The 230,686-nt window shown below is 67.3% G+C and carries 195 protein-coding genes, 7 tRNA genes, 4 pseudogenes and 1 riboswitch (2 of these 207 only partly in view); of the genes and pseudogenes, 108 read left to right on the forward strand and 98 right to left on the reverse strand.

Annotated features, from left to right (window positions below; all coding sequences use genetic code 11):
• The 20 genes from rsmH to dnaE form a co-directional block, all read left to right on the forward strand.
• A protein-coding gene (gene rsmH, locus AS031_RS04945) for a 16S rRNA (cytosine(1402)-N(4))-methyltransferase RsmH (RefSeq protein ID WP_058267039.1) crosses the window boundary here: on the forward strand, nt 1-31 show its 3' end. 962 nt of this gene lie to the left of the window's left edge; 31 of the gene's 993 nt are visible here — the last part of the coding sequence; its start codon lies off the left edge, out of view; the stop codon is at nt 29-31.
• The gene (locus AS031_RS19760; protein WP_058267040.1) at nt 28-732 is read left to right on the forward strand and encodes a cell division protein FtsL; all 705 of its coding nucleotides are present in this window, start codon (nt 28-30) and stop codon (nt 730-732) included. Before rsmH ends, AS031_RS19760 begins: the two co-directional genes overlap by 4 nt.
• A gap of 45 nt (nt 733-777) precedes the next feature.
• Nucleotides 778-2,580 carry a peptidoglycan D,D-transpeptidase FtsI family protein gene (locus AS031_RS04955; protein ID WP_058267041.1) on the forward strand — a complete coding sequence of 601 codons (1,803 nt, stop codon included), beginning with the start codon at nt 778-780 and terminating at the stop codon, nt 2,578-2,580.
• Nucleotides 2,581-2,672: 92 nt separating this feature from the next.
• Nucleotides 2,673-4,298, forward strand: a complete 1,626-nt coding sequence (locus AS031_RS04960) for a UDP-N-acetylmuramoyl-L-alanyl-D-glutamate--2,6-diaminopimelate ligase (protein WP_141688758.1) — start codon at nt 2,673-2,675, stop codon at nt 4,296-4,298.
• A gap of 6 nt (nt 4,299-4,304) precedes the next feature.
• The gene (locus tag AS031_RS04965) at nt 4,305-5,768 is read left to right on the forward strand and encodes a UDP-N-acetylmuramoyl-tripeptide--D-alanyl-D-alanine ligase (RefSeq protein ID WP_058267043.1); all 1,464 of its coding nucleotides are present in this window, start codon (nt 4,305-4,307) and stop codon (nt 5,766-5,768) included.
• On the forward strand, nt 5,765-6,874 hold the full coding sequence (gene mraY, locus AS031_RS04970) for a phospho-N-acetylmuramoyl-pentapeptide-transferase (protein ID WP_058267044.1): 1,110 nt from the start codon (nt 5,765-5,767) through the stop codon (nt 6,872-6,874). Before AS031_RS04965 ends, mraY begins: the two co-directional genes overlap by 4 nt.
• On the forward strand, nt 6,856-8,433 hold the full coding sequence (gene murD / locus AS031_RS04975) for a UDP-N-acetylmuramoyl-L-alanine--D-glutamate ligase (RefSeq protein ID WP_058267045.1): 1,578 nt from the start codon (nt 6,856-6,858) through the stop codon (nt 8,431-8,433). Before mraY ends, murD begins: the two co-directional genes overlap by 19 nt.
• A 2-nt stretch (nt 8,434-8,435) precedes the next feature.
• Nucleotides 8,436-9,773: a putative lipid II flippase FtsW gene (gene ftsW, locus AS031_RS04980; protein ID WP_058267046.1), complete on the forward strand. Its 1,338-nt coding sequence runs from the start codon at nt 8,436-8,438 to the stop codon at nt 9,771-9,773.
• Nucleotides 9,774-9,779: 6 nt separating this feature from the next.
• Nucleotides 9,780-10,880 (forward strand): undecaprenyldiphospho-muramoylpentapeptide beta-N-acetylglucosaminyltransferase, encoded by a 1,101-nt coding sequence (gene murG / locus AS031_RS04985; RefSeq protein WP_058267047.1) that lies wholly within the window; start codon nt 9,780-9,782, stop codon nt 10,878-10,880.
• On the forward strand, nt 10,877-12,265 hold the full coding sequence (gene murC, locus AS031_RS04990; RefSeq protein ID WP_058267048.1) for a UDP-N-acetylmuramate--L-alanine ligase: 1,389 nt from the start codon (nt 10,877-10,879) through the stop codon (nt 12,263-12,265). Before murG ends, murC begins: the two co-directional genes overlap by 4 nt.
• Nucleotides 12,258-13,220 carry a cell division protein FtsQ/DivIB gene (locus tag AS031_RS04995; RefSeq protein WP_058267049.1) on the forward strand — a complete coding sequence of 321 codons (963 nt, stop codon included), beginning with the start codon at nt 12,258-12,260 and terminating at the stop codon, nt 13,218-13,220. Before murC ends, AS031_RS04995 begins: the two co-directional genes overlap by 8 nt.
• Before the next feature lie 184 nt (nt 13,221-13,404).
• Nucleotides 13,405-14,637 (forward strand): cell division protein FtsZ, encoded by a 1,233-nt coding sequence (gene ftsZ, locus AS031_RS05000; RefSeq protein ID WP_058267050.1) that lies wholly within the window; start codon nt 13,405-13,407, stop codon nt 14,635-14,637.
• Nucleotides 14,638-14,645: 8 nt separating this feature from the next.
• Nucleotides 14,646-15,335, forward strand: coding sequence for a purine nucleoside phosphorylase YfiH/LACC1 family protein (locus AS031_RS05005; RefSeq protein WP_058267051.1), 690 nt, complete (start codon nt 14,646-14,648; stop codon nt 15,333-15,335).
• The gene (locus tag AS031_RS05010) at nt 15,328-16,065 is read left to right on the forward strand and encodes a YggS family pyridoxal phosphate-dependent enzyme (RefSeq protein WP_058267052.1); all 738 of its coding nucleotides are present in this window, start codon (nt 15,328-15,330) and stop codon (nt 16,063-16,065) included. Before AS031_RS05005 ends, AS031_RS05010 begins: the two co-directional genes overlap by 8 nt.
• 91 nt (nt 16,066-16,156) lie before the next feature.
• On the forward strand, nt 16,157-16,687 hold the full coding sequence (locus AS031_RS05015; RefSeq protein ID WP_058267053.1) for a cell division protein SepF: 531 nt from the start codon (nt 16,157-16,159) through the stop codon (nt 16,685-16,687).
• A gap of 135 nt (nt 16,688-16,822) precedes the next feature.
• Nucleotides 16,823-17,110 carry a YggT family protein gene (locus AS031_RS05020; RefSeq protein ID WP_058267054.1) on the forward strand — a complete coding sequence of 96 codons (288 nt, stop codon included), beginning with the start codon at nt 16,823-16,825 and terminating at the stop codon, nt 17,108-17,110.
• Between the two features lie 174 nt (nt 17,111-17,284).
• Nucleotides 17,285-17,968 (forward strand): DivIVA domain-containing protein, encoded by a 684-nt coding sequence (locus AS031_RS05025; RefSeq protein ID WP_058267055.1) that lies wholly within the window; start codon nt 17,285-17,287, stop codon nt 17,966-17,968.
• 102 nt (nt 17,969-18,070) lie between these two features.
• A complete protein-coding gene (gene lspA / locus AS031_RS05030) occupies nt 18,071-18,643 on the forward strand; it encodes a signal peptidase II (protein ID WP_058267056.1) in 573 nt (190 codons plus the stop codon).
• On the forward strand, nt 18,636-19,562 hold the full coding sequence (locus tag AS031_RS05035; protein WP_058267057.1) for an RluA family pseudouridine synthase: 927 nt from the start codon (nt 18,636-18,638) through the stop codon (nt 19,560-19,562). The genes lspA and AS031_RS05035 overlap by 8 nt, the downstream gene beginning before the upstream one ends.
• A 50-nt stretch (nt 19,563-19,612) precedes the next feature.
• Nucleotides 19,613-23,170, forward strand: a complete 3,558-nt coding sequence (gene dnaE, locus AS031_RS05040) for a DNA polymerase III subunit alpha (RefSeq protein WP_058267058.1) — start codon at nt 19,613-19,615, stop codon at nt 23,168-23,170.
• Nucleotides 23,171-23,258: 88 nt separating this feature from the next.
• Here dnaE and AS031_RS05045 read toward each other — a convergent pair whose 3' ends face one another.
• Nucleotides 23,259-23,759 (reverse strand): flavin reductase family protein, encoded by a 501-nt coding sequence (locus tag AS031_RS05045; RefSeq protein ID WP_058267059.1) that lies wholly within the window; start codon nt 23,757-23,759, stop codon nt 23,259-23,261.
• A 131-nt stretch (nt 23,760-23,890) separates the two neighbouring features.
• Here AS031_RS05045 and AS031_RS05050 point away from each other — a divergent pair, with 131 nt between their 5' ends.
• The 3 genes from AS031_RS05050 to nrdR all read left to right on the forward strand — a co-directional run bounded on the left by AS031_RS05050 (nt 23,891) and on the right by nrdR (nt 26,512).
• Nucleotides 23,891-24,436 (forward strand): hypothetical protein, encoded by a 546-nt coding sequence (locus AS031_RS05050; protein ID WP_058267060.1) that lies wholly within the window; start codon nt 23,891-23,893, stop codon nt 24,434-24,436.
• Between the two features lie 9 nt (nt 24,437-24,445).
• Nucleotides 24,446-25,828, forward strand: a complete 1,383-nt coding sequence (gene hisD, locus AS031_RS05055; RefSeq protein WP_058267061.1) for a histidinol dehydrogenase — start codon at nt 24,446-24,448, stop codon at nt 25,826-25,828.
• Between the two features lie 180 nt (nt 25,829-26,008).
• A complete protein-coding gene (gene nrdR / locus AS031_RS05060) occupies nt 26,009-26,512 on the forward strand; it encodes a transcriptional regulator NrdR (RefSeq protein WP_058267062.1) in 504 nt (167 codons plus the stop codon).
• A gap of 150 nt (nt 26,513-26,662) precedes the next feature.
• Here nrdR and ppgK read toward each other — a convergent pair whose 3' ends face one another.
• The gene (gene ppgK / locus AS031_RS05065; protein ID WP_058267063.1) at nt 26,663-27,466 is read right to left on the reverse strand and encodes a polyphosphate--glucose phosphotransferase; all 804 of its coding nucleotides are present in this window, start codon (nt 27,464-27,466) and stop codon (nt 26,663-26,665) included.
• Between the two features lie 83 nt (nt 27,467-27,549).
• The gene (gene map, locus AS031_RS05070) at nt 27,550-28,428 is read right to left on the reverse strand and encodes a type I methionyl aminopeptidase (protein WP_058267064.1); all 879 of its coding nucleotides are present in this window, start codon (nt 28,426-28,428) and stop codon (nt 27,550-27,552) included.
• A 118-nt stretch (nt 28,429-28,546) separates the two neighbouring features.
• On the opposite strand from map, the gene AS031_RS19765 reads away from it, so the two are divergent.
• Nucleotides 28,547-28,711, forward strand: coding sequence for an SPOR domain-containing protein (locus tag AS031_RS19765; RefSeq protein WP_141688760.1), 165 nt, complete (start codon nt 28,547-28,549; stop codon nt 28,709-28,711).
• Between the two features lie 15 nt (nt 28,712-28,726).
• Here the strand turns inward: AS031_RS19765 and panB are convergent, their stop codons facing one another.
• Nucleotides 28,727-29,617, reverse strand: a complete 891-nt coding sequence (panB, locus tag AS031_RS05075) for a 3-methyl-2-oxobutanoate hydroxymethyltransferase (RefSeq protein ID WP_058267065.1) — start codon at nt 29,615-29,617, stop codon at nt 28,727-28,729.
• A gap of 272 nt (nt 29,618-29,889) precedes the next feature.
• Between panB and AS031_RS05080 the strand changes: the two genes are divergently transcribed.
• Entirely contained in the window at nt 29,890-31,230 is a 1,341-nt protein-coding gene (locus AS031_RS05080; RefSeq protein ID WP_058267587.1) for a glutamine synthetase family protein, read from the forward strand.
• 9 nt (nt 31,231-31,239) lie between these two features.
• Nucleotides 31,240-34,251 (forward strand): bifunctional [glutamine synthetase] adenylyltransferase/[glutamine synthetase]-adenylyl-L-tyrosine phosphorylase, encoded by a 3,012-nt coding sequence (locus AS031_RS05085; protein WP_058267066.1) that lies wholly within the window; start codon nt 31,240-31,242, stop codon nt 34,249-34,251.
• Between the two features lie 319 nt (nt 34,252-34,570).
• On the opposite strand, the gene glnA is transcribed toward AS031_RS05085, so the two are convergent.
• On the reverse strand, nt 34,571-35,995 hold the full coding sequence (gene glnA / locus AS031_RS05090; protein WP_058267067.1) for a type I glutamate--ammonia ligase: 1,425 nt from the start codon (nt 35,993-35,995) through the stop codon (nt 34,571-34,573).
• A 309-nt stretch (nt 35,996-36,304) separates the two neighbouring features.
• Here glnA and AS031_RS05095 point away from each other — a divergent pair, with 309 nt between their 5' ends.
• Complete coding sequence (locus AS031_RS05095) at nt 36,305-36,742, forward strand: RDD family protein (RefSeq protein WP_058267068.1); 438 nt, start codon at nt 36,305-36,307, stop codon at nt 36,740-36,742.
• Between the two features lie 40 nt (nt 36,743-36,782).
• Here the strand turns inward: AS031_RS05095 and AS031_RS05100 are convergent, their stop codons facing one another.
• From AS031_RS05100 to lipB, 4 genes are all read right to left on the reverse strand, one after another.
• The gene (locus AS031_RS05100) at nt 36,783-37,163 is read right to left on the reverse strand and encodes a DUF3817 domain-containing protein (RefSeq protein WP_058267069.1); all 381 of its coding nucleotides are present in this window, start codon (nt 37,161-37,163) and stop codon (nt 36,783-36,785) included.
• Nucleotides 37,164-37,318: 155 nt separating this feature from the next.
• Complete coding sequence (locus AS031_RS05105) at nt 37,319-38,071, reverse strand: DUF4191 domain-containing protein (protein ID WP_058267070.1); 753 nt, start codon at nt 38,069-38,071, stop codon at nt 37,319-37,321.
• Nucleotides 38,072-38,158: 87 nt separating this feature from the next.
• On the reverse strand, nt 38,159-39,178 hold the full coding sequence (gene lipA, locus AS031_RS05110) for a lipoyl synthase (protein ID WP_058267071.1): 1,020 nt from the start codon (nt 39,176-39,178) through the stop codon (nt 38,159-38,161).
• Entirely contained in the window at nt 39,175-39,843 is a 669-nt protein-coding gene (gene lipB, locus AS031_RS05115; protein ID WP_058267072.1) for a lipoyl(octanoyl) transferase LipB, read from the reverse strand. The genes lipA and lipB overlap by 4 nt, the downstream gene beginning before the upstream one ends.
• A 150-nt stretch (nt 39,844-39,993) precedes the next feature.
• Here lipB and AS031_RS05120 point away from each other — a divergent pair, with 150 nt between their 5' ends.
• Nucleotides 39,994-41,685: a serine/threonine-protein kinase gene (locus AS031_RS05120; RefSeq protein ID WP_058267073.1), complete on the forward strand. Its 1,692-nt coding sequence runs from the start codon at nt 39,994-39,996 to the stop codon at nt 41,683-41,685.
• 67 nt (nt 41,686-41,752) lie between these two features.
• Here the strand turns inward: AS031_RS05120 and AS031_RS05125 are convergent, their stop codons facing one another.
• Nucleotides 41,753-42,646, reverse strand: a complete 894-nt coding sequence (locus AS031_RS05125) for a TIGR01777 family oxidoreductase (protein WP_058267074.1) — start codon at nt 42,644-42,646, stop codon at nt 41,753-41,755.
• A 72-nt stretch (nt 42,647-42,718) separates the two neighbouring features.
• On the opposite strand from AS031_RS05125, the gene AS031_RS05130 reads away from it, so the two are divergent.
• Entirely contained in the window at nt 42,719-46,261 is a 3,543-nt protein-coding gene (locus AS031_RS05130) for a S41 family peptidase (RefSeq protein ID WP_058267075.1), read from the forward strand.
• A 95-nt stretch (nt 46,262-46,356) separates the two neighbouring features.
• On the opposite strand, the gene AS031_RS05135 is transcribed toward AS031_RS05130, so the two are convergent.
• The 5 genes from AS031_RS05135 to AS031_RS05155 all read right to left on the reverse strand — a co-directional run bounded on the left by AS031_RS05135 (nt 46,357) and on the right by AS031_RS05155 (nt 52,523).
• Nucleotides 46,357-46,785 (reverse strand): OsmC family protein, encoded by a 429-nt coding sequence (locus AS031_RS05135; RefSeq protein WP_058267076.1) that lies wholly within the window; start codon nt 46,783-46,785, stop codon nt 46,357-46,359.
• A 191-nt stretch (nt 46,786-46,976) separates the two neighbouring features.
• On the reverse strand, nt 46,977-47,330 hold the full coding sequence (locus AS031_RS05140; RefSeq protein WP_058267077.1) for a hypothetical protein: 354 nt from the start codon (nt 47,328-47,330) through the stop codon (nt 46,977-46,979).
• Nucleotides 47,331-47,479: 149 nt separating this feature from the next.
• Nucleotides 47,480-49,249, reverse strand: coding sequence for a 2-oxoglutarate dehydrogenase, E2 component, dihydrolipoamide succinyltransferase (sucB, locus tag AS031_RS05145; RefSeq protein WP_058267078.1), 1,770 nt, complete (start codon nt 49,247-49,249; stop codon nt 47,480-47,482).
• 114 nt (nt 49,250-49,363) lie between these two features.
• Complete coding sequence (gene lpdA / locus AS031_RS05150) at nt 49,364-50,746, reverse strand: dihydrolipoyl dehydrogenase (RefSeq protein ID WP_058267079.1); 1,383 nt, start codon at nt 50,744-50,746, stop codon at nt 49,364-49,366.
• Between the two features lie 253 nt (nt 50,747-50,999).
• On the reverse strand, nt 51,000-52,523 hold the full coding sequence (locus tag AS031_RS05155) for a leucyl aminopeptidase (protein ID WP_058267080.1): 1,524 nt from the start codon (nt 52,521-52,523) through the stop codon (nt 51,000-51,002).
• Nucleotides 52,524-52,781: 258 nt separating this feature from the next.
• On the opposite strand from AS031_RS05155, the gene AS031_RS05160 reads away from it, so the two are divergent.
• The 4 genes from AS031_RS05160 to AS031_RS05175 all read left to right on the forward strand — a co-directional run bounded on the left by AS031_RS05160 (nt 52,782) and on the right by AS031_RS05175 (nt 58,084).
• Nucleotides 52,782-53,720 (forward strand): proteasome assembly chaperone family protein, encoded by a 939-nt coding sequence (locus tag AS031_RS05160; protein WP_058267081.1) that lies wholly within the window; start codon nt 52,782-52,784, stop codon nt 53,718-53,720.
• 53 nt (nt 53,721-53,773) lie between these two features.
• A complete protein-coding gene (locus tag AS031_RS05165) occupies nt 53,774-55,120 on the forward strand; it encodes an MFS transporter (RefSeq protein WP_058267082.1) in 1,347 nt (448 codons plus the stop codon).
• Between the two features lie 115 nt (nt 55,121-55,235).
• Nucleotides 55,236-56,492 (forward strand): DUF4192 domain-containing protein, encoded by a 1,257-nt coding sequence (locus AS031_RS05170; protein ID WP_058267083.1) that lies wholly within the window; start codon nt 55,236-55,238, stop codon nt 56,490-56,492.
• A 293-nt stretch (nt 56,493-56,785) separates the two neighbouring features.
• A complete protein-coding gene (locus AS031_RS05175; RefSeq protein ID WP_058267084.1) occupies nt 56,786-58,084 on the forward strand; it encodes an RNA polymerase sigma factor in 1,299 nt (432 codons plus the stop codon).
• A 191-nt stretch (nt 58,085-58,275) separates the two neighbouring features.
• Here the strand turns inward: AS031_RS05175 and AS031_RS05180 are convergent, their stop codons facing one another.
• Nucleotides 58,276-58,497, reverse strand: a complete 222-nt coding sequence (locus AS031_RS05180) for a DUF7455 domain-containing protein (RefSeq protein ID WP_058267085.1) — start codon at nt 58,495-58,497, stop codon at nt 58,276-58,278.
• A gap of 256 nt (nt 58,498-58,753) precedes the next feature.
• Between AS031_RS05180 and AS031_RS05185 the strand changes: the two genes are divergently transcribed.
• Entirely contained in the window at nt 58,754-60,862 is a 2,109-nt protein-coding gene (locus AS031_RS05185; RefSeq protein ID WP_058267086.1) for a DNA gyrase/topoisomerase IV subunit B, read from the forward strand.
• A 21-nt stretch (nt 60,863-60,883) separates the two neighbouring features.
• Here AS031_RS05185 and AS031_RS05190 read toward each other — a convergent pair whose 3' ends face one another.
• Together AS031_RS05190 and AS031_RS05195 are read right to left on the reverse strand one after the other, a co-directional pair.
• Nucleotides 60,884-61,876: a M56 family metallopeptidase gene (locus AS031_RS05190; RefSeq protein ID WP_058267087.1), complete on the reverse strand. Its 993-nt coding sequence runs from the start codon at nt 61,874-61,876 to the stop codon at nt 60,884-60,886.
• Nucleotides 61,877-61,882: 6 nt separating this feature from the next.
• On the reverse strand, nt 61,883-62,266 hold the full coding sequence (locus AS031_RS05195) for a BlaI/MecI/CopY family transcriptional regulator (protein WP_058267088.1): 384 nt from the start codon (nt 62,264-62,266) through the stop codon (nt 61,883-61,885).
• Nucleotides 62,267-62,527: 261 nt separating this feature from the next.
• Between AS031_RS05195 and AS031_RS05200 the strand changes: the two genes are divergently transcribed.
• Genes AS031_RS05200 through cydD form a run of 3 tightly spaced genes read left to right on the forward strand, consistent with a single transcriptional unit; the run spans nt 62,528 to nt 68,729 of the window.
• On the forward strand, nt 62,528-64,129 hold the full coding sequence (locus AS031_RS05200; RefSeq protein WP_058267089.1) for a cytochrome ubiquinol oxidase subunit I: 1,602 nt from the start codon (nt 62,528-62,530) through the stop codon (nt 64,127-64,129).
• Nucleotides 64,130-64,147: 18 nt separating this feature from the next.
• Entirely contained in the window at nt 64,148-65,197 is a 1,050-nt protein-coding gene (gene cydB, locus AS031_RS05205) for a cytochrome d ubiquinol oxidase subunit II (RefSeq protein WP_058267090.1), read from the forward strand.
• A 1-nt stretch (nt 65,198) separates the two neighbouring features.
• The gene (cydD, locus tag AS031_RS05210) at nt 65,199-68,729 is read left to right on the forward strand and encodes a thiol reductant ABC exporter subunit CydD (protein WP_058267091.1); all 3,531 of its coding nucleotides are present in this window, start codon (nt 65,199-65,201) and stop codon (nt 68,727-68,729) included.
• A 25-nt stretch (nt 68,730-68,754) separates the two neighbouring features.
• On the opposite strand, the gene AS031_RS05215 is transcribed toward cydD, so the two are convergent.
• Nucleotides 68,755-69,273 (reverse strand): DinB family protein, encoded by a 519-nt coding sequence (locus tag AS031_RS05215; RefSeq protein WP_058267092.1) that lies wholly within the window; start codon nt 69,271-69,273, stop codon nt 68,755-68,757.
• A gap of 20 nt (nt 69,274-69,293) precedes the next feature.
• Nucleotides 69,294-71,801 (reverse strand): DNA gyrase/topoisomerase IV subunit A, encoded by a 2,508-nt coding sequence (locus tag AS031_RS05220; RefSeq protein ID WP_058267093.1) that lies wholly within the window; start codon nt 71,799-71,801, stop codon nt 69,294-69,296.
• Nucleotides 71,802-71,881: 80 nt separating this feature from the next.
• Between AS031_RS05220 and AS031_RS05225 the strand changes: the two genes are divergently transcribed.
• The 4 genes from AS031_RS05225 to AS031_RS05240 all read left to right on the forward strand — a co-directional run bounded on the left by AS031_RS05225 (nt 71,882) and on the right by AS031_RS05240 (nt 77,359).
• Nucleotides 71,882-74,566: a bifunctional acetate--CoA ligase family protein/GNAT family N-acetyltransferase gene (locus tag AS031_RS05225; RefSeq protein ID WP_058267094.1), complete on the forward strand. Its 2,685-nt coding sequence runs from the start codon at nt 71,882-71,884 to the stop codon at nt 74,564-74,566.
• 81 nt (nt 74,567-74,647) lie between these two features.
• A complete protein-coding gene (locus tag AS031_RS05230) occupies nt 74,648-75,391 on the forward strand; it encodes a DUF5998 family protein (RefSeq protein ID WP_058267095.1) in 744 nt (247 codons plus the stop codon).
• The gene (locus tag AS031_RS05235; RefSeq protein WP_058267096.1) at nt 75,391-76,641 is read left to right on the forward strand and encodes an alkaline phosphatase family protein; all 1,251 of its coding nucleotides are present in this window, start codon (nt 75,391-75,393) and stop codon (nt 76,639-76,641) included. Before AS031_RS05230 ends, AS031_RS05235 begins: the two co-directional genes overlap by 1 nt.
• Complete coding sequence (locus AS031_RS05240) at nt 76,634-77,359, forward strand: thymidine kinase (protein WP_058267097.1); 726 nt, start codon at nt 76,634-76,636, stop codon at nt 77,357-77,359. Before AS031_RS05235 ends, AS031_RS05240 begins: the two co-directional genes overlap by 8 nt.
• 36 nt (nt 77,360-77,395) lie before the next feature.
• Here the strand turns inward: AS031_RS05240 and sepH are convergent, their stop codons facing one another.
• Nucleotides 77,396-78,736 carry a septation protein SepH gene (gene sepH, locus AS031_RS05245; protein ID WP_058267098.1) on the reverse strand — a complete coding sequence of 447 codons (1,341 nt, stop codon included), beginning with the start codon at nt 78,734-78,736 and terminating at the stop codon, nt 77,396-77,398.
• A 98-nt stretch (nt 78,737-78,834) separates the two neighbouring features.
• Entirely contained in the window at nt 78,835-79,320 is a 486-nt protein-coding gene (locus AS031_RS05250) for a DUF3093 domain-containing protein (protein WP_058267099.1), read from the reverse strand.
• A gap of 125 nt (nt 79,321-79,445) precedes the next feature.
• On the opposite strand from AS031_RS05250, the gene dut reads away from it, so the two are divergent.
• The 4 genes from dut to AS031_RS05270 all read left to right on the forward strand — a co-directional run bounded on the left by dut (nt 79,446) and on the right by AS031_RS05270 (nt 81,920).
• A complete protein-coding gene (gene dut / locus AS031_RS05255; protein WP_058267588.1) occupies nt 79,446-79,967 on the forward strand; it encodes a dUTP diphosphatase in 522 nt (173 codons plus the stop codon).
• 99 nt (nt 79,968-80,066) lie between these two features.
• Nucleotides 80,067-80,777, forward strand: a complete 711-nt coding sequence (locus tag AS031_RS05260; protein ID WP_058267100.1) for a DUF3710 domain-containing protein — start codon at nt 80,067-80,069, stop codon at nt 80,775-80,777.
• Nucleotides 80,770-81,138: a single stranded DNA-binding domain-containing protein gene (locus AS031_RS05265; RefSeq protein ID WP_058267101.1), complete on the forward strand. Its 369-nt coding sequence runs from the start codon at nt 80,770-80,772 to the stop codon at nt 81,136-81,138. The genes AS031_RS05260 and AS031_RS05265 overlap by 8 nt, the downstream gene beginning before the upstream one ends.
• A complete protein-coding gene (locus AS031_RS05270) occupies nt 81,135-81,920 on the forward strand; it encodes a DUF3159 domain-containing protein (RefSeq protein WP_058267102.1) in 786 nt (261 codons plus the stop codon). The genes AS031_RS05265 and AS031_RS05270 overlap by 4 nt, the downstream gene beginning before the upstream one ends.
• On the opposite strand, the gene AS031_RS05275 is transcribed toward AS031_RS05270, so the two are convergent.
• Entirely contained in the window at nt 81,917-82,750 is an 834-nt protein-coding gene (locus tag AS031_RS05275; protein WP_058267103.1) for a potassium channel family protein, read from the reverse strand. The two genes, AS031_RS05270 and AS031_RS05275, sit on opposite strands and share 4 nt — an antisense overlap.
• Nucleotides 82,747-83,421, reverse strand: coding sequence for a potassium channel family protein (locus tag AS031_RS05280; RefSeq protein WP_058267104.1), 675 nt, complete (start codon nt 83,419-83,421; stop codon nt 82,747-82,749). The genes AS031_RS05275 and AS031_RS05280 overlap by 4 nt, the downstream gene beginning before the upstream one ends.
• A gap of 119 nt (nt 83,422-83,540) precedes the next feature.
• Between AS031_RS05280 and AS031_RS05285 the strand changes: the two genes are divergently transcribed.
• The 8 genes from AS031_RS05285 (at nt 83,541) to AS031_RS05320 (ending at nt 95,287) form a co-directional block, all read left to right on the forward strand.
• On the forward strand, nt 83,541-85,517 hold the full coding sequence (locus AS031_RS05285) for an APC family permease (RefSeq protein ID WP_228379568.1): 1,977 nt from the start codon (nt 83,541-83,543) through the stop codon (nt 85,515-85,517).
• Entirely contained in the window at nt 85,514-86,911 is a 1,398-nt protein-coding gene (locus AS031_RS05290) for a class I SAM-dependent RNA methyltransferase (RefSeq protein ID WP_058267106.1), read from the forward strand. Before AS031_RS05285 ends, AS031_RS05290 begins: the two co-directional genes overlap by 4 nt.
• 180 nt (nt 86,912-87,091) lie before the next feature.
• Complete coding sequence (locus AS031_RS05295) at nt 87,092-89,917, forward strand: aconitate hydratase (RefSeq protein ID WP_058267107.1); 2,826 nt, start codon at nt 87,092-87,094, stop codon at nt 89,915-89,917.
• 171 nt (nt 89,918-90,088) lie between these two features.
• A complete protein-coding gene (gene dxs, locus AS031_RS05300; protein ID WP_058267108.1) occupies nt 90,089-92,062 on the forward strand; it encodes a 1-deoxy-D-xylulose-5-phosphate synthase in 1,974 nt (657 codons plus the stop codon).
• A gap of 65 nt (nt 92,063-92,127) precedes the next feature.
• Entirely contained in the window at nt 92,128-92,712 is a 585-nt protein-coding gene (locus AS031_RS05305) for a DUF402 domain-containing protein (RefSeq protein WP_058267589.1), read from the forward strand.
• Nucleotides 92,709-93,269 (forward strand): hypothetical protein, encoded by a 561-nt coding sequence (locus tag AS031_RS05310; RefSeq protein WP_058267109.1) that lies wholly within the window; start codon nt 92,709-92,711, stop codon nt 93,267-93,269. The genes AS031_RS05305 and AS031_RS05310 overlap by 4 nt, the downstream gene beginning before the upstream one ends.
• A gap of 8 nt (nt 93,270-93,277) precedes the next feature.
• A complete protein-coding gene (locus AS031_RS05315; protein WP_058267110.1) occupies nt 93,278-94,255 on the forward strand; it encodes an aldo/keto reductase in 978 nt (325 codons plus the stop codon).
• 6 nt (nt 94,256-94,261) lie between these two features.
• Nucleotides 94,262-95,287 carry a nucleoside hydrolase gene (locus tag AS031_RS05320; RefSeq protein WP_058267111.1) on the forward strand — a complete coding sequence of 342 codons (1,026 nt, stop codon included), beginning with the start codon at nt 94,262-94,264 and terminating at the stop codon, nt 95,285-95,287.
• Between the two features lie 39 nt (nt 95,288-95,326).
• Here AS031_RS05320 and AS031_RS05325 read toward each other — a convergent pair whose 3' ends face one another.
• A complete protein-coding gene (locus tag AS031_RS05325; RefSeq protein WP_058267112.1) occupies nt 95,327-96,751 on the reverse strand; it encodes a mycothione reductase in 1,425 nt (474 codons plus the stop codon).
• A gap of 250 nt (nt 96,752-97,001) precedes the next feature.
• Here AS031_RS05325 and AS031_RS05330 point away from each other — a divergent pair, with 250 nt between their 5' ends.
• Genes AS031_RS05330 through AS031_RS05340 form a run of 3 tightly spaced genes read left to right on the forward strand, consistent with a single transcriptional unit; the run spans nt 97,002 to nt 100,314 of the window.
• Nucleotides 97,002-97,847: a hypothetical protein gene (locus tag AS031_RS05330; protein ID WP_058267113.1), complete on the forward strand. Its 846-nt coding sequence runs from the start codon at nt 97,002-97,004 to the stop codon at nt 97,845-97,847.
• A gap of 11 nt (nt 97,848-97,858) precedes the next feature.
• Entirely contained in the window at nt 97,859-98,608 is a 750-nt protein-coding gene (locus tag AS031_RS05335; protein ID WP_058267114.1) for an energy-coupling factor transporter transmembrane component T, read from the forward strand.
• A complete protein-coding gene (locus AS031_RS05340) occupies nt 98,605-100,314 on the forward strand; it encodes an ATP-binding cassette domain-containing protein (protein ID WP_058267115.1) in 1,710 nt (569 codons plus the stop codon). The genes AS031_RS05335 and AS031_RS05340 overlap by 4 nt, the downstream gene beginning before the upstream one ends.
• Nucleotides 100,315-100,317: 3 nt before the next feature.
• Here AS031_RS05340 and AS031_RS05345 read toward each other — a convergent pair whose 3' ends face one another.
• The 9 genes from AS031_RS05345 to AS031_RS05385 form a co-directional block, all read right to left on the reverse strand.
• Complete coding sequence (locus AS031_RS05345; protein ID WP_058267116.1) at nt 100,318-102,495, reverse strand: 3-hydroxyacyl-CoA dehydrogenase NAD-binding domain-containing protein; 2,178 nt, start codon at nt 102,493-102,495, stop codon at nt 100,318-100,320.
• Complete coding sequence (locus tag AS031_RS05350) at nt 102,492-103,772, reverse strand: thiolase family protein (protein ID WP_058267117.1); 1,281 nt, start codon at nt 103,770-103,772, stop codon at nt 102,492-102,494. The genes AS031_RS05345 and AS031_RS05350 overlap by 4 nt, the downstream gene beginning before the upstream one ends.
• 124 nt (nt 103,773-103,896) lie before the next feature.
• The gene (locus tag AS031_RS05355; protein WP_058267118.1) at nt 103,897-105,228 is read right to left on the reverse strand and encodes an HRDC domain-containing protein; all 1,332 of its coding nucleotides are present in this window, start codon (nt 105,226-105,228) and stop codon (nt 103,897-103,899) included.
• Between the two features lie 69 nt (nt 105,229-105,297).
• Nucleotides 105,298-105,948 (reverse strand): DUF3000 domain-containing protein, encoded by a 651-nt coding sequence (locus AS031_RS05360; protein WP_058267119.1) that lies wholly within the window; start codon nt 105,946-105,948, stop codon nt 105,298-105,300.
• 55 nt (nt 105,949-106,003) lie between these two features.
• A complete protein-coding gene (locus AS031_RS05365; RefSeq protein ID WP_058267120.1) occupies nt 106,004-107,101 on the reverse strand; it encodes a threonine aldolase family protein in 1,098 nt (365 codons plus the stop codon).
• A 16-nt stretch (nt 107,102-107,117) separates the two neighbouring features.
• Nucleotides 107,118-107,891: an SDR family NAD(P)-dependent oxidoreductase gene (locus tag AS031_RS05370; protein WP_228379569.1), complete on the reverse strand. Its 774-nt coding sequence runs from the start codon at nt 107,889-107,891 to the stop codon at nt 107,118-107,120.
• Complete coding sequence (locus AS031_RS05375; RefSeq protein ID WP_058267121.1) at nt 107,888-109,252, reverse strand: DUF6421 family protein; 1,365 nt, start codon at nt 109,250-109,252, stop codon at nt 107,888-107,890. The genes AS031_RS05370 and AS031_RS05375 overlap by 4 nt, the downstream gene beginning before the upstream one ends.
• Before the next feature lie 144 nt (nt 109,253-109,396).
• Nucleotides 109,397-109,921 carry a peptide-methionine (R)-S-oxide reductase MsrB gene (msrB, locus tag AS031_RS05380; RefSeq protein ID WP_058267122.1) on the reverse strand — a complete coding sequence of 175 codons (525 nt, stop codon included), beginning with the start codon at nt 109,919-109,921 and terminating at the stop codon, nt 109,397-109,399.
• Between the two features lie 14 nt (nt 109,922-109,935).
• Nucleotides 109,936-110,430 carry a hypothetical protein gene (locus tag AS031_RS05385; RefSeq protein WP_058267123.1) on the reverse strand — a complete coding sequence of 165 codons (495 nt, stop codon included), beginning with the start codon at nt 110,428-110,430 and terminating at the stop codon, nt 109,936-109,938.
• Nucleotides 110,431-110,553: 123 nt separating this feature from the next.
• Between AS031_RS05385 and AS031_RS05390 the strand changes: the two genes are divergently transcribed.
• Nucleotides 110,554-111,822, forward strand: coding sequence for an alpha/beta hydrolase family protein (locus AS031_RS05390; protein ID WP_058267124.1), 1,269 nt, complete (start codon nt 110,554-110,556; stop codon nt 111,820-111,822).
• On the opposite strand, the gene ybaK is transcribed toward AS031_RS05390, so the two are convergent.
• From ybaK to AS031_RS05405, 3 genes are read right to left on the reverse strand one after another with little or no spacing between them, the layout of a single operon-like run.
• On the reverse strand, nt 111,819-112,313 hold the full coding sequence (gene ybaK / locus AS031_RS05395) for a Cys-tRNA(Pro) deacylase (RefSeq protein ID WP_058267125.1): 495 nt from the start codon (nt 112,311-112,313) through the stop codon (nt 111,819-111,821). The genes AS031_RS05390 and ybaK overlap by 4 nt on opposite strands.
• 8 nt (nt 112,314-112,321) lie before the next feature.
• Nucleotides 112,322-112,786, reverse strand: coding sequence for a SufE family protein (locus tag AS031_RS05400; protein ID WP_058267591.1), 465 nt, complete (start codon nt 112,784-112,786; stop codon nt 112,322-112,324).
• A 27-nt stretch (nt 112,787-112,813) separates the two neighbouring features.
• A complete protein-coding gene (locus AS031_RS05405) occupies nt 112,814-113,737 on the reverse strand; it encodes a sulfurtransferase (protein ID WP_058267126.1) in 924 nt (307 codons plus the stop codon).
• Nucleotides 113,738-113,966: 229 nt separating this feature from the next.
• On the opposite strand from AS031_RS05405, the gene zapE reads away from it, so the two are divergent.
• Nucleotides 113,967-115,007: a cell division protein ZapE gene (gene zapE, locus AS031_RS05410; RefSeq protein WP_058267127.1), complete on the forward strand. Its 1,041-nt coding sequence runs from the start codon at nt 113,967-113,969 to the stop codon at nt 115,005-115,007.
• Between the two features lie 142 nt (nt 115,008-115,149).
• Here the strand turns inward: zapE and AS031_RS05415 are convergent, their stop codons facing one another.
• The 7 genes from AS031_RS05415 to AS031_RS05445 form a co-directional block, all read right to left on the reverse strand.
• Nucleotides 115,150-116,364, reverse strand: coding sequence for a benzoate/H(+) symporter BenE family transporter (locus tag AS031_RS05415; RefSeq protein ID WP_082641956.1), 1,215 nt, complete (start codon nt 116,362-116,364; stop codon nt 115,150-115,152).
• 169 nt (nt 116,365-116,533) lie between these two features.
• Nucleotides 116,534-116,797, reverse strand: a complete 264-nt coding sequence (locus AS031_RS05420; protein WP_058267593.1) for an antitoxin — start codon at nt 116,795-116,797, stop codon at nt 116,534-116,536.
• Nucleotides 116,798-116,983: 186 nt separating this feature from the next.
• Nucleotides 116,984-117,055: transfer RNA gene (locus AS031_RS05425), tRNA-Val, on the reverse strand.
• Nucleotides 117,056-117,093: 38 nt separating this feature from the next.
• Nucleotides 117,094-117,166 (reverse strand) — tRNA-Gly (locus AS031_RS05430).
• Between the two features lie 51 nt (nt 117,167-117,217).
• A tRNA-Val gene (locus AS031_RS05435) sits at nt 117,218-117,289 on the reverse strand.
• Nucleotides 117,290-117,331: 42 nt separating this feature from the next.
• Nucleotides 117,332-117,402: transfer RNA gene (locus tag AS031_RS05440), tRNA-Cys, on the reverse strand.
• 47 nt (nt 117,403-117,449) lie between these two features.
• A tRNA-Gly gene (locus tag AS031_RS05445) sits at nt 117,450-117,522 on the reverse strand.
• Nucleotides 117,523-117,837: 315 nt separating this feature from the next.
• Between AS031_RS05445 and AS031_RS05450 the strand changes: the two genes are divergently transcribed.
• The 15 genes from AS031_RS05450 (at nt 117,838) to hisF (ending at nt 129,726) form a co-directional block, all read left to right on the forward strand.
• Nucleotides 117,838-117,909, forward strand: a tRNA-Val gene (locus AS031_RS05450).
• Nucleotides 117,910-118,013: 104 nt separating this feature from the next.
• Complete coding sequence (locus tag AS031_RS05455) at nt 118,014-118,874, forward strand: cytochrome (RefSeq protein ID WP_058267128.1); 861 nt, start codon at nt 118,014-118,016, stop codon at nt 118,872-118,874.
• A gap of 111 nt (nt 118,875-118,985) precedes the next feature.
• Nucleotides 118,986-119,606: a peptide deformylase gene (def, locus tag AS031_RS05460; RefSeq protein ID WP_058267129.1), complete on the forward strand. Its 621-nt coding sequence runs from the start codon at nt 118,986-118,988 to the stop codon at nt 119,604-119,606.
• On the forward strand, nt 119,603-120,523 hold the full coding sequence (gene fmt / locus AS031_RS05465) for a methionyl-tRNA formyltransferase (RefSeq protein ID WP_058267130.1): 921 nt from the start codon (nt 119,603-119,605) through the stop codon (nt 120,521-120,523). Before def ends, fmt begins: the two co-directional genes overlap by 4 nt.
• A complete protein-coding gene (locus AS031_RS05470; RefSeq protein WP_058267131.1) occupies nt 120,520-122,079 on the forward strand; it encodes an RsmB/NOP family class I SAM-dependent RNA methyltransferase in 1,560 nt (519 codons plus the stop codon). The genes fmt and AS031_RS05470 overlap by 4 nt, the downstream gene beginning before the upstream one ends.
• A 33-nt stretch (nt 122,080-122,112) precedes the next feature.
• The gene (gene rpe, locus AS031_RS05475; RefSeq protein ID WP_058267132.1) at nt 122,113-122,793 is read left to right on the forward strand and encodes a ribulose-phosphate 3-epimerase; all 681 of its coding nucleotides are present in this window, start codon (nt 122,113-122,115) and stop codon (nt 122,791-122,793) included.
• Nucleotides 122,794-122,832: 39 nt separating this feature from the next.
• Nucleotides 122,833-122,993: riboswitch (FMN riboswitch) on the forward strand.
• Nucleotides 122,994-123,086: 93 nt separating this feature from the next.
• Nucleotides 123,087-123,809 carry a nicotinamide riboside transporter PnuC gene (pnuC, locus tag AS031_RS05480; RefSeq protein WP_058267133.1) on the forward strand — a complete coding sequence of 241 codons (723 nt, stop codon included), beginning with the start codon at nt 123,087-123,089 and terminating at the stop codon, nt 123,807-123,809.
• On the forward strand, nt 123,809-124,930 hold the full coding sequence (ribD, locus tag AS031_RS05485) for a bifunctional diaminohydroxyphosphoribosylaminopyrimidine deaminase/5-amino-6-(5-phosphoribosylamino)uracil reductase RibD (protein WP_058267134.1): 1,122 nt from the start codon (nt 123,809-123,811) through the stop codon (nt 124,928-124,930). Before pnuC ends, ribD begins: the two co-directional genes overlap by 1 nt.
• The gene (locus AS031_RS05490) at nt 124,930-125,604 is read left to right on the forward strand and encodes a riboflavin synthase (protein ID WP_058267135.1); all 675 of its coding nucleotides are present in this window, start codon (nt 124,930-124,932) and stop codon (nt 125,602-125,604) included. Before ribD ends, AS031_RS05490 begins: the two co-directional genes overlap by 1 nt.
• Nucleotides 125,601-126,326 (forward strand): 3,4-dihydroxy-2-butanone-4-phosphate synthase, encoded by a 726-nt coding sequence (ribB, locus tag AS031_RS05495; RefSeq protein WP_074446921.1) that lies wholly within the window; start codon nt 125,601-125,603, stop codon nt 126,324-126,326. The genes AS031_RS05490 and ribB overlap by 4 nt, the downstream gene beginning before the upstream one ends.
• Entirely contained in the window at nt 126,323-127,054 is a 732-nt protein-coding gene (ribA, locus tag AS031_RS05500; protein WP_058267136.1) for a GTP cyclohydrolase II, read from the forward strand. The genes ribB and ribA overlap by 4 nt, the downstream gene beginning before the upstream one ends.
• 45 nt (nt 127,055-127,099) lie before the next feature.
• Nucleotides 127,100-127,588, forward strand: a complete 489-nt coding sequence (ribH, locus tag AS031_RS05505; RefSeq protein ID WP_058267137.1) for a 6,7-dimethyl-8-ribityllumazine synthase — start codon at nt 127,100-127,102, stop codon at nt 127,586-127,588.
• 102 nt (nt 127,589-127,690) lie between these two features.
• Nucleotides 127,691-127,954: a phosphoribosyl-ATP diphosphatase gene (locus AS031_RS05510; protein WP_015936881.1), complete on the forward strand. Its 264-nt coding sequence runs from the start codon at nt 127,691-127,693 to the stop codon at nt 127,952-127,954.
• Nucleotides 127,955-128,044: 90 nt separating this feature from the next.
• A complete protein-coding gene (gene hisG, locus AS031_RS05515; protein ID WP_058267138.1) occupies nt 128,045-128,905 on the forward strand; it encodes an ATP phosphoribosyltransferase in 861 nt (286 codons plus the stop codon).
• Between the two features lie 44 nt (nt 128,906-128,949).
• Entirely contained in the window at nt 128,950-129,726 is a 777-nt protein-coding gene (gene hisF, locus AS031_RS05520; RefSeq protein ID WP_058267139.1) for an imidazole glycerol phosphate synthase subunit HisF, read from the forward strand.
• A gap of 72 nt (nt 129,727-129,798) precedes the next feature.
• On the opposite strand, the gene AS031_RS05525 is transcribed toward hisF, so the two are convergent.
• Nucleotides 129,799-130,443, reverse strand: a complete 645-nt coding sequence (locus AS031_RS05525) for a TIGR03085 family metal-binding protein (protein ID WP_058267594.1) — start codon at nt 130,441-130,443, stop codon at nt 129,799-129,801.
• 111 nt (nt 130,444-130,554) lie between these two features.
• Between AS031_RS05525 and hisI the strand changes: the two genes are divergently transcribed.
• From hisI to pyk, 11 genes are all read left to right on the forward strand, one after another.
• Entirely contained in the window at nt 130,555-131,022 is a 468-nt protein-coding gene (hisI, locus tag AS031_RS05530) for a phosphoribosyl-AMP cyclohydrolase (RefSeq protein WP_228379570.1), read from the forward strand.
• A gap of 95 nt (nt 131,023-131,117) precedes the next feature.
• Complete coding sequence (locus AS031_RS05535) at nt 131,118-132,677, forward strand: anthranilate synthase component I (protein ID WP_058267140.1); 1,560 nt, start codon at nt 131,118-131,120, stop codon at nt 132,675-132,677.
• On the forward strand, nt 132,677-133,309 hold the full coding sequence (locus AS031_RS05540) for a Trp biosynthesis-associated membrane protein (protein WP_058267141.1): 633 nt from the start codon (nt 132,677-132,679) through the stop codon (nt 133,307-133,309). The genes AS031_RS05535 and AS031_RS05540 overlap by 1 nt, the downstream gene beginning before the upstream one ends.
• 128 nt (nt 133,310-133,437) lie before the next feature.
• The gene (locus AS031_RS05545) at nt 133,438-133,725 is read left to right on the forward strand and encodes an HGxxPAAW family protein (protein WP_058267142.1); all 288 of its coding nucleotides are present in this window, start codon (nt 133,438-133,440) and stop codon (nt 133,723-133,725) included.
• A complete protein-coding gene (trpC, locus tag AS031_RS05550) occupies nt 133,725-134,546 on the forward strand; it encodes an indole-3-glycerol phosphate synthase TrpC (protein ID WP_058267143.1) in 822 nt (273 codons plus the stop codon). Before AS031_RS05545 ends, trpC begins: the two co-directional genes overlap by 1 nt.
• A 129-nt stretch (nt 134,547-134,675) precedes the next feature.
• Complete coding sequence (gene trpB / locus AS031_RS05555; RefSeq protein ID WP_058267144.1) at nt 134,676-136,007, forward strand: tryptophan synthase subunit beta; 1,332 nt, start codon at nt 134,676-134,678, stop codon at nt 136,005-136,007.
• A gap of 11 nt (nt 136,008-136,018) precedes the next feature.
• Nucleotides 136,019-136,867: a tryptophan synthase subunit alpha gene (gene trpA, locus AS031_RS05560; RefSeq protein ID WP_176716522.1), complete on the forward strand. Its 849-nt coding sequence runs from the start codon at nt 136,019-136,021 to the stop codon at nt 136,865-136,867.
• A gap of 2 nt (nt 136,868-136,869) precedes the next feature.
• Nucleotides 136,870-138,057: a prolipoprotein diacylglyceryl transferase gene (lgt, locus tag AS031_RS05565; RefSeq protein ID WP_058267145.1), complete on the forward strand. Its 1,188-nt coding sequence runs from the start codon at nt 136,870-136,872 to the stop codon at nt 138,055-138,057.
• 263 nt (nt 138,058-138,320) lie between these two features.
• A complete protein-coding gene (gltB, locus tag AS031_RS05570) occupies nt 138,321-142,934 on the forward strand; it encodes a glutamate synthase large subunit (protein ID WP_058267146.1) in 4,614 nt (1,537 codons plus the stop codon).
• A complete protein-coding gene (locus AS031_RS05575) occupies nt 142,927-144,384 on the forward strand; it encodes a glutamate synthase subunit beta (protein ID WP_058267147.1) in 1,458 nt (485 codons plus the stop codon). The genes gltB and AS031_RS05575 overlap by 8 nt, the downstream gene beginning before the upstream one ends.
• A 64-nt stretch (nt 144,385-144,448) precedes the next feature.
• Nucleotides 144,449-145,939: a pyruvate kinase gene (pyk, locus tag AS031_RS05580; RefSeq protein WP_058267148.1), complete on the forward strand. Its 1,491-nt coding sequence runs from the start codon at nt 144,449-144,451 to the stop codon at nt 145,937-145,939.
• A gap of 137 nt (nt 145,940-146,076) precedes the next feature.
• Here pyk and AS031_RS05585 read toward each other — a convergent pair whose 3' ends face one another.
• On the reverse strand, nt 146,077-146,682 hold the full coding sequence (locus tag AS031_RS05585; RefSeq protein ID WP_015936896.1) for an ANTAR domain-containing response regulator: 606 nt from the start codon (nt 146,680-146,682) through the stop codon (nt 146,077-146,079).
• A gap of 204 nt (nt 146,683-146,886) precedes the next feature.
• Here AS031_RS05585 and AS031_RS05590 point away from each other — a divergent pair.
• Nucleotides 146,887-146,968, forward strand: a tRNA-Leu gene (locus tag AS031_RS05590).
• 909 nt (nt 146,969-147,877) lie between these two features.
• Here the strand turns inward: AS031_RS05590 and AS031_RS05595 are convergent.
• The 4 genes and pseudogenes from AS031_RS05595 to AS031_RS19440 all read right to left on the reverse strand — a co-directional run.
• Nucleotides 147,878-148,807, reverse strand: a complete 930-nt coding sequence (locus AS031_RS05595; protein ID WP_058267149.1) for an AEC family transporter — start codon at nt 148,805-148,807, stop codon at nt 147,878-147,880.
• A gap of 730 nt (nt 148,808-149,537) precedes the next feature.
• Nucleotides 149,538-151,055: a carboxyl transferase domain-containing protein gene (locus AS031_RS05600; protein WP_058267150.1), complete on the reverse strand. Its 1,518-nt coding sequence runs from the start codon at nt 151,053-151,055 to the stop codon at nt 149,538-149,540.
• Between the two features lies 1 nt (nt 151,056).
• The gene (locus tag AS031_RS05605) at nt 151,057-152,280 is read right to left on the reverse strand and encodes a CaiB/BaiF CoA transferase family protein (RefSeq protein WP_058267151.1); all 1,224 of its coding nucleotides are present in this window, start codon (nt 152,278-152,280) and stop codon (nt 151,057-151,059) included.
• A gap of 54 nt (nt 152,281-152,334) precedes the next feature.
• A pseudogene (locus tag AS031_RS19440) lies at nt 152,335-152,517 on the reverse strand (SLC13 family permease); the annotation flags it as partial.
• A 56-nt stretch (nt 152,518-152,573) separates the two neighbouring features.
• On the opposite strand from AS031_RS19440, the gene AS031_RS05610 reads away from it, so the two are divergent.
• A complete protein-coding gene (locus tag AS031_RS05610) occupies nt 152,574-152,801 on the forward strand; it encodes an FCD domain-containing protein (protein ID WP_257122377.1) in 228 nt (75 codons plus the stop codon).
• 207 nt (nt 152,802-153,008) lie between these two features.
• Here the strand turns inward: AS031_RS05610 and AS031_RS05615 are convergent, their stop codons facing one another.
• Genes AS031_RS05615 through AS031_RS05625 form a run of 3 tightly spaced genes read right to left on the reverse strand, consistent with a single transcriptional unit; the run spans nt 153,009 to nt 156,102 of the window.
• Nucleotides 153,009-154,607: a tripartite tricarboxylate transporter permease gene (locus AS031_RS05615; protein ID WP_058267152.1), complete on the reverse strand. Its 1,599-nt coding sequence runs from the start codon at nt 154,605-154,607 to the stop codon at nt 153,009-153,011.
• Nucleotides 154,607-155,113, reverse strand: a complete 507-nt coding sequence (locus AS031_RS05620) for a tripartite tricarboxylate transporter TctB family protein (RefSeq protein ID WP_058267153.1) — start codon at nt 155,111-155,113, stop codon at nt 154,607-154,609. The genes AS031_RS05615 and AS031_RS05620 overlap by 1 nt, the downstream gene beginning before the upstream one ends.
• The gene (locus AS031_RS05625) at nt 155,110-156,102 is read right to left on the reverse strand and encodes a Bug family tripartite tricarboxylate transporter substrate binding protein (RefSeq protein WP_141688761.1); all 993 of its coding nucleotides are present in this window, start codon (nt 156,100-156,102) and stop codon (nt 155,110-155,112) included. The genes AS031_RS05620 and AS031_RS05625 overlap by 4 nt, the downstream gene beginning before the upstream one ends.
• Nucleotides 156,103-156,318: 216 nt before the next feature.
• Between AS031_RS05625 and AS031_RS05630 the strand changes: the two genes are divergently transcribed.
• The 4 genes from AS031_RS05630 (at nt 156,319) to AS031_RS19770 (ending at nt 159,984) form a co-directional block, all read left to right on the forward strand.
• Nucleotides 156,319-157,242, forward strand: coding sequence for an isocitrate lyase/PEP mutase family protein (locus AS031_RS05630; protein ID WP_058267154.1), 924 nt, complete (start codon nt 156,319-156,321; stop codon nt 157,240-157,242).
• A gap of 78 nt (nt 157,243-157,320) precedes the next feature.
• Complete coding sequence (locus AS031_RS05635) at nt 157,321-158,946, forward strand: ATP-binding protein (RefSeq protein WP_082641958.1); 1,626 nt, start codon at nt 157,321-157,323, stop codon at nt 158,944-158,946.
• 8 nt (nt 158,947-158,954) lie between these two features.
• Entirely contained in the window at nt 158,955-159,638 is a 684-nt protein-coding gene (locus AS031_RS05640) for a response regulator (RefSeq protein ID WP_058267155.1), read from the forward strand.
• A 115-nt stretch (nt 159,639-159,753) separates the two neighbouring features.
• A complete protein-coding gene (locus tag AS031_RS19770; protein WP_141688762.1) occupies nt 159,754-159,984 on the forward strand; it encodes a hypothetical protein in 231 nt (76 codons plus the stop codon).
• 440 nt (nt 159,985-160,424) lie between these two features.
• Here the strand turns inward: AS031_RS19770 and AS031_RS05645 are convergent, their stop codons facing one another.
• The 4 genes from AS031_RS05645 to AS031_RS05660 all read right to left on the reverse strand — a co-directional run bounded on the left by AS031_RS05645 (nt 160,425) and on the right by AS031_RS05660 (nt 164,440).
• Nucleotides 160,425-160,787, reverse strand: a complete 363-nt coding sequence (locus AS031_RS05645) for a cupin domain-containing protein (protein ID WP_058267156.1) — start codon at nt 160,785-160,787, stop codon at nt 160,425-160,427.
• A 748-nt stretch (nt 160,788-161,535) separates the two neighbouring features.
• Nucleotides 161,536-162,501, reverse strand: a complete 966-nt coding sequence (locus tag AS031_RS05650; protein WP_058267157.1) for a glucose-6-phosphate dehydrogenase assembly protein OpcA — start codon at nt 162,499-162,501, stop codon at nt 161,536-161,538.
• The gene (gene zwf, locus AS031_RS05655; protein WP_176716509.1) at nt 162,498-164,069 is read right to left on the reverse strand and encodes a glucose-6-phosphate dehydrogenase; all 1,572 of its coding nucleotides are present in this window, start codon (nt 164,067-164,069) and stop codon (nt 162,498-162,500) included. The genes AS031_RS05650 and zwf overlap by 4 nt, the downstream gene beginning before the upstream one ends.
• A 14-nt stretch (nt 164,070-164,083) precedes the next feature.
• Nucleotides 164,084-164,440 carry a DUF4192 family protein gene (locus AS031_RS05660; protein WP_257122375.1) on the reverse strand — a complete coding sequence of 119 codons (357 nt, stop codon included), beginning with the start codon at nt 164,438-164,440 and terminating at the stop codon, nt 164,084-164,086.
• A gap of 540 nt (nt 164,441-164,980) precedes the next feature.
• On the opposite strand from AS031_RS05660, the pseudogene AS031_RS20295 reads away from it, so the two are divergent.
• Both AS031_RS20295 and AS031_RS05665 read left to right on the forward strand, forming a co-directional pair.
• Nucleotides 164,981-165,133, forward strand: a pseudogene (locus AS031_RS20295) (DUF4236 domain-containing protein); the annotation flags it as partial.
• A gap of 93 nt (nt 165,134-165,226) precedes the next feature.
• Nucleotides 165,227-166,606 carry an HIRAN domain-containing protein gene (locus AS031_RS05665; protein WP_058267159.1) on the forward strand — a complete coding sequence of 460 codons (1,380 nt, stop codon included), beginning with the start codon at nt 165,227-165,229 and terminating at the stop codon, nt 166,604-166,606.
• Nucleotides 166,607-167,179: 573 nt separating this feature from the next.
• On the opposite strand, the gene AS031_RS05670 is transcribed toward AS031_RS05665, so the two are convergent.
• The 11 genes from AS031_RS05670 to AS031_RS05720 form a co-directional block, all read right to left on the reverse strand.
• Entirely contained in the window at nt 167,180-168,760 is a 1,581-nt protein-coding gene (locus AS031_RS05670; protein ID WP_058267160.1) for an ABC transporter permease, read from the reverse strand.
• The gene (locus AS031_RS05675; protein ID WP_058267161.1) at nt 168,757-169,662 is read right to left on the reverse strand and encodes an ABC transporter ATP-binding protein; all 906 of its coding nucleotides are present in this window, start codon (nt 169,660-169,662) and stop codon (nt 168,757-168,759) included. Before AS031_RS05675 ends, AS031_RS05670 begins: the two co-directional genes overlap by 4 nt.
• Nucleotides 169,663-169,727: 65 nt before the next feature.
• Complete coding sequence (locus tag AS031_RS05680; RefSeq protein ID WP_074446923.1) at nt 169,728-171,449, reverse strand: fatty acyl-AMP ligase; 1,722 nt, start codon at nt 171,447-171,449, stop codon at nt 169,728-169,730.
• Nucleotides 171,446-172,843: a cytochrome P450 gene (locus AS031_RS05685; RefSeq protein ID WP_058267163.1), complete on the reverse strand. Its 1,398-nt coding sequence runs from the start codon at nt 172,841-172,843 to the stop codon at nt 171,446-171,448. Before AS031_RS05685 ends, AS031_RS05680 begins: the two co-directional genes overlap by 4 nt.
• Nucleotides 172,840-173,946, reverse strand: a complete 1,107-nt coding sequence (locus tag AS031_RS05690; protein ID WP_058267164.1) for a fatty acid desaturase — start codon at nt 173,944-173,946, stop codon at nt 172,840-172,842. The genes AS031_RS05685 and AS031_RS05690 overlap by 4 nt, the downstream gene beginning before the upstream one ends.
• Entirely contained in the window at nt 173,943-176,576 is a 2,634-nt protein-coding gene (locus AS031_RS05695; RefSeq protein WP_218918347.1) for an aminotransferase class III-fold pyridoxal phosphate-dependent enzyme, read from the reverse strand. The genes AS031_RS05690 and AS031_RS05695 overlap by 4 nt, the downstream gene beginning before the upstream one ends.
• Nucleotides 176,566-179,619, reverse strand: a complete 3,054-nt coding sequence (locus tag AS031_RS05700; protein WP_058267165.1) for a type I polyketide synthase — start codon at nt 179,617-179,619, stop codon at nt 176,566-176,568. Before AS031_RS05700 ends, AS031_RS05695 begins: the two co-directional genes overlap by 11 nt.
• On the reverse strand, nt 179,616-179,861 hold the full coding sequence (locus AS031_RS05705; RefSeq protein WP_058267166.1) for an acyl carrier protein: 246 nt from the start codon (nt 179,859-179,861) through the stop codon (nt 179,616-179,618). Before AS031_RS05705 ends, AS031_RS05700 begins: the two co-directional genes overlap by 4 nt.
• Nucleotides 179,858-180,811, reverse strand: a complete 954-nt coding sequence (locus AS031_RS05710) for an NAD-dependent epimerase/dehydratase family protein (RefSeq protein ID WP_074446924.1) — start codon at nt 180,809-180,811, stop codon at nt 179,858-179,860. Before AS031_RS05710 ends, AS031_RS05705 begins: the two co-directional genes overlap by 4 nt.
• Nucleotides 180,808-181,947, reverse strand: a complete 1,140-nt coding sequence (locus tag AS031_RS05715; RefSeq protein WP_058267168.1) for a hypothetical protein — start codon at nt 181,945-181,947, stop codon at nt 180,808-180,810. The genes AS031_RS05710 and AS031_RS05715 overlap by 4 nt, the downstream gene beginning before the upstream one ends.
• On the reverse strand, nt 181,944-182,495 hold the full coding sequence (locus tag AS031_RS05720) for an SRPBCC family protein (RefSeq protein ID WP_141688763.1): 552 nt from the start codon (nt 182,493-182,495) through the stop codon (nt 181,944-181,946). The genes AS031_RS05715 and AS031_RS05720 overlap by 4 nt, the downstream gene beginning before the upstream one ends.
• 147 nt (nt 182,496-182,642) lie before the next feature.
• On the opposite strand from AS031_RS05720, the gene AS031_RS05725 reads away from it, so the two are divergent.
• The 6 genes from AS031_RS05725 (at nt 182,643) to pntB (ending at nt 188,936) form a co-directional block, all read left to right on the forward strand.
• On the forward strand, nt 182,643-183,311 hold the full coding sequence (locus AS031_RS05725; protein ID WP_058267170.1) for a 4'-phosphopantetheinyl transferase family protein: 669 nt from the start codon (nt 182,643-182,645) through the stop codon (nt 183,309-183,311).
• A gap of 322 nt (nt 183,312-183,633) precedes the next feature.
• A complete protein-coding gene (locus AS031_RS05730; RefSeq protein WP_141688765.1) occupies nt 183,634-183,840 on the forward strand; it encodes a DUF4177 domain-containing protein in 207 nt (68 codons plus the stop codon).
• Between the two features lie 205 nt (nt 183,841-184,045).
• Nucleotides 184,046-184,333, forward strand: coding sequence for a hypothetical protein (locus AS031_RS05735; protein WP_058267172.1), 288 nt, complete (start codon nt 184,046-184,048; stop codon nt 184,331-184,333).
• A complete protein-coding gene (locus AS031_RS19925; protein ID WP_158505821.1) occupies nt 184,330-184,485 on the forward strand; it encodes a hypothetical protein in 156 nt (51 codons plus the stop codon). Before AS031_RS05735 ends, AS031_RS19925 begins: the two co-directional genes overlap by 4 nt.
• Nucleotides 184,486-185,904: 1,419 nt before the next feature.
• Nucleotides 185,905-187,464 carry a Re/Si-specific NAD(P)(+) transhydrogenase subunit alpha gene (locus AS031_RS05745; protein ID WP_058267174.1) on the forward strand — a complete coding sequence of 520 codons (1,560 nt, stop codon included), beginning with the start codon at nt 185,905-185,907 and terminating at the stop codon, nt 187,462-187,464.
• A complete protein-coding gene (gene pntB / locus AS031_RS05750; protein WP_228379571.1) occupies nt 187,461-188,936 on the forward strand; it encodes a Re/Si-specific NAD(P)(+) transhydrogenase subunit beta in 1,476 nt (491 codons plus the stop codon). Before AS031_RS05745 ends, pntB begins: the two co-directional genes overlap by 4 nt.
• A gap of 372 nt (nt 188,937-189,308) precedes the next feature.
• Here pntB and AS031_RS05755 read toward each other — a convergent pair whose 3' ends face one another.
• From AS031_RS05755 to AS031_RS05770, 4 genes are all read right to left on the reverse strand, one after another.
• Complete coding sequence (locus AS031_RS05755; RefSeq protein WP_058267175.1) at nt 189,309-189,620, reverse strand: 4a-hydroxytetrahydrobiopterin dehydratase; 312 nt, start codon at nt 189,618-189,620, stop codon at nt 189,309-189,311.
• 154 nt (nt 189,621-189,774) lie between these two features.
• A complete protein-coding gene (locus tag AS031_RS05760) occupies nt 189,775-190,347 on the reverse strand; it encodes a flavin reductase family protein (RefSeq protein ID WP_058267176.1) in 573 nt (190 codons plus the stop codon).
• A 2-nt stretch (nt 190,348-190,349) separates the two neighbouring features.
• On the reverse strand, nt 190,350-191,393 hold the full coding sequence (locus AS031_RS05765; RefSeq protein WP_058267177.1) for a methionine synthase: 1,044 nt from the start codon (nt 191,391-191,393) through the stop codon (nt 190,350-190,352).
• Nucleotides 191,394-191,413: 20 nt separating this feature from the next.
• The gene (locus tag AS031_RS05770; RefSeq protein WP_058267178.1) at nt 191,414-192,406 is read right to left on the reverse strand and encodes a DUF1852 domain-containing protein; all 993 of its coding nucleotides are present in this window, start codon (nt 192,404-192,406) and stop codon (nt 191,414-191,416) included.
• Between the two features lie 123 nt (nt 192,407-192,529).
• Here AS031_RS05770 and AS031_RS05775 point away from each other — a divergent pair, with 123 nt between their 5' ends.
• The gene (locus AS031_RS05775; protein ID WP_058267179.1) at nt 192,530-193,471 is read left to right on the forward strand and encodes a LysR family transcriptional regulator; all 942 of its coding nucleotides are present in this window, start codon (nt 192,530-192,532) and stop codon (nt 193,469-193,471) included.
• A gap of 28 nt (nt 193,472-193,499) precedes the next feature.
• Here the strand turns inward: AS031_RS05775 and AS031_RS05780 are convergent, their stop codons facing one another.
• From AS031_RS05780 to AS031_RS05810, 7 genes are all read right to left on the reverse strand, one after another.
• A complete protein-coding gene (locus AS031_RS05780) occupies nt 193,500-193,811 on the reverse strand; it encodes a 4a-hydroxytetrahydrobiopterin dehydratase (protein ID WP_058267180.1) in 312 nt (103 codons plus the stop codon).
• A 101-nt stretch (nt 193,812-193,912) separates the two neighbouring features.
• The gene (locus AS031_RS05785; protein WP_058267181.1) at nt 193,913-195,193 is read right to left on the reverse strand and encodes an MFS transporter; all 1,281 of its coding nucleotides are present in this window, start codon (nt 195,191-195,193) and stop codon (nt 193,913-193,915) included.
• The gene (locus AS031_RS05790; RefSeq protein WP_058267182.1) at nt 195,171-196,805 is read right to left on the reverse strand and encodes an ATP-binding cassette domain-containing protein; all 1,635 of its coding nucleotides are present in this window, start codon (nt 196,803-196,805) and stop codon (nt 195,171-195,173) included. Before AS031_RS05790 ends, AS031_RS05785 begins: the two co-directional genes overlap by 23 nt.
• Entirely contained in the window at nt 196,798-197,637 is an 840-nt protein-coding gene (locus AS031_RS05795) for an ABC transporter permease (protein ID WP_058267183.1), read from the reverse strand. Before AS031_RS05795 ends, AS031_RS05790 begins: the two co-directional genes overlap by 8 nt.
• Nucleotides 197,630-198,571, reverse strand: a complete 942-nt coding sequence (locus AS031_RS05800) for an ABC transporter permease (RefSeq protein ID WP_058267184.1) — start codon at nt 198,569-198,571, stop codon at nt 197,630-197,632. Before AS031_RS05800 ends, AS031_RS05795 begins: the two co-directional genes overlap by 8 nt.
• A gap of 40 nt (nt 198,572-198,611) precedes the next feature.
• Nucleotides 198,612-200,168, reverse strand: coding sequence for an ABC transporter substrate-binding protein (locus tag AS031_RS05805; RefSeq protein WP_058267185.1), 1,557 nt, complete (start codon nt 200,166-200,168; stop codon nt 198,612-198,614).
• A gap of 248 nt (nt 200,169-200,416) precedes the next feature.
• Nucleotides 200,417-202,642, reverse strand: a complete 2,226-nt coding sequence (locus AS031_RS05810; RefSeq protein ID WP_058267186.1) for a catalase — start codon at nt 202,640-202,642, stop codon at nt 200,417-200,419.
• A 207-nt stretch (nt 202,643-202,849) separates the two neighbouring features.
• Here AS031_RS05810 and AS031_RS05815 point away from each other — a divergent pair, with 207 nt between their 5' ends.
• Nucleotides 202,850-203,404, forward strand: a complete 555-nt coding sequence (locus AS031_RS05815) for a DoxX family protein (RefSeq protein ID WP_176716510.1) — start codon at nt 202,850-202,852, stop codon at nt 203,402-203,404.
• On the opposite strand, the gene AS031_RS05820 is transcribed toward AS031_RS05815, so the two are convergent.
• From AS031_RS05820 to AS031_RS05840, 5 genes and pseudogenes are all read right to left on the reverse strand, one after another.
• Nucleotides 203,401-204,024 (reverse strand): MBL fold metallo-hydrolase, encoded by a 624-nt coding sequence (locus tag AS031_RS05820; protein WP_228379572.1) that lies wholly within the window; start codon nt 204,022-204,024, stop codon nt 203,401-203,403. The genes AS031_RS05815 and AS031_RS05820 overlap by 4 nt on opposite strands.
• A gap of 344 nt (nt 204,025-204,368) precedes the next feature.
• Complete coding sequence (locus AS031_RS05825) at nt 204,369-204,983, reverse strand: carbonic anhydrase (protein WP_058267187.1); 615 nt, start codon at nt 204,981-204,983, stop codon at nt 204,369-204,371.
• A gap of 59 nt (nt 204,984-205,042) precedes the next feature.
• Nucleotides 205,043-205,944: pseudogene (locus AS031_RS05830) on the reverse strand (aldose 1-epimerase family protein).
• The gene (gene araA / locus AS031_RS05835) at nt 205,941-207,461 is read right to left on the reverse strand and encodes an L-arabinose isomerase (protein ID WP_058267188.1); all 1,521 of its coding nucleotides are present in this window, start codon (nt 207,459-207,461) and stop codon (nt 205,941-205,943) included. Before araA ends, AS031_RS05830 begins: the two are co-directional and overlap by 4 nt.
• Nucleotides 207,462-207,498: 37 nt before the next feature.
• A complete protein-coding gene (locus AS031_RS05840) occupies nt 207,499-208,209 on the reverse strand; it encodes an L-ribulose-5-phosphate 4-epimerase (protein WP_228379573.1) in 711 nt (236 codons plus the stop codon).
• Between the two features lie 110 nt (nt 208,210-208,319).
• Between AS031_RS05840 and AS031_RS05845 the strand changes: the two genes are divergently transcribed.
• On the forward strand, nt 208,320-209,924 hold the full coding sequence (locus tag AS031_RS05845) for a xylulokinase (RefSeq protein ID WP_058267189.1): 1,605 nt from the start codon (nt 208,320-208,322) through the stop codon (nt 209,922-209,924).
• Between the two features lie 141 nt (nt 209,925-210,065).
• Complete coding sequence (locus AS031_RS05850; RefSeq protein ID WP_058267190.1) at nt 210,066-210,779, forward strand: HNH endonuclease family protein; 714 nt, start codon at nt 210,066-210,068, stop codon at nt 210,777-210,779.
• Between the two features lie 55 nt (nt 210,780-210,834).
• Here AS031_RS05850 and AS031_RS05855 read toward each other — a convergent pair whose 3' ends face one another.
• A complete protein-coding gene (locus AS031_RS05855) occupies nt 210,835-212,316 on the reverse strand; it encodes a TrkH family potassium uptake protein (RefSeq protein WP_082641960.1) in 1,482 nt (493 codons plus the stop codon).
• Between the two features lie 171 nt (nt 212,317-212,487).
• Between AS031_RS05855 and AS031_RS05860 the strand changes: the two genes are divergently transcribed.
• The gene (locus tag AS031_RS05860) at nt 212,488-213,240 is read left to right on the forward strand and encodes a lytic transglycosylase domain-containing protein (protein ID WP_058267191.1); all 753 of its coding nucleotides are present in this window, start codon (nt 212,488-212,490) and stop codon (nt 213,238-213,240) included.
• A 1-nt stretch (nt 213,241) separates the two neighbouring features.
• Here the strand turns inward: AS031_RS05860 and AS031_RS05865 are convergent, their stop codons facing one another.
• From AS031_RS05865 to AS031_RS05890, 6 genes and pseudogenes are all read right to left on the reverse strand, one after another.
• Entirely contained in the window at nt 213,242-214,561 is a 1,320-nt protein-coding gene (locus AS031_RS05865; protein ID WP_058267192.1) for a flavin monoamine oxidase family protein, read from the reverse strand.
• A 24-nt stretch (nt 214,562-214,585) separates the two neighbouring features.
• Nucleotides 214,586-215,014, reverse strand: a pseudogene (locus AS031_RS05870) (universal stress protein).
• A 113-nt stretch (nt 215,015-215,127) separates the two neighbouring features.
• Nucleotides 215,128-215,991, reverse strand: coding sequence for a substrate-binding periplasmic protein (locus AS031_RS05875; RefSeq protein WP_058267193.1), 864 nt, complete (start codon nt 215,989-215,991; stop codon nt 215,128-215,130).
• 58 nt (nt 215,992-216,049) lie between these two features.
• Nucleotides 216,050-216,712, reverse strand: coding sequence for an amino acid ABC transporter permease (locus AS031_RS05880; RefSeq protein ID WP_058267194.1), 663 nt, complete (start codon nt 216,710-216,712; stop codon nt 216,050-216,052).
• On the reverse strand, nt 216,712-217,359 hold the full coding sequence (locus AS031_RS05885) for an amino acid ABC transporter permease (protein ID WP_058267195.1): 648 nt from the start codon (nt 217,357-217,359) through the stop codon (nt 216,712-216,714). Before AS031_RS05885 ends, AS031_RS05880 begins: the two co-directional genes overlap by 1 nt.
• Before the next feature lie 7 nt (nt 217,360-217,366).
• Entirely contained in the window at nt 217,367-218,158 is a 792-nt protein-coding gene (locus AS031_RS05890) for an amino acid ABC transporter ATP-binding protein (RefSeq protein ID WP_058267196.1), read from the reverse strand.
• 313 nt (nt 218,159-218,471) lie between these two features.
• Here AS031_RS05890 and AS031_RS05895 point away from each other — a divergent pair, with 313 nt between their 5' ends.
• The 3 genes from AS031_RS05895 to AS031_RS05905 all read left to right on the forward strand — a co-directional run bounded on the left by AS031_RS05895 (nt 218,472) and on the right by AS031_RS05905 (nt 221,213).
• Nucleotides 218,472-219,164, forward strand: a complete 693-nt coding sequence (locus tag AS031_RS05895; RefSeq protein ID WP_058267197.1) for a FadR/GntR family transcriptional regulator — start codon at nt 218,472-218,474, stop codon at nt 219,162-219,164.
• A 121-nt stretch (nt 219,165-219,285) separates the two neighbouring features.
• Nucleotides 219,286-220,185 (forward strand): transketolase, encoded by a 900-nt coding sequence (locus AS031_RS05900; RefSeq protein WP_058267198.1) that lies wholly within the window; start codon nt 219,286-219,288, stop codon nt 220,183-220,185.
• A complete protein-coding gene (locus AS031_RS05905; RefSeq protein WP_058267199.1) occupies nt 220,185-221,213 on the forward strand; it encodes a transketolase family protein in 1,029 nt (342 codons plus the stop codon). The genes AS031_RS05900 and AS031_RS05905 overlap by 1 nt, the downstream gene beginning before the upstream one ends.
• An 81-nt stretch (nt 221,214-221,294) precedes the next feature.
• Here AS031_RS05905 and AS031_RS05910 read toward each other — a convergent pair whose 3' ends face one another.
• The 7 genes from AS031_RS05910 to AS031_RS05940 form a co-directional block, all read right to left on the reverse strand.
• Nucleotides 221,295-223,397 (reverse strand): acyltransferase family protein, encoded by a 2,103-nt coding sequence (locus AS031_RS05910; RefSeq protein WP_058267200.1) that lies wholly within the window; start codon nt 223,395-223,397, stop codon nt 221,295-221,297.
• A gap of 103 nt (nt 223,398-223,500) precedes the next feature.
• Nucleotides 223,501-223,743 (reverse strand): hypothetical protein, encoded by a 243-nt coding sequence (locus AS031_RS05915; RefSeq protein ID WP_058267201.1) that lies wholly within the window; start codon nt 223,741-223,743, stop codon nt 223,501-223,503.
• Nucleotides 223,744-223,752: 9 nt separating this feature from the next.
• Nucleotides 223,753-225,186, reverse strand: coding sequence for an SPFH domain-containing protein (locus AS031_RS05920; RefSeq protein WP_058267202.1), 1,434 nt, complete (start codon nt 225,184-225,186; stop codon nt 223,753-223,755).
• A 294-nt stretch (nt 225,187-225,480) separates the two neighbouring features.
• Nucleotides 225,481-226,989 carry an FAD-binding oxidoreductase gene (locus AS031_RS05925; RefSeq protein WP_058267203.1) on the reverse strand — a complete coding sequence of 503 codons (1,509 nt, stop codon included), beginning with the start codon at nt 226,987-226,989 and terminating at the stop codon, nt 225,481-225,483.
• A gap of 106 nt (nt 226,990-227,095) precedes the next feature.
• Nucleotides 227,096-228,319: a cation:proton antiporter gene (locus AS031_RS05930; RefSeq protein ID WP_058267204.1), complete on the reverse strand. Its 1,224-nt coding sequence runs from the start codon at nt 228,317-228,319 to the stop codon at nt 227,096-227,098.
• 36 nt (nt 228,320-228,355) lie between these two features.
• A complete protein-coding gene (locus AS031_RS05935) occupies nt 228,356-228,634 on the reverse strand; it encodes a YciI family protein (protein WP_058267205.1) in 279 nt (92 codons plus the stop codon).
• Between the two features lie 43 nt (nt 228,635-228,677).
• Entirely contained in the window at nt 228,678-229,313 is a 636-nt protein-coding gene (locus tag AS031_RS05940) for a DedA family protein (RefSeq protein ID WP_058267206.1), read from the reverse strand.
• A 240-nt stretch (nt 229,314-229,553) separates the two neighbouring features.
• On the opposite strand from AS031_RS05940, the gene AS031_RS05945 reads away from it, so the two are divergent.
• Nucleotides 229,554-230,378, forward strand: a complete 825-nt coding sequence (locus AS031_RS05945) for a DUF1206 domain-containing protein (RefSeq protein WP_058267207.1) — start codon at nt 229,554-229,556, stop codon at nt 230,376-230,378.
• 30 nt (nt 230,379-230,408) lie between these two features.
• Nucleotides 230,409-230,686 carry the start of an SGNH/GDSL hydrolase family protein gene (locus tag AS031_RS05950; RefSeq protein ID WP_058267208.1) on the forward strand. 415 nt of this gene lie beyond the right edge of the window, so the window shows 278 of its 693 coding nt (coding positions 1-278); its start codon is at nt 230,409-230,411; its stop codon lies off the right edge, out of view.

Below are 230,686 nucleotides of genomic sequence, written 5' to 3' on the forward strand. Positions count from 1 at the left end.
GGAACGAATCAGAGCCAGGAGAGCTGTATGAGCACCGCCGCCGTCAAGAACTTTCCCGCAGCTCCCGCCACCCCGGCGCCGGACCAGGCCAGGAAGGGCCGTACGCCGCTGTCCGTGGTGCGCAGTGCACCGAGGAAGCGGCGTGCCCCGTTCGTGGTGCTCTGCTTCGCCATGCTCGCCGTCGCGCTGGTGGCCGTGCTGGTCCTGAACATCTCTGTCTCCACCGCGCAGTACCAGCTGGTGGAACTGCGGGCTGCCCAGAGCACGCTCACCAAACAGAACCAGGACCTCACCCAGCAGGTGCAGAACTACGAGGCGCCGCAGAACCTTGCCGCGAAAGCCAAGGACCTGGGCATGGTGGCATCCACCGTCAAGGGCCAGATCGATCTTTCAACCCTCTCCGTGACCGGCAAGGCGACGCCGGCAGTTAAAGGCGCTTCCGAAGGGGCCGTGATCCCGGCCCCCGCAGTTCCCGGGCAGCTGATCGTCGTCCCGCCGGCGTCGGCCGGTGAGCCGCTGGCAAGCCGCAAGCCCGCCACTGAGACTCCCGCCGCCGCGGCCCCCGCCGCAGAGACTCCCGCCGCCGCGGCCCCCGCCGCAGAGACTCCCGCCGCCGCGGCCCCCGCCGCAGAGACGCCCGCCCCGGCCGCGCCCGCTGCCCGGCAGGCCACCGCGGCCGACCTTAACGGCGGCACGGTGCCGGCTCCGCAGCAGAAGGTCCCCGGACAGTAATAATCAGGACAGGCAGGCAAAAGGGTCGAACAGCAAGGAAGATCAGTGGCGCAGAAGACCGGCAAGGCACTCGGCGGCAAGGCGCCCAACCCCACCCGGCGCCTGCGGCTGGGCCTGGGCGTCATGCTGAGCCTGCTGCTGGTGGTCGGCGGCAAACTGTTCCTGGTGCAGGGCCTGGATGTGGGAGGAATGGCGGAAGCCGCCCTTAACAAGCGCATGACCGAAACGGTCCTTCCGGCTGAGCGCGGCAGCATCCTTGACGCCAACGGCACCGTCCTGGCCAACAGCGTGATCCGCTACAACGTGGTGGTGGACCAACAGCTCAACACGAAGACCGAGTCCTACCGGCGGCTGGATACAGTGGACGGCAAGGAAAAGCTCGTCGAGGTCAGCCGGGACCAGGGCCTCACGGAGCTGGCCGCAGTCCTGGGCATGGACAAGGACGCCATCGTCAAGGCCGTCACCGGTGAATCCCGCTACTACATCGTGGCCAAGGACGTGAAACCCGACGTCGAGGACAGGATCTCCAAACTCCAGGTGCCGGGAATCGTCACCGAAGGCGTGAGCAAGCGCGTCTACCCCAACGGGTCCGTGGCCGGCGGCGTCATCGGCTTCCTGCAGGAGGGCGGCAGCGGCCAGGCCGGCATCGAACAGACCCAGGACTCAATTCTCAAGGGCTCGGACGGAAAGCGCCTGTTTGAAATCGGCGCCGACGGCCTGCGCATCCCCGTCGGCGTGGACGAACTGACCGAGCCGGAAGACGGCAAGAACGTCAAGCTCACCATCAACTCCGACCTGCAGTACTTCGCCCAGCAGGCCATCCAAAGCCAGGCGGACAAGCTCAGTGCCGAGTGGGGCGTCATCATCGTGATGGACGTCAAGACAGGCAACCTCGTGGCCATGGCGGACACAAACTCGCCGGACCCCAACAACCCCGGACTGGTGGCTGCGAAGGACCGCGGAGTCCGGGCGGTGACGGCAGCGTACGAGCCGGGCTCCGTGGAGAAGATGCTGACCGCCGCGGCGCTGATCGAAGAAGGCAAAGCCAACCCGCTCAGCGAATACACCCTGCCGCCGTCCTACACGGTCAACGGGCAGACCTTCACCGATTCCTTTTCCCACGGTACCGAGAAGCGCACCCTTGCCGGCATCCTGGGCTACTCGATGAACACCGGAACCGTCATGGCCGGCCAGGCCCTGACCAAGGAACAGCGCTACGACTGGCTGAAGCGGTTCGGCATCGGCCAGGCCCCGGACATCGGGCTCCCGGCCACCGCCTCGGGCATCCTGACACCGGCCGACCAATGGGACGGCCGCCAGGAATTCACCGTGCTCTTCGGACAGGGCGTGTCCCAGTCGACCCTGCAAACGGTGCGGGCCTTCCAGTCCATCGCCAACAACGGCGTCATGCTGCAGCCCCGGCTGATCGACTCCTATATATCGCCGGACGGCACCGAGGAAAAGGTCCCGGCCGCAGAGCCCACGCGCGTCGTGTCGGACAGCACCGCCGAACAGGTCCAGGACATCCTCGAAAGCGCCGTCACCGAAGGCCAGATCAAGGACGCGGCCATCGACGGCTACCGCGTGGGTGCCAAGACCGGCACCTCGGAATCGCCCTGCGACGACGGAAAGTCCGGTTTCTGCGGCTACACCGCCTCCATGGTGGGCATGGCGCCGATGGATGATCCGCGGTTTATTGTTGAGGTGGTACTCCAGCGGCCCAAGGGCAGCATCTACGGGATTACCAACGGTCCGGTGTTCCGGTCCGTCATGAGCCAGGCACTGCGGACCTACAACGTCCAGCCGTCCACCGGCGAACCGGCAAGACTGCCCCAGTTCGCCAAGTAGCACCCCGGCGCTCCGGGCCGCAGCGATGCCCGCTGCAGCCCGGCCCGGGTACGGTCCACTAGCACCATCGGAGATATCCCTTGTCAGAGTTCATGCCGCCAGACAGCAGCGCCGTTCCCGCGGCACCTGCCAGCACGCCCCGGTTCCGGCCGTCCGCCGTCGACCCGATCCGGCTGGACAGCATCGGGGACGCACTCGGCGTCCCGGTCCCCGGATCCTCCGCGGACGTGGCGGTCACCGGTATCTCGCTGAACTCACGGACCGTGGAACCCGGAGACCTTTACGTGGCCCTGCCCGGCGCCACCCGCCACGGCGCGGACTTCGTCGCACAGGCCGTCGAGGCGGGGGCGGTTGCCGTCCTGACCGACGACGCCGGAGCCCGGCTGCTCGCCCTGTCAGCCGACACTCCGGTGCCCGTGCTGATCGTCCCGCACCCCCGCAATGTCGTGGGCCCGCTGTCCGCGGCGATCTACGGCAGTGCCGACGGCGCGGCCGGGGGGCTGACGCTGTTCGGCGTCACCGGCACCAACGGCAAGACCACCACCACCTACTTCATCAACTCGCTGCTGCGCGCCCTCGGCACGGAGGCCGGCCTGATCGGCACCATCGAGATCCTGGCCGGCGCAGAGCCCATTCCCAGCCTGCTCACCACGCCCGAATCCACCGAGGTGCACGGCCTGCTGGCGCTCATGCGGGAACGCGGCCTGAGAGCGGCCGCCATGGAAGTCTCCTCCCACGCCATCTCGTTCCAGCGGGTGGACGGGGTGATGTTCGACGTCGCCGGCTTCACCAACCTGACCCAGGACCACCTTGACCTGCACCACACCATGGACGGGTACTTCGCTACCAAGGCGGACCTCTTCACCGCGTCCCGTGCACGGAAGGCTGTGGTGACGGTCGACGACGAATGGGGCCTCCGGCTCGCGGCATCGGCCGGGATCCCGGTCACCACCCTCAGCACCGACGGGCGCACGCCCGCCGACTGGACCGTCGCCACAACGGAGCCCCGTGGCCTGGGCACAGCGTTCACGCTGGCGGGCACTGCAGGGGCGACGCTGCGGCTGCACACCGGGCTCCCGGGCAGCTTCAACGTGGCCAACGCCGCCCTCGCCACCCTCATGGTGCTCAGCTCCGGAGTGGAACCCGCCGCCCTCCAACAGGCACTGGACACCGCTGACCCGTTCACGGTGGCGGTGCCGGGCCGCATGCAGCTCATCGGCACACGGCCCGCAGCAGTCGTCGATTTTGCCCACAACACCGACGCGCTGGCCCGGGCCCTCGAAGCCGTCCGGCCTGCGGAAGCGGATTCCCGGCTGATCGTCGTTTTCGGCGCCACCGGCCAGCGCGACCAAGGCAAGCGGCCCGCCATGGGCGCCGTAGCCGCCCGCCTTGCCGACACCGTCATCATCACGGACGACGACCCCCACGACGAGGACGCGGCAGCGATCCGCGCCGACGTCCTGGCAGGGGCGGCCGATGCCCGCGAACGGGAATCCCTGCCCTGCTCGATCCTCGAAGTCTTCCCCCGGGACGAAGCCATCCGGCGCGCCGTGGAGCTCGCCCGGCCGCAGGACAGCATCCTGGTCGCCGGCCGCGGCCACGAAGTGTGGCAGGAGGTCAAGGGGGTCAACCTCGCCCTCGACGACAGGGTGGAGCTTCGGAACGCCTTGACAGCCAGGGGATTCAACGTTCTCCAAGACGACCGGATAGAGTCCTAGACCGAGATGATTGCTTTTACTGCGGCGGAAATCGCCGACATCACCAACGGGCGCCTGGACGCCGATCCCGGAATCACGCCCCTGACGGTGGTGACGGATTCACGCGAAGCCGTACCGGGTTCGCTCTACGTCGCAAAACCCGGCGAGCACGCCGACGGCCACGATTTCATCGCGCAGGCCTTCGCGGCAGGTGCAGTCCTTGCGCTGGTGGAACGGGAAACCGACGGACCGGACGGCACGCGGTTCCCCGCCGTCGTCGTTCCCGATGCCGTCCTGGCCATGGGCGCCCTGGCCGCCGAAGCGGTCCGCCGCATCCGTACCGCCCGGGCCGGCAAGGGCCAGGAACTGACAGTGGTGGGCATCACCGGTTCCGCCGGCAAGACCACCACCAAGGACCTCCTCGCCGGGCTGTTCGCCGCCCACGGCAAGACCGTTGCCCCGAAGGGGTCGTACAACGGCGAAGTGGGCGTTCCCCTCACTGTCTTCCAGGCCGACGCCGGCACCCGCTACCTTGTGATCGAGATGGGGGCCACCGGGATCGGGCACATCCGTTACCTCGCCGACATGGTGAAGCCGGACATCGGCGTGGTACTGGCCGTGGGAACCGCGCACGCGGGCGAATTCGGGGGAGTGGAGAACATTGCCCTCGCCAAGGGCGAGATGGTGGAGGGCCTTTCCGCCGGCGGGACCGCAATCATCAACCTCGACGACGAACGGGTCGCCGCGATGCGCAGCCGGACGTCGGCCACGGTCCTGGGCTTCTCAGCCGAAGGACGCGGCGAAGCTGCCGTGCAGGCGCTGCATGCCGATACCAACAGCCAGGGCAACCCGGAGTTCGACCTCCAGCTGCCAGGCGACGGCCCGCACCACGTCAGCAGCAAACTCATCGGTGCCCACCACACCGGCAACCTGCTCGCCGCCGCGGCCGCCGCATTCGCCGCCGGCCTGACCGGCGCCGACATCGCCGCAGGGCTCAGCAGCCAGGCGCCCGCCAGCCGCTGGCGGATGGAACGTACGGAACGCCCTGACGGCGTCACCATCATCAACGACGCCTACAACGCCAACCCGGAGTCCATGCGGGCAGCGCTGCGGACACTCGCCGACCTGGGCCGGGGCCGCCGCACCTGGGCGGTCCTGGGCGCAATGCTCGAACTTGGCGAGGATTCCATCCGCGAACACACCGCGGTGGGGACACAGGTGGTACGCCTGAATATCTCCCGGCTGGTGGTGGTGGGACGCGAAGCCCGCCCGTTGTACGTCTCGGCGGTCCAGGAAGGGTCCTGGGGCGACGAATGCATCTTCGCCGAGACGGCCGACGAAGCCTACGACATCCTCAGCGACGGGCTCGAACCCGGCGACCTGGTGCTCTTCAAGTCCTCCAACAGCGTGGGACTGCGCCACTTGGGCGATCGGATAGCATTACCCCCACAAACCCCCCAGCACGCCGATGAAAGGAGCACTCTGCTGTGATTGCACTTTTGATCGGTGCCGGACTGGCCCTGCTGTGCGCCCTGGTGGGCACCCCCTTGTTCATCCGCCTGCTGGTACGCCGCGGCTACGGCCAGTTCATCCGCGACGACGGCCCCACCTCGCACCACACCAAGCGCGGGACGCCCACCATGGGCGGCACCGTGGTGGTGGCGGCCGTGCTGCTCAGCTACGGATTGACCCACCTCATCATGTTCATGATGAACCCCGATTCGCCCGGCCCCTCGGCCTCGGCGCTGATCCTGCTCTTCCTGATGGTGGGCATGGGCCTGGTGGGGTTCCTCGACGACTTCATTAAGATCTCGCGCCAGCGCAGCCTGGGACTGAACGCCAAGGCCAAACTGATCCTGCAGGCCGCGGTCGGCGTCATCTTCGCCATCCTCGCCCTGAACTTTCCGGACGAATCCGGGCTCGCGCCGGCGTCCACCAAGATTTCCCTGGTCCGCGACCTGCCCTGGCTGGACCTGGCCTTCGGCGGTACCGTCCTTGGCGCAATCCTTTTCGTGATCTGGTCCAACCTGATCGTCACGGCGGCCACCAACGGCGTGAACCTCACCGACGGGCTGGACGGCCTCGCCGCAGGTGCCTCCGTCATGGTGTTCGGCGCGTACACGCTGATGGGAATCTGGCAGAGCAACCAGGCCTGCGGTTCGCCCCGCGAAGCCGGCAGCGGCTGCTACTCCGTCAGGGACCCGCTAGACCTTGCACTGCTGGCTGCCATCATGAGCGCCGCGCTGGTGGGCTTCCTGTGGTGGAACACCTCACCGGCCAAGATCTTCATGGGCGACACCGGATCCCTCGCCATCGGCGGCGCGATCGCGGGCTTCGCCATCCTGTCCCGCACCGAACTGCTGCTGGGCATCATCGGCGGACTTTTCGTTCTCATCACCCTCTCCGTCATCATCCAGGTGGGCTACTTCAAGGCAACCGGCGGCAAACGCGTGTTCAAGATGGCGCCGCTGCAGCACCACTTCGAGCTCAAGGGATGGGCGGAAGTCACGGTGGTGGTCCGGTTCTGGATCCTCGGCGGCCTGTTCGTCGCCGTCGGCCTGGGTATCTTCTACGCTGAATGGGTTGTGCTGCTGTGACCGTCTCCTCGCGCCTGGAAAACCTCGTTACCTGGGATTCTGACTGGGCCGGGCTGCGGGTGGCAGTTACCGGCATCGGCGTCTCCGGCTTCGCCGCCGCGGACACCCTGATCGAACTCGGCGCCCGCGTGGTGGTGGTCGATGCAGCCACCAGCGACACCGCCAAAGCCTCCGCCGATACCCTGAAGATCGTCGGTGCGGCCGACGTCCTGCTCGGTGAGGAAGCCGTCACGAGGATTCCCCGGATTGACGGCGAACTGCCGGAACTGATTGTCACTTCACCCGGCTGGCGGCCCGACCAGGCGCTGCTGGCGGCCGCCGCCCGTGCGCACATCCCGGTGTGGGGCGACGTCGAACTCGCCTGGCGGGTCCGCCGGCGCGAAGGCCGCAAGACCGCCGACTGGCTGGCCATCACCGGCACCAACGGCAAGACCACCACCGTGGGCCTGACGGAGTCCATGCTGCGAGCGGCAGGCCTGAAAGCCATCGCCGTAGGCAACGTGGGCACCCCCATCCTGGACGCCCTCCGCGACCCCGTCGAGTACGACGTCCTCGCCGTGGAACTGTCCAGTTTCCAGCTGCACTGGGCCGAATCCCTGTCACCGGTGGCCAGCGTCTGCCTGAACGTCGCCGAAGACCACGTGGACTGGCACGGATCCTACGACTCCTACCTCGCGGACAAGGCAAAGGTCTACGAGGGCACCCAGAAGGCCTGCATCTACAACGCCGAGCAGTTCGAGACCGAACGCATGGTGGAGAACGCCGACGTGGTGGAGGGATGCCGCGCCATCGGGTTCACCACCAACACCCCCGCCATCAGCATGCTCGGCGTGGTCGAGAACCTCCTGGTGGACCGCGCGTTCATCGAAGAACGGCGCGACAGTGCCGCCGAACTGGCGGCCCTCAGCGACCTGGGCGCCCTCGCTCCCCGGCACATGGTGGCCAACGCGCTGGCGGCCGCAGGACTGGTCCGCGCCTACGGCGTGGACCCGTCAGCGGTCCGGCAGGGCATCAGGGACTACGTTCCCGGCGACCACCGCATCCAGCCCGTGGCCCGCCACAACGGTGTCCTGTGGATCAACGATTCCAAGGCCACCAACCCGCACGCGGCCGCCGCCTCACTGGCAGCGTTCAGCAAGGTCGTGTGGATCGCCGGCGGACTGTCCAAGGGCGTCACCTACGACGACCTGGTGCGGGAGCAGGCGCACCGGCTCAAGGCGGTAGTCCTGATTGGCGCCGACTCCGCAAGCCTCGCCGAGGCCCTCCGGCGACACGCGCCGGATGTCCCGGTGATCGCCGCGGCGTCGGGTGACACTGAAGAGGTGCAGTCTGCTGCAACGGAAAGTGCCACAGATACCGGTTCCACCCTGCCGGGGGAACAGGTCATGGCGCTGGCCGTCGCGGCAGCAGCCCGTCACGCCGAATCCGGTGACACTGTGCTGATGGCTCCGGCCGCTGCCTCCATGGATCAGTTCTCTTCCTACGCACACCGTGGCAACGCATTCATCGAAGCCGTCCGCGGGTTGGTGGAAGGGCAGGCCAAGACCGGCGAGGAGTAACAATGGTCAGCACGCCAACACGCCGGCAGCCAGCAGGACGCCAGGGCCACCGGCCCGGCTCCACCGCCACCAAGGCGCAGCCTCCGGCGACGCTCCCGGTCCGGCTCAAGCAGGGATACCGCAGGTTCTGGTCGGCACTCGAAGGCAACGGAACCTCCCGCAACGGCTCAACCTACTACCTCATCCTCGGGTCCACGCTCGCGCTGACGGCCATTGGCATCATGATGGTGCTGTCCGCGTCGAGCGTCGAGTCCATCGCTGCCGGGAAGTCGCCGTACGGCGACGCCCTGAAGCAGGGAATGTTCGCGGGGATCGGCATCTTCACCATGTTCGTGCTGTCCCGCATCAACGTGGTGTGGCTGAAACGGCTGGCCTACCCTGCGATCATCACTGCCGTGGTGCTGCTGGGACTGGTCCAGGTGGTCGGCGCCGAGGTGAACGGCAACAAGAACTGGATCGACCTCGGCGGCATCACGTTCCAGCCGTCGGAGGCGTCAAAGCTCGCACTGGCGCTCTGGATGGCCACGGTACTGGCCATGAAGGGGAAGCTGCTGCGGCAGTGGCAGCACATCGTGGTCCCGGCGGTGCCAATGGCCATCGTCATCATCGGCCTGGTGCTGGTGGGCAATGACCTTGGCACGGCCATGATCATCATGATGATTGCCGCCGCAGCCCTGTTCTTCGCCGGCGTCCCGCTGTATTTCTTCGGGATCGCCGGGCTCATGGGCGCGGCAGGCGCAGCGATCATGGCCGTCACCAGCTCCAACCGGATGTGCCGCATCACCTCATGGTGGACCGGGGAGTCCTGCGCGGACGGCATCGACGCCAACTACCAGGCCACCAACGGGCTCTACGGGCTCGCTTCCGGCGGCTGGCTCGGCGTCGGACTCGGACAAAGTCGGCAGAAGTACAGCTGGATCCCGGAAGCCCACAACGACTTCATCTTCGCGATCATCGGCGAGGAACTCGGACTGGTGGGGACCGTCGTCGTGCTCATCCTGTTCGCGATCCTGGGCGCTGCGATCTACCGCGTCGTCGTCGCCCAGGAGGATACCTTCCACCGCGTCCTGGCCGGCACCATCATGGTGTGGCTCCTGGGCCAGGCCACCGTGAACATGTCCGTGGTGACCGGCCTGATGCCCGTCATCGGCGTCCCGCTGCCCTTCATCTCCTATGGCGGCTCCGCACTGCTGATGTCCCTCTGCGCCATCGGCGTGGTGCTGTCCCTGGCACGGGAACAGATGGCGCCCGCCATGCGGCCCAAACGGATGCTGAAATTCAAGGCCATGGGGCGGGAGAAAACCCCACGGAAACCCAAGACTGCAAGAAAGCGTGCCTGACCCCACATGAACCCGAAGTCCCCCTCCATCGTCCTGGCCGGCGGCGGAACAGCCGGCCACATCAGCCCGCTCCTGGCCATCGCCGCTGCGCTGCGGACGGCGTCCCCCGGCGCGGCAATCCTCGCCGTCGGCACGCCATCGGGCATGGAAACCCGGCTCGTCCCGGCAGCCGGCGTGGAACTGGCAACGATCGACAGGGTGCCGTTCCCGCGGAAACCGTCCGCCGATCTGCTGCGCCTTCCGGGCCGGCTGGCCGCCGCAGTGCGCCAGGCCGGGGACATTCTTGACCGTGCCTCGGCCGATGTCCTCGTCGGGGTTGGCGGCTACGTCTGCACACCGATGTACCTCGCAGCCCGCAAGCGCCGGATCCCCATCGTCATCCATGAGGCGAACGCCCGCCCGGGGCTGGCCAACAAGGTCGGTGCCCGGTTCACCGACCGGGTGGCCGTCGCCTTCGAGGGGACCCCGCTGCGCCACGCCCGCCACGTCGGCATGCCGATGCGCACCGATATCTCCGGACTGGACCGGTCCGCAGCGCGCACATCCGCACGGGAAACCCTGGGACTGGACCCCGCGCAGCCCACGCTCATCGTCACCGGCGGCTCCTCGGGCGCCCAAAGCATCAACCGCACCATTGCCGCCTCCGTGGGCCAGCTTGCCGCCGCGGGCATCCAGACGCTGCACATCACCGGGCGGGGAAAATCCGTGCTGGACGGCGCCGGCCAACCCTTGACGGCGCCCGGCTACCGCCAGGTGGAGTACGTCGACGGCATGGAACTGGTCTACGCAGCTGCGGACGTGCTGCTGGCCCGGGCCGGTGCCGCAACCGTCTGTGAGGTCGCCGCCGTCGGTGTTCCCGCGGTCCTGGTGCCCCTGCCCATCGGGAACGGGGAGCAGGCACTGAACGCCGCCGGCCTGGTGGCCGCCGGGGGAGCCCTCCTGGTGCAGGACCGGGACTTCACCGACGAATGGCTCGCCAAGGAACTGGTCCCGCTGGTCACCGACAAAGCCCGGCTGGCCACCATGGAAGCCAACTCGTACCGCCTTGGCGTCCGGGACGCCGACCGGCGGATGGCCACCCTCGTCCTGGAAGCGGTATCCGCATGAACAACCCCACCAACGGTTCCCCGGCCGGCTCCCTGGCCTCCCTGGGCAACGTCCACTTCATCGGCGTCGGCGGTGTCGGCATGTCCGCCGTCGCCCGCATCATGGTGGCCCGCGGCGTCCCGGTCAGCGGGTCCGACGCCAAGGACCTGCCGGTCATGGCCGACCTCTCCGCGCAGGGCGCACGGATCGCCGTCGGTTACTCCGCCGCCAACCTCGGCGACGCCCGGACGGTGGTGGCAGGCTCAGCCATCCGGGACGACAACCCGGAGCTGGCCGCGGCGCGGGAGGCAGGCCTTCCTGTCCTTCACCGGTCCGAAGCCCTGGCCGCCACGATGGGGGAGGACACCGTGGTCACCATCGCCGGCACGCACGGCAAGTCCACCACCACGTCCATGGTCACCGTCCTGCTCCAGGGCGCCGGACTGGACCCGTCGTTCGCCATCGGAGCCAACGTCCCCGCGCTCGGCGTCAACGCCGCCAGCGGAACGTCGGACATCTTCGTTGCCGAGGCCGACGAATCCGACGGATCGTTCCTGAACTACCGGCCCCGCATCGCCGTCGTCACCAACGTGGAAGCGGACCACCTGGACCACTACGGAACCGCCGAAGCCGTGTACGAATCCTTCGACCGGTTCACGGCCCTGCTGCCGGCCGGCGGGCTGCTGGTGGCCTGCGCGGACGACGCCGGCGCACGCGCCCTCGCGGAACGCACCCGGAGCCGCGGCAACACCCGCGTCCTGCTCTACGGCACCTCGGAGGACGCCGATGTGCTGCTGCACGACGACGGACCGGGCAGCGTCGCCGTCTCCATCCCCGAGGGCCGGTTCAGCCTCGCCCTGCAGGTCCCCGGGCGCCACAACGCCCTCAACGCTGCCGCTGCGTTCGCGGTTGCCCTGGAACTCGGGGTGGACCCCGCCGCCGCCGCAGCCGCCCTGGGAGGTTTCTCCGGCGCAGCCCGCCGCTTCGAACTCAAAGGCGAGGCACGCGGCGTCAGGGTCTTCGATGACTATGCGCACCATCCCACGGAGGTCCGGGCAGCGCTGACCGCCGCACGCTCGGTGGCAGCCGGGCACAAGGTGCACGTCCTGTTCCAGCCGCACCTGTTCTCCCGCACGCGCGAATTCGCCCGTGAATTCGCCGCGGCCTTGGACCTTGCAGACACGGCACTGGTCCTGGACATCTACCCCGCGCGCGAGGACCCCATTCCCGGTGTCACCAGCCAACTGATCACCGGCCACATGGCCGGTGGAGGCCGGCTGGCGGCCGCCGGCGAGGCCGTTGCCCTCATCGCGGACGCTGCCCGCGAAGGCGACATCGTGCTGACGGCCGGCGCAGGGGACGTGACCGCGTACGGGCCCAGGATCGTCGAGGCCCTGCGTGGCTAGCACGCGGCGCCCCACTTACACCCCGGTGCGCGGCAAGGAAACGTCCGGTGCCGGAAGCCGGCCCGGAACGCAGGAGGACGGCGGCACGGACGACGTGATCTCTGCCTCCCGCAACGTACCCGCGGCAACGGGCAAGCCCGCCTCTTCCGGCAGGATCCCGCCAGGGAAGACCTCGACAGGGAAGACCTCGACAGGGAAGGCCTCGCCGGGGAAGGACGCTCCGGCGCCGGGCGCCAACGTCCTGGCGTTCCCGGAACCCAAAGGCAGGCGCCGCAGGCGCAGGGTGCTGACCGCCGTCGCCACGGTGTGCGTGCTGGTGGCGGCCCTCCTGGCGGCCGCCATCTATTCTCCGGTCTTGGCACTCCACACGGTCTCGGTGTCCGGAACATCGCTGCTGTCGCCCGCCCAGGTCCAGGCCGCGCTTGAACCGCTCAAGGGCAAGCCGCTGCCGCAGATCACCGACGATGAAGTCCGGAGCCTCCTCGAACCCCTTGTCCAGGTGAAATCAGTCTCCGCCGAGGCCCGTCCGCCGTCGGAACTTGCCGTCATTGTCCGGGAACGTATCCCGGTGGCCCTGGTGAAGCAGGGGGAGCAGTACAAGCTGGTGGATGTCGACGGTGTTCAGCTGGCCACGACCGCGGACCCGGCGGCCGTCTCCCTGCCGCTGATTGACGGCGGCGCCGGTGCCATCGGCCAGGACTTGTTCAAGGCCACTGCTGCCGTCCTGGGAGCGCTGCCCGCCGACGTCCTGGCAAAGCTGTCCAACGCCTCCGCAAAGTCCGTGGACGCCGTGGAACTCAAGCTCGTGGACGGCCAGACCATCGTCTGGGGAAACGCCTCGGAAAAGGAACTCAAGGCCAAGGTTCTCGCCGCTTTGCTGAAGGTCCCGGCAGACCCGAAGAACCCCGTACAGGTGTATGACGTCAGTGTCCCGAGGCATCCGGTGACACGGTAAGCTGCTAACTTCCCGGTATTAATCCGACACGCGGACCCGGTCATTGAATGTCGGAACCAGAGGAAATACCGTCACAGACATGAGTTACTTGACATAACTATAACCTTCAACTCGAAGGTTAAGGTTGCTGGTTTCAAGCTCACCATCAGTTTTCGCAATAAGACACGAACAAGGGACACGTAACGTGGCAGCTCCGCAGAATTACTTGGCCGTCATCAAAGTCGTCGGCATCGGCGGCGGTGGCGTGAACGCAGTCAACCGCATGATCGAGGTCGGCCTCCGAGGTGTTGAATTCATCGCCATCAACACCGACGCCCAGGCCCTGCTGATGAGCGACGCCGACGTCAAGCTCGACGTCGGCCGTGAGCTGACCCGTGGCCTCGGCGCCGGCGCCAACCCGGAGGTCGGCAAGCAGGCCGCCGAAGACCACGCCGACGAGATCGAGGAAGTCCTCCGCGGAGCGGACATGGTGTTCGTCACGGCCGGCGAAGGCGGCGGCACCGGCACCGGCGGCGCCCCCGTCGTGGCCCGCATCGCGCGCTCCCTTGGCGCCCTGACCATCGGCGTCGTGACCCGTCCCTTTACCTTCGAGGGCCGTCGCCGCGCCGGTTCCGCGGAGGCCGGCATCGACGCGCTCCGCGACGAGGTCGACACCCTGATCGTGATCCCCAACGACCGGCTCCTCTCCATCAGCGACCGCAACGTCTCCGTCCTGGACGCCTTCCGCTCCGCTGACCAGGTGCTGCTGTCCGGTGTCCAGGGCATCACGGACCTGATTACCACACCGGGCCTGATCAACCTCGACTTCGCCGACGTCAAGTCCGTCATGCAGGGCGCAGGCTCCGCGCTCATGGGCATCGGCTCCGCCCGGGGCGAAGACCGCGCCGTCAAGGCCGCCGAGCTCGCCATCGCCTCGCCGCTGCTGGAGGCATCCATCGACGGCGCCCACGGCGTGCTGCTCTCCATCCAGGGCGGCTCGGACCTCGGCCTGTTCGAAATCAATGAGGCCGCCCGCCTGGTGCAGGAAGTGGCCCACCCCGAAGCCAACATCATCTTCGGCGCTGTGATCGACGACGCCCTCGGCGACGAAGCCCGCGTCACCGTCATCGCGGCAGGGTTCGACGACGTCAAGGCCACCTCGCCCTCCATGGACCAGTCGCAGCCACAGGCTGCGCCGCAGCGTCCTGCGGCCCCCGCGGCCGCGCCGGCGCAGGCGCCGGCATCCGGAAACCACCAGTCCAACGTCCACCCTGTGCACGCAGGCGTGGGTGCTGCCGGCCTGAGCAACTGGGGGCAGCAGCGGCCGGCCGCGGTCCCCGCGGACTCCGGGTTCGACGTCGACCTGCCCTCCGTGGTGGAGCCGGACCTCACCGGCAGCCACGCGGACGACCTGGATGTCCCCGACTTCCTGAAGTAGGCAGCGAGTTGTTCCACTGGCGGGCCGGCATCCTTCCCGGGGTGTCGGCCGCTTTCACGGACGGGCGGGCCGGAAACCTCGCCCTGCACGTCGGAGACGACCCCGCGTCTGTACACCGGCGCAGGGAACAGCTTGAGCATGCCATGGGCATCGGCGCCGGCACGCTGCGGTTCATGAACCAGGTCCACGGAACCGACGTCGCACTCATGGCGGCCGGCAGCACCGTGCCGGTGGCCGACGCCATGGTCTCCCGCGGCGTTCCCCTTGCCGTCATGGTGGCCGACTGCATCCCCGTCATCCTGGCCGGGGAATCCGCAGCGGGACCCGTCCTCGCCGCCGTCCATGCAGGCAGGCCGGGAGTGGCGGGCGGAGTCATCCCGGCAGCCGTTAAGGACATGGCGGAGTTGGGTGCCACTGGCATCCGGGCCTGGCTGGGCCCGTCGATCTGCGGCAGTTGCTACGAGGTTCCCGGTGCCCTGCAGGACGAGGTGGCAGCCGCTGTCCCCGCCACCCGCAGCACCACCTCCTGGGGAACCCCGGGACTGGACCTCCCCGCCGGGGCCCGCAGCCAGCTGGAAGAGGCGGGAGTCGCCGTCGAGTACAGCGGCCCCTGCACCCTGGAGAACTATTCCCTCTTCTCGTACCGCCGCGACCGCAATACCGGCCGCTTCGCGGGCGTGGTGTGGTGCCATGACTGACCCGGCAACCGTTGGCGACGCACGTTTCAGCGAACTCCAGGCGCGCCTGGCCGCAGTACGCGAACGGATCGCCAGAGCCACCGCAGCCGCCGGCCGCGGAACAGACCTGCCACGGCTGATAGTGGTCACCAAATTCCACCCTGCGGACGACATCCGCCGCCTGGCCGCCCTCGGTGTCACCGACGTCGGCGAGAACCGGGACCAGGAAGCTGCAGCCAAAGCCCAGGACCTTGCGGACGCCGGCCTAACCTGGCACTTCGTGGGCCAGCTGCAGACCAAGAAGGCCAAGTCAGTGGTCCGCTACGCCTCCGCCGTGCATTCCGTTGACCGGCCGCAGCTCGTCGACGCCCTCGCCAAGGCCGTCCTCAACGAACAGGCCGCTTCCGGGCGGGGCAACCTCGACTGCTTCATCCAGGTTAGCCTCGAGGACGACGCCGGGGCCCACCGCGGAGGAGCGGCTCCCGCCGACGTGCCAGGGCTGGCGGAGCGGATCGCGGAAGCCGGAGGACTTCGGCTCGCCGGTGTCATGGCGGTGGCGCCACTCGGTGCTGCGCCGGAACCGGCCTTCGAAAAGCTGGCGCGGATCTCGCAGCGGCTGGTGGCCGACCACCCCTCCGCCACCGCCATGTCCGCCGGAATGAGCCAGGACCTGGAAGCCGCCGTCACATTCGGGGCGACACACCTGCGGATCGGTTCCGATATTCTCGGATCGCGTCCGGCCGTGCGGTAGCGTCGGGACTATTGGAAGTGATGGGCGGGGGACTCCAGTGCTGTCAAATCATTGGGCGGCCCGCTTTACGGGACACGAATAGGAGTCGACCATGGCCGGCGCTCTGCGCAAGACAATGATCTATCTTGGGCTCGCCGACGGCGATGAGCATTACGAGTCCGAGCAACTGAACACACGTAAGGATGAGGACGAACCTATGGAAGCAGACCGCGAGGAGCGCCGTGCACCAGCACCCGTCCGCGAGGTCGCCCGCGAAACGTCCTACACCCCCGAAGAGGAATACCGCGCCCCTGTGACCCCCATCAAGCGTGCGGCCTCAAGCCGCGAAGAAACCTCCGGCCTTCGCCAGATCACCACCATCCACCCCCGCTCATACAACGATGCCAAACTCATCGGCGAGAGCTTCAGGGACGGCATTCCGGTGATCATGAACGTCACGGACATGGGGGAGTCCGACGCAAAGCGCCTGGTCGACTTCTCGGCCGGCCTGGTGTTCGGCCTCCGCGGAAGCATCGAGCGCGTCACCAACAAGGTATTCCTGCTCTCCCCGTCCTACGTCGAAGTCCTCGGCGACGACAAGAAGAGCAGTGACAACCAGGCCAGCTTCTTCAACCAGAGCTGACCTCCAAGCAGCGGACGGATGCCAGGCAGGGACACCTGTCTGGCATCTGTGCTGAAATAGACAAGACAGAACGGCGCCACCGCGGCGCGCGCAGTTGAACCGCGCAACCGAACAAGGAGATTTGTGGGATAAGGCATGGGAATCGTTTTCGGACTTGTCTACCTCGCACTCCTGCTCTTTTTCGTCGCCCTGATCATCCGCCTGGTCTACGACTGGGTCCAGATGTTCGCCCGGGAGTGGCGCCCCCGCGGCATCGCCCTGGTAGTGGCCCACGCCGTCTACTCCATCACCGATCCGCCGCTGAAGGTCCTTCGCCGGCTGATCCCGCCGCTGCGCCTTGGCGGGATCTCCCTTGACCTGGGGTTCCTTATTCTTTTCATCGCCGTCAGCATCGCGATGGGGATAACCAGAAGCTTCGCCTGACCACCAGAAGTACCCCTGTGCCACTGGCAGCGCCCGCCGGGAACTGCCACCGTGACACCGGGAAACACGAGTTTGACACCACAGTGTTGAATTAGAGTAAGCAGACCAAATTTAGGTACCGTAGTTTTGACGGCCGGAAGGCCTACTGACTAACCAGACCAGTGAGGTGACCAGATGGCTTTGACGCCAGAAGACGTTGTCAACAAGCGCTTTCAGCCGACCAAGTTCCGCGAGGGCTACGACCAGGACGAAGTTGACGACTTCCTGGACGAGATCGTCGTCGAACTCCGCCGCCTGAACCAGGAGAACGACGAGCTCCGCAAGAAGCTCGCCGAAGCCGGGTCCAGCGTTCCCGCCAGCGCCGCTGCCGCGCCCGTGGTGGAAAAGGTCCCCGCGCCCGTCAAGGCTGACAAGGACGAAGCCCGCGAGAAGGCCGAGGCCGAAGCCAAGGCTGCCGAAGCGAAGAAGAAGGACGTCCAGCCGGCCGCGCCCGCTGCCGCTGCGCCGGCCGCTCAGGCTTCCGGTTCCACTCCCTCTGCCGAGTCCGCTGCAGGCCTGCTGGCCATGGCCCAGCAGATGCACGACCGCCACGTCGCCGACGGCCAGGCCCAGAAGGACAAGATCATCGCCGAAGCGCAGATCGAAGCCAGCAGCCTCGTCAACGACGCCCAGGAGAAGTCCCGCAAGATCCTCGGCGCACTGGAACAGCAGCGCTCCGTGCTGGAACGCAAGGTGGAACAGCTCCGCGGCTTCGAGCGCGACTACCGCTCCCGCCTGAAGGCCTACATCGAAGGCCAGCTCCGCGACCTCGACGCCCGCGGTTCCGTGGCAACCCCGGAAGTCAGCGAAGCCAACTAGTCCGCTGGCCGGATAGAGTACGTACTTGGAAAAGCCGGTGGCCGAGGATCCCTCGGCCGCCGGCTTCTTCGCATTGACCCCGGTTTTACGAACGAAAGCACCATGACTGACGAACTTGCCGCCGGCGCCGCGCGCCCTGTCCCGCCGTCACCCCGACCCCGCCGCGCCGTGCTGCTGTCCTGGTTCGCCGGATTCGCAGTCTTTGCCTACGTCTTCGACCAACTGACCAAACTCTGGGTGACGTCGAACATGGTGGAGGGCGAACGCATCCCCGTGCTGCCGCCTGTCCTGCACTGGTACTTCATCCGGAACTCGGGAGCCGCCTTTTCCATCGGGGAGAACGTCACCTGGGTGTTCTCCATCATCATGGCCGCCGTCGCCGTCGCCATCCTCTTCCAGGTCCGCAAGCTGGGCTCCGTCTGGTGGGCCCTTGCACTCGGGCTGCTGCTCGGCGGTGCGCTGGGCAACCTGACGGACCGGCTCTTCCGTGAACCCTCCTTCGGCATGGGCCACGTGGTGGATTTCATCCAGCTCCCCAACTTTGCCATCTTCAACATCGCCGATTCCGCCGTGGTCTCCGCCGTGGCCATCATCTGCATCCTGACCCTGCGGGGCATCTCCCTGGACGGCACCCGGGTGCACAACGCACGGAAGGACGACGCCGGAGATGCCTGAGCGGATAGAGGTCGCCGAAGAATTCGCCGGCACCCGCGCGGACGCCGGACTTGCCGGGATCCTCGGAATCTCGCGCTCCGCAGCCGCGGCCCTCATCGCGGAAGGGCATGTGCTGAGCCGTGGCAAACCGTTGGGGAAGTCGGCAAAGCTGGCCGCCGGCGACGTCCTGGAAGTCAGCATCCCGGAGCGGCGTGATCCGCTGGAAGTGGTGGAGGAAGAAGTGGAAGGCCTGAAGATCCTGCTCGACGACGACGACTTCGTGGTGGTCGACAAACCCGTGGGCGTCGCCGCCCACCCCTCGCCCGGCTGGGTCGGCCCCACCGTCGTCGGGGGACTGGCGGGCGCGGGATACCGCATATCCACCTCCGGCGCTCCGGAACGTGCCGGCATCGTCCACCGGCTCGACGTCGGAACTTCCGGCGTCATGGTCGTGGCCAAGACCGAACGGGCGTACACCGCACTCAAGCGGGCCTTTAAGGACCGCACCGTGGACAAGGTGTACCACGCCGTGGTGCAGGGGCTTCCCGATCCGCTGGAGGGCACCATCGACGCGCCCATCGGCCGCCACCCCGGACACGACTGGCGGTTCGCCGTCACTGAGGAGGGGCGCCCGTCGGTCACCCACTACGAGGTGCTGGAAGCGTTCGGCAAGGCCACGCTGGTGGAAGTCCATCTGGAGACCGGCAGGACCCACCAGATCCGGGTCCACTTCTCCGCCCTCCGGCACCCCTGCGCCGGTGACCTGACGTACGGTGCGGACCCCCGCCTCGCGGCCACCCTGGGACTGACCCGTCAGTGGCTCCACGCCCGGGAACTAGGCTTCGACCATCCCGTCACGGGGGAGCGGGTGCGGGTGACCAGCGACTACCCTCAGGACCTTGCCTACGCACTGGAGGTGCTCGGCTCAGGACGTGCCTGAGCCGGGTGGGTTGACCGGCAAGCCGGGAACCCAGCGATTAGAATAGTGCGGTGACTTCCAGCAATGATTCGTTTGTCCACCTGCACACCCACACCGAATATTCCATGCTGGATGGAGCTGCCCGCCTGGGGGAGCTGTTCGACGAGACCGAGCGCCTTGGCATGCCGGCGCTGGCCACCACTGACCACGGCTACCTCTTCGGGGCCTTCGACTTTTGGCAGAAGGCCAAGGCCAAGGGCATCAAGCCCATCATCGGCGTCGAAGCCTACGTAACGCCCGGGACCGCCCGCGGCGACAAGGAACGCGTGCGCTGGGGCGAGGAATCCCAGCGCAAGGACGACGTCTCCGGCGGCGGCTCGTACACCCACATGACGCTGCTCAGCTACAACAACGTGGGCATGCGCAACCTGTTCCGCGCCTCCTCCATCGCGTCCCTGGACTCGGTGTTCGGCAAGTGGCCGCGCCTGGACCGTGAACTGCTGAACACCTACTCCGAAGGCCTCATTGCCACCACCGGCTGTCCTTCCGGCGAGGTCCAGACGCGGCTGCGGCTGGGACAGTACCGCGAGGCCCTCGAAGCCGCGGCAGAGTTCCGTGACATCTTCGGGGCCGAGAACTACTTCTGCGAACTCATGGACCACGGCCTGGACATCGAACGGAGGGTCACCGGCGACCTTCTCCGGCTGGCCAAGGACCTCAACCTGCCGCTGGTGGCCACCAACGACCTCCACTACACCCACGAACACGACGCCAAGGCGCACGAGGCCCTGCTGGCCATCCAGTCCGGCTCCACGCTCCTGGAACCCACCTACGACAACGGCGGGTCCCGGTTCGCGTTCTCCGGCAGCGGCTACTACCTGAAATCGCCCCGCGAAATGCGGGAGCTTTTCCGTGACCACCCGGACGCCTGCGACAACACCCTGCTGATCGCCGAGCGCTGCGAGGTGTCCTTCAACACCGACGCCAACTTCATGCCGCGGTTCCCCTGCCCGCCCGGGGAGGACGAAACCTCCTGGCTGGTCAAGGAAGTGGACAAGGGCCTGCAGTACCGGTACCCCAACGGCGTTCCGGACGAGGTCCGCAAGCAGGCCGACTACGAACTCGGCGTCATCACGTCCATGGGCTTCCCCGGCTACTTCCTGGTGGTGGCCGACTTCATCAACTGGGCCAAGAACAACGGCATCCGCGTGGGTCCCGGCCGTGGCTCCGGTGCAGGCTCCATGGTGGCGTACGCCATGCGCATCACCGACCTCGATCCCCTCCGCCACGGGCTGATCTTCGAACGGTTCCTCAACCCGGACCGTGTTTCCATGCCCGACTTCGACGTCGACTTCGATGATCGGCGCCGCTCCGAGGTCATCGACTATGTGACGCGCAAATACGGTGACGAGCGCGTGGCCATGATCGTCACCTACGGCACCATCAAGACCAAGCAGGCGCTCAAGGACTCCTCCCGCGTGCTGGGCTACCCCTTCAGCATGGGCGAACAGCTGACCAAGGCGCTGCCGCCCGCGGTGATGGCCAAGGACATTCCCCTCGCCGACATCCAGAATCCGGACGCCAAGCGGTACAGCGAGGCAGGCGACTTCCGGCAGCTGATCGCCACCGACCCGGAGGCGGCAAAGGTCTTCGAGACCGCGCTGGGCATCGAGGGCCTGAAGCGCCAGTGGGGAGTGCACGCCGCCGGCGTGATCATGTCCTCGGACCCGATCATCGACGTCATCCCCATCATGCGCCGTTTCCAGGACGGCCAGGTGATCACCCAGTTCGACTACCCGACGTCCGAGGGCCTGGGCCTGATCAAGATGGACTTCCTGGGCCTGCGGAACCTGACGATCATTTCCGATGCGCTTGAGAACATCAAGATGAACCGCGGCATCGACCTGGACCTGGAGAACCTCGAACTCGACGACGCCGCGTCCTACGAATTGCTGGCCCGCGGTGACACCCTGGGCGTGTTCCAGCTCGACGGCGGACCCATGCGGTCCCTGCTCAAGCTCATGAAGCCTGACAACTTCGAAGACATCTCGGCTGTGCTCGCGCTTTACCGGCCGGGTCCCATGGGCGCCAACGCCCACACCGACTACGCCCTGCGCAAAAACGGCATCCAGGAAGTCATCCCCATCCACCCGGAACTTGAGGAGCCCCTCAGGGAGATCCTCGGCGGCACCTTCGGCCTGATCGTGTACCAGGAGCAGGTCATGGCCGTGGCGCAGAAGCTGGCCGGCTACTCGCTTGGCCAGGCAGATATCCTCCGCCGCGCCATGGGCAAGAAGAAGAAGTCCGAACTGGACAAGCAGTTCGCCGGCTTCTCCCAGGGCATGCAGGACAACGGCTATTCGATGGAAGCCGTGAAGACCCTCTGGGACATTCTGCTCCCGTTCTCCGACTACGCCTTCAATAAGGCCCACTCGGCAGCGTACGGGGTGATCTCCTACTGGACGGCATACCTTAAGGCGCACTACGCCCCGGAGTACATGGCCGCGCTGCTTACGTCCGTGGGCGACGACAAGGACAAGTCCGCGATCTACCTGAACGAATGCCGCCGCATGGGCATCACCGTGCTCCCGCCGGACGTCAACGAATCCGCGTTGAACTTCACCCCGGTGGGCAATGACATCCGCTTCGGCATGGGGGCCATCCGCAACGTCGGCGTCAACGCCGTGGAAGCCATGGTGGCGGCCCGCGAAAGCGAAGGTGCCTTCACCTCGTTCAAGGACTACCTGATGAAGGTCCCCGCGGTGGTCTGCAACAAACGGACCATCGAATCCCTTATCAAGTCAGGGGCCTTCGATTCGCTCGGCCACCACCGCCGCGCCTTGGCGATGATCCATGAAGAGGCCATCGATTCCGTCATCACCCTCAAGCGCAATGAGGCGATCGGCCAGTTCGACCTCTTCGCCGGGTTTGAGGAGGCGGAGTCCGAGGCCTCCCTGAGCATCGAGATCCCGGACCTGCCCGAATGGGAAAAGAAAGACAAACTGTCCTTCGAACGCGACATGCTGGGCCTCTACGTCTCCGACCACCCGCTCCAGGGCCTGGAAGGGCTGCTGAGCCAGCACGCGGAGATGAGCATCACCACCATCCTGGGCGAGGACGGCCCGCAGGACGGTGCCATCATCACCATCGCCGGCATGATCACGTCTCTGAGCCGGCGCATCGCCAAAGCGAGCGGCAACGCCTATGCCCGCGCCGAGGTGGAGGACCTGGGCGGTTCCATCGAGGTGATGTTCTTCGGCCAGGTTTACGGACCCATCGCCTCCGTGCTGGCCGAGGACCTGATCGTGGTGGTCAAAGGCCGGCTGCAGAAGCGTGATGACGGCGCCATCACCCTGAACTGCATGGAACTGTCCGTCCCGGACCTCAGCGAGGGCCTGAACGGGCCGCTGGTCATCACCATGCCCACTCACAAGGCCACCGAGGCAGTGGTCACCGAGCTGGGCGACGTGCTGCGCACGCACCGGGGCAACTCCGAAGTCCGGCTGCACCTGCAGGGCGACACCCGCACGGAAATCATGGGCCTGCCCGTCCACCTGCGGGTGAACCCCAGCCCGTCGCTGTTCGGCGACCTCAAGGTCCTGCTGGGCCCGGCCTGCCTGGACGCCTGAACCAAACACCTCGCAAAGACGCGGACGACGGCGGGAAGCACCTCCCGCCGTCGTCCGCGTCTTTCATGCCGGGCTGGTTGCGCCGGGGTCAGATTTCGTAGTCAAGCGGCATCGGCTGCCCGTAGGCGCCGCCGTGGTAGAGCAGGGGCGAGCCATCGCCGCCTACCTGGCCGTCGACCACCTGGACCACCACGACCGCGTTGTTCTCGAACGACAGGCGCATCTGCACCTCGCCGATCAGCCATCCGGCAACGTCCTTGAGCACGGGCACCCCGTGCGGGCCGGTTTCCCAGTGATCGCCCTCGAACCTGTTCCCGGCGCCAGAGAAACGGGCGGCCAACTGCTGGTTTTCCAGGCCCAGCATGTGCACCCCGAGGTAGGTGGTATTGGCCACCGCGGGCCATGACCGGGAACTGCGGGCCATGTTGAAGGTGAAGCGCGGCGGCCGTGCGGAGAGCGATGCCACGACGGTGGCCGTGAAGCCGTACGGCTCGTCCTGGTAGTTCACCGTGATGATGGCCACTCCGGCAGCATGGCGCCGGAACATCTCCTTGAACGTCCGTTCGAACGGCGCGTTGTCTTCGGTCACCCGGAACTCCTGAAACTGGACGGATTACTGCTTTCCCCTAAGCCTATTGTCCGCCCGCGCCGGCAAGGCAACAGCGGCAGGGGCCCGCAGCCCGCGGTGTGTCCGCAGGAACAACTGTTAAGGTTTGTGGCATGACGATTCTCTCCCGCCGGGACCTGCCGCGCCTGCCGTGGCTCCTCTTCGCCGTCCCCGCGGCCGCCGGAATCCCGGCCGGAATCCTGTGGTGGGTCCTGGCGCCGGGCGGGCTGAACCTCATCACGCGCGACCCGGCACTTGCCACCGGCTCCAACCCGTCGGTGTGGCTGCCGCGGGACCTGACCCTGGCGGGCCTGATGATCCTTGCGGGATGCCTCCTCGCCGTCTTCGTGGCGGACCGGCGCCGGGCCAGGCCGGAAGCGTCGGTTGTCCTGGCGCTGGCCGGCGCGCTGGCGGGCAGCCTTCTGGCCTGGCAGGCGGGCATGCTCGCCGCCAGGCTGTGGGGCGCCCCGGTGGACGCCTCGATGAACGCCAGCATCGCGTTCTCGCTGCGCGCCCTGCCGGTCCTGCTGGTCTGGCCGGCAGCCACCGCCATTTCGGTGTTCGTGCTGGAGCTGCTGGACCAGCTGGGCCGCAAACCGGACGTGGCCGGGCATCCCGCGGCGGACCCGGCTTCCGGCAGAGGCCGCAACGCCCCGTAAAATGGACCGGTGACCATTTCATCGGAGTTTCCTGCCACCAATGCCACTGCCGTGAACTTCCGGACTGTCGACGTCCGGGGCCGGAACTTGACCCTCGCCGGACTGAGGGCTGCGGTTCCCCGTGCACAGGGCCATACGGTGGCGGACGCCGAGGAGAAGGTCCTCGACATCATCGCCGCAGTCCGGGAACGCGGCTTCGAAGCCCTCGCCGAACTAGCGCAGCGGTTCGACGGGGTGGACCAGGCGCACCCGCGCGTCCCGGCTGACGCCATTGCGGCCGCCCTGGAGGCTCTGGACCCGGCGGTGCGCCGCGCCCTGGAGGAATCCATCCGGCGGGCCCGGGTGTTCGCCGACGGGCAGCGCCCCCGCTACGTGGACGTTGAACTTGGCGACGGCGCCGTGGTCAGCCAGAACTGGGTTCCCGTGGGACGGGTTGGCCTCTACGTTCCAGGCGGCCTGGCCGTGTACCCGTCGTCGGTAGTGATGAACGTGGTGCCCGCGCTGGCAGCCGGCGTGGAATCCATAGCCCTCGCCTCGCCGCCGCAGAAGGAATTCGGCGGCCTGCCGCACCCCACCATCCTTGCTGCGGCAGCCCTGCTGGGAATCACCGAGGTCTACGCCATCGGCGGGGCCCAGGCCATCGCCTCGTTTGCCTACGGCCTGCCGGCCACTGACGCCGGCCCGGCGCTGGAACCGGTGGACGTGGTGACCGGTCCCGGCAACATCTTCGTGGCCACCGCCAAGCGCCTGGTCAAGGGTGTCGTGGGAATTGACTCCGAGGCCGGCACCACGGAGATCGCCATCCTTGCCGATTCCACCGCCCAGCCCGCACTGGTCGCCGCCGACCTGATCAGCCAGGCCGAACACGATCCCCAGGCGGCATCCGTCCTGATCACCGATTCCGAGGACCTTGCCTCCGCCGTGCGCGCTGAGCTTGACCTGCAGGCGGCCGCCACCAAGCACTCCGACCGGGTCCGGCAGGCGCTCTCCGGCCCCCAGTCGGGGGTGGTCCTGGTGGACGGCCTGGACCAGGGAATCGCCGCGTGTGACGCCTACGCGGCTGAACACCTGGAAATCATGACCGCCGATGCCCCTGCCGTCGCGGCCCGGATCCGCAACGCGGGCGCCATATTCGTGGGGGACTACAGCCCGGTCAGCCTGGGCGATTACTGTGCAGGTTCGAACCACGTGCTGCCCACCAGCGGAACGGCGGCGTTCTCCTCCGGGCTCAACGTCACCACTTTCCTGCGCGCCATCCAGGTGGTGAACTACAGCCGGGACGCCTTGGCCGAAGTCAGCAGCCACATCGTCAGCCTCTCGCGGGCGGAGGACCTGCCGGCGCACGGCGACGCCGTCACGGCGCGGTTCCGGGAAGCCGCGGCAGGCGCCTGAAACCAGGCTTCATTACTACATGTAGTTGCGCGGTTACTACATGTAGTTGCGCGGTTACTACATGTAGTAATGACAGGCTTGTTATTCGGTGCCCGGCGGCCGTAAACTGGACTACGCCCGGGCACCGGACCGCGCCGGGCTGCGAACCTGCACTTATTGGGCACTGCGAGGAGGGGCACCATGTACTGTCCGTTCTGCCGCAATCCCGACTCCCGGGTGGTTGACAGCCGGATGGCGGACGACGGTTCGTCCATCCGCCGGCGCCGGCAGTGCCCCGAATGCGGCCGCCGGTTCACCACTGTGGAAACAACCAGCCTCTCCGTTATCAAACGGTCAGGTGTTGGCGAGCCGTTCAGCCGCAGCAAGGTGATCAACGGCGTCCGCAAGGCCTGCCAGGGACGCCCTGTCAGCGAAGACGACCTCGCCATGCTGGCGCAGGAAGTCGAAGAACAGATCCGCGCCTCCGGGGCTGCAGAGATCGACGCCCATGAAGTGGGCCTGGTCATCCTCGGACCGCTGCAGAAGCTGGATGAGGTTGCGTACCTGCGTTTCGCGAGTGTCTACCAGGCCTTCGAATCCCTGGAGGACTTCGAAGCCGCCATCGCGGTGCTCCGCCGGGAAGCGGCCGAAGGTTCCACCACCGTGGCTGCCGGCAAGCGCAACCCGCAAAAGTCCACCCTCTAGTCTTCCGGCGGCAGCTGCGGAGGGGAAGCCGCAGCTGCCGCCGGTATCCATTGGCAGGCCACAGCAGGCCGTGAGCCCTAAACGCAGAACGCCCTTCCGCGGGGAAGGGCGTTCTGCGTTTAAGAGGCCGGGCGCACTGTGGCCGCCGGCCTATTTCGCCAGCTTGTGCTGCAGCGCGATCTCCACTGCCGCACCAACGATCCCTGCCTCGTTCCGGAGGACGGCCGGGACGATGGGGGTCCGGAGCTTGAGGTTGGGCAGGTACTCGTCGGCGCGCTTGGAGATGCCGCCGCCCACAATGAACAGTTCGGGGGAGAACAGGAACTCGACGTGGGAGAAGTAACGCTGCAGCAGCACACTGTACTCGTCCCAGGACAACCCGTCCCGTTCGCGCGCCACCGCCGACGCCTTGGTCTCGGCGTCGAACCCGTCGATTTCCAGGTGGCCCAGCTCCGCGTTGGGGACGAGCTTGCCGTCGAAGATGAACGCCGAGCCGATTCCCGTGCCGAGGGTGATCACCAGGACCGTCCCCTTCACGCCTTCACCCGCGCCGTAGCGGGCTTCGGCCAGGCCGGCAGCATCGGCGTCGTTAATGACCTCCACCGGGCGGCCCAGACGGGCGGTGAGCAGGGCGTCGATGTCGGTGTCGAGCCAGCTCTTGTCCACGTTCGCGGCCGAGTGCACCACACCGTGCTGGATGATGCCGGGAAAGGTAACGCCGATAGGTGAACCGGCCGCAGGGGCTTCCGGGCGGGCCGAGAGTTCAGCCACCACCAGGGCAACTGCTTCGGCCACCGCTTCCGGAGTTGCCGGCTGCGGGGTGGGCACCCGGAACCTGTCGCCGAGCAGTTTGCCCTTCTTCAGGTCGACGATGCCGCCCTTGATTCCCGTGCCTCCGATGTCGATGCCGATCAGCGGGGCATTCTTGTGCGACTTTTCGTCCTTCTTGGCCAATGGGTTTCCGTTCGTGGCTGGGGCGGGCAGGGAGCCGGGCCGGTGCGCCCGGTGATGCGGAGCGTTCAGACGTCCGCGTCGGGTCAGGGCAGGGTCAGGATTTCGGCGCCGGTCTCGGTGACCAGCAGCGTGTGTTCGAACTGGGCGGTGCGTTTGCGGTCCCGGGTCACCACGGTCCAGTCATCGGCCCACATGTCCCATTCCACGGTGCCCAGGGTCAGCATGGGTTCGATGGTGAAGACCATGCCGGCCTGGATCACGGTGTTGTAGGCAGGGGCGGCATCGTAGTGGGGGATGATGAGCCCGGTGTGGAAGGCTTCACCCACGCCGTGGCCGGTGAAATCGCGCACCACGCCGTAGCCGAAGCGCTTGGCGTAGGACTGGATGGCGCGGCCGATGACGTTGATCTCACGGCCGGGGGCCACGGCCTTGATGGCCCTGTTCAGGGACTCCCGGGTCCGTTCCACCAGCAGCCGGGATTCCTCATCCACGTCACCCACCAGGAAGGTGTAGTTCGTGTCGCCGTGGACGCCGTTGATGAACGCGGTGATGTCGATGTTGATGATGTCGCCGTCCTGCACCACGGTGCTGTCCGGGATGCCGTGGCAGATCACCTCGTTCAGCGAGGAGCACAGCGACTTCGGGAAGCCCCGGTATCCCAGGGTGGACGGGTACGCGTGGTGGTCCAGCAGGAACTCGTGGCCCACCTTGTCCAGCTGGTCCGTGGTGACGCCGGGCTGGATGTGCTTTCCCACTTCAACAATGGCCTGCGCCGCGATACTGCCCGCAATGCGGATCTTCTCGACCGTTTCGGCGGATTTCACTTCCGAGCCAGTGAATTTCGCGGGGGCAGGCTTGCCCACGTACTCCGGGCGCGGGATGGACGCCGGGACGGGAAGCTGCGGGCTGACGGCGCCGGGGGTGAGGGTGCCGATGGGTGCAGTCGAGGCGAGGGAAGGCATAGATTGATCATATAAGGCAGCACAGAACGCCGAACAACCGCCGGGCCGGGCCGGCAGGCGCGGGAATCAAGGTTACGCGGACCGCGCTCCGGCCCACCGGCAGAACGAAGGAGCAGCGATGCCCGAGTACTGGTACAACGTCAACACCCATGAGGTGGAAGAGGACCGGCTCTCCGACTGGAGCCAGCTGATCGGCCCGTACAAGACCAGGGAAGAAGCCGAGCACGCCATCGAAAAGGTCCGCGCCCGCAACGAGGCCTGGGAAAAGGACGACGACGACTGACCGGAGGGTGCGCGGCTAGAAGGAGTGTTCCGGGCCGGGGAACTGCCCGGACCGGACGTCCTCGCCGTAGGCCGTGGCGGCCTCCATGAGCGTACTGCGCAGGTCCGCGTACTGCTTGACGAACTTCGCCATCCGGCCGCCGCGGAGGCCGGCCATGTCCTGCCACACCAGCACCTGGCCGGTGGTTTCCTTGCCCGCCCCGATGCCCACCGTGGGGACATCGACGGCGGCGTCCACGGCTGCGGCCGTTTCGGCCGGGACCATTTCCATCAGGACGCAGAACGCGCCCGCGTCGGCGAGGGCCACGGCGTCGTCGATCAGCCGCCGGGCATCATCTCCGCGGCCCTGCACCCGGTAGCCGCCCAGGGCGTGTTCGCTCTGCGGCGTGAAACCGATGTGGGCCATGACCGGGACGCCGGCCTGGACCATGGCCCGGACCGTCGGCGCGTAGAAGGCGCCGCCTTCGATCTTGACCGCGTGGGCCAGCCCTTCCTTCAGGAACCTGACGCCGGTGGCCACTGCCTGCTCGGCCGAGACTTCATAACTGCCGAACGGCAGGTCCGCCACCACCAGGGCGCGCTTGGCCGTCCGGGCCACTGCACGGCACAGGGGGAGCAGTTCATCCACGGTGACGGGCAGCGACGTCTCGTTGCCGAACACATTGTTGGACGCGGAGTCACCCACCAGCAGGACCTCGATGCCGGCGGCGTCGAAAATCTCCGCCGTGTACTGGTCGTAGGCCGTCAGCATGGCAAAGCGCGTCCCCTCCCGCTTGGCCTGCTGGAGGTGGTGGATGCGGACTTTGGCGGGCTTCCGTTCGGGGGCTTGCCCCTGCGGGGCCGGTCCGTTGCCGTAGGGGGCGGGTACTTCGGTGGACGCGCGGGATTCGGAGCTGTTGGAGGCCATGGGATGAGCGTAGTGCGGTACCGGCCGTCCTAGCTACCGCGGTGCCCACCGCCTGCCGGTGATTACTGTCATAGCCGGGCGGGGCGGAATGCGGGAGCCCCAGGCCCGGTGCCTGCTGCAGCGGCAGCAGGCACGCCAGGTTAATGCTGTGTTACGCACGGCGCAGGGTCACGCATCGGTGCCGAATGCTTAGTACAGTGTTTGTGAACTGCTCCCGGCGTCCCCTTTTGCCTGGCCCCGGAGCATGGACGTTGACCGGAGAAGAGGCCTTCATGGACCGCCAGCAAGAATTTGTCCTGCGCACAATCGAAGAGCGCGACGTACGTTTCGTGCGCCTGTGGTTCACCGACGTCGTGGGTTCGCTGAAGTCCGTGGCGCTGGCACCGGCCGAGGTGGAGGGCGCCTTCGAGGAAGGCCTCGGCTTCGACGGATCCTCCATTGAAGGCCTGGCCCGCGTCTTTGAGTCGGACATGCTGCTGCAGCCGGACCCCGCAACCTTCCAGATCCTGCCGTGGCGTGGCGAGACCGAGCAGACCTCCCGCATGTTCTGCGACATCCTGACACCCGACGGCGAGCCCTCCACCGCCGATCCGCGCAACGTCCTCAAGCGGACTCTTGCCAAGGCCGCGGACATGGGATTCACCTGCTACACGCATCCCGAAATCGAGTTCTACCTGCTCAAGTCCCAGGAACCGGGCCCGGACGGCGCGCCGGTCCCGGTGGACGAGGGCGGCTACTTCGACCACGTCCCCGGCGGCGTGGCCCAGGACTTCCGCCGCACCGCCGTCACCATGCTGGAATCGGTGGGAATCTCGGTGGAGTTCAGCCACCACGAGGGCGGTCCCGGCCAGAACGAGATCGACCTGCGCTACGCTGACGCGCTGCAGACTGCGGACAACATCATGACCTTCCGCACGGTCATCAAGGAGGTGGCCCTGCAACAGGGGACCTACGCCACCTTCATGCCCAAGCCGTTCACCGCCCACCCCGGTTCCGGCATGCACACGCACTTCTCGCTGTTCGAAGGCGACAGCAACGCATTCTTTGAAGCAGGTGCGGAGTACCAGCTCTCCAAGACGGCCCGCCAGTTCATCGCCGGGATCCTCAAGCACGCGCCGGAATTCACCGCCGTCACCAACCAGTTCGTGAACTCCTACAAGCGGCTGTGGGGCGGCGGCGAGGCGCCCAGCTACCTCAGCTGGGGCCACAACAACCGCTCTGCCCTGGTCCGCGTGCCCCTGTACAAGCCGGGCAAGGGCCAGTCTGCCCGGATCGAGTACCGCGGCATCGACTCGGCCGCCAACCCGTACCTCGCCTACGCCGTGCTCCTGGGCGCCGGCCTCAAGGGCATCGAGGAGGGCTATGACCTTCCGGCCGCCGCCGAGGACGATGTCTGGTCGCTGAGCTCCGCGGAACGCCGGGCCATGGGGCACGATCCCCTGCCCGCAAGCCTGCACGACGCCATCCGGACCATGGAGGACTCGGAACTGATGCCGCAGATCCTGGGCGAGCAGGTGTACGAGCACTTCCTGCGCAACAAGCGCGCCGAGTGGCAGGATTACCGGCTGCAGGTGACGCCCTACGAGCTGCAGCGCAACCTCGGCATTCTCTAGGCAGCCGGCGTGAGCCTGGCACGCCGCCTCATCGCGGCAGGATTCAGCGACCTGGAAAAGGGCGAACGCTTCCTGGCGGCCCGCGAGCTGGAGGGACTGGACCAGGACACGCTGTTCTCCGGGCTGCAGTTGGCGGCGAGCCCCGACGCGGCACTGCAGTCCCTGGTGCGGCTGATCGAGAAGCATCCTGACCTGCGTTCCCTGGCCGTGGCGGATTCCGAAGCCAGTGAGCCGCTGTACCGGGTGCTGGGTGCCTCCGAGGCGCTGGGCGAGTTCCTGATCCGGCACCCGGAACACCTGGACGCCTTCGAGGTCCGCACCAGCCCGGAGCCGCTCCCTGCGGACCCGGCGGACCTGCGCGCCACGCTGCTGCGCTCGGTAGGGGCGGATCCGCGCGCCGCCCGGCCTGTGGCCGCCGCTACCGGCCCTGATGCCTACACCGCCCTGCGGACGGCCTACCGCAGGGGAGTGGTGGACCTGGCCATCAAGGATCTCTGTGCGGCCGATCCGCTGGACTTCCTTCCCGCCGTCGGCGGCGAACTCGCCGACCTCGCCGGTGCCGCCATTGAGGCTGCCCTGGCCGTGGCCCGCGCGGAAGCGGCGGACCAGTTCGGCGCAACGGACGTGGCCGACGTCGGGCTCGCCGTGATTGGCATGGGCAAATGCGGCGCCCGTGAACTGAACTACATCTCCGACGTCGATGTCATTTACGTCGTGGATCCGGGCGGCATGGAGGATGCCCGGGCCAATACCATCGGCACGGCCCTGGCCAGCGGCATATCCCGGGCCATCTCCTCGGTGGCCCGCGAACCCGGGCTGTGGGAGGTCGACGCGAACCTGCGGCCCGAGGGCAAGTCCGGGCCGCTGGTGCGCACGCTGGCATCCCATGAGGCCTACTATGCGCGCTGGGCTGAAAGCTGGGAGTTCCAGGCCCTGCTCAAGGCCCGGAGCATTGCCGGGGACGCGGACCTTGGCCGCCGGTACGAGGAAGCGGTGGCTCCGCTGATCTGGAGCTCGGCCGGCAGGGACGGGTTCGTCGAATCGGTGCAGGCCATGCGCCGCAGGGTCACTGAGCACATCCCGGCCGCCGAAGAGCAGCGGCAAATCAAGCTGGGCCGTGGCGGCCTGCGGGACGTGGAGTTCACGGTCCAGCTGCTGCAGCTGGTCCACGGCAAGGCAGATGAGACCCTGCGACGGCGGGACACCACGTCGGCGATCGCCGCCCTGTCCGCGGGTGGTTACATTGGCCGCGCCGACGCCGCCGCGTTCGACAACGCCTACCGCTACCTGAGGCTCCTGGAACACCGGATCCAGCTGTTCCAGCTGCGCCGCACGCACTTGATGCCGGTGGCCGAGCCTGCACTGCGGGCCTTGGCCAAAGCGGTGCTGGGCCCGTTCTCCACTGAACGGCCCCACCCGGATGCCCTGCTGTCCGCCTGGCAGAAGACCAAGCGTTCAGTCCGCGAGCTCCACGAGCGCATCTTCTACCGGCCGCTGCTGAACACGGCAGCCAAGCTGAGCAGCGAGGATGCCAGGCTGACGCCCGAGGCTGCGCAGGGCCGGCTTGCCGCGCTGGGCTACCGCGACCCGCAGGGTGCGATGCGGCATATCGAGGCGCTCACCGCAGGTGTGAGCCGCCGGGCTGCCCTGCAGCGCCAGCTGCTGCCCATCCTCCTCGACTGGCTGGCGGAGGGAGTTGATCCCGACGCCGGCCTGCTGGCCTTCCGGCGCGTCAGTGAGGCCCTGGGGACCACCCACTGGTACCTCGGCCTGCTGCGTGACTCCAACGCAGCGGCTGAGCGGCTCTGCCACATGCTCTCCAACTCCCGGCTGATCTCGGACCTGCTGGAGGTGTCGCCGGAGTCGGTGGCGTGGCTGGGGCAGGACAAGGACCTGGTTCCGGTGTCCTTTGAGGCGCAGTGGCAGGAAATCACCTCCAAAATGTCACGGCACTCGGACCCCGAAAGTGCCATGCGCCTGATCAGGCTCATCCGCCGGCGGGAAATCCTGCGCATTGCCGTGGCCGATTCCGCCGGCTTGCTGGACCAGGAACAGGTGGGTTCGGCCCTGGCGGACACGGACCGTGCCGCCGTCCTGGGCGCGTTGCGGGTTGCCGAGGGCATCGTCGCCGCCCACGGCCCGCTGAAGACGACCGTGCTGGTGGTGGCCATGGGACGCCAGGGCGGGCGGGAGATCGGATACGGCTCCGACGCTGACGTCATGTACGTGCACCGCGCGCTGCCCGGATTTTCCGAGGCGGAAGCCCAGGAACAGGCCGTCAGGATCGTCGCGAAGGTGTCCAGCCTGCTGACGCAGCCCCTGAAGCCTGCCATCATGGCCGAGCGGGTGCTGCAGATGGACGCCGACCTGCGCCCGGAAGGCAAGAACGGGGCCATGGTCCGGTCCCTGGAGTCCTACGCCGAGTACTACCGCCGCTGGTCGCTGATCTGGGAGGCTCAGGCGCTGCTGCGGGCACGGCCCATGGCCGGCAACGACGCCCTCGCCGAGGACTTCCTGGCCCTGATTGATCCCATCCGCTATCCGGACGAGGTCTCGGCCCACGACGTGCGCGAAATCCGCCGCATCAAGGCCCGGGTGGAATCCGAACGCCTGCCACGGGGAGCGGACCCCGCCCGCCACCTGAAGCTGGGCCGCGGCGGCCTGAGCGACGTCGAATGGCTGGTCCAGCTGCTCCAGCTCGAGCACGCCGGTAAACACCCGCAGCTGCGGACCACCTCCACCTTGCCCGCCCTGGAGGCGGCCGCGGAGCTGGGGCTGCTGGACGGCGACGATGCAGACCTGCTGGGCCAGGCCTGGCGGCTTGCGAGCAGGATCAGGTCCGCGAATGTGATCTGGAACGGGAAGGCCTCGGATCTCCTGCCTTCGTCCCGCCGGGACCTGGAAGCAGTCGCGCGGTGGTGCGGTTACGAGCCCGGGCAGGCCGCTGCGCTGGAAGAGGATTACCTGCGGGTCAGCCGGCGGGCCAGGGCGGTGTTCGAGCGGGTGTTCTACGGACACTGACCGCAGGCGGCAGGGCACAATGCTGTAACAGCGGCGGGCCCGTATTGCGCCGGGAAAGCGTTTATCCCATGATGTGGAATGGCGGTGTTCTTCAACCTTGTTGGGGGGAAGGCTCGAACAGTCTTCGTCTCGGGGGGCATTCGTCAGGAGGCCTGGCTCCCGGTCTCAGCACGTCTGGAGCCGGGCCTCCACCTTTGAGTCCTTTTGTCCGCGGCTTTCCCGGCCCGGACATGCGAAAAGGCGGCCACCGGAACACCGGTGGCCGCCTTTTCCGTCTCAACTGCGGCCTGGCCTTTTACAGGACAGGACGGGCTGCTGACTAGACGCCGTAGTAGAGCTCGAACTCGTAGGGGTTCGGGCGCAGCGACAGCGGACGGATCTCGTTCTCGTACTTGTACTCGATCCAGGTGTCGATCAGGTCCTGGGTGAAGACGCCGCCGGCCTGCAGGAACTCGTTGTCCTCGCGCAGGGCCTCCAAGGCTTCCTCGAGCGTGCCGGGGGCCTTGGGGATGTCCTTGGCTTCCTCTGCGGGCAGTTCGTAGAGGTCCTTGTCGATCGGAGCCGGCGGCTCGATGCGGTTGCGGATGCCGTCGATGCCGGCCATCAGCTGGGCAGCGAAGGCCAGGTACGGGTTGGAGGAGGGGTCCGGTGCGCGGAACTCGATGCGCTTGGCCTTGGGGTTGGAACCGGTGATCGGGATGCGGATACCTGCGGAGCGGTTGCCCTGCGAGTAGACCATGTTGACCGGAGCTTCGAAGCCCTTGACCAAGCGGCGGTAGGAGTTCACCGTCGGGTTGGTGAAGGCCAGGACGGCGGAGGCGTGCTTCAGCAGGCCGCCGATGTACCAGCGGGCGGTGTCGGACAGGCCGGCGTAGCCCTTCTCGTCGTAGAAGAGCGGCTCGCCACCGTTCCACAGCGACTGGTGGCAGTGCATGCCCGAGCCGTTGTCACCGAAGACCGGCTTCGGCATGAAGGTCACCGACTTGCCCCAGGCGTCCGCGGTGTTCTTGATGACGTACTTGAACTTCTGCAGGTCATCGGCGGCGTGGGTGAGGGTGGTGAACTTGTAGTTGATCTCGGCCTGGCCGGCGGATCCAACTTCGTGGTGGCTGCGCTCGACCTCGAGGCCGGCTTCGTCCAGGGCAACACACATGGCGTCGCGCAGGTCAGCCTGCTTGTCCGTGGGGGAGACCGGGAAGTAGCCGCCCTTGACGGGGGTCTTGTAGCCGAGGTTGCCGCCCTCTTCCTCGCGGCCGGTGTTCCAGTGTGCTTCCTCGGAATCGATCTTGTAGAAGCTGCCCTCGGGGGAGGACTGGTACTGGACGTTGTCGAAGACGAAGAACTCAGCCTCGGGAGCGAAGAACGCGGTGTCGGCGATGCCGGTGGAAGCCAGGTAGGCTTCGGCCTTCTCGGCCACGCCGCGGGGATCGCGGTGGTAGGGATCGCCGGTGCGGGGGTTCACGATGGAGAAGTTCAGCGCAAGGGTCTTTTCCATGCGGAACGTGTCCAGGAACGCGGTGGTCACGTCGGGGATCAGCTGCATGTCCGATTCGGCAATGCCCTGGAAACCGCGGATGGAGGAACCGTCGAAGAGCTGGCCGTTGACGAAGAAGTCAGCGTCAACGCTCTTGGCCGGGACGTTGAAGTGCTGCTGGACGCCGGGGAGATCGGTGAAGCGGATATCGACGAACTTTACATCTTCGTCCTTGATGAACTTGAGGACTTCGTCCGCAGTCTTGAACATCTATGCTCCTAACGCATATGTGAATATCTGGCCGCAGCCATCTGATCCAGCGCAATCCGAAAGCAGGGAAGACGCAAGGTTTTCCCTGCCGTGGCCCTGCCGCAGAATACCTGCCGGGGAGATTGCTTGAAACTGCTAACAGCCTATGGACGCGGCATTTCCCGTCCGTGTCCGCATTGTTTCGGGCAGGTTACAGAATGCCCTGTTATGGCAACGCTATCGGCAGTCCACACTGTGGTCTAACCCTATCCGGGATGTGGGCGCAGCGGGAAGGCCGGAGCGCCGGGCCATCGCCGGTAAACTTGGACGGTGGTAGATCGCAAAGACCTTGGTTCCTGGCTCAGCGGACCGGATACGTCCGGCATCTCGAAGTACCCGGGCGAGCGGCTGGGCCTTCCCGAATTGGGGCCCGGATCCATTGCCCGCGCGGGCCGGCGCATCGTCGCGATCATGATCGACTGGGGCATCGCCCTGCTGATCAGCAACTTCGCTTTCGGCGGTGACTCCTGGGCCACCCTTGCGGTCTTCGCCGTCGAACAGATCCTGCTGGTAGGCACGCTGGGCTACAGCATCGGCCACCGTGCAGTGGGGATAGCGGTGGTGCGCCCCGGCGGCGGCACCCCGGGTCCTCTGGCCGCCCTGGTGCGTGCCGTGCTGCTGTGCCTCGTGATCCCGGCGGTGATCTTCGACCCCGACCAGCGTGGCCTTCACGACAAGGCGATGAACACCCTGCTCATCCGCCGCTGACATCCTCCGGCTGCGGGCATCCCGGACGGCAGGCCGGGGCTCAGATGCGGCTCTGTTCCCTGTCGTCATCCAGCCCAGGCCGTGCGGCGTCCGGCTGTACCGTGGCCCCGTCGGCGGCAGCCAGGAAACCCCGCTTGCCCGCCCACGCCTCGAACAGGATGGTGGCGAAGGGGAAGACGGCGGACAGCCCGGCGAAGACGGCCACTATGAACGGCCACCGCTGGACCCGCCACAGGACCAGCGCCGTGACGCCGTAGCCGATGAACAGGGCGCCGTGGATGGGTCCTGCCACCTGCACCCCGATCTCCGTGGTCCCTGCCACCCACTTGAAGTACATCCCGATCAGCAGTGCAGCCCAACTGAAGGCTTCGGCGACCGCAAGGATGCGGAAAGTACGGATGGCTGCGTTCCTGAAGGTCATGGCGGTGTCCTGTCCTGGGCCCGGACGCATGGCCGGGTGTCCGGAAAATTGGTGTGGGGCATGGGCGGGCGTCCCGCGCGCAGCGGCAGCGCGCCGGGCCAAGGAAAACGCCCCGGCCGTCGGCTGGAAGGCCGGAACCGGGGCGTCTCAGGGGTTCAGCGTCCGCGGTTGGGACGTGCCTTGTAAGGGTCGATGCCCTTAGGGATGGGGAGCTTGTTCCCCAGCGACGCGATCCGCTTTGACACCGCGTTGACCTCAAGTTTGGTCAGTTCGTTCTTCATCTTGCCCATCTTCTTGGCCACCTGGCTGATGGGAACCTGGCCCTCGCCCCTGCCGCTCTCAATGACATGCACAGTGACGTTTGGAAGGATGCGGGCCAGGCGCTTCCGCTCGGCGTCGAGCAGGGGCTTCACGCGGTGGGTGGGGCCTTCGCTGACCAGGACGACGCCGGGACGGCCGATGGCGCGGAACACCGCGTCCTGGGTCCGCGGGTTCACGGCGACAGGCTGTTCTTCGGTGATCCAGCCGCGGCGGAGGGTGCCGAGCGCGGCTCCTGAGGCGCCGGGCTGGTCCTCGATCTGCGCGAAAGCGGCGCGTTCTGCCCGCCGGGACAGAATGAGGGTGGCACCCAGAAGGCCCAGCGGGATGCCGATGATGAGGCCGGTGATCCAGTTCTCGAGCCAGAAGCCCACCAGGAAGCTGACCGCCACAACACCCAGGAAGACCAGCAGCATCAGCCACGGGACCATGGGGTCGTGGCGGCGGGTCATGTTGAAGACCTCGCCGATCTGCTTGAGGCGGCTGGGCTTCTTGGCCTTCGCCTCTTTGGGCTTGCGGGAGAACAGCCCGCGCTTCGCCGCGCTGGAGTCCGCCGGGGTGGAGTTGCTGGAGTCAGTGGATTTCGCCATAGTGCCTCAATTCTACGTGACCAAAGGCCAAGGGCCGGACGCCGGGAAGATCCGGTGTCCGGCCCTTGCAGGCGCTGCGGGAACCTGTCAGGGGCGCCCGGCCAGGAGGGTGGCTGCTTCCTGGCGGGTGGTGCCGGAGTCCTGGATGCCGTCGGCGATGTGGGCGAGGTTGGCGGGGATGTCGCGGCCTTTTTTGCGCATGGCGGTGGCCCAGAGGCGGCCGGCGCGGTAGGAGGAGCGGACCAGGGGGCCGGACATGACGCCGAGGAAGCCGATGTCTTCGGCTTCGTGCTGCAGGTCGAGGAATTCCTGGGGTTTGACCCAGCGGTCCACGGGCAGGTGCCGTTCGGAGGGGCGCAGGTATTGGGTGATGGTGATCAGGTCGCAGCCTGCGGCGTGGAGGTCGGCCAGGGCTTCGCTGATTTCCTCGCGGGTTTCGCCCATGCCCAGGATCAGGTTGGATTTGGTGACCATCCCGTGGTTGCGGCCCTGGGTGATGACGTCGAGGGAGCGTTCGTAGCGGAACGCGGGGCGGATGCGCTTGAAGATCCGGGGGACGGTTTCGACGTTGTGGGCGAAGACCTCGGGCTGGGAGTCGCAGATCGCCGCGATGTGGTCGGGGTTGCCGGAGAAGTCGGGGATGAGCAGTTCGACGCCTGTGCCGGGGTTCAGTTCGTGGATCTTACGGACGGTTTCGGCGTAGAGCCAGACGCCTTCGTCCTCGAGGTCGTCGCGGGCCACGCCGGTGACGGTGGCGTAGCGCAGATTCATGGATTGGACGGAGCGGGCCACCTTGGTGGGTTCGAACCGGTCCAGGGGTGAGGGTTTGCCGGTGTCGATCTGGCAGAAGTCGCAGCGGCGGGTGCATTCGGAGCCGCCGATCAGGAAGGTCGCTTCCTTGTCTTCCCAGCATTCGAAGATGTTGGGGCAGCCGGCTTCTTCGCAGACGGTGTGCAGGCCTTCTTTTTTGACCAGGTTCTTGAGCCCGACGAACTCGGGGCCCATCTGGACCTTGGCCTTGATCCATTCCGGCTTGCGTTCCACCGGGACCGCCGCGTTGCGCTGCTCGATCCGCAGCAGCTTCCGGCCTTCAGGTGCCAATGTCACAGTAGAGCTCCTTCGGGGCTTGTAACGAGTGCTTCTTCATGCTTGCGGAATTCTTCCACGAAGCGGTCGGCGATGTCGGCCGGCCGGATGTCCCTGCCGGTTTCCAGCGACATAGTGGTCACGCCGGCGTCAGTGATGCCGCAGGCGATGATCTGCCCGTACGGAGCAAGGTCATTGCCACAGTTGATGGCCACGCCGTGCATGGTGACACCGTTGAGTACGCGGATGCCGATCGCGGCGATTTTCCGGTCCGGGCCCTTGGCGTCCGCCTTCACCCAGACCCCGGCGCGTCCCTTGATCCGCTCGGCCTTGATGCCGTAATCCTCCATGATGGCGATCATGACCGCTTCAAGGCGCTCAACGTAGTCCCGGATGCCGGCCCGGTTCTTCAGCTTGAGGATGGGGTAGGCGATAAGCTGTCCCGGCCCGTGCCAGGTGAGCTTGCCTCCCCGGTCCACCGCCACGACGGGGGTGCCGTCAAAGGGGCGTTCATGGTCCTCGGTCAGCTTGCCTGCCGTGTACACCGCCGCGTGCTCCAACAGCAGGACGGTGCTTGGCGCCTCGCCTGCCAGTACTTTCCCGTGGAGCTCCCGTTGAAGATCCCAGGCCTGCTGGTAATCCACGAAGTCCGGGGCCATGCCCAGCCGTGAAAACTCAAGACTCATGCCTTCCAGCTTAGACCCCGCAGCGCAGCGGGCCCGGTTTAGTGTCCAACCTCACCACCCCTCCCGGCTCCGCCCGCAATGTGACCGGAGCACGGCGAAAGCCTGTGGATAACTTCTGCAGCGCCCGGCCGTTTCCACTAGACATGTGACATGGATGATCTGCAGATCCCCGAGGTGCCCGGGTACGCCATCGGCAGGCTGCTGGGGACAGGCAGCAGCGGAACCGTCTGGTTGGGCACGGAGCGGCGCTCGGGACGGAACGTGGCCGTCAAATGCTTCCACCCCGTTACGGAACGGCAGCCGGTGGCAACGCCCGACGATGCCGTCAGGAAGGAGATCCGGATCCTCTCGGTCCTCGACCACCCCCACCTGGTGAAGGCCCATGAAGCCGTGCGCCTTCCTTCGGGGCCCGCCGGAGAAGAGGCCGGCACGGCCCTCATCATGGATTACGCATCCGGGGGGTCGCTGGGGCAGCTGCTGGCCGCCCGCGGCAGGCTTGGCGTCGGGGAAACCGTCACGGTGCTGACTCCTGTGGCCCAGGCCTTGTCCTACCTTCATGGCAAGGGCTTCGCCCATTCCGACGTCTCTCCCGGGAACGTCCTGCTGACGGGGCAGGGCAAGCCCATGCTGTCGGACCTGGGCATTGCCCGGATGCTCGGTGAGCCGGCAGGGGGAGCCGGGCATGGAACCCCCGGATTTGTGGACCCCGCGCCGGTGGATGCCGTCCGTGCGGGGCTGCAACCCGAACGGGACGTCTATGCGGTGGCCGCCTTGGGGTGGTTTTGCCTCACCGGCTCGGCGCCGCCGCGCACGGTGGACCGTCCACCGCTGTCGCTGCTGGTTCCGGAGGTGCCCAAGGATCTTGCGGCGGCACTGGAAGCCGGCCTGAACGAAGACCGCCGGCTCCGTCCCGGCGCAGGCGCCTTGGCTGTTGCCATTTACCGGAGTGCCGCGGCCGTGCCCGTCGACCTCTCGACGGCGGTCCATCCCACTGTTGTCCCCGAACTCCTCACCCGCAGGCACACCCCGCAGCGGGCGTCGCGGAGCAAACTCAGCGAGGGGCTTGCCGGGCTGCGCCGGAGAATCTCCACCTTGTCCGTTCCCGCCTGGAAGCCGGTTCCGGGTACACGCCCGCCACAGGATACGGGCCGGAAGCCGGGCGCGGCGCAGCGCGGCAGGCACGCGGGCGGCGGCAGGCTCCGTCAGGACCACACCCTGCGCCCGGCCGCTGTCGCCAGGCGCGGACCACGCTTCAGGATGGCCATTCCGGCCTTCGCCGGCGTCGCCCTGGTGCTGGCAGTGGTGTGGCTGGCCATCCCGTGGGGAGCCGTGCCGGGGACGGGGGATGAGGCGGCGGCAGGGCGGGATCCGGCGCCCGCCGCGCAGGCCCTTCCGGAACCGGCTGCCACGGGCCAGGGCAGCGGGGCTGCCGCGGAAGCGTCCCTGCGGGCTGCGTCCCCTGATCCGTCAGTTGCGCTCCGCGGTCTCGCAGCGCTCCGTGACCACGCGTTCAACAGCGGCCGCATGGACAGGCTGGACGAGGTGAACGCCGCCGGGTCCGCCGCTGCTGCCGCCGATCAGCGAACTGCCGGGCGGCTGCCCGGTGCGGGCAAGGTGCTGTCAGGATTCACCACCACGTTGTCGGAGGTCCGGACCGAACCCGGGGCGACGCCTGACCGGGCGGTGGTCCGGGCCACGGCGGCCACCTCCGCCTGGGTGGAAGTGGATGCCAGCGGGCGGGTGGCCGCCACGGGGCCTGCCACCGCCGGCCGTACGCTGAGGCTGGTCCTGGTGTCCGTGGACGGACAGTGGCGGATCAGCGAGGTCCTTCCGGGCTCCTGACTGCCGGGCCCCGGTCCGCCCAGGGTGCTTCCAAGGGCGGCACGGACCCCGGTGGACGGTGTTGGACCTAGTCCCGCGCCGCAACCCACGCGGCCGCCTGGGCAAGGCTGGGGTGTTGCCAGGTGAAACCGGCGGTGGACAGGACAGCCGGTTCCATCCGCTGGCTGGAGAGCAGCAGCTCCCGTGCCAGGTCACGCATGACCAGCCGCAGCACCGGCGCCGGAACCCGGAGCGCGGCGGGCCGGTGCAGGGCGCGGGCAAGGGCGGCAACAATCTCATTGACGTCCGCCTGTTCAGGCGCGGACAGGTTGACCGGCCCGCTCACTTCGGACTCCAACAGGAAAAGGAAGGCGCGCGATACATCCGGCAGGGATATCCAGGGCCAGAACTGGCGGCCGTCGCCGAAGGGGCCGCCAATGCCGAGGCGCAGCAGGGGAAGAAGCCTTCCCAAGGCCCCGCCGGACCTGCTCAGGACTACACCGGTCCTTGTGGTCACCACCCGCACGCCCGCAGGCGCCATGGCAGCGGCCTGCTCCCATTCCACGCAGATTCGTGCCAACGTGCCGGAACCCGCGGGGGCGTCTTCGCGCAGCACCGTGTTGCCGGCGTCGCCGTAGTAGTTCGCCCCGGACTGGCTGAGGAACACCGGCGGGGGGCTGTCCAGCTGCTGCATGGCCTTGACGAGGGTCCGGGTGGGCCCGAGCCTGGAACTGAACAGCTCCTCCACCCGCTTCCGGGTCCAGGGGCGGTCACCAATGCCCGCGCCGGACAGGTTGACCACGGCGTCCACGCCCTCGAGCACGCGCGGGTCCAGTGTTCCGGCCGCCGGGTCCCACCGGACCTCCGCCGCCGTGGCCGGTTCCCGGCGGACCAGGGCCACGACGTCGTGCCCGGCATTCCGGAAGGTGGCGGACATGGACGTGCCGATCATGCCGGAGGCTCCGGAGATAAGGATGCGCATGCTCCATCTCACCACGGACCCTGCGCCCGGCACCTCCCGCAGCGGCGTCAACCGGTTGACTATGATCAAACGATGACCTCTTCGAGCTACCTCCGTTTCCCGCATCTGCACGGCGATCTGGTCACCTTCGTGGCTGAGGACGACGTCTGGATCGCGCCGTTGGGCGGTGGACGCGCCTGGCGTGTCTCCTCGCTCCAGCTGCCTGCCCGCAACCCGCGTTTTACTCCCGACGGCAGGAAGCTGGTGTGGACCGTCGTGCAGGGGACGGCTCCGGAAGTGGTTGCCGCGGACGTCGACGGCGGAGGCTACCGCCAACTCACCTACTTCGGGCACGGCACTACCCGGGTGAAGGGCTTCACGGCGAACGGGGACGTGGTAGTCACCAGCGCGTTCCGCCAGGCGGAAAGCCGGCACACCTACGCCTACAGCCTCCCGGTGGAAGGCGGCTGGGCGGAGGAGCTTCCGTTCGGGCCGGTGGAGTCGGTGGCCTTCGGTCCTGAAGTCGGCGATGAACGCCCTGTCGTCCTGGGCAGTGTGCTGTCCCGGGAACCCGCCTGGTGGAAGCGCTACCGTGGCGGCACCGCCGGAAAGCTCTGGATCGACGCCGACGGCAATGGCGAGTTCGAGCGGCTCCTGCCGGAGCTGGACGGGAACCTCGCCGACCCCATGTGGGTTGACGGCCGCGTGGCTTTCCTGTCCGACCATGAAGGGTACGGAAACCTGTACTCGGCCCTTCCCAACGGCACGGATCTTCGCCGCCACACGGACCATGAGGACTTTTACGTCCGGCACGCCGCCACCGACGGAAAGCGGGTGATCTTCGAATCCGCGGGGGAGCTGTGGGTCCTGGAACACCTCGGCGCCGAGGCGGTCCGCCTGGACATCACGCTCGGATCCGCGTCCCAGTCGCGCCGCCCGGCGCTGCTCAAGACAAGCCGCCACTTGGGCGCAGCAGTCCCGGACACGTCGGGCCTGGCCAGCGCCATCGAGGCCCACGGCACCGTCCACTGGCTGCGCCACAAGGACGGCCCGTCCCGGATCGTGGAAGCCACACCGGGCGTCCGCGGCAGGCTTCCTCGGCCACTGGGCGACGGACGCATCGCGTACATCGCGGACCATGGCGGGGTCGAGGCACTGCACATCCGTGACATCGTGGCAGCCATAGACCAGCCAGGACCGGCGGCAGCGCCGGAACCCGCAGCTGCTCCGGACCCGGCAGAAGCTTCCGCGGCGGGTACGGACGCGGGCCAGGCGGCCGGCGACACCGTCTCCCTTCCGCAACCCGTGCCCGCCGCGGGCGCGGCAGTGCTCGCAGGGCACCAGCAGTCCGCGGGGACCCGGGACGACGCCCTGGCCGGCGCCGGACAACAGCCGGATGTTGCACCTGCGGGCGGTTCGTCCGCTCCCGCGCCGCAGCCACCTGCCGCGGAGGGGGAGGACCCAACGGACGTGTCGGTTCCGACGCCGGCACGCGCCAGCGCCCTCGAGGCCAGCCCCGACGGCAGGTGGCTGGCCTTGGGAACATGCTTCGGCGAGGTCTATGTTGCCGATGCCGCCACCGGCACCCTGACGCTGCTCGCCAGCATCGGTGAGGGCACCATTTCCGATCTCGCGTGGTCCGGGGACTCGGCCTGGCTTGCCTGGTCCGAACCCGTCACGTCCTTTGGCTCCCGCAGCCGCCTCCGGGCCGCCCACGTGGCGGTGCCGGGCTCACAGCCGGTGGAGGTGACGGACGGCCGCTTCTGCGACCAGTCGCCGGCCTTCACGCCGGACGGCAAGTACCTGGCCTTCCTGTCCAACCGCAGCTTCGACCCGGTCTATGACGGCCATTCCTTCGACCTGTCGTTCCCCAGCCCCATCAAGCCGTACCTGGTGGCACTTGCCGCCGGGACGCCGTCGCCGTTTGGACCGGACGTGGCCGCCGCGGCGCCCGCATCCGCCGGCGGAACGCCGGAAACCGCGACTTCCGGCGACAAGGACGCGATTCCGGCAGTACGCCTCGACGCCGAAGGCCTGGCCCACCGCGTCATCAGCGTCCCGGTCCCGCAGGGAAACTACACCCGGCTCACCGCCGTGCAGGGTGCGCTGCTGTGGCTCGACGCCGCCCTGGCCGGGGTGACAGGGGACGGCAAAGCCAGCCAGGACGACAAGGACGCACGTCCCAGCCTGGTCCGCTACGACCTCGGCCGCCGCAAGCAGGAAACCCTGGTGGAGTCGCTGGACAGCTACCGCATCTCCGGCGACCGGACCAAGGCCGTGGTGATCTCCGACAAGCAGGTCACGGCCATCCCCACCGACAGCAAGGCGGACGAGGAATCGGGCAAGCTGGTCAAGGTGGACCTGTGCCGGATCCGGGTGATGATGGATCCGGTCAGCGTCTGGGGCCAGGCCTTCGACGAGGCCTGGCGCCTGCAGCGCGATTTCTTCTGGACCGAGGACATGGCCGGCCAGGACTGGAACTCGATGCACGCCCGGTACCGCCCGCTGGTTGCCAGGCTGGGCTCCCACGACGACCTGGTGGACCTGCTCTGGGAGCTCCACGGCGAGCTGGGCACCTCCCACGCCTACGTCCGGCCTGCCCTGGTCACGGAAAACGGAAGCCACGGACAGGGCCGGCTCGGCGCCGACCTGGCCTACACGCCGTCCGGGTGGGCCATCACCCGGATCCTCGCCGGTGAGTCCTCGGATCCGCTGGCCACGTCGCCGCTGAACCGCCCGGGAGTGGACGCGAAGGCAGGCGACATCCTGTTGGCCATCGACGGCGTGCCGCTCGGCGAATCCCTGGCCCCTGCCATGCAGCTTGTAGGGGCAGCCGGACGGGCCGTGGAGCTGACCCTCCTCAACGGCCCCGGGCACGGCGAAAGCGCCGGCACCCGGCGCCGGGTCGCCGTCGTCCCCGTCAAGGACGAGGAGCGCCTGCGCTACCAGGAATGGGTGGCATCCAACCGCCGCACCGTGAGGGAAGCCTCGGCGGGCTCCTTCGGCTACCTGCACATCCCCGACATGATGGCCCACGGCTGGGCGCAGCTGCACCGGGACCTGGACACCGAGACGGCCCTGGACGGACTGATCGTGGATGTGCGCCGCAACCGTGGCGGCCATACCTCCCAGCTGGTGGCCGAGCTGATTGGCCGCAAGGTCACCGGCTGGAGCATGCCGCGCGGTGAGAAGCCGCGCACCTACCCGCACCACGCACCCCGCGGGCCGGTGATCATCCTCGCCGACGAGTTCGCCGGCTCCGACGGCGACATCATCACCCAGGTGTCCAAGCTGCGGGGGATCGGACCGGTCATCGGCACCCGGACCTGGGGCGGCGTCGTGGGCATCGACAACCGGTTCGCCCTCGCGGACGGAACGGGTGTCACCCAGCCCCGCTACGCCAACTGGTTTGGCGGCGGCGTGGGCTGGAGCGTCGAAAACTACGGGGTTGATCCGGACATCGAGGTCATCTTCCCCCCGCATGCCTACGCTGCGGGGCGCGATCCTCAGCTTGAATACGGGATCGGCGCGCTCAAGGAAATGATCCAGGAACTGCCCACGGACCGTCCGCCGGCCCGGGAAGGCTACCGCAGGCTCCGTCCGGCGCCCCTGCCGGCGCGGGGCCAGGGAAGCTAGGCCAGGGCCCGGCGCCGTGTGCGCCGGGCAGCAGGAAGGCCCTGCCTGCCGGATATCTCCGGCAGGCAGGGCCTTTTGCGTGGGTGCTGCGGGGCCTAGGACTGCAGCGTGGCGTCGAGGGTGATCTCGATCCCCGCCAGTGCCTGCGACACGGGGCAGCCCTTCTTGGCGGCCTCGGCGATGCGCTGGAAGTCTTCCTCCGAGATGCCGGGGATCCGGGCGTTCAGGGTCAGGTGGCTGCCGGTGATGCCGGTGCCGGGCTGGAAGCCGACCTCAGACTTGGTGTTGACTTCCTCAGGGGTGAAGCCGGCCTGGCTGAGTTCGTGGCTGAAGGCCATGGAGAAGCATGCGGAGTGCGCGGCCGCAATGAGTTCCTCCGGGCTGGTCTTTCCGCCGGCCGCCTCGGTGCGGGCCTTCCAGGTGACGTCGAACGTGCCCAGGCCGGAGCTGTCCAGCGTGGTGTTGCCGGAACCCTCGGCCAGGCTGCCGGTCCATACAGTGTGCGCGTTGCGTGTTGTAGCCATGTCACTCCTCGACGTTGATACGATCCGGGCCCGGCATGCGCCGTGGGCCCGCCGTTTCCCATCCTAGGGATTAGCCCGCGAGCGTGCACGGGTTGTCCGCTCAGAGAGGATTGTGACCAGGGCCGGACACCACGACGGCGGCGCGCCCCGTGAGCCGGGGTGCGCCGCCGTCAGGTGCGGTGCGGGTTGCGCTACTGCCAGAGCGTTGCCAGGGCGATGTTCACCAGCGCCAGGCCGCCGACACCGTGGGCGAGGCCGGTGGAAACCGGCTGGCCGTTCTTGGCCTTGCGGGCACCGATCACGGCCAGCACGGCGACCACGATGGCGATGACGAACTTGATGCCCAGCTTGGCGTAGTTCGGGTCGGCGTCGGGCATGAAGGGGAGGAGCCCCATCATGGCAATGCCGGTGAGGAGCTGAAGGAACGCGCCGTCACGCTGGCGCGGGTGGACCGTGGGCTCCCGCATCGTGGCGATCCAGTAGCCCACGATCATGGCAGCCCCGATGACGTGCAGGAACACCAGAATGCTGTAAAGAATAGTCATGGCTCCAGCTTAGCCAGTCTGTTCTACGTCCTGTAGCAAAACCACGCAGGCCATCGCATGCCCCGCTGTCCGTTAAACCGCGACGGCGGCGCGCGCCGCAGGTGGTCATCCCACCGTTGGCGCCCGCCGCCGTCGTTCGTGGCTGGCTGCTAGAGACCCAGGTCCGCTTCGAAGGCGCCTTCTTCGAGGCGGGCCTTCAGGGTCTGGAGGAAGCGGCCTGCATCCGCGCCGTCCACCAGGCGGTGGTCGTAGGTCAGGGACAGGTACATCATCGAGCGGATGGCGATCGAGTCGTCACCGTTTTCGTCGGAGACGACGACGGGCCGCTTGACGATGGCGCCGGTGCCCAGGATGCCCACCTGCGGCTGGTTGATGATCGGAGTGTCGAACAGCGCGCCCACCGAACCGATGTTGGTGATGCTGAACGTGCCGCCGGACAGTTCGTCCGGGCCGATCTTGCCGTCGCGGGTGCGGGCTGCCACGTCGGCAATCTTGCCGGCCAGGCCGGCGAGGTTCAGGTTGCCGGCGTCGGAAATGACCGGGACCAGCAGGCCCTTGTCGGTGTCGACGGCGATCGCCAGGTGCTCGGCGTTGTGGTAGGTGATTTCCTGCTTGTCCTCGTCGTACGCAGCGTTGAGCTTGGGGTGCTGCTTGAGGGCCTCGGCAACAGCCTTGGCGATGAACGGCAGGAAGGTCAGCTTGGTGCCGTTCTGGGCCTGGAAGGAGTTCTTGGCCCGGGCACGCAGCTTGGCGACCTTGGTCATGTCCACTTCATGGACCTGGGTCAGCTGGGTTGAAACTTCCAGCGACTCACGCATGCGGCGGGCAATGACCTGGCGGATGCGCGGTGCCTTCTGCGTGGTGCCGCGCAGGGAGGACACCGCGGCGGAGGAAGCGGCGGGAGCCGATGCGGCGGGTGCTGCAGCGGAGGAAGCGGCGGGAGCCGCCTTGGCCTCGGCGGCGGCAATGACGTCCTGCTTGCGGATGCGGCCGCCCACGCCGGTGCCGGAGAGCGAGGAGATGTCCACGCCGTGCTGATTGGCCAGCTTGCGGACCAGGGGAGTGACATAACCGGACTCGGAACCGCCGGCTGCCGGAGCTGCCTGGGCTGCGGGAGCGGGTGCGGCCTGCGGTGCCGGAGCCTCCTGCTTCGGAGCTTCTGCCTTGGGGGCTTCCTGGGCGGGGGCCTCCTGGGCCGGTGCAGCCTTGGGTGCTTCCTGGGCGGGTGCAGCCGGAGCCGGTGCCTCGGCGGGGGCAGCCGCAGCGCCGGAGCCGATGACGGCCAGGACGGAGCCCACCTCGGCGGTCTCGTCCTCGTTGACCCGGATCTCCTGGAGCGTGCCGGCAACGGGGGACGGGATCTCGGTGTCCACCTTGTCGGTGGAGACCTCGAGCAGCGGTTCGTCAACCTCAACGGTGTCGCCCACGGCCTTCAGCCAGCGGGTGACGGTGCCTTCGGTGACGCTCTCGCCCAGTGCGGGGAGGGTGACGTCGTGGCCTTCGCCACCAGCGGCAGCGGGTGCCTCGGCTGCAGGCGCGTCCTGGGCCGGAGCTGCCGGGGCAGGTGCCTCTTCGGCAGGTGCTGCCGGGGCAGGTGCCTCTTCGGCAGGTGCTGCCGGTGCTTCTTCAGCCTGCTCTTCCTGGGCGGGTGCCTCGCCGGCAGGGGCGGAGCCGCCGCCGGAGCCGTCGCCGATGCGCACCAGGGGTGCACCAACCTCTGCGGTCTCGTCCTCGGCGACCAGGATCTCTTCAATCACGCCGGCTACAGGAGAGGGGATTTCGGTGTCGACCTTGTCGGTGGAGACCTCGAGCAGCGGCTCGTCCACCTCTACCCGGTCACCTACCTGCTTCAGCCAGCGGGTGACGGTTCCTTCGGTGACACTCTCACCGAGGGCGGGCAAGTTAACGGATTCAGACATGTCGTCCCCGTTCTCCTTATTGATCTTTAGTGCGAATGATTGCTGCCATGGTGGAAGCCTAGTGCACCCGGCCATCGGGGCCGGGTGCACCGGGCTCGGTAATACTGTTGGGAACTAGCCGTGGAGCGGCTTGCCGGCAAGCGCCAGGTGGGCCTCGCCGAGGGACTCGTTCTGGGTGGGGTGGGCGTGCAGCAGCTGCGCCACGTCCTCCGGGTAGGCTTCCCAGTTGACGATCAGCTGGGCTTCGCCGACCTGCTCGCCCATGCGGGCGCCGATCATGTGGACGCCCACCACGGGGCCGTCCTTCTGGCGGACCAGCTTCACCAGGCCGGAGGTGCCCAGGATGGAGCTCTTGCCGTTTCCGGCCAGGTTGTATTCCTGGGTCTGGACCTGGTCTTCGCCGAACTTCTCCTTGGCGGCCTTCTCGGTGTAGCCGACGGTGGCGATCTCCGGCTCGGAGTAGGTGACCTTGGGGATGTTGATGTCTTCGACGATGACCGGCTTCAGGCCGGCGATCTCTTCGGCGACGAAGATGCCCTGCTGGTAACCGCGGTGGGCCAGCTGGACGCCGGGGACAATGTCGCCCACGGCGTAGATGTTGCCGACGCCGGTGTGCAGGCGTTCGTCGGTGATGACGAAGCCGCGGTCGATGGTGATGCCCGCTTCCTCGTAGCCGAGGTTGGCGGTGACCGGGCCGCGGCCGACAGCCACCAGGAGGAGGTCTGCCTCGAAGGTCTTGCCGTCCACCAGGGTGACCTTGACGCCGTCGGCGTTCTGCTCAACGCCCTGGAAGAAGACGCCGGTGGAGAACTTGATGCCGCGTTTCTTGAAGGCGCGCTCAAAGTTCTTGATGATGGTGGCGTCCTCGTTCGGGACCAGGGAGGGCAGGCCTTCAACGATGGTGACGTCCACGCCGAAGGACTTCCAGACCGATGCGAATTCGACGCCGATGACGCCGCCGCCAAGGATGATGGCGCTCTTGGGGATGGAGTCCATGGTGAGGGCCTGGTCGGACGTGATGACCTTGCCGCCGATCTCCAGGCCGGGCAGCGTGCGGGAGTAGGAACCCGTGGCGAGGACGATGTTCTTGCCCTTGTAGGCCGTGCCGTTGACAACGACGGTGTCGGTGCCCTGGAGCTTGCCTTCACCCTCGATGACGGTGATGCCCTTGGACTTGATCAGGCCCTGCAGGCCCTTGTACTTGCCGGCGATGATGCCGTCCTTGTACGCGTTGACGGCCGTGATGTCGATGCCGTCGAGGGTGACGTTCACGCCGTACTTGGCGGAGTCGCGGGCGTGGTCGGCCAGCTCAGCAGAGTGGAGCAGTGCCTTGGTGGGGATGCAGCCGTTGTGGAGGCAGGTGCCGCCGAGCTTGGCCTTCTCCACGAGGCCGACGGTGAGGCCGAGCTGTACTGCCCGGAGCGCCGCGGCGTACCCGCCGCTGCCGCCACCGAGTACCAGGATGTCGAATTCTTGCGCAGTTGCCTGATCGGCCACTTAAACGCTCCCTCGCGTGAACGATGACGCGTTCTGCGCGCATCATCTGGTCTTGGACTTGCACTGCCGTGATTATGTCAGCAGGGCAGTTCTCTTGCATTTGTGACTACCGTGGTTCACCTTAGCGAACCACCCATCCATGCTCCACCTTGTCGCCGCGTTTGTGGAGCGCTTGTGTCCAGTGTCACGCGGCTTTGTGGCACAGGGATCACCTGCGCCGCAAAGCCGCGTGGACGCCCGGAGCTGCCCGGTGTCAGGCAGCCGCGAGGAGGTCCTCGACGTAGGCCACCAGGGTGCGGACCGTGCAGCCGGTGCCCTGCTTGTGCGTGTAGCCGTAGGGGCTGCCGTTGTTGAAGGACGGGCCGGCGATATCGATGTGCGCCCACGGGATCTGGGCGCCCTGCTTGTCCTTGCCCACGAATTCACGCAGGAAAACGGCCGCGGTCATCATTCCGCCGTGGCGTTCGCCGATGTTGGCGATGTCCGCCACCTGGGAGTCCAGGCTGGGGCGCAGTTCCTCCGGCAGGGGCATGGGCCAGACCAGTTCGCCGGCCCGGTCCGCGGCGGCCTTGAGGGCGGACGTCACGCTGTCCGAGCCCATGATGCCGGCGGTGCGGTTGCCCAGTGCAATGAGCTGGGCGCCGGTGAGGGTGGCGACATCGATGATGGCATCCGGATATTCGCGGCTCGCCGCCACGATGCCGTCGGCCATGACCAGCCGGCCCTCGGCGTCGGTGTTAAGGACCTCGACGGTCTTGCCGCCGAACATGGTCAGGACATCAGCGGGGCGTGACGCGCCGCCGCCGGGCATGTTCTCGGCGATGCAGAGCCATGCGGTGGCCTTGACCGGGAGGCCGAGTCCGGCCAGTGCCAGGACAGTGTTAAGCACGACGGCGGCACCGGCCATATCGCTCTTCATGTCACCCATGCCCAGGGCCGGCTTGATGGAAATGCCGCCGGTGTCGAAGGTGATTCCCTTGCCCACCAGCGCGATGCTGCGGGCCGCTTTTGCGGGCGCGTACTCAACCTTGACCAGCCGCGGCTGCCGGGCCGAGCCCTTGCCCACGCCCATGATCCCGCCAAATCCCTCCTTCTCCAGGCGCTTCTCGTCCCAGACAGTCACCTTGACGGGCAGGCCCCTGGAGAGATCCTTCGCTGCTTCGGCGAACGTTTCGGGGTAGAGGTGGCTGGGCGGCGTGTTCACCAGGGTCCGGGTGGCATTGACGGCGGTGGCCACCAGCCCGGCGCGCTTCAGTGCGGCGTTGAGGTCCTTGGTTTCCGCCACGTCAGTGAAAATGACGGCGTTGCGGACCGGTTCCTTCAGCCCGTCGGTGCTGGAACGGAACTCAGTGAAGGCGTATGCGCCCAGGGCCGCACCTTCGGCGACGGCAGCGACGTCGTCCACGGTCGCCGTCGGAAATGCCAGCGCCACTGTGGCCAGTCCGGCGAGCTGCCGGACGGCCGAGCCGGCAGCCCGGCGCAGCGACTCTCCCGTGGGCGGCGCGCCCGCAGCAACCTTGCCAACGCCGGCCAGCACCAGGATGCCGGCGCCGGTCTCCGCCAGGCCGGGCAGGCGGACGATCTGGTCCGCGGCGCCGGTGATCCCCAGGGACTTGAGGGACTCGGCCAGCGCCTCCGCCGACTTGGCCGTCAGCGGGTTGTCCAGCAGGACCGGCCCGTCAGTTCCCTGCCCCACCCCGATGACCACGGCGTCGCTGGGGGTCTTCTTCAGGTCCCGGGAGACGGTACTAAGGTTGATTTCCGTATTCTTGACCACAGGGATGAGTCCTCAATTCTCGAAGCGATCGGGCGGGGATACATGTTTGGTGCCCCGCCATGGTGTGGCCCGGAGGCGGCCGTTCCGGACGCGGCCCGGGAGAATGCAGGCCCGGCTGGCAGGCCAGTTCCGATCGTAGCCCTTTGCCGGCGCGGCGGAGGAATTTCCTGAGATGTGCACCACAGGCCGCGGCGGAATGCCCTGCCGGCCCGCAGCGTTATGAATGATGTCCACCCCAACCCGTGAAAGGAACATGGCGTGCTTGAACGGATCTCCGGCTCCCTGCTGGACCCCGAGGCTCTCTATGCGAGCAACATCGAGCTGTTCCACAGCCCTGAGCTCCGTGGCCTGAACCTGGTGATGGGTTTCACCGGCTTCGCTGACGCCGGCCACGTAGTGAAGCAGATCAATGCCGAGCTGCTGGACTCCCTCGATGCCCGGCCCGTCGCGGTCTTCGACGCGGACCAGCTGATGGACTACCGGTCCAGGCGCCCGCACGTGAGTTTCGTCGAGGACCACATCCAGGACTACCAGGAACCCCGGCTGGCCCTGTACCGGCTGGTGGACGGCCTCGGCAAGCCGTTCCTCCTCCTGGCCGGGTTCGAACCTGACCTGCAGTGGGAACGGTTTGCCCGTGCCGTGGTGGGCATTGTGGAGAAACTAGACGTCAACCTGGTCACCTGGATCCACTCCATTCCCATGCCTGTGCCGCACACCCGCCCCGTTGGCGTGACCGTGCACGGGAACCGGCCCGAGCTGATCGAGGGCATTTCGGTATGGAAGCCCACCGTGGAAGTCCCCGCCGCCGTGGGCCACATCCTTGAGCTGCGGCTCGTGGAGGCCGGACGCAACGTGGCCGGGTATGTCATCCACGTTCCGCACTACCTGGCCGAAGCGGAGTACCCCACCGCCGCCGTCGCCGGGCTGGAGTACCTGGGCGCCGCCGCCTCCCTCATGCTGCCGACGGACCGGCTGCGGGAATCCGGCCGCGAAGTCAGCCGCCAGATCGCCGAGCAGATCGAAGCCTCGGAGGAGGTCCAGCAGGTGGTGGCCCGCCTGGAAACGCGGTACGACGAAAAATCGGACGGCATCGTCCGGCGCTCCCTCCTTGCCAACGAGAATGACGAGCTTCCCGACGCCGACGACCTCGGCGCAGCAGTGGAGGCCTACCTCGCGCGGGAAAACCCCGGGCAGTAGCTGCGGCGGCGCGTGCTCCGGCCGGGCCGGCGGCCTGCGGGCATAATGAAACGGTGACTGCACCCCGCGCCTGGCTGATTTGGACCGTCGGAGTCCTCGGGTACCTGGTGGCCGTCTCCCAGCGCACCTCCTTCGGGGTTGTGGGCCTTGAGGCCACCGAACGTTTCCACGCCGGCGCGTCCGCAATCTCGTTCTTCACCGTCCTGCAGTTGTTGGTCTACGCCGCCCTGCAGATTCCGGTCGGCCTTCTGGTGGACCGGCTGGGTTCCCGGGTCATGATCGCCGGCGGTGCAGTCCTGATGGGGTTGGGCCAGCTCCAGCTGGCGTTCGCCGACAGCATTCCCGGCGGGGTCCTGGGCCGTGTCCTGGTGGGCGCAGGTGACGCGATGACCTTCATCTCGGTGATCAGGCTGATCCCGTTGTGGTTCGCGCCGGCGAGGGTTCCCCTGGTCACCCAGCTGACCGGCATGACCGGCCAGCTGGGCCAGCTGGTCAGCATCCTCCCCTTCGCATTCGTCCTGCACACATCCGGGTGGACCCCGGCGTTCCTGATGCTCGCCGGCATGTCCGCTGTTGCCGTGGTGCTGGTGGTGGCGCTCCTGAAGGACGTCCCGCCCGGCGTCGAACGCCCCACGTCCCAGCAGGGGCTTAAGGCGACCGGCGTTTCCCTGGCCCGTGCGTGGCGCCAGCCGGGCACCCGGCTGGGCATGTGGAGCCACTTCACCATCCAGTTCAGCGGCACCGTGTTCGCCATGACCTGGGGATACCCCTTCCTGATCTCCGGCCAGGGACTGGACGCCGGAACGGTCGCATCGCTGATGGCCCTGTACGTTGCCGCCGCCATGGCCGTGGGGCCGTTCATCGGCCGGTTCGTATCGCGGCACCCGCTGCGGCGCTCCACCATGGTGCTCCTCATCGCCGCCGTAACTGCTGCGGCCTGGGCCGCGGTGCTGCTGTTGCCCGGCCGCGCGCCGCTCTGGCTGCTGGCCATCCTGGTGGTGGCACTGGCCATCGGCGGGCCGGGATCCATGATCGGATTCGACTTTGCCCGGACCTTCAACCCCGCCCACCGGATCGGCACCGCAACCGGAATCGTCAACGTGGGCGGCTTCATCGCTGCCCTGACGGCCATTTTCCTGATCGGCCTGGTCCTGGACGTCCTGTATGCCAGCGGTTTCTCCCAAGGTGTCCTGTACGGCCTGGACCCGTTCCGGATCGCGCTGAGCGTCCAGTTCCTCCTGCTGGGCTTCGGCGCCGCAGCCGTGGTGGCCTGCAGGAGGAAGGTGCGCCGGCGGATGGCGGAGCAGGGAGTCGTGGTCCCGCCGCTCCGGACGGCGCTGGCGCGGCAGCGCCGCGAAAGCCTGGCCCGGCGCCGGCAGGACACGCCTTCGGAGGGCTGACTTTCCCTCCACACCCGGCCGTCCAGCAGGGGCGGATGGGGCGGTGCGCAGGATCTTTTCCACATGGGGCACCCGGGCCCTTATGGCGGGCATGCCGGCCGCGGATCGTGGAGCCATGACAGCTCCCGAAAAACTCACAGTCAGCGGACCGGCGGACATTCTCGGATTCATCCCGCACGCCCTGGGGTACTGGCCGGCCGGCAGCCTGGTGGCCATGACCATGCACGGCAGCCGCCTCGGAGCCACCCTGCGGCTCGACCTGCCCGCCCCGGACGGGACGTCCGCGCCGGTCCAATACCTGAACGCCGTGCGTGGCTACCTTGAGGCGGACACGGAGGCAGACGGCACCCTGCTGGCGGTGTTCACCGGCGACTCCCACCTGGCCGCCGGATCGTATGACCGGTTGCTGGCAGCTCTCGGTCCGGTGCTCGACGGGGCCGGCATGCCGGTCCGCGAGGCGTGGTACGTGGGGGACACCGTGTGGCGCGACGCATGGTGCATGGACCCGGGCTGCTGCCCGGTGCCCGGACGCCCCCTCCAGGAGATCCGGGACAGCGCCCTCAACGCCGAGATGGTGTACCGGGGGAGCAGCGTGGGGCCGGCCCCCGGCCGGCAGGACGCGCCGGCCCCACTCGTATCAGCCCTGTACCGGGCTGCGGTGCTCGAGGCCGACGCGGAATGGGAACGCGTGCTCGCGCCGCGGCGTTCCAGCGCGGCACAGTTCCGGGCAGTGCTGGACACCTGGGAGGTCCTGTTGGCGGGCGGCGCGGCAGCGCCCTGGCTGCCCGACGCGGACCGGGACGGCTTCCTGCGCGCCTCGCTTCTGGTGCCTGCGTGGCGGGACGCCGTCCTGATCATGTGTGCTGCCGGCAGGGTGGCTGCGGAGGACGGCGCCGCGTTCCACGGCTTTGACCCCGGACTTACCCTCGAACCGGTCCGCCCGCAGGCCCCGGACGCTGCTGAACACTGCCACGCCGGGGAGGGGCTGAAGGACGACTTTCCCCGGCTGCGCCTGGTCGCGTCGACGGCGGCAGGGCCCGCGGGCCGCTCCCGTGCCGTACCGGGGTACGGCGGGGTCCTGATGGGAACCGAGCCGGCGGTGCCGGACTGGGCATCCATGGAGGCCCTGGACCGCATCCTCACCGAACTTGCTGCCCCCGGCGGTGGAGCGGTTGCGGCTGCCCTCACCTGCCGCGGTTGGATCGAATGGTGCAGGGGCCGCGGCTCCTACGCGGCTGCGCACCTTCACCGGGCGCTGGAGACCGAGCCGGGCTACCGGCTGGCGGAGCTGTTCCTGGAACTGGTGGGCCGCGGAACGCTGTGCGGATGGGCGGCGCGGAAGGACGCCGCCTGGCAGCGGCCCGGACGGTAGGAGGTGGCGGAGGGGCCGGGCCAGGGCGCGCCGCCGCAGCGGAACAGGGATGATGTGGCGCAGGGGGAGGACCGGCGCGGCGAAACGTGAGACAATGGTTGCCGAGACCCGGTTGGGTCCGTGTACCAAGTGCCTGACGTATTGCCCTCCGGGGAACAATACGGCCGCCCCGGCAGTTGTCTTTAAAGACTCTGCCGGCCGTGGTGGCGCATGGTTTCCACCACGGACTTGACAGGGTCATAGTGGTGTTGCCCCTATGGTGATTCCACAGACCACCGCAAGAAAGGTTTTCTGTGACCCCGTCTTCCACGAAGAAGGAACCCGCCGCCCAGGACAGCGCGTCCGCCGACGAGAAGCTGGCTGCGACCAAGGCCAAGCGGGGAGCCACCAAGGCTTCCGGTGCGGACGGCAAGCCCGAGCCCAAGAAGCGCGGGCCCAAGCCCGGCGCCAAGGCAGCCGCGGAGGCCGCCAACAAGGCAAACGCCGATGACATCGACGCCGATGAGGTGGATGACATCGAAGAGGAGCCGGACGAGACCTCCCTTGAAGGTGCCGAGGAGCCGGCTGAGGACACTGACGCCGACCCCGCCGCCAAGGGCGCTGCCGGAAGCGGCAAGGGCTTTGTCTACTCGGATGCCGACGACGACGACGCCCCGGTCCAGCAGGTCATGTCTGCCGGTGCCACGGCGGACCCCGTCAAGGACTACCTGAAGCAGATCGGCAAGGTGGCCCTGCTCAACGCCGAGCAGGAAGTCGACCTGGCGCTGCGGATCGAAGCCGGCCTGTTCGCCGAGGAAAAGATCGCCGCCGACGACGGATCCATGGACCCGAAGTACAAGCGCGAACTCGAGTTCATCATCCACGACGGCAAGCGCGCCAAGAACCACCTGCTGGAGGCAAACCTCCGCCTCGTGGTCTCGCTCGCCAAGCGCTACACCGGCCGCGGCATGCTGTTCCTGGACCTGATCCAGGAAGGCAACCTGGGCCTGATCCGCGCCGTCGAGAAGTTCGACTACACCAAGGGCTTTAAGTTCTCCACGTACGCCACCTGGTGGATCCGCCAGGCGATCACCCGTGCCATGGCCGACCAGGCCCGCACGATCCGTATCCCGGTGCACATGGTCGAAGTCATCAACAAGCTGGCACGTGTCCAGCGCCAGATGCTGCAGGACCTGGGCCGCGAACCCACACCCGAGGAACTGGCGCTTGAACTGGACATGACGCCGGAAAAGGTCGTCGAGGTCCAGAAGTACGGCCGCGAGCCGATCTCGCTGCATACGCCGCTGGGCGAGGACGGCGACTCGGAATTCGGTGACCTCATCGAGGACTCCGAAGCCGTGGTGCCCGCTGACGCCGTGAGCTTCACCCTGCTCCAGGAACAGCTGCACTCCGTGCTGGACACCCTGTCCGAGCGCGAAGCCGGCGTGGTGGCCATGCGCTTCGGCCTGACTGACGGACAGCCTAAGACTTTAGACGAAATCGGCAAGGTCTACGGTGTGACGCGCGAGCGGATCCGCCAGATCGAATCGAAGACCATGTCCAAGCTGCGCCACCCCTCGCGGTCGCAGGTGCTCCGGGATTACCTCGACTAAACACCTCATCAGGCAACTGCCACCAGCAAAGGGCCGGCCGGTCCGCCCGCAACAGCGGGAACCGGCCGGCCCTTTGCTGTGCAGTGCCTGCCTGCGGTGTGGGCCGGCGCCCTGACACCCGCCGGCTTAAACGGCAAGGGCGGGGTTCCTCCGTGTGTGGAGGAACCCCGCCCTTGGACGCTTGGGGGTCGCTAGTCGACGTCTACGGCTGCCTTCTCGTGAAGCTTGGCCGTCTCATCGTGCCAGTCCGAGCTCAAGGGCTTGAGCGTTGCTTCGACTGCACGGGCGTGGTGGGCGCAGAAGAGGAGCTCACCGCCGGAGGACTCGAGTACAACCCGGACATATGCCTGAGCTCCGCAACGGTCGCACCGGTCCAGCGCGTTGAGTGTGCGGTCTGCCACTGCTGTTGTCATATCGGCCTCCTTAGTAGATCTGTACGTCTATATAACCAGCATTCGTATCCAAACCATCGCAAGGATGGCCCAAGTTCGCTGACCGCGTATCCGCAAGAGTCGGTCAAGATTGTCCCGGCACGCGGACCTTCGCCCCCGTGGCGCGGTCCACACGCCCGCCGGGGTGTGGCGGCAACGGGTCCGCTGCGCAGCCGACTACCCTAGAGAGAGCGCCCACGTGCGCCTGCTGTTCCGTCCCTGAAGGAGTTCATCACCAGTGGCACCAAGCTCTGAGTACACCGCCCGGCACCTGTCAGTCCTGGAGGGCCTCGAAGCCGTCCGCAAGCGCCCGGGCATGTACATCGGCTCCACCGACTCGCGCGGCCTGATGCACTGCCTGTGGGAAATCATCGACAACTCCGTGGATGAGGCCCTCGCCGGCTTCGGACACGACATCCGCATCATCCTGCACGCGGACAACTCGGTGGAGATCCACGACGACGGCCGCGGCATCCCCATCGACAAGGAACCCAAGACCGGTCTCACCGGCGTCGAGGTGGTCTTTACCAAGCTGCACGCCGGCGGCAAGTTCGGCGGCGGCTCCTACACCGCTTCGGGCGGCCTGCACGGCGTGGGCGCCTCGGTGGTTAACGCCCTGTCCTCCCGCCTCGACGTGGAGGTGGACCGCGGCGGCAAGACCTACCGGATGTCCTTCCGCCGTGGAGAGCCCGGCCGGTTCAGCGACTCCGGCAGCAAGTCCGATCCCGCCGCCGCGTTCACGCCGTTCGTGGAGGACTCGGTGCTCGACGTCGTCGGGAAGGCCAAGCGCGGCGTCACCGGCACTCGCATCCGCTACTGGGCCGACCGGCAGATCTTCACCCCTGACGCGAAGTTCTCCTATGACGAGCTGGTGTCCCGGGCACGGCAGACGTCGTTCCTGGTTCCGGGCCTCAAGCTGACCGTCCGGGACGAACGCCGCGTCCCGGGTACGCCCGGCGAGGCCGGCCCCCATGAGGAGGTCTTCCACCACGACGGCGGAATCTCCGAGTTTGTGGACTTCCTGGCCGCAGACCCGGCCGTCACGGATGTCTGGCGGCTGCACGGGTCCGGCAAGTTCAAGGAAACCGTCCCCGTCCTCGACGAACGCGGCCACAGCCAGCTCGCCGAAGTCGAACGCGACTGCGAGGTCGACGTGGCGCTGCGCTGGGGCATCGGCTACGACAGCACGGTCCGCAGCTTCGTCAACATCATCTCCACGCCCAAGGGCGGCACCCACCAGTCCGGCTTCGAACAGGCCCTGGTCAAGACGTTCCGGAAAGCCGTGGAGAGCAACGCCCGCAAGCTTAAGGCCGGCAACGACAAGATTGAAAAGGACGACATCTTCGCCGGCCTGACGGCGGTGCTCACCGTCCGCCTGGCAGAGCCGCAGTTCGAAGGGCAGACCAAGGAAATCCTGGGCACCTCCGCGGTCCGCGCCATCGTGGCCAAGGTGGTGGAGCGCGAGATCAGCGCCAAGCTGGCGTCCTCCAACCGCAACGACAAAGCCCAGTCGGCGCTGCTGCTCGAGAAGATCGTCAGCGAAATGAAGTCGCGGATCTCCGCCCGCGTCCACAAGGAGACCCAGCGGCGCAAGAATGCGCTGGAAACGTCGTCCATGCCCACCAAGCTCGCTGACTGCCGGACGGACGACGTCGAACGTTCCGAGCTGTTCATCGTGGAAGGCGACTCGGCGCTGGGGACCGCGAAGCTTGCCCGCTCCTCCGACTTCCAGGCGCTGCTGCCCATCCGCGGCAAGATCCTCAACGTCCAGAAGGCCTCGGTGGGCGACATGCTCTCCAACGCCGAGTGCGCAGCCCTGATCCAGGTGGTGGGGGCCGGCTCGGGCCGCAGCTTCGACATCGGCGCCGCCCGCTACGGCAAGGTCATCCTGATGACCGACGCCGATGTGGACGGCGCACACATCCGCACCCTCCTGCTCACGCTCTTCTTCCGGTACATGCGGCCCATGATCGAGGAAGGCCGGGTCTTTGCCGCGGTGCCGCCGCTGCACCGGGTGGAGGTCATCAACGCCGGGCAGAAGGCCAACGAGATGATCTACACCTACTCGGAAGCCGAACTGCACGTGCTGCTGGCCAGGCTTGCCAAGGAGGGCAAGCGCTACAAGGAACCCATCCAGCGGTACAAGGGCCTGGGTGAAATGGACGCCGAGCAGCTGGCCGAGACCACCATGGATCCGCGGCACCGCACCCTGCGCAAAGTGGGGATCGCGGAACTGGAGCAGGCCGAGAAGACCTTCGACCTGCTGATGGGCTCCGACGTATCCCCGCGCAAGGACTTCATTATTGCCGGCGCCGCAAGCCTGGACCGGGAGCGCATCGACGCCTGACCGGGCAGGCGCGCGGCCCGGTCAGCCCAGCAGACCGGGAACCACCAGCAGGGCTGTCGGCAGGGCAAGCAGCAGCACGCAGACGGTGAGGACCACGCTGCGCGCGGCCCGCGGCAGCTCAGGCTGCGGCGAGAGCAGCCGGCTGACCCTGGACGCGGTGGTCCGCGCGGATTCAAGGCCGCCGGTGGCTGCCGCGGCCTCGAAGCCGGACAGGGCCATCCCGGACCCTGCCTGCCCGGCGCCGGGGCTGTCCGTGCCCGCGGCGGTGCCGGAGGCCACTATGGCGATCGCCTTGATCAGCGTCGCCTTGCTCGCCGTCCGGAGCGCGACGTCGTCGGCCAGCATCTCGATCAGCGAACTCACCGACTCCTGCGCCATGCGGGTGGTGGGAAGCCAGGGGAGCGCCTGCCGCCAGGCCGCAAACGCCCACAGCAGGAGGTGATGGCGCTGGCTGAGGTGCGCATTCTCATGCGTCAGGACCGCGCGCAGCTCCTCCGGCTCCAAGGCAGCCATCAGGCCGTCGGACAGGACCGTGACCGACCGTGCGCCGCCGGGAAGGCAGTAGGCCACGGGGGAGTCATGGCTGATGACCAGGGTGCCGGCATCCTGGCCGGACGGCGAGGCCAGCAGCGCCAGCAGCTCGCGGTGGCGCCGCCGCTGCCGTTCGATCTTGTAATAAGTCAGCAGCAGGGTGAAGACAAGGTGGGCCGTCAGGAGGGCTGCCGCGGACAGGGCGAAGATATGCCAAAACCCCAGTGCTGTGGTGGGGGCATTGAACAGCACCATCCCCGCCAGGGCTCTGAGGCCTGCGATCAGGTTGTCACCGATAGGCTCCAGCCCATAGACCAGCATGGCGCCGATCATGGACAGTCCACCCGCCAGCGCGATCGCCTGCCACAGGATCATCGCCGTGAACGGCGAGCGTGCCGGCCACTGCGCACGCGACAGCAGGATGGGTACCGGCCACGCCAGGATGATCGCCAGGACCGCCAGCAGGTATGAGGCCCAGAACATGGTGGGTTAGACGTGACCCAGGAGTTTGCGCAGCGTCTCGGCTTCACCTTCGGAAACGGACCCGATGAAGCGGGCCAGTACGGCCTCCCGGTCCGGCGCGGAGCCCAGGACCTCGTGCATGAGTTCAGCCGTGTGGTCCGCACGGCTGGACACTGCCTGGTAGCGGTGCGGACGCGTGCCGCGTTCCCGTTCCACCAGGCCCTTCTTTTCCAGCCGGGACAGCACCGTCAGTACGGTGGTGACGGCAAGTTCCTTGCCCATATGGCCGGGACCGCCCTGCGCCGCGGACGTGCGGGCCAACTGGTCCCGCAGCGTGTTGGCCGTAGCTGCTTCCTGGCCCGCCCAGAGCAGGTCCATGACTGCCCGTTCCAGTTCACCAAGACTCGCCATTGCACTTTTCCTTTGTGTCCCCGCACCGCGCGCGTACCGGCGCCGGTGACTTTCCCTGCGAATAAACAACTACAGGATCAAATTTACCCCGAAACCGGCGGACTTTCTACGTTGGGTAGAACACGTGGCGCGTTGTCCCGATCCGCGCCATGCTGGGTAGGTGCGGGTCGTTTCCGACGCACACCAAGTTGTTCTACACTTTGTAGAAGTTGGATTTCTACGAAACGTAGAAGTTTGGATGGCCTAGAGTAGGGACCTGCCTTGGACGCCTTGGAAATCGCACGCTGGCAATTCGGCATCACCACCGTCTACCACTTCATGATGGTCCCGCTGACCATTGGCCTGGGCCTGGTGGTGGCCATCATCCAGACCGCCTGGCACCGCACCGGCAAACCCGAGTACCTGCGGATGACCAAGTTCTGGGGGAAGCTCTTCCTCATCAACTTCATCATGGGCGTGGCCACCGGCATCGTGCAGGAGTTCCAGTTCGGCATGGCCTGGAGCGAGTACAGCCGGTTCGTGGGCGACGTGTTCGGAGCCCCGCTGGCCCTGGAGGCCCTGCTGGCCTTCTTCGTGGAATCGACCTTCCTGGGGCTGTGGATCTTCGGCTGGAAGCAGCTCAAGCCCGCCGTACACTTGGCGTGCCTCTGGATTGCCGTTATCGGATCCGTGTTCTCCGCCTACTTCATCATCGTGGCCAACAGCTGGATGCAGCACCCGGTCGGCGTCGAGATGATCGACGGGCGCCCGGTCATGACCGACGCCTGGGCAGTCTTCACCAACAACACCGCCCTCGTGGCCGTCCCGCACACCCTCTTCGGAGCCCTCGCGGTGGCCGGCGCATTCCTGCTCGGCATCGCCTGGTACCACCTCTGGCGCCGCCGCCGCGACGGCGTGGACACCATCGGCGCCGACGGCAAGGTCATACCCGGCGAGGCCGCCACCATTGCCGGCCGCGACCGGGCCGACCACACCGTCTGGCTGCGCTCGCTCCGGATCGGCGCCGTCGTGGCCATGATCTCCTTCGCCGGTACCGCCGTCACCGGCGACCTCCAGGGCAAGCTCATGTTCGAACAGCAGCCCATGAAGATGGCCGCCGCGGAGGCGGCCTGCCACGACGGCACCGGCTTCTCGGTCCTGAGCATCGGCAACATCGGCTCGCAGAACTGCGACGACATCGTGGCCGTCATCGAGGTCCCCGGGATCCTGTCCTTCCTCGCCAAGGGCGACTTCACCACCGAAGTCAAAGGCGTGAACACGCTCCTGCCCGAGTACAAGGAGAACTACGGCACGCACCTCCCGGACAACCCCATCTACGGTGAACGCGCCGGCCAGGAAATCGAATACCTGCCCGTCATGGAGGTCACCTACTGGGGCTTCCGGATGATGATCGGCTTCGGCGGACTTGCCGCCATGGCAGCAGTCGTCGCCCTCTGGCTGACCCGGAAGGGCACTGTCCCCGAGTCCCCGTGGCTGATGCGCCTGGCGGTCTTCGGCATCCTGGCCCCGTTCGGCGCGAACGCCGCCGGATGGATCTTCACCGAGATGGGCCGCCAACCCTTCGTGGTGGCGCCCAACCCGGATCCCAGCGGCATCGACCAGGTGTTCATGTTCACCGCGGCCGCGGTGTCGCCCGGCGTGTCGGCCGGTGAGCTGATCGCCTCCCTGGTGACCCTCACCGCCGTCTATGCCGTGCTGCTGGTGGTGGAGGTCAAGCTCCTGGTCAAGTACATCCGCGGCGGCGTCGTCTCCGCAATGCCGGAACTTGCCCACGCCCCCGCCGATGAAAATGAGGATGAAACGCCCGGGGACAAAGGCGGCCCCGGCAAGCCTGCAGGCGACGTCCTGGCGTTCGCCTACTAAGAGCAGAGGAACTCGATCATGGAACTGCTTCCCACCATCTGGTTCGTCGCCATTGCGGTGCTGTGGACCGGCTACCTCTTCCTCGAAGGCTTCGACCTCGGCGTCGGCATGCTGATGAAGATCTTCGCCCGGAACAACACGGAGCGGCGGGTGCTGCTGAACACCATCGGCCCCGTCTGGGACGGTAATGAAGTCTGGCTGCTCACTGCAGGCGGCGCCACGTTCGCCGCCTTCCCGCTCTGGTACGCCTCGCTGTTCTCCGCCCTCTACCTCCCGCTCCTCGTGGTGCTGGTGGCCCTGATCTTCCGTGCGGTCGCCTTCGAATACCGGGGCAAGGTGGACACCGACCGGTGGCGCGCCCGGTGGGACTGGGCCATCGCCCTGGGCTCCTTCTTTGCTGCCTTCGGCGTCGGGGCCGCCCTGGCGCTGACCACCACGGGTCTGCCACTGAACGCCAACGGCGACCGGGAAGGCGGGCCGCTGGCATGGTTCAGCGGTTACGCGGTGCTCGGGGGCGTGGCAGTGGTGGGATTCTCCCTGGTGCACGCGCTGGCGTTCCTTGCCCTGAAGACCGACGGCGAGGTGCGGCACCGTGCCCGCGCCTGGTTCGTCCGCGTGCTGCCCGTGCTGCTCCTCCCCATCGCCGCTTGGGCACTGAGCATCCAGGTCCTGGACGGCACGGTGTGGACGTGGGCGCTGGTCCTGCTGGCCGTGGCGGCGGCAGCCACCGCATGGGTCCTGGCGCGGAAAGGTTCAGAGGGCAGGGCCTTCCTGGCCCTGGGCGCCTTCCTGGTCCTCGGCACGGCCTCCATCTTCGGGGCAGTGTTTCCCGTGGTCCTGCCCTCCACCCTGGATCCTGCCTTTGACCTGACCATTTCCAATGCCTCGTCCTCGGACTACACCCTGGGGCTGATGAGCGTCGTGGCAGCATTCGGGCTCCCGCTCGTGATCGCCTACCAGGCCTGGACATACTGGGTGTTCCGCCGCCGGGTCAGCAGCGCCTCCATTCCCGAAGCGCACAGTTTCCTCCCTGCCATCGCCGCCAAGGCGTTCACCACCAAGGGCTGACGTGCGCCCGCTGCTCCCGTCCGGACCCGCAACCCGCGCTGCCGTCTACTGGCTGGGCGTCCTGTCGGCGCTCAAGGCCCTCGCGCTCGTCCTGACGGGGCAGGCCGTGGCGTCCGCCCTGGCCGGCCTGGCAGCCGGGGACGGTGTGCATCCGGACCAGATCGCCCTGGGGGCCGCCGGCGTCGTCCTCCGCTCCATCACGGTGTGGGGCCAGGCGGTGGCAGCCCGCCGCGCCGCCCTGGGCATCAAGGAGGAACTGCGGGCCCATCTGCTGGAACGCGCCCTGCGGGACGGCATCCGGGAGGACGGACCCGCAGACGGCGGGCTGGCCGTGCTGGCCACCCGGGGCCTGGACGCGCTGGACAGCTACTACACCCAGTTCCTCCCGGCACTGGTGAACTGCGCCGCGGTCCCGTTGCTGCTCGGGGCCCGGATCCTCTTCGCCGACTGGCTCAGCGCGGTGGTCATCGTGCTGACCGTGCCCCTGGTGCCGCTGTTCATGGTTCTGATCGGCCGCTACACCGAGGACAATGTCCGCGAGGCGCAGGAGTCCCTGGCCCGGCTCTCGGCGCACATGCTCGAACTGGCGAAAGGCCTTCCCGTCCTGGTGGGCCTGGGACGGGCCACGGCGCAGCGCAAGGCTCTGGAGGAAATCTCCGAGGAATACCGCACAAGGACCATGGGAACCCTGCGCACCGCGTTCCTCTCCGCCCTGGCCCTGGAACTCATCGCCACCATCTCCGTGGCCGTCGTGGCAGTGTTCATCGGCGTCCGCCTGGTCCACGGCGACATGCCGCTGGAAGCCGGCCTCCTGGCCCTGATCCTGGCACCGGACTGCTACCTGCCGCTGCGGGAGCTCGGCACGGCCCACCACGCCAGCGACGACGGCCGGGTGGCGCTCGCCGGCGCCAACGCCGTCACTGATGCGCCTGCCATGCACCCGCTGCCGGCCGCCCCGGCAGGCAGGCCCGGGGAGCCCGTCACCGTTTCCGGCCTGACCGTAACCTACGGCGGCCGGTCCCGGCCCGCCGTCGGGCCCCTGTCCTTCGAAGCGCCGCAAAGCAGGATCACCGCCCTTGACGGACCCAGCGGCACGGGGAAGAGCACCGTACTCGGCGTGCTCGCCGGCACCATCGGCAACGGCGCGGGTGCAACCATTACCGGGACACTGGCCGGGCTGGACCGGGGCGCCGTCGCGTGGGTGCCCCAGCATCCTGTGATGTTTGCGTCCACGGCGCTGGAGGAAGTCCTGCTGTACCTCGGCACGGACGCCAGGAACACCCGTGACCGGCAACTCGCCGAGGAGCAGGCCCGGACATGCCTGGCGCGCGCCGGCGCCGGGCACCTGGCCGGGAAGCACCCCGCCGAGCTGAGCCCCGGGGAACTGCGCCGCGTAGCCCTGGCACGGGGCCTGGCCCGGGTCGAGGCCGGGGCCACCGTCCTGCTCCTCGACGAACCCACCGCGCATCTGGACAGCAGCTCCGCCCGGGCCGTCGAGGACGCCATCCGCAGCCTCCGCGGCCAAGTCACGGTGATCCTGGTGGCCCACGAGGAACGCACCCGCCGCCTCGCGGACGTGCTGGTCCCCGTGGCCGCCCCTGGCAGGGGCGCGGCGGCCGGGGCCGAGGGCATTGCAGGGTCTCCTGCCGGAAACGGAGACGGACGGGCTTTCCCGGTACCAGCGGACGTTTCCGGAGAAGCCCCGGCCGGCACCCCCGTCGCCGCCGCGGCTTCCGGGACCGATGCGGGCAGCACCGGCACGGACGGCACCGGTCCGGGCAGCACCGTTCCTGCCGGCAGGGCCACGGCCCGTCCCGCCGGCGCGGCCCTGGGCCTGCTCGCCCCGCTCCTCGCCCCCGTGCGGGGAAAGTTCGCCGCGGCGGCCGTGGTGGGGACGTTGGCTGCCGTGTTCGCCGTGGCACTGTCCGGACTGTCCGGCTGGCTGATCATCCGCGCCAGCGAACAGCCCCCCATCCTCTATTTGCTGACAGCCATTGTGGGCGTCCGCTTCTTCGGCATCGGCCGTGCGGTACTGCGGTACTGCGAACGCCTGCTCCTGCATGACGCGGTGTTCTCTGCGCTGACCCGGCTCCGCGGACGCCTGTGGGAGACGCTGAGCCGGCGCGCGCTGTCCCTGCGGCGCCTGCTGCAGGGCGGAAACGTCCTGGGAACGGTGATTGACGACGTCGACACCATCCGGGACCTGCTGCCACGCGTGGTGCTGCCCCCGCTGACAGCGGTGGCCGTCGCCGTCCTGGCCGTGGGCACCACGTCCCTGGTGGTCCCGCCGGCGGTGCCCGCCGTCATCGCGGCCGCTGCTGCCAGCCTGGTCCTGGCGCCCGCGCTGGCGCTGTGGGGCGACCGGAAATCCGCCACCGCCGAACAGCTGCTGCGCTCAGGCGTGCTGCGGCGCATCTCCGCCGCCCTGGACGCCCGCGCGGAACTGTCGGCCAACAGCGTGGCCCCGAAGGTGCTGGAAGGCCTGCACGGCGAGGACCGCAAAGCCACCCGTGCCTCCCAGCGCTCTGCCTGGGCGGAAGGCCTGGGCCATGCGGTCACCACCGCCGCGTGCGGGATGGCGGCCCTGGCGAGTGCCTGGCTGGCTGCACCCGCCGTCCTGGACGGGCGGATTGAACCGGCCACGGCCGCAGTCGTGGTGCTGCTGCTCCTGGCCCTGGTGGAGCCCTTTGCAGCGATGACGACGGCGGCCCGGCAGTTCCCGGCGCTGCGCACCGTCCTGCAGCGCGTGGCGGAGTCCGGCGCCCTGGGCTCGTCCTCCGGCCCGGAAACGCCCGGCGACCCGAACCGGACGGCGACGGACGGGCTGTACCGGGTACCGGAACGCAACGGCGGCGCCGCAGGGCTGGAACTGACCGGACTCGCCGCGGCATGGCCGGGCGGAGAGCCCGTCTTCACCGGTCTCAACGCCGTTGCCGGCCCCGGCCACTGGCTCGCCATCACGGGCCCGTCCGGATCCGGCAAATCAACGCTCCTCTCAGTGCTGCTGGGCTTCCTGCCCGCGGCGTCGGGAAGCGCCCGGGTTACCGGAGGCGCAGCCTGGTGCCCGCAGGAGGCGCACCTGTTCGACTCGACCATCCGCGGCAACCTCCTCCTGGGCCGGCGGGAAGGTGCCGGACCGGCCGGTGGGGACGGCGCAGCGGAACGGGACATGGCTGCGGTGATCGCCGCCGTCGGACTTGGCCCGCTGGTGGAGCGTCTGCCCGCGGGGCTGGACACCCGGATCGGCCCCGGCGGGGCTTTCCTCAGCGGCGGCGAACGGCAGCGGCTGGCGGTGGCGCGCACCCTCATGACCGGGGCCGAGATGATCCTGCTCGACGAACCCACGGCGCACCTCGATGCCGAATCCGCCCGGGCCATGCTGGCGGACCTGAGGGTTGGACTGCGCCACAGGACGGTGGTGCTGGTGACACACCACGCGGCCGACATCCACGCCGAGGATGTCAGCCTGGTCCTCACCCCGGCGGAGGCGTCACAGGTTCCCGGAGGGGCCGCAGCGGAGCTGCGTGCCTAGGAGAGGACGCGGTTGACGCCGGGGACTACCCGTCGACGTCGTGCAGGTGATGGACGACGTCGTGCAGGAAGTACCGGGCGAGCGTCAGGACGGTGAACTCCGAACCGTTGCTGCGGAGCCCCTTGCGGTCCCACTCCGACTCACGGACTCCCGCGAAGGACTCCGCCACCTGCAGGCCCTCGGCCGTGAGCTCCGCGCTGACCACTGCGGGATCGGCGTTGGCGTAGTCCTTCTCGATTGCCGTGCGGTCCTGGTCCCAGTTCTCGAACGTGGCCCCGTCGGAGTCCAGCATGAGGTTCAGGCGCTGGTCGAACAGGCTGAACACGTCCCTGACATGGCAGGCGTATTCGAGAGAGGACCAGGTGCTGTCGTCGGGCCGTTCGGCAACGTCAGGGCGGCGCAGCACCGCACGCCACCGGGGCAGCATGTTCTCGATCGCCCCGGGGATGGTGGCCGGCGTGGTGCTGGCGGGGTCGAAGGAGCAGTCGGGGCAGGGCCGGTCCAGGACCCAGGTCCAGTCCTTCTCATCGGGCACGATAGGCATGGCAGCAGTCTAAGCGGGATCTAGGCGGGATCCGCCCACGCCATGGCCGGGCCGATCGCGTCAACGGCCTGGGACAGTGGAACACCGGAACCGTCACGCCGGCCGTGCTCCTGCGGAAGCGAACGGGCCACACCCGCGGCGGAGGACGCCTTCGCCGGGCCGTGCCCCGCCCAGGCGAGCAGCAGGGTGTCCTCACCCTTCAGGAACCGGTGCGCCCGGACTCCGGCAGTGGCGCGTCCCTTGGAGGGGTACTCGGAGAACGGGGTCACCTTCGCGGTTCCCGGGGCGGTGCCGGGCAGCGCGCCGTTGGTCCCCGCGATGGTGACGACGACAGCGGCCTCGTCCGAGGGCTGCACCACACCGAAGAACGCCACCCTGTCTCCCGCGGCGAGCTTGATGCCTGCCATTCCGCCGGCCGTCCGTCCCTGCGGCCGTACCGCCGAGGCAGCGAACGTCAGCAGCTGGGCCTGCGCCGTCAGGAACACCAGGTCGGAGTCGTCGCCGGCCGCCGGTGCCACGCCCACCACCACGTCCTTGTCCTTGAGCGTGATGACTTCCCAGTCCTCGCGGTTCAGCGGGTAGTCGGGCTGAACCCGCTTCACCACGCCCTGTGCAGTTCCGATGGCCAGCACCTCGTCCAGGGAAACGAACGCCACCAGGGTTTCGCCCTTGAGCAGGGTCAGGAATTCCTTGGCCGGAACGCCGCCTGCCAGGTTGGGCAGGCCGGCCACGGGCGGCAACGCCGGCATGTCCATGACCTGGAGGCGCAGCATCCTGCCCTGCGAGGTGACAGCAGCGATCTCGCCCCGGGCCGACGTCTTCACCACGGACGTAAAGACGTCGTGCTTGTTGCGCGGGCCCGCCTCCGCCAGCGGTTCCTGGTTGCTGGTGCGGCCAATCTGTCCGGACGCCGTCAGGATGGCCCAGCAGGGATCGTCCGCGATTTCCAGCGCCAGCGGAGCGGCCTTGGCCTTCTTTCCATTCGTGCCGGCCAGCTCGGCAGCGACCGTGGGGGAGACGGCCTCCGACTCGAGGAGGATGGTGCGGCGCGGAGTGCCGTGTTCCTCGGCGATGGCGGCAAGCTCATCGGAGACCACCGAACGGAGCAGGTCCTCGGAATTGAGGATCGCTTCCAGTTCCGCAATCTCGCGGCGCAGTTCGTCCTGTTCCTTCTCCAGCTCAATCCGGGAGTACTTGGTCAGCTGCCTCAGCCGCAGTTCCAGGATGTAGTTCGCCTGGATTTCGGTGAGGTCGTAGATGGACATCAGGCGTTCCCGCGCAGCCGCGGCCTCATCCGAGGAGCGGATGATCTGGATGACCTCATCGATGTCCACAATGGCGATGAGGAGGCCTTCCACCAGGTGCAGCCGGTCCTTCTTCTTGCCCAGCCGGAACACAGTGCGGCGGCGGACCACGTCGATCCGGTGGTTGACGTAGACGGTGAGCAGGTCCACCAGGCCCAGCGTCTGCGGCTGCCCGTCCACCAGGGTCACGTTGTTGATGCCGAAGGAGTCCTCCATCGGCGTGTACCGGTAGAGCTGCTGCAGCACCGCGTTCGGGTTGAAGCCGTTCTTCAGTTCGATGACCAGGCGCAGGCCGTTTTTGCGGTCTGTCAGGTCCACGATGTCGCTGATGCCGGTCAGCTTCTTGGCGTTGACCGCGTCCTTGATCTTTTCGATGACCTTTTCCGGGCCCACCATGTACGGCAGCTCGGTCACCACCAGGCCGGTGCGGCGGGCCGAGAGCTGCTCGACCTCCACCTTGGCCCGGGTCTTGAAGGATCCGCGCCCCGTGGCGTAGGCGTCGCGGATGCCGTCCAGGCCCACGATCCGCCCGCCGCTGGGCAGGTCCGGGCCCGGAACGAAGCGCATGAGGTCATCCAGACCGGCCTCGGGATTGGCAATCAGGTGCCGTGCGGCGGCGATGACCTCCACCAGGTTGTGCGGGGCCATGTTCGTGGCCATGCCGACGGCGATGCCGGTGGCGCCGTTGACCAGCAGGTTGGGGAAGGCAGCCGGAAGCACATCCGGCTGGGTCAGCTGGTTGTCGTAGTTGGGGACGAAGTCCACCACGTCTTCGTCGAGGTGGCTGGTGAGCGTGAGGGCGGCGGGGGCAAGCCGTGCCTCGGTGTAGCGCGGAGCTGCCGGGCCGTCGTCGAGCGAGCCGAAGTTGCCGTGCCCGTCGATCAGCGGCAGGCGGAGCGAGAAGTCCTGCGCCATGCGCACCATGGCGTCGTAGATCGCGGCGTCGCCGTGCGGGTGCAGCTTTCCCATCACTTCGCCCACCACGCGTGCACTCTTGACGTGCCCGCGGTCGGGGCGGAGCCCCATGTCGCTCATCATGTAGAGGATGCGGCGCTGTACCGGCTTCAGCCCGTCGCGGGCATCAGGCAGGGCCCGCGAATAGATCACGGAGTAGGCGTACTCCAGGAACGAGCCTTCCATCTCGGAGGTGACGTCGATATCGACGATGTTCTCCGTGTAGGGGGTCGTGTCCACGACGGGGGCTGGGGCTTGGCGGCGGGCCATGGAGTGGGTAAATCCTTCTGGTGCTGGGTTATTCGGCAGCGTTCGGCGGCGCTGCGGCAGTTTTTGGCTAGGCTAAGCCTATGGTGGATCAGCCCGGGGACGGCGAATATCCGGAGCATTGGGAAGCCGATGTCGTCCTGCGTGACGGCGGAACAGCGCACCTGCGGCCCATTCATCCATCGGATGCCGAAGCGATCCAGACCTTCCACGCCGGACAGTCGCAGAATTCAATCTACATGCGCTTCTTCGCCTTCAAGGCACGGCTGTCCGCCAAGGAGCTGAAGCGGTTCACCGAGGTGGACTACAAGGACCGGGTGGCTTTCGTCATCACCATGCGCGGCGAAATCATCGGGATCGGCCGCTATGACCGGCTGGACGACCCCACCGAAGCCGAGGTGGCCTTCAACATCGCCGACGCCCACCAGGGCCGTGGCATCGGCTCGATCCTGCTCGAACACCTGGCCGCCGCGGCACACGAAAACGGCATCCAGCGCTTCAGCGCGGAGGTGCTGCCGGAGAACCGCAAGATGCTCATGGTCTTCTCCGACGCCGGCTATGACGTCAAACGCCATTTTGACGACGGCGTCGTGAGCCTCGAATTCAACATCGACCCCACGGAGAAATCCCGGGCAGTCATGGAATCCCGCGAACACCGCGCCGAGGCCAGGAGCGTGCGCGACCTGCTCACGCCGTCGTCCGTTGCCGTGATCGGTGCCAGCCGCAAGTGGGGGACGGTCGGCTACCAGCTGCTCGAACACATCATCGAAGGCGGGTTCCCCGGCAAGGTCTACGCCATCAACCCGGAAGCCCTTGAACTGGCCGGCATGCTGTCCTACGGCCGGCTGACCGAAGTACCGGACCCGGTGCAGCTCGCCGTGATCGCCGTACCCTACGAGGAAGTCCCGTCAGTAGTGGAGGACTGCGCCGCGGCCGGCGTCAAAGGCCTCGTCATTGCCTCGGCGGGTTTCGCGGACGACGGCGAACGCGGCCTCCAGCGGCAACGGAACCTCGTGCGCCAGGCCCGGGCGAGCGGAATGCGGGTGATCGGCCCGGCGTCGCTGGGCATCATCAACACCCACCCCGAAGTCAGCCTCAACGCCTCCATGGCGCCTGTCCTCCCGCGCCGGGGCGGCCTGGGCCTCTTCAGCCAGTCGGCAGCCATCGGCGTTTCGCTCTATGCGGCCTCCACCAGGCGCCGGCTGGGGCTCTCCACGTTCCTGTCCGCAGGGAACCGCGCAGACGTCTCCGGCAACGACATCATGCAGTACTGGGAGGACGACGCCGACACCTCCGCCGTGGGCCTCTACCTGGAGTCGATCGGCAACCCGCGCAAGTTCTCCCGGATCGCCCGCCGCCTGGCCCGCACCAAACCGGTGATCGTGGCCAAATCGGACACCATGGGCCTGCGGCTGCCGCCGGGCCATGCCGTGCGCACCACGCAGGCCCCGGGCGGCGCGCTGGACGCGATGCTCCGCCAGTCAGGGGTGATCCGGGTCGAAACCATCGACCAGCTGGTGGACGTGGCACAGATTGTCTCCGGCCAGCCCCTGCCAGCCGGACCGGGCCTGGCCATCTTCAGCAACTCGCAGGCGCTCGGCACGGTGGTGGCGGACAGTGCCGCGGACCACGGGTTGAGCGTTGAACGGCTGGTCACCGGGGTGGACCTCGACGCCGGCCGCTCGGTGGCGCTGCCCGCCCTCCGCGCGGCACTGCTGGAAGCGCTGGCACCCGCGGACGTGCACGCCGCCGTCGCCGCGCTGCTGCCGGCCCGCGGGCTCACCGTGGACAGCATCGCCGAAGTCCTCGCCGAGGCCTCCGCCCAGGCCGGGAAACCCGTGGTGGCGGCCTTAACCGGCATCCTGGATGAGTCCGTCTACGTCGAAGGGATGCTGGGGACGGCGGGCAACGCCGTACCCTGCTACCCGAGCCCCGGAGCGGCGGTCGCGGCGCTCGCCGCCGTGGTCCGGTACTCGGAATGGGCGTCACGGGACCAGGGCCACTTCGTGGAACCGTCCGGCTGCGACCCCGCAGGTGCCCGCGCCGAGATCGACGTGCTGCTCCGGGACGTCACGGGGGAGCAGCTGAAGCAGCTGGACCAGGCCGCGGCCTCCTCGCTTTTGGGCCACTACGGCATCTCCGTGCTCCCTTCCGCTCCCTTCGACACTCCCGACGAAGCGGTGGCGGCCGCGGAGGCGCTGGGCTGGCCGGTGGCCATCAAGACCACCGACCCCGCGCTGCGGCACCGGCTGGACCTCGGCGGTGTGCGGCTGGGCATCGAGGACGCCGAGTCGCTCCGCCGCGACGTGGTGCAGATGCGCCGGGCACTGTCCCTGTACGGCGACCCGTCCCTGGAGGTCCAGTCCATGGCGCCGGTGGGACAGGCCTGCACCTTCCGGGCCATCGAGGATCCGCTGCTGGGCCCCGTCATCTCCTTTGGATTGGCCGGGGACGCGGTGAACCTCCTCGACGACTGGTCCCACCGGGTGCCGCCGCTGTCCGCCGCAGACGTGCACGACTTCATCAGGGCGCCGCGGGCGGCGCGGAAGCTGTTCGGCTACCAGGGGCTTCCCGCCGTCGATGTCACCGCCCTGGAGGACCTGGCCGCCCGGCTCGCCTGGATGAAGGACAACCACCCCGAAATTGCCCTGGTGGAGTTCAACCCGGTGCTGTGCGGCAGGGCCGGGGCCACCATCCTGGCCGCCGATGTCCGGATGGGCAACGCCGCCCAGCGCACCGACAGCGCGCGGCGGGCCATGCTGGGATGACGGTGCCGGAGGCGGCCGACGATACGCACCTGCGGATCCGGCGGTTGGAAAAGTGTGCGGCGCATCTGTGAAAATGGGGGAATGAGCTCCCAGCCTCCCGCCTCGGCGCCCGAAACGCCCGGCAACGAAAACCAGGCCGTCCGGCACCACAGCTCACACAGCCACAGTTCCCAGGGCCAAAGCCTCGACGGCGCCCTGCAGAAGGCCGGCTTCTACCCCCGCCTCGTGGCGGACGTGGTGGACGATGCCCTGGACGGCCGCGACTGCGTGGCCCACCTGGTGCACCTGGAAACCCACTTCGACCGGGCCGAAGTCCGCCGCCACATCACCGTGCTGGTGCTGACGTCGGACATGCTGGTGATCACCCACGTGGACGACCAGCAGCTCGACGAGGCCGGTGAGCAGATCGTGGCGCAGATCTCCACCGAGTCAGTGCCTGTGGCCCAGATCCGTTCGGTGGTGCTGAGCTACATGTACGCCCAGCCCCAGAACTACAAGCCCTCGGACCCCGTCCGCGAACTGACGCTCTCCATCGCATGGTCCGGCGGCCAGCGCCTGGACATGGGACCGGCCAGCTGCGGCGACCCCCAGTGCGAGGCGGACCACGGCCACACCGGCACCATCGCGCAGGAGGACATCGTCCTGCGCATCAGCGCCGAGGCCGACGGGCTGCAGGCAGTCCAGGACGCCAAACTCTTCGCCCGGGCCCTGCGCGCCGTCAACACCGGATCCCCATCGCCGGTGGCGCACGCGCAGTCCATGCCGCCCCGGCCCCGCGCCGGCGTCTTCGGCGCGCGCCTGAGCCGCGGCCACCAGCAGCGCTGATGCCGGACGAACAGCCGCAGGTTTCCCCTTCCACTCCCGCCGGACCCGGCCCGGTTTCCGGCGCTCCGGCCGCACCCGGACTTCCGCCCGCGCCCGCATACGGGCAACGTTCCGTGGCGGAGGTGCTGACCAGCGCCGCCGCCAGCATGGGCATCGGGGGCTTCACCAACACCCTGAAGCTTCCGCAATCCACCAGGGTCTGCGTCGTGGTGGCCGACGGCCTGGGCAGGAACCTGCTCAAGCAGAAGGCGGCCCACACCCCTTTCCTGCGCTCGGTGCTGCAGTCCGGGCAGGGTGACGTCCCGGTCTGGCTGGACTCGGCGTTCCCCTCCACCACGGCGGCCGCACTGTCCAGCCTGGGCACCGGCCTGCCGCCCGGCGAACACGGCATGGTCGGCTACGACGTACTGGACCCGCGCCAGGACAAGGTGGTCAACCTGCTGGGCAACTGGGATCCCGGCGTGGACCCTGAAGCATGGCAGCCCCACCCCACCGTGCTGGAGCGCGCCGCCGAACACGCCGACGTCACCACCATCAGCCTGCCGCAGTTCGCCGGCTCGCCCATGACCCGGGCGGCGCTGCGCGGCGGCCGATTCATTGCGGGCACCACGTCCCACGCCCGGACGGCCTCCGCTGCCGAGGCCATGTCCGGCAAGGGCCCCTCGCTGATGTACTTCTACCTCAACGAACTCGACAAGGCCGGGCACCGCTACGGCTGCCAGTCCGAGCAGTGGGAACACCAGCTGGAGGAGCTCGATGCCACGGTCAAGCGGCTCAGCACGTCGCTTCCGGCCGGCACGACGATCCTTGTCACCGCGGACCACGGCATGCTCGACGTCCCGGAACAGCACCGCCTCGACTACTCGGCCGACCCCGCCCTGGTGGACGGTGTGCGGCACACCGCCGGTGAACCGCGCATGGTGCACCTTTACCTGGACGGGGCTGCGGGTGTCCGCGGCCGGGACCGCCTGCTGGCAGCATGGCGGAAGCGGTTCGGCAACCGGATCTGGGCCTTCACCCGCGAGGACGCCATAGCCGCCGGCCTGTTCGGAACCGTCCGCCCCGCCGTCGAAGGCCGGATCGGCGATGTGATGATCGCGGCCCGCGACTCCCTGGCCCTCTACGACACCCGCCGCAGCCGCCCCACCGCCATGGAAGTGGTGGGCCAGCACGGTTCACTGACCAAGGCCGAACGGGAGGTTCCGCTGCTCTGCTTCACCGCCGGCGGAAAAGGACAGCGTCGTGGCTGAACTCGTCTTCTTTTCCGGCACCATGGACTGCGGCAAGTCCACCCTGGCCCTGCAGATGGACCACAACCACCGTGCCCGGGGGCGGGGCGGCGTGCGGTTCAGCCGCAACGACCGCGCCGGGGAGTCCCGGATCTCCAGCCGCCTGGGCCTGGAAACCGATGCCGTGGAGGTACTGGACGGCACCGACTTCTGGGAGGAAGTGATGCGCCGCCGCACCCACGGGCAGCGCGTGGATTACCTGATCTGCGATGAAGCCCAGTTCTACACCCCCGAGCAGGTGGAGCAGCTGGCCAAGGTGGTGGACGAGATCGACGTGGACGTCTTCGCGTTCGGCATCACCGCCGACTTCCGGACCCGGCTTTTCCCGGGTTCGCAGCGGCTGATCGAGCTGGCCGACAGGGTGCAGGTGCTGCAGGTGGAAGCTCTTTGCTGGTGCGGGCGCCGTGCCACCCACAATGCCCGGACGGTCGACGGCGTCATGGTCACCGAGGGTGCGCAGGTGGTGGTCGGAGACGTGGACATGGCAGCTGACGGCACCGCCGCCAGCGACGCAGGGCATGTACCCGTCGTGGGCTACGAGACGCTGTGCCGCCGGCACTTCATGCGGCGGGTCACCGCCCATGGGGCGAACCTCATGGCGGAACAGGACCAGTTGCTGCCCTTCGACGTGGACGCCTGCCTGTGGCACGGCTCCGGAGGGCCGGCCGCAGGCACGTAGCCCTCCCGGCCGGGCAGGCCGGCCACGCCGTTCAGGCTATTCGCTGCGGGTGCCGAAAACGATCTCGTCCCAGGACGGAACGCTGGACCGCTTGGGGCGTGAGGGCTGGCGCTCGGGTACCTCAGCGTCCTGCGACGGGCCCTTTCCGGCGGCCGGGCCGTCGTCGTTCCTGGTTGCCTGGCGCGGCTGCCCGCCTCCAAGCAGTTCGTCGAGGCCGGCGCTGCCGGACGGTTTGCCGGCGGGCGGAGACTGCTCAGCATCCTCCGGCCCGGGCTGGCTGGTCCTGGGGGAGGCAACGATGGTGATTTCGCGGGTTTCGGTGCTGACGCCGTCGTGCAGTTTCAGGGCGTCGTCCTCACCGTCGCGGTGGGGCGGGATCAGGCTGAGGCGGGACAGCATGGACGGCCTGGCATCCCGGCGCCGCACGAAGGAGTCTCCCTTCGCCGCCGGTGCGTCGGCTTCCCCGTCCGGTGCGTCATGCCCGGCGTCTGCGCCGTCAGGTTCGGGAACCACCTCGGACGGGCGGGGGTGGGCGGCCGGCACGCCGTGGGTGAGCAGGAGCGCCAACGCGTCGTCGGAGTCCTCATCCACACCCAGCCGCTGGCCGCGGCGCGAACGGAGCATGTCCAGCAGCCCGTCCGGATCCTTGCCCCCGCCGGCGGGACCGGACTGGGCACCCGGACGTCCGGCGTCGGCATCGGTTTCGAAGTCGAACGGCCGGTCGGAGACCGCGGACAGGCGGCGGGCCGGGACCGGGCCGTCAAGCGGTTCGAGCTCGCTGAGCTGCTGCGCCCAGCGGTTGGAGTTCTGCAGGGACTTCCGGACGGGATTGAACGTCCAGGTGGCCGGGGGCTCTTCGCCGATGCCGGAGGTGCCTTCTGCCTTGGCCACGAAACTTGCTGTGACCGTCCAGGTGCCGTCCTGCCGGCGCCACGAGTCCCACACAACAGTGGCGGGGTCGATGCCGTAGGCGGACAGGCGGTGGGAGACCATGTCGTCCAGGGTGGCGGGGTTGTCGCCGAAAGCGGACCGGTACACGTCGTGGCCGGGGGAGGGGGTGGCGACCTCCACCTTGCGGGCCTGTTGGGCAACGTACTCCCGTTCGGCCAGGACCGGGCCTTCGTACCGTTCGACCTTGGCCAGGGGAAGCCCGGACATTTCGGCAACGTCCGCCGCCGTGGCGCCTGCCCGGATCCGTGCCTGGATGTCCCGCGGGGACAAGGGAATGGCGGGGCGTTCCACCGGCGGCTTCGGAGCCGACCGGCTCGCGGCCCGGAGTGCCTCGTCGATTGGCAGCCTGAAGATCTCGCCGCCGGCCCCGCTCAACAGGAGGTGAGTCCCGTCGTCGTGCACGCCTACAAGCCGTAGATCCTGCATACAAATCCTCCACCCTGGCATTACTATCAGTCGAAACTCTGCCACCTGCCAGGCGGGAAATGGCCCAAGGGGCAGGGCGCGCCGCGATATTCCGGTGGTTAGTGCCCGGTCAGGGCTGCAGTAAGCCGGTCCGGGTGCCGGCTGGAGGACAGCCAGTAGGGGGTCTGGTCGGCGGGGTCGGTGATTTCGATCCTGACCACGGGGTCGATCCAGCCGCGGATGCACAGGTAAGCCAGCCCGTTGAGCCGGGTGCCCCGCTCCGCCGTGGCCTCCCCGCCCCTGAACTGCTCAACGCTGCCGATGTACCGGCGCTCGATCGTGGCCCGTCCCACGGTCAGGGTTTCCGCGGTGACCAGGATGGTGGGGGTGGACAGCACCAGCAGGACGGCCATGATGATGAACAGCACGGCGGCGGCCGTGAGGCCGGCCGCCAGGCTGATGGGCGCGAACACCAGGATGCCGGCCGCCGAAATGCCCGCCGCGATGATCCAGATCCACAGGTTCGGCCACAGCTTCTCCCGGTAGATGACCGAGGCTCCGGCGGACGGGCTGGGCATGGGGGCGGGAGAGCTTGTTTCGGGCATAGGGCAAGCTTTCCACCTTTGCCGGGCTATTTCATCTTGGCCGCCGCCCTGTCCCGGCCATTGGCTCCTCCTGACCAGGCGGCGTCCTAGGTGGGATATGGCAGCGCGGGTTAGAGTGAATGACTGTGACTGATCTTCCCGCCACGGCAAACACTGTCCTTGACGATGCGCCGGAGCTCCCCGCTTCCACGCCCACCCTGCAGGTCCAGCTGAAGATGCTCGACCCGGAGCTTGAGGCGCCTTCCTACGCCCACCCCGGAGACGCCGGTGCGGACCTGCGCGCCCGGGAGGACGTCGTCCTGCAGCCGGGGGAGCGCCGGTTGGTCCCCACGGGCGTGGCCATCGCCCTGCCTGAGGGGTTCGTCGCACTGATCCACCCCCGCTCCGGGCTGGCCACCAAGCATGGGCTGACCATCGTGAACGCGCCGGGCACCGTTGACGCCGGCTACCGCGGCGAGATTTCGGTCACGCTCCTCAACACTGATGTGAGCCAGGCCATCGAACTGCGCCGCGGCGATAGAATTGCGCAGATGGTCATCCAGCGCGTCGAGTACGCGCAGTTTGTCCCCGTCGCCGAACTCAGCGAATCCGTGCGCGGCACGGGCGGCTTCGGTTCCACCGGCGGGTTCTCCCTTCCGGGAGCCTGACTGACACCTCCGGCACTGTTTGCGGGGACCACACCAGCACGACGGCGGCACCTCCATGGGACCGGACCGGAACATTCACATTAAAGGAGAAACAGCGTCATGGCCTTTGGGTTCGGCAGGAAAGCAAAGAAGGAACAGCCGGACGAACCGGATGAGCTGCCCGCCGACGACTCCGCCACCGAGGACGCGGTGGCTGACAGCCGCCGGGCCAACGGACCGTTCGATGAGTCCGAAGTCAGCAGCCACGACGGATACGTGGACCTCGGTGCGCTGCTGGTCAGCCCCAGCGAAGGGCTCCAGCTCCGCCTCGAGGTGGAGGAAGCAACCCAGCGTGTGGTGGCCGTGACCCTTGACCTCAACGGTTCGAGCCTCCAGCTGCAAGCTTTCGCCGCGCCCAAGACTGAAGAGCTGTGGGATGAAATCCGCGGACAGATCGGACAGTCCGTCGGTGCCCAGGGCGGCCAGGTGGAGGAGATTGAGGGCCCGTTCGGCACCGAACTCGTGGCCAAGCTGCCCGCCGGCCTTCCGGACGGAAGCCAGGGATACCGCGTGGCGCGCTTCATCGGCGTGGACGGCCCCCGCTGGTTCCTCCGCGGGGTTCTGGGCGGCGCTGCGGCGCTGGAACGCGACGCCGCGGAACCGCTGGAGACCCTGTTCCGCAAGGTGGTGGTGGTCCGGGGTGACAGCCCCATGCCGCCCCGCGACCTCCTCCAGCTGCGCCTGCCCAAGGACGCCACGGCCACGCCGCCTCCCGGCGCCCCATCCCTGCAGGAGCCCGAACGGGGTCCTGAGATCACGCAGATTGGCTGATCCCGTGGACGGGGCAGCGCCAACGCCTCACGCCGGGCCGTCCATAGTCCCGCTGGACCGGCTGCCCGCCAAAGGGCGCGTCCTGTGCCAGGGCCGCATAGAGTCCGTCACGTACGTTCCGGCGGACCGCACGGCGGCCTTCAGCGCCATCGTTTCCGATTCCGGCGCACTGCGCCCGGCCCCCGGCGGTTCCGGTTCCCAGCGCCACCGGCTGCGCGTGGTGTGGCTTGGCCGGCGGCGCGTTCCGGGCATCGAAGCTGGAATCGAGCTCCGGCTCGAGGGGATGCTGTCCACCAGCGAGGGCATGCCCACCATGTTCAATCCGCGCTACGAGATACTGTCCCACCAGGAGGACGCATGACCGTGCCCCAGCCCGACAGGTCTTCCGGCGAGGCCCTTCCCGACGACAGCCAGGGCGCCAGGACCGGTAGCGGCACGGGGAACACTTCCGCCGCCGGTGCCAAGGCCGACGGTGCGTCGCCCATGGCCGGGATGGCCGCCGAATACGCGGCGAAAGCCGGACTGCACCGAACGCATGACGGGCGGGTGGACGTCCTGAAGAGCGCCGGTGGTGTCCAGGGCATCGCCGAGAGCATCCTGCCCGGCCTGGTCTTCCTCGTCGCGTTCACCGTGACCCAGGACCTCACCCCGTCCCTGGTTGCGGCGCTGGCCGCTGCGGCGGTGTTCACCGTGGTGCGGCTGGTCCAGCGGCGGCCCCTGACCCAGGCGCTGGCGGGCGTGGTCGGCGTCGGTATTTCCGCCTGGCTGGCCAACACCACCGGCAAGGCCGAGGATTTCTACCTGCCCGGATTCTTCACCAACGGCGCCTACATCCTGGCCATGGTGATCTCCATCGCCGCAAAGTGGCCTGTGGCGGGCCTGCTCTTCGGCTTTATCCGCAACGAGGGGCTGGACTGGCGCAAGGATCCGTCCCGGGTGCGCGCCTACCAGCTCGGGACGTGGATCATCGTCGGCGTCCTCGCGCTGCGCCTGCTGGTTCAGGTCCCGCTGTACCTGATGGGCCCCGACGGCCTGGCCGCCCTGGCCACCACCCGCCTGATCATGGGCGCACCGCTCTACATCCTTGGCGTGTGGATTGCCTGGCTGGTGACCCGCCCCGCTGCCGGGGAAGGGAAACCCTAGCCGTCGAATCCGTCGTCCTCCAGGGATGACTGTTCCGCCTGCCGGGATGCCCGGCTGCCGGAGACCGGGGCGGCGTCCTGGGTGACGGGCTCCCCGGCGCAGTCCGCGTGCCCGCCGTCCGCGTGCCCGCCCTCCGGGTGCTGCCCGGCGCCATGCATCCCGGGGTCCGCGGCGTCGGGGGAGAGCAGCGCACGGAGGTCGTCCTCCGCGGCGATGGTGGTCACGAAGAACAGTTCGTCCCCACCGTCAATGACGTCGTCGCGGCTGGGCGTGATGGGGGCGTGGTCGCGCAGGATGGCCACCAGGGTTGCATCCTCCGGCCACCGGATATCGCCCACGGTACTGCCGATCACATGCGAATCATGCGGAACGGTGAACTCCACGAGCGAGGCCACCCCCGTCTGGAGGGTCAGGAGCCGGACCAGGTCGCCGATCTCCACGGCCTCTTCCACCAGCGCCGTCATCAGCTGCGGGGTGTTGACAGCCACGTCAACGCCCCAGGAGTCGTTGAACATCCAGTCGTTCTTGGGATTGTTCACCCGGCCCACCGTGCGGCCCACGCCGAACTCCGTCTTCGCCAGCAGGGACACCACCAGATTGACCTTGTCGTCGCCGGTGGCGGACACCACCACGTCGGCCTCCTCGACCTTTGCGCCCTGCAGGGTGCTCAGCTCGCAGGCGTCGCCCACCAGCCAGTGCGCGCCGCGCAGCCCACTGCGGCCGATGACCTCAGGCTTGAGGTCGATCAGCAGGATTTCATGCTTGTGCGCCAGAAGCTCCCTGGCGATGGACGATCCGACGCTGCCGGCGCCAACGATCACGACTTTCACTGCAACTCCTTTGCGGGGGCTTTGGCCAGGATCTGGGCCACCTGGGCGGTCCGGTCAACCTGCAGCATGGCATGGACCGTGTCGCCGTCCTGGTACGCGGTTGCGGCGTCCGGCAGCAGCCCCTCGCCGAACCGGGTCAGATAGGCCACCCGCACGGCGGCTGCCTTCTCGATGCTGCTGATGCGGTGCCCCACCCAGCCGGCGTCCAGGTCCAGTTCCGCCAGGACCAGGCGGCCGGACGGCTCCCGGTAGTCACCGGCGAGATGCTGCTCGGGAAGGATGCGGCGGAGGACCTGGTCCGCGCTCCAGCGCACCGCGGCCACCGTGGGGATGCCCAGCCGCTGGTAGATCTCCGCACGGCCGGGGTCGTAGATCCTGGCCACCACATGCGGGACGTGGAAAGTTTCCCTGGCCACCCGGGTGGCAAGGATATTGGAGTTGTCACCGCTGGACACCGCGGCGAAGGCATAGGCTTCCGCCACCCCGGCCTGCTTCAGCGTTTCCCGGTCGAAACCCACGCCGGTGACCTTCCGGCCCGTGAATCCCTGCCGGAGCCTGCGGAACGCGCGGTCGTCCTGGTCGATGATGGCCACCGAATGCCCGGCATCCTCGAGTGTGTGCGCCAATGTCGCCCCCACCCGGCCACATCCCATGATCACGAAATGCGCCACCGTATCTCCTCCGTTTCCAGGTCCAGCTTCTGCAGCTAGAACTCTACCGGGAGCGCCCCGGCTTCAGGCCGCCTGGCAGCCGTCATGACATCATCCGCGAATCAGACTAGCTTTGTGGAGTGCTGACAATATTCAACGCGGTTAAACGCGTGCTGGTGGGCAGGCCGTTCCGGAATGACCGGATGGCCCATACCCTGCTTCCCAAGAAGATTGCGCTGCCGATCTTCGCGTCTGATGCACTGTCCTCCGTTGCCTACGCGCCGGACGAAATCCTGCTCACCCTAGCCCTGGCGGGCGTCAGCGCGGTGGCCATTTCCCCATGGGTGGGCCTGGCCGTCATGGTGGTGCTGCTCACGGTGGTGGCCTCGTACCGGCAGAACGTCCACGCGTACCCTTCGGGCGGCGGCGACTACGAGATCGCCGGCGAAAACCTGGGCAAGTACGCCGGGCTCACGGTCGCCTCGGCCCTGCTGGTGGACTACGTCCTCACCGTCGCGGTATCGATGTCCTCCGCGGCGGCGTACCTGACGACGGCGGTCCCGTCCCTGCACGGCCAGCAGGCCACCATCGCCACCATCGGCGTCATCATCCTCGCCCTCGTCAACCTGCGCGGCATCAAGGAAGCCGGCAGCGTGTTCGCCGTGCCCACCTACATCTTCATGGCCTCGATCTTCGGCATGACGGCGGTGGGCATCTTCCAGGCGGCCACCGGACAGCTGGGCGAGGCGCCGTCCGCCAACTTCACGATCGTTCCCGCGCCCGGCTTCGACGAGGGGCTCGTGGGCCTTGCCGGCGCCTTCCTCCTGCTGCGTGCCTTCTCCTCCGGAGCCGCGGCGCTTACCGGCGTGGAGGCCATCAGCAACGGCGTGCCCAACTTCCGGCCGCCGAAGAGCAGGAACGCCGCCACCACGCTGCTCCTGCTCGGCATCATCGGCGCCGCCATGCTTGCCGGCATCATCTACCTGGCCCAGGCAACCAAGGTCCACATCGTCCTTGACCCCGCCACGGAGTTCCTGCTCAACGGGAACCCGCTGCCGGAGGGCTACATCCAGAACCCGGCCATCAGCCAGATCGCCCAGACGATCTTCGGTCCCGGTTCCATCCCGTTCTACATCGTGGTTGCGGCCACCGGCGTGATCCTGGTGTTCGCCTCCAACACCGCGTTCAACGGCTTCCCGGTCCTCGGTTCCATCCTCGCCCAGGACGGCTACCTGCCCCGCCAGCTCCGCACCAGGGGCGACCGCCTCGCCTTCAGCAACGGCGTCCTGGCCCTGGCAGCAGGCGCGCTGGTGCTGATCATCTCGTTCAACGCCGACGTCACCAAGCTCATCCAGCTCTATATCGTGGGCGTCTTCATCTCCTTCACCGCCAGCCAGCTCGGCATGATCCGGCACTGGGGCCGTGAGCTGAAGCTTGCCAAGGACAAAGCCGTCCGCCGCAGGATGATGAAGTCCCGCACCATCAACACCATCGGCTTCGGCATGACGGCCCTGGTCCTGGTGATCGTGCTGATCACCAAATTCGAGCAGGGCGCCTGGATCGCACTGCTGGCCATGTTCGTGCTGTTCCTGATCATGTGGAGCATCCGGGCCCATTACGACAACGTGGCCAAGGAACTGGCAGTGGACGAGGATTCGTCCCCCAGGGCGCTTCCGACGCGCGTGCACGCCGTGCTGCTGGTATCGCACGTGCGCAAGCCCGTGCTTCGCGCACTGGCCTACGCCCGCGCATCACGCCCCTCCCGGCTGGACGCCATCACCGTGGACATCGACGCCGCGGAAACGGCCCACACGGTCAGCGACTGGGAGAAACTGGACATCCCGGTGCCGCTGACAGTGCTGGCCAGCCCCTACCGCGAAACCGTGACACCCATCATGGAGTACATCAAACAGATGCGCCTCGACTCCCCCCGCGACCTGGTGGTGGTGTACATCCCCGAATACGTGGTGGGCAAATGGTGGGAACAGCTGGTGCACAACCAAACCGCGCTGCGCATCAAGACCAGGCTGCACTTCGAACCCGGAGTCATGGTGGCCAGCGTGCCCTGGCAGCTCAAATCCTCCGAAGAAGCCAAGAACCTCCAGGACGTCCAGTGAACTCCAAAGCCTCCGCACCCGTTGCCGCCGCCGTTCCGGGCCGCACCGCCGAAGCCCGCGAGGGCACTGAACTCGTTGTCGACGTCGGGCCCGTCGCCCACGGCGGCCACTGCGTGGCCCGCCATGAGGGGCGCGTCATTTTCGTCCGGCACGGCATCCCCGGCGAGAAGGTCCGCGTCCGCCTGACCGACGCCGGCGAGGCAGCGAAGTTCTGGCGGGCCGACGTCGTCGACGTCCTCGAAGCCTCGCCGGACCGGGTGCCGCACTTCTGGCACGCCGCCGACTCCACCCGCGCCTGGGCCCACGGGCACCCGCCCGTGGGCGGAGCCGAGTTCGGCCATATCCGGCTGGAACGGCAGCGGCAGCTCAAAGCCGACGTGCTGGAGGAACAGCTGCGCCGGCTCGGCGGTTCCGGCGGCCTTCCGCCGGCGTGGTCCGGCGCCGTGGAAGCGGTGGGGGAAGCGGCCCACGGCGGGACGGGCCTGGGCTGGCGGACACGCGCCAGTTTCTCCGTAACGTCCTCGGGGAGACTTGGCATGCACGCGCACCGGTCCACGGAGATCCTTCCGGTCCGGGAGATGCCGCTGGCCACCGACGCTGTCAACGCCCTTCAACTCTGGAACGTCGACCTGCAGGGCATCGAGCGGGTTGAGGCCGCGGCTCCCGCCAACGGGACCCGGCCGCTGGTGCTGCTCGCACCAGCGGAAGGAACCAGGCCCAAACGGGTGGCCGCTGTTGCGGTGCAGCTGCCCGAGGACGCGTCCGTGGCAGCTTTCGACCCCGCAACGGGCGAGGTGACGAGGCTTCGCGGCCGGGCCTGGGTACAGGAGTCAGCGGCCGGCCACGAGTACCGCGTCACGGGTGCCGGGTTCTGGCAGATCCACCGCGACGCGCCCGGAACACTTGTGGGAACTGTCACAGAATTCCTGCACGGCGGCGGCTTCCTGCACCCCGGGGCGGTGGTGGCGGACCTGTACGCGGGCGCGGGACTTTTCACGGCAGTCCTCGCGGACGCCGTGGGGGAGACCGGCTCGGTGCTGTCCGTCGAAGGCGCTCCGGGCACCAGCCGGGACGCCCGCAAGAACCTGCACTCAGCACCGCAGGTGGAGATCGTGCAGGGCCGGGTGGAACGTGTCCTCCGCCAAAAACCGCGGAATTTCGACGCCCTGGTCCTCGACCCGCCCCGTGCGGGAGCCGGGAAGGCCGTGGTGCGCCAGCTCGTGGACTCGGGACCGAGGGCCATTGCCTATGTATCCTGCGACCCGGCGTCGTTTGCCCGTGATGTGTCCTACTTCCGGGCGGCGGGCTGGGACCTGGCCGGGCTGCGTGCCTTCGACATCTATCCGCACACCCACCACCTGGAGACCGTGGCCCTGCTGACACCCGTCCGGTGACGCCGCGTCCATGATGCCCCCGGGCGTTTTCGACTACGATGGCCGTAGTAGTCCCACGTCGCGCCCCGTATTCACGGCCGGCCGTGTGCCATTTTCGGGTCCTGAGCTAATTAGGACCACCTAACTAGCAGGCGGTCAACCGCGCGACAAAGATGAAACTGTTGCGAGAGGAGTCCTGCGATGAGCACTGTGGACAGCTTCGGTTCAAAAGGCAAACTTAATGTAGCCGGAACCGAGTATGAAATTTTCCGGTTGAACTCCGTTGAAGGTGCAGAAAACCTTCCGTTCAGCCTCAAGGTATTGCTTGAAAACCTGCTGAGGACCGAGGACGGCGCGAACATCACTGCCGATCACGTCCGCGCCCTGGCAGGCTGGGATCCCAATGCGGAGCCCGATACAGAAATCCAGTTCACGCCCGCCCGCGTGATCATGCAGGACTTCACCGGCGTTCCCTGCGTGGTCGACCTGGCCACCATGCGTGAGGCGGTCAAGGACCTGGGCGGCGACCCCAAGCGGGTCAACCCGCTGGCACCGGCCGAAATGGTCATCGACCACTCGGTCCAGATCGACGCCTTCGGCAACTCCGGCGCACTGGAGCGCAACATGGAGATCGAATACCAGCGCAACGGGGAGCGTTACCAGTTCCTGCGCTGGGGCCAGACCGCGTTTGACGACTTCAAGGTCGTCCCGCCGGGAACCGGCATCGTGCACCAGGTCAACATCGAATACCTGGCCCGCACCGTCATGACCCGCGAGGTTGACGGCGCCCTCCGCGCCTACCCCGACACCTGCGTCGGCACCGACTCCCACACCACCATGGTCAACGGCCTGGGCGTGCTCGGCTGGGGCGTCGGCGGCATCGAGGCCGAGGCAGCGATGCTCGGCCAGCCCGTCTCCATGCTCATCCCGCGCGTCGTCGGCTTCAAGCTCAGCGGCAGCATCCCCGCCGGCGCCACCGCCACCGACGTCGTGCTGACCATCACCGAGATGCTCCGCAAGCACGGCGTGGTGGGCAAGTTCGTCGAATTCTACGGCGAAGGCGTCGCAGCAGTGCCGCTGGCCAACCGCGCCACCATCGGCAACATGAGCCCCGAGTTCGGCTCCACCGCCGCCATGTTCCCCATCGACGACGTCACCCTCGACTACCTGCGCCTCACCGGCCGGTCCGAGCAGAACGTTGCTCTGGTGGAGGCCTACTCCAAGGAACAGGGCCTCTGGCACGATCCGTCCCGCGACATCAAGTTCTCCGAGTACCTGGAACTGGACCTGTCCACCGTTGTTCCGTCCATCGCCGGCCCCAAGCGCCCGCAGGACCGCATCGAGCTGACCGAGGCCAAGGACGAGTTCCGCCACGACCTGAAGAACTACGTCTCCCACGACGCCAACGCCGGCACCCTGGACGAGTCCCTCGAAGAGACCTTCCCGGCCTCCGACGCCCCGTCCTTCACCTCGGGTGCAACGCACGTCTCGGACACCGACCGCGAACCGCCGAAGTACTCGGCAGCGCACGGCGGTGCCGGACGCATCTCCAGCCCGGTGCCGGTCAAGATGGCCGACGGACGCGAATTCGAGCTGGACCACGGTGCAGTCACCATCGCCTCCATCACCTCCTGCACCAACACGTCCAACCCGTCGGTCATGCTTGCCGCCGCGGTGCTGGCACGCAACGCCGTCGAAAAGGGCCTCACCGCCAAGCCGTGGGTCAAGACCTCCGTCGCCCCCGGCTCCAAGGTGGTCACCGACTACTACGAGAAGTCCGGCCTCACCCCGTACCTGGAGAAGCTCGGCTTCTACATCGTCGGCTACGGCTGCGCCACCTGCATCGGCAACTCCGGCCCGCTGGAGGCTGAGATCTCGGATGCCATCCAGGCCAACGACCTCGCCGTTTCCGCCGTCCTCTCGGGCAACCGGAACTTCGAAGGCCGCATTAACCCGGACGTCAAGATGAACTACCTGGCCTCCCCGCCGCTGGTCATCGCCTACGCCCTGGCCGGTTCCATGGACTTCGACTTCGAAACCGACGCCCTGGGCAAGGACGAGGCCGGCAACGACGTCTTCCTGAAGGACATCTGGCCCAACCCGGTCGAGGTCCAGCAGGTCATCGACTCCTCGATCGACAAGGACATGTTCGCCAAGGGCTACGACGGCGTCTTCGACGGCGACGAGCGCTGGCAGGCACTGGACACCCCGGCCGGCGACACGTTCGCCTGGGACGAGAAGTCCACCTACGTCCGGAAGCCCCCGTACTTCGAGGGCATGCAGGCCCAGCCGGAGCCCGTCAAGGACATCACCGGCGCCCGCGTCCTGCTGAAGCTCGGCGACTCCGTCACCACGGACCACATCTCGCCCGCCGGCTCGTTCAAGTCCGACACCCCCGCCGGCCAGTACCTGCTGGCCAACGGCGTGGAGCGCAAGGACTTCAACTCCTACGGCTCCCGCCGCGGCAACCACGAAGTGATGATCCGCGGCACGTTCGCGAACATCCGCATCAAGAACCAGCTCCTGGACGGCGTGGAGGGCGGCTTCACCCGCGACTTCACGCAGGCAGACGGCCCGCAGGCCTACGTCTACGACGCCGCCCAGAACTACCAGGCAGCCGGCACCCCGCTGGTGGTCCTGGCAGGCAAGGAGTACGGTTCCGGTTCATCCCGTGACTGGGCTGCCAAGGGCACCGCGCTGCTGGGCGTCAAGGCCGTCATCGCCGAGAGCTACGAGCGCATCCACCGCTCCAACCTCATCGGCATGGGCGTCCTGCCGCTGCAGTTCCCGGCCGGCGAATCCGCCGCGTCACTGGGCCTGTCCGGCACCGAGACGTTCTCCGTTGAAGGTGTCACCGCCCTGAACGAAGGCATCACGCCCAAGACCCTCAAGGTCACCGCCACCGCGGAAGACGGCTCCTCGAAGACCTTCGACGCCGTCCTGCGCATCGATACGCCGGGCGAAGCGGACTACTACCGCAACGGCGGCATCCTGCAGTACGTCCTGCGCCAGATCTCCGCGAACTAGCGGAGCCTGCCAGCAGGCAGCACCATCCCCGAAGCCCCGGCCGGTCACCGACCTGCCGGGGCTTCGGCCGTGCCGATGTGTCTTTCGGCGGTGCCGGTGCCGGGCCCGCAACCTGCCCTCCGGGCAGGCGTTAGAGTTAAACGGCACGTCTACCACCCGAAGGAGGGGTCATTGGGTATTTTGGACAGCATCCGGAATCCGCAGGACCTGAACGACTTATCCGAAGAGCAGCTGGCACAGCTCGCTTCGGAGATCAGGGAATTCCTGATCACCAACGTCTCCCAAACGGGCGGCCACCTCGGACCCAACCTCGGCGTCGTGGAACTCACCCTGGCCGTGCACCGGATCTTCGACTCCCCGCGTGACAGCATCGTCTTCGACACCGGCCACCAGTCCTACGTCCACAAACTGTTGACCGGACGGCAGGACTTCAGCACGCTCCGCCAGCAGGGCGGCCTGTCCGGATACCCGTCCCGCGCGGAATCCGAACACGACATCGTCGAAAGCTCCCACGCGTCGTCGTCCCTTTCCTGGGCCGACGGGATTTCCCGCGCCCGGCAGCTCACGGGCGAAGGCGACCGGCATGTCGTAGCCGTCGTCGGGGATGGTGCCCTGACTGGCGGCATGGCCTGGGAAGCCATCAACAACATCGCCGCGGACAAGAAACGCCGCGTGGTGATTGTCGTCAACGACAACGGCCGCTCCTACGCGCCCACCGTCGGAGGGTTTGCCGACTACCTGGCCTCCCTGCGTCCCACCATTGACTCCTTCCGCGCCGCGCCGGCCTACGAAGTGGCCCTCGACTGGTGGAAGAAGAAGCTCCAGAACGGCGGCCCCGTGGGCCAGTTCACCTACAAGAGCCTGCATGCCATGAAGAAGGGCATCAAGGACTGGTGGGCCCCGCAGGGCATGTTCGAGGACCTCGGCATGAAATACATCGGCCCCGTGGACGGGCACAACCTCCAGGCGCTGGAGCATGCCCTCGCCACGGCCCGGAACTACAACGGCCCGGTGATCGTGCACGCCATGACGGAAAAAGGCCACGGCTACGCCCCTGCCCGCGCCCACGAAGCAGACCAGTTCCATGCCGTCGGCATCATCGACCCCGAAACCGGAGAACCCACGGGCACGGCCGGTGCCAAGTCCTGGACCTCCGTTTTCGCCGACGAGATCGCCGCCATCGCCGATGAACGCAAGGACGTCGTGGGAATCACCGGCGCCATGCTGATCCCGGTGGGCCTGCACAAGTTCGCGGCCAAGCACCCGGACCGGGTGATCGACGTCGGCATCGCCGAACAGCACGCCCTCACCTCCGCCGCGGGCATGGCCTTCGGCGGCCTGCACCCGGTGGTGGCCGTCTACGCCACCTTCCTCAACCGGGCCTTCGACCAGCTGCTGATGGACGTTGCCCTGCACAAGGCCGGCGTCACCATCGTGCTGGACCGCGCCGGCGTCACCGGCCCGGACGGCGCCAGCCACCACGGCATGTGGGACATGTCCATGGTGCAGATTGTCCCCGGCCTGCACCTTGCGGCCCCCCGTGACGCCACCCGGCTCAGGGAGGAACTGCGCGAGGCCGTGGCCATCAGCGACGCTCCCACCGTGGTGCGCTTCTCCAAGGGCTCCGTCGGCGCCGAGATCGAGGCACTGGAACGGCTCAGCGACGGGGTGGACGTACTGGCCCGCCGGCCCTCCGGCTCCACCGACAACGACGTCCTGATCGTCAGCGTCGGTGCCATGTCCGAGCTCGCCCTGGACGTCGCCAACCGGCTCGGCGCGCAGGGCATCAGCACCACCGTGGTGGACCCGCGCTGGGTGCTGCCGGTCCGCCAGTCCATCATTGCCCTCGCCTCCCACCACCGCCTGGTGGTCTGCCTCGAGGACGGGGTACGTGCCGGCGGCGTGGGCTCACGGATCCGGCAGGAGATGCGGGCCGCAGGAGTGGACACCGCCCTGAACGAGGTGGGCCTGCCGGTCGAGTTCCTTGACCACGGCACCCGTGCCGAAGTCCTGGAGCGCGTGGGACTCACCGCCCAGCAGGTCACGCACGACGTCGTCGCGCAGGTTCTGGGCACGAAGGTCCCGTTTGCCCGTCCGTTGCCGGGGCAGCAGCACCCCACCACCGGCAGCCTGCCGATCCTGTGAGGGGAGAGGACGGCCAGGACCGGCCCGGCGCGCCCGGGTACCCGGGCATGCCCGCCTACCCGGGAATGCTCGGCGGCCGGCCTGGGAACAGCCACCCGGCCGCTGCCCGGACCCCCGAGGGCCTGGAACCGGGCAACCTCGTGGTGGCGCGCAACCGCAAATGGAACGGCAAGGCGCACTGGGTGGTGCCCGGCAGGTACCTCGGCGAGGATGCCCATGGCTGGTGGATTTTCCAAGGGACCAACGAGTTCTGCTCCCGGCCCGGTGCCGCGTTCTACACCAGGTCCGACGCCGTGCTCCTGGTGCCCCGCAACGGCGACTGGGTTGCCACGTTCTACGACGACGCCCACCCGGGCGGCGTCCGGATCTACATTGACCTGGCCGTGGCCCACGAATGGAACCCCATCAGACCCCATGTCACCGAATTCCATGTCATCGACATGGACCTGGACGTGGTGCGCACCTCGGGCAGGGGCGTGTTCATCGATGACGAGGACGAGTTCGCCGAACACCGCGTCGCCATGGACTACCCGGCAGCATTGGCGGAATCCCTTGAGGCCTCCGCCGCCGAACTTTTCCAGGCCGTCACGGCACAGCAGGCACCATTCGACGGCACCGACGTCGACTGGTTCACCAAAGGACGTACATGAGCGACATCATCAGGGTCTATAAGCGCGACGACGAAGGCTCGCTCGAGTTCCGCGAGGCCTGGTTCGACGAGGAAGACAGCCAGTTCGTGGTGAACTACGGCGCCGTGGGGCACCAAAGCAAGACCCAGGAAACAGACGTTTCCGACGCCGCCGCCGCCGAAGGCCTGCTCGACGCCTTCGCGGCGCAGTGCGCGGAGGACGGATACGCCGTCATACCGGACGAGGAGCAGTACTGGGTGGTGGTCCAGTTCGCCCTGAAAACGCGGGAGGGCACCGCCAGGGACCGGCACCTGGCCGACAAGGCTTCCGACGCCCTGATCAGCCACCTCGCCTGGCGCGGACTCGGAGTGGTTGACCGGACCGAGTTCACCGACTTCAAACTGAACATCTTCTGCCTCTGCCCGGACGTGAACAAGGCCGTCAGCGCCATCAAGGTGTGTGCCCGCGGCGAGGACCTGGACTTCACCAAGCTCAGCATCGGTGCCGCCCCCTACACGGAACCGGACACCTTCAAACTGAAGCATTCCGCCAAACCCGCCAACAGTTTTAGCCTCTAGGAGCCCGTGTGACCACCTACCGCCGCATAGGAAAATCAGGCCTGACCGTCTCCACGGTGGGCCTCGGGTGCAACAACCTCGGCCGCGCCAACACCATCACCGAGTCGCAGGAGGGCACCAACGCCGTGGTGTCCGCGGCCCTCGATGCCGGCATCACCCTCTTCGACGTGGCGGACAACTACGGCAGGGAGCCCGGGCTCAGTGAAACCATGCTCGGCAAGGCACTGGGGGACCGGCGAGCCGATGCCATCGTTGCCACCAAGTTCGGCATGGACGCCAAAGGCGCCAACGGCGTGGATTTTGCAGCCAGGGGTTCGCGGCGGTACATCATCCAGTCGGTCGAAGCGTCGCTCCGGCGGCTCGGCACCGACTGGATCGACCTCTACCAGTTCCACACCCCGGACCCGCTGACCCCCATCGACGAAACGCTCTCCGCCCTGGACGACCTGGTCCGCAGCGGCAAGGTCCGCTACATCGGCCACTCCAACCGTGCCGGGTGGCAGATCGCCCAGGCGGAATACGTGGCCCGTGAACTCGGGACTGCACGCTTCATCTCCAGCCAGAACCACTACAACCTCCTGGACCGACGGGCGGAACTGGAAGTCACCCCCGCAGCCGAGGAATTCGGCCTGGGCGTCCTGCCCTACTTCCCGCTGGCGAACGGCCTGCTCACCGGCAAGTACGCCCCGGGCCACGCCCCCGACGGATCGCGGCTCAGCCACACCCGCACCAACATGGTCCACGACGCCGATTGGGACCAGCTGGGCAGGTTCAGCCAGTTCGCCAAGGACCGCGGGCTGACAGAGGTTGAGGTGGCCTTCTCCTGGCTCGCCGCGCAGCCGTCCGTGGCCAGCGTCATCGCCGGGGCCACGAAGCCGGAACAGATCCGCCAGAACGCGGCGGCCGCGGACTGGCAACCAACTCCCGAGGACCTCGCCGGGCTGGACGACATTTTCCCGGCAGTCCCCAAGGTGGCCCTCTTCTAGCCCGTCGTGACCGCCTACCTGCTGGACGTCGACACCGGCATCGACGACGCCCTGGCCCTTGCCTACCTGGCGGCGCTTCCGGACACGGAATTCGTCGCCGTCACCGCCACCCCCGGGAACGTGGACGCGGACCAGGTGGCACGGAACACCCTGGCCCTGCTCGAACTGTGCGGCCGGCCCGGTGTGGAAGTTGCCATCAGTGCCCGGAAGCCGCTGACCGTCCCCCTCACCACCACTCCGGAAACCCACGGGCCCCAAGGGTTGGGCCACGCAGTCCTCCCCGAACCGGCCGGCACCGTCTCCCGCCGGGACGCCGTGGACCTGTGGATCGAGCACGCCCGCGCCCGGCCCGGCGAACTCACGGCACTCATCACCGCCCCCCTGACGAATTTCGCGTTGGCGCTCCGCCGGGAACCTGGCCTGCCCGAGCTGCTGGCCGGTGTGGTCATCATGGGCGGCAGCTTCTACCATCAGGGGAACACCACACCCACGGCGGAGTGGAACACCCATGTGGACCCGCACGCGGCCAAGGAAGTGTACGCGGCCTACCGCGGCCGGCCCATGGAGAAACTGCCCGTGGTCTGCTCCCTGGACACCACCGAACGGATGGAGATGCGCCCCGAACACGTCCGGGAACTGGCGGAAGCGGCCGGCGCAGCCGTGCCGGAGCTCGTCCTGCCGGGGCAGCCGGAGGGACTCCGCAGCACTTCCGACAACACCGTGATCCGGCACCTGTCCGACGCGCTGCGGTTCTACTTCGAATTCCACCGGCTCTACGACCAGGGCTACCTGGCCCACGTCCATGACTTCTTCGCCGCGGGCGTGGCCGCCGGGACGCTTGACTACTCGGCCAGTCCGGCAACAATCGACGTCGAAACAGAATCGCCCCTCCTGGCCGGCACCACCGTGGCCGACTTCCGGGGCCTGTGGGGCCTTCCGCCGAACGCCAGGATCGTGACGGCAAACGACCCCCGCCAGGCGTTCAGGGAACTGGTGTCGGCAGTCGGCGGCCTCGCCGCCCGGCTGGGCTGACCGGTCACTGCATCGAGGCGCCGGGGTGACGCCAAAGCACTAGAGCGGCGCGTCCTCCGGCACATCGACATCCAGGGCCAGCAGCGCGTTCTCCACCACTTCCATCAGCGCCGGGTGGATCCAGTACGGTCCGCGGGCCAGCTGGTGGACGGGGGTCTCCAGGTACATGGCCTGCACCAGGGGCTGGATCAGGTTGGACGCTTCCTGGCCCAGGATGTGGGCTCCAAGGAGCCGCCCCGTGCTGCGCTCGGCCACCAGCTTGACCACCCCCTCGTCGTCCTCCATGGCCCAGCCATAGGCCGTGCTGCCGTATTCCTGCACCACGGAGACAATGTCCGTGCCCGGGGCAGCTGTGGACCGCGCCTGGTCCTCCGTCAACCCCACCGAGGCGATCTGGGGGCTGGAAAAGACGGCGGACGGCACGGCGGTGTAATCGATGCTGCGGAGCCGGCCGGGGTGCTCGAGATTGTGCGCCACCACGCGCGCCTCCCGGTTGGCCACGTGCTTGAGCTGGTAGCGGTTAACGGCGTCGCCCAGGGCGAAGACGCCGTCGAGCGGCTTGCCGCCCGACAGGACGCGCAGGTACCCGTCTGCGGCCAGCGTTCCGTCCTCGTCCAGGTCGAAACCGGCCGCGTCTGCGCCGAGCCGGTCGGTGTTGGGCGTGCGGCCGGTGGCCACCAGCACCACGTCCGCCGGGACGCGGACCTTCCCGCCGTCGTCGTCCGTGAAGACGGCGTCGACGCTGCCGTCCCCGTTGTCCTCCACCGAGTGCAGGGCCAGTCCGGACCTGAGCGTCCAGCGGGCCGCGGCGGCCGCCGCGAAGCGCCCGGCGATCTCGGCGTCATGTCCGCGCAGCAGCCGGTCCGTCCGATTCACCTGCGTGACCCGGACCCCGAAACCGGCGAAAATGGCTGCGAACTCGGCCGCGATGTAGCCGCCCCCCACCACCACCACACGGGAGGGAAGCCCGTCAATCCGCATGACCGTGTCCGAGGTATGGACCTGGGGGAGGCCCATGCCCGGGACGTCGGGCAGGACCGGCCGGGAACCGGCGGCCACCACCACCTGGTCGGCGGTGATCTCCACCCCCGAAGCTGTCCGAAGGGTCCGGGGCCCGGTGAAGCGGGCGTGCTCCTGGTACAGGTCCACGTGGTCCAGCTCCTCGGCCCGGTACCGGCGGCCGGACTCGGAAATGGCGTCGATGCGGCCGAAGATCCTGTCCCGGATACCGTTCCAGTGCACCTTGTCCAGGGCGAGGTCCACTCCCAGCCGTCCTGCCTCCCGGGGGGCCGCGGCCAGGCTGGTGGGGTAGACGAACATCTTGGTGGGGATGCATCCCACATTCAGGCATGTCCCGCCGAACACCCCGCCGTCAACCAGGGCCACCTTCCTGCCGTCCCAGAACGGCGTGATGAGCGAATTCCCTGATCCGGAGCCAATGATGGCCAGGTCATAATGGGGCATGGGACCGACTTTCTGCGAAAGGGGCGTTGTTCCTTGGGCCGGCGGCAGCGACGCACCAGCCTGTGGGCAGTCTAAGCCAGGACCACTGCCGGCCCTGCGTCTGCGGAAAAATGCCCTGGAAGCCCGGCGGCCCGGTAGACTGGTGCGGTTCCGTCGGCCGCAGTCCGGCGGCTGCCGCCGAGGTGACATAGGCGGCGTTCCGCGGTCCGGCCCGGCCGGGCCGTCCGTGCCGCACCCCCAAAGGAAACCCATGTCATCGCCTTCCCTGACGTTGCCCTCCCAGGCGCCCGGCGCTGCGCGCCGCCGTCGGCTCCTCGAACTCCTGGGAGCCCTGGCCATCGCCGGCACCTACGTCTTCCTGGTGCTCAACCAGCCTGCCGACATCGCCGGCGGCCCGGGCAGTGCTTCCGCCCTGATCGCGCTGTCCGGGTTCCTCGCCGGTGCCGTGCTGCTGATCGCGGCGGTGCTGCCCACCCTGCCGGCCTCCACGGTGGTCCTGATACCGGTGGCCCTGGTGCTGAATATCGTCCTGGGACAATTCGTCGGCAGCACCCTGGTGCCGTTCTACCTCGACGCCATCGGCACGGTCCTGATCGCCGTCCTGGCCGGTCCCGCCGCCGGCGCCGCCACGGGCGCACTCAGCAGCATCATCTGGTCCTTCTTCAACCCCACGGTCCTGCCGTTCGCGGCAGGCGCCGCACTCATCGGCTGCCTGGCCGGCCTCGCCGCGCGCTACGGCATGTTCCGCCGCTTCTACCTGGCACCCGTTGCGGGCTTCGTCACCGGCATCATCGGCGGCGTGGTCTCTGCTCCGGTGGCCGCCTTCGTCTTCGGCGGCACCTCAGGGGTGGCAACGGGGGCGATCGTCAGCGCCTTCCGTTCCATGGGGGACACCCTCCTGGCGGCGATCACCAAGCAGGCGCTCATCTCGGACCCGATGGACAAAGCCATCGTGTTCACGGTCGTGGCGCTCCTGGCCTACGCGCTGCCCCGCCGTACCCGGCTCCAGTTCCCGTTCGTGCGGAACCACCGGGTCCTGGCCGGCCAACCAGCCGAACGGTCTGCCCGGCCGGAACCGTCTTCGCCCGCAGCGTAGGTGCGCCCTCCGTGCGTGTCCACCCCCTGACGGGCCTCGCCGTTGCCGGCAGCACGGCGGTGATCACGACGGCGGCAGCCAGCCTGCCGCTGTCGCTCGCCGCCGCTGCCGGTGCCGTTGCGGTGGCCGGTGCCCGGGGCGGCGCACGGCGCCTCGTTCCTGCAGCGGCGGCGGTCCTGGTGCCGCTGACCCTGTCCCTGCTGATGGTGCATGGACTGTCCTATCCCGAGGGCAGGACGGTCCTTGCCCAGTGGGGATCGGCCCGCGTCACCGCCGAAGGGCTGGGCTTTGCCCTGCAGCGGGGCGCCCAGGTGTGGGCTGCCGTCCTGGTGCTGCTGGCCTATTCCTTCAGCGTCAGCGTCCCGGACCTCGTGGCCGCCCTCAACGCCAAGGGCCTCCGGGGCAGGTTCGCCTTTGTGCTGGCATCCACCCTCACCCTGCTACCTGCCATTGCAGGGCACGTGGAGCGTATCCGCGCAGCCCAGGAGTCCCGCGGGCTGGTCATCCGCAAAGGGCTGCTGCACCGTGCCGCGGCCTTCCGGCTGCAGGCCGTCCCCCTGGTCCTCGCGCTGGTGGACGATGCAGGAAGCCGGGCTGCCGCTCTTGAATCGCGGGGCTTCAGCAACGCCGGTCCCCGCACCAGCTACCGGGACGTCCCGGACTCCGCCTGGCAGCGGACCGTGCGGTGGGCCCTGGTGGCCGCCGCCGCGGCTGCGGTTGCCCTTCGCATGGTGGCCACAGCCTCCGGCGGAGCGCCATGACGGCGGCAGCCGGGCCGGTCCTGGCCGCCGCCATCCGCAGCTTCACCTTCCACGACGGCGAGGCTCCCGCGCTGGCCGGGCTGGACCTTGCCATCACCCCCGGAACCCTGACCGGTGTTCTGGGCGGTTCCGGCAGCGGCAAGAGCACCCTGGGCCGCCTGCTGGCCGGCTGGCTGGTCCCCGGAAGCGGCGGGACGCTGGACGGGTCCCTTGAGCTGTCCGGTACCCGCCTGGAGTTCGACGGCGAGACCTTGGGAAGGCCGGACCGCCGGATTGACCCCGCCCAGTGGGGCCGGACGGTGGGCCTCGTCCCGCAGGACCCGGCGGCGATGCTGTCCACGGTCCGCGCGACGGTGGCGGAGGAGCTGGCCTTCGGGCTGGAAAACTTCGGGGTGCCCCGCGCTGACATGGCTGCCGCGGTGCAGCGGACCGCCGCCCTCCTCGGCCTCGGCGAACTGCTCGACAGGAACCCCGCCCGGCTGTCCGGCGGGCAGCTGCGGCGGCTCGCCATCGGATGCTCCGCCATCACCCGTCCTGCTGTCCTGGTGCTGGATGAACCGTTTGCGTCGCTGGATGCGGCAGGAGCCCGGGAGCTTTCCGGGCTGGTGCGGGAACTGGCAGCGTCCGGAACCGCCGTCGTGATCCTGAGCCAGGTGGTTGACGGCCTGCTGCTGGAAGCGGACCATTGGCTGGTCCTCGCCGGCGGCCGGCGGGTTGTGGCCGGTGCTCCCGGCGCACTGGGCCCGGAGACCGGCCTGGTTCCGAACGCCGTCCGGCGCGTGGGGGCAGCGGCGCCGGAGGCAGCCGGGGCAGCGCGGGAATACGGGACGGGCAGCACGGCCGGCCGGACCTGCCCTCCGGGTGCTGCCACACCGGGTGCCGCGCCGGTTTCCGGGCCTGCCGCCGGCCCGGCCGGCCCCGCCCTGGAGCTGCGGCGCGTCTTGTTCGGGTACACAGCGGACCAGGGCGGGCGCCCTCCGGCCGTCCACGGGCGGCGCGGACGCGGCCGGGACCTGCGCCTCCGCAACCGGCGCGCCCGCGCCCAGGGCCAGGCGGCGGTGCCCCTCCGGCCCGTCCTGCAGGATGTCAGCCTCGCCGTCCAGCCGGGCGAGATCGTCGCGGTGACCGGGCCCAACGGCGCCGGCAAGTCAACGCTGCTGCGGCACCTCAACGGTCTGTTGCGCCCCGCCTCCGGCACCGTCCTGGTGAACGGAGCGGACATCGCCGGGCGCCCGGTTGGCGCGGTGTCCGCAGACGTCGGAGTCCTGTTCCAGCACCCCCGCGACCAGCTGTTCGAGCGGACACTCCTGCGCGAGGTACGTTTTGGCTTGACCGGGCTGCCCGGCCCGGGAACGGCCGATGAACGGGCGGTGGCAGCCCTGGCAGCGGTGGGCCTTGGCGGGGCAGCTCACAGCCACCCCGCCGAACTGTCCGCCTCCGGGCAGCGGCTCCTTGCCCTGGCAGCGGTCCTCGCACGCCGCCCGTCGGTGATCGCGCTGGATGAACCGACCGTCGCGCTGGACGGGGACGGGCTGGCCATCCTGGACGCTGCGGTGAGGTCCGCAGCGGAGGCCGGCGCCGCCGTCGTGCTTGTCACCCATGACCTGGAGTACGCGCAGACGGCGGCGCACCGCATCGTGGCGCTCGACGGCGGCCGGCTCACCGGGGTGGGCGGCCGCCCGCGCGGTGTACGTCCGGGGCCGTGAGAGTCAGGCGCTGACCCGGCCGGTGGCAGGACCCGACGACACTCCTGGCGGAAGGAACCGCTTGCCGTTCACCCGCTCCGAGGCACCCACCCGGTCCAGGTACGGCGTGATGCCACCCAGGAACATGGGCCAGCCGGCACCGAGGATCATGCAGAGGTCGATGTCCTCCGGGCCGGCCACCACACCTTCCTCCAGCATCAGGCCGATTTCTTCAGCGAGGGCGTCCTGCGTCCGGCGCAGCACTTGGTCAGCGGTTGAGGGGCTGGTGCCGAACGACATCAGGGACAGGGTGGACTCCGGGATGCTGCGTGAGCCGTCCGGGCCCTCCTCCCACAGTCCCTTCACCCCGTTGTCGATCAATTTGTGCAGGTTGGCCGAGACCGGGAACCGGTCCCCGAAGGCTGCGTGCAGCGACTCCTGGACATGCTGGGCCACGGGCAGCCCCACCATCGCCAGGAGTGTGAAAGGCGTCATGGGCAGGCCCATGGGCTTGAGCGCGGTGTCCGCCACGTCCGCCGGCGTGCCTTCGTCGAAGGCCGCGGTGACCTCGCCCATGAGCCGGAGCAGGATCCGGTTGACCACGAACGCGGCGGCATCCTTGACCAGCACCCCGGTCTTCTTCAGGGTCCTGGCGAGGTCGAATGCGGTGGCCAGCACCGCATCGTCGGTGTGCGGTGCCCGGACAATTTCCAGCAGCGGCATCACGGCAACGGGGTTGAAGAAGTGGAAGCCCACCAGCCGTTCGGGGTGCTTCAGGTCCGCGGCCATGGCCGTCACCGACAGCGAGGACGTATTGGTGGCCAGGATGCAGTCCTCCGACACCACGGCTTCCAGTTCCGCGAAGACCTGCTTCTTGACGTTGAGTTCCTCGAACACGGCCTCGATGACGAAGTCCGCGTCGGCGAAGGCCTCCTTGGAGACGGAGCCGGAAACCAGCGCCTTGGTGCGGTTGGCGGCGTCCGCGCTGATCCGTTTCCTGGCCAGGAGTTTGTCCACCTCGGCGTGGACGTAGTTAACGCCTTTGTTTACCCGGGCCTGGTCGATGTCGGTCAGTACCACCGGCACTTTGAGCTGGCGGGCGAACAGCAGCGCCAGCTGCCCGGCCATCAGGCCGGCGCCCACCACGCCGACTTTGGTGACGGGGCGGGCCAGTTTGCGGTCCGGTGCGCCCGCCGGGCGCTTGGAGCGCTTCTGGACCAGGTCGAGGAACGCGTAGATGGTGGCCCGGAACTCATCGGTCTGCATCAGGCCGGCCAGGGTTTCGCATTCCAGCGCTGCCGATTCCGCCTGGCTCATGGTCCGGTTGGCCGCCAGCAGATCCAGCACCTTGGCCGGTGCGGGAGCCGCGTTGGACGTCTTGGCCTCCACGAATTTCCGCCCGGCGGACACGGCGGCTGCCCAGCGTTCAGCGGAACCGGGGGCGGCAGGGTCGACGGCGTTGCGCCGCTCCGGGACGACGTCGCCGGAGATGACCTTCGCCGCCCACGCCAGGGACTGCTCCAGGAAGTCTGCAGGTTCAAACAGGGCGTCGGCGATGCCCAGATCGAAGGCCTGCTCCCCGGTCAGCGTCCGGTTGTTGCTCAGCGGGTTTTCGATCATCACCTTGACGGCGTTTTCCGGACCGATGAGGCGGGGAAGCAGGTAGACGCCGCCCCAGCCCGGGACCAGCCCCAGGAGTGCTTCGGGCAGGGCCAGGGCCCCGGCGCCGGTGGAGACGGTCCGGTAGGTGGACTGCAGGGCTACTTCCAGGCCGCCACCCAGCGCGGCGCCGTTGATGAAGGCAAAACTGGGGACGCCGAGGTTGGCCAGGGTGGAGTACACGTCATGGCCCAGCTGAGCCATCTGCAGCCCGTGGTCCCGCTGTTCAAGGGATTTCACGGCCGAGAGGTCGGCGCCGGCCACGAGGTAATAGGGCTTGCCGGTAACCCCGACGCCCACGATCTCGCCCCTTGCAGCGCGTTCCCGCAGGCCTTCCAGGACGGTGCCGAGTTCCACGAGCGTGTTGGGCCCCAGCGTGGTCGGCTTGGTGTGGTCCAGGCCGTTGTCGAGGGTGACCAGCGCGAACATCCCGGGGCTGTCCTTGCCCGGGGACGCAGGCAGGGCGATGTCCTGGACAAGGGCGTGGGTGACTGTTTCGTTGGGGAACAGGTGGGCGAACCCGGTGAAATCTGCGGCGCTCATGCCGTTGCTCCTTCGGTGTGGACGGCGGATGCGTCGTCGGCGGCGCCGCGTCCGCCGTAGTCGGGGTGGTGCGGGTTTTCCCAGATGACGGTGCCGCCCATGCCCAGGCCCACGCACATGGCGGTGATGCCGTAGCGAACGGACGGGTCTTCCTCGAACTGGCGGGCCAGCTGGGTCATCAGGCGGACCCCGGAGGAGGCCAGGGGGTGGCCCACGGCGATGGCGCCGCCGTAGCGGTTGACGCGCGGGTCGTCGTCGGCGATTCCGAAATGGTCCAGGAAGCTCAGCACCTGCACGGCGAAGGCTTCATTGATCTCGAACAGGCCGATGTCGCCAATGGAGAGTCCGGCGTTGGCCAGCGCTTTTTCGGTGGCCGGAACGGGACCGATGCCCATCACTTCGGGTTCCACGCCGGCGTACGCGTAGCTGACAAGGCGCATCTTCACAGGGAGGCCAAGTTCAGCTGCCGCTTCACCCGAGGCCAGGACGGCGGCGGTGGCTCCGTCATTGAGGCCCGCCGAATTGCCGGCGGTCACGCGGCCGTGGGCGCGGAACGGTGTGCGCAAGGCGGCGAGGTCGGTCATGGTGGTGCCGGGGCGCGGTGGTTCGTCCACGGTGTGCACCGTCCAGCCTTCACCGGGTTTCCTCCCGGCGACGGGTACCAGGTCCGGCTGGATCCTGCCGGCGCCGTACGCGGCAGCGAGCTTTTCCTGTGAGGCCACCGCGTAGGCGTCGCTGCGCTCCTTGGTGATTGCGGGGAAGCGGTCGTGCAGGTTTTCGGCGGTGTTGCCCATGTTCAGGGCTGCAGGGTCCACCAGGCGCTCGGACATGAAGCGGGGGTTGGGGTCCGCGCCAGAGCCCATGGGGTGGTTGCCCATGTGCTCCACGCCGCCGGCGATTACCACGTCGTAGGCACCGAACCCGATGCCGCCCGCTGTCGAGGTCACGGCGGTCATGGCGCCGGCGCACATGCGGTCCACGGCAAAGCCGGGCACGGTGCGGGGCAGCCCGGCAAGCAGTGCCGCGGTGCGGCCCAGGGTCAGGCCCTGGTCACCGGTCTGGGTGGTGGCGGCAATGGCCACCTCATCCACCCGTTCCGGCGGCAGGGACGGGTTCCGGCGCAGCAGTTCGCGGATGCACTTCACGATCAGGTCATCAGCGCGGGTCCCGGCATGGATCCCCTTGTCACCGGCCCGGCCGAAGGGGGTGCGGAGGCCGTCAACAAAGACGACGTCGCGGACAGTGCGCCGGGAGGCGCCGCTTCCGTGGTGGCTCACGTGTAACTCCTCATCGAGACGTAGGCGCCGCACGCACGCCGGAAAACGGCGGCGGAGCGGCAGTACGTTCGATGTTACTCGCGAGTAACTTAGCCTGCAAGGGAGGCGGGACGACGGTGGCGCGCTACTGTCCGGCGGCCGCCACGGCCTTGGGTTCCTTGGGCGGCAGGGGCTGCGGGTGAAGGAATGCTTCCGCGATCAGCGGTGCTGCGAGGCCTACCTGCCACTCCCGGGCCCCCAGCTCCCGCAGTTCCGCGGCGACCGACTCTTCGCTGACTGCGGCGGGGGGCCGCCAGGCCACGCGGCGCAGGTAGTCCGGAGTGAGCAGGTTTTCCACCGGAAGGTTCAGCTCCTCCGCCTTCTGCTGCAGCAGGGGCCGGGCGGTGGCCAGCCGGGCCGCGGCGTCCGGATCGCGGTCCGCCCACACCCGGGGCGGCGGCGGCGCGTTCGTGGCCAGGTGCAGCGGGGGAAGGTCCTCCATGTCCCTGGCTGTACTGATGCAGCGCAGCCACCGCGGGGCCTCGCGCTGGGCTGCCCGCCCGTGAAAGCCCTTGGTCCCCAGCAGCTGGGGCACCGTGGCAGGCATGGCTTTGGCGGCAGCCACCAGGGCCGAGTCCGGGATCAGCCGGCCGGGGGCGATGTCACGCTTCCGGGCCAGGGCGTCCCGTTCCAGCCAGAGCTCGCGGACCGCGGCCAGCTGGCGGCGGTCGCGGATCTGGTGCAGGCCGGAGGTTTTGCGCCACGGGTCCACCCGCGGCGGTGCCACTCCGGCGGCCAGGATGGCAGCGAATTCCTGTTCGGCAAACTCCAGCTTGCCGTCGGCTTCGAGGAGTTCCACCAGTTCCTCGCGCAGCTCGCTGAGGACCTCAACATCCAGTGCGGCGTAGCGCAGCCACGGCTCCGGGAGCGGCCGGGTGGACCAGTCTGCCGCGGAATGCTCCTTGGCCAGCCCGAAGCCCAGGAGCTGCTCGATCACGGCGGCAAGCCCCACGCGGGGCAGGCCTGCCAGCCGGGCGGCAAGCTCCGTGTCGAAGAGCTTGTCCGGCCACATGCCAAGTTCGGACAGGCAGGGCAGGTCCTGTGTGGCGGCGTGCAGGATCCACTCGACGCCGCGGAGGGCGTCATTGATGATGTTCAGGTTTCCGAACGGCTCGGGGTCGATCAACCACGTGCCCGCGCCCTCGCGGCGGATCTGCACCAGGAAAGCGCGCTGGCCGTAGCGGAACCCTGAGGCACGCTCCGCGTCCACGCCCGCCGGTCCGGTTCCCGCGGCGATGGCTGCGGCGCACCGCTCCAGTCCGGCCTGGGTTTCGATCACCAGCGGAACCCCTTCGCGGGGCGCTGCCAGTTCGATGATTTCGGGGATGGGGTTGTCGAAGCCCTCCACTGTGATGTGGGGGGCGGTGTCAGCAGCCGGAGCGCCGGCCGTGGTGTTGTCCGCATTGTGAGGGGTCATGATGCCCCCAGTTTACCGGTCGGCCGCGGGGCCGGCCCGATTGCGGTCCGCTGCTGGCCTGGTGGCATGTCAGCTGCGGCGGCGCTGGGGCAGGGGAGTAACGCCTTCGGGCAGCGGCGGCAGCCCTGCAAACGTGCACACCATGTCCGACCATGCCTCCAGGTGCGCCGTGACGTCCGGGGTGGCCGGGGTCCAGGACGCGCGCAGTTCGATGTCGATGGTTCCGGGCCGCTCGGCGAGGGTGCCGAAGCTTTCGGACAGGACCCGGGTGGCCGTGCCGCCCGCCGCACGGTACGGGGCCTTGTGGTTCTCCAGGGCTTCCACCAGCCAGGTCCAGGCCACCGTCCCGAGCATTTCGTCGTTGCCCATTTCCGGTTCGAGCTCAGCCCTGATGTAGGTGACGATCCGGAACTCGCCGTCCCAGACGGCCGACCCCTCAGGGTCGTGCAGCAGGATGAAGCGGCCGGTGGCCAGTTCGGTGCCGCCCTCATCGCCGCCTCCGGCAGCGGCCAAGGCCATGGCCGCCGGCCCGTGCAGGGGAGGTGCCGAGGGTCCGGCGCCCTGGGCCATTACTTCTGCCCCGAGCGCGACGGCGAAGGGCGCCAGGCGTGCCGGCGCGGGGATTTCCGCGAGGTGGAGTTCCTTCCGGCAACGGGCTTTCCTGAGGGTTCCCAAGGCATGGAGGAAATCCGGGGGAACCTGGTCAAGTGCGTTCACCATGGCAGATTACGCAACGGTCCCGGGCTGTGCGGGTAGGCTCGCCGTCGCCGCGGGGTCAGGCGGGGGCGGAGCTGCCGTGGTCCCGCAGTTCATGGCGGATCGCGGCCACGAAGGCATCGACGTCCTCCTCTGTGGTGTCGAACGAACACATCCAGCGCACTTCCCGGGCCGCCTCGTCCCAGTCGTAGAAGCGGAAGGACGCACGGAGCCGGTCCGCGACCCCCTCGGGCAGCACGGCGAAGACGCCGTTCGATTCGGTCTCCTGGGTGGGCCGGACGCCGTCAATGGTGTCGACGGCGGCGCGGAGGCGGGATGCCATGGCGTTGGCGTGCGAGGCTGAACGGAGCCAAAGGTCCCCATCGAGGAGCGCGATGAACTGGGCCGACAGGAAGCGCATCTTGGATGCCAGCTGCATGTTCATCTTGCGCAGGTAGACCAGGCCGTGGGCGGCTTCCGGGTTCAGGGCCACCACCACTTCGCCGTAGAGCAGGCCGTTCTTGGTGCCGCCCAGGGACAGGATGTCCACGCCCGCGTCGCGGGTGAAGGCGCGCAGCGGCAGGCCCAGGTGGGCGGCGGCATTGGCCAGCCGGGCGCCGTCCATGTGCAGCTTCATGCCCTTGGCGTGGACGTGGTCTGCGATGGCACGCACCTCGTCCGGCGTGTAGCAGGTGCCTAGTTCGGTGGTCTGGGTGATGGAAACGGCCAGCGGCTGGGCGCGGTGCTCGTCACCCCAGCCCCAGGCCTCCCGGTCGATCAGGTCCGGTGTGAGTTTGCCGTCCGGCGTGGGCACCTGCAGGAGCTTGATGCCGCCGATGCGTTCCGGGGCGCCGTTCTCGTCCATGTTGATATGCGCGGTGGAGGCGCATACCACTGCGCCCCAGCGGGGGAGCAGGGACTGCAGCGACAGGACGTTGGCGCCGGTGCCGTTGAATACCGGGAAACACTCGATGCCCGGTCCGAAGTGCTCCACCAGCACCTCGTGGAGCCGGGCCGTGTAGTCGTCTTCGCCGTAGGAGACCTGGTGGCCTTCATTGGCTGCGGCCAGGGCCGCGAGGATTTCCGGGTGGACCCCGGAGTAGTTGTCCGAGGCGAAGCCCCGCACTCCGGGGTTGTGCAGCCGAAGTGCCGCACCGGTCTCTGCAGTTGTCGTCATGCTTTTGCTCACGTTCTCAGTCTATGTACGGCTGCGCGGCGGCGGCCGCCGCCGGCTGTGCGGCGAGGCGGATGCGCGTCCCGTTCAGGTCCGCGGCGGGGGCGTCGAAGAGGGCGGCGACGGCGGCGGCGAGGTCTGCCACGTCCGTTGCGCCCGGGAAGGTCCGTTCCGGGTGCTGCCGGCGCAGGTCGTCGTCCACCAGGGCCTTCACGGCCAGGACGACGGCGGCCGCGTCCCCTCCGCCGGTTCCGGCGGCCCGGCGGAAGCCGTCGGCAACCGCCATGGTCCAGGCCTCGGCGGCGGCTTTGGCGGCGACGTAGCTCGCGACCGCCGCAGCGGGCTTCTCCACCGAGGTGGAGGAGACCATGGCGAACCTGCCCATGGGTGACGCGGCGATGTCGTCGAAGAACACCCTGGTGACGTTGCGCAGCGTGGTGATGGCGCCCTGCTCCAGGAAGTTCCAGTCCTCGTCGGACTGGTCGGGGATTCCGGTGGCCCCGCGCCAGCCGCCCACCAGGTGGATGACGGCATCAACGGCGCCGGTGCTGGAGATAACGGTGTCCCTGAGCCGGACGACGTCGTCGAGAAGTGCCAGGTCGCAGGCGAGGGGCGTGACGCCGTCGGCCGCCTGCCGTGCAGCGGCTTCTATGCGCTTCCGGTCTGATCCGACGGTGTAGACCTTATGGCCGGCGCCCTGCAGGGCACGGGCCACCGCCACCCCGGACGCCCCGCTGCCGCCGGTGACCAGGACGGTCAATGGCCGGGGACGCGGTTCCACGGGGCCGCTCACAGTGCCGAGCTGCCGGTGATGCCCGCTGTTGATTCGATGACGGGGCGCATTTTCTTCTCCAGGGCTTCGTAGAACATGGACAGCGGAAACTCGTCGTCCAGCACCTGGTCCGTGAGGCCGCGGGGGGCGCCGGACAGGGGCAGGGCGTCGGGCCCCTTGGCCCAGACAGAGGCAGGGTTGGGTGTGACGGTCGCCGAGATCAGTTCGTAGGCGGCAAGCCAGTGCGCGGTCTTGGGCCGGTCGATCGAGCGCCAGTAGAGGTCGTCGATGCGGGCTCCGAGTGCCATGACAGCGTCCGCCACCCCGTCCCAGTCGATGGTAAGCCGGGTGTCGGTCCAGTGCAGGACATGCTGCTGGTGCAGCCAGGCGAACAGCAGCTGGCCGCCCAGGCCGTCGTAGTTCCGGACCCGGCTGCCGGTGATGGCAAAGCGGAAGATGCGGTCGAAGATGACGGCGTACTGGACCAGTTTGGCGTGCCGGCGGGCTTCGGGGTCGGCGTCGTCGTCCTTTTCAATGCGGACGGATTCGCGGAAGGCGGTGAGGTCGCAGCGGAGTTCCTCGAGCGAGTAGAGGAAGAACGGCATCCGCTGCTTGATCATGAAGGGGTCGAAGGGCAGGTCACCGCGCATGTGGGTCCGGTCGTGGATGAGGTCCCACATGACGAACACGGCCTCGGTGAGTTCCTGGTCGGCAAGCATTTCGGCGGCATCCGCGGGCAGCTCGAGGCGGGTGGTTTCGGCGGCCGCCTTGAGGACCCGGCGGAAACGTGCCGCCTCCCGGTCGGCGAAGATGGCGCCCCACGTGAAGGTGGGAGTGGTTCCCACGGCAACGGTTTCCGGAAAGAGCACGGCCGAGTTGGTGTCGTAGCCGGCGGTGAAGTCGACGAACCGGATGGGCACGAACAGCTTGTTGGAGTACTCGCCCGCTTCCAGCCCGGCGATGAATTCCGGCCAGATGACCTCGATCAGCACGGCCTCCACGAGCCGGCTGCTGCTGCCGTTCTGGGTGTACATGGGGAACACCACCAGGTGCTGGAGGCCGTCCTGCCGCTGCTCCTGGGGCTGGAACGCCAGCAGGGAGGCCAGGAAGTCCGGTACCGCGAATCCGCCGGCGGCCCACGCCTCGAAGTCTGCGCAGACGGCCTCCAGGTACTGCGCATCGTGCGGGAAGGCCGGCGTGAGGGCCTGCACTGCTCCAACGATTGCGGCCACGTGCCGTGCTGCGTCAGCGTGGTCCGCGGCGTCCGGAACGGATCCGTCCCTGGCCTGCAGGAGCTGCAGGGCCGAGGCCGCGGCCCGGAGCTGCAGCCAGTCCTTGTTGTCGGCGGAAATCCGCGGTACGGCGGTGATGGTCTCGGTCATCGTCGCTGCCTTTCTGCGCGTTGTGTGCTCTCTGATGGGAGCGTAGCAAGCGCTAAGCAGAACTAATGTGAAAACCGGCGAAGGCTAAGGAAAGCTGTTCCTTAGCCTTCGCGCAGGGGCGGAAGGCCCAGCCGCGGCGGGGGATCAGCCCTCAGCGGTGGCGGAGTCCGCGGTGTCCCGTGGCACCAGCCTCAACGACACCGAATTGATGCAGTACCGCTGATCGGTGGGAGTGCCGTAGCCTTCCCCCTCGAAGACGTGGCCGAGATGTGAATCGCAGGTCCCGCAACGGACCTCAATGCGGTCCATGCCCATGGTGCGGTCGTGGATATAGCGGACCTTGCCCTCGGCCAGCGGGGCCCAGAACGACGGCCAGCCACAGTGCGAATCGAACTTCTCGTTGCTGGTGAACAGTTCGGTGCCGCAGGCGCGGCACTGGTAGACGCCGGCCGTGTGGGTGTCCCAGTACTCACCCGTGTAGGGGCGTTCGGTGCCCGCCTGCCGCAGGACCCGGTACTCCTCCGGCGTGAGTTCCTCCCGCCACTGCGCATCGGTCTTCTGCGACGCCGGTGCCTGCTCATCCGGCCGGGCGGCCCCACTGTCCGCGGCAGGGTTGGCTACGGCATCTGCCGCCTTGTTTCCGAAAATGCTGTTTCCGAAGATGCTCATGCCCATGTCAACGCTTACGAGTCACCGATAAATCCCGAGCCCGCATACAGGTGCAGCACGGGGATGCCGAGCTGGTCCTGCGCCTTGTTGGCCCAATCTGTATGGAAGGTGTCCGCCACCGCGTGCGGACGGGTGATCACCACCGCCTGCGAGGCCCCGGTCTCACGGACCTTGGCCACCAGGCCGCTGACCGCGCCGCCGTCCACCACTTCACCCTCAACGACGCCCGCGCCCAGTCCTTCCAGGGCCGCCAGGGACGTCGCCAGGGTTTCGGTGGCCTGCGCCCGTTCATCGGCGGGATCCGGGGCATGGGAGATCAGTTCACGGAAGGCTTTGGATATCTCCAGCAGCGACAGGTGTTCGAGGAAGTCCACGAGCAGGTGCCGCTCGGTGTTGGCCGGCACCAGCACCAGGAGCCGGGCATCGCCTCCATCCACCAGCCGTTCAATGTTCAGGCGGTCGTCCGCCCCCAGTGGCTCTTCAGTCAGGATGACGATCGGTTCGCTCATGGCCTTAGCCTAGTCCTGAGCGTGGAGCGCCGCACGCACCCGGCGGCCGCGGCGGTGCCGCCCGCGGGGGAGCAGTGCGGGGCGGAATGCGGCGATTTATCCATGGACGGTAAGAATAGTGGCATGGCACTTTTCCAGCGGACCGCACCGGCCCAGGCAGCTCCCACGACGGATCCGGGAGTCATGTCACTGGGGACCAAATGGGCAGTTGCCGGGGCCGTCGGCGGCGGCGCAGTGGCGGGACTGCTGGCTGCGGGCTCGTCGGCGCTTGCCGTCTACTTCGCCCGCCGCGTGATCACCCCGGCGCGCCAGCGGGCTGCCGACCAGGAGGTCCTGGCCGTCATCCGTGACGGGCAGAAGCACCAGGTGATTCTCGCCGCGACGGACGACACCACCGTTGATGGCCGCTATGGCTTCTTTTTCGACGGCGGCAAAGGCCACGCCAGGATCGGTCGGATCGTCTCCTACTCACCGGCTGAACGCACCGTCCTGCGCGAGGTGGAGGCGGTTTACTCCGGCGACCTCTCGACGGCCCGGTGGGGCTGGTGGAGCGGTGCGGTGTACCCTGACCCGTCCGCCGCGGGTATTCCCGCCGAGGAAGTCGCCATCCCGGTGGACCGCGGCGAGGCACCCGCCTGGCTGGTCCGGGCCGGCGGCAGGGCCAGGACGTGGGCGCTGATGGTGCACGGCCGCGGTGCCACCCGGCAGGAAGCCCTGCGGGCCGCAGGCCCGGCGCTGGAACTGGGACTGACCAGCCTGCTGCTGTCCTACCGCAACGACGGCCTGGCCCCGTCAGCCGATGACGGCCGCTACGGCCTTGGATCCACGGAATGGCAGGACGTGGAAGCCGCTATCCTTTATGCCCTGGACAACGGTGCGGAAGAAGTGGTGTTGTTCGGCTGGTCGATGGGTGGAGCCATCTGCCTGCAGACCGCGGACCTGTCCCGCCACCGGCACCTGATCCGGGCCATGGTCCTGGATGCGCCCGTCATCGACTGGGTCAACGTCCTGGCCCACCACGCGCAGATCAACCGGATTCCGTCCCTGGTGGGACGGTACGGCCAGCTCATGCTGGGCCACCCGCTGGGGCGCCGGCTCACCGGATTGTCCGCGCCGGTGGACCTGAGGGCGATGGACTGGGTTTCCCGTGCGGTGGAGCTCAGGACCCCGACGCTGATCCTGCACAGCGTGGACGACGAATACGTTCCTTACGGGCCCTCTGCGCTGCTGGCCGAGCGGAACCCGGAGATGGTCACCTTCGAAACGTTCAACCATGCCCGGCACACCAAGGAATGGAATGTGGAACCGGATCGCTGGGAACGGCTGGTAAAGGCCTGGCTGCGTCAGCAGCTGGCGCCCCGGCTCAACCCCGGCGCACGGACCTCCGGCTAGGCCCTGGAACCGATCGGGGCGGTGACCGCGCCGGTCAGCCGGACCAGGTCCGCAGGTGCCAGCTCGATGTCGAGCCCGCGGCGGCCGCCCGAGACGAAAATGGTGTCCAGGTCCAGGGCCGAGGAGTCAAGCACGGTGGGGGAGGGCTGCCGCTGCCCCAGTGGGGAAATGCCGCCCAGGACATAGCCGGTGCGCCGTTGCGCCGCGGCGGGATCCGCCATGGCGGCCTTCTTGGCGCCCATGGCCGCCGCGAACGCTTTCAGGTCCAGCGTGCCGCTGACGGGGACGATGCCCACGGCAAGCCTGCCTTCAACCTCCACCATGAGGGTCTTGAAGACCCGGGCCGGGTCCACTCCCAGCACGTCAGCCGCCTCCGCGCCGTAACTGGCTGCCGCGGGGTCGTGGGAGTAGGGGTGCAGCACGCAGGAAACCCCGGCCGCTGCGAGTGCCGCAGTGGCCGGGGTTCCCTGTGCAGTGTTCTTGCGCGCCACCTGCAGTATCAGGCGCGGACGCCCGACGCCGCGGACACCTTGCGCTTGATCCGGCCCAGCATCGCCGTCATGCCCCGCATGCGCAGCGGGGTGATGGCGCGCGTGAGGCCCAGCAGCTCCGGCATGTCGTCCGGGACGGACAGGATCTCGCCCGCGGACAATCCGTCCAGCCCTTCATGCAGCACTCCGGCAAAGCCCCTGGTGGTGGGTGCTTCGGCGGGGGCCTTGAAGAAGAGCCGCACGGCCGTCTCCGGACCGGGGGCGCTGTCCCTGTCCGTCTCAATGGTCAGGAACAGCGGCGACTGGCATTCCACCACCTGCTCAAGCAGCTCAGGGTGGTTGCTGAGGCGTTCGGGAAGCTCGGGAAGTCCCTCGGAGAACTCCAGCAGCAGCTGCAGCCGCTCGGGTTCGGCCAGGGCCTGGAAATCGTCCACGATCGCCGCCAGGGCGGAAGGCAAGGCTTGAGTAGTCATCACTGCCATTTTACCCGGGAGGATCCGTCAGACTCCAACGGTGACGGGGAAGGAGCCACGTTCGGCACCCTTGACGATGGGGACCCGGACCGCGTTGCCCCACTCGGTCCATGACCCGTCGTAGTTGCGGACGGACTCGAATCCCAGGAGGTACTTCAGCACGAACCAGGTGTGGCTGGAACGCTCGCCGATGCGGCAGTAAGCCACAACATCGTCGCCCGCGGCGAGGCCGGCGTCGTCAAGGTAGATGGCGTCCAGTTCCTTGCGGCTGCGGAACGTGCCGTCCTCGGCGGCGGCCCGGGCCCACGGAACCGAAGCGGCGGTGGGGATGTGGCCGCCGCGCAGGGCGCCCTCTTCCGGGTACGCCGGCATGTGGGTGCGCTGGCCGGTGTATTCCTCCGGCGAGCGGACGTCGATCAGCGGCTTGCCCAGGTGGGCCAGCACGTCCTCCTTGAACGCGCGGATGGGTGCGTCCTCCCGCTCCACCACCGGGTAGTTGCCGGGCGCGGGGGCAGGCTTGTCCTTGGTCAGCGCCCGTCCCTCCGCGATCCACTTGTCCCGGCCGCCGTCGAGCAGGCGCACGTCCTGGTGGCCGAACAGGGTGAAGACCCACAGGGCGTAGGCGGCCCACCAATTGGACTTGTCGCCGTAGATGACCACGGTGCTGTCCCGGGAGATGCCCTTGGACGCTGCCAGCCTGGCGAACGCTGCTCCGTCGATGTAGTCGCGGGTCACTTCGTCATTCAGGTCCGTGTGCCAGTCGATCTTGACGGCACCGGGGATGTGGCCGGTCTCGTAGAGGAGCACGTCCTCGTCCGACTCCACCACTACCAGCCCGCCGTTGGCGGCTGCGCCGTCTTCCAGCGCTGCAGCGAGCCACTCGGTGGAGACCAGGCGCTCGGGGTGGGCGTAGGCGGCGAATTTTTCATTCTGTTCAGCGGGATAGGGCACGGCGTTGGCCTTTCATTGAGAACACGGGAGGACCGCGGGTGCGGATAACGGCTCCGGCATGGGGACCTTTCCCCACACTATCCAGCGGCCCGGGCCTTGTCCGTATTCCGTTAACAGGGCGAAATGTTGGCTTTGTCACCCCCGGCGCAGCCGCCGCCGCGATGCCGCCGGGCCGGTCCGTGGAGCCGGTATCCTTTCTGGGGACCACCCACCAGCAGAACGGACCACCTTGGTACAGATCGAACAGCTCGCGGCCCGCACTCCGGCAGTGTCGGTGAATGAACTCATCAAGGGCTTCCACCCGTCGCCGCGGTTCGGCAAGGTGTCCTTCGACAGCTACCGCCCGGACCCCAACCAGCCCAGCCAGGCTGCAGCGGTCAGGATGCTGGAACAGTTCGCTGGCGGAGTGGCCTCCTCTGACGGCGGCGGGCTCTTCAGGAAGCTGTTCGGCGGCAAGAAGGACAGCACCCGGGCAGGCATCTACCTGGACGGCGGATTCGGCGTGGGCAAGACCCACCTGCTCGCCTCGCTCTGGCACGCCGTGCCCGGGCCCAAGGCCTTTGGCACCTTTGTGGAGTACACCAACCTGGTGGGCGCGCTGTCCTTCCGCAAGACCGTCGATGCACTGAGCAGCTACAAGCTGGTGTGCATCGACGAGTTCGAACTGGACGATCCCGGGGACACCGTCCTGATGTCCCGGCTCATGCGTGAACTTGCCGACGCCGGCGTCAAGCTGGCGGCCACCTCCAACACCCTGCCGGGTTCACTGGGCGAAGGCCGGTTCGCTGCCGTCGACTTCCAGCGCGAGATCCAGGTTTTGGCGGACCAGTTCGACGTGATCAGGATCGACGGCGAAGACTTCCGCCACCGCGGCCTTCCCGCGGCCCCTGCCCCGCTGAAGAACAGCGAACTGGCATCGCACATGAAGGCCGAGTTCGATGGCAAGACCGTTGCCCAGGACGACTTCGGCACACTGATCCACCACCTTGCCGGTGTGCACCCCAGCCGCTACCGCCAGCTCATCGACGGGATCGACGGCGTGGTGTGGCGGAACGTGGAGACCATCACCGAACAGGCCGTGGCACTGCGGTTCGTGGTCCTGGCCGACCGCCTCTACGACAAGGACGTGCCGATCCTGGCCAGTGGCGTCCCGTTCGACAAGCTCTTCACGGAAGAAATGATGGCGGGCGGCTACATGAAGAAGTACTTCCGGGCTGTGTCCCGGCTCACCGCCCTGGCCCGCGAAGGCCAGAACCACGAACCGTCCTAGGGGCCTTTCCCGTCCCCGCTCCGGCCGAAACGGGGCACTTCGACACGGACACGCCGCTGGTCCACTCTGCGGGCGCCGTTTCCCGGGCCAAAGTGCCCCACGACGGCGGCCTCCACCTGGTGCGCGAGGCTTTCCGTGACGTTTAGGCCTGCGCGCTGCGGGGCACCAGGAGCGTCCGGACAGCCAGGCCGGCCAGCAGCGCCCAGAAGGCGGAGCCGATGCCGGCGAACGCGAGCCCGGAGGCCGCCGTCAGGAACGTCACGGCAGGTGCAATCCGGTCCTCGGCGTCGGCCAGCGCGGCCGACACTGACGCGGCGAGCGTTCCGAGCAGCGCCAGCCCGGCCACGGCCTCCAGCATCCCCGCGGGGGCGGCGCTGACCAGTGTGACCAGTGCTGTTGAGAACACGGCGAGCACCAGGTAGGCCACGCCGGAGGTGACTCCCGCGATCCATCGGCGCCCCTTGTCGGCTCCGGCCTCCTCACCGGCGGCCAGGGCCGCGCTCAAGGCAGCGAGGTTGATGGCGTGACCGCCAAACGGCGCGCCGAGCACCGTGCCGGTTCCCGTCACCAGCATCGAGGGGCGCCACGGAGTGTCGAAGCCGAAGGAGCGCAGGACGGCCACGCCCGGAACGTTCTGCGATGCCATGGTCACCACAAACAGCGGAAGTGCGATTCCGGCCATTGCCTGAAGGCTGAACGCGGGGGTGGTCCAGACGAGCGCAGGAAGTATCCCGCCTTGTCCGGGTCCCTTTCCGGTGCCGGCCAGGGCCATGGCGATAACGCCCAAAGCCACGAGCAGCGCCGCGGGAACCGCCCAGCGGGGCGCGTACTTCATCATGAGCAGCCAGCACACAATGACCGGAGCCACGAACAGCGGCACCGTCCCCAGCGCCGTGAACGGCGCCAGGCAGAGCTGCAGCAGGACCCCTGCCAGCATCGCCTGTGCCAGCGAGGCGGGAATGCGGGACATCAGCCGGCCCAACGCCGGCACCAGTCCGGTCAGGGCGATCAGCACCCCGGCCGTGAGGAAGGCTCCGACGGCGGCCGGCCACCCGCCGTCGGGCGTTCCGGATGAGGCAAGCAACGCAGCGCCGGGGGTGGACCAGGCCAGCGTGACCGGTACCTTGGAGCGCCAGGCGAGCAGCAGCACGCCGACGCCGACCGCCAGGGTGAGTGCCAGCAGGCCCGACGCTGCCTGGGCGGGATCGGCGCCAACTGCCCGCAGCCCGGCGAGGACGACGGCGAATGACGACGTGAAACCCACCAAAGCCGTCACGACCCCCGCGATGACGGGCCGCGAATCGATCTTTGCCGGTCTCGGGGAACGTCGGGTGGTGGGTGCAGGAGACTTCGCCATACCGGCAGGTTACCGGGGTGACCGGTGGCCCCGGAAAACTTGTAAGGAACCGCCCCGGCGCTGGAGGTGCCGGCCGTGACCGTCGGCTTAAAAGCCAAAGGCGCGGGTGCCGCCTCCCGGCGGGACCCGCGCCCCGTTGACGTAATGGGGCAATGCCCCGGACACTCCGCTACGGAGTCCTGTCAGCCGGCGGAGCCGGGTTGACGGGGTTGGCCGGGGGGACCTGCCCTTCGGCAGGTGCCGGACCCTGGGTTCCGTTCTTGTCCACGAGCCTGGAAGCGCCATCCTGGAGTTTGTCGACATGACCGGCGTACTTGCCGCCGGTCTTCTGGTCGACGAAATCGCCGGCCTTGGTAATGCCGTCCTTGATGGCCTGCTCGTTTCCGTGGATGAGACCCTGAGCCTTGCCCTTTAGATCGTCAAGCAGTCCCACGAGCACCTCCCTTCAATCGCGGAGCCAGGTCGCTCCTTGCGCATTCGATCCTAGACCCGCAGGGGAGTGGTGCCAAGGAAAAGGGCAGTATTGGATGTTCGCCCGCAGCGGACCGGACGCAGGTGCCGGCCGCACCGGGACACCTCAGGGCAACAAAAAAGCAGCTCCGGGGAGCTGCTTGATGTGTGGGCGATACTGGGATCGAACCAGTGACCTCTTCCGTGTCAGGGAAGCGCGCTACCGCTGCGCCAATCGCCCGGAACCGGAGTACCGGTCAATGGGTGCATCTAATACAGAGCGGACGACGAGATTCGAACTCGCGACATCCACCTTGGCAAGGTGGTGCTCTACCAGCTGAGCTACGTCCGCAGTTGCGTTCCGGCCTGAGCCGGGCTGCTGTTGGCAAGTTTCCTTGCCAAGTGGGCGATACTGGGATCGAACCAGTGACCTCTTCCGTGTCAGGGAAGCGCGCTACCGCTGCGCCAATCGCCCATGTTGATCCGGAGCGAGTCCGAAAAACCATGGTTTTCACCGAGGTGGGTACGGGATTCGAACCCGTGTATACGGCTTTGCAGGCCGCTGCCTCGCCTCTCGGCCAACCCACCGTGTAGGCGTCAATTCCTGGGAATCTTTGCCGTGACAGTGTCCTGCGAGCGGACGACGAGATTCGAACTCGCGACATCCACCTTGGCAAGGTGGTGCTCTACCAGCTGAGCTACGTCCGCATTTTGGAAGTGGTTTCCTTGCCGTTTCGGCATTTCCTCGCTTCCAACGAGTAAAAACAATATAGGAGGTTCCGGGAAACTCCAAATCGAGGCTCTGCGGCGGGCGTCCCATGCGGCCGCTTCCCAGTACCCGCGCGGATTTTCCATGCTTACAGCCATGTAATTCCCTGTGCACGCGCTTGGCCCGGTCCCGCCGGCGGCGCGTCCGGGGGAGCGGCGAACCGGTGTTTGCCATGCATCGGCCTGCAGGTGGTTGCCGGGAAATTCGCCGATTTTTGAAATGGCCGGTTGGTGGGCTAGCATTCAAATGCATCGGGGCGATTGGCGCAGTGGTAGCGCGCTTCGTTCACACCGAAGAGGTCACTGGTTCGAACCCAGTATCGCCCACCGCACAGGTCCGTTTCCGCTCATCAGCAGCGGGAACGGACCTTTTTCATGCCCGCGCCCGGTGCCCGGAGATTTTGTCGGCCCCCTGTGAAAGAGTCGTTGATATGACTGATCCGCTCCTCGCCCACGCCACCGAGTACGGCCGGATGTATGCCCGGTCCACCACTGAGCAGTTCTCGGTGCCGTCCATCACCACGGTCATCAGCCAGCAGCCCCATGGCCTGGACGGCTGGTTCGGATACATGGGCGCGAGCAGCCTGGCCAATGACCCGCTGCTGTCGGATTGCCTTGGCAGCCCGGCCAAAATCAAGCAGGCCATTAACCGGGCCGCCAAGGCCGCCGAAACCTACCGGGATGACGCAGCCAAGCGCGGGGACCGGGTCCACTACTACTGCGAACAGGTGGCGCTGCGGGCACTGGGACGCCCCCACGCCATGAAGGAAGCGCGCGAGGCGCTGGCAGCCAACGGTGAAGAAGCCTTCGCGGTACGGTTCGACGAATGGTGGGAGCTCTTCCAGGTGGAGCCGTTGGCTCCGGAGATCACGGTCTGGAACTCCACCGTGGGATACGCCGGCACCCTGGACCTGGTGGCGCGCATCAACGGGCGGACCTGCCTCATTGACTACAAGACGAAGGGGACCACGCGCGACGGCCAGGTCAAACCCCTGGACGACAAAGTGGTGATGCAGCTCGTGGCCGGCATGAAGGCCGAAGAGAGCCTCGTGGATCCGGTGGCGGGCACGTGGGAACCGTGGAAGTACGGAGACCATCCCATCCTGCTGGCCGTAGCCATCGGCGAAACGGAAGTCCGCCCGGTCCGTGCCAACCCGGAGGTCCTCAAGCATCACTGGTGGAAGTTCTGCGCACTGCGGCGCGTCTGGGAGATGTCCGCGGACACCGTCAGCGCCGGCACCGCCCTGCTGCCCATTGCCCCGCCGCCGCTCGCGCAGGCGCGCACGGCCTGACCTGCCCCGCCCGGTCCGCGCCGTCCGGAGCCGGCGGCACGCCGGCGCCCCGGCCCGCTGCACCTAAACTGGATGGGTCCCGTTACCGCCAACCGTGAGGAAAAACCGCGCATGGCTATTCTGAATATCCGCATCATCGGCGACCCTGTGCTGCGCACAGTTGCCGATCCCGTGACGGATTTCGGGCCTGAACTTGCCAAGCTGATCGCCGACATGACCGAAACCATGGAGGACGTGGACGGCGCCGGCCTGGCCGCGCCCCAGATCGGCGTCAGCCAGCGCGTCTTCACGTACCGGATCGACGGCGTGGAGGGGCACATCGTCAACCCCGTCCTGGAAAACAGCGACGACTACCAGCCGGACCATGTGGAAGGCTGCCTGTCCATCCCAGGCCTGGGCTTCCCCGTGCGCCGCTTCCGCAGCACCAGGGTCACCGGCGTGGACATGCACGGCAACCCCGTCACCCTGGAGGGCGAAGGCATGCTGGCCCGCTGCTTCCAGCACGAAAACGACCACCTGGACGGCATCCTCTATACCGACCGGCTTGAGGGGGAGGACCGGAAGGCGGCACTGCGCTCCATCCGGAACGCGAACTACGACGCCGTCACGGAGCGGACCACGGCCAAGCGCGCCAAAACCGTCGGCTCGAGTTTCGGAGGGGCAAGTTTCGGCGGAACAGGCCTCAACGGACCCGGCCAGGGAACCGGCTCGAGTTTCGGCAACGCCGGGTGAGGGTCCTTTTTGCGGGTACCCCCGCCGTCGCTGTCCCCTCCCTCAACGCCCTCGTCGACGCCGGCTTCGACGTCGTTGCGGTCCTGACGCGCCCCGACGCACCGCTTGGCCGCAAACGCGTCCTCACGCCGTCGCCCGTTGCCGCGCGGGCCGCTGAACTTGGCATCGACGTCATCCGCGCAGCACGGGTGGACGCCGACGCCGTTCAGCAGATTGCGGCCGCTGCCCCCGATGTCGCGGCCATCGTGGCGTACGGTGGCCTGGTTCCGCCTGCCGCCCTCGGGATCCCGCGGCACGGCTGGGTCAACCTGCACTTTTCGCTCCTCCCGGCATGGCGTGGCGCGGCTCCGGTACAGCGCTCTGTGATGGCCGGTGATGACATCACCGGTGCCGTGACGTTCCGGCTCGAAGAAGGGCTCGATACCGGGCCGGTGTTCGGCACGCTGACGGAGGCCGTCGGCCCGGAGGACACCGCAGGCCTGCTCCTAGACAGGCTTTCGCACAGCGGTGCGGTCCTCCTGGCACAGACGCTGTCAGCGATCCAAACGGGCAAGGCATCGCCGGTCCCGCAGTCGGGGGAGGTGTCCCTTGCCCCGAAGCTCACCCTGGACGACGGGCGGCTGGAGTGGAGCCACCCCGCCCTGGCCATCGGCAGGCGGGCACGGGGAGTAACCCCCGAACCCGGGGCGTGGACCATGCTGGAGGGCCAACGGGTCAAGCTGGAACCTGTCCGGCTGCGGCCGGACGTTGAGGGGCTCGCACCCGGTGCGGTGGCGGTACAGGGCAAGAGCGTGCTGGTGGGTACCGGCTCCCACGCCGTCGAGCTGACCCGTATCCAGCCGGCAGGCAAGAAGATGATGGCGGCGCCCGACTGGGCCCGCGGCATGGGGTCACTGGAAGGCGTGGTGTTCGGATGAGCGGGACAGGCAACAACGCAGGCGGGCCGGGAAAACCGGCAGGCGGCGGGCAGCGCGGCCGCGGCAAGGGCGGTCCCCGGGACACCAGCCGCCGCAATGCCCAGGGACGCGAAAGGAACCGCGGACCGCAGCGCAACTACACCGAAAGCGCCCCGTCCCAGCGCACCCGCCGTGCGGACCCGGCCAGGCTCGTGGCCTTCGAGGTGCTGCGCGCCGTAGCCCAGGAAGACGCCTACGCCAACCTCGTCCTGCCCGCCCGCATCCGGAACCACCGGCTGGACAAGCGCGACGCCGGCTTCGCCACCGAATTGAGCTACGGCGCCCTTCGTGGGCAGGGGACCTACGACGCCATCCTGTCCCGCTGCGTCGACCGCCCGCTTGACCGGCTGGACCCGGCCGTCCTCGACGCCCTGCGCATCGGCGCGCACCAGCTGCTGGCCATGCGCGTCCCCGCCCATGCTGCCCTGGACCAGACCGTCGGGCTGGCCCGCGCCGTGATCGGCGCCGGACCCTCGGCCCTCATCAACGCGGTCCTCCGCAAAGTCAGCGCACGCAGCCTTGAAGAATGGCTGGAACTACTGATTGCCGGCGAATCGGACCAGACCCGTATCGCCTCGCTGCGCCACGCCCACCCGGAATGGATCGTCCGGGCAATGCGGCAGGCCCTGGTGGCCCACGGCCGCCCCGCCACCGAAATCGATGACCTCCTCAGCGCCGACAACGCAGCTCCCGTGGTCAACCTCGTTGCCCTCCCGGGCCTGGGAAGCCTCGATGAGGCCCTGGATGACGGCGCCACCCCGGGCGAACTCGTGGAGGGGTCCGCGCTGTCCAGCGGCGGTGACCTCGGCCGGCTGTCCTCCGTCCGGGCCGGCACCACCAGGGTTCAGGACGTCGGGTCCCAGCTCGTGGCCCGGGCACTGGCGGCCGTGGAGGTACCCGCCGGTGAACCCGGCAACCACGAAGCCTGGCTCGACCTCTGTGCCGGGCCCGGCGGAAAGGCCGCCCTCCTTGGAGCCCTGGCCCGCGAACGCGGCGCAACCCTGCTGGCCAACGAGCCCGCCCCGCACCGCGCCAAGCTGGTCAGCCAGGCGCTTGCGGCGGTTCCAGGCGACACCTGGCAGGTTCGCACCGGTGACGGGCGCGACGTGGGTACCGAAAACCCCGGACGCTTCGACCGCGTACTGGTGGACGTTCCCTGCAGCGGCCTGGGTGCCCTGCGCCGCCGCCCTGAATCCCGCTGGCGCCGCTCACCCAAGGACCTCGCAGACCTCGGCCCGCTGCAGCGGGAGCTGCTGGCCTCCGCCTTGGCCGCCGTCAAACCAGGGGGAGTGGTGGGGTATGTCACCTGCTCGCCGCACCCGGCCGAGACAATTGCCGTGGTGGAGGATGCCGTCAAGAAGCGTGACGACCTCGAACTCCTCGACGCCGGCGCTGCGCTGGATGCGGCCAGCCTGCCGGGACACCTCGGCGCCGGCCACGGACTGACGGCCCAGCTGTGGCCGCACATCCACGGCACCGACGCCATGTTCCTCGCCCTGATCCGCAAAAAGGCCTGATCCGCACCCTGCCCACCATCGAAAGGCGCCCCTGTGACGCAATGCTGCATCAACCCGAGCATCCTCTCCGCCGACTTCGTCAACCTGGAGGGTGAACTGCACCGCATCAGCAACGCTGACGCGGTGCACGTGGACGTCATGGACAACCACTTCGTCCCCAACCTGACCCTGGGGTTGCCCGTGGTCCAGCGGATCCAGGCTGTCAGCCCCGTGCCCCTCGACGCCCACCTGATGATCGCCGAGGCCGACCGCTGGGCGCCGGGCTTTGCCGATGCCGGCCTGGCCTCCGTCACGTTCCACGCCGAGGCCTCCATCGCTCCGATCAAGCTGGCCCGCGAACTGCGCAGCCGCGGCTCCAAAGCAGGCATGGCGCTTCGTCCGGCCACTCCCGTGGAGCCCTACCTGGACATGCTCTCCGAGCTGGACATGCTCCTGATCATGACTGTTGAACCCGGTTTCGGCGGCCAGGCGTTCCTCGACGTCACGCTGCCCAAGATCCGCCGCGCGCGCGCCGCGATTGACGGTTCCGGAATCGGCGTGGCCATCCAGGTGGACGGCGGAATCACCGAGGAGACCATCACCCGCGCCGCGGAAGCCGGAGCCAACATCTTCGTGGCCGGCTCCGCCGTCTATGGCGCCGACGATCCCGCAGCGGCGATCGACCGCCTCCGCAACGAAGGAACGCGTTCGTTACGGCAGGCGTCGGCGGAATAGCCGGAAGCCACATCCGGTTGTGGCACAATAACAACACACATACGTGCTCCGGGGTCGGTGTAAGTCCGAACCGGCGGTGACAGTCCGCGACCCGCGAGCCGGTGGATTGCTCCTGGACAACCAGGGACAACCCCGGCGGACGGTTGAACCGGTGAAATTCCGGTACCGACAGTTAAAGTCTGGATGAGAGAAGCACGTACAGCTTTATCGTCGGGGCTCCGCGCCCCGCTGTGTTCTGCTGTCGTATACCCCCGGAGCCATCGCGGTTCTGACAGGGAAGGAACGACACACACATGGACCTCCTGCGATGGCTCTTTGATGCACAGATCCCCGTTGGGGGTTCTGTCCTGATATTGAGAGAAGTGCTGGGCAACATCTTCGGCCTGGCAAGCGCGTTCGGCGGCATGCGCCGCAAAGTCTGGGCCTGGCCCGTGGGCATACTGGGCAACCTGCTGCTGCTCACAGTCTTCCTCGGAAACGTCTTCGGCTCCGCCACCCCTGCCACGCTGTGGGGCCAGGCCGGCCGGCAGGTCATCTTCATTGCCGTGGCGGCCTACGGCTGGCGCCGTTGGCAGCAGGGACGGACCGCCGGTGGCGGGAGCACCGCCGTCGTACCACAATGGGCCGGCAACCGCACCCGCCTGCTCCTGGCCGGAGCCATGGTGGCCGGAACCATGGCCCTGACCCCGCTGTTCGGGGCGCTCGGGTCCTACCCGCCCGTCTGGGCGGACGCCTGGACGTTCGTCGGATCCCTCCTGGCCACCTACGGGATGGCACGCGGCTGGACCGAGTTCTGGCTGACCTGGGTTGCTGTGGACATTGTGGGTGTCCCGCTCCTGTTCAGCGCCGGCTACTACGCCAGCGCCTTCATGTACCTCTTCTACGGCTTCTTCACCCTCGCCGGATTCTTCGTGTGGTGGAACGCCTGCCGCCGGGCCGCGCAGGCAGCCGGCCGGGACGAGGACCGGCACGCTGCCGTGGAAACCGCCTTTCCCGATCCCCGGGTGAAGCTCTGATGGCCGCCGCCCTTCGGGTTGCCGCGCCCTTCACCGCCGCCGAGGTGCTTGCCATGGAGCATGCACTGGACGCCGCTGTCCAGGGACCCCGCGGCGCCAACCCCCTGGTGGGCGCCGTCGTCATCAGCGCCGACGGCCGCGAACTCGTCACCGGATACCACCGCGGAGCCGGGACGGCCCACGCCGAGGCGGACGCGGTGGCCCGCGCCCGCGCCGATGGCCTGGACCTGGCCGGCTGCACCATGGTGGTGACGTTGGAGCCCTGCAACCATGTAGGCCGCACCGGCCCCTGCACGGAAGCCATCATCGCCGCCGGGATCACCGACGTCGTCTACGCCGTGGATGATCCCCACGACCCCGCAGCCGGCGGGGCGGCGACCCTGCGCCGGGCCGGAATTGCGGTCCGCAGCGGTCTGGGGGCGGCGGAATCACTGGAACTGAACCGGCGCTGGTTCGAGGCCGTGGCTGAAAAGCGGCCCTTCGTCACCCTTCACATCGCGCAGACCCTCGACGGCAGGATCGCGGCGGAAGACGGGACCAGCCAGTGGATCTCCAGCCCTGAATCCCTGGCGGACAACCACGGGATCCGCAGCCGCATCGACGCGATCCTGGTAGGCACCCAAACGGTCGCCGTCGACAATCCGCGCCTCAACGCCCGCGACGGCGACGGAAATCCGGCAGCCAGGCAGCCTGTCCGCGCCGTCATGGGACTGCGGGACATCCCCGGTGACGCGGCGATCCTCGGCGACGACGGACTGGCCGTCCACCTTCCCACCCGGGACCCGCGGGAAGCCCTGACCATGCTCTACGCCTCGGGCACCCGCCACGTCATGGTGGAAGGCGGATCCCGCATCCTCAGCGCCTTCCTCACCGCCGGCCTCGTCGACGAACTCATCGTCTACCTGGCCCCCACGCTGCTGGGTTCCGGCACGCCCTCCCTGAACGGGCTGGGCGTCACCACCCTCACCGGTGCGCAGCACTGGGAATGGGACACGGCCGACGGCGGCGCGGTCCGCACGCTGGGCCGGGACCTTCGCCTGCACCTTAAACCGCAACGCCACGTTGCACTGGACCCACAACCGTCCCGCGAAGCCGCGGACCAAGCCCAGGGAGGCTACTGATGTTTACCGGAATTATCGCCGAACAGGGAGAGGTGCTCGCCGTCGAGCGCGAGGGCGACACCAGCGCCACCGTCCGGCTCCGCGCGCCCGGGACCACCGAAGGGCTGCCGCTGGGCGGTTCGATCGCCGTCAACGGAGTCTGCCTGACCGCCACCGCCATTGACGGGAAGGAATTCAGCGTCGACGTCATGGGCGAAACCCTGGTGCGGAGCACCATCGGGGAACTGGTGCCCGGCGATTCGGTCAACCTTGAACGCTGCGTCCCCGCCGGAGGACGGCTGGACGGACACGTCGTCCAGGGCCACGTGGACGGAGTGGGTGTCCTGCTGGAACGCGAGCCGCAGGGAAACTGGGAGCGGCTCCGGTTCGGCGTGCCCGCCAACCTGGCCCGCTACATCGCCGAGAAAGGCTCCATCGCGATCGACGGCGTCTCCCTCACGGTCACCACCGTCAGCGACGCAGCCGAACAGGAGCCGTGGTTCGAGGTGGGACTCATCCCCACCACCCTGGCTGAAACAGGCCTGGGCGCCAAGCGCACTGGAGGACGGGTGAACCTGGAAGTGGACGTCCTGGCAAAGTACACCGAGCGGCTGCTCGCCTTCCGCCCGGCCGTCGACTCCGGCACCGGGAAAGCCGGAACCGTGGATCCGGCAACCGCCGCGGGTGCCCGGTGAACGCCGCCATCCGGGTGGAGCCGGACGCTGCACAACCAACCGCCGTTCCTGCCCGCGGACTCGACTCCATTGAGGACGCCGTGCGCGCCATGGCCGCCGGAAAGCCGGTGCTGGTGGTGGACAACGAGGACCGGGAAAACGAGGGCGACATCATCTTCGCCGCCCAGCACGCCACCCCTGCACTCATGGGCTGGACCATCCGGTACAGCTCCGGGGTGATCTGCGTGCCGCTGCCGGGCGAACGCGCCGACGCCCTGGCGCTGCCGCCGATGGCGGCGGTGAACGAGGATGCCAAAGGCACCGCGTACACCGTGTCCTGCGACGCCGCCGTGGGCGTCAGCACCGGAATCTCGGCCACCGACCGCGCACTCACTGCCCGCATCCTGGCGGACCCCCAATCCGTCCCGGCATCGGTCACCCGTCCCGGGCATATTTTCCCGCTTCGTGCCGTTGACGGTGGTGTGCGGGACCGCCCCGGCCACACTGAGGCCGCGGTGGACCTGTGCCGGCTTGCGGGCCTCGAACCGGTCGGTGTGATCGCGGAAGTCGTCTACGATGACGGCGAAATGATGCGCCTGGACGGGCTCCGTTCGTTCGCAGCTGAACATGGGTGCCCGCTGGTCTCCATCGAGGACCTGGTGGCGTATCTTGAAGCCGGGGGCGGGGGAGCCCCGGATCAGAATGTCCGGAAGGTTCCGGGCGGAGAGAAGGAGAAGCGATGACGGCATCGGCAGCCAGCGACGACAGCCTGGACGGTCACCGGAAACCGCACACCGGCAACGGTGCGGCCCCTTACCCCGTCAGTGGCGGCCCCATCGTGCAGCTCCCTACCGCGTTCGGCGACTTCGTGGCGCAGGCGTGGACAGATCTGGTGACCGGCGTGGAGCATCTGGCCGTCAGCTCGCCCACCCCTCCCACCGACGGCAAGGCCCCGCTGGTGCGCCTGCACTCGGAATGCCTCACGGGGGATGTCTTCGGCTCGTACCGCTGCGACTGCGGTGAACAGCTTGCCTACGCGCTGGAGCTGATTCACGAACACGGCGGCACGCTGCTCTACCTGCGCGGGCAGGAAGGCCGCGGCATCGGCCTGGCCAACAAGATCAAGGCATACGCGCTGCAGGAAGCGGGATTCGACACGGTCGAGGCCAACGAGCAGCTGGGGCTGCCCGTCGACGCCCGCTGCTACAAGGCCGCCGCCCAGGTCCTCGCCGAGATGGGCCTGCACGAGGTCCGGCTGCTGAGCAACAACCCGGACAAGCAGAACAGGCTGGCCCAGGCAGGGGTGACGGTCGTGGAGATGGTGCCCACCGAGGTTCCGTCCCGGGAACAGAACATCCGGTACCTGCGGACCAAGAAGGAGCGCATGGAACACCGGCTGCTGCTGGACACCGCCGCCGGCCCCGTCCCGGTTCCCGCGCCCGACAGCCCCTTCCGCCACGAACAAGACTGACCACCGGCAAGACCCACACACCAACTGAACGGACACTACGCATTCATGAGCGGACACGGCGCCCCCGACATCGACCTCACTACCCTCAACCCGGCCGAAACGTCGCAGCTGCGGCTGGCCATCGTTGCCGCGAGCTGGCACACCCAGATCATGGACGGACTCCTGGACGGCGCCCTCCGCGCCGCCAAGGACGCGGGCATCAGCGAACCCACCGTCCTGCGGGTCCCCGGCAGCTTCGAGCTGCCCGTGGCGGCAGCGCGGCTGGCGCCGCACTTTGACGCGGTGGTGGCGCTCGGCGTCGTCATCCGCGGCGGAACGCCGCACTTCGACTACGTGTGCCAGGCGGCGACGTCGGGACTCACCGACGTGAGCGTCCGCACGGGCGTGCCGGTGGGCTTCGGCGTGCTCACCTGCGACACCGAGCAGCAGGGACTCGACCGGGCGGGCCTGCCCGGTTCCACAGAGGACAAGGGCCACGAGGCCGTCACCGCTGCGCTGGCCACCGCCGTCGTCCTCAAGCAGTACGGCCGCTGAACCCCGCCTGCAGGCGGGCGCGGTGTGTATTCGCTCACATCGCGCCCGTCATGCAACGGCCCGGGAAGCGCCCGCCGCGCCGCAGCAAGTAGGCTGGAGGGCGTGAAGAATTTCGAGACGCTGTTCGCTGAGCTCAGCGAGAAGGCAGCCACCCGTCCGGAAGGCTCCCGCACCGTCGCTGAATTGGACTCCGGTGTGCACGGCATCGGTAAGAAAGTCGTTGAGGAAGCAGCCGAAGTCTGGATGGCTGCCGAATATGAATCCGATGAAGCCGCGGCCGAGGAAATTTCCCAGCTGCTGTACCACCTGCAGGTTCTGATGCTCGCCAAAGGCCTGACCCTGGAAGACGTCTACAAGCATCTGTAGCCACCGGTCCGGCGCGCCTTGCTGCCGCCGGTCCCGCCGTGGCCTGCACTGCCTGTAAACCCCAAACTTCCACCCAGAAAGAACTGCCCCATGCTGCGAGTTGCCGTCCCCAACAAGGGATCCCTGTCCGAAGCCGCCTCCGCGATGCTCTCCGAGGCGGGTTACCGCCAGCGCCGTGACAGCCGCGAACTGGTGATGGTGGACCCCGACAATGACATCGAGTTCTTCTTCCTGCGGCCGCGCGACATCGCGGTGTACGTGGGCCAGGGGACGCTCGACGTCGGCATCACCGGCCGTGACCTGCTGCTCGATGCCGAGGTGGAGGCCGAGGAACTCCTCCCGCTGGGCTTCGCCGCATCAACCTTCCGCTTCGCCGGTCCCGTGGGCGACTTCAGCTCCGCCGCCGAACTCGAAGGCAAGCGCCTGGCCACCAGCTATGCCGGCCTGCTGCGCCGCTACCTTGCCGAACGCGGCATCAACGCCAAGGTGGTTCGCCTGGACGGCGCCGTCGAATCGTCGGTGCGCCTCGGCGTCGCGGACGCGATTGCCGACGTCGTTGAAACAGGCAACACCCTCAAGGCCGCCGGCATGGAAATTTTCGGCGACCCCATCCTGAAGTCGGAAGCCGTCCTGATCCGCCGCAGCGGCAACGGGGGCGCCGCCAACGGAACCGCCAAGGAAATCGACGTCCTCATCCGGCGCCTGCAGGGTGTCCTGGTGGCCCGCCGGTACGTCCTGATGGATTACGACATCCGCAAGGAACTGGTGGAAAAGGCAGCAGGCCTCACCCCGGGCCTGGAATCGCCCACGGTGTCACCGCTGCGCGACTCTGACTGGGTGGCCGTCCGCTCCATGGTGCCCAAGAAGGAAACCAACCGGATCATGGACGAACTGTACGATCTCGGTGCCCGCGCCATCCTGGTCAGCAGCATCCACGCCTGCCGCATCTAGCGTCCATCCCCTCCACAGCACCGCAGATTTTTCCAGGAGTACCCATGGCAGTAGCAGTCCGTGTCATTCCCTGCCTTGATGTCGACGCCGGACGCGTCGTCAAGGGCGTCAACTTCGAGGGGCTCCGCGATGCCGGCGACCCGGTGGAACTGGCCCACCGCTACGACAATGCCGGCGCCGACGAACTGACCTTCCTCGACGTGACGGCATCCTCGGGCAACCGCGAGACCACCTTCGACGTGGTCCGCCGCACCGCCGAGGAAGTCTTCATCCCGCTGACCGTGGGCGGCGGCGTCCGCGGCGTGGCCGAGGTGGACAAGCTGCTCCGGTACGGCGCGGACAAGGCCGCCATCAACACCGCCGCCGTGGCCCGGCCCGAAGTCATCGACGAAATCACGCGGCACTTCGGCTCCCAGGTCCTGGTCCTGTCCGTGGATGCCCGGCGCACCCGCCCCGGGTCCCAGCCCACGCCGTCGGGCTTTGAAGTAACCACCCACGGCGGCCGCACCGGCACCGGAATTGACGCCATGGCCTGGGCCAGGGAAGCCGCGGACCGGGGCGTCGGCGAAATCCTGCTCAACTCCATCGACGCCGACGGCACCAAGGACGGCTTCGACCTGGAAATGATCCGCATGGTCCGGGCGGCAGTGAAGGTGCCGATCATCGCCTCCGGCGGCGCCGGTCAGCCGGACCACTTCCCGCCCGCCGTGGCAGCGGGAGCGGACGCTGTTTTGGCGGCCTCCATCTTCCACTGGGGGCCGGACAACATGATGCACCAGGTCAAGGACGCCATCCGGGCAGCGGGTTTCGAGGTCCGCTAACCTCCCGTTGCGCTATCACTTTTGGTCCCCAAAATGCTGTTTTGGGGACCGAAAGTGATGGCGCAAGTTGGGTTAAAGGCCTACTTCGGCTGACTGCAGGAGCGCGACGGCGTCGGGCTGGCCCTCGAACGTGACCAGGGCGTGGCGGGTCCGTCCGTGGGCGTGCATCAGCAGTTCGCCGGGCTCGCCGACGATCGCCACGGAAACGGGCGCGCGCTTGGCAACGTGCCGGGGGCCCGACGGGCGAACCAGGACAATGCCAAGGTCGACGCCGCGGTACAGGATGGCGGCGCGCTTGACGAGCTCGTCCCACAGCGCGTCCGAGTAGGCCTCGTCCAGCGCCCGCGGCGCCCAGCGGTCAACTGCGCGCCGGACGTCCTCCGTGTGGACGAAGTACTCGATCAGGTTGGAGCTCTCGTCCAGGGCCTTGATGTTCATGGGGGAGAGGGCCGGCGGGCCTGCCCGGAAGGTGTTCACCAGCCCGGCATAGTCCTCGGTGCTCTTCAGTTTCGCCGCCAGCTTGGCGGTGGCCTGGTCGGAGGCCTTCGCGAGCCGCTTGATGATCAGGCCCAGCCCGACGGCGGCCTTGCGCTCCCGCAGGTAAAGGTGCGCGGCGAGGTCCCTGGTGCGCCAGCCCTTGCAGAGCGTGGGCGCGTCAGGGCCGGCCGCAAGGAGGGTTTCGGCCAGGACTTCACGGGACGGTTCGACGAAATGCATCACTTGGAAAGCTAGCATGACCGGCCCCGAGTTGGGCAGCACGGCTGCCGCCGCTGGCGTGCCGTTGTTCACATCGGCTGCGGCAGCGGCGGAGGCACTAGACTTGAGCTGATGTCTGAGCAGCCCGCCCCCGAAAAAGCCACCGCACAAACCACCGCCCAAGCCGCCGGTCCGGCCCTGTCCGGCGCCCCTGCCGCCGCGCCCGAAACCCCCGCGGCGGCGAGCCCGCTGCCTGCCGGCCTGGCCGCCGCGCTGAAGCGGGACAGCGCGGGCCTGGTGGCCGCCGTCGTCCAGCAGTACGACACCAACGAGGTCCTCATGCTCGGCTGGATGGACGATGAGGCGCTGCACCGCACCATGACCAGCGGACGGGTGACGTTCTACTCCCGGTCCCGGCAGGAGTACTGGCGCAAGGGAGACACATCCGGGCACGTGCAGTGGGTCAAGTCCGTGGCCATGGACTGTGACGGCGACGCGCTGCTGGTCCGCGTGGACCAAGTGGGCGCAGCCTGCCACACCGGCACCCGGACCTGCTTCGACGGCCGGGACCTGGACGTCGTCACAGTTCCCACCGACTGAGCCCGGCCAACCACGGCGGGGGAGTCCGGCTCCCTTCCTACATCCCAGGCGCCCGGCGCGGCCGGCCCTCCAACGAACAGGCGGAAAGCACAACCATGCAGGACCTTGGAACCATCAGCCCCAGCCTTGAGGAGTTCCGCGAACTGGCCGGCCACAGCCGCGTCATCCCGGTGCGCCTGAAGGTGCTCGCGGACGCCGAAACGCCCATCGGGCTGTACCGGAAGCTGGCCCAGGGCCAGCCCGGAACGTTCCTGATGGAGTCAGCGGCGGTGGGCGGCGCCTGGTCCCGCTACTCCTTCATCGGCGCCAACTCCCGCGCCACACTCACCACCCGGGACGGGCAGGCGCACTGGCTCGGTGAGCCCCCGGCCGGCGTCCCGGTGGACGGCAGCCCGGTGGACGCCATCCGCGACACCATCGACGCGCTCCGCACCGACCGGTTCGACGGGCTGCCGCCGTTCACCTCGGGCCTGGTCGGCTTCCTCGGCTGGGAAACCGTCCGGCACTGGGAGCGGCTGGTCAGCCCGCCCGAAGACGACCTGCAGCTGCCCGAGATGGCCCTGAACCTGGTCACCGACATGGCCGTGCACGACAACGTGGACGGCACGGTGCTGCTGATCGCCAACGCCATCAATTTCGACAACAGATCCGAACGGGTGGACGAGGCCTGGCACGACGCCGTCGCCCGGGTGAAGGCCCTGCTGGCCAAGGTCAGCGCCCCGGTGGTGCAGCCCGTGTCGGTGCTGGCGCCTGCCGCACTGGACTTCGCCTCAAGCGTCCAGGAACGCTGGAACGAGGCCGAGTACCTTGCTGCCCTTGACCGGGGCAAGGAAGCGATCGTGGACGGCGAAGTGTTCCAGGTGGTGATCTCCCGGCGCTTCGAGATGGAATGCCAGGCCTCTGCCCTGGACGTCTACCGCGTGCTCCGCAACACCAACCCCAGCCCGTACATGTACATCTTCAGCCTCGAAGACGCCGAGGGCCGGCAGTACTCCATCGTGGGATCGTCCCCGGAAGCCCTCGTGACTGTCACCGGCGAGGAAGTCATCACCCACCCCATCGCCGGTTCACGGCCGCGCGGCAGGACCGTCGAGGCAGACAAGGCCCTGGCGGAGGAACTCCTCGCGGACCAGAAGGAGCGCGCCGAACACCTCATGCTGGTGGACCTGTCCCGCAACGACCTCTCCAAGGTCTGCGTTGCCGGCACAGTGGACGTCACCCAGTTCATGGAGGTGGAACGGTTCAGCCACATCATGCACCTGGTGTCCACCGTGGTGGGACAGCTGGCCCCCGATGCCAAGGCGTATGACGTCCTGAAGGCAACGTTCCCCGCCGGAACGCTGTCCGGCGCGCCGAAGCCCCGCGCCCTGCGGCTCCTGGATGAGCTGGAACCGCACCGCCGCGGCATCTACGGCGGCGTGGTGGGCTACCTGGATTTCGCCGGGGACATGGACATGGCCATCGCCATCCGCTCCGCCCTGATCCGGGAAGGCCGCGCCTACGTGCAGGCCGGCGGCGGCATCGTGGCGGACTCAGTCAACCCCACCGAGGCCCTCGAAACGGTCAACAAGGCTGCGGCTCCGCTCCGGGCCGTCCACACCGCGGGTTCGCTGCAGGACATTTCCGCCGCTTCCCTCCCCGACGGCGACTCCTGATGACCGGCCCGGACCTGGCACCCCAGCGCGCCGCGAGGAAGCCGGCCCCGGCATGGGCACGCAAGTCCACGGTGGTGCTGCTCATTGCCCTGCTGGCGCTTGCCGTCTTCGGTACCACGACGCAGACCTGGATGACAGTCACCCTTGACCCCAACCAGGCAGGACAGGCCGGGGCAGGCCAGGGCCCACTGGACGTGCAGGGCAGCAAGGCCGCCACCGCCGTCACCGCCCTGGCCCTCGTGGCACTGGCCGGCGGCCTCGCCGCGGCCATCGCCGGACGCGTGGCGCGCTGGATCATCACCGGCATCATCGTCCTGGCCTCGGCCGGCATTGTCGCCGCGGCGGGCACCGTGCTGTCCGACCCGCTGGCAGCTTCGCAGGGCTCAATCGGCGCGGCCACCGGTGTCACGGGCGGACCCGCCCAGGTGGCCGTCTCCGCCTTCCCGGTGCTCGCCGTCGTGGCCGGCTGCCTGCTGGCACTGGCAGGGCTGCTGATCCTGCCCGCATCGCGGCACTGGGCCTCACGCACCAAATACGACGCGCGGCCCGTCGCCGGAAGCGCCGCGGCCGCCGGCCCCGTTGACGAGATCGACAGCTGGGACAGGCTCTCCCGCGGCGATGACCCCACCTGACCCGGCCAAGCCGTAACACCGGGCCCGCGGAGCGTTCCGTCATGCCCCGCCAGGCAACGCGCCCGGTTCCGGATCAGTGGCCAAAAAATGGCAGAATGTAAGCAGTATCCACCCTGAGGAGATTTTCCATGAGCAAAGCACCTGCGTCCGTTTCCAAGTCCGGCACCCGCCAGGTGGCCCCCGGCGTCATCGACCACAGTCAGGAACTGGGCCACGGCAACAGCCCCGCAGCCTGGACGTGCGTCATCGTCATGCTCATCGGCGCCCTCATCATGGCCATTGCCTTCGTCATCGCCAACACCCCCATCTTCATCGCCGGCGGTGCCGTCATGGTGGTGGGCCTGATCCTCGGCTACATCATGCGCAAGGCAGGTTACGGCGTCGAGGGCAGCAAGCTCAAGAACTCCGGCCACTGATGGCGACTGTTCTCGACGACATCAACGCCGGTGTCCGGGAGGACATGGAGGCCAGGAAGCGGCTCGTCTCCCTGGCTGAACTGAAGGACCGCGCCCAGGCCGCCGCGCCCGCGCGTGACGCATGGGCTGCGCTAGGCGGCCCCTCGCCGTCGCGCGACGAACTGAAGGTCATCGCCGAGATCAAGCGCCGCAGCCCCTCCAAGGGCGACCTCGCCAGCATCGGCGACCCCGCGACGCTCGCCAGGCAGTACGCCGACGGCGGTGCCTCCGTCATCAGCGTCCTCACCGAACAGCGCCGCTTCAATGGATCGCTGGCGGACCTCGACGCCGTCCGCGCCGCCGTCGACCTTCCGCTGCTCCGCAAGGACTTCACCCTGGACGAGTACCAGATCTGGGAGGCCCGCGCCCACGGCGCGGACCTGGTCCTGCTCATCGTCGCCGCCCTCTCCGACGCCCAGCTGGCCGACTTCAGCGCCCTCAGCCACGAGCTGGGCATGAATGTCCTGGTGGAAACGCACACCGAAGAGGAAATCGACCGTGCCGCCGCGGCGAACGCGCGCATCATCGGCGTCAACGTCCGCAACCTCAAGACGCTCGACGTCGACCGTTCGCTTTTCGCCTCGCTTGCAGGCAGGATTCCGGCCGGCGCAGTGGTGGTCGCCGAATCCGGTGTCCGCAACGCCGACGACGTCACGCACTACGCCGCCAGCGGCGCCAACGCCATCCTGGTGGGTGAAGCCCTGGTCAACCACGCCACGCCGCGGGAACGCATTGCCGAATTCACCGCAGCCGGCGCCGCCGCCATCGCAGCCCGCCGCTGACGGGCCGCACCACGACGGTGGCGGCAGCGCCCGCGGCTGCCGCCTCCGGGCACCGGCGGGCGGTGCTCCGTCCGGACGGGCTGTCCGGACCACATACTTTGATCGAACTACTGGAACAGGACGGGACTGATGGCCGACGCACCTTCAGGAATCGCTGACAACAACGCCGCCGAGGCTTTCCTGCAGGGCGCCTCACTCCGGCACGCCCCGGGGCCGTACTTCGGCAGCTACGGCGGACGCTGGATGCCCGAGTCCCTGATCGCCGCCCTGGACGAACTCGAGGAAACCTTCGACAAGGCCAAGGAAGATCCCGACTTCCGGGCACAGATCGCAGACCTGAACAAGAACTACTCCGGCCGGCCGTCACTGCTGACGGAGGCCAAGCGCTTCTCCCAGCACGCAGGCGGCGTGAGGGTCTTCCTCAAGCGTGAAGACCTCAACCACACCGGTTCACACAAGATCAACAACGTCCTGGGGCAGGCGCTGCTGGCCAAGCGCATGGGCAAGACCCGCATCATCGCCGAGACCGGGGCCGGCCAGCACGGCGTGGCCAGCGCCACCGCGGCAGCACTGCTGGGCCTTGAGTGCGTGGTGTACATGGGCGCCGAGGACTGCCGCCGGCAGGCCCTGAACGTGGCCCGCATGGAACTGCTGGGCGCCACGGTCATTCCCGTCACGAGCGGCTCCCAGACGCTGAAGGATGCCATCAACGAGGCCCTGCGTGACTGGGTGGCCAATGTGGCCAACACCCATTACCTGCTGGGCACCGCCGCCGGCGCGCACCCGTTCCCCGCCATGGTCCGCTACTTCCATGAGGTCATCGGCGACGAAGCCCGGGCACAGATCCTGGAACAGGAAGGCCGCCTCCCGGACGCTGTCTGCGCCTGCATCGGCGGCGGGTCCAACGCCATCGGCATCTTCCACGGCTTCCTCGACGACCCCTCCGTGAAGATCTACGGCTTCGAGGCCGGGGGCGACGGCGTCGAGACCGGCCGCCACGCCGCCACGATCTCCCTGGGCAAGCCCGGCGTGCTGCACGGTGCCCGGTCCTACCTCATGCAGGACGACGACGGCCAGACCATCGAATCCCACTCGATCTCCGCGGGGCTCGACTACCCGGGCGTGGGACCGGAGCACTCCTACCTCTCGGACATCGGCCGCGTCAGCTACGAGCCCATCACCGACAGCGAAGCCATGGACGCGTTCCGGCTGCTGTGCCGGACCGAGGGCATCATCCCTGCCATTGAGTCCGCGCACGCGCTGGCCGGCGGCATCAAGGTGGGCCAGCGGCTGGCTGCCGACGTGGAGGCAGCAGGAACAGGAACCGCTGCGGACAAGATCATCATCATCAACCTCTCCGGACGCGGCGACAAGGACGTGGCCACCGCGGCCGAGTGGTTCAACCTGTTGGACAAGGATTCCGCCGAATCGGAAATCGGCAAAGAAGGGGAGCAGCTGTGAACACCGCAGGAATGAGCGGCAGCGCACAGGCGGCCGGCAAGGCGCAGATGACCAGCAAGTCCGCAGCAGCCATTGACAAGGCCCGGTCCGAAGGACGGGCCGCCCTGATCGGCTACCTGCCCGCAGGCTACCCGAGCGTCGAAGAGACCATCGCGGCGGGCATCGCGCTGGCCGAAAACGGCGCCGACCTGATTGAAATCGGCATTCCCTACTCCGACCCCGTCATGGACGGCCAGGTGATCCAGGCCGCCACCACCGAGGCGCTGGCCAACGGATTCCACGTCCGCCAGGTGTTCGACGTCGTGGCGGGCATCACCAGCAAGACCGACGCCGCGGTACTGGTGATGACCTACTGGAACCCCGTGGTGCGGATGGGCGTGGACGAGTTCTCCCGCCGCCTCGCCGAAGCCGGGGGAGCAGGCCTGATCACGCCCGACCTCATCCCCGACGAAGCGTCCGAGTGGTTTGAAGCGTCCGACAAGTACGGCCTGGACCGGGTGTTCCTGGTGGCGCCGTCCTCCACCACCGAGCGCATGCAACGCACCGTGGACGCAAGCCGCGGGTTCGTCTACGCCGTCTCCATCATGGGCGTCACCGGTGCGCGCAGCTCCGTGAGCTCCGCCGCCAAGGACGTGGTGGCAGCCGCGCACGCCGCCGGCGCCGAGCGCGTCTGCGTGGGCCTGGGCGTTTCCAACGCCGACCAGGTCCGGGAGATCGCCGCCTATGCCGAAGGCGTCATTGTCGGTACGGCCCTTGTGGCAGCCGTCCGCGACGGCGGCGTGGACGCGGTCGCGGCCCTCACCAAGGACCTCAGCACCGGCCTGGCCAAGGACGCAAAGCCGGCCGGGGAAGAAGCCTAGGGATGCAGAGCCTCCTCCAGGCCGCCGCGCTGGCCCCCGCCCTGCTGCCCGCCAGCATCCCGAGCCCCGGCTGGTCCGGCTTTGACATCCCGCTGCCGTGGGGGGCGCTGCGCATCCACGCGTACGCGCTGTGCATCCTGGCGGGCATCATCGCCGGCCTCTGGCTGACCTCGGTCCGCTGGGCAAAACGGGGCGCCCCGGAAGGCAGCGTCTGGGACATCGTCATTTGGGCCATCCCGTTCGGCATCATCGGCGGCCGGCTCTACCACGTGTTCTCCTCACCGGACGCCTACTTCGGCCCTGGCTTCGACGGCACCGGCGACCTGTCGCTGATCCCGCAGATCCAGCGCGGCGGCCTCGGCATCTGGGGCGCCGTGGTCCTGGGCGTCGTCGGCGCCTGGATCGGCTGCCGCCGCAGCGGCGTCAAGCTTTCCGCGTTCCTGGACGCCGCGGCGCCGGGCCTGCTGCTCGCTCAGGCGCTGGGCCGCTGGGGCAACTGGTTCAACCAGGAACTCTTCGGTGGACCCACCACGCTGCCGTGGGGCCTGCAGATCGACCCCAACAACCCGAACTTCCCCGCCGGGGTCCCCGCGGACACGCTGTTCCACCCGACGTTCCTGTACGAATCGCTGTGGAACGTGGCCGGCGTCGTCATCCTGCTCGCCCTGGACCGACGGTTCTCCTTCCGCCGCAGCCGCCTCTTCTGGCTCTACGCCATGTACTACACGCTGGGCCGCGTCTGGATTGAGGCGATGCGCATTGATGACGCGGAGCAGGTGTCGCTCTTCGGTATCACTACCCGGCTCAACGTCTGGACCAGCATCCTGGTCTTCGTGCTGGCGCTGGCGGCCTTCATACTTCTGGGCCTGAAGAAGCGGCCGGAACCGGACACTGTGTACCTTCCGGGCCGGGAACCCGCGGAAAAAGACGCGGCACCGGCGGTGGACGGCGCCCCGGCGCCCGGCGTAACAGGGACCTCCGAAGCGTCCCGTGATACGGACACTGTTGTCTCAGATAGTGAATCGCGTGATAATCTCCCTGATAACCAAAGCGGTTCCAGGCCCTCTTCCGTCCCCGCGGAAAAGGGCGAGGCAGCACCGGCCGGCGCCAAGCCCGGCACGGATGCGGCGGCTTCCGGACACACCGGCAGCACAGCCACCGGAACAGCGCCGGAGGCCGGCAGCAAGTAGACGCCGGCCATCGCAGGGCAGCAGAGCCACCGCTCGAAGGGCCCGAAACCACAATGTCGTGGCATGGGGCCCAGTTTGGACAGCATAGAGCTGCAGTCCGGCGAAGCCCTGGGCAGGGGCCTGCGTAACCGTTAGTTCAGCAGGCCGGGCTGACCTACAATTTTCAGTGAACAAACACTTTGTTGTGCCCATCACAGTGGCGCCGACGAGTGGGGCCAACGGTGTCCCTTCCATACGCACGATCAGGAGGAAGGACGTCTCCCATGACCCAAACTCTTCACACTCCCAGCTGGTCTGAACCCGACCAGCCCGAGGCCGCCATGTCGCCGTTCAAGCGCTTCGCAGCCTTGCCGGAGGCCGCCGGGCTCTACAACCCGGAGCAGGAGAAGGACGCCTGCGGTCTTGCGATTATCGCCACCCTCCGAGGTGAACCCGGGTACGACATTGTCGACGCCGCCCTGACCGCCCTCCGCAACCTCGAGCACCGCGGTGCCGTCGGCGCAGACGAGGGTACCGGTGACGGAGCGGGCCTGCTGATGCAGATCCCGGACGAGTTCTTCCGGGCCGTGACCGAGTTCGAACTTCCCGCACCCGGCCAGTACGTGGCCGGTACCGCTTTCCTCCCCGCCGAACAGCGCGAGGCCGACGCCGCCAAGGCAGGCATCGAGGGGCTCGCCGCCGATGAGGGACTCACCGTCCTCGGCTGGCGCGAAGTGCCGGTGGTCGCCGACCTCGTGGGCGCCATGGCGCGCGCCTGCATGCCCTACTTCTCGCAGCCGTTCTTCGCCTCCGCCAACGGCGAGGTCCTGGACCGCAACGAGCTGGACGCCCGCGCCTGGCGGATCCGCAAGCGCGCCCAGAACAAGTTCGGTGTCTACTTCCCGTCGCTGTCCTCCCGGACCATCGTCTACAAGGGCATGCTGACGACGGCTCAGCTGGAGCCGTTCTACCCGGACCTGTCGGACAAGCGCTTCAAGACCAAGCTGGCGATCGTCCACTCGCGCTTCTCCACCAACACGTTCCCGTCCTGGCCGCTGGCGCAGCCGTTCCGGACCATCGCCCACAACGGTGAAATCAACACCGTCAAGGGCAACCGGAACTGGATGCGTGCCCGCCAGTCGCAGCTGGCCAACCCGCTGCTGGGCGACGCCCCGGAAGAGCTGTACCCCATCTGCACCCCGGGTGCTTCCGATTCCGCGTCCTTCGACGAGGTGGCCGAGCTCCTCTGGCTCTCCGGCCGCCCCATCACGCACGCGATCATGATGATGATCCCCGAGGCCTGGGAAAACCACGCCACGATGGATCCCGCGCGCCGTGCTTTCTACGAGTACCACTCCCTGCTGATGGAACCGTGGGACGGCCCGGCCGCCGTGTCCTTCACCGACGGCAACCTGGTGGGTGCCACGCTGGACCGCAACGGCCTGCGCCCCGGCCGGTTCTGGATCACCGAGGACGGCCTGATCGTGTTCGCCTCCGAGGTAGGCGTGATCGACGTCGAGCCCTCCAAGGTGGTCAAGAAGGGCCGTGTGTCCCCGGGGAAGATGTTCCTGGTGGACACCGACGCCGGCCGCATCATCGACGACGAAGAGGTCAAGGCCGAGGTCGCCGCCGCCAACCCGTGGGCGGAATGGGTCAAGGACAACCTGATCGACCTCAACGAACTTCCCGAGCGCGAGCACGTGGTCCACACTGCCGCGTCCGTGAACATCCGCCAGCGGACCTTCGGTTACACCACCGAAGAGCTGAAGATCCTCCTGGGTCCGATGGCCCGCACCGGCGCCGAGCCTCTCGGTGCCATGGGCTCCGACACTCCGGTGGCCGTGCTGTCCAAGCGCCCCCGCCTGCTCTTCGACTACTTCGTGCAGTCCTTCGCGCAGGTCACCAACCCGCCGCTGGACGCCATCCGCGAGGAACTGGTCACGTCGCTGACCTGCGCCATCGGTCCCAACGGCAACCTGCTGGACACCAAGCAGGTGCGCCAGCCCCAGGTGCAGCTGCCGTTCCCCGTGATCAACAACGACCAGCTGGCCAAGATTGCCAACATCGAGGACGCCGACGGCAACCGCGTGGCCATGAAGGTCCGCGGCCTGTACCGCCCCGAGGGCGGCGAGGCTGCGCTGCGGGCACGCCTGACCGAAATCTGCGAGCAGGTGTCCGGCGCCATCAACCGCGGCGTGCAGTACATCGTCCTTTCGGACCGTGACTCCAACGCCCAGTGGGCGCCCATCCCGTCGCTGCTGCTGGTCAGCGCCGTGCACCACCACCTGCTCCGGAGCGCCAACCGCACCAAGACAGCCCTGGTGGTCGAGGCCGGCGACGTCCGCGAAACGCACCACGTGGCAGTCCTGATCGGCTACGGTGCCTCCGCCGTCAACCCCTATCTGGCCATGGAATCCGTGGAGCAGCTCATCGCTGCCGGGGACGTCACCGGCGTCACCCCGCAGGACGGCGTGTACAACCTGATCAAGGGCCTCGGCAAGGGCGTCCTGAAGATCATGTCCAAGATGGGCATCTCCACTGTTGCCTCCTACACCGGCGCGCAGACCTTCGAGGCACTGGGGCTAGGCCAGGACCTGGTTGATGAGTTCTTTGCGGGCACCCATTCCCAGCTGGGCGGCGTTGGCCTCGACGTCGTCGCCGCCGAGGTTTCCGCCCGCCACCAGATGGCCTACCCCGAAGGCGGCATCGAGCAGCCGCACCGGCCGCTGCTGGGCGGCGGCGAGTACCAGTGGCGCCGCGACGGCGAGCCGCACCTGTTCAACCCCGAGACCGTCTTCCGGCTGCAGCACGCCACGCGTGAACGCCGTTACGACATCTTCAAGTCCTACACCAAGGGCGTGGACGACCAGTCCACCAACCTGATGACCCTCCGTGGCCTGCTCAAGTTCAAGAGCGACCGCCCGGCGGTGCCGCTGGAGGAAGTGGAGCCGGTCTCCAGCATTGTCAAGCGGTTCTCCACCGGCGCCATGAGCTACGGCTCCATCTCCAAGGAAGCCCACGAGACACTGGCCATCGCCATGAACCGGCTGGGCGGCAAGTCCAACACCGGTGAAGGCGGCGAGGACGTGGACCGTCTGATGGACCCGGAGCGCCGCTCCGCCGTCAAGCAGATCGCCTCCGGCCGTTTCGGCGTGACCAGCCTGTACCTGACCAACGCCGACGACATCCAGATCAAGATGGCCCAGGGCGCCAAGCCCGGCGAAGGCGGCCAGCTGATGGCGCAGAAGGTCTACCCGTGGGTGGCCCGGACCCGCCACTCGACGCCCGGCGTCGGGCTGATCTCGCCGCCCCCGCACCACGACATCTACTCGATCGAGGACCTGGCGCAGCTGATCTACGATGCCAAGCGCGCCAACCCCTCCGCCCGGGTGCACGTCAAGCTGGTGTCGGAAGTCGGAATCGGCACTGTGGCGTCCGGCGTGACCAAGGCGAAGGCCGACGTCGTGCTTGTCTCCGGACATGACGGCGGCACCGGCGCGTCGCCGCTGAACTCGCTTAAGCACGCAGGTGTCCCGTGGGAACTCGGCCTGGCCGAAACCCAGCAGACCCTGATGCTCAACGGCCTGCGCGACCGCGTGGTGGTGCAGGTGGACGGCCAGCTCAAGACCGGCCGCGACGTGGTCATCGCCGCGCTGCTGGGCGGCGAGGAGTTCGGCTTCGCCACGGCACCGCTGGTGGTGGAAGGCTGCATCATGATGCGCGTCTGCCACCTGGACACCTGCCCCGTGGGCGTTGCCACCCAGAACCCCGAACTGCGGGCACGCTTCAGCGGCAAGCCCGAGTTCGTGGTCAACTTCTTCGAGTTCCTCGCCGAGGAAGTCCGCGAGATCCTGGCCGAATTGGGCTTCCGCAGCCTCGAGGAGGCGATCGGCCACGCAGAGGTGCTGGACACCCGCGACGCCGTGGACCACTGGAAGGCCGACGGCCTGGACCTGGACCCGATCCTGCACGGACTGGAGTTCGACGACGACGCGCCGCTGCGCAACATGACGGGCCAGAACCACGAGCTGGACAAGCACTTCGACCAGCGGCTGATCACCATGGCCACCGAAGCCCTGACGGACCGTACGCCGGTCAAGATCACCGTGGACGTCATCAACACCGACCGGTCGGTGGGCACCATGCTGGGCCACACCGTGACCAAGACGTTCGGCACCGACGTGCTCGCCACGGACACGATCGACATCACGCTGAACGGCACCGCCGGACAGTCGCTGGGCGCCTTCCTGCCCGCAGGCATCACCCTGCGGCTGTACGGCGACTCGAACGACTATGTGGGTAAGGGCCTGTCCGGCGGCCGGATCATCGTCCGTCCGGACCGCACCAACGTGTTCAAGGCGGAAACCAACGTCATCGCCGGCAACGTGATCGGCTACGGTGCCACCAGTGGTGAGCTGTTCCTCCGCGGCCAGGTTGGCGAACGCTTCCTGGTCCGCAACTCCGGTGCCACCGCCGTCGTCGAAGGCATCGGCGACCACGGCTGCGAGTACATGACCGGCGGGCAGACGCTGATCCTGGGACGTACCGGGCGCAACTTCGGCGCCGGCATGTCCGGCGGCACCGCCTACGTCCTGGACCTGCGCACCACCCGCGTCAACAAGCAGGCCCTCGAATCCGGCGAACTGCAGCTGCGGGAACTGGACGCTGAGGACCGCGACATTGTCCACGGGCTGCTCGTGAAGCACATCGAGGAAACCGACTCGCAGCTGGCCGCGCGCCTGCTGGAGAACTTCGATGACACCGCTGCCCGCATTACCAAGGTGCTGCCGCGCGACTACGCGGCCGTGCTGCAAACCCGTCTCGACGCCATCGAAGAGGGTCTTGACCCCGACGGCGAAGAAGTTTGGTCTCGAATCCTGGAGGTGACCGGTGGCTGACCCACGCGGATTTCTGAAAGTACGCCAGCGTGAAACCCAGCCGCGCCGTCCCGTTCCCGTCCGCATCATGGACTGGAAGGAAGTGTACGAGGCCCAGGAGAAGGGCACGCTGAAGGCCCAGGCGGGCCGCTGCATGGACTGCGGCGTTCCGTTCTGCCACCAGGGCTGCCCGCTGGGTAACCTGATTCCCGAGTGGAACGACCTCATGTGGCGGGACAAGGGCGAGGAAGCAATCGAGCGCCTGCACGCCACGAACAACTTCCCTGAATGGACCGGCCGGCTCTGCCCCGCCCCGTGCGAGGCGTCCTGCGTGCTGGGCATCAACCAGCCCGCCGTCACCATCAAGCAGGTGGAAGTTTCCATCATCGACGAGGCGTTCGACAACGGCTGGGTCAACCCGCTGCCGCCGCACCGCCTGACCGGCAAGACGGTCGCCGTCGTGGGCTCCGGCCCCGCCGGCCTGGCCGCAGCCCAGCAGCTGACCCGGGTTGGCCACACCGTTGCAGTGTACGAACGCGACGACAAGATCGGCGGCCTGCTGCGGTACGGCATCCCCGACTTCAAGATGGAAAAAGAGCAGGTGGACCGCCGGCTCGAGCAGATGAAGGCCGAGGGCACCCGGTTCCGCACCGGCGTCGCTGTTGGCACCGATGTCACGTGGGAGCAGCTGCGCCGGCGGTATGACGCCGTGGTGATCGCCACCGGCGCCACCGTTCCGCGGGACCTGCCCATCCCGGGCCGCGACCTCGACGGCGTCCACTTCGCCATGGACTACCTGGTACCGGCGAACCGCGTGGTGGCGGGGGAGGCCATCGAAAACCAGATCCATGCCCAGGGCAAGCATGTGGTGATCCTTGGTGGCGGCGACACCGGTGCCGACTGCCTGGGCACCGCCCACCGGCATGGTGCGGCCTCGGTGACCACCCTGGCCATCGGCAAGCAGCCGCCGCTGGAGCGCGCAAGCCACCAGCCCTGGCCGACGTTCCCCAACCTGTTCGAGGTTGCCAGCGCCCACGAGGAAGGCGGCGAGCGGACCTACCTTGCCTCCACCGTCGAGTTCGTCGGCGAAAACGGCAAGCTGACCGGCGTCAAGGTCGCTGAAACCGAATTCGTGGACGGCAAGCGCCTGCCGAAGGCCGGCACCGAGCGTGTCATTCCCGCGGACCTGGTGTTCCTGTCCCTGGGCTTCACCGGCGCCGAACCCGCCAACATCACCGACCAGGTGAAGGCCGAGTTCGACGGCCGCGGCAACGTGGCCCGCGACGGCTACTACATGACCAACACCGAGGGCGTCTTCGTCGCCGGCGACGCCGGCCGCGGACAGTCGCTGATCGTGTGGGCCATCGCCGAAGGCCGTGCTGCTGCCGCCGCCGTGGACCAGTACCTGATGGGCAGCACCATCCTGCCGGCACCGGTGGCGCCGACGGACCGCGCCATCGCCGTCCTCTAGGGGTGCATCGAGGGTTCACCTCGCCGACAACTTAACCAATGCAAGTGACCAATAGGGTAGGTATATGAGACGCGCAAAAATTGTGGCTACGTTCGGTCCGGCCATCGCCAGCTATGAGAACACCCTCGCGGTGCTGGAAGCCGGCGTTGATGTTGCCCGCATGAACATGAGCCACGGCGACTACACCGTGCACGACAACACCTACGAGAATGTCCGCAAGGCAGCCTCGGACCTGGGCAAGGCCGTGGCCATCATGGCCGACCTGCAGGGTCCCAAGATCCGCCTGGGCCGCTTTGTTGACGGCCCGCACGCCCTGGCCGTCGGTGACATCTTCACCATCACCACCGAGGACGTTCCCGGTACCCAGGAGATCTGCTCCACGACGCTGAAGAGCCTCACCGAGGACGTCAAGGTGGGCGATGCCCTGCTGATCGACGACGGCAAGGTGGCCCTGCGCGCCATCGAGGTGGACGACGTCAAGGTCGTAGCCGAGGTGACCGTGGGCGGCATGGTGTCCAACAACAAGGGCATCAACCTGCCGGGCGTCGCCGTCAACGTTCCCGCGCTGAGCGAAAAGGATGAGGACGACCTCCGCTGGGCGCTGCGCCGCGGCGTGGACCTGGTGGCCCTGTCCTTCGTCCGTGACGCCACCGACATCACCCGCGTGCACGAGATCATGGACGAGGAAGGCCGCCGCGCCCCCGTCATCGCCAAGATCGAAAAGCCGCAGGCCGTGGACCAGCTGCCCGAGATCATCGACGCGTTCGACGCGATCATGGTGGCCCGTGGCGACCTCGGCGTCGAACTGCCGCTCGAAGAAGTGCCGATCGTGCAGAAGCGCGCCATCGAACTGGCCCGCCGCTGGGCGAAGCCCGTCATCGTGGCAACCCAGGTGCTCGAGTCCATGATCGACAACCCGCGCCCCACCCGTGCAGAGGCCTCCGACTGCGCCAACGCCGTCCTCGACGGTGCGGATGCGGTCATGCTCTCCGGTGAGACCAGCGTGGGCAAGTACCCGATCGACACCGTGAAGACCATGGCCCGGATCATCGAATCCACCGAGGTCCACGGCCTGGAGCGCGTTCCCCCGCTGGGGACCAAGCCCAAGACCCGTGGCGGCGCCATCACCCGTGCCGCCGTCGAGATCGCCGACCAGCTGGACGCCAAGTACATCTGTGCGTTCACCCAGTCCGGCGACTCGGCCCGCCGCCTGTCCCGCCTGCGCCCGATCAAGCCGGTCTTCGCCTTCACCCCGGTGGAGCAGGTCTGGAACCAGCTGGCACTGACCTGGGGCATCCAGCCGGTACTGGTGCAGATGGTGGACCACACCGACGCCATGACCGCACAGGTGGACCGCAGCCTGGAGGAAATGGGCCTGGTGGAGGACGGTGACCTGGTGGTCATCGCTGCCGGTTCCCCTCCCGGCAAGGCCGGATCCACGAACTCGCTGAAGGTGCACAAGGTGGGCGACCTCGCCGACTCCACCCGCGGCGGAGAGATCTCCAGCAACAAGGAAAAGCTCGGCCCCTGGCCGGAAAAGAAGAAGAAGGCTTAGCTTTCTGAATGCGAAAAGAACCCCCACCGGTTGGTGGGGGTTCTTTCCGTTATCAGGTGATTAGTGGCCGGGCGACCCGACCGGCCGAGGCCGGACCCGCCGTCGTGCGTTACTGCGGACAGCGGGCCCGGGGGAGCCTAGTTGACCTGGTTGATGATGGTCTCCGCGACCTCGCGCATGCTGAGGCGGCGGTCCATGGAAGTCTTCTGGATCCAGCGGAAGGCCTCCGGCTCGGTGAGGCCCATCTTGGTGGTCAGCAGGCTCTTGGCGCGTTCCACGAGCTTGCGGGTGGCGAACTGCTCCTGGAGGTCCGAGACCTCGCTCTCGAGGGCCTTGATCTCCTCGTGGCGGGAGAGCGCGATCTCCAGGGCGGGGATGAGGTCCGCCGGGGTGAACGGCTTCACGACGTAGGCCATGGCGCCGGCGTCGCGGGCGCGCTCAACGAGTTCCTTCTGGCTGAAGGCGGTCAGCAGGACCACGGGGGCAATGCGGGCCTTGACGATCTTCTCGGCCGCCGAGATACCGTCCATGACGGGCATCTTGACGTCCATCAGGACCAGGTCCGGCTTGAGTTCCTCTGCCAGCTGTACGGCCTTCTCACCGTTGTCAGCCTCGCCGATGACGTCATAGCCTTCGCCGCGCAGGATCTCGATGATGTCGAGTCGGATGAGGGTTTCATCCTCAGCCACGATGACGCGGCGCGCCGGCTGGGACGTGGATTTGGACTCCGTCTGTTCAGTCACGGGATCTCCTTGGGAGGGTACGGCGGGACATCACTATCTTAGGTGCCACCGCGGTTGTTGCTTTCCGGCATGGTCGGTTGCGGCGACAGCGGCGCGATTCTGGACTTCAGCCTATCTGCATGTAGAGTAATTCCGCGTACGTGAAGCGATCGCGTTGCTCACAATCAGCTGTGGGCGTAGCCGTTTGCGCTTCGCGTATTCCGCGCCCGAGTGGCGGAATTGGCAGACGCGCCGCACTCAAAATGCGGTATCGAAAGGTGTGTGGGTTCGAGTCCCACCTCGGGCACAACAGATTCCCTCGTCAGAGGCGATTTTGCTTTGACGTGTGTACAAGTCGCTCTGACGGGTTGTTGTTGCGGCCTTTGGCCTGGCCGCCGCGAAACCTATGCAGGTGTGTGGGGTGGCGGGTTTCAAAAGAGCCCGGCTGGTGGGCCTTCCGCCTGCTGAGCTGGAGTTATATGGGTTCCTCGTTCCGGTTTTGTCGGGGTGGGCCCGCGTTGGCCTACACCTTTTCATGCACCGGGGGAGCGGGAACAGCATGACTTCAGCGATCTCGCTACGGGACCTGCCCGGGAGGCACTCTTAGGCGTGCCCATCCATGTCTTGCACCGAGCTTTGTCCAGCCAATGAGGGTGTGGACAGTGTCCACACTTATGTCGGGTTTATTCGATGGCAGTGGGAGCCGCTTTCCCCAGTTCGGTTTGGGCTCGGCGTCATTTCCGGGTCGCATTACGGGTCGCGACCTGTCCGAGAGTGGGGCGTGCCTGCCGGATCTCGCCAGCAGGCATGCCCTTCGAGCCCCGCCTTCGTTGTCGGGCGCCCCGCAGTTGAAGCCGGAGGACGTTTGGCACAGGTTTTCTATGGCTGGCCATGCTGGATGAGCAGGACTAGTCGCTGATGTTCCTGCGGTAACCGAACCCTGTACCGGGTCCTTTGATGGGCCCCGCAAGATGGCTGTCGCCTTCTCCGGGCGAATCCTCCTGCTGCCGGTACGGATGTCGATTTTGGCTCTCAGACCACTCGCCGGGGATCCGGAGGAAGGGCCTTTCGAGCGCTAATCTGACGCTCACGGCCCTGCTGCCTGACGTCAGATTGGGGTGTACTTCAAATGCACCCCTATGTATGTAGCGTTTCCAGACTGGTAAAGGTGGCGGCTCCTTTCAATCCGGTTTCTCTTGATGGAACGTGCGATTAATCAGCGCGCGAATTGGTCGATCAGCGCCAGGATCGCCGGCACGGTGGCGACAGCCAAGACAGTCTGGGCGCCGGTAATAGAGGCCATGAGTCGGGTATCACCGCCCATCCTGCTGGCGAGGATATAGGCGGACGGTGCTGTGGGGATGGCGCATATGAGCACGATGCTGGTGAGCGTTGGGCCGGTGGCGCCGAGCGGGATGGCAATGGTGGCGGCCGCGAGCGGCAGTACGACGAGCTTTAGGATGGCTGCAAGGCTGACGTCGATCACGTCGCGTTTGCGGAAGTTGAAGTGCAGGGCCGCACCGGCAATAAGGGTCCCGCAGGCGAGTGCGGGCGCAGCAAGCATTCCCAGCGTCGCCGAGAGGAACGCAGGAAGGGAGATTGCTGTGAGGTTCAGGGCAAGGCCGATGGCGCAGCCCTGGATCAGCGGGTTCTCGAGGAATTCCCGCCAGACCGGGATACGGCGCGGCGTGGTCGACTTGTCGCCGTAGGCGGCCAGCGTGCTGACGCAGATGATGTTCACCAGGGGTACGACGACAGCACTTGCCAGTGCGAAGGTGGCGACGCCTTGGGGCCCGTGGAGCGCCGTGGCGAAGATGAGACCGATGTAGGTGTTGATTCGCACGGCGCCCTGAACCAGAGAAGTCAGTTGGGGTCCGTCCGTCCGCAGCGGCCGCCGGAGAATGACAATCAGGCCGGCGACTGCGGTGATCGGAACCGCGAGGCTGAGCAGCAGGGGCCCGATCGGGACGATAGTGAGGTCAGTGCCTGCTATGGAGCTGACGAAGAGGGCCGGCGTGAAGATGCGGTAGCTCATCCACTCCAGGCCGCGCCAGAAGCCCGGATCCGTGATGAAGCGGCGGCGCAGCAGGGCGCCGGCGGCGAGGATGAGCACGATTGGGAGGATCGCGGTGGTCACTAGCAGCATGGTGAATACTCTGGTGCAAGGGTTAACGCAGTTCAAAAATGACAGCCTGACGGGCCCCTGCTCGCAGCTGATCTGGTCAACCTCTCCGGCGGTTGCCGGGTGGCCCGGGAAGCCAGGGCGTCCTGGAGGAACACCGGATCCGTCGGCCCGCCTGGACGGAACGCAGGGTCATATATGTGGATTTCGGGGCTGTTGTGGATCCCGACGTAAAGGTTCCCTGCTGCGTCGACGGCCATGGAATCGATGGGCCAGTCCTACCGAGGCGTAGGCGCTGGCAATGGACTTGTCGACTTTGGACAGCGAGGTGGTCAATGCGGTTGCCAGTGTTCAAGTTTAGCCACAGTGCGGTGTTGTCAGAAGTAGCTCGGGCCCTGACAATTCTCGACCAGGCGCTCACCGCGCTTGCACGTTAGTCGCTGAAGGCAATTGACTAGACTGAACACGGCTTCGGCCCAGGATGCGCGCACTATTCCAGGTCGTGAAGACTCTCACGAGTCCTCACGTGGCGTCCTGGCTTGCAGGTCGGGCGCTTCCCCATAGCAGGGCCTCAATGGTGTGGAAAGGCGGATTGTGCCTTTCCACACCAACCCCTCACCCTTCAATTGCGGAGGAGGAGCGGGTGTAGGTCGTCCGTCGACCCGCGCGTTACGCTGACAATCGGACGCGCAGGAAAGCGAGAGTCGGTAACCCGAGTGTTAGCGAAATGATCAGGCGTTTCTGTCGATCACAATCAGGCTCCAAGGTTCCGGAATTTCCGTGCCCGCGACGCGACCAGCTGGGACACCGGGACCGCGGCAACGGACGCTAGCTCGTACTCGATGGCGTGCGCCATTCGGGTGCAGAACCCGCGCGGTTCCAGCGAGGCGTCGTCTCGCTCGTCGACGATGTGGTCCACGAGCCCGTTGGCGTAGAGTGACGCGACGTTGACGCCCTGCGCCTGGGCCATCACGGGGGCCAACGAGGTGGTGCGATGGACAATCGCGCTGGCGCCTTCGGGCGGCAGCGGGGACAACCAGCTGTGCTGGGCCGCGATGGTCCGGTCCGCGGGCAGCAGTGCCAGCGCCCCTCCTCCGGCGCCTTGACCGAGCAGGACGGAGACGGACGGGGATTCCAGCCCGATCAGTTCGTGCAGCGAACGGGCGATTTCCCCCGCCAGGCCGCCTTCTTCCGCCTCCTGCGAGAGGGCCGCTCCGGCGGTATCGATAACCGTGAGCAGTGGCAACCGCAGTTCCTCCGCCAATTTCGCGCCGCGCCGCGCCTCCCGCAGGGACGCCGGACCCATCCCGGCGGCGTCCTTGCGCAGCGGACGGGCGTGGCCCAGCACGATGCACGACTGGGTGCCGAACCGTGCCAGGGCCAGCAGCAGCCCGGGGTCCTTTTCACCCTGCCCGGTGCCGTTCAGTGGAAGAGCGTCGGTGGCGCCGTACTTGAGGAGCTGGCGCAGGTCGGGACGCCTTGGCTGGCGCGAGATTCCGATGGAAGTCCAAGCATCGACGTTGGCGGGGCGTACTGCCAATGTGGCCGGCGCTTCCGGCCAGGCGGCTGACCCGGAAGTGCGGCGGGGCATCAGGATATCCAGTGCGCGACCAACCAGTTCGGCCAGTTCGCCGGGTTCCACGACGCCGTCGATCAGGCCCTTGTTGAACAGGTTCTCGGCCACCTGCACGTTTTCCGGGAACGCTTCGCCGTGAAGTGCCTCGTAAACGCGCGGGCCCAGGAAGCCCAGCAAGGAGCCCGGTTCGGCGACGTTGATGTGGCCGAGCGAGCCCCAGGATGCCATCACCCCGCCGGTGGTGGGGTGGCGCAGGTAGACCAGGTAGGGCAGGCCGGCCTGCCGGTGTGCCCGGACCGCGGCGGTGATCTTGACCATCGAGAGGAAGGCTAGGGTGCCTTCCTGCATCCGCGTCCCGCCGGAGGCCGTGCCCGCCAGCAGCGGCAAACCTTCTGCCGTGGCCCGTTCGACGGCCGCCACGATCCTTTCCGCCGCGGCGTGGCCGATCGATCCGGCCAGGAAGGAGAACTCGCTGACGATCAGCGCCACCCGGCGGCCCCGAATAAGGCCGGCGCCGGTCAGCACCGATTCGTCCGTACCGCTGCGGTCCCGCGCCTTGGCGAGATCGCCCGCGTACTGTTCGGTGAGGACGGGCTGCTGCGGTTCAGCGTCCCACGAGACGAACGAGCCCTCATCCACCACAGTGTCCAGCAGTTCGGGGGCGCTGAGGTGCCGCACCTTTTCGGTCGTCGGCATGCTATTTCACCCCCGCGGTAGCGGCTGTGTCGGCGGGGACCAGGCCCAGCCATTCCCGGATGGATCCGCCGTCGGCGTTGAGCAGCGGCGGGGCTGTGTGCTGGGTGATGGTGGTTTCGGCAGTGTCGCCGGGGGCGAAGAACCGGAGCGGCGGGCCGGGCAGGCTGACCTTGCCCAGCAGCGGGTGGTCCACGTCCACGACGAGTCCCTGGGAGGCCACCTGTTCCCAGGCGTACACCTCGTCCAGCGAGCGGACCTTCCCGGCCGGGATCCCGGCGTCGTTCAGCTTTTCCAGCAGCTCCGCCGCGCCATAGTCCGCAAATGCGCGTTCGACGGCGGCAATCACCTCCTGGCGGTTCCGCACCCGTTCGGCGTTGCTGGCGAAGCCCGGGGCTGCGGGGTCAAGGCCGAAGGCGGCCGCGAAGGAGGCCCACAGCTTTTCGCTGCCGACGCTGATCTGGACGCTGCCGTCCTTGCAAGTGAACAGCCCGTAAGGGGCAATGGAGGGGTGGTGGTTGCCCTGCGCCTGCGGGACCTCGCCGGCCACTGTGGTGCGGGTCCCCTGGAAGGCGTGGACGCCGATGAGCGAGGCGAGAAGGGACGTGCGGACCACCTTGCCGCGGCCCGTCCGGTCGCGTTCAACAAGGGCCGCGAGCACGCCGGTGGCACCGTTCATGCCGGCCAGCAGGTCGGCGATGGGGACGCCCACACGCTGCGGATCGTCCGGACCGGAACCCGTGAGGGACATCAGGCCGGCCTCGCCCTGCAGGATCTGGTCGTAGCCGCAGCGCTGGGACTCGGGCCCGTCATGGCCGAAGCCGGTGATGGAGAGGATGACCAGGCGCGGGTTGAGCTGGTGCATGGCGGCGGGAGAGAAACCCAGCCGGTCCATGACGCCGGGCCGGAAGTTCTCGATCACCACGTCGGCCCGCTCCAGGAGCCCGCGCAGCACGGCCTGTCCGTCGCCGCTCTTCAGATCAAGACTGATGGATTCCTTGTTGCGGTTGCAGGACATGAAGTAGGTGGACTGCAGATCGTCCTCGGGGCCGACGAAGGGCGGACCCCAGCCGCGGGTGTCGTCCCCCGTTCCGGGGTTCTCCACCTTGATGACGCGGGCACCGAGGTCTGCGAGCATCATGCCGGCGTGCGGGCCGGCCAGGGCGCGGCTCAGGTCGATAACCGTGTGCCCGCCGAGGGGGCCTTGGGGATGGTCGGCTTTGCTCAATGTGCTGGTTCCTTTTCGTGATATCGGACGTGGCCGGAAGCGGGAGGGCGGCGGCTAGAGCCAGCCGGGAACCACCAGTGCCAGCCAGGCCAGGATGGGGCCGGCCACGATGACGATTCCGCTGTAGCCGAGGATCTTCCTGTAGAACCGGTCCTTGTCCACGCCTTCCGGGGCATTGGCCAGCACCAGGGCGCCGTTGGTGGAGAACGGCGAGACGTCCACGATCGTGGCGGCGACGGGAAATCAAAGAAGGCGACCGCGGAACCCGCGGCGACGAACTCTTCCACCAGGCCATTACAGCCGCAGCCCACTCCTCCGTGCTTGCCCAGCTCATGGCCTTTATCGCCGAAATGATCCTCGAAACCCGGATGGAATCCCTCGGCCAGCCCGGCCGGCCGGAACAGTCACTGGCCTCGCACCGCAAGATCGCGGACGCCATCCGGGCCCAGGACGCCGACGGGGCCGCGGAAGCGATGCTGTCCCACATCGAACTCGTCTCGGACGTGGAACTGCTGCGCTAGGGCCTGGCTTAGCTCCCCATTCAAGTCGAGGGTTGCAGTTTGTTTTGGTTGTGATTCCAAAATCCGTCGGATATCTGCTTAGCTGCGATAGCGTCGGATTTGTCGAGCTTCTCTTGATAATGCGTGAGAAAGTGGCGTGTGCTGTCTGCGCCCCCGGTCAGCCTCTGCATCCCCGGAACGGGATGCAGAGGCTGGGCTGTTGTGGTTTTACCGGTGCTGGTGGACCTGGTCCAGGGCAGCCTTATCTTCTGTTCCGGTGTTGGCTGCTGTCGCGGCAAGTTCTTTGTCTTCGGGGACCAGAGCGTGTCCGGTCCCTTTGCTCCGCCGGATCCTGCGGACGATCGGCCCACCGAGGGTCGTGGCGAGGACGATCAGGATCAGGATCGTGTAGATGCTGATGGACATGGGTGTGGTGACAAGGACGGACAGGTCGCCGTCTCCGAGTTGGAGTGCGCGCCGAAGCTGCGTTTCGGCCAGCGGTCCGAGAATGACGCCAATAATGGCCGGTGCCAGCGGAATCCCGAACCTGCGCATCGCGAACCCGAGGAGTCCAAGGAGCAGCAGGACGTACAGCCCGAACGTTTCGCCAGCTGAGAAGACCCCGAGCGTGGCGAACACCAGGATTCCTGCGTACAGGAAGTGCCGCGGGATCCGGAGCAGCCGGGCCCACAACGGTGCCAGGGGCAGGTTCAGGACTACGAGCAGGACGTTCGCGATGAAGAGGCTGGCGAGCAGCCCCCAGACCAGTTCCGGCTCCGAGTCCAGCAGCAGGGGACCCGGCTGGATGCCGAACTGCTGGAATCCGGCGAGCAGCACAGCTGCCGTGGCCGACGTCGGCAGTCCCAGCGTCAGGAGCGGCACCAGCACACCTGCGGCGGCTGCGTTGTTCGCCGAGTCCGGCCCGGCCACGCCTTCAATGGCGCCCTTGCCGAACATGCTGGGCTTCTTGGCGAGCTTCTTTTCGGCGGCGTAGGACAGGTAGGTCGGCAGTTCAGCGCCGCCGGCCGGGATGGCGCCGAAGGGGAACCCAATGAATGCGCCGCGGATCCATGCAGGCCAGGACCGCTTCCAGTCGTCACGGCTCATCCAGGGCCGACCCACGGGAATGATGTCGAGCGGACGGCGCCGCAGGTGGGCTGCGACCCACAGGGTTTCCCCGACCGCGAAGAGGCCGACGGCGATGATCACGATGTCCAGCCCGTTGGCGAGCTCCAGGACGCCGTAGGTCATGCGTTCCTGTCCGGTCACCGGGTCCAGGCCAATGAGGCCGAGGGCCAGGCCAATGCCCAGGCCGGCCGCGCCGCGGACCTTTGACTTACCCAGCATGATGGTGACGGCGCAGAAGGCCAGAACCATGATGGCGAAGTAGTCGGCAGGGCGGATGCCGATGGCAATGTCAGCGATGTAGGGAGCAGTGAACACCAGCAGGGTTGTGGCGATAGTCCCGGCCACGAAGGAGCCGATCGCCGCGGTGGCAAGTGCCTGGGCTGCCCTGCCGGCCCGTGCCATGAGGTTGCCTTCGATCGCGGTCATGACCGAGGAAGCCTCGCCCGGGGCGTTGATCAGGATGGCAGTGGTGGAGCCGCCGTACATGGCACCGTAGTAGATGCCCGCGAACATGATGAGGGAACCGGTGGGGTCGAGGCCGAAGGTCATGGGCAGTAGCAGCGCTACGGTCATGGCTGGGCCGATGCCGGGCAGGACGCCGATGGCGGTGCCCAGCAGGACACCGGCAAAGGCAAAGACCAGGTTCATGGGGGTCGCCGCGGTGGCGAAACCCTGCAGGAGCTGGGAGAGAGCGTCCATCAGAGCACCCCTCCCAGGACCCCGCCCGGCAGGCTCAGGCCGAGCACCAGTTCGAACAGGAAGTAGGTGCCAAAGGAGATGACCAGGCCGATGACGGCGTTGCGGATGTGGCGGCGGGCGCCGAAGGCGAAGGCGCATCCCCAGAAGAGTAGGGCTCCGGAGATGGGCCAGCCGAGCGGTTCCATTAGTACGGTGTTGGCGAGGAAGACGCCGACGACCATAAACACCGTGCGCCAGTCACTTCCGGTCGAAAGGTCGATGTCTTCGCCTTCTTCAGGATCCGCGGTGCGTCCACGGAGGACTTCGACGGCGAGCAGGAAGGCTGTGAGGATCAGGCCGACGCCGACGACGAAGGGAACCGCTGCAGGCCCGACCGGCCCGCGCTGGGCGAAGCTGGAGGGCAGTTGTGCTGCGTCGATCGTGACCACGGCGCCGAGCAGGAGAAGGAACAGTGCCATCCCCAGCTCGGCGCGGCCGCGGATGTGTTGAAGAGCGGCTTGCATCATGACCCCAGTTCGGCCATCAGGGTACGTACTGCGGTTTCCTGTTCGGTGATCAGGGATGCGAAGTCATCGCCGGAGACGTAGGCGTCCACCCAGCCGTTGGTATCAAGGGCTTCCTGCCATTCGCCCGACGCGTGCATCGTGTCCAGCATGGTGATCAGCTGGTCCTTCTGGGCGTCGCTGATGCCGGGCGGGGCCACGATGCCGCGCCAGTTGGTGACGGTGACGTCGATGCCGGATTCCTTGAGGGTGGGCACGTTCGCGAGCTCGTCGAGCCGCTTTTCCCCGGACACCGCGAGGGCGCGGACCTTTCCTGCCTTGACCTGTTCGACGACGTCTCCGGCACCGGTGACTGCAAAGTCCACCTGCCCGCCGAGTACCGCCGGCAGCACACCGCTGCCGCCCAGGGAGGTGTATCCAACGTCCTTGCTGCTGATGCCAATCTCCTTGGCCATCAGCATGGGGACCAGGTGGTCTGCGCCACCAGGGGAGGAACCGCCGGCGATGGGGGTCCCGTGCGGATCGGCCTTCCAGGCGCTGACCAGGTCGTCGATGGTGTTGAAGGGTGAATCGGCCTTCACAAAGACGACCTCCAGGTCTTCCATGGTCTTTGCCAGCGGGGTCGCGTCCTTGAGGGTGACCTCGCTGTTCAGGGTCACCGTGGAACCCACGAGACCCAACCCCATCTGCATGATGAGGTTGCCGTTACCCTTTTCGCTGGCCAGGCGCGCCAGCCCGACAGTGCCGTTGGCGCCGTCGACGTTGAAAACTTCCGTGCTGTTCACGATGCCGGACTTTTCCAGCACCCGTGCGGTGGTGCGGGCAGTGGTGTCCCAACCGCTGCCTGGAGCGTTGGGCACCATAAAGCGGACCTGTTTGATTGCTTTGGTTTCGTCCTGTCCGGCCGTGGCGGTGGCGCTGCAGCCGGCTGCAGAAAGTCCCAGTGCTACTGCGATTACGGCGGTTCCGAATCGGCGTCGAGTGATCATCATTGTTCCTCCTTGGGGATGTAGCACAGATCACTAGACAGCATCGGGATGACCGGAGTCACTATTAGCAAACTGAGAAACATTTTGGTTCTTTTGGTTACGGGCTGGGAAACCTGCGGGACCAAAAGAACCAAAAGGTTGTTTTGTTTTCCAACGCAGACAACACCCCCGTCAGCGCGGATAGTTGTAGGGGCATTATCGGATCTTCAAAGGAGCAGAATGACTGCCGAACTCACGCCCCGCACCGCGCCGACCACCACCCGCCGGAAACTCCGGGCGATCCTGGACGCAGGAAAAACAGTGCAGGTTCCATCCATCTATGACGGGGTGACCGCCGCCATGGGCGCAGCAGCCGGGTTCCCTGCCCTAAGCGTGACAGGCAACGGCATTTCCGGCAGCCTGCTGGGCCGGCCCGACGTCGGACTCATCACTCTCGCGGAAAGTGCCGGCGTCGCCCGCAATCTCGCCCGTGCCGTGGACGTGCCGCTGATTTTCGACGCCGACACCGGTTACGGAAGTGCCCTCAACGTGGTCCGGACTGTGGAGGAAATGGAAGCCTCCGGAATCGCGGCCATCAAACTCGAAGACCAGGTCACGCCGAAGCGCTGTGGAGTCCTCGACGTGCCTATCCCCGTTGTGGAGGAAGACGAATACATCGGCAAGATCGAAGCCGCAGCCTGGGCCCGGACGGACCCCGACTTCGTCCTGGTTGCGCGCACGGATGCCAAGAGCACCCTGGGGATCGACAACGCTGCCCGCCGCGCTGCCCGAGCCATCGAAGCAGGGGCAGACGTGGCGATGGTTATCGGGGCCAGAACGCCCGAAGAACTGGAGCGGGTGGCAAAAACCGTACAGGCGCCCCTGGCACTCCTTGTCGAGAACAGCGGCCCCGTGGCAGACATGTCCCTGTCCGACATCCAGTCTCTCGGCTACACCCTGGCGATATACCCCGGGGCTGTCAGGTACTCGATGATGGGGGCAGCCATGCGGGCACTTGAGGCACTACGGGAGGAAGGCACAACAGCCTCCTTCCGCCACCTGATGGCCACCCCGGATGACTGGAACAGGCTCCTCCGCATCGACCGGCAGTTCGCACTGGAACAAAAGTACGTGCGGGGCAACGGATCAGCAGCTACCAGCTGACCCAACCCGGCCGGGACGGTGTATACATGCAAGTGATGGAGTTCCACGGGGCAGGCGTGACAAAGGAGTAGCAAGGAGATGCCGATCGAGGGCACTGTGTCCGTTCCCGAGCAGGGGAGCGGACGCAGCCGGCGCAGATGGGGTTCCCTGACGCGGCAGGTGATGCTCCTGCAACTGCTGATCGTAGCTATTGTCCTGGCACTGGTCGTCATCGCCTCATTTATCCAGTCCGCGACCAGTTTCAGGATCGCGGAGCAGGGGAAGTTGTTGTCAGTGGCCGAGTCCTTGGCGTCGTCTCCCTTGGTGCGTTTGGGCGTGACTTCTACCGATGCCCGTGGTTCGCTTGCCCCCGTGGCCGAGGAAATCCGAAGCTTCTCCGGATCCTCATCGGTGGTCATCGCTGATGCTGCGGGCATCGTCCTGACATCACCGGTCCCCGAGGAGGTTGGACATCCGCTGGAGCTCGGGGGCAGTAATGTCTCTGAGGGCAGGGCGTGGACAGGAGTCGTGGCCAGCAAATACCAGACGCTCGTGGTAGCCCACGCACCGATTTTCGATCTGGACCAGCGCCGGATCGGCATCGTCGCCGTCGGCAACGAAGAACCTACTTGGTTGGAGTCGCTCATCAGATCCGCGCCGGAACTCGTTACGTACACCCTGGCAGCTCTGGTTCTGGGTGTGGCTGGCTCCTATCTCATTTCACGGCGTATCAAACGCCAGACGTTCGGGCTGGAGCCGCGTGAGATCGCCGAACTGGTGCAGCACCGCGAGGCCATGTTGCATGGGATCAAGGAAGGCGTCGTCGCGTTGGACAATGACTCCAGGGTTGCCTTGGTCAATGATGAAGCCCGGCGCCTCCTTGAACTACCCGATGAGATCACCGGTAAGTCGTTGTCCGAATTGCAGCTGAACGGAGACCTTGGCGGGATCCTGTCCGGAAAGGCCAGCGGCACTGACCTCGGTGTCAGCTGGCGCGGGCGGGTCCTGGTCCTGAATAGGATGCCGGTAAGGAGCGATGGAAGGGTCATCGGATCGGTAACCACACTCCGCGACAGGACCGAGCTGATGAACATGCAGCAGGAGCTGGACGTCACGCGTAACACCGCCAGTGCTCTCCGAGCCCAGGCCCACGAATTCACCAACCGGCTCCACACCATCTCCGCCCTGATCCAGCTCGGGGACAACAAGGAGGTAGTCCGCTACATCACTTCGTTGTCCAAGACTCAGGTAAAACTACGGCAGGGCATCAGCTCACGAATCCAAGCGCCTGCCCTGGCGGCGCTTCTGATAGCCAAAGTCAGCCTTGCAGACGAGCAACGTGTGGAGCTCAGCCTCACGCCCTCAAGCTCCTTGGGACCCGTGGACGAGGAACTGGAAGCGGACCTCGTGACCGTTGTAGGCAACCTGGTGGATAACGCCTTGGACGTCCTGCGCCCTGGAGGCGGCGGATGGATCACCGTGGAAGTAAAGGGCGAGGCCAATCAAGTGCGTGTTACCGTGACAGACTCGGGCGGGGGCGTGAGCCCCGCAGTCCGCAGCAAAATGTTTGAACGGGGATTCACCACAAAAAAGGAAGCCTCCGAGGAACATGGCATTGGCCTCGCGCTGGTGCGGCTTGTATGCACCCGCCGTGGAGGCGCAGTAGAAGTAACAAATGCTGAACCTGGCGGTGCAGTTTTCACAGCACTGCTGCCCTACACATAAGGAAGGCCATGCCCATCGATGTCCTCGTAGTCGACGACGACTACATGGTGGCCTCTGTCCACGCCCGCTTCGTGAACCGCGTGCCGGGGTTCAATGTCGTAGGCGCGGCCCATAGCGGCCAGGAAGCCCTGCGTCTTGTCGCCTCCCTCAACCCGCAGCTGGTGCTCCTCGACATTTACCTGCCGGACATGAATGGAACGGCTGTGCTGCAAAAGCTGCGCGAGGAAGCCCGCGACGTCGACGTTCTCGTCATCACCGCAGACGACGACACCGACACGATCAGGAAGGCGTTCAGGGGAGGCGTACTGCACTACATCCTGAAACCGTTCGATGAGGAAACATTGCGGGACCGCCTGCTGCACTACGCCGATGCCGTGCACGGTCCACTCGCCAACCGAGGTGAATCCGATCAGCAAGGCATCGACCGCATGTTCGGCGCTCCCCAGACCGCCGGACCAAGGACTCCGAAAAGCATCACAGCGCAGACCGTCACCCTGGTGAAAGAGATCCTTCAGCGCCACCCCGAAGGCCTTTCCTCAGCCCAGTGCGCCGAACTATCCGGACTGTCCCGCGTCAGCGCCCGCCGCTACCTCCAACACTTGGCCAACACAGGCCAAGCCGCAGTCACCTTGCGGTACGCAACAGCAGGCCGGCCCGAGCGCCTCTTCCGCCCGACCCCGCTGTCCCAGTAAGGGACCCATAACACGAAGCACCTGCTTGCTCGAAGCCGGCTCATCCCTAGTGCAAAGGACGGAGGGTCGGAAGGACCAGCCTGTTCGATCTACTCTTACATATGCAAGGACGCCCATGGCAACGACCACCCGCCCCACAAACCTCCACCCGGTCCTGAACTGGTGCCAACTTTCACGCACCGAAGAAGTCACCGTATACCGGCAGAACCAAACGATAACCACCGGGCATGTAGACATGGTGGCCTTAGACGGCACTGTTTTTTGGATTATAGAAACAGACGGATACAGCCGCACGATGATCCACCGAAACGACGAACCAATGGTCTACCGAAAACGCTTGGCTTGAAACCCCGTCAGGGTTTCCCACGATTCTGCTCCCGAAAACCAACGACAGCGGATGTTCCGTCCGGCGGATGCACAGCCCCGACCGTGAAGGTGCCCGAATCCAAAGATGCCGCAGCCCGCAAAGCATCGAAATAGTCTCGGCCCGTTCCCTGACCAAATCGAACGCCCTACGCAGGATCTCGGCGAAGCCCTGGGTGCGGTGCGTGCCCAGGAGGCCTGGACGGCGGGTGGGGGTGGAACCAGGGCCCCCAGTTGCGAGGGTGGAGGCCCTGGTGGCTTTACAACGTGCGTTCTTTGGCTGATCGCGTCAACAGCGTTGCCCTCCAACGGGTGGTGCTGGCATGGAGGCTGATTGGCCTTCATGTTCCGGGGGAGCGGGCTATCGGCCGTCTTTGGCTTCGAGTCCCCCTACACAGGCCTGCAGCCGAACAGGCGCGGCGGTCATGCGTTGTATACGACGAAAACCTTCCTCAGACGTTCGTGAACGGTCCAGGTTCCGGTCCAGCCGATCGGGAAGTACGCGGTGTCCCCGGCAGACAGAAGCACTTCATCTCCACCGTCGCGTTGAACCGTCATTTTGCCCGACAGGACGTAGATGATTTCGCCCTTCGTAAGGAACTCCCACCTGGACTTACCGGTTTCGGTCTCCCACGTACCAGACGCGATACGGCCGTCTTCGCTTACGAACTCTCCGCGGCTGCGAACTGTGATGTCGCCACTAAGAGGGGTTGCGCTAGGCGGAGCAAGCAGCGATTCTTCCAGGTCATTGGCGTCAAGGTCGGCTGCACGATATGCGATCGTCACTTAGTTTTCTCTTTCTTTGGGGTGGCCGGGGTGGCTCACCAATTTCATTTTTTGACCGGCGAAACGTATGAGAGCCGTGAATGCGTTGATCCATCGATCGATCACGTTGTCACCGGATTCTGTGGGGCTGTGCAGTACAGAAAGTACAGTTATGGGATATTGAGGTAGCTGATCTTGCCCTGCGGATCAAAAGGTTTTCGGCCGTGAGCGAATTGTCGTCCAGTTTGGGAGGAAGTCCTGGCTGCTTCATTCTCAATCGAGTGACAGAAGCGCGTCTTTGCATTTTCTGAACCAGAATCATGGGCGCGCGCAGCGCTGTCGCGCAAGGCGTCGCTACCGCAGCTATTGGCCTACTCGTCGAAACCACCGGGGGATTGCAGTGGGGCGACCTAGTCGGTTTCAGGTCCTTGGCAGTAGGGGCAGTCCTCATCGCAGTCAGGGCCCATAGGTCGGGTATTGATTGCGACGAAAGAAGGGTTGCTGACAGCGGGCCGCATGCGCATTGCTGGTTTGCGTTCCAGCAAGGCTGTTCGAGATTTCATTGCTGCGGTTTCCTTATCTGATCGTGCACAGAAAGGCACGGCTTCTTAGGGGCGTTGATCTTTCCCAGGTGATAAATGTATTCTACGGAGCCTTCTAATCGAGGTGTAGGCTCAATTGCCGATCCTTCCCCTAGGAATCGCCTATAGGTCACGTTTGGTTCCGCATTTGCCTTGGGTTTTCTTTTTATTTATCCGTTCAGCAGGACTTACTGGCTTCTCTCATCTAACTCCATAGAATGAATTATCGTCGCGGTTTTTGTCGTTCCAAGAGCCTGGTGGGCCTTGATTACGTCACCGAACACGGAGTCGGGGTGTAGTTGGCGTAGTTCTTCGGCGAGGCAGTCCCGAAGGGTGCGCCGGGGGATGGAGATCCTTTGGGCCGGCTTGCCGGGTTGGGTGAGTTCGGTCAACCCATATCCGTTGCGGAGGAGTTGAATATGGCCATCCACGAGCGTGAGGCACACTCGGCGGAGGCCTGTCCCGGCGGGCGCCGACAGGATCCTGACTTGTACATCGAGAGCATCCTTCAGCCAGGCCGCCATCAGGAATGGACTGAGTGAATCATCGGCCCCTTCGACCTCGGCGGTAAGCACTAAGGAAGGTTTTACATGGTCGAGGGCGGCGGCGAGTTGGATGCGCCAGTTGGTGAGGCGGGTCCAGGCGAGGTCGGTGTCGCCGGCGCGGTAGGTTTTGTGGATGGTGTCCAGGGCGGCTTGGGGGTCGGGTTCGTTCGCGGAGTCGGTGATCCGGCGGTGCGCGATCCTCCCGATCGAGGTTTCGCAGGCGTTCATTGGTGCGCCGTGGGGCCACCAGGCCACGATCGGGGCGTCCGGGAGCAGCAGCGCGGCGACGAGGGATTCGGATTCGTGGGCGAGCTGGCCGTAGCCGCGCAGCACGATCACCTCGGAGGCGCCGGCGTCCCCGCCGACCCGGATCTGCGCGTCGAGCCGGTCGGCCCGGTCGGCGCCGGCGTCGGCCAGGACGATGATCCGGCAGGGGTGTTCCCGGCTGGCTTCGTTCGCGGCTTCGATCGCTTCTTCCTCCAGCCCGGACCGGGTGACCACGACGAGGGTCAGGACCCGGCCCAGGGCGATCACGCCGCCCTGCTCGCGCAGGGCCATGAGCTTTTTGGACACGTTCGAGGTGGTGGTGTCCGGCAGGTCTACGATCATGGCCTTCTCCAGGTTCGTCCGTCACGGGCCAGCAGTTCATCCGCGGAAGCGGGGCCCCAGGAGCCTGGGGCGTAGGGTTCGGGCTGTTCGTTCAGGGTGGCCCAGTATTCCTCGAACGGGTCAAGGATCTTCCAGGACAGTTCCACTTCCTCCTGCCGCGGGAACAACGGCGGCTCTCCCAGCAACACATCCAAAATGAGCCGTTCGTAGGCTTCGGGGGAGGATTCGGTGAAGGAGTGCCCGTAGCCAAAGTCCATCGTCACGTCCCGGACTTCCATCTGGGTGCCGGGGACCTTGGACCCGAACCGGATGGTCACGCCCTCGTCGGGCTGGACCCGGATCACCACCGCGTTTTGGCCGAAGTCATCATCACTGTGGTCGCGGAAGAGCAGGTTGAGGGCGCGTTTGAACACCACCGCGATCTCGGTGACCCGCCGGCCCAGGCGTTTGCCGGCGCGGAGGTAGAACGGCACGCCTGACCAGCGGCGGGTGTGGATGTCCACCCGGATCGCGGCGAACGTTTCGGTGGTCGAGTCCGCCGGGATGCCTTCTTCTTCGAGGTAGCCCTGGACCTGTTCGCCGCCCTGCCAGCCGCCGGTGAACTGCCCCCGCGCCGAATGCGTCGACAAATCCTCGGGCAGCTTCACGGCGGCGAGGACTTTTTCCTTCTCCGCGCGCAGGTCATCGGCGTTAAACGAGATGGGCTCCTCCATCGCCGTCAGCGCCAGTAACTGCAGCAGGTGGTTCTGGATCACGTCCCGTGCCGCACCCACACCGTCGTAATACCCTGCCCGGCCGCCGGTTCCGATGTCCTCGGCCATCGTGATCTGCACGTGGTCGACGTAGTTGGCGTTCCACAACGGCTCGAACAACTGGTTCGCGAACCGCAACGCCAGGATGTTCTGAACCGTTTCCTTGCCCAGATAACGGTCAATCCGGAACACCGCATCCGCGGGGAACACCGACTCGACAATGTCGTTCAGCTTCCGCGCCGAGTCCAGGTCATGGCCGAACGGTTTCTCGATCACCACCCGCCGCCACTTATCACCCTCGGCCTGCGCCAGCCCATGCTTGGACAACTGCCGGCAGAGCTGCTCAAACGCCTTCGGCGGGATCGACAAATAAAACGCGTGGTTTCCCCGGGTGCCACGGACATTATCAAGATCCTTAACCACCTCGCCCAGCCGCGCGAACGCCCCGTCATCATCAAAGCCGCCCTGCACGAACCGGATCCCTTCCGAGAGCTGGTTCCAGACCGCCTCATCAAACGCAGTCCTGGCATACGCCTGCACCGAGGACTTAACCTGCGCGGCGAACTCCGCATCGCTCCAGTCACGCCGGCCAAAACCCACCAACGCGAAACTCGGCGGCAACAACCCACGATTCGCCAGGTCATACACCGCGGGCAACAACTTCTTGCGGGCAAGGTCACCGGTTACCCCAAAGAGGACCAAAGAGGAGGGGCCGGCGATCCGGTTCAGTCGGCGGTCCCGCGGATCATGCAGGGGATTACGGTCCGGGAGGGGCCGGGTAGTCGGCCGGACCTCTGGCGGCAAGGTGTCGAGCATGGAGAATTCCTGTTCTACAGCGCCTGAAGGGTTGTGAGCCTCCTGGCGCGGGGACGACGCAACAGCGGCCCCACCTGTGCAGGTAGAGCCGCCGTCCCGTTGCGAGGGGTATAAGGGAGTCCGTCCCGGATGGTGATGCCTTGTTCGGCGAGAACGCCGGTGAGTGCGGCGATGGTGGCAGCGTACGGTTTGGCTGCTCCGTGATGGCAGGGTTCGCTCGTGTAGACGGCGAACAGGACTGACGTGGCGGTGCTGTCGCTGGTGAGGTAGTGGCCGACAGTGCGAGCATAGGAGAGTTCCTGGCCGGGTTGGCCGGGGAGGTCGATCCGGAGGGTAGCGCCGATGCTGTTCTCGTTCAACGTAATGCACACAAGGCTCTCTTTAGGCCAAAACCCAAGCGTATGGCCGATAAAGCTGAGCACATCCGACGGTGTTTTGATTGTGAGCTTTTCCATGATCCCGTGTTTCCTCTCCCTTGCGACTGCTGTTTCTTCTGCGGTTGTTGGTTGTAGGCGTCGTTCTGGTAGGGGACCATCCGCTGGGTAGTGGGGCCGGAGTGCAACCTGGGGGACCGGCGCCGGGGCTGAAAACTTCGCCTCGAAGCCATTCCCGTGTGTTCTGGAAAGTTTTCGGTTCCGGGGTCGGCGCGTCAGCGCCCTGGTTGCGCGGAGGACCCGCCCAGCGATCATGGGGACTTATCAGAATGACAAGCAGCTCGTGTTTGTACTTGTCTATCGGCGCGAAAGTATCGGGCGGCATGACTTCGACCGATTTTGCGGGTTCACCCTCTTTTGAGCGGATTGTTCACGAATAGGTGGAGTTGGCTGGAACTGTCCTATTCCCGAAGTGCGACGCATAGAATCTCTCGTACGAGGAGAACTGGCTTTTCGTGTGCCTAATGGGGGTGGGGGTTGGGTTTTCGTTACCGCAAGTCGAAGAGTCTTGGACCTGTGCGGATCACGGCTTCGAAGCGTGGCGTGAGCGCTAGTGTTGGGGCTGGCCCGATTCGGGTGACGAAGTCAGCGACTGGCCGTACAACAAGTACAGTGAGGATCCCCAAGACTGGGATCTCCTATGTGACCAGCAGCTCGAACCGCCGTCCTGTAGGGAAGACCGGGGCACGGGGATCGAGTCCCGCTGGCGCCTCGACAGGTCGCATGCGGATCGATGACGAAACCTGGCGACAGCTCCTGGCCCCCGACGGTACGGCTGCTGCGTCGAAGTTCCAGCGTAACTTCGTTCGCGCAGCTGTCGCCCGCGTAACGGGCACGCGCCCCAGTCTCATGCACTTGACCCTTGGACAGGCAGCGAGCGTCTTTGACTACATCGGTGAAAGCCCTGCAAAGCTCAACGCCGGCGGCCGGGGAGAGGCTGGGGTGGAGAAAGCCGGTGTGATTGCCCAGTGGACCTTGCTTGGATTGTTGCTCATGGTCGTGACGCTTTCTTCCCCTGCGGGGATACTGCTGGCTGCGGGAATTGTCGGGCTGATCTTCCTGATGCGGAAGCGGCGCAGACGCCGCCAGGCCTGGGAGGACGAGACGTGGTCGGGCAACTCTGATGTCCCTTCCCCGACCCCGGACGTCCGCACCGGAGTTGAAGTCTCAGGTACTGCCACTCCGCTTCATCCGGTTTCCGTTGAAGCGGCAACGGCGGCCTCACGGCGGAATCACGCAAAGACCCCTAAGGGAGAGCCTTATCGTATGTCGCTTGGTCGCCCGGAGTGGCCGAATGTCGAAGTTGTGGGCGAGCACGCATACGGCGAAGGCATAAGGGCTGCCTTGCGTGCTAGCGGTGCCCTGACCGCTCAAAGGAGCGAGGGTGAAGCTGAAAGTCTTCAGGTAGAACTGGTGGCGGAGCCGGACAACCCCTATGACTCGAACGCGATCAGTGTGCGCTGGAATGGGCGAGTGCTCGGCTACCTGAGCCGTGAAGACGCGGTCCGCTACGCGCAACCAGTAAGGAGAATTATTGCCAGCGGTCTTGTCGCCGCTAGCTCTGCTCGGATTTGGGCCTACGACGAGGGGAATCAACTTCGCGCCCGCGTCACTGTTGCACTGCCTGAACCGGCAATGATCGCTCCGCTCAACGAGCCCCCGACGGGCGTGAACACACTACTGCCGTGGGGATCAGGAATTCAGATCCTGAAGGAGGAAGACCATTTCGACGTTCTGTCCCGGTACGTACCATCCGAAGGTATCGGACTCCTGTTCGTGACCCTCCACAAAGAGATCTACACGTTGAAAAACGGGACCCAGCGGCCCTTTGTCGAAGTCCGTCTCAACGGAGAACGGGTCGGGGAACTAAGCAATGTCACTTCGGCGCACCTGCTTCCGCTTCTCGACCATACGGAGGCTGTCGGCGAAACAGCCCTGGCCTACGCGAAAATCACCGGCTCGGCCCTCGCCGCGCAACTCGTTCTGCAAGCCGCCAAAGCAACCGAGATCAGCACTGCCTGGCTCGTCACAGGGCCGCACACGGCCCCAAAGCTCCTCCCTACGGCAACGGAGTATGTTGTCCCACCTGCCTACGTCAAATAGCAACTGGTCGTTTCTGGCTGTCCATTTTGGCTAAGACTTAAAGCCGGGGCCAAGGTTAAATCCTGATGCCGGAAGCTGTCCTTGTGTTGCGTCTAATCGGTCAGGACAAAGAAGAAGCCGAATTTATACACTGTAGGGAGCGATCGAGGGCTTGATGCTTCTTTGGGCCGAAATCGGGGTGTGGACAATGTCCACACTTTTCGTCTCGTACTGGGCCGTACAGCCTTCGGACTGCTCCGGATTCCGCATGTTTTCGCGAGTTCCCAGTATTTGCGAGGGCTGGAATGTAGTTCGAGTCCCACCTCGGGCACAGTATGGCCGCAGGTCAGGGGCTTCTTGGCGTGAATTGTGAGGACAAAACCTGACTTTTCCGTGGTTGCCTGTCGATGCCTGGCCTGCCTGGTGCCTGACGTAGACGAGGCCGGACCTGGGCGCGCGGGAGTCCGACGGCGCCCGGCTCGCCAGCTCACGGGTCGGAGTGCACCGCTGCTTCACTCGGCAGTGACCGACCCTTGGAATCAGGCCAATTATGGGCTTGCCGAGCCGCGGCACCAGGACATATGACCCGCCGGCTTACCCCAGGTCGCGCCTCCGCATCCCGAGGTCTCCCACGATCAGCAGGACCAGGCTTGCCACGCCCATGACCCAAACGCCCGTTCCCGGGTCCACGTCAGGCAGCTGCGGCACGTGGGCAAAGGGTGACACATCGCTTACCCCGTCGGCCAGCTGCAGGGCGGGACCGAGCATGTCGATCACCACACACGCCGCCAGCAGAGCCCACGCTGCGACGAAGAAGCGTGGAAGAGCGCCGAGGAGTGCGACGGCGATCGACGCCACGAGCCACACCGCGGGCAAATGCCACATGCCCGAGCTCAGAACGCGCTCCATCCAGCCGGGATCGTCGGTCACGCCCGCGAACGTCCCGCCGAGCGCCGTCGTGCCGGCTGCAAGAACGACCGCCGAGCCGAGGAGGCTCGGAAGCACTCCCGACAACAGCCACCGGGTCCGGCTGACGGAGGCCGCGAGGGTGAGGTCGCCGAGGCCGTTGCGTTCCGTGGTTCGCACACGCTGGAGGGCGGAGACCGCGTATCCGGTGGCGAGCAGCGCGATCAGCAGCACGACCAAGCGAAGGTAGCCCTCTGTGGCCTCGGCCTGCCCGGTGCCCAGCAGCAGGCCGATCTCGGGGGTCGCCGCGAAGACCTTGGTGACCTCGTCACCTGCGAAGCCGAACACCGCGCCCACGAACAGCCCGCCGAGCGCCCACCCTGCCACGGCAGGAGCCGCCACTCGCGCCGTTGCCGTCAGCAATCCGACGAGCGACGGGCCCGCGGTGGGGCGGCCCGGTCCGCGGGTGAGCAGCGCCGAGCCGAGGTCGCGCCGGAGGCGCACTGCCATTGCGCCGGTGACCAGCAGCAGGCCGGCGCCGGCCGCGATGCCGAGCGGCCAACTCCGCTGGGTGTCCGCGAAGGGCGCAGCGTACTGGACCCACCCGAACGGGGACCATGCCGACAGCTCACCGTCGCCCACGTCGCCGGCCGCGCGGATGCCATACGACGCCGCGATGACCAGTCCTGACAGCCCAAGCGTCTCTCCCGCGGTACCGCAGACCTGCGCGGCGAGCGCTGTAACGCCGACGAAGAACACGCCGATCGCGGCAACAGAGGCTCCGTAGGCCCACGCGCCGTCGGCGGGAAGCCCGAGCAGCATCATTACTGCGGCGCACGTTGCGCCGATGAGCGCCGAGGTGGCGACCATCGTGAGGACGGCCGCGGCCAACGAGGCCAGTGTGCCGGTTGCCGTCGACAGTGCCAGCTCGGCCCGGCCATGTTCCTCCTCGGAACGGGTCAGCCGTGTCACTCCGAGTACCGCCATCAGCGCCACCGCGACCAGAAGGTACCCGCCAACCTCGAACACGACGATCCCTCCCGGGGTGTCGAGAGCGTGCCCCGGCCCGTTGATGGCCCGCAGGGCCGGGCTCGCGTCGTTGATCGCGGCGTACTGCTCGCGGTCGGCGGCCGTGGGGTACAGCGAGGCCATGCTGTCAGTGATCGCGGCAAGGAGGGCTGCGATGCCTGCCGTCCACAGCAGGATCTGCCAGCGTTCCAGCCGCGTGGTCAGGCGCAGCTGCCAGCCTGTTCCTGCGAAGGCGGTCATCGGGAGACCGCCACGGCCGGTTCCGGTTCGTCGAGTTCGTAGTGACGCAGGAACAGTTCCTCCAGGCTTGGGGGCTGGCTGACGAGGCTGGTGGGCGCCGCCGCGCTCACCAGTGCCAGTGCAGCCGCGAGACCGGACGGTCCAACGCTGAACTCGACATGACGGCCTTCGAGCCGCGGCCCGTGGAGCCCTTTGATCGCGGACAGTCCCACCACGTCACGCTCGGTGGTGGCAACGACCTTCGACACGGTCCGCTCGCGCATCTCGTCGAGGGTTCCAGTGCTGACGGCTTTTCCGTTGCGGATGATGGTAAGGCGATCGCACAGGGCCTCCACCTCGGCGAGGATATGGCTCGACAGCAGCACTGTGGTGCCCTGCGCCGAAGCCTCCTGCACGAGCTGCTGGAACACCACCTCCATGAGGGGATCCAGGCCCGACGTCGGCTCGTCCAGTATGAGCAGGTCGCTCGGCGTCGCGAACGCCGCCACGAGCGCGACTTTCTGCCTGTTGCCCTTCGAGTACGCCTTTGCGCGCTTGCGGGGATCCAGGTCGAGCCGCTCGATGAGCTCGTCCCGGCGGGCGCGGGGAGCGCGTTCTCCGCGCATCCGGGTCAGCAGGTCGATGCACTCGCCGCCCGTGAGGGACGGCCATAGCATCACGTCGCCGGGCACGTACGCCATCCGCCGGTGGAGGGCCACGGCGTCGCGCCTCGGATCGCCGCCGAGCACGGTGGCAAATCCACTGGTCTTCGTCAGCAGACCGAACAGGATCTTGATGGTGGTCGATTTGCCCGCGCCGTTCGGTCCAAGGAAACCGTGCGTCTCACCGGCCTGCACGGTGAGATCGAGCCCGTCCAGTGCGCGGAAGCGGCCGAATTGTTTGGTGAGTCCCGTGAGGGATATCGCAGCTTCCTCCTCAGGCCTCGTGCTCGCAGCCCTACGGTTGGAAGGGGTCCGTGTTGCGTGTGCTATCGGAATTCACCGGCCTCGTATCGTGCCGAGCATGCCCGGCGTTGCAGTTTTCCGCTTGTGGTGCGGGGGATGGTCCCGGAACGGACCAGGACAATATCAGCAGGCGTGATCGCGTGCACCGCGGCCACCGCCGCGCGCACGGCCAGCGCCGTGCGCGCATGGTCGAGGGTGGCAAGGGATCTTGCTTCGATCTCCGCCACCACCACCAGCCCTTCGGGCCCATCGCCGCGGGTAGGCATCGCTACAACCCCGCCCGGGCGAATCTCTGCGACAGCATCCGATACCGTGGCCTCCACGTCAGCCGGGTAGTGGTTCTTCCCCGCGATGATGATGAGGTCCTTGAGACGACCAACCAGGAACAGTTCGCCGTCGGCAAGGAAGCCGAGGTCGCCGGTGCGCAGCCAGGCGCTGTCGTCGGGGCTCTCACGAAGCCTGCCGCCGAAGATCTCCGCGGTCAGCTCATCCCGCCCGGCATAGCCACTGCACACGTTGCCGCCCTGGACCCACACCTCTCCGACGCTGCGGTCGGATACCGTGGCAAGCGACGCCGGATCGACGATCCGCACGGACTGGTCGACGGGCACTCCGCAGGAAACCACTTCGGACACCTGCTCGGCCGGCGCGTCAGGGTCGGCTGCGACCGCAACGCCCGCTGCCAGCGCCCCGCGTGAGAGACGGGCAACGCTCAAGGGTCTGCCGTACCGGTGCGCGGTGACCATGAGGGTTGCCTCAGCCAGCCCGTAGCCTGGCTGGTGGGCAAGCGGATCGAAGCCGTAGGATGCGTAGGCTTCGCTGAACTCCATCATGGAGGAGGCGCGGATCGGCTCGGAGCCGTTGCCGAATGCGCGCAGCCGTGACAGGTCCAGGCCTTGCCGCTCGGACTCCGGCACGCGCCGCACGCACAGGTCGACGGCAAAGTTCGGCACAATCGTCAAGGCCGCGCCGGAGTCGCTGAGGGCCTGCAGGAAGCGCGAAGGGCGCTGTACAAAGGACATCGGGCTCATCGACCAGCAGTGTCCGCCGCCCTGCAACACCGCACAGATGCCGTAGACGAGGCCCATGTCGTGGAAATAGGGCAGCCAGCTGACCATTGGCCCCTCGGCCATCGGGAGCGACTCACGCAACTGCGTCATCGCCACCGCGAGGTTCCGTGCGGTGACCTGCACCCCTGCAGGGGTGCGGGTGGAACCGGATGTGTATTGCAGGTAGGCGGTTCCGTCGCCGCGCACCGGACTGAAGGCCGCGGGGAACCCGCTAACAGGCGGTTCAGCGCGGTTGGCGAGCAACACGCGGATGCCGGTGCCCGCTACCAGTTCATCGACGTCGGCTGCCGCGTCCGCTGACGTGATCACCGCCGTCGGGCGTGCGTCCGCGAGCACCGCCACGAGGCGTTCATCGGAGCGCCGGGCATCCGGGGCGTACAGCGGCACCGCAACTCGGCCGGCGTAGAGGCATCCGAGGAAAGCCTCGATGTACTCCAGGCTTTGCCCCAGCATCAGCACCACGCGGTCCCCTGGAGCCGTGAGCGTGGAAAGGCGCGCGGCCCAGGCCCGCGCGGACCGGTCCAGATCCGCATAACTGAGGGTCTGGGCGGTGCGCTGGCGGCCGCTGTAAGTAAGGAAGGTGAGTGCGGGGCGCGTCCCGCCTTCGGCGGCCCAGTGCGCCACGGCATCGGCGAGCTCGGCCTGCCTGCACGGGAGATCGGTCTGCACACTCATGCCACGTTCTCCGATCGTGCGGGCACGCGCCGGCTCACCGTCGCGCGGACGGTGCCGCGCGGGCGCAGGTTGATCAGCAGCTGCGGCTCGACGGGCCCGTCATCGATGAGGTCGAAACTCAGGCGCCGGGCGAGGACGGCGGTGAAGACCTGCCCTTCGGTCAGCGCGAGCGTGGAACCGATGCATACGTGCCGGCCTGCGCCGAACGGCAGGTAGCCGAATCCGTTGCGTTCAGCCGGGGCGGCGGCCGGCCTGCCGTTTTCGTCGACGCCGGCGAGGAAGCGCTCGGGATCGAACAGCTCCGGGGCCGGATACAGGGCCGGGTCGCGGTGCATCGAGTACGTCGAAATGAACACGATCGTGCCCTTGCGGATGCGGTATCCGCCCAGGGTCGTGTCGCGCACGGCTTCGCGCATCAGTGACGCGGCGGGTGGATACAGGCGCATTGCCTCTTTGAACGCAGCCATCGCCAGCGGCAGCCTGCCCAGGTCATCAGCTGTCGGAAGCCGGTCGCCGAGGACGCGGTCAGCCTCCGCGGCAACCGCGTCGCGTACCTGCGGGTGCGTTGCCAGCAGCGCGGCGGTCCAGAACTGCGCATCGGCGGACGTTTCGTGCGCGGCCCCCCACAACGTGATCAGCTCGTCCAGCAACTGGTCGTCCGACATCGCACTGCCGTCGTCGTAGCGTGCCTGCAGGAGGGCGTCGAGAAGGTCGTTGTACTCCCCGCCCGCGGCCCGGCGCTCGTCGATGATCGCCTGGATGCGTCCGCGCACCCAGCGCAGGTCTCCGTTCATCTGCCGGTTGGCCGGCGTCGGGATTCCCAGCGGAACCGGGACCAGGGCGAACAGTGCCCGCATCTCCCACTCAAACACGCGGGTCACGGCGGCAGCGAGTTCGGCCTCCTCCGCCAGCGACCTGCTCCACAGGAGATGGCCGATCACGTCGCGCGTGATCCCTCCCATGACCGCGAGCAGGTCCACCTCGCTGCCGTCGTCCAGGCGGTCGGCGTGGCGCTGTGCCTCGCGGGCGAATATGTCCACGTAGTTCGAAATGCGCCGGGCCTGGAAGTGGGGCACCAGCAGCTTGCGCTGGACCCTGTGCAGGTCTCCCTCCACGATCAGCAGCCCGTTCCGCAGTGCAGGGGTGAATGCCCTGCGCTGGATATCGCCCTTGTCGAAGTCGTCAGCCCGGGAGACCAGCACCTCGCGGACGGCCTCCGGACCGGACACCATGACGGCAGGCTGCGGCCCGAGGCGGAAGGCTGCGACGGAGCCGTGCTCGCGGGCGAGCGACTCGAACAGCTGTAGGGGATCGCGGCGCATCGCCGGGAGCGCACCGAGCGGGTTCCGCGTGTGCAGCCCCGGCGGCGGGGCTTCCAGGGTGACGGCTGTCATGGGGCGTCCTTTCGGGCGTCGTGCAGGATGGCGGCGTTGGTAAAGGGGTTCTCACCGGGCAGCGGGCGGGGTGCCCGCCACAGGTCGATGACGGCCGCGAGCAGGCCGGGGCTCTCGGTGAGGCGGTACGCGGAGTCCGGCGGCAGCGCGGCGACGAGCCGGGCATGCGCCTTCCCGAACGAGTGGTAGGGCAGCGACGGAACCAGGTGGTGGAGCGCGTGCAGGCGCAGGCCGATCGGTCCCCAGAAGAACCCGGCGATGCGCGATGACGGGTAGTTGATCGTGTCGATCATCTGCAGCACGATGTTCGCGTCCGAATCGTTGCCGAGGTACCGGTGTGCCCCCAGCAGGCGCAGGGTGTTGAGCGATACGACGCCGACGAACAACAGGTACCAGCACAGGAGCAGCAGGACCGGGACGTGTCCGAGAACGATAAGGACTCCGAGCGTCCATACGATCGCGAAGCAGGCGAATTCCTGCAGGAACCACGAAAGCCGCTGCGACTTCTTCGGCGGATGCCCACGGTACTCAAGGTCAATCTTGATCGTCGACGCACGGGCGTAGACCCGCTCCCGGGTGGCCGGCACCAACCAGGACACAGGCGCCAGGATGCCGAACCTGATGGGCCCGAACAGCGGCAGCGCCACCGCTGCCGCGGCTACCCTGACCATCTCCCGCCGCGACAGGCGCGCGAAAGGCAGGTACTCGGCGTCGAACCTGGTGCCGTAGAGGCGCTTGCTGTGGTGCTCGGCGTGGCCCTCGTACATGAAGTAGGGGATGAGCAGCCAGAACCCGATCAGCGCGTTCCACCCGCGGCCGAACGAGCGGGTGTGCGCTTTGCTGCGGAAGTGCACCAGTTCGTGGATGAACAGGGCCCCGCGGTAGAGAGCGAGCACCGAGACGGCCAGGCCGATGATGCCCAGCCAGTGCAAAGGCGTAAAGGTGACGGCCAGCCCGAACCCCGACCAGCCGATCACCGCTGAGAGGATCAAGTCGGTCCAGTAAACCGCCATGCGCGGAGCCAGGAGGTCCTTGACCGTGGCGTAGGCGAACTGTGCGTCGAAGACTTGTGCGGCCTCCCAGCGGTCGGCGTAGGAGGTCATCGGGCGGGCTCCGCATTCGCAGCCCCGCGGGAGCCGATGCCCGCAAGCCGGAACCCGTGGCGGTCGGCGAGCAGGCCCAGGCGGTCGAGCGCATCCTGGGAGAGCGCCTCGCCCTGGCTTGCCAGCGACTGCCAGTCCTCGACGCCGGATTCCTTCGCCAGCGCAAGCAGCATGGTTTCGGCCATGCAGGCGTAGGTGATGCCGGCGGGCAGGCCGTACCGCAGGTCGAAGTCCGACCCCGCCGGCACCGTGACCATGCCGCCCGCGAACGTGGCGAGGTCCGGTCGATCCCGGGGCAGCGTCGCCGGGAGGTTCGGTGGCTGCGCGACGTCGCACACGATGGCATCCTGCGTAAAGTCGCCTGCCGTGAGCAGGGCGTGCGGCGTCGAGCTCGCCGTGATGACGACGCAGGCCCGGCGCGCCGCCGCGGGCGCGTCGTCACCAGTTTCGACGGCGGTGTCGGTCCATGCTTCGCCGGCAGGCGCATTGGCCTCCCGCAGCACCGCTTCGACGGCGTGGACGGAGTCGGCGAGGCGTGCGCTGCGGCTACCGGGGCGCCCGATGAGGAGCAGCCGGCCCACACGGCCGGCCAGGGCGACCGCGATCGCCCGCCCGATCGCCCCACCGGCGCCAATGATCGCCACAGTGGCATCCGGAAGCGGGACGTCGCGGTCCGTGGCGGCCGTGAGCACGGCCCGGACGCTCGCCGCGGCGGTGAAGGCGTTGCCTGTCGTTACCGGCACAGGCTGCTCGCCGAGGCCCATCGCGTTGCTCGTCACGATTGACGTGTAGGCCCCGAGCCCCACGATCTCGGCGCCGCGTTCGGTGGCGAGTTCGACGGCGTCGCTGATCACCGCGCAGGCGCGCGCCGCGGGGAGCGACAGAAGTTGTTCCGCCGTGTAGGGGACGCCAATCAGTTCGCCGTGCACGGTCGTTGCCCCGCCCACGGTGCCGCTGCCCACCACGAAGGGTGCGGGGTTCAGCAGCGAGGAGGCGCGGTCGAATCGCTCCAGGAGTTCGGTGTGCTGCGCATCAGTGAAGCCGTTGAGGGAGGGGTCGAAGTCGGCCAGGCTCGCCGGGTTTAGCGGGTGAACCACGAACGCGAAGCGCGTCCGGCCCGGTTCCGGGGTCCGCGACGGAGTGCGGGCGGCGACCCCGGAGGCAGGCCTGTGGAGCGCCGTGCCGGCGGACGGCCCCACCAGGTGGCCGAGCAGCGCGGCCGTATCTCCCGCGGCGACCATGGCGGCGGCGCGCTCCATCCCCGCCAGCAGCATGTCGCATTCTTCCGCGGTCACGGTGAGTGGGGGCTCCATCCGCAGCACGGTATTGCCGAACAGCGTCGGGGCCAGGCGCAGGCCCTCCACGTTCAGGAGGTAGCTGCACACCGCCATGGCAAGGTTGCCGCCTTCCGCCAGCGAGCCCAGCAGCCCCTGATCACCAGTGAGGTCAAGGTTGCCGGACAGCTCCACGCCGATCAGTAGCCCACGTCCGCGGACATCCGTGATCACGGCAGGGTACCGCCGCGCGATGTCCCGCAGGCCGTCAAGCAGTTGCGCGCTGCGCTCGGCAACGCCGGCCAGCAGCTGGGGCTGAGCCAGCCGGTCCAGCACCGCCAGGCCGACGCGGCAGGCGAGGGTGCCTCCGGCGAAGGTGGATGTGTGCCGCAGCGCGAAAGACTCGGAATGCACGTCGGAGCGGCTCAGCACCGCGCCGATCGGGAGCAGGCCGCCGCCAAGCGCCTTGGCGACCGTGACGATGTCCGGCGAGGCCTCGTCCGCGGACGCGAACAGGGATCCCGTGCGGCCAAGGCCGGTCTGGACTTCATCAACGATGAGCAGTGAGCCGTGCTCGTCGCACAGTTGCCGCAGCCCCCGGAGGTAGCCCGGTGCCGGCACCACCACGCCACCCTCTCCCTGGATCGGCTCCACGATCACGGCGGCGAAGTGTCCCGGCGCCGCGGCCAGCGCGGTCCGGACCGCATCGAGGTTGTCGAACGGCACCCACGCGAAGCCCTCGGCGGGCGCGCCGAAGTCCACCTGGTAGTCGGGGCGTCCCGTAGCGGAGAGAGCGCCCAGCGTCTTGCCGTGGAAGCCTCCCTTGGTGGCGAGGATTCCGAGGCGTCCTGTGGCCGACCGTGCGAGCTTAAGCGCGGCCTCGACCGACTCCGCGCCGCTGTTGGCGAAGGTGACGAGGTCCAGGCCCGGCGGTGCGATGGCGACCAACCGCGCGGCCAGTTCGCCGGCCGCCTCCAACACCGACGGCTGGATGAATCCTGGGGGTGAGTCCACCGGCACCCTGGCAACAGCGGCCCACATGGCCGGATCATTGTGGCCAAAAGGCAGCGCACCGTAGGCTCCGGCGAAATCGAGGCAGACCTTGCCGTTGGCGTCCGTCAGCCGCAACCCCTCGCCGCGCCGGTACGAGCGGTCCAGGTCCAGAGCGCCCAGGATGCGGCTCAACTCCGGTGCGACGTGCCGCCGGTAACCTTCGGCTCCGGATACCGGCACTGCGGTGGGAGGTGCCGAGGACCCGCGGGCCGCCAGCTTGCGGCGCACCATGTCAGCGAGGGCGGCACGGTCGATGGTGTCGAGCGGCAGAGCGGGCTCGGCGGCGGGGAGGTCAATGGACATCGGTGGCTCCTCGGCGGGCGTCGTCAGGTGTGGGTGGGGAGGTTGTCTCCAGAGCTGCCAGCAGGTCTGCGAGCTCCGCATCGGTGAGCGCGTCAAGCGGATCGTCGGCGGTCACCGCTTTAACCGGGGCAGACGCCGCCGGGTCCCCGCCGGGAGCGAGTGCACGTCCGAGTTCGTGCGGCGTCGGTCCGTCCAACAGCAGCGGCAGCGGGATGGTGAGGCCGAACCGCTGTTCGACGGCGTTGCGGAGGGTGACCACGGCCAGTGATTCCAGCTCCCACTCACCCAGCGGCACGTCGGGCGGGACGACGGGGCGGTCATCCAGCGCGGCCGAGACGAGTTCGCAGACATGTGCGGTGATCTCTGATGCCGCCGGTCCCACCTGTTCGGCGGGAATGCCGGCAGTTTCGGTGTGGTCGACCTGTGGTGTTGCATGACGGGTGCCGGATGCTGCGAGCCCGGCACTGCCCGATGCCTCGCGCCAGAAACGCCGGCGCTGCCAGGCGTAAGGCACAGGCTCCGCCCACAGGTCAGCTGGGGGCGCCAAAGCCCGCAGGTCGAGATCGAGTCCGTGCCGGAACAAACCGGCGGAAAGTGCGCCGAGCGTGTCCCGGAGGGGCGTCTGCCGGCGTGCGGCGGCGAGCACCACCACCGGTTCGGCCGGCAGCGCCTGGGCCGCCACGGCCTCGATGTCCCGCTGGAGCACCGGGTGCGGTGCGATCTCAACCACGCAACGGCTGCCCGTTTCGGCCAGGGCGGCCGTCAGTGCGTCGAGGAAGCGCACCGGTTCCCGGACATTGCGCCACCAGTAGCCGGGCTCCCGTTCGGGGTCCAGCCGGGCCGCCGTTACGGTGGAGTACTGGGGCACGCTGCCGCCGGCAACGGGCCAAGAGGTTACGGTGCGCTCGGAGGGTGCCACCGCGTCCAGGAGCGGGCTGTGGAAGGCGTAGGTGACAGCGAGTTCGCGCACCTGAATGCCCTCGGCAGCCAGTTCGGCGGTAAGGGCCGTGACCTCCTCTGCCGCGCCACTGAGGACCGTGGACCGCGGCCCATTGACGGCCGCGACCCCCACCGCGCCGGTGGCTTCGAGCCGCGCGGCCAGCTCAGGGGCTGGCAGCGCCACGGACGCCATGCAGCCGCCCCCCGCCGCGGATTCGATCCACTGGCCGCGCCGGGCGAGAATCGCGAATGCTTCGGCGCTGGTGAGGGTGCCGGCGACCACAGCGGCTGTGACCTCGCCCATGCTGTGCCCTATGACCGCGGCGGGCCGGTGCTGCCATGACATCAGCAGTTCGCTCAGCGCAAGCTGCACCGCCCCGATCGTCACCTGGTCGTGCGTAGTGGTTCCCGCGCCGTCTCCGGCCAGGCTGCCACGCAACGACCATCCCGTGGCGGTCCTGACCTCGTGCTCCCAGCGGTCCCACGATCCCTGAAGCCGCGGCACCCTGAGCAGTTCGCTGGCCATTCCCCGCCAGTTGGAGCCCTGTCCGCTGAACACCCAGATGGCGCCGGAGCGGGCAGACGCTGAGACGCGCCCCCCGCCACGCCCACCAGCCTGGACCTGAACAGCTTCAGCCAGTTCGTCAGGAGACGACGCCGACCAGGCGTACCGATGCCGCTGGGGGGTCATCCCGCGCGTGGTGCGGGCGAGGACCCCGGCCCGGTCGGCTTCGGGTTCCCGGAGGCGCCGGCGGGCCGACTCCCGCCGGGCGTCCAGGCTCCCGGCATCAGCCGCCGACAGGGCGAGGACGTGCACCGCGGAGGGGTCATCGATATCGACGGCGACCCGGCGCGTCCCCGGGCCGAGCACGACGTGTGCATTGGACCCGCCAAATCCGAAGGAACTCACCGCAACCAGACCGCCCCGACGGAGAGGCGTGCGCTGTCGCGCGATCTCCAGGGACCCACCTGCGAGGTGGAGGGCGGGGTTCGCTTGCTCAAACCCGACCTGACCGGGTATCTCCCCGTGCTGCAGCGATAGGACGGCGGCGGCGAGCCCTGCGAGTCCCGCCGCGGCCTCCAGGTGTCCGAGGGTGCCCTTCACGGATCCGACGAGCAGCGGGGTGTCGCGCTCGCCGTAGGCGGTGGAGATCGCCTTGGTCTCGATGGGATCGCCCAGAATGGTGCCAGTTCCGTGCGCTTCGAGATAGGCAACCTCGCTGGCCGATACCCGGGCATCGTCGAGCGCTGTACGCAGGAGCCGTGTCTGCGCCGCTGCGCTGGGCGCCGTCATGCCGTTTGTACGGCCGTCGTGATTGATGGCGCTGCCCAGGATCGTGGCCCGGCTCGGGCGGCGGCCGGAGCGGGCGGGTTCCAGCAGCAGTGACACGGCGCCCTCGCCGCGGACGATGCCGTCGGCGGCGGCGTCGAAAGGACGACACTCAGCGGTGGGGGAGAAGGGCAACGACGAAGCCGTCATTTCCCGGTAGGTATCGTCGAAGCCCAGGGCGACCGCCGTCACTAAGGCGAACTCGCACTCGCCGCGGCGCAGCGCACCTACGGCCAGATGGAGCGCCGTCAGGGAGGAGGAGCAGGCGGTGTCGACGGTGAGCGACGGGCCGTGCACGTCCAGGAGGTAGGAGAGACGGTTGGCGAGCATGGAGTGCGCGGTGCCTGTGCCGACATATCCGCTGAAGGGAGCCCCGCCGCGCGCCTGCGTGAACAGCCAGTCCTGGGCGTACGCACCGGCGAAAACGCCGACGGAACGGCCACGCAGGCCGTGCCAGCCGATCTCAGCGTCGGCAAGGCTGTCCCATGCTGCCTCGAGCACGAGCCGCTGCTGCGGATCTACGTCGGTCGCCTCCGCATGGCCGATCCCGAACGGTGCCGGGTCAAACTGGTCGATGCCGGAGCGGAGGCCTCCTGGCTCTCCGGTGCCCGCAGGCGCCGCAATCCGGCGCCCACCGGCCCCACAGAGCGCTGTGCCAGAGACCGACCGCCCCGCGGTGAGGGCTTCCCACAGTTGGACGCTCTCGTCGATGTTGGGTGCGAGGCGTAGTCCGAGCCCCACGATGGAGACGTCACCCTCAGTGGATCTCGTCATGTTGACACAGCGAAGTCTGCGAGCGCGGCGATCGTGGGGTGGTCGTAGACGACGGTGGGATCCACCGCCCGGCCGAGGCGGTCCTCAAGGTCCCCGGCGAGTTCGACGGCCTGCAGGGACGACAGGCCCAGCTCGGCAAGTGGAAGGTCGGCGTCGAGTTCAGTTGGGTCGACGTCGAGCATTCCGGAGACCCGGGTGGTGAGCCACGAAACGTGTGCAGCGTGGGACGTTGTGGCGTTCATGCGGCCTCCTGGGCGGTAAGTTCGTCGATCGCGTGGTCGATGGGGGTGTGCGGAACGCCGAGTATCCGGCGGGCGCGCGACCCGTCGTAGGTGACGCGCCACGTGAGGAACGGCAAGTTGTCTGGGTGCAGGAGTCCGCTCGCGGACGGCCCGGTCACGCGTCCCACCGCGCAGGCGGCGCCCAGCAGGGATGCAGGCGCTGTGCCCCGCGGCGCGCGCATCCCCACGCGGGCGGCGATGCGTTCGATGAGGTCGCGGTGGGAGAGGTTCTCGTCGACGAGCAGGTACCGCTCGGCGGTGGTCCCGCCGGCACCGTCGACGGCGGCCCGCACCCCTGCGACCAGCGTCTGCCGTGCCACGAATCCGAATCCGCCCGGCGGTGCCAGCGGGAATGCGCCGCGGCGCACCGCCGTCGCCATCCCGGACCAGGTGTTGGCGGCGGCGCCGCCGGTCGCAAGGACAGCCCCCGGGTTCAGTATGACGGCCGACAACCCGCGCGCGGCCTCCTCGAGGACAGCCCGCTCTCCCGCGCGCTTCGAACGCGGGTATGGATGCCGGGGCAGTTCGGCTGTGCAGGTCTCGTCGACGAGGCGGTCGCGCACGAGTCCGACGGCGCTCGCCGACGACATGTGCACCATGTGCGCGCCGTGGCGACGGGCGGAAGCCGCGACCACCAGTGTGCCCCCGACGTTGATGCTCCGCATCCGCGCTCCGTCGGTCGCATTGAGGCCGGCGGCACCCGCGATGTGGACAACGGCCCGGCATCCCGTCATCGCCCGCTCGATCGCCTCGGCGTCACGAACATCGCCGGTGACGAGTTCGACGCCGGGGCGTGGCACCATGTTTCGGGGTTCCTCGTGGACGAGGAGACGGACCTGCTCTCCACCGGCACTCAGGTCCGACACCACGTGTCCGCCCACGCAACCCGTTCCTCCCGTCACGAGAATCATGAGGCAACGTCCTGCCGCAGCGGCCGGTCGTAGAGAGCCCACCGCCGGACTGGACCGCCTCCGGCGAAGCGCGAGAGCAGGCCGTGCATCGCCGAGTTGGTGCCGTGCACCCACGTGGTGTGGACCGATCCGTAGCCGTTCTGTTCGACCGCCCGAAGGGTGTCGGCGAACAGCACCGGCGCGATGCCCATGGGACTGCCGGGCACCACTCCGAGGAGCAGCACCACCACACCCGACACCCGCGACAGCCGGCCGCGCAGCCGGGCCATTTCGATTGGGGTGATCCTGCCTTGCCAGACCGCGAGGAGCTCGTTGAGGTCCGGGACCGTGAGGGAGAAACCCACAGGCTCACCGCGCCGCTCCACGAAACGCACGAGGTCGAGGTCGAGGAGGGGCCGGAGCTGCCCGAACATGTCGTCGAAGACGTCATCGGGGTACGGCAGCACCTCCGCGCTCGACGCGAACGACGACGCGAACATGTCGCGGATGAGCCCGGCATCGCGGTCGATGCGCCGCCGGTTCATGGGCCGCGAAAGGAGGCCGAGGGCGCGGGAGATCCGATCGGCGCGGTCGAGCACCTCCGTGCGGGCAGCGCTGCGCTGGGCGGTGGAAATCTCGTAGCCGCGCATCTCGTCGCGCGGGGTGAACCCGCACCGTGCCAGGTGGTGGGAGACCTCGGACGGGTTCCAGGTCTGGAAAACTGCGGTTGGGCGGTCGTGCTTCTCAAGCAGTACACCGAACTGGTCACCGCTCCAGTAGTTGTACGGACCGGTCAACGTGGATACGCCGTGACGGGCCACCTCGTTCCCGGCCGCCTCCAGCAAGGCCGCATAGACCTCGGGATCGTCCACCGCGTCGAGGAATCCGAAGAAACCCGCGGATGTTCCGTGCCGTTCGTTGTAGGCGGGATGCACGGTGGTGCTTACCCGGCCCACGTCCATGCCGTCACGGATTGCCAGGAGATGGGAGATGTGCGCGTGCCGGTGGAGCGGATTGCGGCGGTGATTCATCGCCGCAAGCGTGGTGGACCGCAGTGCGGGAATAAAGCCGGGCTTGTTGGTGTGCAGGCGTTCGGGCAGGAGGGCCCAGCGGCGGGCTTCGGCGGGGCTGGACACCGCACGGATGCGGACGGTCACGCGAGAACCGAGAGCATGCGGTTCATCCGCTCGTGCCGTGCGCGGAACGTCCTCCGCATCTGCCCCAACAGGACCGCACGGTCCACGCGGGCGCCAAACGGCCCGGCGAACCGCAGGGTGTCCGTGTAGCGGCTCCCTGTGCCGTCATCCACGGCGGTATGGGTGTGGTGGAAGTACCGGAAAAAGCCCCGAACCTGCTGGTCGCTGAATTCGTGGCCCGGCGTGTAGGAATCGATGAAGGCTACCCACTGTATCGGTATGACGTTCTTCAGCCACCAACGGAAGTGGTAGGTGCCGCCCAGTTGGCCGGTCTCGGTCGATGACCAGATGACCTGCATCCGGTCGGGCATGATGGCGATGAAGTTCTGGCGCTGCAGGCAGAAGTCGATCACGACGTCGGCGGGTTGCGGGAACCACGACTCCACGCTCAATTCGCAGACGTCGTCAGGTTCTTCGAGAAGTGCAACGCCTCCGATGCGGCTGCGGCCGGCATATTCGAGTGCAGAACGTTTTTGGTCGGCGGATGCCGACGTCGGATCAGTGGCCAATGCTTCCCCCCGGGCATGTGGTCATTGCAAGATCTGTGCGTTGTGCGGGCGTCGACCCAAGTCAGGTCGATGCCACGGAAGTGACTATACGCTGTAGCCGACCCATATTTACATCGACTTTAGGAATGTTACGCATTGACTTCCCAGATGCCCCTCGCGCCCCGCCCGGCACCTGCAACGGTCCGCTGGTGGTGCGAGCCGGTCTCGGCCTTCGCGGGTGTCCCGGTCCTGCCTGCGGATGCTCACCGTATCGCCCGCCTGGCACGGGACGCCGACCGTCTGCGTGCGGTGGCGGGGACTGAGCTGCTGAGGCGTGCCGTAGCCCGCATCATCGGAGTCCGGATGGCTGACCTGCGCGTCTCGCGAAGCTGCCGGCGCTGCGGTTCGGACCAGCATGGAAAGCCCTGGTTCCCCGATACCGGCGTTCACGCCTCCCTCAGTCACAGTGGCGGGTTGGTTGCCGTGGCAGTGGCGGCGCAGCCCGTCGGCATCGACATCGAGGCGCTTGCCGCACACACGGCCGGTGAATGGGAACTCGACGAGTGGGTCCGGGTGGAAAGTGTGGTCAAGGCAACCGGCGATGGCCTCGCCGTTGACCCTCGCAGTGTCGCGCTGATGCTCGATGGAGACCATCGGCGCGTCACGGCATACGGCGAGGGCGCGTTGGACGGCGTGACCGTCGACCTGCCCGCGGTGGCCGGTGCGGTCGGTGCAGTCACGGTTCTGGGTACCGGACCGGTGGTCCTGCGACGAGGCGACCTGGGGGAGCTCGACGACGCCGAAGAATTCGGTTCGCCGCGGGCACTGCCGCTGTGATGGACTCCGCCGCATAGATTTCCATACGCTGGTGCCCCGGTAGTCCTCCAGCGCCCCCAACAAGGTGATGCGGACAAGGTTCACACTTTCCGTCTCGTACTGGGCCGGTCCTTGGGCCCCGCTTTTAGCAGGCTCAGTTCCCGGATGTCCTCGATGAAACTGGGGTCGTCGTCGGTGATACGGAAAGGGCCTTCCATGCGCGGGACTAGTCGGTGCCGCGGGACGGCGGTGTCTTTTTCCCGGTACGGGCTTCTCTAGGCATCGGCTGCAAGGCTTGAAGTAGCATTGCCGGAAAGTGGCCAGTTATGGGAGGGAACTGTTCGTGCATTACGTGGTTTTGCAGGTGATCCTCAAGGAGAAGCTTTGGGGAACGGGTTCAGGGAACCTGACCGAGTTGGAGAAGACAATCAACGCTCAGGCGGCGAAGGGTTACCGGCTCCATACGATTACTACTTCCAGCAGCGGGAGCAAGGGGCTGGGGGGCGGTGACCGCATCCAGGCGACCATGGTATTCGAAAGCCTTCAGTAGCGCCGGGCACCTCTGACGGCCTAACGGCCATCTTAAGTGTCATAGCGCCACCAACCCGACAGGGTTATCGTCCGCCCGTGTGCTGCGCCTCCGGGTGGCCGGCCAGCGGAGCAGGCATCGCGGCCGCAGTTCGGGGTGCAACTGTCACAGTGAGTTCGGGCCTCAAAGTAGACTCGGCCCCAAATCGACGAAGGGTGGGGGACTCATGGAGACGTCAGCTGCAGCAAGGACTGACAAGGTTGACGCGTTGGCGGTGGTTTCGCTCGTGTGCGCTGTAGTCGCGGTGGCCGGGCTCATCGTCATGGGCATGGCGGTCCTTGCGGTGTTCGCCGTCGGCGCTGGCCATGCAGCCCTCCACCAGATCGAGAAGCGCGGCGGCCGCGGTAGGTTGGCGGCCATGACAGCCCTGGGCTTCGGCTACGCCGTCGGCATCTTCGGTCTGGCCACCAGCATCTGGCTGGTCTTCTTCAGTGCGGTAGCTACCCGCTCATGAAGGCGCTCATTCCGCTCGACATCAACGGGGTTCTCAACCCGAAGCTCGTGCGCGCCGGCGATGACACGGACCCGCTCAGTGTGCTTAATAAAGATTCTCACGGCCGCCATGGCTGTGCTCGTGATGGGACTGACAATCACTGCATGCGCTGAGAAGGGGCCAAACGCGGCAATATTAGACAAGGCGACGCCCGAAAAGACAATCAGCGCCAGAGAAGAACGGGACCGCGCCGGAGGCCCGCGAAACACTGCCATGTATCTGGTGGAGTAAACGGCATGACCCGTTTGAATACCTCAGCGGCGCCGTCCCGGTCTTGCCTATATCTATGTCCCATAGCCGTCCCGGCCGGGTACTTGATGAAGTAGGTGCTCCCGCCGTGTCGAGTTACTCATCGTTCTGGCGGGTAGAGTGCCGTCGGGTTTGGTTGTTCCACCGGCTGGCGCGCGTTACGCCGTGCAGGTCGGGGCCTCATCCTCACCGGAGGATTCACGCTGACTAAGAGGTGAAATCCTGCAGGTCAAAGGCCTGTAGAGGGCTTGTGTGTACAGCGGCGCAGCATCTTCCATGGCCGGGATCCGCGAATGCTCCAGAAAGGACGGTTTGCCCTCCTGGATGATTTGCTGGCGGGTTCCGAAGACCCGTGCCTCGCAGAGGATTTCGGTCATTACTCGCGCTGAGTCAGAGACCCATATAAGGCTCATAGACGCCAACCCTGAGGACAAGCCATGGCCCGGACGCACGCTGAGTGGCGGGTGATCATGGCAAGTCCTTCATGGTCCACCTCCCGCGGGATCAGCAGCTCCACCAGCGCCGGGTCCATGCCGACAATCCCCTGCCGGCCCCGCTTTTTGTCACGCCAACAATTCCCAGTAGGTGCTGGTGAGACGAGGACTCGTCTGATATGTTTTTAGCAGTATTACAGATATATCAGTGCTTGGTCGGGTCCGTCCGCGGCTCGACCGCCAGCTCAATGAGGAGTGGATTGGCATGAAAGAACTCGCGCGTCGGCATAATCTTTTGGGCTCTGAGCCCGACTTCGGTGTCGCCCAGGCGGCGGCCGCATGGAAGGCCACAGATCGTCGAAGCGACGGACCGGGATATAGCGGACAGCTATAGAGAGTACTGCGCTGGCCTGGCATTCCGCGGCGGAGCCAGGCCCCCGCAGAAAATATCTACGGCAGGCGTAGCACCAGTTGCTCCGGAACGCGTCGCGGTGACGACGGCAGGCAGGCCCGCTACGACGAAATTACTGCATGCGGTCATGGACTCGGGCCAGGAAGTGCTCTGCCCGAACCCGCCTTTCCCGATCCACTAATCGCAGACTGCGTACCAACAAACTTGCAGCGCTCAGCCATGCACCGCCGCCCAAACCCATTAGCGAGGGGCGCCTGGCGCCCGCGGACTACAAACCCGGCCTCGTAGTAGCCCGTTCCAAGGGACGGGGCGGAGCTACGCAGCCTCCCGGCGTCGTCCGTCCCGACGGCGGCTGGTCTTCGTATGCAGGACAGGTCCCTAGTACTTCCCGGCAACAGAATTCCCCGGGGCATTCCACGATAAAGAGAGAGATCAAAGTGACACGTATTGGCATTGTCGCCGAGTTAGGCAGCGAGAGCCGGGTGGCGGCGACGCCCACCACGGTGAAGCGGTTGTTGGAGTTGGGCTACGAGATCGTCGTCGAGAAGGGCGCGGGGGAGTCCTCGGCTTTCCGTGATGAGGACTACGAAGCTGCAGGTGCCTCGGTGGTGGGTGCTGATGAGGCGTGGGGCAGCGAGGTGGTGCTGCGGATCAATCCACCCTCGGAGGAGGAGATTGGCCGTTTGGCAGACGGTGCGACGCTGATTGGGATGCTGGCCCCGGGTCTGCGGCCTGAGCTGGTGGAGGCACTTGCGGCGCGTCCTATTACGGCGCTGGCGTTGGATGCTGTTCCGCGGATTTCGCGTGCGCAGTCGATGGATGTGCTCAGTTCGATGGCTAATATCGCCGGGTACCGTGCCGTGATTGAGGCGGCCCATGAGTTTGGCAGGTTCTTTACGGGCCAGGTGACGGCCGCGGGCAAGGTCCCGCCGGCAAAGGTCCTGGTGGCCGGTGCTGGTGTTGCCGGGCTGGCGGCGATCGGTGCGGCCTCGAGCCTGGGCGCAATTGTGCGTGCGACCGATCCGCGGCCGGAGGTCGCGGATCAGGTCAAGTCCATTGGCGGGTCCTACCTCAAGGTAGAGGTTGAGGAGGAGATGAAATCCTCGGATGGGTACGCCAAGGCAACGTCGGAGGCATACAACCGGCGGGCAGCGGAGATCTACTCCGAGCAGGCAGCCGATGTGGACATCATCATCACCACCGCCCTGATCCCGGGCCGGCCGGCGCCAAAGCTGCTCACGGCTGATGACGTGGCCGCGATGAAGCCGGGCAGCGTGATCGTTGATATGGCTGCAGGCCAGGGCGGAAACGTGGAAGGCTCAGTGGCCGGGGAGCGGACCGTCACCGAAAACGGTGTGGTCATCCTGGGCTACACGGACCTGCCTGCCCGGTTGCCGGCCCAGGCCTCGCAGCTGTATGGAACCAACCTGTTGAACCTTCTTAAGCTCCTCACCCCGGAGAAGGACGGGCAGCTGAGAATCGACTTCGACGACGTCGTCCAGCGTTCAGTGACGGTGGTGCGGGAGGGTGAGAAGACCTGGCCGCCGCCCCCGGTGCAGGTCTCCGCTGCCCCCGCTCCCGCCGCCCAGGCCCGGTCCACGGCTGAAGAAACAAGTCCGCCGAAGAAGAAGGAAGCCCTCGGTCCTGCGGGCAAGGCGGTTTTGTTCGCTACGGGGATCGCGGCACTCTTCGGCATCAACACGGTGGCCCCGGCGCCGCTGCCGCAGCACTTCACGGTGCTGATGCTTTCTGTCGTGGTGGGCTTTTACGTCATCGGGAAAGTACACCACGCCCTTCACACCCCGCTGATGTCTGTCACCAACGCAATCTCGGGAATCATCGTGGTCGGTGCCCTGCTGCAGGTCACCTCGGAGAACCCCGTGGTGCAGGTCCTCGCGGCCGTCGCTGTCCTGCTGGCCAGCATCAACATCTTCGGCGGTTTCGCCGTGACCCGTCGCATGCTCGCCATGTTCTCGGCCGGGAAGGCACGTTCATGAGCCACCCCACCGAAGCAACAGAAATCATCTCGAGGAGCCTTACTTTGCCTGACGCCGTCTCTGGTCCGCTGACCGCGGAATCCATCGCCGGGGCGGCCTACGTCGTCGCGGCCCTGCTGTTCATCCTCAGCCTCGCCGGGTTGAGCAAGCACGAAAGAGCCAAGGCCGGTGTCATCTACGGCATCACCGGCATGGTGATCGCGCTGGCTGCCACGGTCTGGCTGACCCTGCAAGGTGCCTGGGGAACAAACCACGGCCTGACCGGCCTGGCCCTGCTCGTCGCCGCCGTCCTGGTGGGCGGTGCGATCGGGCTCTGGCGCGCCCGGGTGGTAGAGATGACCGGCATGCCCGAGCTCATCGCGCTGCTGCACAGCTTCGTCGGCCTGGCCGCGGTACTCGTTGGCTGGAACGGCCACCTTCAAGCCCCGGACCTGACCGGAGCACTGAAGGACGTCCACCACGCCGAGGTGTTCATCGGCGTCTTCATCGGAGCGGTCACCTTCACCGGGTCCATCGTCGCGTTCCTGAAACTGTCGGCCCGGATGAAATCCTCACCGCTGATGCTGCCCGGCAAGAACGCCATCAACCTCGGCGCCCTGGCCGTGTTCGTCGCCCTGACCGTCTGGTACGTCAATGACTCCCAGCTCTGGCTCCTCGTCGTTGTGACGGTGCTTGCCCTCGGACTGGGGTGGCACCTGGTGGCCTCAATCGGCGGCGGCGACATGCCCGTCGTCGTGTCCATGCTCAACAGCTACTCCGGCTGGGCCGCGGCCGCGGCGGGCTTCCTGCTGAACAATGACCTGCTCATCATCACCGGTGCACTGGTTGGTTCCTCCGGCGCCTACCTGTCTTACATCATGTGCAAGGCCATGAACCGGTCCTTCATCTCCGTGATCGCCGGCGGCTTCGGCATCGCCGCGCCTGCCAGCACAGGGGACGCAGACCAGGGCGAACACCGTGAAATTACGGCCGAGGCAACAGCCGAAATGCTCACCAACGCCTCGTCCGTCGTGATCACCCCCGGCTACGGCATGGCCGTCGCCCAGGCCCAATACCCCGTGGCCGAACTCGCACACCAACTGCGCGAACGGGGCGTGAACGTCAGGTTCGGGATCCACCCGGTCGCCGGACGCTTGCCCGGGCACATGAACGTCCTCCTTGCCGAAGCCAAGGTCCCCTACGACATCGTTTTGGAGATGGACGAAATCAACGACGACCTCGACAGCACCTCCGTGGTCCTGGTCATCGGCGCCAACGACACCGTCAACCCCGCCGCTGCAGAAGACCCCGGCAGCCCCATCGCCGGAATGCCGGTCCTCAAAGTGTGGGAAGCCGAAAATGTCGTCGTGTTCAAACGCTCCATGGCCGCAGGCTACGCCGGAGTCCAGAACCCGCTGTTCTTCCGCGACAACTCGCAGATGCTCTTCGGCGACGCCAAACAACGCGTCGAAGACATCCTCAAGGCCTTCTAGGTCCCACCCCTGTCCATCTTCCGCGGGAATGTCCTTGACCGTTACCTGGTCCGGGCACCTGCTCTCACCACCTATGAACCGAGATGAGAGACGATGATTCTGCGCCGACTGTTTCGCACCAGCAGTCCGATCAACGGGACGCGATCCAGTGAACCGGAGCCGATGCCCAAAACCGGGCAAGCACCGTTGCAGCCTGTGAGTTATATAGACGAGATCGTTGCGTCATCGTGGGTAGGACTTCACTACAGGCACGAGTTTTTGCTCCACTACAAACACGAACTCCTGGAATACCAACATGCGGTGTGTCGAACCAACATCCGTAAGACCTCATAGCGCCTCGACGCTCCCTTCGCCCCGCCTGACGGCGCGGAATCACTCCGCGGCGGCGACCCCAAGGTCCGAGGCGTGGCCGCTGATGGTGCGGGCGAGGTCGACGTCGCGGCTGGTAACTCCGCCGACATCATGGCTTGAGAGAGTGACGCTGACCTCCGGGTACGTGAGCGTGAGGTCGGGGTGGTGGTTGGCCTCCTCGGCGGAGGCGCCAATGCGGTTGACGAACTCCAGGCCGGTTGAGAACTTTCGCGTCCTGAAGGTGGCGGTGAGGGCGTCGCCGGTCAGGCTCCAGCCGGAGAGTCCGGCTTCGGCAAGCTCGGCGGTGGACAGCTTCCGTTGGGGATCAGTCATAGTGCCATCATGGCTCCGGAAGGCCGCCGTGGGCTACTACTGAAGTGCCCGCGGGAACTTGATGGGTGCTCCGATCAAACGAGGACGACGGCGGGACTACTGTCCCGCCGTCGTCCTCGGTTTGGCTTTTCGCCCCGCATTGTCGGGACTGCGCTCAGCCTTCCAGCTTGGAATGCTCGCCCAGGCGGTGCCATGAACGGTTGTGGTAAACCAGGGCGTCGCCGGGTTCGCCGGCCTGGACGTCACGCATCACGCGGGACTCCAGGGCGTGAACGGCGATGATGGTGGAGGTCCCCACCTCCATGCGGTCGATGACGGCGCAGCGCACCCAGGCGCGGACATCGTCATACACCGCTTCGCCGGTTTCAAGGGCCGACCAGCGGTGCGTCTGGTCGAAGCGGTCGACGCCGGGGGTCGCTCCAAACTTCGCCAAGCCGACGTCGTGCGCGTCCAGCAGGTGCACGACGACGGTTTCGGCGCGCGACAGCACCTCGGACGACGAAGACAGTGCCGAGACCGAGAAGATCAGCAACGGAGGGTCCGCACTCACCGACACGACCGACGATACCGTCAGCGCCACAGGCCCTTCGCCGGCGTCGGCCGTGACGACGGCGACACCTCCCGGGTGCCCACGGAACAGTGCTTTGAATTCATCGGCCGAGAGGGAGGACGGGAAGCTTTGCCGCGGAGCCTCGAGCCAGGTGTCGGTGGGGTAGGCGTGAAACACCGTTAGGACACCCGGGGGGAGCGGGCGAGTTCCTCGCGAACGATGCTTGTCCCCGCACTGAGGGCAGTCAGCTTGGCCAGTGCGACGTCCCGCGGGAACGGTGCCATGCCACAGTTGGAGCTGGGGATGAGCTTGTCCGCATCGACGAACTGCAGTGCCTTGCGGAGCGTGTTGGCGACCTCCTCCGGGGTTTCGATGGTCTCGCTTGCAACGTCGATGGCCCCGAGCATGACTTTCTTGCCGCGGAGGAGCTCGATGAGGTCGATGGGCACATGGGAGTTCTGGGATTCCAGCGAGATGATGTCGATGCTGGAGCCCTGCAGCAGCGGGAACGTTTCCTCGTACTGCCGCCACTGTGAGCCGAGAGTCGCCTTCCAGTCAGTATTCGCTTTGATCCCGTAGCCGTAGCAGATATGCACGGCGGTTTCCGCACGCAGTCCTTCGGCCGCCCTCTCAAGCGCAGCCACGCCCCAATCCTTGACCTCATCAAGGAAGACGTTGAACGCGGGCTCGTCGAACTGGATGATGTCCACGCCGGCGGCCTCCAGTTCCTTCGCCTCCTGGTTCAGGATCGTGGCGAACTCCCAGGCCAGCTTTTCGCGGCTCTTGTAGTGGTCATCGTAGAGTGTGTCCACCATGGTCATCGGGCCGGGAAGGGTCCATTTGATCGGCTTGTCCGTGGTTGCGCGGAGGAATTTTGCGTCTTCGACGAAGACCGGCTTTTCGCGGCGCACCGGCCCGACGACGGTGGGCACGCTCGCGTCGTAGCGGTCGCGGATGCGCACGGTCTTGCGCTGTTCGAAGTCGACCCCGCTGAGATGCTCGATGAAGGTCGTGACGAAGTGCTGGCGGGTTTGCTCGCCGTCGCTGACGATGTCGATGCCGCGCCGGCTCTGCTCGTGGATGGCGATGCGCAGCGCGTCCTGCTTGCCCTCGAGCAGCGCGTCTCCCTCCAGCTTCCACGGGGACCACAAAGTCTCCGGCTGGGCGAGCCACGCTGGTTTCGGCAGGCTTCCGACAAGGGTGGTGGGCAAAAGTGTGTTCATGATTGACGATTCTCCGTGGGTCAGTTGACGAGAGCGGGGTAGTTGGCGGTCCACTGGTCCAACAGATCCTTGTGGGGCGTGATGAAGTGCTCCTCCGTGTACTTCGCCTGCGTGACCGCGAGCTGACTGCGCTCGACGCGGTCGTAAGCGATCTGGGTCCGCGAGTAATCCTGCTCGCCCAGGCTCGGCTGGTAGACGGCGGCGGCGGCAGAGTTCGCGTTGTAGACCTCCGGGCGGTAGATCTTCTGGAACGTCTCCATGGTGCTGATCGTGCCGATGAGCTGCAGGTTGGAGTAGTCGTTGAGCAGGTCGCCCCGGAAATAGAAGGCGAGGGGAGCCACGCTGCCGCGGGGCATGAAGTAGCGGACCTGCAGCCCCATTTTTCCGAAGTACGCGTCCGTCAGGGAGTAATCGTCCTGCTGGTACTCGACGCCCAGGACCGGGTGGCGGTTCCCGGTTTGCCGGTATGTCTTGCTCGTGGAGACGCTGATGCAGACCACCGGCGGTTGCGGAAAGTGTTCCCGGCCTACCGGGGAGTCGAGGAAGTGCTGGAACAGCTTGCCGTGAAGATCGCCGAAGTCTTCGGGAACGGTGGGCTTGCCTGAGTCCCCTGCTGCCGCCGGCAGTACGACGCTGAAGTCAAAGTCACGGACGTAGGAGGAGAAGTTGTTCCCGACGATTCCCTGGTGGCGGACCCCGTTCAGCAGGTCGACGATCTGGATGTCGAGAACCTCGAACAGGGGGAACTGCTGATCCGTGCCTTCCGCAGTGAACTCAATCTGCGCGGAGACGATATTAAGCTCGAGCGTGTAGCGGTCCCGGTCCGGGTTGTCCCAGTCTGCGAGATCATTAAAGCGGCGCCGGATCATCGTCAAGGCGTTGCGGAGGTTCTCCTGACGGTGCTCGCCCCGTGCCAGGTTGGCGAAGTTCGTCGTTATCCGGGAGCCTTCGGACGGGGAGTAGTCCTCGTCGAAGCGGGTGGTGGTGATACTGAATGTAAAGTCGTCTGCCATGTGCTGCCAATCCGTTGTCGATGGGCCGGAGACGGCCTTCCAGAAGGGGTTGAATCCATGGTGCAACCTTTCGGCGGGTATCGGGTAACTAGGCGCTGCTATGCATTCATATAGACTTTTCCTATGGCCCAACTTTCGAGCGGACTGACGCTGCAGCAGCTCCGCTACTTCATAGAAGTTGCAGCCGAGGGATCGATCTCCGCGGCTGCCGACCTCCTCTACGTAGCGCAGCCAACAATGTCCGCAGCGATGAAGGACCTTGAGGCGCGGGTGGGCCGTGCGCTCCTGCTTCGCTCCGCCCGCGGGGTCACCCTCACCGCCGACGGGGCAGAATTCCTCGGCTATGCCAGGCAAGTGGTCGAGCAGTTCGCCCTCCTCGAGCAGCGCTACCTTGGCCGGCCGCCGACGCGACGTCTGCTCGGGGTGTCAACGCAGCACTACTCGTTCGCGGTGGACGCCTTCGTCCGGATGGTCAAGGCCAGTGAGGTGGCCGAATACGAATTCTCGCTCCGTGAGTCCCGCACGTGGGACATCATCGAGGACGTCAGGACGCTCCGCAGCGAGATCGGCATCCTCTACCGGAACGATTTCAACCGGAAAGTCATCGACAAGCTGCTCCGGGAATCCGGGCTCGCGTTCACTCCGCTTTTCCTCGCAGATCCACACATCTTCATTTCACGAAGAAACCCGCTCGCCTCAAACGAGCGTGCAACCCTCGCCGATCTCGCCGGCTTGCCGCGGCTGACCTTCGATCAAGGTGCGAACAACTCCTTTTACTTCGCCGAGGAGATTCTCTCCACCTTGTCCAGCAAGCAGGAGATCCGGGTCTCTGACCGTGCCACGATCTTCAACCTCATGATCGGGCTCCACGGCTACACGATCTCGACGGGCATCATCAGCGGGCAGCTCGACCCGGAGATCGTCGCCATCCCGCTCGACGTTGACGAACGCATCGAGATCGGCTGGATCGGCCACGCCTCGATTCCGCTGACCGACCAAGCGCAGCGCTACCTCAGGGAATTGCGGGCCGTCGTCGCCGACTTCGGCGTCGCGCTGCTCGACTGACTACAGCGCAGCGGCGCAGGCGGTTACCTCAGTCTTCGGCGGAGACGCCGACGTCCGCGGCGTGGCCGCTGATGGTGCGGGCCAGGGTTATGTCGCGGCTGGTGATCCCTCCGACATCGTGGCTCCACAGCGTCACCCCTACCTCGGGATAGGTAAGCGTGAGATCGGGGTGGTGGTTGGCCTTCTCGGCGGAGGCGCCGATGCGGTTCACGAGCTCCAGCCCGATTGCGAACTTGCGGGTCCTGAAGGTTGCGGTGAGGGTCTCGCCGGCCGGGCGCCACCCGGTGAGCCCGGCCTGGGCGAGCTCGGCGGCGGACAGCTTCCGCTGTGAATCGGTCATAGTGCCATCATGTCTCCGGAAGGCCGCCGTGGGCTACCCCTGAAGGTCCACGCGCAGCTCCCCGCCGAATGCCGGCGGCGGCAGGTAAACAGGCGTCGGGATCAGCGCTTGACTGCGGCCGTCCGGGCGCGCGTTCCCACCCGGATGGCGGCCGACTCGGACGGCACCACAAAGGGCAGGACGGCTGAAGCCGCGGCCGCCAGGGCCACCAACAGCAGCAAGGAAAGGCCGGGTTCCCACCCCGCCTGGCCCGCCGTGGACTGCAGGAATCCCAAGGTGCCGTTGGCCAGCAGTACGCCGACGCCGCCGCAGGTGGCGGCCAGGCCGTAATAGGCACCCCGGCCGGCGGTGCCGGAACGAAGGAACCGCGGGATGACGGACAGAATGGTGGGCGTCAGGCTCATATGGCCGAGGACCAGGAGGCCCACGGCTGCAGCGAGGATCACGACGGCAGAGACACCGGATTCCCGCATTGTGCTGGCCGTCGCTGCGAGCACAAAAGCCAGTGCCAGCAGCACAAAGCCCACCGACATCGCCCGTGCTTCACCGAGCCGCTGGACTCCTGCAGCCACGGGAAGCTGCAGGAGCAGCGTCAGGACGGACGCCAGCAGGAAAAGGCCGGCGAGCCACGCCTCGCCGAGTCCCAGGCGGTTCAGCTCCAGCGGAATGGTGAAGTAGAGCTGGTTGTACGCCACCATGTTCACGCTCACCAGGACGCAGAACAGGAAGAACCGGCGGTCCTTCGCAGCTTCGGGGAAAGCAAGGCCTGTGCGCCTGCCGCCGCCATCGCCGGTTTGGCGCTTCGGGCGGGGTGAGGCAGGCAGCCGGAACCACAGCACGAGGGTGACCACGCAAAAGATTCCCGTCCCGAAGGCCAGCGCCGCATCAAATCCCCAGCCCAGGAGTGCAGCGCCGATCAATGGGCCCACCAGGGCCCCGAACTCCCCGGTCAGGGCCAGCCACACGAACACGGAGCGGCGCTTTCCGGACTGGGGCTGTTCCGTCCCGTCGGCCCTGGACAGCTGGGATTCCAGTGCCGGTGAGAACAGCGCACCACCGGCACCAGTCAGCACTGCGCCCAGGAGGAACAGGCTGAAATCCGTGGCCAGTGCCAGCGTGACATAGCCGGCAATCCGCACCAGGCAGCCCAGCAGGATCGAGCGCTTGGGGCCCCAGTGGTCCGCCAGCATCCCGCCCACCAGGAACATTCCTTGCTGGCTGAAGGTCCGCGCGCCCAGGATCAGCCCGACGGCGGCCGCTCCCATTCCGTATTCGCCGGACAACGCGCTGGTCAGGAAGGGGACGACCGCATAGAAGCCAACGTTGAAAACAAGCTGGGCCCCCAGCAGCGTGGACGTTTCAGACCGCAGCGGGGGTGCCATGATGAAGTCCTTCTTCAGTGCTGACGCCGAAATCGCTGACAGCTGTCCGGGACGGCGGCGACACGGCCGCCACCAGTTGCTTGCTGTGGTGGTGCTGCGGGGCGGCAAAGAAGTCCGCCACGGCGGCCTGCTCAACCACCTCGCCCCGGTAGAAGACTGCCACGCGGTGGCTCATGTACCGTATGACGTTCATGTCGTGGGAGATCATCAGCAGGGACAACCCCCTGCTCCGGTGCAGCCTCAGCAAAAGGTCAAGGATCTTGCGCTGGGTCACGGAGTCCAGCGCCGAGGTGGCTTCGTCGCACACCAGGGCGGCCGGTTCCAGCAGCAGGGCACGGGCAATCGTGAGCCGCTGCAGCTGCCCGCCGGAGCACTGCCCGGGCCGCCGTTCCAGGACGGCAGGATCGAGCTCCACCTCGGACACCACCTGGTTGATGCGGTCCAGGCGCTCCTTGCTGACCGGGACGGCCTGCCGGAGCGGCGCTTCGAGGCTTGCGCGCAGTGTCATCCGGGGATCGAACACGTCATACGGTTCCTGGAATACCAGTTGGACGCCCATCCCCGGTGCCGTCGTTATCGTCCCGGAGTCCGGGGTGCCAAGACCCACCAGGAGGCGCGCCAGAGTGCTCTTTCCGGACCCCGACTGGCCCAGCACGCCCAGGATTTCACCCCGCCGCAGGGACAAGGAAACGTCCTTGAGGGCTGTAGTTGTCCTGCGGAACCCGGACGGGAAGGACTTGCTGACCCGGTCGAGGTCCAGGATGGCGGCGGGGGTGGGCCCGCCGGAAGGTACGGCGCTGCCCCCTGTCGGCCGGGCACGCCCGTCCAACGCGGACGCCTGCAGAAGCTCCCAGGTGCTGCAATGGGTTTGCGGTGATGTGAGGACGGTCCGCGTCGGACCTTCCTCCAGGATCCGGCCGTCCTTCATCAGGACTACACGGTCTGCGAACGCGGACACCGTGGGCAGGTCATGGGTGATGCACAGGACCCCCAACCCGTGGTTCCGCCGCTGCTGGTCCAGCAGCTCCAGGACCTGACGTTCCAGGACCTTGTCCAACGCGGAAGTGGGTTCATCAGCCAGGAGCAGTTCCGGCTGACCTGCCATCGCCACGGCCATCATGGCGCGCTGGGCCATCCCGCCGGACAACTGGTGCGGGTAAGCCCTGGCAATGTCCCGCGGCCGGTCGAAGCCGACGTCGGAAAGAAGCCGGAGGACCTCCGCCGCGGCTTCGCGGCCGCGGAGGCCGCGGTGCAGTCTGAGCGGCTCACGGATGTGGCGTTCCACGGTCATCCGTGGATTGAACATGCGCCTGGGCTGCTGGTGCAGCATGCCGATCCGGCCGCCGCGGACGCGGTTCAGCTCAGCCTCGCTGAGATCCCGCAGCTCGGTACCGCCCAGCCGGATGGACCCGGAACGGATGGAGACGTTGGCGGGGAGCAGCCCGGTGATGGATTGGGACGTTATGGTTTTGCCACTCCCCGAGGCCCCCACCAGGGCAACGAACTCACCCGGCTCCACCCGCAAATTGACTTCGTGCAGGATGCCGGGGGAGCCGCCGGCCGCCGGCAGGACTCCCGCGTTCAGCCCCTCGATGACCAGTCCGCTACGCATTGACGGGCACCGCCGTCGGGGTCACGGCCGCCGCGGTCCTGGAGGTGCGGAAGAGATGCTGGCCCAGCAGCGTCACGCTGAGCGCAACAGCGAAAATGACCAGCCCGGGGGCGAGGATGGTCAGCGGGGCGCGCGCGGCATAGGGCTGCGCGGCGGCCAGCATGGAGCCCCAGTCGGACTGCGGCGGCTGCACGCCCAGTCCCAGGTAGGACAGGGCGCCCACGTTGATCAGGAAGTGGCCGAACCTCAGCGTGGCCTGTCCCAGGAGCGGACCGGCCAGGTGCGGGATGATGTGCTTGAGCACAATGAACGACGGCGGACACTTCAGTACGTGTGCTGCTTCCACGAATCCCCGGGCTGAAACATCCATGGCCAGGGAGCGGGCAAGCCGTGCGAACGGTGTCCAGCCGGTCACGGTCAGGGCCAACAGCAAAGAGTGGTAGCCGGTGCCCAGCACTGCCACCAGGAAGAGCGCAACCACCATCTCCGGCATGGCGAGCAGCACATCGTTGGTGCGGGTGAGGAACTCATCCAGCCAGCCGCCGCGCCTGGCACTGAGCACGCCGACGGCGGTGCCCGCGAGAGCGGTGAGCACGGTAGCCAGCGCGGCAAGTGTCAGGGAGAAGCGGCCGCCGTCGAGCAGCCTGCTGAAGGTGTCCCTGCCCAGGTGGTCCGTCCCCAGCAGGTGGGCCCCGCTGGGCGCAGCAAGCCTTATGGCGAGGTTCTGTTCAGCGGGCGGGTACGGCGCCAGCCACGGTGACAAGGCCACAGCCAGCACGATGGCCGCAAGGACCGTGCACGTAATCCACAGATGGAAGGGGAGTCTACGCAACGGCGGACCTCATTCGGGGGTTGAGCAAGGTATGCACCAGGTCGGCGGCAGTGGTGAGCAGCACGGCAAGCGCCACCACTACCACTACGGCGCCCTGCGCCACGGGAATGTCGCTGTTGATCACGCCGTCGAACAGCAGCCGGCCCATCCCGGGTATGGAGAACATGACTTCCACGATCACCGAGCCGCCCAGCAGCCCGGCGAACCAGATGGCGACGGAAGTGGTGAGCGGCAGCAGGCCGTTGGGGATGACGTGCCGCATCATCGTTGCCGTCCTGGACATCCCGCGGCTCCGGGCGGCCGCCACGTGGTCGGAACCCAGGGACTGGAGCACTCCTTCCCGCACGGCTGAGGTGAAGAAGCTGGTGGGGCGCAGCGCCAGCACCGTGACCGGAAGCACCGCGGAAGAGGGGCCGCTCCAGCCCGCTGAGGGGAGGAAGGCAAGCTGGAGTGAGAAGACCAGGACCAGGAGTGGAGCCAACCAGTATTCGGGGATGGCAATGAATGCCTGGGTGACAGCGCTGATCCAGCGGTCCAGCGTGCGCCCTTCGTGAAGAGCCGCAGTGGCGCCAAGCACCAGGGATACCACGGCCGCCACCAGCAATGTCATGATGACGATGGAGACGGTGATGCCGAGCGCGGGCAGCACCTGGTCGATCACCGGGGTGCGGCTCGTGTGGGACAGCCCCATGTCCCCACCGGCCAGGTTCCCCAGCCACCCCAGGTACTGCTTCCAGAGGGGATCGTGGAGCCCCAATTCCGCGGAGAGCGCCTGCACGGATGAGTCGTCGATGACGTCCCCGGCCACCCGCGAACGGATGATTTTGCGCACAGGATCGCCCGGAGTGAGGTACGGGATGAGGAACACGACGAAGGACGCCAGAAGGACAGCGGTCACCAGGGCCGCTGTCCGTCGAGCAAGGAACCTGATCACGCGTGGATCCGATCCGGGGTCTTCAGGTCAGGCATCAGTATCAGGATGCAGGCTTGGCGGTCTGGGCCCGGAGGACGTAACGCGCCAGCGGATCCTGGGTGTGGCCCTGCAGGTTGGTGCGGACCGCGTCAATGGCCTGCTCGTTGACCAGCCAGACGTTGACTGCCTGGTCCTTCAGGATCCTGCCGGCCTGGGCGTAGAGTCCGTAGCGCTCGTCCGAGTCCGCCGTCGTGGAAGCTTTGGCGATGATCGCGTCGTACTCTTCGTTGCAGAAATGGCTGAGGTTGTACGTGCCGTCACAGGTGTAGTCGGCGGTGAGGAAACCGATGGGGTCGGCGATGTCGATCAGCCGGTTGCGCTGGCTGAGCACCATGTCGTAATTACCGGCGAGGAGATCGGGCTCGACGGCGGCGTATTCCTTGGTCTGGATGGTCACCGGAACGCCCACGGCCTTGAGGTTGTCCTGGATGACGGCTGCCACGTCGGCGAATTCCGCACGCTCGACGATGGCGATGATTTCCAGGGGACGGTCCGCGGAGTACCCGGCGTCGGCAAGCAGTTTCTTTGCGGCGTCCACGTCTTTGGCGGGAGCATCCTGGGTTCCGCCGGCCCAGGGTTCGGAGGGTGCAAACGGGCCGCTGGCGGGGACGGCGGCACCTTCGTAAACGCTGGCGGCGAGGGCGTCGAGGTCCAGCGCCGAGGTCACAGCCTTGCGGAAGTCCACCTTGTCGAAGGGGGCTTTGCCGTTGTTCATGTACAGCGTGGCCGTGCGGGGTGAGTCAGCCTTGAGGACCTTGACGTTGCTGTCGGATTCAAGGGCCGCCAGGCCGGAAACCGGGATGGACAGGGACACGTCGGCCTCGCCTGTCTGGACCTGGGTGGTGCGGGTGGCGCCGTCGGTCACAAACCGGACCTCGGCGCCGGCCAGCTGCACTTCCCCGCCCCAATAGTTTGCGTTGCGGTCAAGGGTCAGGGACTGCTTCGCCTTCTCGGACACCGGGGTGAAGGGACCGGTGCAGTGGCCGAAGGGGTTCACGTTGTTCCCTTCGAAGGCGGCCGGAGACAGGACGCCGGTGTTCACGCTGGCCAGGCGGTAGGGAACCAGCGGGCTTTCGGTGGGTGTGGTGACCCTGACGGTCCGCCCGTCGAGGGCTGTGACGCTGCTGACGACCTTGGGGTTGAAGGCCCTGGCGGGCACCGCAGCCTTGAGGACCCGCTGCAGGGACCCGACGACGGCGTCCGCGGTCAGCGGGGTACCGTCCTGAAATTCGACGCCCTCACGGATGGTGAAGTCCCACTCCATCGGAGATGACTGTTTCCACTCGGTGGCAAGCGACGGAACAATCTTGCCTTCGGCTTCGTCATAGCGGGTCAGGGTCTCCAGGCAGCCCGAGAGGGAAAGGATGTAGGCGGCGTCGCTTTCCAGGGCCCAGTTCGCCACTGGAGCCCTGAAATTGTCCACGACGATCCGCTGCTGCTTGTCCGCATCCTGCGTTGACTGGGCGGAGCTGTCGCCGGATCCGGTGAAGCCGCAACCGGTCAAGGCGAGGAGGGCTGCCAGTCCCGCAGAGACAGAGGCAGGCAGGGAGTAGCGCATATAACCACCTGGGTGAAGGAGGCCCGCGGCCGGGCGGGCTGATCGAACCGGGCCCTGTGGCCCGCCGATTAGTTTAGGCTTCCCTAAGTTCCAAACCAAACCGGGGCCCCGGCCGGGCTTAACCAAGTGACTTCGAGGCAGGAGTTCCGCAGGCCGGGGCGCGAAAGCCGGCGGGCAGCCAAAGCCCGTCGGGCCGGCGCATGTCGACGCCGGCCCGACGGGACTGGAGATGCGCTCCTGGGGAAGCGCTATTCGCCGGCCTGCGGAGCGGCGGGGAACCGGTCCCATGCCCGGTGGGACGCAAGCATTTCCTGGACGGCGGGAACCACGGCGTCCGGGCCCTCCCCGACCGTGATTCCGGGGGTGTCCCGGGTGATCCCGGCGGCTTCCAGCGCCCCGGAGCCGGCTCCCCACGCACCGATGGCCTTGGCATGCCGGTACGCCTCGGACAGCATCAGGACGACGCGGGGGTCCACGCGCGTGGCCGGTTCGCCCGCTTTGGCGTCGCGGCCCTGTTCGGCATCAGCCGCTGGCGATCCGCCTGCTGCGACCAGGAGGGCGTCGAACTCGGTGGACCGGGCCGTCAGGTACGTCCGCTGCACCACGACCTCCTGGTTCGTGCCGGCGCCCAGGACGCCACCAGTCGGCGCGATGACCAGCGGGACAACGCCGGCAGCGTCGAGTGCCTCGCGGGCGGCACTGACCTCGGACAGGTCACTGGAGCTGTCGACGATGAGTCCCACCACCCTGCCCGCAACGGGCCAGGTCTTGCCGACCTGCGACAGCGCAGGGCTGGGCCCGGGATCGGGCACCTGGACCGTGGCTCCGGGTGCCGGCATCCCGAGTCCGATGGCGACGGCCGCGCAAAGACCGGCGTCGATGTTGGCCAACGCCATCAGCTGGCGTTCCCGTACCGCCGCTTCATAGCATTTGCCAAGCTCAAACGTGTAGGCCTGAATGACGTGGTCCTGCTCCACCGGGGTGAGGCTGCGGAAGAACAGCCGGGCCTGGCTGAAGTGATCGTCGAACGAGGCCGGGTTGCGGCGCTCCTTCACGCTGGCAGCAAGCTCCTCGGGCACGTCCACGAACGCTCCCATGTCGTGCCCTGCCAGGAAGGGGCAGCCACCGTCCAGGGAATTCGGGCGGTAGGGGGCAACTCCGCCGTGGACCGCCGTCTGGTGCATGCCGTCCCGGAGCATGTCGTTGACCGGAGCGTGCGGGCGGTTGATGGGGATCTGGGCGAAATTCGGGCCTCCGAGCCGCGAAATCTGCGTGTCCAGGTAGGAAAACAGCCGCACCTGGAGCAGGGGGTCGTTGGTGACGTCGATGCCCGGGACCAAGTGACCGGGGTGGAAGGCCACCTGCTCGGTCTCGGCGAAGTAGTTGGTCGGATTCGCGTTCAGGGTCATCAGTCCGATCGGCTGCACCGGGGCAAGTTCCTCCGGGACGAACTTGGTCGGGTCCAGAAGGTCGATGCCTTCGAACATCTGGTCTTCGGTGTCGGGGAAGGTCTGGACCCCGAGTTCCCACTCCGGGTAGGCGCCCGCCTCGATGGCATCAGCAAGGTCCCGACGGTGAAAGTCCGGATCCATGCCGTTGATGATCTGTGCTTCCTCCCAGACCAGGGAATGGACGCCCTGCTTCGGCTTCCAGTGGAACTTCACCAGGGTGGTGTTGCCTGCCTCGTCAGAGAGCCGGAACGTGTGGACGCCGAATCCTTCCATGGTCCGGTAGGAGCGGGGGATACCCCGGTCGGACATATTCCACATCGTGTGCGCCTGGGCTTCGGTGTGCAGCGACACAAAGTCCCAGAAGGTGTCATGGGCGCTTTGCGCCTGCGGAATTTCCCGGTCGGGATGGGGTTTGGCTGCATGCACGACGTCCGGGAACTTGATGCCGTCCTGGATGAAGAACACCGGGATGTTGTTGCCGACCAGGTCGTACGTTCCCTCATCCGTATAGAACTTGGTGGAGAAACCACGGGTGTCCCTGACGGCGTCTGCCGAACCCCGGGAGCCCAGCACCGTGGAGAACCTGACGAACACGGGCGTCTCAACGTCCGGTGCCAGGAAGCCGGCTTTGGTGATCCTGGACGCCGTTCCGTAAGAGCGGAAGACGCCGTGGGCACCGGCGCCGCGGGCGTGGACCACGCGTTCCGGGATGCGTTCGTGGTCGAAATGGGTGATCTTCTCCCGGAGGTGGTGGTCCTGCAGCAGGATGGGTCCGCGGGGCCCGGCCTTGAGGGAATGGTCAGTGTCGCCGACCCGCAGTCCCTGGGCTGTCGTGAGGTACTGGCCCGACTGCGCCCGCGAATTGGCCGGCTCGCCGGTGGGGCTTCCGGTGGGAGAGACTGCCTCGGGCCCCTGCTGGTCCGGTTTGGGCGCCAGCGGTTCACGGGCGGCCGTGGGTTCTTCAACGGTGGGAGGTTCGCTCGACGGAGCGCCGGGAATCATGATCTTGTCTTCGGCTGGCATGAATTTTCTCCTCGACATTGGCTGCCTTAGCCTCGAAACACCTAAAAGCTAAGCTTGCTTACTAACCCTAGGCGACCAATGCCGGCGTGCAAAGCTCCGGCCCGGGCGGTTCTTCCCTGGATCGTCCCGGGCCCGGGCATGTCGTGGGTCCGGAGCCCTAGAATGGCGCCAAGGCGTCACCCCTCAACGAACAGAAGGATAATGACCGTGAGCCATGACAACGTAACTCCGGCGGCCACTACAGCAGCCCGCACCTTGTTCCGCGCCGCGCTCGGCGGCGTGCTCGTCGCCCACGGGTCGCAGAAGCTCTTCGGCTGGTTTGGCGGCGGTGGCATCGAGGAGACCAGCAAAGGCATGGAGGCAATGGGCTTCCGCCCTGCAAAGACAAGTGCCATGCTGGCAGGGCTCGGAGAAGCAGGCGCCGGGCTGGCCCTGGCGCTGGGATTTGCCACGCCCGCAGCCGGAGCTGCCGCCGCCACCACCATGGGTGTCGCCGCCAGCGTCCATGCCCCGAATGGCTTCTTTGCCATGGACGGCGGCCTGGAGTACCCGGCCGTTCTTGGTCTCGCGGCCACGTCCTTTGCCATCGGCGGACCAGGACGGGTGTCGCTGGACGCCGCAACCGGTCACGTCCTGGACAGGCCGTGGATGCGCGCAGTGGCCGTCAGTGTCATCCCGGTAGCCATTGGTATCCAGGTTTACCGCCGGAGGAAGGCGCTGGCTGAAGACAACACGACGACGTCGGAAGCCGCACCCGCCTAAGGCAGGTTAGGCCTCCAAGGCTCGAGCTGGTGCGCGAGCCACACCTGCTGCGGATTGAGGGAGCGCACCAGCTGTTGTCCCTCGGTGCGGGGGTTGTCGAGGTCGTCAAACCACACAGCAGTGTCTCCGGCGATGACCGTCGGCCCGTGGGGCCCCTCAACGACGACGATCTGTGAACCCGGGGTGTGTCCAGGTGCGGGCAGGAGCCGCACGCCCGGAAGCACCTCGAATTCGCCGTCCACTGGAACATAGTTCATCCCCGGCGGGTCCACCCACTCGGGAATGGTGTAGTCCTCTTGGGTGCGGGCGTCGTTGAGTTCCCGGCGCTGGACATAGGCGGGCTTGCCCGCGAAGAGGTGGTTGCCGCCGCAATGGTCGAAGTGCAGGTGCGTGTTGACCACGATGTCGACGCTTCCGATGTCGAAACCTTGGTCCTTCAGCGGTGACAGGCTCGGGTCCATGTCGGCCACCGCAGGGTGGAGCGCGGTGAAGCCGGTGTCCACCAGGATCCGCCCGGCAGGGTGGTCCACGACGTGCACGCAGACCGGCATCACGTGTCCGTCCGGCCGCAGTTCGGCCACGCGAAGTGCGGTGACGTGAATTCCGGCTGCTGTGTTCACTGTGCCTCAACTCCAGACGTTGTGCCGCTTTGGCTTCCTGGTGCGCCTGCGGGTTTGGGGGGCAACGGGGATATCCACGCGACGCCGCCGTCCTGCTGACCTGCAACACCATGCCATGCTCCGACGCCGGCGTCGAGCTTTCCGCCGGGTTTCCCGGTTGCGTTGCGGCCGGGGGAGCGGTGGCCTGAGCGTGAGGTCAGGTACGGCATAAATTTTGAGAATCGATGTCGATCCGGGCTTTCTTTGTGCGTCGTAGTGGTGAAAAGCCGTAGGCAACGGCAAGAGGGAGCGCACCATGTCCCAATATTTGCCCGACCCGGAATCCTTCAGGAACAGCGGGATGCTCAGCCCAGGCCGGAGTCCGAAACAAGCTGGGCGCGCCCTTCATCCAGCCGGTAGGCGACCCCGACAACCGCCGTGGACCCGTCATGCACGGCCGCGGCGATGACCGGGGAGCTTTCCAGCAGCCGCCCGGCAGTCTCCCGGGCGTGGTCCACCACCATGTCATTGATCCCGGTCCTGCCCTCGCGCAGCGACACCAGGACCGACGGCGTAATCCGTTCAACCAGGTCCCGGATGAAGCGCTGCGGCATGTCTCCCGTTTCGAGCGCTTCCTTCGTTGCCGTGACCGCTCCGCAGTTGTCGTGTCCCAGGACGACGATCAGCGGGACACCCAGGATCGAGACGCCATACTCCAAGGACCCCAGGACGGAGTCGTCCAGCACGTGTCCGGCAGTGCGGACCACAAAGACATCCCCGAGTCCGACGTCGAAAATGATCTCGGCGGCGAGGCGTGAGTCGGAGCAGCCGAAGATCACAGCGAAGGGGTGCTGAACCGACACCAGGTCGTGCCGCCGTTCTGCACCCTGGTTCGGGTGGCGGGCGTTTCCTGCGACAAAGCGCTCGTTGCCCTGGACGAGGCGCTGCCAGGCCTCGGCCGGGCTGATGCTGGTGCTCACCCTGCCTACCCTAGGGCAAGCTCCACGAAGGGTGGACGCTGCCACGGACGTTCAAACCGTCAGCTGTCTTGGGCAAAAATCGTCCATGAGGCCTCATGGGTGCCGCCCGGCCCAAGCCGGTGCACATCCGTCCCGCTGTTGAAGGCGTCCGGCGGGCAGGTCATGGGTTCAACCGCCAGCCCAAGCCGGCTGCGCTCGGGCGCCTTCTTGTCCGCGGTGTGGATCTGTACCCAGGGGCAGGAGCGGTCCCACGCCATGCCCACGGCGGTGCCGCCGGGGTCGCGGACCACCATCTGCGCCCGGCCGTCGCCGTCAAAGCCGATGCCGGTGAAGGCGTGGTCGATTTCCGTGGTGCCGATGACGCGTCCGCCGCGGAAGTCGAACCCATGGTTGTCGACGTCCCGGACGTTGCGGGGGAGGAGCCTGTCGGCAGTCACTTCGAGGAAGGCCCCTGCCGGAAGTTCCAGCGACCATTCGTCCAGGGGCGCCGGACCTGCCAGCAGGTACGGGTGGGGACACACGCCGTAAGGCGCCGAGGTGGTTCCCGCGTTCATTGCCGAAACCCGACTGTCCAAGCCTGCGCTCGAGAGCCTGTAGTCCGCCCGCAGGGAAAGGCGGTGGGGGTAGCCGGGGACAGGCTCCAGGGTGACGGCCAATGAAACCGACGAGGCGTGGTGCTCCACGACCCTCCAGTCCAGCGGAAAGGCCAGCCCGTGGAGGGCACAGTTCCTTTCGGTTTCATTGACGGGTATCTGGTATTGGTTCCCGTCGAAGGCGTACCTGCCGTCGGCGATCCTGTTGGGCCACGGCGCGGCAATGATGCCCGGTAATCCGGAATCGGTCCGCCTTCGGGGAAAGGGACCACCAGGTCCCGTCCCCGGTACCTCAGCTCCCGCAGTGCACCGGCACGGGCTGTGATGACGGCGGTATAGTCGCCGGCGCTGATCCGGTATTCGGTCACAGGCCGCCGGCCAGCCTGTAGTAGGCGGCGTTCCAGTTCAGTTCCTTCTTGAACTGGCGGATGGTGGTGCCTTGATCGATGGTGAGCAGTTCGGTTTTGGCGATGTCGGCGAAGTCCTCGAACACGTCCATGCCCACCTGCGTGGAGAGCACGGTGTGGTGCGCGGCGCCGGCGGTGAGCCAGGCGGCCGCGGAGGTGGCGAAGTCCGGCTTCGGTTCCCACAGGGCGCGGGCCACGGGAAGGTTGGGCAGCGGCCGGTCCAGGGGGATGACGTCGACGGCGTTGGCCACCAGGCGGAAACGGTCCCGCATGTCGGAGAGGGCGACGACGACGCCCGGGGAAGCGTCGGCGTCGAACACCAAACGGACGGGGTCTTCCTTCCCGCCGATGCCGAGCGGGTGGATTTCCAGCCGCGGCTTGGTTGCGGTGAGGGAGGGACAGACCTCGAGCATGTGTGCGCCGAGGATCTTCTCGGCCCCCGGCTCGAGGTGGTAGGTGTAGTCCTCCATCAGGGAGGCGCCGCCGGGCAGGCCTGCGCCCATGACCTTTGCGGCGCGTACCAGGATGGCGGTTTTCCAGTCGCCTTCGGCGCCGAAGCCGTAGCCGGCGGCCATGAGCCGCTGCACGGCCAGGCCGGGGAGCTGCCGGAGCGCACCGAGGTCCTCGAAGGAGGTGGTGAACGCGGCGGACCCGTTCGCTTCGAGGAAGGACAGAAGCCCGAGTTCGATCCGGGCACCGTACCGCAGCGATTCGTGCCGGGCCGCGCCTGCGCGGAGCTCCGGCGCCACGTCGTAGAGGTCCTCGTACTCCGCAACGAGGGCGTCGACGTCGGCCTCTGCGGCGCCGTGCACGGCGTCGGCGAGCTCGTTGACGGACCAGGTGTTGACCGCGACGCCGAAGCGCAGCTCGGCCTCGGTCTTGTCACCTTCGGTGACGGCGACGTTGCGCATGTTGTCGCCGAAGCGGGTCAGCTTCAGAGTGCGGACGGCGGCCCAGCCGGCGGCGGCGCGCTGCCACGAGCCCACCTGGCGCCCGACCTCGGGGTTGGAGACGTGCCCGACGACGGTCTTCCGTGCGATGCCCAGCCGGGACTGGATGTAGCCGAACTCGCGGTCGCCGTGCGCGGCCTGGTTGAGGTTCATGAATTCGAAGTCGATGTCCGCCCAGGGCAGGTCCCGGTTGGCCTGCGTGTGCAGATGCAGCAGGGGCTTGCGGAGCAGGTCCAGGCCCTGGATCCACATCTTGGCCGGGCTGAACGTGTGCATCCAGGCCGTCACGCCGATGACGGAATCATCCGAGTTGGCCTCCAGGGCGGTGCGGCGGATGGCGTCGGAGTCGGTCAGGACCGGCTTCCACACGATCCGCACCGGAACGTCCGCGGCGGCATTGAGCCGCTCCGCGATCTCCTGCGACTGCGCGGCGACCTGCTTGAGGACGTCCTCGCCATAGAGGTGCTGGCTGCCGGTAAGGAACCAGACCTCGTAGCCGTCGAGGGAGGTGTTTGCTGCGGTGCTCATGGGTGTCTCCTGGGGAAGTCGGGTGCTGGCGGCGGGGCTACTGGCCGTAGACGTTCTGGTAGCGGGCGTACAGGGAGTCGATGTGGGCCTGGTCGATGGTTAGAGGGTCGCCAAGCTGCCGGGAAATGTGGACCGTCCGTGCCACTTCCTCACACATCACGGCGGCCTTCACAGCGGACTTGGCGTCCTTGCCAATGGTGAACGGGCCGTGGTTCTGCATCAGAACAGCCGGTGAGTTGGAATTCTTCAGGGTTTCGACGATGCCCTGGCCGATCGAGTCATCACCGATCAGGGCGAACGGTCCCACCGGGATGGACCCGCCAAACTCGTCGCTCATCATGGTCAGCACGCAGGGGATCGCTTCGCCGCGCGCCGCCCACGCCGTGGCGTAGGTCGAATGCGTGTGCACCACGCCGCCCACCTCCGGCATATGGCGGTACACATACGCGTGCGCTGCCGTGTCCGACGACGGCGACAGCGCCGGGTTGCCCCACTCGCCGCCGTGGTTTCCCGGCACGGGCGCGCCCAAAAGGTCGGTAACCACCATCTGCTCCGGCGTCAGGTCCTGGTAGGAGACGCCGGACGGTTTGATGACCATGAGGTCGTGGCCGGGAACACGGGCCGACACGTTGCCGGCTGTCCACACCACGAGCCCATAACGGGTCAGTTCGGTGTGCAGGGCACAGACCTCTTCCCGCACCCGGGCAACAGCTGCCGTGGTGGTGCTGTTGCAGGACAGGGACTTCACGGGGACCTCCGGGGGCAGAACGGCTCGGGTTTGAATAGATTGTGAACGCTAACAAGATTGTGTGTCAATATGGACCAGACTGTTGGAACCGCTACCAGGAGAGCCATCCCATGGACCAACTACGCCGCCAGATCAGCGACGGCCGCACCGCTTTGGGGATCGAACTTGGGTCCACCAGGATCAAGGCATGCCTGGTCGGGGAGGACCCGTCCAGCGTCCTGGCCGTTGGGACCCATGACTGGGAAAACAGCTACGCGGACCACTTGTGGACCTACCCCCTGGAGGAGGTCTGGGCCGGCGTGCAGGCCGCCTACGCGGACCTGGCTTCCGACGTGGAACAACGCTTCGGCGTGCGTCCCGAACGGTACGGCGCCATCGGCGTCTCCGCCATGATGCACGGTTACCTCGCGTTCGGCGCCGCGGGGGAGCTGCTGGTGCCCTTCCGGACCTGGCGCAACACCAACACCGGGCCCGCCGCCGCGGAACTGACCGGGCTCTTTGGCCGGAACATTCCGCTCCGCTGGTCCATCGCGCACCTGCACCAGGCTGTCCTGGACCACGAGCCGCATGTGCCGGCCGTCCGGTCCATCACCACGCTGGCCGGTTATGTGCACCGGCAGCTGACCGGACGCAACGTGCTGGGCGTCGGCGATGCCTCCGGGATGTTCCCCATCGACTCCAGCACGGGAACGTACGACGCCGAACTGGTGGCGAAATATGACCACGTTCTTGCAAGCCATGGAACCGTCCCCGGCAGAACTCTGGATATGTTGCCGCAGGTTTTGGCGGCCGGGCAACATGCCGGGGAACTGTCCGCGGAAGGAGCCGCTCTCCTGGACCCCACGGGCACCCTGCAGCCCGGTGCGGTGTTCTGCCCGCCCGAAGGCGACGCCGGAACAGGCATGGTGGCCACGTGCTCCGTTGCGCCCCGCACCGGAAACGTCAGCGCAGGGACAAGCATTTTCGCCATGGCGGTGCTGGAAACCCCGCTCAAGCGTGCACACCACGAAATCGACCTGGTGACGACGCCCGCCGGAGATCCCGTGGCCATGGTGCACTGCAACAACGGAGCCAGCGAGCTGGCCGCCTGGGCCGGCCTGTTCACACGTTTTGCCGAGGCTGCCGGAACCCCCGCCGGGCAGGACACGGTCTTCAGCACACTGTTCCAGGAGGCGCTTGACGGTGCTGCCGACGCCGGCGGCCTGCTGGCGTACAACCACCTGGCGGGTGAACCCATCGCCGGGCTTACCGAGGGCAGGCCCCTGGTCATGCGCACCCCCGGCAGCAGCTTCACGCTGGGGAACTTCATGCGCGCCCAGCTCTACGGGGTCTTCGGAACCCTTTCCCTGGGAATGAACGTGCTGGCAGAAGAAGGCGTTGAACTGGACCGGATGTTTGCGCACGGCGGATTGTTCAGGACCGCGGGTGTTGCCCAGAGATTCCTCGCCGGAGCCCTGGCCGCCCCCGTCTCCGTGGCGGCGTCCGCCTCCGAAGGTGGTGCGTGGGGGATTGCCGTACTGGCCTCCTTCGTGAAGGAGAGCGCTTCCGGTGGCACCACCGACCTGGACGGCTACCTTCGCCGGCGGGTGTTCGACGGTGCGGCGTTCCAGACCGTACAGCCCGATCCACGGGACGTAGCCGGTTTTGCCGCGTACCTGGCGGACTACCGCAGCGGCCTCGCCGTCCAGCGGACCGCCGTCGAGGTCCTCCCGTAGCCGGACCGCATCCACGCAGCAGCGGTCTCCAGTCGCCACCCCTCCACAACCGTCTGCTGTGACGGGCACCATGTGCACGCCTGCCCCGATTGCCCTGCGGCGGAAGCTAGCGTGGGATGGTTTGCCGCGCTGAAAGGGACCATGAAGAACACCAGAACCGCCCACGGGTCCCTCGCTGCCGTTGCTGCCCTGCTGCTGGGGGCGTCACTCACCGGCTGCGACCCCGTCGCCAACGCCCTCGAGGGCATCAGCCCCGTCCCGGGCGGCGCCGCGGACGTTCCCGCGTCAGGCCAGGGTGCAGACCGGGCGCTCAGGCAGCTGGACGACCTTCCCGTGAAGGGACGGGCACCTAAGACCGGCTACAGCCGCCAGGAGTTCGGGCCGGCGTGGTCGGATACGGACCACAACGGCTGCGACACCCGCAACGACATCCTGGCCAGGGACCTCGCCAACGAGACCTTCAAACCAGGGACGAACAACTGCGTTGTTGCCTCAGGGACGCTGGCGGACCGGTACACGGGCACCACGATCCGGTTTGTCCGCGGCGAGGGGACCAGCTCGCAGGTGCAGATTGACCACATCGTCCCGCTCTCCGACGCGTGGCAAAAGGGTGCCCAGCAGCTGACCGCGGACCAGCGCAAGGAACTGGCCAATGATCCGCTGAACCTGATGGCCGCCGACGGCCCCACGAACAGTGCCAAGGGCGACAAAGACGCCGCCACATGGCTGCCGCCGAACAAGCCGTTCCGGTGCGAATACGTGTCCCGGCAGGTGGAGGTCAAGGCCAAGTACCGGTTGTGGGTCACCAAGGCCGAGCACGACGCCATCGCCGGTATCCTGGCCGGCTGCGGTTAGCGGACCACCCGTTCACTCTTCTCTGCCGGCCAGTCCGGTGCTGCCCAGCTGGGGGCTACCCGATGATGGGCCTCTCCTCCGGCAGCGTGAAGAGCCGGGGCCGCGATGAGAGCGCAAGGGCTGAAGCCACCGTGATGGTGCCGATACGGCCGCTGAACATCAGGGCCATGAGGACCCACTGCGCATCGGCGGGCAGCTGGGGCGTGATGCCCGTGCTGAGGCCGACCGTTGCGAACGCGGAAATGCTTTCGAACAGTACTTTTTCGAGGCCGAAATCCGTAAACATCAGCAGCAGCAGCGTCCCCGCGATGACAGCCGCGACGCCGAGCAGCGCAACGGAAAGGGCCTGGCGCTGCGACGAGGAACTGATGCTGCGGTGGGCAATGGTGACATACTCGCGGCCGCGGACCTCGTTCCAGATGGCGAAGCCGAGCACCAGGAAGGTGGTGACCTTGATGCCGCCGGCCGTACCGGCGCTGCCGCCGCCGATGAACATCAGGATGTTGGTGACCATGAGGGTTTCCGGAGACGCCGCGCCGTAGTCGATGCTGTTGAAGCCCGCAGTCCGGGGAAAGACGGTACCTGCCAACGCCGCCAGGAGTTTGCCGCCCGTGGACATCGGGGCCAGGGTTTCTTCCCTGTTCCATTCAAACGCGGCAAACAATACCGCCCCGGCAACGAGCAGGAGCAGCGAGCCATAAACGGTCAGGCGCAGGTGCACCGTCCATTCCCTGGGCCTGATCCGTGACGTGAACAGGGCGATGAGCACCGGGAAGCCCAGGCCCCCGGCCGTGATGGCGGCGCAGATCGGGACGATGATCCAGGGGTCGGAGGCGAAGTCCATGAGGTTGCGGCTGTAGAGCGCGAAGCCTGCGTTGTTGAACGCTGAGATGGCGTGAAAGGCGCCGTGCCAGAGCGCGGTGCCCGGGTCGTCGTCGTAGGCGGTCCAGAAGCGGGCCGCGAGCACGGCTGCCGTGGCTGCCTCGAAGAGAACCATGATCCGGGCAACGCTGAAGAGAACCGAACGGACGTCGCCATAGTTCAACGTATGGGTTTCCGATTGGGCCAGCAGCTGCCCGCGCACGCCGATGGTCTTCCGGACCAGGAGGGCAAGCAGCGTGGCAAGCGTCATGATCCCAAAACCGCCCACCTGGATGAGTCCCAGGATGACCGCCTGGCCGAACGGGGTCCAGTACGTCGCCGTGTCAACGGTGGCAAGACCGGTGACGCACACTGCGGACACGGAGGTGAACAGTGCCGGCATCAGCGGCTCAGGGCCCGGGACGGCGCGGGCCGCCGGCAGCGCCAGAAGCAAGGCGCCCAGGAGGATAACGGCCAGGAACCCCAAGGGGACCAGGCGCACGGGATGGAGCAGCACGCGGACCAGGGTGTTCGTTTCCCGGCGGCGGTCCGGACGGTTGCCGGGCCCGCTGCGCCGGACCGTTGCGGCCCGCGACGGCGCCGAGTCCCCGGCTGGGACGGACGCCTGCCGCTGCCCGAAGGACTCCTTGGCAAGGGGCCTGCTGAGCCTCTTCATCCTGCGCCTCCCGTCCGGCAAGGCCGCTGCACGCGGCCAGAACACTTCACAGGAATCCACTGTGGGGTGCCGTTGACGCGAATGCACCAGCCACGGCCCGGTCAGGGGCAATCCTTAACGAAATCCATACGCGGGCCCCTCGGATCCCGGACGGGATGGTTTGATGGGTCAGTGCTCCGTGTAAAACGCTTCGTGGTCTTCGCCGTGACCGTTGTCATCGCCAGCGCGGCACTCTCCTTCTGGGTCATCCCGCAAACGGGCCAGGAATCCCGCGGGGCACTGGTGCCGCCGCCGCTGGCCTCAGTGAGGTCCGCCTCTGGTGCCGGAGGCATCACCACAGCGGTCAACGTGACGCGGAACCCGGACGCCGAGTGGCTGATTGAAGCAAGCGGGCACACAGGCATCCCGGAAAGAGCGCTCCGCGCCTACGTTGCCGCGGTCACGGCAGCCCATGATTCATCTCCGCAGTGCGGGATCGGCTGGAACACCCTGGCAGCCATCGGGTCTGTTGAGTCGGACCACGGCAGGCACGGCGGCGGCAGCCTCAACGTTGCAGGCCAAGCCACCGGCCAGGTGGTGGGGCCGAGCCTGGACGGCGCCGGTTTCGCCGCCATCAAGGACACCGACGGGGGCGTCCTCGACGGCGACGCAGAGTGGGACCACGCGGTCGGCCCGATGCAGTTCATCCCGTCCACCTGGGACCTTGCAGGCCGGGACGGCAACGGGGACGGCGTGGCTGATCCCTTCAACATCGACGACGCCGCGCTCAGCGCCGCGGGCTACCTGTGCGCCCGCGGCGGGGACCTCACCACCTCCCGGGGGTGGACGGCCGCCATTTACGCCTACAACCAGTCGGACGCCTACCTGCAGGAGGTCAGGCAGCGGGCCGTCCGCTATGCCCGGGAGACCGGCACCGGGGGATGAGCTAGGCCAGCTCCGCCCGGATCTGTGCTGCCACGCGTTCGGCCTCAGCATAGGCGCCGTGGGTGCCGGCGGTTTCGGAGGTGTAGTCGCCCGCGAAATGCAGGGAACCAACCGGGCGCTGCAGGTCCGGCAGGGCAGCTGCACGTTCGGGGCTGAGCAGGGCGAAGCAGTGCTGCCAGGTTTGGGCATGCACACCTAGCACGCGGCCCCGCAACCGGGGCGCCACGGCGTAGAAATGCTCCATCCATTCGGCCACCCGCTCCTTGTCGTCGCCGAATCCGGGCAGGTAGCCGGAGGAGTTTCCGTAGCAGGTGAGCTGCAGGAGGTTGCGGCCTGCCCCGTCCATGACCCCGCCCGGGACGGGATTGATGATGGCGTCAAACGGCAGGCCCACGGTCACGATAAACGCCCAGTCCCTGAATTCTGGAAGCCCGTCGATGTCGGCAACGATGTTCAGGGTGGTGCTTCCCGGGCTGGCCACCTTTGCCAGCGCCGCCTGCTTCCATCCGGGCAGGCCGGGCACCAGACCGGAAACCACCGGACCGGGAACTGCCAGGACCACATGCTGTGCCGTCAGTTGCTGGTCGCCCCCGGCGCCGGTTACGGATACCCGGTAAACGCCCTGGTCTTCGAGCAGTGTCACGCCGGTTGCCCGGGTGTTGCAGTGGACGCTCCCGGCGGGAAGGTGGCGAAGGAGGGCCCGCGGAATCGCCTGCATGCCGTCCACGGCGAACAGGCGGTTGTTCTTCTCCCGTGCCAGGTAGCTGGCGAAATAGCGCATGGCGTACTTGGCTGACAGGTTCGCCGGGTCGCCCACCGCGCCGCCCCGGATCGCCGTGGTGATGATCTGCCGGACGCCAGGTTGCAGGTCGGCAATTCTTTCAGCCACGGTTTCGCCGGACAGCCTGTCGAGGTCACCGGCCGAGGTCACGCCACCGACGTAATCACGGTATTCGGCAAGGGAAGCCTCGATGAACTTGCCCAGCTCCGTTTTCCCGGATTCGGTCAGGTCCAAACCGGCCACCACATCCTCGTTGGCCCGCGCCACCACCGTCTGTCCGTTCAGGTGGATGCCGTAGGTTTCGGGAAGGAACGGAACGGTCCTGATCCCCAGCTCGTGGACCAGCTCTTCAGTCTTGGTGCCCCGGTAAACGAACATGGCGCCGGAGTTCGCCGGGGTACCGGCCAGCTGCACGGTGCGGGAACGTCCGCCGACGTCGGGCCCGGACTCCAGGACCCGGACGTCAAGGTCCGTGTCCCGCAAGTGGTAGGCGGTGGCGAGCCCGGCGGCGCCGCCGCCAACAATAATCACGTCATGCACAGAGGACTCCCTGTCGAAGGCGGGTTAGACGGCGTCATAGGTGTTGGCGATGTAGACGTCACATGTCGCGTTGTGGGCCACGCTGTTGGCGACGCTGCCCAGGACGCGTCCAATGCCGTGCATCCTGCGGTTGCCCACCACAATGATCCTGGCTTCCTTGCTGATGGCTTCCCGGATCAGCGCGTCGGCCGGCCTGCCGCGGGCCGCGGCGTAGGTGATGGCAATATCGCCTCCGAGAGTGTCCGCCACTGACCGGGCCACGCGTTAGGCCTTGTCGGCATCAGAAACCAGCCACTGGTTGCTGCCGCTGCCGAACCGTTCGGTACGGTCACTGTCGAAGGCAGTCACGACGTGGAGGGTCGCCCCCAGCGCCGCGGCCAGGTCCCTGGCAGTTTCGGCAGCCTTGCGGGCTGTCCCGCTCCCGTCAACGCCCACCACTACGGTTCCGCTCATCTGCATGCTCCTTTGCTTGCCTGGAAATCCGGACATCGTCAGCGTCCGGGCTGGTAAGGGCAGTGCGGCGCCGGACCGGACGTCGGGCGCCGCGCTGCAAAATGACGACGGCGTCAGAGCTCGCTGGGTGCCCCGGGCTCGCCCACGGAGGGGTCGACTCCGTACTTCTCCAGGATCTTCTTGATGGTGCCGTCTTCACGGAGCTTCTGGATGTCCTCGTCCAATGCCTTGCCGAGGGCGTCGTTGTCCAGTGCCGACGGGAGCATCACCTGGCCCACGGCGGCGAACTGCGGGACGTTCGGGTTGGGCTTGACGTCGATCACTTGGGCGCCTTCGATGGGGGCATCCTTGAAGCGGTACTTGGCGGAGGCCGCGGAGGCCACCAGGGCGTCGATGCGCCCGGCCTTCAGGTCGGCGTAGATGGATTCGTCGTCCTGGTAGATCTTGAACTTGTCGCCGAGCCACTTGGACATGCTGTCGTTCCAGAGGTTGCCGGCCACGGAGCCGACCACCTTGCCCTCAAGGTCATCACTGGTGATGCCCTTGGTGGAAACGATGGCCTGCGGGTCGCTCCACAGCGGCGTGCTCATGTAGACGATCTTGGTGCGTTCCTTGGTGCGCAGCCAGTTGCCGGACCCGATGTCCACGCGTTTGGTCTGTACGGAGGGGATAACAGCGCCGGCGCCCCCTGACGTGCTGACCGTAACCTTGAGGCATTCCAGCTTCGCAATTTCCGCGATCAAGTCGCCTTCCATCCCGGTGACACTGTCGCCGTCGAGAATGGTGGCCGGGGCGTAGTCGTAACTGGCCACCGTGAGTTCGCCGTCGTTCAGTGTCTTGAGCCCTTCGTGGGCAGGCTTGCAGTCGGAGGAGGTGCCTGCGCTGTCGCTGCCGCCGCATGCGGCGAGGGAGATGGCGAGCAGGCCGGCGGCGGTGCCGGCTGAAAGTGCGCGCGCGAGGGTACGGGTGGGTCGCATGGTGTTTTCCTTTGTTGTGGATGGGCGGACAGCCCGGGGGTTGGTGGAACGGGGAGATTCAGTTGCGCTGCAGGTGGCGGCCCAGGCGCATCTCGAGGACTCGGACCAGGCCCAGGAAGACCAGGGTCAGGGATCCGTAAATGACCGCGGTGAGCACGTAGACGCTCAGGTACTCGAAGGTGATGGAGCCGATTTCGAACGCTTTGGACATCAGTTCCGGCACAGCGATCACAAAGGCCAGGGCGCTGCCCTGGAAGATCAGCACGGCCAGGCCGGCCAGCGGCGGCGTGGAGATCCGCAAGGCCTGGGGCAGGATGATCATCCGGAACCCGGTCCAGCCGCGCAGGCCGGACGTGAGGGCCGCTTCCTTCTGGCCCAGCGGCACGGCCGCGAGCCCTGCCCTGAAGTACTCGGATGCGTAGGCGCCGGTGTTCCAGCTCAACGCGATGACCGCCGTCGTGAATGACGTCAGCGTGATGCCGGCGTCGGGCAGGCTGAAGTACATCAGGTAGAGCAGCACCAGGGCCGGCAGGCCGCGCCCGATCTCCACGAAGAAGAACGAGACCCACTGCAGCGGCAGCAGCTTGGCGGAGGCCATCACGGCGAACAGCAGGCCTAGCGGGAAGCCGAAGAGCAGTGACAGGCCGGTCAGTTGGAGGCTTACCAGCAGTCCCGGGCCGAGGCTCGGCAGCCAATCAAGCCATTGGGTGATCACGTCCATCACGCCACTCCGATCTTCCGGCGCAGGGTCAGGTCGACCCGCCGCGCGATGAGTGCGACCACCAGGCTGATCGCGATGTAGAGGACGCCGGCGACGACGAAGGACAACAGCCCTTCGTGGGTCTGCTTGGCGCTCTGCTGGGCGTAATAGGTGATTTCACGGACGCCGATGGTGGAGGCCAGCGCTGAGTCTTTGAGGAGGCCGATCCCGTAGGTGGCGATGGCCGGCAGTGCGACCCGGAACGCCTGCGGGGTGATGATGTGTCCCACGGTCGTGACGGCGGACAGGCCCAGCGCGTGGGCGGCCTCCCGCTGGCCGTCGGGGATGCTGAGCAGGCCGGAGCGGTAGATCTCGGCCATGAAGGCCGAGGCGATGATGGAGAAGCCGATGATGGCGGCCTGGATGGTGGTCAGTTTCAGGGCGAACTGGGGGAGGCCGAAGTAGATCAGGAACAGCCAGGTAATCGGCGGGATCACCCTGACGATGTTGATGTACAGGGTGGCGATGCCGCGGATGATGGCGACGGGGGAGCGGGCGGCGCCGACCAGCACCAGGCCGATGAGCCCGCCGATGACCAGGGACGCCGCGGTCACGTACAGCGTCAGCCCGACGCCCTGCGCGATCGAGGAGAGGAGTTGTGTGATCATGGCTGGGTCACCGGTCCAGGACGGCCTTGAGGAACTGCCGGGTGCGTTCGTTCTGCGGTTCTGACATGACCTGCTCGCTGGGGCCGATTTCCAGGACGCCGCCGTTGCCCATCACCATGATCCGGTTGGAGACATCGCGGGCAAAGTGCATTTCGTGGGTCACCACCAGCATGGTCATGCCCTCGTCCGCCAGGTCCCGCATCACCGCGAGGACTTCCAGGCCAATCTCGGGATCCAGCGCGGACGTGGGTTCGTCGAAGAGCATGACCTTCGGGGACAGCGCCAGCGCCCGGGCGATGGCGATGCGCTGCTGCTGGCCGCCGGAGAGGCGCGCCGGGTAGGCCTTGGCCTTGTCCGGGAGTCCTACTTGCTTCAGCAGTTTGTTCGCCACTTCCTCGGCCTGTTCCTTGGACGAACCGAGGACTTTGCGCTGGGGCAGGGTGATGTTTTCCATCACTGTCAGGTGCGGGAACAGGTTGAAGCTTTGGAACACCATGCCGGTGACCCGCCGGAGGTGGTCCAGGCTGGCTTTGTCCGGCAGTTTGCCGCCGGCCACCACGTGGGCGCCGCCGATGGAGATTTCGCCTTCGGTGGGAATTTCCAGGTAGTTCAGGCAGCGCAGGAACGTGCTCTTGCCCGCCCCGGATGGTCCGATGATCGAGACAACCTCGCCCTCGTTCATCGACAGATTCACGTCCGACAGGACGCGGGCAGCGCCGTAGCTCTTGCCGAGCCCGGAGACCACCACCTCACCGGACAGCGCCGTGGGTGGAGCTTTCGTGCCGAAACTTAGGCCCATGGTTCTTTTCTTTCTGGTAGCGGACGCATCAACCTGAGATCTGCCCGCCGGCGGTACCGTGCCAAGGCCGGGGCCGCGTGCCTGCTCAGTGGTTCTTAGTGCCTGCACCCGGTGTGCTGTGCCTCACAACCGATGTGCTGCACGTCACTCTATTCGGCAAAGTGCGCGCTGTCTAGATATGTGATCACAGATCACGAAAATATTTCACGACACAAGGCGACGTGCCGCCCCAAATTGGTCCAACCAATCCCTTGACCACCGACATCCGCGGCGGATAGACTCAGTACATTGGTTCAACCAATTAGGAGATATCGTGGCAAAGGATCTGGCCGGCCTTGTTGAGTCGCTGATCAGCGAAGCAAGCAGCGAGGAGTCCACGGGACGCCTTCGGCTACCCGCCGAACGGACCCTGGGCGCGTCACTGGACCTGAGCCGCGGAATGCTTCGGGAACAGCTGGCAACGCTGGAGCTGCTCGGCTTCATTGATCGGACGCAGGGCAGGGGAACCTACCTGGAAGCGCCTGACTCCGGGTTCATCCAGTTGTACTTCCGCCTGGCGCTCCGGCTCGGCCACATCAGCGCCGCACAGTTCACCCAGGCGCGGGAAATGCTGGAAATTGCGGTGGTGGAACAGGCTGCCGTGATGGCAACACCCGCCGAGGTGGCAACCCTCCGCAGCCATATCGACAGGATGGTGGAGGCGACATCCCGCGGCGACGTGGACAAGGCCATCACGGCGGACTTCGACTTTCACCGAGGACTGTTCGAACTCGTTGACAACCCTATTTTCAATTTCCTGCAGGACGGCCTGCGGGACGTCCTGCGCGACGTGGTGGCCGAACGCCGCCGGAAGGCGCTGGCTGTAGTGGAAACCACCAGCGATTTCATCACCGACCAGGTCCACTACGGAATTACGGACGCGCTGGCCAAGAACGATCCCGACGCCGCCCGCGCTGCGATGCGCCGGCACTTCGACGTCTGGCGCGCCATCACCGACGAACCCTAGCAACCCGTCCATTTCCGCAGCGGCGCCCGGCTAAACAGCCGGGGCCCGCTCCGTTGCACCCCCACTCCGGGCCGGCCACCGCCGGCCAACCTCGATTCAACCCCAAGGAAAGGGCTCGAGCATGACCGCCCCTGCGACACATCTGACAGATCACGACACCGGAACAACACCCTTCGACGAACGCGTTGCTGCTGTACATTCTGCGGCGTACCGGATCCGGCACCACGCCCTGAACATGGGCGAAGTCCAGGGCCAGGGCTACGTGGGCCAGGCCCTTGGAGCCGCGGACATGCTCGCCGCGGTGTACGGTGACCAGCTCCGCTTCCGCGCCGAGGACCCGCACTGGGAAGCCCGCGACCGGTTCCTGCTCTCCACCGGCCACTACGCCATCGGCCATTACGCGGCGCTGGCCGAGGCCGGCATCGTCCCGGTGGAGGAACTCGAAACCTACGGCTCGGACGACTCCCGGCTGCCGATGTCCGGGATGTCCACCTACACCCCCGGCATGGAAATCTCCGGCGGCTCCCTGGGGCACGGCCTGACCATCGCCGTCGGCATGGCCCTGGGCCTGCGCTACCAGGGCTCGTCCGCCCGGGTGTTCAACTTCCTCTCCGACGGCGAACTCGACGAAGGCTCCACCTGGGAAGCAGCGATGGGCGCGCACCACCACCAGCTGGGCAACCTCACCGCCATGGTGGACATCAACGCCCTGCAGGCCGACGGCAAGACCGACACCGTACTCCGCACCGAACCGGTGACGGAAAAGTGGGAATCGTTCGGCTGGTACACCCAGCGGGTGGACGGGAACGACGTCGGCGCGCTGCTGGCGGCGTTCGACAACGCAGCTGCCCAAGCCGCCGCCGTCGGACGTCCTTCCGTGATCCTGTGCGACACGAAGGTGGGCCGCGGCGTGCCGCTGCTCGAAAACCGGGAGAAGGCGCACTTCATGCGCATCGAAGAAGACGAATGGCAGACCTGCCGCGAGCAGCTTACCGCCGGCTACGAAGGAAAGAGCGCCTGATGAGCACCACCAGCACCACCACCGAGGCCCCCGGCACCACCACAGCCGTGAAGCCGAAGCTGAAGACCTCGGCGATGATCGCCTCGTTCGCCGACCCGGGCCAGAAGACCGCGCCTGCACCGTTCGGGCACGCCCTGGTCAAGGCCGCGCAGGAGAACGAGAAGATCGTGGGCCTGACCGCGGACCTGGGCAAGTACACCGACATGCATATCTTTGCCAAGGCCTTCCCGGCGCGGTTCTTCCAGATGGGCATGGCCGAGCAGCTGCTTTTCGGCGCCGCCGCCGGCCTGGCCGAGACCGGACTGGTCCCGTTCGCGTCCACCTACTCGGTGTTCGCCGCCCGCCGTGCCTACGACTTCCTCTGCCTGGATGCGGCGGAGCCGAACCTGAACGTCAACATCGTCGGCGGCCTGCCCGGCCTGACCACCGGCTACGGCCCCAGCCACCAGGCCACCGAGGACATGGCGATCTTCCGGGGCATGCCCAACCTGACCATCGTGGACCCCTGCGACTCGATCGACATCGAACAGGCCGTCCCGCAGCTCGCCGCATCGGAAGGCCCCACCTACCTGCGGCTGCTGCGCGGCAACGTGCCCACCGTCCTGGACGAGTACGACTACACGTTCGAACTCGGCAAGGCCAAGGTCCTGCGCGGCGGCAACGACGTCGTGTTCATCTCCTCCGGGCTGATGACCATGCGCGCCCTCCAGGCAGCCAAGGCGCTGGCGGCACATAACGTGGATGTTGCCGTCGTGCATACTCCCACCATCAAGCCGTTCGACGCCGAAACCGTCCTTGCCGAAATCAACACGGACCGGCTCGCCGTCACCCTGGAAAACCACTCCGTAGTGGGCGGTTTGTTCGAAACCGTCGCGTCCGCCGTCGTCACCGCGGGCGTGGGCAAGCGCGTGGTGCCGGTCGCCCTGCCGGACCAGTTCCTCGACGCCGGCGCCCTGCCCACCCTCCACGACCGCTACGGCCTCGCCACGGACCGCATCGTCGCCAAGGTCCTCGCCGAACTTGGCTAAAGGCACCCCGAATGCAGAAAGCACGGCGCCGGTTCCAAACCGGTGCCGTGCTTTCTGCCGTTAATCAGCGGGAAGGCGGTATCAGCTAAGGCGCAGCGCCACCGCGAGGTCGGGGGCCAGCGACTTGGCGAAGGTGTTCGTCATGTGGTTGTCCCGGTAGACCAGGACATTTCCGATCACGGCAGGGCAAACACCGTCCCGGCAGAAGTGGCGTGACAGGTCAGTCGTTTCCACCCCGGGAACACGCCCGGCGGCCACCACCAGGGAATCCTCGCCGCCTGCCAGTGCCTCCGCTGCCGGAGTTCCGCACTTGTCCGCATGGCCATGCTCCTGGAGGCACTCGACCGGGTTGCCGCCGGGAAACGGTGTGTCGGCAAGGACGGCCACCCTGAGGCCCGCGTCGCGGAGGAGCGACAGTGTCTGGACGTACCCGTCCACCAGCGGCGACTCCGGCGTCCACCGCCAGCCGAGCGCCTTCCGGTACCCGGCCTCGCGCATGCCTGCCACCAGCACAAGGTCCGGTTTCTGCTCGATGATCTTGGCAGCTGTGACGGCGTTCTGGGCTGAGCAGTTGGTGTACACCGTGTCCGCGGACCGCGGCGGCGTCAGCGCAAACGGGCAACCGTTGCGCACCATGGCACGGATCCGGAGCGGAATCTTCTCCGAGACGGCGATCAGCGGATCCACGAACTGGCCGGCGTGCGAATCGCCGACGACCACGATTTCCGGCGTCCCCGGCTGGTCGGCAGACCCGAACCAGCAATCGGAGTCGGGCACCTTCGCCGGGTCATACACCCCGCAGGACCCGGCCGCGGTGGCGGGGAGGTCCTGCATCGCGACGGCAGGATCCGGGCGGACGGGCATCCCTGCCGGCACCGCGGCGGGACGCTCGGACCACGCCTGGGCCCCGGGATAGTCCCGGTCGGACAGCGCGGTGGAGAGCTGTGCCCGTTTGACTTCCACCACCTGCCAGGGCGTCCATGAAGCCACAGCAACCAGCAGGGCACTGCAGAAGGCGGCCACGTAGACCCTGCGGTGCCCGGCCCATGCCGAACGCCCTGGTGCCGCGTGCCGCGCTGTCGCGCGCGGTGCCGGGTGACGGAAGCGCTGCTCAACCCCGTAATAGGACGCTGCTGCCAGGACAAGGCTCAGGGCAGCCAGGAGCGCAGCTTCCAGGATCCCGGGGGCGCGCCCCAGCAGGGCGACGGCGAAGACGATGACCGGCCAGTGCCACAGGTACAGCGAGTAGGACACGTCGCCGATGAACGTCATGGGCCGGATACCCAGGACGCGGGAAACGGACCAGGCCACGGAGGACGCAGCCGCGCCGGTCCTGAGGATCGCGGCGGTGCCAAGTACGGGGATGGCGGCGACGCTGCCGGGAAACGGCATGGCGGTGGTCAGGAAGAACACGGGGACAACGACGGCGGCCATGCCAGCCCAGCCCAGGACCGCCGCGCGGACCGCGGACGTTCTCCCCATAGCAGGCAGCAGCGCCGCCAGCCCGCCTGCCGCTAACTCCCAGATCCGGGTGCCTGTGGCAAAGTACGCCATGGTGTGTTCGCTGTTGCTCAGGTGGATGCTGTAGGCGAAGGACGCAAGCGCAGTCACCGCCATGGCCGGCACGATCAAGGCCCCGGATGCTCTGCCGCTCCGCCGGGCGACGGCTGCCAACACCAGGAAGAACAGCGGGATGACCAGGTAGAACTGTTCCTCGACGGCAAGGGACCAGAAGTGTTGCAGCGGGGACACCGCCTCGGTGGCACCTGCGTAGGACACCGCGGACAGCGCCTGGTGCCAGTTCTGGACCTGGAGCAGCGAGAAGATGACATCGGCTGAGATGCCCTGCCAACGGCTCTGCGGCAGCAGCAGGACGGTGCCGAGCAGCACCGCGGCCAGAACCGCCGCCGAGGCCGGAAAGAGCCTGCGGATACGGCGCGCGTAGAAGGCCAGGATGGAGACCGATCCTTGCTTGGTCGTCTCCCGCGCCAGGGACCCGATAATGAGGAACCCTGAGATCACGAAGAAGACGTCGACGCCGATGAACCCGCCGGCGAGCGCTTCCGGGCGCAGGTGGTAAATGACCACCAGGCCGACGGCCAGCGCCCGGAGGCCCTGGATATCAGGCCGTGCCGGGTGCGTGGCCGTCCTGATGCCGCGCTTCATCGCAGAGGCATGCCTCATTGTGTCCCCTCTGGGTACGTCTGCAGGCCTGCGACGTGCGCAGGGAAACCATGGCGGGTGACGTTCCGCCGACAGCAGATCTTATCCGATCCGGAGCCGGTCCCTAGTCCGGGTGGCGCAGCACCTCGGGCAGTTCTTCCACGAACACCGTCTGCGGCGGCTCGAAGTAGATCACCAGCACTTCGTCACCCACCGCGAAGCTGCTCGCCTTGTCGAACGGGTGGGCGTGGAAGGCCATGGTCCCGCCCAGGTAAGGCAGCATCACTTCCCCGATGGTGCCGGGCGCGATCAGTCCCGTCACCCGGCCGATTTTTCCCGTCAGGCTCCGGTCCGCGTTCCTGTGCATCCGGCCGTCCTACGCGCCGGTGGCCGTGGGCGGCCGCTTGGCATCCCTGGTGTTCCTGAGCGCCCCCCGCAGTGCCGGCAGGTAGTCTCCCGCCTGCGCCAGGATTCCACCCAGCATCCTGTTCACGCCGTCTCCGCCGTTCAGGACGGTCATCTGGCCCACATGCGAGAAGGGCTCCGCGGCAGCGGCGATGATGGCGGGCATGTTCTCGGCGAGCTGCTGGGAAATGACGGCGTCCTGGTTGCTGGCCAGGGCCTCGGCCCGCGCCTTGATGCCGTCCGCCTCCGCAAGGGCCTTCGCCTTGGCGGCAGCGGCGGCGGCATCACCCTTGGCCCGGGTCGCTGCAGCCTCGGCCTCGCCGGTGACCTTGGTGGCGCCGGCCGCTGCGGCTGCCGCGTTGGCGTTGGCCTGCGCCTGCAGCTCGGTCCGCCGCGCGTTGGCCTGCGCCTCCAGTTCTGTCCGCCGTGCCAGCGCTTCAGCGGCGCTGATGTCCGCTGCTTTCTGCCCTTCGGCGTCGGTCCGTTTGGCGTAGGCCTTCGCGTCGGCCGGTTTCCTGATGGTGGTCTGCAGTTTTTGTTCCTCCCGGTCCGCCTCCAGCTTGGCCACCTCGGTCTCCTGGACCACCACCTGCTGCCGTGCCGTCGCTTCGGCGAGCGGGCCCGCTTGCGCCGCATTGGCCCTGGCCCGTTCGGCGTTGGCCTGCGCCACGGATTGACGGATCGCCGAGACGCTCTGGGCGTCCGCGATCATCGCCGCCGCCTCCGCTTCTTTTTCCGCCGCCTCACGGTTCCGCGTGGCCTCTGCGATCCGGGCCTCCATTTTCACCTGGGCAATGTGCGGCTTGGCGATGTTCTGGATGTAACCGGTGGGGTCCTGCAGGTCCTTGATCTGCAGCGAGTCCACCACGAGTCCGAGCTTTTCCATTTCCACGCCGCTCGCGCTGCGGACCTGCGACGCCAGTTTGTCCCGTTCGCGGATTATTTCCTCCACGGTCATGCTGCCGATGATGGAGCGCAGGTGGCCTTCGAAAACGTTATAGACCTGGCTTTCCATTTTCGGTTGCTGGCCCAGAAAGCGCCGCGCTGCGTTCGCAATAAATGGGGGAGCGTCACCGATTTTGTAAATCACCACGCCCTCCACCACCACCTGGATTCCCTGGGAGGTGACGCAGGAAACCTTGAGCTCCGTTTCATTCAGGGTCAATGAAAGCGCCCGTACCGTCTGGAGGCCGGGTAGAACCAGTGCGCCTTTGCCGGTCACGATTTTGAAGTCCATCCCTGCCCGCGTTTCCAACGTTCCGCGGGTCAGGCCGGAAATGATCAGTGCCTCGTTGGGCTCGGCGACTTTCCACATCAGTTTGGTGGCCACCCAGATGAACGCCACGGCAAAAAGCACACCCAGGATAATGGCAATCAGCGGAAAGAATGCTGCGAAGTCCTGCATGTCCAGGTCCTTTCACGGGCGTGGAACCCGCTTTATGTCAAGCCCCAATAAAGGCAGTCAGCCACTCCCGGCCCGTCTTTTATTGCCCGTTATCCGTCCGAAATGCCAACTGTTGTGAACAGTCTGATTCCGGGATGCCCCAGAGTCCAGAGCCCGGCCTCCGGTATTTGCCCGCGGCAACAAGAGGGGCCCTCGACGACGGCGCCGGCCCGGGTGCCGGAAGGCCCGCCCGGCGTCGGCCGGGCGGGCCTTCCTCATGCAGTAGCGTGCCCCGCGGGGACGCCGGAGCGGGTGTCAGGACGTCGGTGCGGCCTCCGACGGGGTTGCCCCGCTGCCGGCTCCGGGCTGAACCCGCGGTGCCGCATCCAGCTGTGCCTGCAGCTCCGCGGGGATCTTTGCAGGTTCCCGCGCCTCCTGTGCCTCCGCGGCCGGGGCCGGCCTGATGTTCTGGTTAATGTGGAAGAAGTTGTCGGGATCGTACTTGGCCTTGAGCTCTGCCAGCCTGGCGTAGTTCGACCCCAGGGTGTCCTCGATCCGGACCTGGTCGTCGGCGTCCTGGAAGTTGAGGTAGCCGCCGGGCTCGGAGAACTCGTGCAGCGCCGTCCAGTAGTCACGGACCCAGGCGATGTTCCGCTCATTTTCCGAGGGGTCCGGCCATTGGGCCGCGATCACCGGGGAAAAATCGACGTTCCGGTACGCGAAGGCCGTGGCATCGGGCGCAACCCGCTGGACGGCCCCGTCGATGGGGTAGAAGTGGTTGGCCGTGTGGACGCTGGGGATGCCCGGGGACTTGTCCACGGCGACGCGCAGCGCGTCGTCACTGAGGGTCCGGAGGAAATCGGCCTTCCAGTAGCCCTGCAGCCCCGGAACGTTCAGGCCGTCGAACATGATGTTAAGGGCCGGGTACGGCATGGGGGCGAAAAAACTGCCCAGGGGTTCGCCGGCGTCAAGCATCGGCTGCCAGTGGGCCGGGCCTGCATCGGGGTCGCCGGTCCACATGCCCGCGATCACGGTCACCGGCCGTCCATGCCATTCCTCGGGCAGGAACGGAACCGGAGGGCCGCGGTGGAAGCCCAGGAAAGCTCCCATTTCTTCAGGCTCGGTAGCAATCCATTCGCGGTAGGCGGCTCCAACGTCGGCTCCGGTGGTGGCGTCGAAGAAGATGACGCCTACGTGGACCATGTCCACGGGGTGAAGGCGGAACTCCAGCGATGTCACCACCCCGAAGTTGCCGCTGCCGCCCCGCAGGGCCCAGAACAGATCGACGTTTTCGGCGTCGCTCGCGGTCAGGAACGAACCGTCGGCCAGCACGACGTCGGCCCCGATGAGGTTGTCGCAGGACAGGCCGTATTTTCGCGCAAGGTATCCGATGCCGCCACCCAGCGTCAGGCCGGTGACGCCGGTGGAACCGACAATGCCGCCGGTGCTGGCCAGGCCGAAGGCGTGCGTGGCGTGGTTGTAGTCCGCCCAGGTGGCTCCCGCCTCCACCCGCGCTGTCCGGGCCGCCGGGTCGACCCGCACTCCTCGCCGGGCCGAGAAATCCAGGACCAGTCCGCCGTCGACCGTTCCGAAACCGGGGGCGCTGTGCCCGCCGCCGCGCACTGCGACGTCGATGCCGAGCCCGCGGGCGAAGCGAACCGCGGCGATGACGTCGGCGGCCTGGGAGACCCGCAGCACCGCTGCCGGTCGCCGGTCGATCATGCCGTTATAGACTTGGCGCGCCGCCTCGTAGTCGGCGTCCCCTTCCTCGATGACCTGCCCACGTACCTGTTCGCGGAGCACGTCGAACCGATCGCTTCCCATGACAACTCCAGATATGTACTGAGACCAGGAGGCAGCCGACTCCATACAGGGCCCAGCGGGGGCCAGCGCGCTGACATTTTCGGTATACGCCCGGCCACCATGCCCGTCAAGGACCCAAAACCTGCCCCCGCGCTCCCCGCTCTTCAGGGGCCGCAGGTGCTTTGCCGCCGCGCTGGTACTGCCTGAGGGCCAGCAGCGGGAAAACGAGGACGGACAGCATTCCCGCACCAACCAGCGCCGAGGCAACGCCACTGGAAATCAGGTCCTGGTCCCGCCCAATGGAGGTGACGGCCACGATGATGGGCAGGCCGGTGGCCCCGAACAGCATGATGGCCCGCTTCATGGGGGCGGGGGCACGAGGGGGAGCGGCCAGGAGTGACGGGCCGCCGCGCAGGACCAGCAGCAGGACCAGGAACAGCGGTACCAGTGCCAGGGCGGCCGGGGTAGCGGTGAGGGCGTGCAGTTCATAGTCGATGCCGGTGTCGATGAAGAACACCGGCACCAGGAAACCGAAGGCCACCGCATCGACTTTCGCTTCAATCAGCTCACGTTCCGGCTTCGGTGCCTTGGCCATCGCCACCTTCCACAGCACCCCGGCGGCGAACGCCCCCAGCAGCATGTCCAGTCCCAGCACCATGCTCAGGACCACCAGAACCGTCAGGATGAACATGATGGACCGGACGGCGAACTGCCCGCTGGTGTGCAGCGTCCTGGTGACCTGGGAGTGCAGCAGGGTGTGCCGCGCCCGGGAGGCCAGGAAGACCGCCAGGCCGGTGAGTGCCACGAACCCCAGGAGCACGCCTGCCGCCGGCCCCGGTTGCCGGCCACTGAAGAACAGCGAAATGGCGATCAGCGGGCCAAACTCGCCCGCTGCTCCCAGCGCGGTGACCGCAACACCCAGCGGGGACCGCGACTCGCCGGCATCCCGCAGGATCGGCAGCAGGGCGCCCAGGGCCGTGGAGCACAGGGCGACGCCAATGATCGTGGCGGCCGCCGGCGTGGAGGCCAGGAGGAAACCGGCGCCGATCCCGGCCGCCAAGGACACGGCCCAGCCCGCCGTGGCCCGGGCCGCCGGCCTGCCGCGGATCAGCGCGAAATCGATTTCATTCCCTGCGACGAAAAACAGCATGGCGAGCCCGAAATCCGCCAGCGTATCGGTGAAGTCAGTGGACTTGATCCAGCCAAGGACACTGGGCCCGAGCAGGATCCCAAGGATGAGCTCGAACACCACGATCGGGACCTTGACCACCCGGTCAAGGAACCGGGCTGCCAGTGGCGCAGCGATGGCCAGGAAAGCAATCAGAACCAGCGACGTTGACAGGCCCTGCATGGGCGGTACCTCCGGTACCTCTGTTACCGCCGGCGGTCAGGCGGGATGGACAACGTCCCAGTCCAGGGTCCGCGCCTCGGCGAGCCCCTCTGTGACGAACGGATCCCCGGCCACGAACCGTTCGGCGTCCTCGCGGGAGGAGAAGATTCCCATCGAGGATGCTGCGGGGTCCGGGGTGTGGAAGGCCCCCAGGGCAAGGAGCCCGCCGCCTGCGGCACGGAAGTCCTCGTAATACGCCTTGTGGCGCGGGAATGCCTCCATGATGCGGGAGCGGTCCACGCCGTCACGGACGCGGTACAACACGACGAACTCCATGGTGCAGATCCTAGTGGCAAACGCGGGCCGCGCGGGAGGGGAATCAGCCCCCAGCGTGGCCGTTCGGGGCACCGCGCTTCCCGCCGCGGGCCCGGCGGAACCGCCACACCGCCAGGGCCACGAGTCCACTGACGACGACGGCGGCCGTCACGTCCTCGCCCACGGCCTTGGCCACCGTGCCGTAGGAGTTGCCGGCAAGGTAACCGAGCAGCACGAAGCCGGAACCCCACAGCAGCCCTCCGGCCGCGTTGAAGGCCAGGAACGTGGGGTAGTGCATGCGGGAAGCCCCGGCCAGAGCCGGCACCAGCGCCCGGAACAGGGCGACGAACCGGCCGAGAAAGACCGCCCAGCCCCCGCGGCGGCGAAGGAAGTCCCGGGCCCTGTCCAGCTTGTCCCGGTGCCGCAGCAGGTGCCGGTTTTCCAGCAGCCCGGGACCCGCGCGCCTGCCCACCTCGTAGCCCACGGTGTCACCCGCGACGGCGGACACCACCACGAGTGCCATCATGATGCCCAGCCCAGCCTGCCCGCGGCTGGCCACCACGCCGCCCAGCACTGCCGCCGTCTCGCCCGGGATCACAAAGCCGATGAACAGCGCGTCCTCGGCGAAGACCAGCAGGGCAACCAGGGTGTAGGCGAGCGCCGGCGTGACGTTGAGGATCCCGTCGACGACCCCGCTCATGGGTTCACCGCCGCCGGCACGTGCTTTTTCCGGTAGGAGTCCATGACTGCCATTGTGCTCCCCACGGCTCGAGGCTGCCCGGGCCGGCCGTGCGGGGTGCCGTTTCGGGCCGGATTTCGGAGTGCCGGCGGCAAGGGGATGTCGGGACGGTCCCGTCGGATCTACACTGAAGCAATCCACGGCGGCCAGGGCACGCAAGCTGCGGAAGCGAAGATCAGGCACAGATCGGAAGGGCCGGCCATGGGCGACGCCTCGGAGAAGGCAAACCGTGCAGCATCCAACGCAGCATCAGCCACCCGCAGCCCTGCATTGCGGGTGCTTGCCCGGGCAGGGTTCGTCTTCATAGGACTGGTGCACATCCTGATTGGCGTCATCGCCCTCCAGGTGGCCGGCGGCCAAGGCGGGGAGGCTGACCAGACCGGCGCCATCGGAACCGTCGCGTCAAAGCCCGGCGGGGTGTTCCTCCTCTGGGCAGGGGCCGCAGCCTGCGCCGCGCTGGCGCTGTGGATGGTCAGCGAGGCGTTCTTCGAGGCGCGGGCCCAGTCGGAGTCGAAGAAGAAGCTGCAAAAGGCGGGATCCGCTGCCGGCAAGGCGGTGGTTTTCGGGGTCCTGGCGTTCACCTTCGGGGTGTTCGCCACCGGCGGGAGCAAGAGCTCAAGCCAGTCCGCCACCGATTTCACCGCCAGGCTGATGGCCGCGCCCGCGGGCGTCGTGCTGCTCGTCGCCGTCGGCCTTGCCATTATCGGCGCCGGCGCGTACTACGCCTATAAGGGATTTACCCGCGATTTCATGGAGGACCTCCAGGATCCCGGCAACGCCCGCACGGCTGTCGAATGGATCGGATCGATCGGATACATCGCCAAGGGCGTGGTCCTGGCTGTTGTCGGCGTCCTGGTGATCGCCGCCGCCGTCACCGCCGACCCCTCGAAATCCACCGGCCTGGACGGTGGGCTGAAGACCCTTGGCTCCCAGCCCTACGGGACCGTCCTTCTGGCCGTCATCGCCGCCGGGCTGGTCTGCTACGGTGTCTATTCGATGGCCCGGGCGCGGTACGGGAAGTTCTAAGCCGCCCCCTTTCACCCAGGAGGCGCCGGCATGCTGTTCCGTCCGCCCCTGCGCAGGCACCCCGGCCACCTGGTGGCTGCCGGTTCAACCGCCCTGCTCCTGGCCCTGCCCTCCGGCAGCGCGGCGCACGCGCCACTGGCCAGTGCGGTCCCGCCAGTACGGGTGGTAGTGGTAGGGGACTCGCTGAGCACCGGACACGGGACCTCCCCGCAACAGGCCTGGCCCGCGTTGCTGCGGACGGATCCGGCCGGCGCCGGGCTGGAAGTCCTCAACGCGGCCCGGAACGGCAGCGGCTATGTCAGGCCGGG

It is taken from the genome of Pseudarthrobacter enclensis, assembly GCF_001457025.1.
Lineage (GTDB): Bacteria > Actinomycetota > Actinomycetes > Actinomycetales > Micrococcaceae > Arthrobacter > Arthrobacter enclensis.

What these genes read in the sequence shown, in the direction of transcription:
- AS031_RS19760 (WP_058267040.1), top strand. Translation starts at nt 28, where the DNA reads ATGAGCACCGCCGCCGTCAAGAACTTTCCCGCAGCTCCCGCCACCCCG.
- AS031_RS04960 (WP_141688758.1), top strand. Translation starts at nt 2,673, where the DNA reads ATGCCGCCAGACAGCAGCGCCGTTCCCGCGGCACCTGCCAGCACGCCC.
- AS031_RS04965 (WP_058267043.1), top strand. Translation starts at nt 4,305, where the DNA reads ATGATTGCTTTTACTGCGGCGGAAATCGCCGACATCACCAACGGGCGC.
- murD (WP_058267045.1), top strand. Translation starts at nt 6,856, where the DNA reads ATGGGTTGTGCTGCTGTGACCGTCTCCTCGCGCCTGGAAAACCTCGTT.
- ftsW (WP_058267046.1), top strand. Translation starts at nt 8,436, where the DNA reads ATGGTCAGCACGCCAACACGCCGGCAGCCAGCAGGACGCCAGGGCCAC.
- murG (WP_058267047.1), top strand. Translation starts at nt 9,780, where the DNA reads ATGAACCCGAAGTCCCCCTCCATCGTCCTGGCCGGCGGCGGAACAGCC.
- murC (WP_058267048.1), top strand. Translation starts at nt 10,877, where the DNA reads ATGAACAACCCCACCAACGGTTCCCCGGCCGGCTCCCTGGCCTCCCTG.
- AS031_RS05010 (WP_058267052.1), top strand. Translation starts at nt 15,328, where the DNA reads ATGACTGACCCGGCAACCGTTGGCGACGCACGTTTCAGCGAACTCCAG.
- AS031_RS05015 (WP_058267053.1), top strand. Translation starts at nt 16,157, where the DNA reads ATGGCCGGCGCTCTGCGCAAGACAATGATCTATCTTGGGCTCGCCGAC.
- AS031_RS05020 (WP_058267054.1), top strand. Translation starts at nt 16,823, where the DNA reads ATGGGAATCGTTTTCGGACTTGTCTACCTCGCACTCCTGCTCTTTTTC.
- AS031_RS05025 (WP_058267055.1), top strand. Translation starts at nt 17,285, where the DNA reads ATGGCTTTGACGCCAGAAGACGTTGTCAACAAGCGCTTTCAGCCGACC.
- lspA (WP_058267056.1), top strand. Translation starts at nt 18,071, where the DNA reads ATGACTGACGAACTTGCCGCCGGCGCCGCGCGCCCTGTCCCGCCGTCA.
- AS031_RS05035 (WP_058267057.1), top strand. Translation starts at nt 18,636, where the DNA reads ATGCCTGAGCGGATAGAGGTCGCCGAAGAATTCGCCGGCACCCGCGCG.
- AS031_RS05050 (WP_058267060.1), top strand. Translation starts at nt 23,891, where the DNA reads ATGACGATTCTCTCCCGCCGGGACCTGCCGCGCCTGCCGTGGCTCCTC.
- nrdR (WP_058267062.1), top strand. Translation starts at nt 26,009, where the DNA reads ATGTACTGTCCGTTCTGCCGCAATCCCGACTCCCGGGTGGTTGACAGC.
- map (WP_058267064.1), bottom strand. Translation starts at nt 28,428, where the DNA reads ATGCCTTCCCTCGCCTCGACTGCACCCATCGGCACCCTCACCCCCGGC.
- AS031_RS19765 (WP_141688760.1), top strand. Translation starts at nt 28,547, where the DNA reads ATGCCCGAGTACTGGTACAACGTCAACACCCATGAGGTGGAAGAGGAC.
- panB (WP_058267065.1), bottom strand. Translation starts at nt 29,617, where the DNA reads ATGGCCTCCAACAGCTCCGAATCCCGCGCGTCCACCGAAGTACCCGCC.
- AS031_RS05080 (WP_058267587.1), top strand. Translation starts at nt 29,890, where the DNA reads ATGGACCGCCAGCAAGAATTTGTCCTGCGCACAATCGAAGAGCGCGAC.
- glnA (WP_058267067.1), bottom strand. Translation starts at nt 35,995, where the DNA reads ATGTTCAAGACTGCGGACGAAGTCCTCAAGTTCATCAAGGACGAAGAT.
- AS031_RS05100 (WP_058267069.1), bottom strand. Translation starts at nt 37,163, where the DNA reads ATGACCTTCAGGAACGCAGCCATCCGTACTTTCCGCATCCTTGCGGTC.
- AS031_RS05105 (WP_058267070.1), bottom strand. Translation starts at nt 38,071, where the DNA reads ATGGCGAAATCCACTGACTCCAGCAACTCCACCCCGGCGGACTCCAGC.
- lipB (WP_058267072.1), bottom strand. Translation starts at nt 39,843, where the DNA reads ATGAGTCTTGAGTTTTCACGGCTGGGCATGGCCCCGGACTTCGTGGAT.
- AS031_RS05120 (WP_058267073.1), top strand. Translation starts at nt 39,994, where the DNA reads ATGGATGATCTGCAGATCCCCGAGGTGCCCGGGTACGCCATCGGCAGG.
- AS031_RS05125 (WP_058267074.1), bottom strand. Translation starts at nt 42,646, where the DNA reads ATGCGCATCCTTATCTCCGGAGCCTCCGGCATGATCGGCACGTCCATG.
- AS031_RS05130 (WP_058267075.1), top strand. Translation starts at nt 42,719, where the DNA reads ATGACCTCTTCGAGCTACCTCCGTTTCCCGCATCTGCACGGCGATCTG.
- AS031_RS05135 (WP_058267076.1), bottom strand. Translation starts at nt 46,785, where the DNA reads ATGGCTACAACACGCAACGCGCACACTGTATGGACCGGCAGCCTGGCC.
- AS031_RS05140 (WP_058267077.1), bottom strand. Translation starts at nt 47,330, where the DNA reads ATGACTATTCTTTACAGCATTCTGGTGTTCCTGCACGTCATCGGGGCT.
- sucB (WP_058267078.1), bottom strand. Translation starts at nt 49,249, where the DNA reads ATGTCTGAATCCGTTAACTTGCCCGCCCTCGGTGAGAGTGTCACCGAA.
- AS031_RS05170 (WP_058267083.1), top strand. Translation starts at nt 55,236, where the DNA reads ATGACAGCTCCCGAAAAACTCACAGTCAGCGGACCGGCGGACATTCTC.
- AS031_RS05180 (WP_058267085.1), bottom strand. Translation starts at nt 58,497, where the DNA reads ATGACAACAGCAGTGGCAGACCGCACACTCAACGCGCTGGACCGGTGC.
- AS031_RS05190 (WP_058267087.1), bottom strand. Translation starts at nt 61,876, where the DNA reads ATGTTCTGGGCCTCATACCTGCTGGCGGTCCTGGCGATCATCCTGGCG.
- AS031_RS05195 (WP_058267088.1), bottom strand. Translation starts at nt 62,266, where the DNA reads ATGGCGAGTCTTGGTGAACTGGAACGGGCAGTCATGGACCTGCTCTGG.
- cydB (WP_058267090.1), top strand. Translation starts at nt 64,148, where the DNA reads ATGGAACTGCTTCCCACCATCTGGTTCGTCGCCATTGCGGTGCTGTGG.
- AS031_RS05215 (WP_058267092.1), bottom strand. Translation starts at nt 69,273, where the DNA reads ATGCCTATCGTGCCCGATGAGAAGGACTGGACCTGGGTCCTGGACCGG.
- AS031_RS05220 (WP_058267093.1), bottom strand. Translation starts at nt 71,801, where the DNA reads ATGGCCCGCCGCCAAGCCCCAGCCCCCGTCGTGGACACGACCCCCTAC.
- AS031_RS05225 (WP_058267094.1), top strand. Translation starts at nt 71,882, where the DNA reads ATGGTGGATCAGCCCGGGGACGGCGAATATCCGGAGCATTGGGAAGCC.
- AS031_RS05230 (WP_058267095.1), top strand. Translation starts at nt 74,648, where the DNA reads ATGAGCTCCCAGCCTCCCGCCTCGGCGCCCGAAACGCCCGGCAACGAA.
- AS031_RS05235 (WP_058267096.1), top strand. Translation starts at nt 75,391, where the DNA reads ATGCCGGACGAACAGCCGCAGGTTTCCCCTTCCACTCCCGCCGGACCC.
- sepH (WP_058267098.1), bottom strand. Translation starts at nt 78,736, where the DNA reads ATGCAGGATCTACGGCTTGTAGGCGTGCACGACGACGGGACTCACCTC.
- AS031_RS05250 (WP_058267099.1), bottom strand. Translation starts at nt 79,320, where the DNA reads ATGCCCGAAACAAGCTCTCCCGCCCCCATGCCCAGCCCGTCCGCCGGA.
- AS031_RS05260 (WP_058267100.1), top strand. Translation starts at nt 80,067, where the DNA reads ATGGCCTTTGGGTTCGGCAGGAAAGCAAAGAAGGAACAGCCGGACGAA.
- AS031_RS05270 (WP_058267102.1), top strand. Translation starts at nt 81,135, where the DNA reads ATGACCGTGCCCCAGCCCGACAGGTCTTCCGGCGAGGCCCTTCCCGAC.
- AS031_RS05295 (WP_058267107.1), top strand. Translation starts at nt 87,092, where the DNA reads ATGAGCACTGTGGACAGCTTCGGTTCAAAAGGCAAACTTAATGTAGCC.
- AS031_RS05305 (WP_058267589.1), top strand. Translation starts at nt 92,128, where the DNA reads ATGCTCGGCGGCCGGCCTGGGAACAGCCACCCGGCCGCTGCCCGGACC.
- AS031_RS05310 (WP_058267109.1), top strand. Translation starts at nt 92,709, where the DNA reads ATGAGCGACATCATCAGGGTCTATAAGCGCGACGACGAAGGCTCGCTC.
- AS031_RS05325 (WP_058267112.1), bottom strand. Translation starts at nt 96,751, where the DNA reads ATGCCCCATTATGACCTGGCCATCATTGGCTCCGGATCAGGGAATTCG.
- AS031_RS05330 (WP_058267113.1), top strand. Translation starts at nt 97,002, where the DNA reads ATGTCATCGCCTTCCCTGACGTTGCCCTCCCAGGCGCCCGGCGCTGCG.
- AS031_RS05340 (WP_058267115.1), top strand. Translation starts at nt 98,605, where the DNA reads ATGACGGCGGCAGCCGGGCCGGTCCTGGCCGCCGCCATCCGCAGCTTC.
- AS031_RS05345 (WP_058267116.1), bottom strand. Translation starts at nt 102,495, where the DNA reads ATGAGCGCCGCAGATTTCACCGGGTTCGCCCACCTGTTCCCCAACGAA.
- AS031_RS05355 (WP_058267118.1), bottom strand. Translation starts at nt 105,228, where the DNA reads ATGACCCCTCACAATGCGGACAACACCACGGCCGGCGCTCCGGCTGCT.
- AS031_RS05360 (WP_058267119.1), bottom strand. Translation starts at nt 105,948, where the DNA reads ATGGTGAACGCACTTGACCAGGTTCCCCCGGATTTCCTCCATGCCTTG.
- AS031_RS05365 (WP_058267120.1), bottom strand. Translation starts at nt 107,101, where the DNA reads ATGACGACAACTGCAGAGACCGGTGCGGCACTTCGGCTGCACAACCCC.
- AS031_RS05375 (WP_058267121.1), bottom strand. Translation starts at nt 109,252, where the DNA reads ATGACCGAGACCATCACCGCCGTACCGCGGATTTCCGCCGACAACAAG.
- msrB (WP_058267122.1), bottom strand. Translation starts at nt 109,921, where the DNA reads ATGAGCATCTTCGGAAACAGCATTTTCGGAAACAAGGCGGCAGATGCC.
- AS031_RS05385 (WP_058267123.1), bottom strand. Translation starts at nt 110,430, where the DNA reads ATGAGCGAACCGATCGTCATCCTGACTGAAGAGCCACTGGGGGCGGAC.
- AS031_RS05390 (WP_058267124.1), top strand. Translation starts at nt 110,554, where the DNA reads ATGGCACTTTTCCAGCGGACCGCACCGGCCCAGGCAGCTCCCACGACG.
- AS031_RS05400 (WP_058267591.1), bottom strand. Translation starts at nt 112,786, where the DNA reads ATGACTACTCAAGCCTTGCCTTCCGCCCTGGCGGCGATCGTGGACGAT.
- AS031_RS05415 (WP_082641956.1), bottom strand. Translation starts at nt 116,364, where the DNA reads ATGGCGAAGTCTCCTGCACCCACCACCCGACGTTCCCCGAGACCGGCA.
- AS031_RS05455 (WP_058267128.1), top strand. Translation starts at nt 118,014, where the DNA reads ATGACTGATCCGCTCCTCGCCCACGCCACCGAGTACGGCCGGATGTAT.
- def (WP_058267129.1), top strand. Translation starts at nt 118,986, where the DNA reads ATGGCTATTCTGAATATCCGCATCATCGGCGACCCTGTGCTGCGCACA.
- AS031_RS05470 (WP_058267131.1), top strand. Translation starts at nt 120,520, where the DNA reads ATGAGCGGGACAGGCAACAACGCAGGCGGGCCGGGAAAACCGGCAGGC.
- pnuC (WP_058267133.1), top strand. Translation starts at nt 123,087, where the DNA reads ATGGACCTCCTGCGATGGCTCTTTGATGCACAGATCCCCGTTGGGGGT.
- ribD (WP_058267134.1), top strand. Translation starts at nt 123,809, where the DNA reads ATGGCCGCCGCCCTTCGGGTTGCCGCGCCCTTCACCGCCGCCGAGGTG.
- AS031_RS05490 (WP_058267135.1), top strand. Translation starts at nt 124,930, where the DNA reads ATGTTTACCGGAATTATCGCCGAACAGGGAGAGGTGCTCGCCGTCGAG.
- ribA (WP_058267136.1), top strand. Translation starts at nt 126,323, where the DNA reads ATGACGGCATCGGCAGCCAGCGACGACAGCCTGGACGGTCACCGGAAA.
- ribH (WP_058267137.1), top strand. Translation starts at nt 127,100, where the DNA reads ATGAGCGGACACGGCGCCCCCGACATCGACCTCACTACCCTCAACCCG.
- hisG (WP_058267138.1), top strand. Translation starts at nt 128,045, where the DNA reads ATGCTGCGAGTTGCCGTCCCCAACAAGGGATCCCTGTCCGAAGCCGCC.
- hisF (WP_058267139.1), top strand. Translation starts at nt 128,950, where the DNA reads ATGGCAGTAGCAGTCCGTGTCATTCCCTGCCTTGATGTCGACGCCGGA.
- AS031_RS05525 (WP_058267594.1), bottom strand. Translation starts at nt 130,443, where the DNA reads ATGCATTTCGTCGAACCGTCCCGTGAAGTCCTGGCCGAAACCCTCCTT.
- hisI (WP_228379570.1), top strand. Translation starts at nt 130,555, where the DNA reads ATGTCTGAGCAGCCCGCCCCCGAAAAAGCCACCGCACAAACCACCGCC.
- AS031_RS05535 (WP_058267140.1), top strand. Translation starts at nt 131,118, where the DNA reads ATGCAGGACCTTGGAACCATCAGCCCCAGCCTTGAGGAGTTCCGCGAA.
- AS031_RS05540 (WP_058267141.1), top strand. Translation starts at nt 132,677, where the DNA reads ATGACCGGCCCGGACCTGGCACCCCAGCGCGCCGCGAGGAAGCCGGCC.
- AS031_RS05545 (WP_058267142.1), top strand. Translation starts at nt 133,438, where the DNA reads ATGAGCAAAGCACCTGCGTCCGTTTCCAAGTCCGGCACCCGCCAGGTG.
- trpC (WP_058267143.1), top strand. Translation starts at nt 133,725, where the DNA reads ATGGCGACTGTTCTCGACGACATCAACGCCGGTGTCCGGGAGGACATG.
- trpB (WP_058267144.1), top strand. Translation starts at nt 134,676, where the DNA reads ATGGCCGACGCACCTTCAGGAATCGCTGACAACAACGCCGCCGAGGCT.
- trpA (WP_176716522.1), top strand. Translation starts at nt 136,019, where the DNA reads ATGAGCGGCAGCGCACAGGCGGCCGGCAAGGCGCAGATGACCAGCAAG.
- lgt (WP_058267145.1), top strand. Translation starts at nt 136,870, where the DNA reads ATGCAGAGCCTCCTCCAGGCCGCCGCGCTGGCCCCCGCCCTGCTGCCC.
- gltB (WP_058267146.1), top strand. Translation starts at nt 138,321, where the DNA reads ATGACCCAAACTCTTCACACTCCCAGCTGGTCTGAACCCGACCAGCCC.
- pyk (WP_058267148.1), top strand. Translation starts at nt 144,449, where the DNA reads ATGAGACGCGCAAAAATTGTGGCTACGTTCGGTCCGGCCATCGCCAGC.
- AS031_RS05595 (WP_058267149.1), bottom strand. Translation starts at nt 148,807, where the DNA reads ATGCTGCTAGTGACCACCGCGATCCTCCCAATCGTGCTCATCCTCGCC.
- AS031_RS05600 (WP_058267150.1), bottom strand. Translation starts at nt 151,055, where the DNA reads ATGCCGACGACCGAAAAGGTGCGGCACCTCAGCGCCCCCGAACTGCTG.
- AS031_RS05615 (WP_058267152.1), bottom strand. Translation starts at nt 154,607, where the DNA reads ATGGACGCTCTCTCCCAGCTCCTGCAGGGTTTCGCCACCGCGGCGACC.
- AS031_RS05620 (WP_058267153.1), bottom strand. Translation starts at nt 155,113, where the DNA reads ATGATGCAAGCCGCTCTTCAACACATCCGCGGCCGCGCCGAGCTGGGG.
- AS031_RS05625 (WP_141688761.1), bottom strand. Translation starts at nt 156,102, where the DNA reads ATGATGATCACTCGACGCCGATTCGGAACCGCCGTAATCGCAGTAGCA.
- AS031_RS05630 (WP_058267154.1), top strand. Translation starts at nt 156,319, where the DNA reads ATGACTGCCGAACTCACGCCCCGCACCGCGCCGACCACCACCCGCCGG.
- AS031_RS05635 (WP_082641958.1), top strand. Translation starts at nt 157,321, where the DNA reads ATGCCGATCGAGGGCACTGTGTCCGTTCCCGAGCAGGGGAGCGGACGC.
- AS031_RS05640 (WP_058267155.1), top strand. Translation starts at nt 158,955, where the DNA reads ATGCCCATCGATGTCCTCGTAGTCGACGACGACTACATGGTGGCCTCT.
- AS031_RS19770 (WP_141688762.1), top strand. Translation starts at nt 159,754, where the DNA reads ATGGCAACGACCACCCGCCCCACAAACCTCCACCCGGTCCTGAACTGG.
- AS031_RS05650 (WP_058267157.1), bottom strand. Translation starts at nt 162,501, where the DNA reads ATGATCGTAGACCTGCCGGACACCACCACCTCGAACGTGTCCAAAAAG.
- zwf (WP_176716509.1), bottom strand. Translation starts at nt 164,069, where the DNA reads ATGCTCGACACCTTGCCGCCAGAGGTCCGGCCGACTACCCGGCCCCTC.
- AS031_RS05665 (WP_058267159.1), top strand. Translation starts at nt 165,227, where the DNA reads ATGCGGATCGATGACGAAACCTGGCGACAGCTCCTGGCCCCCGACGGT.
- AS031_RS05670 (WP_058267160.1), bottom strand. Translation starts at nt 168,760, where the DNA reads ATGACCGCCTTCGCAGGAACAGGCTGGCAGCTGCGCCTGACCACGCGG.
- AS031_RS05680 (WP_074446923.1), bottom strand. Translation starts at nt 171,449, where the DNA reads ATGAGTGTGCAGACCGATCTCCCGTGCAGGCAGGCCGAGCTCGCCGAT.
- AS031_RS05685 (WP_058267163.1), bottom strand. Translation starts at nt 172,843, where the DNA reads ATGACAGCCGTCACCCTGGAAGCCCCGCCGCCGGGGCTGCACACGCGG.
- AS031_RS05690 (WP_058267164.1), bottom strand. Translation starts at nt 173,946, where the DNA reads ATGACCTCCTACGCCGACCGCTGGGAGGCCGCACAAGTCTTCGACGCA.
- AS031_RS05695 (WP_218918347.1), bottom strand. Translation starts at nt 176,576, where the DNA reads ATGTCCATTGACCTCCCCGCCGCCGAGCCCGCTCTGCCGCTCGACACC.
- AS031_RS05700 (WP_058267165.1), bottom strand. Translation starts at nt 179,619, where the DNA reads ATGACGAGATCCACTGAGGGTGACGTCTCCATCGTGGGGCTCGGACTA.
- AS031_RS05705 (WP_058267166.1), bottom strand. Translation starts at nt 179,861, where the DNA reads ATGAACGCCACAACGTCCCACGCTGCACACGTTTCGTGGCTCACCACC.
- AS031_RS05710 (WP_074446924.1), bottom strand. Translation starts at nt 180,811, where the DNA reads ATGATTCTCGTGACGGGAGGAACGGGTTGCGTGGGCGGACACGTGGTG.
- AS031_RS05725 (WP_058267170.1), top strand. Translation starts at nt 182,643, where the DNA reads ATGCCCCTCGCGCCCCGCCCGGCACCTGCAACGGTCCGCTGGTGGTGC.
- AS031_RS05735 (WP_058267172.1), top strand. Translation starts at nt 184,046, where the DNA reads ATGGAGACGTCAGCTGCAGCAAGGACTGACAAGGTTGACGCGTTGGCG.
- AS031_RS19925 (WP_158505821.1), top strand. Translation starts at nt 184,330, where the DNA reads ATGAAGGCGCTCATTCCGCTCGACATCAACGGGGTTCTCAACCCGAAG.
- pntB (WP_228379571.1), top strand. Translation starts at nt 187,461, where the DNA reads ATGAGCCACCCCACCGAAGCAACAGAAATCATCTCGAGGAGCCTTACT.
- AS031_RS05755 (WP_058267175.1), bottom strand. Translation starts at nt 189,620, where the DNA reads ATGACTGATCCCCAACGGAAGCTGTCCACCGCCGAGCTTGCCGAAGCC.
- AS031_RS05765 (WP_058267177.1), bottom strand. Translation starts at nt 191,393, where the DNA reads ATGAACACACTTTTGCCCACCACCCTTGTCGGAAGCCTGCCGAAACCA.
- AS031_RS05770 (WP_058267178.1), bottom strand. Translation starts at nt 192,406, where the DNA reads ATGGCAGACGACTTTACATTCAGTATCACCACCACCCGCTTCGACGAG.
- AS031_RS05775 (WP_058267179.1), top strand. Translation starts at nt 192,530, where the DNA reads ATGGCCCAACTTTCGAGCGGACTGACGCTGCAGCAGCTCCGCTACTTC.
- AS031_RS05780 (WP_058267180.1), bottom strand. Translation starts at nt 193,811, where the DNA reads ATGACCGATTCACAGCGGAAGCTGTCCGCCGCCGAGCTCGCCCAGGCC.
- AS031_RS05785 (WP_058267181.1), bottom strand. Translation starts at nt 195,193, where the DNA reads ATGGCACCCCCGCTGCGGTCTGAAACGTCCACGCTGCTGGGGGCCCAG.
- AS031_RS05790 (WP_058267182.1), bottom strand. Translation starts at nt 196,805, where the DNA reads ATGCGTAGCGGACTGGTCATCGAGGGGCTGAACGCGGGAGTCCTGCCG.
- AS031_RS05805 (WP_058267185.1), bottom strand. Translation starts at nt 200,168, where the DNA reads ATGCGCTACTCCCTGCCTGCCTCTGTCTCTGCGGGACTGGCAGCCCTC.
- AS031_RS05810 (WP_058267186.1), bottom strand. Translation starts at nt 202,642, where the DNA reads ATGCCAGCCGAAGACAAGATCATGATTCCCGGCGCTCCGTCGAGCGAA.
- araA (WP_058267188.1), bottom strand. Translation starts at nt 207,461, where the DNA reads ATGAGCACCGCAGCAAACACCTCCCTCGACGGCTACGAGGTCTGGTTC.
- AS031_RS05845 (WP_058267189.1), top strand. Translation starts at nt 208,320, where the DNA reads ATGGACCAACTACGCCGCCAGATCAGCGACGGCCGCACCGCTTTGGGG.
- AS031_RS05850 (WP_058267190.1), top strand. Translation starts at nt 210,066, where the DNA reads ATGAAGAACACCAGAACCGCCCACGGGTCCCTCGCTGCCGTTGCTGCC.
- AS031_RS05855 (WP_082641960.1), bottom strand. Translation starts at nt 212,316, where the DNA reads ATGAAGAGGCTCAGCAGGCCCCTTGCCAAGGAGTCCTTCGGGCAGCGG.
- AS031_RS05875 (WP_058267193.1), bottom strand. Translation starts at nt 215,991, where the DNA reads ATGCGACCCACCCGTACCCTCGCGCGCGCACTTTCAGCCGGCACCGCC.
- AS031_RS05880 (WP_058267194.1), bottom strand. Translation starts at nt 216,712, where the DNA reads ATGGACGTGATCACCCAATGGCTTGATTGGCTGCCGAGCCTCGGCCCG.
- AS031_RS05885 (WP_058267195.1), bottom strand. Translation starts at nt 217,359, where the DNA reads ATGATCACACAACTCCTCTCCTCGATCGCGCAGGGCGTCGGGCTGACG.
- AS031_RS05890 (WP_058267196.1), bottom strand. Translation starts at nt 218,158, where the DNA reads ATGGGCCTAAGTTTCGGCACGAAAGCTCCACCCACGGCGCTGTCCGGT.
- AS031_RS05900 (WP_058267198.1), top strand. Translation starts at nt 219,286, where the DNA reads ATGACCGCCCCTGCGACACATCTGACAGATCACGACACCGGAACAACA.
- AS031_RS05905 (WP_058267199.1), top strand. Translation starts at nt 220,185, where the DNA reads ATGAGCACCACCAGCACCACCACCGAGGCCCCCGGCACCACCACAGCC.
- AS031_RS05910 (WP_058267200.1), bottom strand. Translation starts at nt 223,397, where the DNA reads ATGAGGCATGCCTCTGCGATGAAGCGCGGCATCAGGACGGCCACGCAC.
- AS031_RS05915 (WP_058267201.1), bottom strand. Translation starts at nt 223,743, where the DNA reads ATGCACAGGAACGCGGACCGGAGCCTGACGGGAAAAATCGGCCGGGTG.
- AS031_RS05920 (WP_058267202.1), bottom strand. Translation starts at nt 225,186, where the DNA reads ATGCAGGACTTCGCAGCATTCTTTCCGCTGATTGCCATTATCCTGGGT.
- AS031_RS05925 (WP_058267203.1), bottom strand. Translation starts at nt 226,989, where the DNA reads ATGGGAAGCGATCGGTTCGACGTGCTCCGCGAACAGGTACGTGGGCAG.
- AS031_RS05930 (WP_058267204.1), bottom strand. Translation starts at nt 228,319, where the DNA reads ATGCAGGGCCTGTCAACGTCGCTGGTTCTGATTGCTTTCCTGGCCATC.
- AS031_RS05935 (WP_058267205.1), bottom strand. Translation starts at nt 228,634, where the DNA reads ATGGAGTTCGTCGTGTTGTACCGCGTCCGTGACGGCGTGGACCGCTCC.
- AS031_RS05940 (WP_058267206.1), bottom strand. Translation starts at nt 229,313, where the DNA reads ATGAGCGGGGTCGTCGACGGGATCCTCAACGTCACGCCGGCGCTCGCC.
- AS031_RS05945 (WP_058267207.1), top strand. Translation starts at nt 229,554, where the DNA reads ATGGGCGACGCCTCGGAGAAGGCAAACCGTGCAGCATCCAACGCAGCA.